A 229,640-nucleotide genomic window follows, 5' to 3' on the forward strand; every position below is an offset into this window, starting at 1 on the left:
GAACCTGAAGAAGGCGATGGCCTAACCGCATAGGCCTGACCTGAGATCGAAGACGCCCCGGAGGATCGCCTCCGGGGCGTTTTTCGTGGGCGCCCGTCCCGCGCGAGCGGCCTTGCGATGAGGCCCGGGACCTGTGATCTATCGACATTAACCTTTCGGAGGCGGCATGACTCTGCAGAAGCGGATCTGGGACCTGATCGTTCTGGCGATCTTCGTCTTCGCCGCCGCCTTCGCGACGGCGCCGTGGTTCGCTTTTCGGGCCCTGAAGGCGGCAGCTCAGTACGAAGACGTCCAAGCCATCGGCGAACTGGTCGACTTTCCAGCCGTGCGCCGCAGCCTGACCGCCCAGTTGGTTGTCGACGCGCCCGCCGCCAAGCCGGAGGCGCCGTCACTGTGGCGGGATCCAATGAGCGTCTTCAAGAAGGCCATCGAGCCGATCGCGCCGCCGGAACCCAAGGTCGACCGCTACCTGACCGTGGCCGGCGTTTCGGCCCTGACGCGGGGCTATGCGCCGGGCAAGGCGCCATCCGCCGCAGCGCGCGACGATACGCTCGCCGGCCAGATCCGCGACACCTTGCGCGGTCCCTACCCCGCCATCGCCTATTGGGATCCCAACCGCGTGCGGATCGCGGTAAAGCGGCCGGACGCCAGCCGCAAGGTCACGATCTTCACTTTCGAACGCAAGGCGCTGTTCACCTGGAAGCTGGTGCATATCCGCTTGCCCGGTGACGAGCGCCAGGGATGAACCCGCGCCCGTGACCGCGCTTGTTCTGGATGTCACCGCCCGCGTCTGGCCGTTCTTTCTGCTGGTCGCCGTCGGCGTCGCCCTGACACGTCTGCGCCTGCTTGACGCGCGGATGGCCCAGGGCCTGTCGACCTATGTCTATTGGGTCGGCTTTCCCGCCCTGCTCGTGCATTCGCTCGCCCGTCTGGGGCGTCCCGAGCCCGAGCTTTGGGCCGGCCTCGCGGCCTATGCCGGCGTGGGACTTATGGTGATGGGCGCCCTGATGGCCTGCGGCCGCCTGCTGGGCTGGAGCCGGGACGAGCGGGCCGGGGCTGCCATGGCGTCAGGCATCGGCAACAGCGCCTTCCTGGCCCTCCCCGTCACCGCCGCCGTGCTGGGCGCCGAAACCGCGCGCCTGGTGGCTGGAGCGGTGGCGGCCGACTTTGTCGTGCTGGCGGCGGTGGGCGTGGCCCTTCTGGGCTGGGCGTCAGGGCGCTCCATCTGGCGCGCTATGGCGCAGGCCTTCTGGAACCCGGTGGTGGCGGCCGCCCTGCTCGGCCTGCTTCTGGCGCTGCTGGACTTCGCCCTGCCCGAACCTCTGGACCGCGCCATCGGCATGGCCGCCGCGTCAGGCAGTCCGGTCGGCCTCGTGGCGCTGGGCGCGGCGCTGGGCCTGAGACAGGCCGAGGAAGCGCCCGCGCCGACCCGCACGCCGATCCTCTTGGCGGCGCTGGCAAAGCTCTTGGCCTTTCCGCTGCTGGCCTGGCTGGTGATCGGCCTGACGCCCGCCCCGGCCGCGTTCCAGGCCGGTGCGACCTTGGTGGCGGCGGCGCCGACGGCGGTGAACGTCTTCATCCAGACCCGCGCCTACGGCGTCTGGCCACGCGGCGCTGCGCGGATCGTGGCGCTGACGACAGCGGTTTCGATCGTCTCGCTCTCGCTTTTGTCGATCCTGCTGACAGCCCTTGTCACCTAGGGCGCTAAGGTCCTCCCCAGGAGGACGCACGGATGATCAGCTACATCACCATCGGCGCCAGCGACCCGGACCGGGCCGGCGCCTTCTATGACGCAGCCCTCGGCGCGCTGGGCAGCCAGCGCCTGTGGCGGCAGGGCGACTGGATCGGCTATGGCCCCGATCCGGAGCACGCCACCGTCATGATCTGTTCGCCCGAGAACGGCGAGCCGGCCAAGGCTGGCAACGGCGTCATGATCGGTCTGAAAGCCGACTCACCCCAGCAGGTTGACGCCTTTCACGCCGCCGCCCTGGCCCACGGCGGCGCCTGCGCCGGTGCGCCGGGTCCGCGCCCGGCCTATGGCGAAGGCTACTACCTGGCCTATGTCCGCGATCCCGACGGCAATAAGCTCGCAGCGTTCTTCAAGGGCTGACGTGGCAAGCGTCCGCCGCAGATCGGCGGACGCCATCGCCTCAAGACTAGGGTGACAGAGGCAAGAACAGATCGGTCACCGCCTCGTGCTCCGGAACGTCCGGAAAGAAGCTGACCCGCTGGGCGAAGAACGGCGCATCGCGCGGCTCGCGTCCGCTGCGTGGCAGCCACTCGCCATAGAGGAACCGCGAGGCCGCGCGCAGGTCGTCGCTGGACCCGACCTGCCGCAACACGGCGCATGGCCCGCCGGGGATCACGCCCGCCGTCACGCCGTCCGCGTTGGGCGCGACCCGCGCAGTCGCCGCGCACAGGTCCATCCGATACTGCTCGACCGGCGTGTCGTCTGGATCATCGTGGAACACGTTGAACGTCGCGCTGACACGCGGCGGCAGGCCAGCGGCGCGGCGCCAGGCGATGAAACGACGGATCGTATCGCCCAGCAGGGCCGGATCGCCTTGGTGCCGCAGGACGGCGACAGGCGTGTCGGGAAAGTCGACGATGCGGACATCGCCGTCGCTGAAGGTCATGGTCTGTCTCCTGGCTTGAACCAGCGGCGACTGCGCCGCATGCCAAGGCTCCCAGCGCGGTTCTCGACGGAACGCCGACGGGCTCTGGTCGAACAGCCGGCGGAAGGCGCGGCTAAACGCTTCGGGCCCCTCGTAGCCGCTGTCGAGCGCGATCCCTAGCACCCCGTCCTGGTCGCGAAAGGCCAGGCGATAGGACGCCCGCTTCATCCGCGCCAGCTGGACATAGGCGGCGACCCCGATCCCGAACAGGCCCGAGAACTGACGCTGGAAATGGTGCCGCGAAAAAGCCGCGACCGCCGCTAGGACCTCGACGCTCAGGTCCTCGTCTAGGTGCGCGTCGATATGCTCGAGCACCCGGCGCATCCTGGCGTGATAGTTTTTGGCGACGTCCGGGTTCATCCGCACCTCCTTGGCGGAGACAGACCTAAGGCTCCCCACCGGCGGGAACCTGACCGATCGTGCGGTTCTGCGCGCCCACAAAAAAGCCCACCGCTCCGCAACGGAGGGTGGGCCTTGTTGTTCGGCGTCAGCGCCTTGAGCCTTAGCCGGCCAGCGCCGCCTTGACGGCTGCGAGGCCTTCCTGGGCCTTGCTGTCGTCGGGCGCGCCGCCTTGGGCGAAGTCGGCCTTGCCGCCCGCGCCCTGCCCGCCCATGGCGATGACGGCGGCCTTGGCGAGGTCGGCGGCGCTGAACTTGCCCGTCAGGTCGGCGGTGACCGCCACCGTAACGGCGGCCTTGCCGTCCGACGTGCCGACCAGGGCCACGACGCCGCTGGTCAGTTGCTTCTTGAACTCCTCGGCCACGCCGCGCAGCTCCTTGCCGCCGACGCCGTCGAGGACGCGAGCGATCAGGGCCACGCCATTGACGTCTTCAGGACCCGAAGCCGCGCCTCCGCCGCCCAGGGCCAGTTGCTTCTTGGCCTCGGCCAGCTCCTTCTCCAGGCGCTTGCGGTCGGCGATCAGGGCGTCGACGCGCGCGCCGACTTCGGCCACCGGCGTCTTGAACTGATCGGCCAGCGACTTGGCCACGCCCGCCTGATCCAGCAGGAAGCGGCGGGCCGCCTCGCCGGTCAAGGCCTCGATGCGGCGCACGCCGGCGGCGACGCCTTGCTCGGAGACGATCTTGAACAGGGCGATGTCGCCGGTGCGGGCGACGTGGGTGCCGCCGCACAGTTCCACCGAATAGGCCTTGGCCTCGTCGACCAGCGACTTGCCCAGCGTGAGCACGCGGACGCTGTCGCCGTACTTTTCGCCGAACAGCGCCACCGCGCCGGCCTCGATGGCCTCCTGCGGGGCCATTTCCTTGGTCTCGGCCGGGACGTTCTGGCGGATGACTTCGTTGACCTCGGCCTCGATGCGGTCGAGTTCGTCGGCCGTCAGCGGGCCGCCGTGGCTGAAGTCGAAGCGCATGCGCTCGCCATCGACCATCTGCCCCTTCTGAGCGACGTGCGGGCCCAGCACATGGTGCAGAGCAGCGTGCACAAGGTGCGCAGCCGAGTGGTTCGAGCGCGTGGTGTGGCGACGGTCGGCGTCGACGCTGGCCACGACCTTGTCGCCGACCTTCAGGTCGCCGGTGAGCTCCACGCGGTGAACATGCAGTTCGCCGGCCTGCTTCTGGGTGTCGATCACGCGGCTTTCGCGGCCGTTGGCCTCGATGACGCCGGTGTCGCCGGCCTGACCGCCGCTCTCGGCGTAGAAGCTGGTGCGGTCCAGCAAGACCTCGGCGGTCGTCCCAGCCGAGGCGCTCTCGACCTCGGCGCCGTCGACGACGATCGCCTTGACCACGCCAGTGGTCTCGGTGGTCTCGTAGCCCACGAAGTCGGTGGCGCCAGCCTTTTCCTTGATCGAGAACCAGGCGGCGGCCGCGCCCTGCTGGCCGGACCCGGCCCAGTTGGCGCGCGCCATTTCGCGCTGCTTCTGCATGGCCGCGTCGAAGCCGTCGGTGTCGACGGTCAGGCCCTTGGCGCGGACGGCGTCCTGGGTCAGGTCCAACGGGAAGCCGTAGGTGTCGTAGAGCTTGAAGGCGGTCTCGCCGTCCAGCACGTCGCCGGCCGACAGGTTGGCGGTGGCCTCATCCAGCAGGCCCATGCCGCGACCCAGCGTGGTGCGGAAGCGCTCTTCCTCCTGGCGCAGGGTCTCGACGATCGAGGCCTCGGCGCGACGCAGTTCCGGATAGGCCTGGCCCATCTCGGCCACCAGGGTCGGGGCCAGGCGGTGCATCAGGGGCTCGTTGGCGCCCAGCAGATAGGCGTGGCGCATGGCGCGGCGCATGATGCGGCGCAGGACGTAGCCGCGACCTTCGTTCGACGGCGAGACGCCATCGGCCAGCAGGAACGACGACGAGCGCAGGTGGTCGGCGATCACGCGGTGCGACGGCGCCTGGGCGCCTTCGGCCTTCACGCCCGTCAGCTCGACGCTGGCGGCGATCAGGGCCTTGAACAGGTCGATGTCGTAGTTGTCGTGCTGGCCCTGCAGCACGGCCGCGATCCGCTCCAGACCCATGCCGGTGTCGATCGAGGGCTTGGGCAGGCTGATGCGCTCGCCGCCCGCCAGCTGCTCGAACTGCATGAACACCAGGTTCCAGATCTCGATGAAGCGGTCGCCATCCTCATCGGGGCTGCCGGGAGGGCCGCCGGCGATGTGGGGACCGTGGTCGAAGAAGATTTCCGAGCACGGACCGCAGGGGCCAGTGTCGCCCATGGACCAGAAGTTGTCGTTGGTCGGGATGCGGATGATGCGATCATCGCCAAGACCGGCGATCTTCTTCCAGAGGTCCGCCGCCTCGTCGTCAGTGTGGTAGACCGTGACCAGCAGCTTGTCCTTGGGCAGCTTGAACTCGCCGGTCAGCAGGGTCCAGGCGTGGTGGATCGCCTGTTCCTTGAAGTAGTCGCCGAACGAGAAGTTGCCCAGCATCTCGAAGAAGGTGTGGTGGCGGGCGGTGTAGCCGACATTGTCCAGGTCGTTGTGCTTGCCGCCGGCGCGGACGCACTTCTGCGAGCTGGCCGCGCGCGGATGGGCCGGGGTCTCGGCGCCCGTGAACACGTTCTTGAAGGGCACCATGCCGGCGTTGACGAACAGCAGGGTCGGATCGTTCTGCGGCACCAGCGGCGCCGACGGCGTCACGGCGTGATCGGCCTTGCCGAAGTAGTCGAGGAAGGTGCTGCGGATCTCGTTCAAGCTGGGCATGAGCGTCTCAAGTCTTGCGTACCGGTCCGGCGAGCGGCCGGAAGTCGGCCGCTGCATAGCGCGGTTTTCGGCGAAGGGGAAACAGGCTTGGAGATGGGGGCGCGGGTTGGAGCGGAAAAGGACCTGTTTGGCGCAGTCCGCCCCAGCCGCCCTCGCCGCGTCGCGGCATCAACGGGCGACGGGCGACGGGCGACAGGCGACAGGCGACAGGCGACAGGCGACAGGCGACAGGCGAAATTGGTGAAGCCGAGGTCGGCGCAAGTCGGGCGTTGCCCAAGCCTCGATCGCCGCAGTTCGGCGCGACCGACTTAGATCGATAACGGGGACCGACCTTCGCGCAGTCCGCGCGCAGTTCGCGTCACCCCGATGTGTCCTTTTCCCGCCGCTGGATAGTCCCCTCAAGCCTGGTCGCGAGCGCGACCGTATTGGAGATCGTGCCGTACTTGCGAACATTCCTATGCAGTAGTTCCAGCCGCTGATCGCTCTCATCGGTATCGATGATCAGGCTATAGTCGACCGAGACGATCATCGGTGGAACGTCCTGACGAACCGCGTGCAGGCGGACCTCCACGCCACGAAGATCAAAGTCGAGCATTGGGGTGACGCGCTCAATGCCCTTGATCATGCAGGCGGCGATCGCGGCCAGGAAGAGTTCAGCGGGATTGAAAGCGTCCGGGCGGCCGGCCAAGTCTGTGTCCAGCACCACCTCAGCCCCCTTGGCCTGGGCCACAGAGCCGTGCTGGTCCACACGGCGTGCGGTAACGCGGTACTCAAGCATGAGCGTCCTCCTGTTAGCGTAGAGATTAGCTCCGCCTCGGCGGGCTTACTATTGGAGGTGAACTTGGGTCGAAACCCGACCTTCACGCTGCATGCCGCCCCCAATCAAGCCGAGGAACAACTGTCCAGCCTCCCGCCCCTGAAAGAGTAGGCCGCCTGGCATGGGGTCCAGGCGGCCTGATCGCGACCTTCGCGGCGGTCCGCCGCGGGCGTGTTGAAGGCGGGGAACGCCCGCGAGTGCGGGCAAAGGCCGCGAAACCTTCGGAGGGACGACCTATTCCTCGTCGCCCTCCTCGGGACCGCCGACCAGAAGCTCTTCCTCGATTTTCTGGGACGACTTGCGGACGGCCGCCTCGATGCTGTTGGCGATATCAGGGTTGTTCTTCAGGAACTCGCGGACATTGTCGCGGCCCTGGCCGATGCGCTGGCTGCCGTACGAGAACCACGAGCCAGCCTTGTCGATGATCCCGGCCTTGACGCCCAGATCGATCACTTCGCCCAGCTTCGAAATGCCCTCGCCGTACATGATGTCGAACTCGACCTCGCGGAAAGGCGGGGCCACCTTGTTCTTCACCACCTTCACGCGGACGTTGTTGCCGATGATCTCGTCGCGGGCCTTCACTGAGCCGGTGCGGCGGATGTCCAGGCGCACCGAGGCGTAGAACTTCAGCGCGTTGCCGCCGGTGGTGGTCTCCGGGCTGCCGTACATCACCCCGATCTTGTGGCGGATCTGGTTGATGAAGATGACGATGGTGTTGGCCTTGTTGATCGAGGCGGTCAGCTTGCGCAGCGCCTGGCTCATCAGTCGCGCCTGCAGACCCGGCAGGCTGTCACCCATCTCGCCTTCGATTTCGGCCTTCGGCGTCAGCGCTGCGACCGAGTCGACGACCACAATGTCCACGGCGCCCGACCGCACCAGGGTGTCGGTGATCTCAAGCGCCTGCTCGCCGTTGTCAGGCTGAGAGACCAGAAGGTTGTCGAGATTGACCCCCAGCTTGAAAGCGTAGGACGGGTCCAGCGCGTGTTCGGCGTCGACGAAGGCGGCGGTGCCGCCGGCCTTCTGGACCTCGGCCACGACGTGCAGGGCCAGGGTGGTCTTACCCGAGCTTTCCGGGCCGTAGACCTCAATGATCCGCCCCTTCGGCAGACCGCCGATGCCGAGCGCGATGTCGAGGCCCAGCGAGCCGGTCGAAACCGACTCCATCTCGACCTTGCCCTTTTCGCCCAGCTTCATCACCGAGCCCTTGCCGAACGCGCGGTCGATCTGGGCGAGAGCCGCCTCTAGCGCGCGTTGCTTATCGCCTTCTTCCTTGGCCACGAGTTTCAAAGCCGCCTGACTAGTCATGATTGATCCGCCTTCTATTCCATGATTCCGGCCGCCCGATTGGCGCTTCCCGCGCCCCGCCTCAGCAACCTGTGGAACATGGTGAATGCGTACATGCTTTGTTCCATGTTCGCAAGATGTTCCCTTACCCAGAAACGTCCGTTTTTGTCGCACTGCCATCACGAGCGCGCTTTTACCGATTTTGGGTATGCCGTTCGGACCGCCTGAAACCGCTCCTTAAGCCCCGTCATGGCAGTTTCACCGAGAAATAGGGGAAACGCCGCCTTGTCTCTGGATCCGCGCCGTCTGCTTGGGCTGGCCTTTGCGAGCGCCGACCTGTTGGTCGAGCTGCAGGGTGGAAAGGTGCGCCTAGCCCTGGGCGCCGCCCAGAAAGTGATGGGCAAAAGCGAGTCCGCGCTGACCGGGAAGGCCTGGGTCGACCTGTTCCACGCCGATGATCAGCCGCTGATGGAAGCCATGCTCGGCTGCGCCGACGATGGCGTCCGGCGTGGTCCGGTGGTGCTTCGTCTGGCGGGCCCGGGGGAGCGCAATGTTCGCGTGGTCCTGCGGGCCCTGCCCGACAACGGAGGGCGCGTCTCGGCCGCTCTCACGGCCGCCCAGCCGGCGAGTCCGCCGCTCAGCGCCAGTTCGCTGCAACCACGCGAGTCGTTCGACGACATCGCTCAGGGACTGTTCGAGGCCGCGCGCGTCACCGGCATCGAGCTGGAACTGGCGATGGTGGAGTTCTCCGGCCTGGCCAACATGCGCCAGGGCCTTTCACCTGCCGAGGCCGCCGCCCTCGATGTGCGTGTGGCCAGCGCGCTTCGCGCCGAGGCCCACGCCGGCGCGGCCGCCACCAAGCTTTCCGAAGACCGCTTCGCCGTGCTGCGTCAGCGCGACGACCGCCCAGAGAACATGATCAAGCGCCTGACCCGAATGGTCAGCGCCGAAGCCAGCGCTCATCTGGTCCCGCTGGAAAGCGGCGGCGGCTCGGCCCGCGCGTTGCGGGCGCTACGCTATGCGCTCGACGACTTCCTGCGCGAGGGGCTCAAGGACACCCCGCCGATGAGCCTGTCGGAGGCGATGAACCGCTCCGTCAAGCGCACTCTGGCCCGTGCCGGCGCACTGGGCGTCGCGGTGAGCCAGCGCCGATTTACCCTCGCCTATCAGCCAGTGGTCTCGCTGGCGACGGGCCTGGCGCATCACCACGAGGTCTTGGTGCGGTTCGAGGACGGCGGCAGCCCGTTCGCGCTGATCCGCATGGCCGAAGAGTTCGACCTGATCGAGGAACTGGATCACTCGATCGTCGAACAGGTGGTCAAGAAGCTGGCCAACGACCAGGAGCGCAAGCTTAAGCTGGCGGTCAACATCTCGGGCCAGACGATCGGCAACGAGAGCTTCATCGACCATGTGAGCCGCCTGCTGTCCCGCTATGACGGGGCCAAGGGCCGCCTGATTTTCGAGATCACCGAGACCCGCGCGATCGACAACCTGACCCTCGCGAACCAGCACATCCAGAGCCTGCGCGCGCTGGGCTCGCTGGTGTGTCTGGATGATTTCGGCGCGGGCTCGTCGTCCTTCGCCTATCTGCAGCAGCTGAGCCTGGACATCGTGAAGATCGACGGCCGCTATGTCCGGGAACTGGCCGACAATGGCCGTGACGGCGCCCTGGTGCGCCGCCTGGTCGAGCTGTGCCGCGACCTCAAGGTTCGCACCGTCGCCGAGATGGTCGAGACCGCCGAGGTCGAGGAAATCGTGCGCAACGTCGGCGTCGACTTCGCCCAGGGTTGGCTCTACGGCAAGCCTTCCGACAAGCCGTCCCCCGCCCTGCGCACCACCGCCACGGTCACGCCGCTGGCGCGACGCGCGGGCGCCAGCGACAGCTGGGGCTGACCGGCCCTCCCCGCGTGGGAAGGACCGATCAGAACCTCACTCAGGCCTTGCCGCCCTTGGCGACGATGTAGTCGTCGACCACGCGTTCCAGCACGGTCAGAGGCGTCATGCCCGACAGCAGGCCCGCGTCGTGGAACTCGCGGATGTCGAACTTCTTGCCGAGCGCCTTCTGGGCCTTGGCGCGGGCGCGGAGCCAGACGATCTTGCCGATCATGTAGCTGCAGGCCTGGCCGGGCCACACCACGTAGCGCTCGATTTCGGTCGTCGCGCCGCTTTCCTCATCGCCCATCGTCTCGGCCATGTACTTGATGGCCTGCTCGCGGCTCCACTTCTTGTAGTGCATGCCGGTGTCGACCACGAGGCGCACGGCGCGGAACAGGGCGTCGTGCAGCATGCCGATCTGGCCGCGCGGATCGTTTTTGTAGATGCCCATCTCGACGGCGAGCTGCTCGGAATAGAGCGCCCAGCCCTCGGCGTAACCCGAGAAGCCGATGATCTTGCGGATCAGCGGCAGGCCCTTGGCCTCGTTCGACAAAGACAGCTGCAGATGGTGGCCCGGAACCCCTTCGTGCACCGTCAGGGTGGTCAGGGTGTACTTGGCCTGCTCCTTGGTGTCGCGCAGGTTGATCCAGTAGATCCCCGGGCGCTTCCCATCCAGCGAGGGCGAGTTGTAGTAGCCGCCCGGCGCGCCGGCCTCGATGGCCTTGGGCACGCGACGGATCTCCAGCGGCGCCTTGGGCAGCTGGCCGAAATAGGCCGGCAGCTGCTTTTCGATCCACTTGGCCTTGTCGTTCAGATCCGCGATCAGCTGTTCCTTGGCCGCGTCGGTGTTGGGGTAGATGTCCTCACCCAGCTTGCGCATCCGATCGCCGACCGTGCCCTTGGTCATGCCGATCTTCTTGAACAGTTTGTCGGCCTCGGCCTCGATCGACTTGACCATGTCCAGACCCAGCTGGTGGATCTCTTCGGGCGTCAAGGTCGAGGTCGTGTAGTTCTTCAGCGACACCGCGTAGTAGTCGCCGCCGTCCTTCAGCCGCCAGACGCCCGCGTCGTGGGTGGCCTTGCTCCGCGCGCTCTCCATCAGCGCGATCTGGCGCTTGAGCGCGGGCAAGACGGCGTTCTCGTAGATCTTGGAGGCCTCGCCGGCCCAGTCGCCGTCGATCTTCTTGTCCTTGGTGCGGCGGGCGATCGACTTGACCAGCGGCGCCTCGGCCGTCGGCGTGTCGGCGAAGGCCTTCATCTGGATCAAGGTCTTGTCGATGATGAAGTCGGGCGGGATCACGCCGTCGGCGATGTCCTGCTTGGCCAGGGCGGTTTCCTGATCCATCAGGCGCGCGAAGCCCTCCATCCGCGACAGGTAGGCGTCGGCGTCGGCCTTGGTCTCGATGCTGTGCTGGGTGTCGAGGAAATCCGGCATCTGCTGATAGCTGCCGGTCAGCTGGCTCAGCACATAGGGCGCGCCCGAGCCGCCGCCGCCATAGCGGAACTTGGCGTTACCCTCATCCTGCACCGACAGCACGAACTCGACCGTGTCGTAATTGACCGCGTCCATGCCCTTGAGTGCGCGGCGGTCGATAACGCGCAGCGCTTCCAGTTGCTTGCGCGTCTCGGCCTTGCCCGCCTCGATAGCCGCGAACGAGCGATCGCCCAGCAGGCCCTTGGTCCAGGCCAGATCACCGTGATCCAGGCCCAGGCCCGTCGCCGTCTCGGGAGACTGGCGCAGTTGCTTGGCCATGATCACGTCGAACAGGGCGTTCAGCTTGGCCACCTCGCCCTCGCGGGCCAGGGCCAGGGTCGGCAGACCGCCCGTCGCGGCGAAGCCGGCCGCGGCCGTGGCGAACATCATGTGACGACGATTGAGCAAGGTTTTCCTCCCCAGAGGCATTTTTGAAGTTCAAAGCCGTAAGCCTGCCGTCTGGCGAGGCGAAATTAATTCCGAGTCATCTTGCCACGGCTGAGCGTCGCCGATCAGGCCAAAGTCACGAAGAGCTCGTTCTCGATGATCCATTGGCCGGTGACCTTCTTCCAAGTGGCTAGATAGGTCCCCGACTGCTCGGGCGCGTCCTTCCAGGTCCCGATCCAGCGGCCGCGCTCGGCGGCGCGCGAGCCCTCGGCGTTCAGCGTGATCTCTTCGGTGGTGCGGACATAGGCCACAAATCCCCTGTCCGCGAACTGCCCGGCAAACGCGGCCAGGACATCCTCGGCGCCCAGCAGCAGCGAGCCGTCGCCGGCGATCAAGGTCACGCGGGGGTCGAAGAAGGGCCGCAGCCGGGCGGCGGCCTTGGCGGCGATCAGCTTGTTGGTCAGCTTGCGACGCGCGGCGATGGCGTCTTGCGGCGTGGTCATGATGATCTTCCGGTTCGGGCCAGTCGGTGTAGCTTGCGCGGCGTTCATACCGCAAACCCTGAGTCCCGATGGCCGCCCCGACCCTCACCACCGCTCGCCTGATCCTGGCTCCGCCCGCCCTCGCCGACTTCGAGGACAGTCGCGCGATGTGGTCCGACCCGCTGGTCGTCAAGCATGTCGGCGGCCGCGCCTTCACCGAAGAGGAAAGCTGGACCCGTCTGATGCGCGCACGCGGTCTTTGGGAAGTGCTCGGCTTTGGCTACTGGGCGGTTCGCGAGACCGCCACGGGCCGCTATGTCGGCGAGGTCGGATTCGCCGACCTGCGGCGCGAGCTTGAGCCCAGCCTCTACGGCCTGCCCGAAATGGGATGGGTGCTGGCGGCCTGGTCGCATGGGCAGGGCTTTGGAACCGAGGCGGTGCGCGCGGGCCTGGCCTGGATCGACCAGGCCCTGGCCCCCGAGGTGGTGCCATGCATCATCAACGTGGAGAACAGGCCCTCGATCGCTCTAGCCGAAAAGGTCGGCTTCCAGCTGAAGACCCACGCCCAGTACAAGGGTTCGCCGATCCTGATGATGGAGCGACGCCGGTCGTCCGGCCGCTGACCGTCTGACGCTTGCGCGCCGAAACGTGCTATGGCCGGCGCATGGTTCGCAAAGTCACCGCCAAGCTCGTCGCCGTCCCCGATCCCACCGCCGAGGCGGACCGCGCCTGGTTCGAAGCCCATCCCGAACGGCGCTTTCGCCTGCGCGACCCGGCGCCGGTCGAGTTCAAGGACCCGCTGGGCGATCCCGGGGAGGGCTTTTCCTGGCGCGTGCTGATCGCCCGCCTGCCCGAAGGCAGCCGGCTAAGGTTGCCGGTGTCGCTGTCGTGGGAACTGCACAACGACCACGCCAAGGACCAGCACCTGCAAATCCTGTTCGATCAGGTCGCCCCGCCCGAGGCCAAGGCGCGTATCGCTTTCAAAAGTTAGAGCATTTTCGGCCCGATAACCGTTTCACACGTGTCGGAAAAGGCTCTGCCTTGACGCGCCGCGCGGTTCGAGCACCCTTTCGCCCATGATCCGCACGGTCGTTCTCTGGGCGCTGGTCCTGGCGCTGAGCGCCTTCGCCCTGCAGTGGCTGGAGTACGGCTTCGTCGTGCGGGCCTTCTCTTGGCAGGTCTATGTCGGGCTGATCGGCGCGGCGTTCGCGGCCGGCGGCGTCTGGGTCGGCTGGCGGCTCGCCGCCCGCGCGCGCCCGGAGGTGTTTCAGCGCAATGACGCGGCTCTGGCCAGCCTTGGCCTGACAGGCCAGGAGATCAAGGTCCTGGAACGTTTGGCGGCCGGCCGCTCCAACAAGGAGATCGCCCGCGACCTTGGCCTCTCGCCAAACACCGTAAAGACCCATGTTGGGAACCTCTACGGCAAGCTGGAGGTCAGCCGTCGCACCCAGGCGGTCGGCAAGGCCCGGGACCTGTCGCTCATTCCGTAGGGTTGACCGACGCCCGATCGGGCGAAACTGTCGTTCTCACCCTTTTGGGCGATACCGTTTCCCCGGGGAAACAAGACAGCTTGCGGGGCGCGTCGCAGGGGGCGGCGCGGAGGAGGACTCCATGCAACGCACCATTCTCATCCACGGCCTGGCGTCGGGCGCGATCATCATCCTGGGCATGATCGCCACCATCGTGCTCTCCAAGGGCGGCGCGCCGCATTCCAACGTCTGGCTCGGCTATCTGATCATGCTGGTCGGGCTGTCCGCGATCCTGATGGCGGTCAAGTCGCACCGCGACAAGGCGCTGGGCGGCGTCATCCGGTTCTGGCCCGCGCTGCTGATCGGTCTTGGCGTGGCGCTGGTGGCGGGCCTCGCCTATGTCGCGATCTGGGAAGTCTATCTGGCGCTGACCGACTACGCCTTCATGGAGCAGTATGTCGCCGCCACGCTGGCCCAGAAGAAGGCCGCCGGTCTCAGCGGCGCCGAGTACGCCAAACTGGCCGCAGACCTGGAAGCGATGAAGCACAGCTACGCCAACCCGCTGCTCCGAATGCCCATGACCTTCGCAGAGATCTTCCCGGTCGGGGTGCTGGTGGCTCTGGTCAGCGCGGCGCTGGTACGCAATCCGAAGTTCCTGCCAGCCAAGGCCTGACGGTCCAGGCTCCGCCGTCACTCCCGGAGCGCGGCGGGCCTCAAGCGGCTTGCAGCTGCTGCTTGACGCGCTCGGCCAGGGTCTTGATGTCGATCGGCTTGGGCAGGAAGGTCACGCCCGTCTCGCCTTCCAGCAGGTCGCTGAACTCGGCCTCGGCATAGCCGGAGATGAACATCACCGGCGCCGTCCCAAGGTAACCGCGCGCCTTCTTCAACAGGGTCGGACCGTCAATCCCCGGCATGATCACGTCGGAGATCAACAGGTCGATCGTGCCGGCGTTCTCTTCGGCGATCAGCAGGGCCTCCTCGCCGTCCGCGGCCTCCAGCACCTCGTAGCCCCGGGCGCGAAGCAGGCGGGCGGCGACGCTGCGCACGGCGTCCTCGTCCTCGACGAACAGGATTCGGCCGGCGCCCGACAGGTCGCGCGCGGCGCGCGGCTTGGCTGGCTCGGCGGCGACTTCGGCGGCCACGGCGCCGGCCGGCGCTTCGTAGACCGGCAGAAAGATGCGGAACGCCGCGCCCTCGTTGGGCCGGCTGTGGACGTGGATCCAGCCATCGCTCTGCTTAACGATGCCGTAGACGGTGGCCAGGCCCAGACCCGTCCCCTCGCCCACCGGCTTGGTGGTGAAGAACGGGTCGAAGATCTTGCCCATGACGTCGGGCGGAATGCCGGGACCGTCGTCGCTGACCTCGATAAAGGCGGTGTCGCCATCAGCGGCCGGGAAGCCGAGCTGGATGGCCTCGTCACGGGTCAGGCGCGCGGTGCGGATACGCACGACGCCGCCGCCCTTGGCCGCACGCACGGCGTCACGCGCGTTGACCGCCAGATTCATCACCGCCGTCTCGAGCTGGCTCTTGTCGGCGCGCACCTGCGGCAGGTCGCGGCCGTAGTCGGTGATCAGCTTGACGTCTTCGCGCAACAGACGGCGCAGCAGGACTTCGAACTCGCTGATCAGTTCGCCCAGGTCCAGCACCTCGCGCTGAACGGTCTGCTTACGCGAGAAGGCCAGCAGCTTGCGCACGAGATCGGCGGCGCGGACGCCGGTCTGGCGGATTTCGTTCAGCCCCTCGTACGACGGGTCGCCGACCGGGTGGCGGTGCAGCAGCTCGTCCAGGCGCAATTGGATCGCGGTGAGCAGGTTGTTGAAGTCGTGCGCCACGCCGCCGGCCAACTGACCGATGGCCTGCATCTTCTGGGCCTGGGCCAGTTGCAGCTCGATCTGCTTCTGCTCGGACACGTCGATCATGTAGGCCACCAGGCGGCCTTCGGCGCGGTATAGATAGAGATGGGCGATGCGGGCGGGATCGCGCGCCAGCCGCACCTCATAGGGACCCGCGCGCCCTTCGTTCAGGCGCGTCTCAGCCTCGGCGCGCGAAGCGGCGTCGATCAGGTCGCCGAACACGACGCCAGGCTTGGCGCCGGTCATCGTGGTGAGGGCCGGATTGGTCTCGAGCACACGCGAGGTGAAAGGCTCAACGCCTTCCAACAAGGCCGCGCCGAACGGCGAAGCGCCGGCGAAGGCGTCGAGCGTGCTGGGCGGCGGGGCCGCGCGTTCGGCCACCGGCGCGGGCGAAGCGTCTTCGGCGGCCGTCTCGGCGACGACGACGGGCGACAGCCGGATCAACAGCCGGCCGCCGGCCAGGCGCGAAACCTTGGCCGTGTAATCGACGCCTCCGGCGCTCAGCACGCCCTCGGCCATCTCGCCCTTGCGCGCCTGGACCAGGGCCGCGAATAGGCTGGAGCCGGCCACGCCCTTGGGAAGCCGGCGCTGCTCGCCCATCACCTCTCGCCACGGCCCGTTGGCGGCCAGGACGCGGCCATCGGCGGCGGCGAGGCTGGCCGGCTCGCTAAGCGCCTCGATGAAGCCCTCGGCCTGATCGGCGTCACCGCCGGAAAGCGCCGAGCCGCGAATGGCCACGAGGCCCAACACCACGACGCCCGAAACGCCCAGAAGCAGCAGCAGGCCCGCCAGGGTGGTCGGACCGGCCTTCAAGGCGGGCGCCGCCGACAAGGCCGCAGCGACCACAAAAAACAGCGCCGCGCCGACCAGCCATGGATCGAAACGCCGACGCGGCGCGCCGGTCGAAACCTTGTCCTGAAGCTGCAAGTCGGCCATCGGCTGGGTAGCACCTTTGGTTACGGCGAGCCCGCGACTCACCCGCAATTGGAGAAAGAATAGCCTTTTCTAGAGGCTAGGTCAGTTTTCCCAAGAATGTGGCTCAGAGAGGACGCGCCCGGGATTGAGGCTTCTTGCCGTTCAGGATGAAGCTGATGACCTTGGCGACGGCTTCGAAGTGCTCGACGGGGATTTCTTCGTCAACCTCGACGCTCGCGTAGAGGGCGCGGGCCAGCGGCGGGTCTTCCAGGACCGGCACGCCATGCTCCTCGGCGATGGCGCGGATCTTCAGGGCCAGCTCGTCGACGCCCTTGGCCACGCAGAGCGGCGCGGGCGTCTCGCCCTGCTCGTACTTCAGCGCCACGGCGTAGTGGGTCGGGTTCATGACCACGACGGTGGCCTTGGGCACGGCCTGCATCATCCGCTGGCGCGAGCGCTGCATCTGGATCTGCCGGCGCCGGCCCTTGATATGCGGATCGCCGTCGGACTGCTTGAACTCGTCCTTGACCTCCTGAAGCGTCATGCGCATGCGCTTCATGAACCGTATCCGTTGCCAGAAGTAATCGAAGGCCGACGTGGCCACGAGCAGCAGGATCACCGCGATCAGCAGGCTCTTGGAGAGCTTCATCGCCTCGGGAATCAGGGCCGCCGGGTCCATGCCGACCAGGTTCCGCACCTCGCCGACGTGGGGCTTGAGCACGAAATAGGCGATCACGCCGGTGACCAGGAACTTCACCGCAGACTTCAGGAACTGAACGATCCCGTCGGGACCGAAGATGCGCCCCAGCCCCTTGATCAGATCCAGCTTGTTGAAGTCGGGCTTGATCTTATCGGGTGTCAGCAGAAAGCCCGTCTGAGCGATGTGCGCTGCGGCGCCCGCGAAGGCGGTGACCACCATCACCAGCACCAGCGGCGGCAGCGCGGCCATCAGCGCCTGCTTGAGCACCACCATGGCCCCGCCGCTGGTCAGGTCGATCGTGCCGGCGTGGGCGATGAACGGCGTCAGGGCCGCCATCAGGTCGCGGGTCAGCCAGCCGCCGGCCAACAGGATCACCGACACCGCCCCGGCCAGCGAGGCCAGCTGCGGGATATCGGCCGACTTGATGACATCGCCCTTGGCGCGGGCGTCCGACAGCTTCTTGGCTGACGGCTCTTCTGTTTTCGATTCTGGATCCGTGTCGTCCGCCATGCGCGCCCCCTAGACGAAGATGTCCAAGAGTTCGCGGTAACGGTCGGTCCAGACCATGGCGATGCCGCCCAGCGACAGCGCCAGCAGGGACAGGCCCAGGATCACGCTGAGCGGCGAGGCCACGAAGAAGATCTGGAAGGCCGGCATGATACGCCCGACCAAGCCCGTGGCGAGATTGAAGACCAGAGAGAACACGATCACCGGGGCGGCCAGCTGCACGCCCAGGGAAAACGACTGCGCCACCGTCCGCACCGCCAGGGCGGCCGCGTCATTGACCGGCACGGCGCGGGTGAACGGGAAGATCGTGTACGATTTCACGATGGCGCCGATGAACAGGTGATGCAGGCCGGTCGCCATCACCAGCGTCAGGCCCAGCATAGACAGAAACGTCGCGACCGCCGTGCTCGAACCCTGCATCGACGGGTTGGTGCTCTGGGCGAACGAGAGGGTCGTCTGCATCGAGATGATTTCGCCCGCCGTCGTCAGCGATGTCATGAACAGGCGCAGCACCGAGCCGACCATCAAGCCGATCAGGACCTCATGGATCACAGCACCGCCCAGTCCGCCCAGGGTCGTCGGGATCGGGCCGACGGTGTCCTGCACCAGGGGGGCGAGGATCAGCGCCATCAGCAGGGCGAACGACAGGCGGATACGGGCGGGAACGGACTGGTCGCCGATGCCCGGCATGGTCATGACCATGGCGCCCACCCGTGCGAACACGAGGGCGGCGACATAGACCTGAAAGGCCGTGGCGAAGGCGTTCAAGGGCCCCTCGCCTCCTACATGCCGGCGATGCGAGCGGCGATCTGGCGCATGAAGCCGCTCATCAGCGAGCCCATCAGCGGCAGGAAGATCAGCAGTGAGATGAAGATCGCCACGATCTTGGGCGCATAGACCAGCGTGGCTTCCTGTATCTGGGTCAGGGCCTGGAACAGGCCGATCGCGACGCCGACGACAAGGCCGACGATCAGCACCGGCGCGCAGAGCTGAAGCGTCAGCCAGATCGCGTCCCGGCCGACATCAAGAACCTCGGCGCCCGTCATCAAAAGCCTCGTGGGAATCGGCCGGACCGGCCGCCTGGAATCGAGGCTTCAAGATGCGCGGAATATGGTTAACAGGGCGTTAGGGGTTGCGGAGCTGAGCCCTGCTGTCGGCGGCCACGACGCTGTGTCCCGACCGCCGTCAGAGCGTGATCAGCGGATGCGGATGCGGACCGGAACCTGGATGTAGGAGCCGGCGCGGCTCTTGCCGTCGGGCCCCAAAAGGTCGACCTGGAACTGAGAGGCCATCGACAGAGCGGCTTGACCAACGCCCAGGTCGTTGGGGCTCTCGTCCTGCACGGTGCAGGCGGTGAGGTGACCGTCATTCTTGACCAGGCAGTTGAGTACGGCCACCGCGATGCGCGGCTCCGACACGGGCTTCAGCAGGTCCGTCGAGGCCTGGGCCGGAGCGGCGTCGGCGACGATGGCGGCGGCGAGAGCGAGCGAAGCGATCACGTGTTCATCCCTGTACTGGTCTTTTTATCGGCGGGCCTTTCGCCGCCTGTGTTCCGTTTAGGATCAGACGGCCTGGGCGTGCTTGAGCCGTTGCAGACCCTGTGCCGCCAGATCGGTCAGCGACCGCAGGCCAAGCTCGGAGAAGACGTCGAACGCCCCGGCCAGGGCAGCGCCCGCGCGGGCCAGCCGCCCGTCGTCGCGGCCGGTGATCTCCACCCGAGCCTCGTAAAGCCGAGCGAGGTTCATCTGGGCGACGGCCCAGCTGGCTGGGTCGCGCCCGCCCGGCGCGGCCGCCAGCTCGGCCTTGAAGGCCAACTCGGCGGCGTCGAGCACCGCCAGATCGGCGGTCAGCTCCGCGCAGCGCGCCAGACACAGCGCGCGATTGTTGGCCACCACCGCACGCAGGGCCAAGGCCGGCTGGATCTTCAGCGCCTGGGTCGCGCGGTCGTAGGCCATCACCGCCTGCTCGAAGACGCGCTCGCTGGTCGAGGCCTCGCCCATCGCCTGCAGCGCCGCGCCCAACGAGGCCTGGGCCCTCGCCCAGTCCATGGGACTGTGATCGGCGGGAACCGCCTCCACCGCTTCGGTCAGAGCCTCGACGCCGTCGGCGATCCGCGCGATCTCACCATCCAACTCGCCCAGCAGCACCAGCGCGCCGCCTCGCAGCCCTTGCAGGCGCGCCCAGGCCAGCGGCTCGAAATCCGGATCAAGCGCCGCGGCCGCCGCCTCGGCCTCGTTCGCGGCCTGCTCGGCCAGGGCCCGGTCCTTGCGGCGTTCGGCGCACGACAGGATCAGCTCAACCCGCGCCGCGCGCTGCTCGGCCAGCAGCAGGCGCGCCGAGCCGCCTTTTACGCGCTTGGCGGACGCGAGCGTCCGCAGCGGCGCCTCGAACGCCTGCACCGCATCCAGGGCGCGATCGACATTGTTCTCCGACAGCGCCGCGCGGCCTTCCAGCCCGGCGGCCAGCGCGCCGCATTGGGCGGTGCGATTGTGAGCGGGCGTGCGGGCCAAGGTCGCCGACGCCGCAGCCACCAAACCCTCGTCGCCAAACAGGTCCGCGCCCAACACCGCCAGTACGGCCTGCTCGCAGCGGGCGGCGGCCAGGGCGTCCTGTCGCCGTTCGGTCTCGAAGAGCTTGGCGGCGGCCTCGGCCTGGGCGGCGCCCTTGCGCAAAGCGGCGGCGTCGCCCGTGCGACGGGCCAGCTCGCGCCAGACGACGGCGGCTTCCAGCAAGCGCGCGCCGCGATCCTTGGCGCCGATGCGTCCGGCCACAACGTCGGCCGAACGCGCCTCGTTGGCCAGAAGACGCACGTCCAGCAGCTCCAGCAGGGAGGTGTCCCCGCCGGTCAGCCCTTCGCGCCACGTCGCCTTGAAGCCGCCCTCGGCGTCGACGCCGAACAACCGCTTCAGATCTCGCCCGAACTCGAACATCGCCTCGCGCACTCCGCTTACGGATCGTCCCACCCCGGGACAGCCCAGAGAAGGTTCAACGCCTGAGCAGCAAAACCGGAGCCAGCGAAATTAACAAGCCGTTAAGAAGTGTTTAGCGCGCGTTAACCATAAATATTTTCTCTTTTTTTACACCTTGATCAAAATTCCACCCATATTGGGCGAAGTTGTATTGAATTGGCACGGTTCTTGCTTATTCCAATACAGCAAAGACCGCAGGCAGGCTCACCCTCCTAGAACTTTGTTCACCGAACTGAAGATGACGTTAACCCTAAGTTTTAAGCCAGGGTTTACCGTTCGTTCCCATCGACCCTCCCCTCAACGGTGCGAAGCAGGTTAGAAGACAGAGGAATCGTCGACTTCGGAGCCCGACATGGCCTCTGTCACCGTGTGGATCGCCAGCCTCTGCCGCGCCGACCCGGGCTACGGCGGATGGGCTTATGTCCGGAAGATGGACGGCGAGACCGGCGCTGCGGCGATCAAGGGCGCGGCGGGCGGCGAGCGCCGCACCAGCGGCGCCAAGATGAGCCTCACCGCTCTGACCGAGGCGCTGGAAAGCCTCGCCGACCTTCCGGCCGAGGCTCGGGTCACTCTGCGGTTCCTCGATCCGGACCTGGCGGGCCAACTGGTCGCCACCGACGGCGCCTACGCCACGGCGGAGCCGGAGGCCTGGGCCGCCGCGCGCGCCGCCGTCGCCTCACGCCCCGTCCTGGATCTCGTCCCGTCTTCGCCGGGCGAGGCGACCAGCGGCTTCCTCTCGGCCTGGGCGGAGTTTGGGCTGGATACGGCCAAGTCGCGCGGCAGCTTCAAGGCCGCGATCCCCAAGCCGAACCTGATGAAGTTCCCGGCCTAGCTAGTCGCCTCGTAGCCGGCCACAATCAGATCGGCCGTAGCGGCGTTGCAGGCGAAGGGGATGTCGTACAGCGTCGCCAAGCGGATCAGCGCCTTGATGTCGACGTCGTGCGGCTGAGGCGATAGCGGATCGACAAAGAAGATCAGCGCGTCCAGCCGCCCCTCCGCGATCATCGCGCCCAGTTGCTGGTCGCCGCCCAGCGGACCGCTCTTCAGTCGCATAAGGTTCAGGTCGGGCAGCGCCTCCAGGATTCGGCCGCCGGTCGTGCCGGTTGCGAACAAGGCCTTGTCCTTCAGAAAGCCCTGGTGCGCCACGATCCACTCGACCAGCGCGGTTTTCTTGTCGTCATGGGCGACCAGGCCGATGGCCAGGGGAGCGGGCATGGTGGGTGTCCTGAAGCGGTCCTAGCCGCACTCATTTCGCGCCGACGCAGCCAAGGCAAGCCCGTCCCTGCCCGCACCTTGGGCGCCGCGCGATTTCCTCGCCGAGGAGCCCTTGCACGCCGCCCGGCATAGGCGCGTCCTAGCGCCATCGATTGAAGGGGGAGCAAGACCATGGCCAACGAAATGTCCAACGAACGCGCGCTGGCGCGGCGCGCCTTCCTGCGCAGCGCGGCCTTCCTGGCTACGGCGGCGCCGATCATGACCGAGGCGAGTCTGGCGCACGCGGCCCAGACCGCCACGCCGCCATCAGGCATGGCGCTCCATGGCCAGGGCCCCACCGCGCCGCCCTCGAGCATGGTGCTGATCAACGCCAACGAAAATCCGCTCGGCCCCAGCAAGGCGGCCTGCGACGCCATCGCGCGGGTGGCGCCGCTGGGCGGGCGCTATGACCTGACCGGCGAAACCGAGCGCCTGACCAAGACCATCGCCGCGCAGAGCGGCCTCAAGCCGGAGTTCATCGCGGTCTACGCCGGCTCGTCCGAGCCCCTGCACTACAGCGTGCTGGCCTTCACCTCGCCGACCAAGAGCTTCGTCACCGCCGATCCGTCCTACGAGGCGGGTATGTTCGCGGCCAGGACCAGCCAGGCCAAGATCATCAAGACGCCGCTGACCAAGGACTACGCTCACGACGTCAAGGCGATGGTCGCCGCCGACGCCCAGCCCGGCGTCATCTATATCTGCAACCCCAACAACCCGACCGGCACGGTGACGACCAAGCAGGACATCGTCTGGGCGCTGGAGAACAAGCCGGCAGGGTCGATCCTGCTGGTGGACGAAGCCTATATCCACCTGACCGACGAGCCCGACACCCTGGACCTCGTCGCCCAGGGCAAGGACCTGATCGTGCTGCGGACCTTCTCGAAGATCTACGGCATGGCCGGCATCCGTTGCGGCTTTGCGGCGGGGCGTCCGGACCTCTTGGCCAAGCTCAAGCCGTTTGGCCAGAACGCCATGCCGATCACCGGCTCGGCCGCCGCCCGCGCCTCGCTGGAGGATCCCCAGCTGGTTCCCGAGCGCCGCAAGATCATCGGCGATACGCGGCGCGACACGATCGCCTGGCTGAAGTCCAATGGCTACAAGGTCATCGGCGATCCGCAGACCAACTGCTTCATGATCGACACCGGCCGCAACGGCCGGAGCGTGATGGCGGCCATGAAGGCCAAGAACGTCCTGATCGGCCGCACCTGGCCGATCTGGCCCAACGCCGTGCGCGTCTCGGTGGGCACGCCCGAGGAAATGGCGGCGTTCAAGACAGCCTTCAAGGCGGTGATGGATGGCCCGCCTCTCGCAGAAGCCGACCACGTTCAACTCGCGCAACTCGACGGTTACGTGGCGGTGTAGGCGCCGGTCGACAAGGCGAGATTGGCGGCGCCTCTGCGGAGTTTGAGGCGCCAACATCTCGTTTCCGGCGTTGGTCGGATTTCTGTTCCCGACCCATACTCGCCCCCTCCGCGCCTTCGGCGCTCCGCCCCCATAGGGGGAAGAAGGGAGCGCACCTTCTGCCCCCTATGGGGGCGGACGACCATGCAAAGCATGGTCCGGTGGAGGCCTGCGGCCTGTCCGACTTACACCCTCAGTCGCCCATCCGAACCGCCGCTTCGCGGCGACCGCTACCCGCAGCGCCAGGGCTCCAAGCAAAGAGCCGCCAGCCGCCTCTCCTACGCCCGTTCCTTGGTTCGCTCGAACCGCACCTTCGGGTACTTGTCGGCGACGTAGCCGATCTCCCAGGCGCTCTTGCCCAGGAACACCGGCGCTTCGTCGATGTCCTGGCCCATGGCCGACTTGTGCTTGTCGACGAAGTCCTCGACGGCGGCGCGCTCGCCGACCAGCCAGCGGGCCTCGGCGAACGGGCTATTCTCGAAGATCACGTCCAGCTGGTACTCGTTGGACAGGCGATCGGCCATGACCTCGAACTGCAGCTGACCGACGGCCCCGACGATGAAGTCGCTGCCGATCATCGGACGGAACAGCTGGGTGACGCCCTCTTCGGCCAGGCCTTCCAGCGCCTTCTTCAGGTGCTTGGCCTTCAAGGGATCCTTCACCCGCACGCGGCGCAGGATTTCCGGCGCGAAGTTGGGCAGGCCGGCGAAGCGCAGCGTACCGCTTTCGGACAGGCTGTCGCCCACCCGCAGCACGCCGTGGTTCGGAATGCCGATCACGTCGCCGGCGAAGGCGTCCTCGGCCAGTTCGCGGTCAGAGGCGAAGAACATGATCGGCGCATTGACGCTCATGGCCTTGCCGGTGTTCTGGGCCTTCAACTTCATGCCGCGCGTGAAGCGGCCGCTGGTCAGGCGCAGCATGGCGATGCGGTCGCGATGGTTGGGGTCCATGTTCGCCTGGACCTTGAACACAAAGCCCGAGACCTCCTTGTCGCCGGGCTCGACGCTGGTCGGCTCACCGTTCTTTTCGGCCTTCATGGCCTTGGGCGACGGGGCGTAGGCGCCGATGCCGGCGAGCAGCTCCTTGACGCCGAAGTGGCGCAGGGCCGAGCCGAAGAACACCGGCGTCATGTGGCCTTCCAGGAACGACTGCACCTCGAAGGTCGGATAGCCGCCGCCGACCAGTTCGGCCTGCTCTTCCAGCTCGGCCTTCCCGGCGTCTTCCAGGAACTGGTTGATCGAATTGCCGTCGAAGGCGACCGGCTCGGGATGGCCCTCGTCGTCGCCCGAACCGCCGGTCCGCTTGGCGTAGGGGATGAAGATCCCCTCGCGCATGTCCAGCATGCCCTTGAAGCGACCGCCCGACCCCGCCGGCCAGTAAAGCGGCGCCGGATCCAGCGCCAGCTTGGAGGCGATCTCGTCCAGCAGCTCGATCGGGTCCTGGGCCTCGCGGTCCATCTTGTTGATGAAGGTGATGATCGGGATGTCGCGCAGGCGACAGACCTCGAACAGCTTCAGGGTCTGGGGCTCGATGCCCTTGGCGGCGTCCAGCACCATGATCGCCGCGTCGGCGGCGGTCAGGGTGCGGTAGGTGTCTTCCGAGAAGTCCTCGTGGCCCGGCGTGTCCAAGAGGTTGAACATCTTGCCGTCGTGATCGAACGTCATCACCGAGGCGCTGACCGAGATCCCGCGCTCGCGCTCGATCTTCATCCAGTCCGACCGGGTGCGACGGTTTTCGCCGCGCGCACGCACGGCGCCGGCGGCCCGGATCGCCCCGCCGGCCAGCAGGATGTTTTCCGTCAGGGTCGTCTTGCCGGCGTCGGGGTGGCTGATGATGGCGAAGGTGCGCCGACGGGCGGCTTCAGCGGCGGGTGCAGTGCTCATGGGCGGGGACCTACCCGTCCACGGCGTCCTTGTCACCTGCGCCGGACGACGCGGCCGGTTTGCGGCGGGCCATGATGTCGTCGAACTGCTTGCGCCAGGCCTTGACCCTCTCAGGCGGAGCGTGCGGATCGTTGAGCAGGGGCTGCAAGAGGACGGCGGCCTCCTCGAACCGGTCGCGACGCACCAGGCCATCGACCGCGCCCAGCCGGAACGCGGCGACCTGAGGCGCGATGGCTTGCGCCTTCAGCAGAACATTGAGGATGTTGTCGCTGGGGTAGGACGGCTCGCCGCGCCGGGTCATGGCGTAGTCGTACAGCACCAGCGGGTTATCGGGATCGAGCTTGAAGGCTGCGGCGAGGTGGTCGCGCGCCTCCTCCAGCCAACGCGCCGCCTGGGCCGGCACGGCGCGAGCCTGCAGCATGCACGACCAGCCCAGTATCTGCAGCGCCTCTACATCGGCGGGGTCGGCGGCGATGCGTCCGCGCAGCAGGGTCTGAGCCTTGGCCCGATCGCCAAAGTCGTTCTCCGCGCGGGCCAAGGTCAGTTCGGCGAAGCGATCACCGGGGAAGCGCGCCGCCCGCTCGCGGATCAGCGCCAGAAGCGCGGGGCGGTCGGCCGTAGGGACGCCCATCTTCAGCCGCTGGTTTTCCAGGATCAACGCGTCCGTCGAGGGCGGCAGGGCGGTGAAGGTCAGGTTCAGCGCTGACGACGGTGGCCTGGGCATGCGCTTGCCCGGCAGGGCGACCATGTAGCGCTTGAGGGTCTTCTCCAGGTCGGCGAAGGGAATGCCGCTGGCCTCAGGAAACAGGGCGACCGGATCGCCGCCCGCCGCCACGCTTCGCGCATAGGCCGCCAGGCGCTTCAGGCGCTCGGGATCGGACATCATGTAGTGGGTCAGGATCCAGGCCTGGGCATAGAAGGCCGAGATGTCTGCTCGCTCTCCGGTCAGCGCCCGCCGTCCCAGGATTGTCTCGAACGGCGACCAGATCTGGCCGCGCAGCCAGCCGATACGGGGATTGGTGACGCCCACCTCAACGACGTCGCTCTTGAACCGCGCCGTCATCATGTACTCGGCGTAGCCCTCGACCAGCCAGGAGGGATAGGCGGCGGGCGCGTGCTGCATCATGAAGTGGTGGGCGTACTCATGGAACATGACCCTCAGCGCCACGTCGCTGTCATTGCCGGCGGTCAGCACCGCGAAGACCTCGCCCACGCCCGCCGAAAAGAACCCGCTGATATTCTGGTCGCCTGGCCGCACGCGCTTAAAGTCGGCGCGGGTCGGCGCCAGATAGATCGGCAAGCGCCGCACCGGCGGGGCGTCGCCCATGCCGTGCAGGGTGCGAAGAAGTCCGTCGAAATCCTCAAGGTCCCGCGCCATCTCGCGCAGGGTCTTCTCCCCCTCGTTGCCGAAGAGTGCGAAAGAGCGGCTCTCGGCCTTAAGCCAGCGGCTCTCGGCCAGCGCCGTTGAAGGCAGGCCTAGCGCGACGGGGGCGGCGACGGTCGCCAGCAATGCGCGACGCGAGATCAATCGGGACATCACTTCTCCTGGGTCCCCAACGCCGAAACCACCGGCCTCGGCTCATGGGCTTCGCCTCCCCACCCCGTCAATGGACGGTGGATGCTCATGAGCTCGGGCCGGCTGTCTCGGGCCCTGCACTCTGGCCGCTCCCACCGGGCGCGCCGGCCGCCGCCTCATCGATCGCCTTGACCATCGCCTGCGCGGCGTCGACCGCTTCCCCCCCGTGGGGGCTGCGGGCCAGGGGCATCAGCACGGCCTTGGCGATGACCGGCTCCTTGGTCGCGATCAGCGCCCGCGCCGCCTCCAGCCGATAGAGTCCCACCTCGGGCCCCATCTCCACGGCCTTGAGGCGGATATCCACGAGGCGGGACGTCAGGGGTTCGAGCGCCTTGCTGTTGGCGTAACCGCGCAAGACCACCGGATTGTCCGGATCGAGCTTGAAGGCGCGGGCGAACAGCTTCGCCGCCTCGGCGAAGGCGGCGGCGCGGATCGCCTCGTCGGCGGCTCCCGCGGCCAGACGGCTTTCTCCCAAGGCGATCAGGGCCTCCAGATCCTGGGGGTCGGCCGCCAAAAGCGCGTTGAGCATGCCCTCCCCAAGGGCGCGGTCGCCGTAGCGGGTTTCGGCTCGGGCCAGCACCACCTTGGCGAAACGGTCATCTCCCGCCTTGGCGGCCGCCTTACGCACGGCGGCCAGAAAGGCCGGCTGATCGGCGTCGGCCACGCCGATCTTCATGCGCTGCGATTCCAGCAACAGACCATCGGCGCTGGCCGGCAGCCGGGTGATGGTCATCGTCGCTTCGCCACTGTCGGTTCGGAGAAGAGCCCCGCCGGGGATCGGCTTGCTCATATAGTCCTGCAACTTGAGACGCAGAGCCTTCGGGTCGTCGCCGTAGACGCGCTTCCAGGCCCCGACGGCGTCACGGCTGTCGCGCGCGTCGTCGAGATAGGCCTTCAAGCGCTTGTACCGCTCGGGATTAGAGATCACGTAGTGGGTCAGCAGCCAGGCTTGGGCGTAGTAGGCCGCGCCCTCGTCGCGCCTCACCGCCCCCGGTCGCTTGGTCAGCACATCCTCGATCGGGATCCAGCTCCCCGGCTGGGTCAGGGTGCGGGCGCGGCCTCGGTTGACCCCGCCGAAGACCAGCTGCTTCGCGCCCAGATCGGCGGTCATGTAGTATTCGGCGTAGCCCTCGACGAGCCAGGCCGGATAGGCGCTTGGATAGTAGCGCAGCATGAAGTGATGCACGTACTCGTGCAGCACCGCATCGTCGCCCTTGTTCTCGTCGTTGTCGCCCGTGACGCCGTCGCGAACCGCCACGACGAACGTTTCCCCCGGAGATGGAAAATAGACCCCCGCCGCGCGCTCCAGCTTCGGCTGAATGCGTTGCAGTTCGGAGAGGCTGCTGACGAGATAGACAGGCAGCTTTCGCGGCGTGGCCTCGTCCTTGGGCCGGCCGTGGCGTCGGCGCAGGAGTCCGTCAAAATCCTCGAGCTGCGTCGCGTAGAGACGAACCGCGCGCTCGCTCCGGCCATAGACGACGAAGTGCGCGCTCTCGGCTCTCAGCCACTCGGCGTGCGCCGCGCCGCCCACCAAGAGAGCCGCCAGCGCCACCGCCGCGCCCCAGACTTTCGTTCGCATGACGCCCCCACAGAAGCACGATCGGGCGTACGGCCCGGGCGCGCAATCTTGAATTGAGCTTAGGCGAGAACGGGGAGCGGCTTCAACTCTTTCTTGTTCCGGCGAGAGGCCGCGACGAGGCCCGGTTCGTCGCGGCCCGCCGTCTTTAGAACTTCGCCGCCAGGCGGGCGTACCAGAGGCCGCCATCGGTGTCGTAAGGCGCGTTGCGCGAATAGATCAGACCGCGCGAGGCCTGGAACGTCGCCTCGTCCGGATAGGTGTCAAACAGGTTCTCGGCGCCGACCGTCAGCTTGATGGCGGGCGTGACCTGGGCGCTCACCGACAGGTCGATAAGGGTCTTGCCCGCGAAGGTCTGGATCAGGTCGGCCGCGCCGTTGGCCTGGGCGTCCGTCCACTCGCCCGACCAGCGGGCGCGGATCAGGCCGCTGAACATGCCGCGCGCATAGTCGAACGATACGTTGGCGGCGTTCTGCGGCAAGCCGTCTTCCAGGTTGACCTTGGCCAGACGCGACACCTCGGTCAGCTTCGACCGCGTGACCTTGGTGTCGTTCCAGTTCCAGGCGGCGGTCAGGCCGGCCCGGCCGCCCCACAGAGCCCCACGCCAGGCGCCGACGACATCCACGCCCTGGGTGCGGGTGTCGAACGAATTGGTGAAGTAGCTGACGGTCGTCAGGCTGTCAGCGCCGGGAACGCCGGCCGCCACCAGTTGAGCGCGCAAGGCCGGCGTCACCGTGAAGTTCGGCGAGACTGCAAAGCGGTTGTCGACCTCGATGCGGTAGTAGTCGACCGAGGCGGTGAAGCCGCCCTGGCGGAACACCGCGCCTAACGAGAGGTTCTGCGACTCTTCCGGCTCCAGCGGCTTGCCGCCAAGCGCCACCGCGATCGGGTTGACCGGGGACAGGCGACCCGAGGTGAAAAGCTGCAGGGTCGTGGTGTTCAACCCCTGCGAGGTGCGGGTGTTGTTGATCTGGCCGGCGGTCGGAGCCCGGAAACCCGTCGAGACCGCGCCGCGAAGGGCGAAGTTCGGCGTGAACTCATAGCGGGCGGCGATCTTGCCGTCGGTGGTCTGACCGAACTCCGAAAAATCCTCGTGACGGACGGCGATGTCGACGCCGAACTTGTCGGTGAACGGCAGATCGAGATCCACATAGCCCGCATAGCTTGTCTGATCCCAGGAGCCCGCCTGGCTGGGGGCGTAGCCGGGGAAGCCGTTCGAGCCGCTGGGCAGGCCAGCCGCCGCGCCTGGACCCACGTCCCAAGAGAAGCGGTCCCCGGCCTTGATTTCGTAGGTTTCCTTGCGCGCTTCCAGGCCGACGGCCAGGTTGGCCGGCTTTGCCAGGAACGACCAGACCAGCGGACGCGAGGCGTCCAGGTTCAGGGTGCTTTCCTTCTGGATCAGGGCGCCGGCGTTGAAACGCGTCGGCGACTGCGGCCCGAACGAGGCGTTGATGCTGTTGCTCAGCACGTAGTCGACCCGATCCTCACCCCAGCCGGCCGAGAGGTCCCACGACCAACCCATGGCGTCGCCGCGCAGGCCGCCGTTCACCGAGCTGTTGGTCTCGTCCTGGCCGAACTTCGGGGAGAACCCGGCCGGATAGATCTGGCTCAGCGACCAGCCCGGGAACACCGTCGAGGTGCGATACGAGCTGTCGGTGGACGGGTTACGCCAGTTGAAGTCGGTGACCCCCGTCATGTCGCTGTAGGTCACGAAGCCGTAGGCCTCGACCGCGTCATTGATCGGCAGGACCAGGTTCAACGAACCGCGCCACACTTCCCGATCCGGCTGGCCCCAGCGCTGGACGGGGTTGGGCACCTTGATGTTCGGGTTGGCGGCCTGAAAGGCGATCGCGTCCGGGCGCTGGCGGGTGCGCGACGTGGCCTCGGCCTTGGTGTAGTCGAGCGCGGCGACCAGGCTGCCGCCCTGACCGAGGGCGAAGCCATAGCGCGCGCCGAGCTCGGTCTTGTCGCCGTCGCCCGCATAGTAGCGGCCATACTGGCCGTAGCCCTCGAAGCCGGTCTTGCTGGACAGGATGATGTTGATCACCCCGGCGATGGCGTCCGAGCCGTACTGGGCCGAGGCGCCGTCACGCAGCACTTCGATGCGCTCCAGACCGCTGGTCCCGATCGACGCCAGGTCGACGCCCTGTTGGCCACGCCCCCCCAGAACCGCCGAGCGGTGGCGGCGCTTGCCATTGACCAGCACCAGGGTCTGGTCGGGCGAGAGACCGCGCAGGGTCGCCGGGCGCACGAAGGCCTGGCCGTCGGCGGCCGGCAAACGCTGAACGTTGAACGACGGCGTCGTGGCCGCCAGTTTGTTCATGATCTCGTCCGAGACGATGCTCTTCAGCGTCTCCTGGCTGACCACGTCGATCGGCGCGGCCGACTCGAAGGCGGTGCGATCAAGACGGCGCGTTCCGGTCACCACCACCGTCTCGACTTCCGTGGCGGTCGATTGGGCGGGCGCCTGCTGGGCTTGGGCTTGGCTGGCGAGCGCCAGGGCGAGCACGCCCCAGGCGCTGGTGGACAGGAGCTTCATGGCGAACCCTCGGTATGTCTGGTCCGCCGGGGTTAGCGATCGCCCTTGTCAGATGGGCGACACGCTCATGTTGGTTCCGTGAAGGGTTTGCGTCATTCACCCTCCGGTCGAACTGAGGCGAAATGCTCGCGATCAGCCGCCTTAGAGTTCGCGGGACGGGCGCAACGCTCCGTCGGCAAACCGCCACTTCGCGTCAAAATGCCCCTATTCGAAGAGGGGGTTTGGAGTCATGCTCCAGCTGTCGCACCGGCAGGCGTCAGATCGCCGGGCGTATGGAGGAAATCGAAAGATGGCCCTGCTCGACCATCATCGCGGCCCGGCGCGTCAACACCCTGCGGGAAGCGCGCTATGTTTCGGTCTCACCATCGCGGGCCTGACCGCCCTGGCGGTGGCGCTGAGCTGGGCGATGAATTTCGTCTAGGGCGACGCCCCTAGGCCGCCAGCCGGCGCCAGACTTGGCGATCGGCCTCGATGTTGGTCAGAGCGCCGCTGTTCTGGCGCTCCAACAATGTGGCCATGATCTCGATTCCGAGTTGGGCGTACCGCACCTGCACGTCAGCGACCCGACAGCCACGCCCCGGCGCGATGAACAGCGCGGCGTTGACGTCCGGAGCCTTCGACACGATCAGGGCCGCGAGGCGCTCGGCGCGCTCCCGGTCCTTGAGGTGCAGCAACGGCTCCTCGGAGAACAGTTCCTTGCCCAGTTCCCCCACATAGCTCAGCGAGAGCTTGGCGAAACGGTCGCGCGTGACCGGCGGGGTCAGTTCCGCCGGGTCGAAGCTCAGGACCACATCGTTCAGGAGGAAAAGCATGGCGGGGACTACGGGCGACCGTGGGAGGAACAGGAACCCCGCCATCATGCCCGACCACGATTTCGCTCCGGTTTAGGAGCAAGGTTAACGTGGTGACGTCCTCGACGGCTTCACCCCGTTTCGTGCGTCAGGCTTCGACCGGCTCGGTCAGAAAATGGCGCCCCTCGCGATCCTCGATCTCGACCACCCAGACATCCGGATCGATCCGCGCCGCGCGTTCGGCGTAGGCGTCGAGATCAGGCTCGAAGGTCGAGCGGACCGGCTGCATCCAGAAGCGTTCGCCATCCCCGCGCGTGGCCTCGCTGAACAGGCGCGCGGTCCCTTCCCGGCGATCCAACACCTTGACCAGCACCGCCCCGGCCCGCGCGTCGCCCTTGCGACCGACCGTGGCGAAGGCCCCGCCCAATTCGGCGCGGCGGATCAAGGCGGCGACCCAGATATCCGTCGAAAGAAGCATCGCTAACCGAACCGCAACCCGGGCGCGTCTAGAACCCGTCCTTCAAGTTTCGTCACTCCCATAGGCCAATGACGTTCGCAGAGCACCAGAAAGGTCGCGTTCGACGCGCGATCGCCTTGGCGATCGGTGTGGCGGCGTCCGCCTGCCCCGGCGCGCTGCTCGCCGCTAACGCCGGCGATCAACTGTACGAGCGGACCTTGATGACGGCGGCCGATGCGCGCTGCCGCCTGTTCTCCCCGACCATCTCGGCCGCGCTCGACGCCTCCCGCGCCCAGGCCCGAGGCGCCACCCTGCGTTCCGGGGCCACCGAACTACAGGTCACGGCGCTCGAGAAGCGCGCCCGCGCCAAGGCGGCCGGCGCCGCGTGCGACTCCAAGGATCTGACCCTGGCCGCCTCGCGCGTGAAGAAGGCCTTCGAAGGCTATTCGCAGATGCTAAGCATGACCTATCCAGGCGATGTCTCGTCCTGGAAGGCGGAGCGGTCGGTTTCGGCGACGATCCCGGTGTGGCGGCTTTCACAGCCCTCCAGCTTCGGCGCCAATCGCGTGTTGTTCGGCCTGGCGGGTCGCACCAAGGCGGTGATCGCCGTGGCCACCTTCGAGAATGGTCAACGCCCCTATGTGGCGCGGGTCATTCTGCGCGACACTAGCCGCACGCTCGGCCCCTATATCGACCCGCGCTCGGGCAAGAACCTGGCGGGCAAGGTCGCCCCTCGCAACGCCAGCCTCGTCTTTACCGCCGAGTCCCGCGATGAGGCGCCGCTGACCCTGCTGCCAACCGGCGCCAAGACGGGGTTGGCCTTCCGCTTCCCGCCGGCGGTGGCTCAAGCCATGTCGCAGTTGGACCCGCGAGAGGCGGTCGTCATCGAATTCGCCTTCGCCGGACGCGGCGAAGAGGACACGCGAAAGGCCTATATCGAGGTGGGCGACTTCGCGGCGGGGATGGCCTTCCTGCGCTGACGCCGCGCGACCGGCTTAGCGCGGCGCGAAGGCGATGATGTTGTCGCCCAGGCTGGTGGGCGGCGGCGTCTCGAGGGGCGGGACGGGCTCCGGCGTGGGCTCCTGCGAGGGCGTCGCCGCCGAGACCATCGGGGCCAGAAGCACCGGCAGGCGCACCGACACGGTCGTTCCCACCCCAAGCCGGCTTTCGATCATCATTTCGCCGCCGTGCAGCTGGGCGAAGGCGCGCACCAGCGACAGACCCAGACCTGTGCCGCGCGCGCGCTGCTCCACGCCGCCAGCCTGTTCATAGGGCCGGCCCAGGCGCTCCAGGTCTTCAGGACTGATGCCGACGCCAGTGTCGGCCACCACGATCTCGAGCACGCCGTCATAGCCGTGGGCGGTCACGGTGACCTGCCCGCCGCGCGGCGTGAACTTCAGGGCGTTCGACACCAGGTTCAGGACAATCTGCTTCAGGGCGCGCCGGTCGGCGTCGACCTCCAGCTCGCCAGGCGGCAGCACGCCGCGCAGCTGCACGCCCGCCGTGTCGGACTGCACCCGAAGCAGACGCATCGCCGCCTGCACCGCCTCGCGGGCGTCGAACACCCCGCGCTGCAGCTCGAACCGCTCGGCCTCGATCTTGGACATGTCGAGCACGTCGTTGATCAGGTCCAGCAGATGGCCGCCGCTTTCGTGGATCAGCTCGGCGTACTCGGCATATCGGTCGCTCAGCGGGCCGAACATGCGCGCGCGCATGATATCGGAGAACCCCATGATGGCGTTCAAGGGCGTGCGCAGCTCGTGGCTCATATTGGCCAGGAAACGCGCCCGACCGGCGGCCAGGGCTTCGGCGTCGACCCGGGCCCGATCCAGGGCGCTTTCGCGATCCCTTTCGATCGTGATGTCCCGCAGCACGCCCACAAGCTGGTTCGGCGCAACCCGATGCAGGTCCAGAGCCACCAGCCGCTCGACGCCCAGCGCGGGGTTGAAGGCCAGGCTGGCCGCCCCCTCGCGGTGCGCCTGCGAGATGGCGGCGGTCAGGCGCTGGCGGTCGCCTGGGGCCGCAGCGCCCGACAGGCCGCGCGTCATCAGGTCCGCCTTGGTGACGCCGGGCGGCGGCGCGCCGCGCGCAGCGATCACCTCGCCGGCGCCCCGAACGGCCAGAGCCAGATAGGGCAGACCGTCCAGCAGGGTCTCGAGTTCGATGATCTCGCCGGCGTGGCGATCGTCGCGCGCGCCCTGTCGGCGGCGGCCGATGAGCAGTCCGGCGGCCAGACCAAGACCCGTCGTCACCAGCGACAGGAACCCCAGCACGAAGGCCAGGGGGCCGGTCGGCGCCGCAGGGGCCAAGCCGGACAGTTGGGTCAAGGCCGCGACGCAGGCGCCGATCAGGGCCAGGGCCGCGCCTTCAGCCAGGCGCTTGGGCTGGTCCAGGGTGGACGCGGCCGCCACCGGCGCGAGGCACCAGGCGGCCATGGCGCCGGCCACGCCGCCGGTCAGCACGGCGGCGAGCGAACCGCCCACCGCCCACAGGACCAAGAGCAGAGATTGGGTCCGCTCGTCCTGGCGAGTGAACACCAGCGACGTCAGGGCTGGCGCGGCGCCCGCTCCGAGCGCGGCCCAAGTGGACCATGCGCCGGAATCGGCGGTGAACAAGGCTGCGGCCGCCGCCAGGCAGACAGCCGCCAGCCACCCGAGCCGCCAGGCGCGCGCGGGATCGAAGGCGGCGGCCGCGCCGGGGCGGCTCTTCAGGTCTGCAAGCGTCTCGAAGTCCAAGGCCGGTCGACTTTTTACGCGGCGGGAGGATCACCGTCGCCAAACCTTAACGCGGCGCGCCCCCCACCTCCAACCCCACACAATCTTCGGGCGATTATTCGTGGTGGAAGCACTGTGGACGGAAACGGAATCGTAAGCGCCTGCCGCCATGATCGCCCCTCGAATTCATCACGGACAGAAGGTCCGGGAGATCCCATGGCAGAGCCGGCGATACTGGACGCGTCGCATGACAGCGCCCCCCCGAGCCCGCCGGCTGACCGCCGCGCGGCGGCGGAAGAACGTCGTCGCCTGGCGCTCGACAATCGGAAACGCTCGTTCCTGCGCATGGTCAGCCATGAGCTGCGGACCCCGCTGAACGCTGTGATCGGCTTTTCCGAAATCCTGTCGCAGGAGCTCTACGGCCCATTAGGCAGCCCGCAGTACCGGGAATATGCCGCGATCGTGCACGAGAGCGGCCTGAAGCTCTTGAAGCTGGTCAACCAGATCGTCGAACTCGCCCGCCTGGAAGGCCAGGCCACTGATATCGAGATGACGCCCGAGCCCCTCGACGAGGCCATCGAGGATGTCGTCGAAAGCCTGCGCGCCGAGATCGCGCGCCGGGACGTGATCGTTCATGTGATGGGCGCGGGCGCCCTGCCCTGCGTCCAGGCCGACAGCAGAGGTCTGCGGACCATGCTGACCAACCTGCTGCAGAACGCCGTGACCCACTCGCCCGCCGGAGGCGTGATCCACGTCACGGCCGCGCGGGTGGATGGCGAGATCGAGATCGCCATCCGCGACCAGGGGCCGGGCGTCGAAAGCGCCGAACTCCCCCGCCTGCTGCAGCCGTTCGAGCAAGGCGGCTGCGCGCTGACGCGAACCAACGAGGGCGCGGGCCTGGGCTTGCCGATCGTGGATCTGCTGTCGCGCGCCATGGGCGGTCAGTTGAAGCTGTCCTCCAGCCTCGGCGCCGGCTTCCTGGCCCGCCTGATCCTCAGAGCCGCCTAGCTGCCGCTTGCGTTGGCGCGGCGAGGCGCCTAAACGCCCCGCATGACCAGCCCCATCGACGCCGCCCTGACCGACCTCGCCGACGAGTTCGAGCTGCTGGGCGATTGGGAAGAGCGCTATCGCTACGTGATCGAGCTGGGCAAGGACCTGGCGCCGCTGACCGACGCTGAACGCTCCGAGCAGAACAAGGTCAGAGGCTGCGCCAGCCAGGTTTGGCTGGTGACCGAACCGCAAGCCGATGGCTCGATCATCTTTCGCGGCGACAGTGACGCCCATATCGTCAGCGGCCTGATCGCCATCCTGCTGCGGCTCTATTCGGGCCGCGCCGCCGCCGATATCGCCAGCTTCGACGCCAAGGCCGCCTTTGATCGCCTGGGCCTGTCGGAGGCGCTGTCGTCGCAGCGCTCGAACGGTCTCAAGTCGATGGTCGCTCGCATCCAGCGCGACGCGCAGGCCGCTCTTGGGTAACTACCGCGTCGCAGCCCTCTATCGCTTCATGCGGTTTCCGGATCCGGCGGCGATCCAGGGACCGCTGGCGGCCTTGTGCTGCAGCTTGGGCGTCAAAGGCACCTTGTTACTGGCGCGCGAGGGGATCAACGGCACCGTCGCCGGCGAGGACGCCGCGATTGAGGCCGTGCTGGCCCATATCCGCGCGCTGCCCGGCTGCGCTGACCTGGCGCCGAAGACCGCCTGGGCCGAACGCATGCCCTTCTACCGGATGAAGGTCCGGCTGAAGAAGGAGATCGTCACGTTGGGCGAGCCCGACCTCGATCCGACCGACGCCGGAACCTATGTCGAGCCCGCCGACTGGAACGCGCTGATCAGCGACCCTGATGTCCTGGTGATCGACACCCGTAACGCCTACGAGGTGGCGGTCGGCCGCTTCGAAGGCGCGATCGACCCGAAGACCGCCAGCTTCGCCGATTTCCCCGCCTGGTTCCGCGACTGGCGCAAGACGGTCGAGGCGCAGCGCGATCCGCAAGCGCCCCTGAAGGTGGCGATGTACTGCACCGGCGGCATCCGCTGTGAGAAGTCGACCGCCTTCCTGAAGGCCGAGGGCGTCGAGCAGGTGTTTCACTTGAAGGGCGGCGTTCTGGACTATCTGGAACAGATTCCCGAGCCCGAGAGCCTCTGGCGCGGCGAGTGCTTCGTCTTCGACGAGCGCGTCTCGGTAGGCCACGGCCTGACCAAGGGCGATCACGTCCTATGCCGAGGCTGCCGCATGCCGGTCAGCCCGGAGGACCAGACCTCGCCGCTTTACGTCGAAGGCGTGGCCTGCCCGGCCTGTCATGACCAGCGCAGCGAGGAGCAGAAGGCGCGCGCCGCTGAGCGCCACCGTCAGGTGCTGCATTGCGAGGCTCTGGGCGTCGACCACGTCGGCGCGACCCTTCCAAGCAAGACGGGCTGAACCGTTCGACCTCGCCCCGCGTTGACACGGCTCCCCTTCCCCAAACGCGGAGCCCTGCGATGCACACCAACGAAGACCACATCAAGCTCGTCAACGGCCTGGTCGAAACCACCATCGACAGCGCCGACGGTTACGACGAAGCCGCCAAGGACGCGGACAACTCCCGCTATACCGAACTGTTTCAGCGTCGCGCCCAGGAGCGCCGATCCATCGCCTCGGAACTGCAGGACGAAGTCCGTCGCCTCGGCGGCGAGCCCAAGGACGACGGCACCATCCTGGCCGCCGCCCACCGCGCCTTCCTGAACCTGAAGGACGCCGTGACCAAGGGCGACGAGGCGGTGATCAATGAGGTCGAGGCCGGCGAGGACTACATCAAGGGCAAGTACGAAAAGGCCCTGCAGGACACCGACGTCGATCCGCAGACCCGCCGGGTGATCGAGAAGGCTTGGACCTCAGTGAAGTCGGGTCACGACCAGATGCGCGATATCAAGCACATGCTGAAGCACTGACAGCGCATCGCGGCGCACGAGACGGGCGGGATCGGAAGATCCCGCCCTTTTTCGAGGTGACGTCTTACCGAGGACGACGTCAGACCATTCGATAGTGCCGCGCCAGGGCCTGCAAGGCGAGCTTCAGCACGGTCTTGCCCGAGCGGCGAGGCAGTTTCAGCGAGCGCTCCGCGGCCTCCAGCGCCGAGCCCATCAGACAGACCCGCTCCAGAATCTCCCGGAGCCCAGGTCCAACCGCCGCCAGCGCCCTGGCGATACGCTCGCGCGTGGCGTGGTCTCGCTCCACCGGAGACAGTGAAGGCGCGCCGCCGTCGACGCGCGGCGCCGCGTCCCAGCGCATCGTCATCCGGCCCAGCGTTCCCAGCCGCTCGTAATCCTCGCGCAGTCGCTCGGCGGCGGCGGCCTCGACGGCCGACAACCAGGGCTTTCCCCGGCTATCGCGGCGGCGCGCTAGCCAGGCGATCGGCGACTCGCCGAGATTGCGTTGAACGATCCGGTTCTCGACCTCGACAGCGGCCTCAACGACGCCGGGTCGCCCTGCAGGCGGCGAGTGGGTTTCCGGCCGGGCGACCATGCTCCACCCGCCTTCCGGGCGCGGCTTCAAGGTCGCTTCACGGGCCAGCATCGTAAAGGCCGCCTCATCCAGCACCAGCATCGCGCGGCGCCGACGACTGGCCCCCAGTCGGACCCCGTACGCGCCATTGCACGCCTCCACCACCGCGCCGGGCCGCTCCAACAGCCGCATGGCGCGTTCAGCGCGTCTGCGGGCCTGAAGTTCGGCCTCGAAGCGTACGTCCGGAGACGGGTTCATTGCGGCAATTCCTGCGCGTGGGACGGCGCCTGGCGCAGGCACGCCTCAAGTTCGGCCAAACGCCGATCGAAGGCCTCGTTCTCGCGTAGGTCCTCGATCTTCCGGCAGGCATGGCCGCAGGTGGTGCGGTCACGGCCGAACGCGAAAGCGACGCGGGCGAGCGACCAGTGGAACGTGATGTGCGTCAGATAGATGGCGAGCTGCCGCGCGCGGACGGCGGTGTGCGACGCGCGCCTGGGCGCCGCGATCTCCGCCGCCGGCACGCCGGTGGCCAGGGAAACGAGATGGGTGACAAAGCCGACCGTCAGGCGGTCGCGTCGGGGATCGGGCGAGATCGCCCACATATCCTCAAAGGCTTGAACCAGCATGGCGTCCTCTCATCCAGGCCGCGAGCGCGACCGGCGAACACCACTATAGGTATATATTCCGCGCCGAGGAAGATATTCCTATTGCGCACGAGACTCAGCCTTTCATGACCTTGTATTTGCTGGCTAATTGCATCGATAATCCCATGGGCATTCGGGGATAGACGCAGATAGAATCCAGCCCGCCGCCCTTAGGCGACGGGAGAATTCGCCAAAACGATTCGCCCCGACATGCGCGAGCGTGCTCATGCCAATCAGATCAGCCCTTGGGCTTCGTGGGCGCGGTGGGCTTGGCCAGCTGCTGAGCGGTCCAGACGTCGATCCGGGTTTCAAGGACGGACAGCGGCAGAGAACCGCGCAAGAGCACAGCGTCGTGGAAACCGCGCTCGTCGAACTTGTCGCCCAACTTGGCCTCAGCGCGCTTACGCAGCTCCAGCAGCTTCAGTTCGCCCATCTTGTAGGCCAGGGCCTGGCCGGGCCAGGAGACATAGCGCTTGAGCTCGACCTCGATATTGGTCGGCGACAGGGCGGTGTTGTCGGTGAAGCAGGCGCGGGCCTGGTCGATGCTCCAGCCCTTCCAGTGCATGCCGGTGTCGGCCACCAGGCGGCAGGCGCGCCACATCTCGTAGGACAGTCGGCCGAACAGCTCGTAGGGATCGCGGTAGATGCCCATCTCCTCGCCCAGCCATTCAGAATAGAGACCCCAGCCTTCACCAAAGGCGGTGAAGTAGAGGTTCTTGCGGAAGTCGGGGACGTTGGCCTGCTCGGCCGCGAGAGACGTCTGGATGTGATGTCCCGGCGCGCCCTCATGCAGCACGAGGGCGGGCAGTTCGTAGAGCGGCCGCTGGTCCAGCTCGGAGGTGTTGATCATCAGGCCGCCGGCGCGGCCGACCTTGGCGTCGCCGCCGAAGTAGCGGCCGGTGGTGTAGCCCTTCTCGATGCTGGCCGGCACAGCACGCACGCCGTAGGGCAGACGCGGCAGCACGCCAAAGTGGGCCGGCAGCTGGTCGTCGGCGCGCTTGGCGATCTCGCTGGACTTCTCCAGCAGTTGCTGGCGGCTGGTGGCGTAGAAACGCGGGTCCTTGCGCAACATGGCGATGAAGGCCGGGAGGTCGCCCTGGAAGCCAGCGGCCTTCATGGTCTCTTCCATGCGGGCCCGGATGCGCTTCACCTCGGCCTGGCCGATGTCGTGGATCTGGTCGGGCGTCAGGGTCGTGGTGGTGTGACGACGCGCCAGGAACGCATAGTAGCGCTTGCCGTCGGGCAGGTCGGACGCCGCGAGGCTCTTGGCTGCCCGTGGCACGTACTCTTCGGCCATGAACTTGACGAAGCTGGCGCGGGCGGGCGCGACGCTGTCCTTGATCGCCTTCTCGCCCTCGGCCAACAGCGCCGCTCGGGTCGCTTCAGGAACGCTGGCGGGCAGAGCGCGCAGCGGGGCCAGCAGCGGATCGTCGGCCAGCGGCGTGGCGGCGGCGCGCTGGGCGCGGTCCTGAACGGCCTGGGCGGTCGAGACGGCGTGGACGAAGCCCGTGCTCACGCCGCGCCGGGCGTTGGCGATGTTGGCGGCGTACCAGGCTGGCATGCGGTTCAGCAGAGCGATCCAGCGCCGCGCCTCGGCCTCGGTCTTCAGGCGCATGCCACTGGCGCGATACAGCATCATCACGTCAAAGCCGCCGTCGCTGCTGAACGGCATTCGGGCCTCGTCGAAGCCGCCCGCCTCGACGCGGTCCTTCACCGCCCACAGCAGCAGGTCCCGCGTCAGCTTCTCGTCGTCGGAGAGCCCCGTCACGTCCATGGCCGAGAGGTCGGCGGCGATCGTCTTGAGCTTGGTCAGCTTCGCGGCGTCGGCGGCCGGCGAAACATCGGGCAGACGCCAGCGCGCCGCGTCACCGCCGCCGTCGTCAGGGTCGCCGTCCGCATTACCCAGCGCCTCGTAGCGCGCGACCAGGCCAGTGAGGGTTTCGGCGGGGCCGGCCCAGGCGGATGAAGCGACCAGGGCGGAGAGACAGACGCCGGCCAGGGCGGCGCGCCAAGTGCGATGCTGAGTCATGCGGCCAAGATTAGGCCAAGGCCGCGCTGCGTCCACACGCGAATCGACCGTCCCGAAGGAACAAATCGATAAGGTCCAATTGTCGGAGAAGAACCGAGAATGGAGCGGGCGAAGAGATTCGAACTCTCGACATCCACCTTGGCAAGGTGGCGCTCTACCACTGAGCTACGCCCGCGCTATTCGCGAGATATGGTCTCATCCAGCCTGCCCGGAAACCGGGAGAATGGAGCGGGCGAAGAGATTCGAACTCTCGACATCCACCTTGGCAAGGTGGCGCTCTACCACTGAGCTACGCCCGCATCGGCGAGGCCCAGAAGAGCGCCCCGCGACGAGGAGGCGGCTTATGGCAGAGCGCTTCGCGGTTTGCAAGCGCCCTTTGAGGGGTTGCGTCGAGGGTTTTTTCCAAGGCTTGATCCGCTGGGGTTTGGGGCGGGTTTGAAGCCCGGTTCTTGGGGCGGAGTTGGGCCTTGCGTCTGTTCGTGTTCGGTATGGGCTATGTGGGCGCGGCTTTCGCCGACGCGTTGCAGGAACGCGGCTGGGACATCGCCGCCTCCGCGCGCAACCCTGACCAGGCTCAAGCGCTTCGCGACCGGGGGATCACCCCCGCCGACCCGCGTGATCCGGAGTCGATGCTGGCCGCCCTGTCGGGCGTGAACGCGATTCTGGTCACCGCCCCGCCGGGCCCAGACGGCTGCCCGGGCCTGGAATCGCTGGTCCCCGCCCTGGCGCGCGCCCAGGCCTATCCGGACTGGATCGGCTATCTGTCGACGACCGGCGTCTACGGCGACTTCGACGGCCGCTGGGTGTTCGAGACCTCGCCCCTCAAGGCCCAATCGGTCGAAGGCGCCCGCCGGGTCGGGGCCGAGCGCGACTGGCGCCAGGTCGGGCGTGGCATGGGACTGACCGTGACCACCTTCCGCCTGCCGGGGATCTATGGCCCGGGCCGCAGCGCGCTGGACCGCCTGCGCGCCGGCGAAGGCCGCCGGATCGTCAAGCCGGGCCAGGTCTTCAGCCGCATCCACGTCGACGACATCGTCTCGGGCCTGCTGGCTTCGCTGGATCACCCGCGCGCAGGCGGGATCTACAACCTCGTCGACGACGAGCCGGCCCCGCCCCAGGACGTGATGGAACACGCCGCTAGGCTGCTGGGCGTTCCGGTTCCGCCGGACCTGCCGTTCAACGAACTGGGCATGTCGCCGGCCACCCGGCGGTTCTACGCCGAGAACAAGCGTGTCTCGAACGCGCGAGCCAAGGCCGAACTGGGCTGGCGCCCCAAATATCCGACCTATCGCGAGGGTCTGGCGGCGATCCTGAAGGCGGGCGGCTAGAGCCTATTCGTCATCAATCGGCAGTGGACGCGGCGCTATGCCGGTCGCTTCGAGACCAGCGGCATTCCGCAGCCGCGCCGCGCGCGCCAGGCGGCGGGAGACCAGATCCCCCTCTTCCGGTTCGGCCAGCCCCTTGGCCTCCGTCACGGCGGCGACCAGACGCTCCAGGTCCTGCGGGCGCGAAAGGCGGTGGTCGCCGTCCTTGATCAGGCTGAAGACGACATTGTCCGAGGTCAGGGCGTTGGCCAGTTCCAGGGCGTGGGTCCAGGGCACATCGGGGTCGGCTCCGCCCTGCAGGATACGGACGGGAACATCGATCGGCACGGGGCCGGGCAGAATCGACCACCGCGCACCGTCCTCCAGCAGATCGCGCGTGATCGGATAGCCGCCGTCGTCGTACTCCGATGGGCGGATCCAGAAGCCGTCGCGGGCGATGGCCGCCTTGGCCTCGGCGGAGAGTTCGGGCGCCATCAGCTTCTCGGTGAAGTCCGGCGCCGGCGCGATCAGCACCATGGCCTTCACCCGGTCGGGCCGGGCGATGGCCGCGAGGCAAGAGAGCCAGCCGCCCATCGACGAGCCGACCAGCACCAGCGGCCCGTCGGTCAGAGCGTCGATCACCGCCAAGGCGTCGTCGCGCCACCTCGTGATCGTGCCGTCCTGGAAGGCCCCGCCGGACTCACCATGGCCGAAATAGTCGAACCGCAGATAGTTGCCGCCCGTCGCCTTGGCCTGCTCGGCCAGCACCTCGGCCTTGGTTCCCGTCATGTCGGAATGGAAGCCGCCCAGCCATACGACCGTAGGGCCTTCGCCGTCCACGCGCCGCCAGGCGAGGGTCGATCCGTCTTCGCGCGTCACGGCGCCCCGGGATTCGGTCATGGCGTCGCCCTGATCCTTTCGCTAACTACGGGCCGTTATCGCCGTCGAGACTCGCGTGCCCGACCTACCCGCCAATTTCACCTTGCTGCAAGTGACGCCGGAACTTGAAACCGGCGGCGCCGAACAGACGACGATTGATGTCGCCCACGCCGTGGTCGCGCAAGGCGGCAAGGCGCTGGTCGCGACCCGCGGCGGTCGGATGGCCGCGCGCTTGGAGGCCGATGGCGGGCGCCTGGCTCAAATGCCGGCCCAATCCAAGAACCCTCTGGTGATCCTGGGCAACGCGGCGCGGCTGATCGACCTTATCCGGCGCGAGAAGGTCAGCCTGGTGCATGCCCGTTCGCGCGCGCCGGCGTTCAGCGCCCTGTGGGCCGCCCACGCCACCAAGGTCCCGTTCGTGGCCACCTATCACGGCGTCTACAACGCCAAATCCGGCCTCAAGCGCTGGTACAACGCGGTGATGACCAAGGGCGCCGTGGTGATCGCCAATTCCGAGTACACGCGCGAGCACGTCATCCGCGAGCATGGCGTTTCCGCTGACAAGGTGGTGGCCATCCCGCGCGGCGTTGATCTCTCTCGCTTCGAGCCAGGGATCGTCAGCGCGGACCGGATTGAGGCCCTGCGCAAGGCCTGGGGCGTCGCGCCCGACGAGCGTCGCCTCAAGGTGCTGCTGGCCGGCCGTCTGACGCGCTGGAAGGGCCAGGGCCTGCTGGTGCAGGCTATGGCGCTGCTGAAGGCGCGCGGCGAGGACAAGATTCTGCTGCTGCTGGCCGGCGACGACCAGGGCCGTAAGGGCTATCGGGCCGAACTGGAGACAGCGATCGCCGAGGCTGGCCTGCAGGACGCGGTCAAGCTGGTCGGCCATTGCGACGACATGCCGGCCGCCTACCTGCTCAGCGACCTGGCGATCGCCCCGTCCCTGGAGCCCGAGGCTTTCGGCCGCACAGCCGTGGAACCGCAGGTGATGGGGCGGCCGGTCATCGCCGCCGACCACGGCGCAACCCGCGAGACGGTCGTCCCGGGCGAAACAGGCTGGCTGGTCGCCCCCGGCGACGCCGAGGCCTGGGCCGCCGCGCTGCTCAACGCCGCCGACATTGGCGCTTCCGCACGTCAAACCATGGGACAAGCCGCTCGTTTACGTGCACGGCGGTTGTATTCGGTGGACGCGATGTGCGAAGCGACCCTCAAGGTCTATGCGCGCGTACTGGGTTTGGAGCGTTCGTCTTGAGCAAGGAGATCAAGAAGGTCCTGGTCATCAAGCTGGGAGCGCTGGGCGACTTCGTCCTGGCCCTGGCCGCGATGCGCAAGATCCGCGAAGCCCACCCCAAGGCCAAGATCACCCTGCTGACCACCCCGCCCTTCGAGGCGCTGGCCAAGCTCAGCCCCTATTTCAACAGCGTCGAGACCGACGGTCGGCCGGAGGACTTCGGCCAGACGCTGGCCATGATCGGGCGTATCCGCAAGGCGCGCTACGACCGCATCTATGACCTCCAGACCAACAGCCGCACCAACTGGTACTTCCAGCTGCTGCGTCCGTTTGCGCCGCAGTGGAACGGCATCGCGTTTGGCTGCGCCCTGCCGCAGAAGGGGTCGGCCCGGCTGCGGATGCACACGCTGGAGCGCCAGGCCGATCAGCTTCGCGCGGCGGGCATCTGGCCGGACGCGCCGACCGAGCCCGGCAGCGCGCCGCCGCCCGACCTGTCCTGGATCCTGCGCAAGCACAAGGAGCCCCGTCCGGTTGCGGGCGCTGCGGCGCCGCGTCCCTATGTCCTGTTTATCCCGGGCGGCTCGGCCCATCGCCTCGAAAAGCGCTGGCCGGTCGAGAACTACGCCCAGTTGGGTTCACTGCTGAAGGCCAAGGGCCTGGACATCGTCATCATCGGCGGTCCGCAGGAAAGCGCCATGGCCCGCCAGATCCAGAAGGCCGTGGGCGGCGCCCGCGACCTGACCGGCCGCACCGACTTCGCGCAATTGGCCGTGCTGGGGGCCAAGGCGGCGCTGGCGGTCGGCAATGACACCGGCCCGACCCACCTGCTGGCGGCCGCCGGCGCTCCGACCATCGCCCTCTTCTCCGACGCTTCGGACCCGGAGCTGTGCGGACCCCGCGGCCACGTGGCGGTAATCCGCTCGCCCGACCTGAAGGCGCTGCCGGTCAGCACCGTGGCCAGCGCGGCGGTGGCGCTGCTGCCGCACTAATACCCCGCGTAGCGCCCCGGCTTGTGGTTGGCGATGATCACCGCGCTCAGCGCCACCGCGCTGGCGATCGACAAGAGCAACTTGTCGAAGCTGATCGTGAAGAACGCTGCGGCCACCACCAGGCAATCGGCCGCCATCTGCACCTTGCCGGCGCTGATTCCCCGCCGCTCCTGCAGATAGAGCGCCAGGACCCCGACCCCGCCGACGCTGGACCGGTGACGGGCCAGCGCCAGAATGCCCATGCCGATGATCGTGCCGCCGAAGACGGCCGAGAAGATCGGATCGATACCCCCGACCTTCAGCCAGTGCGGCATGCCCCAGGCCAGGGCGGCCAGCAACAGGTTCGTCGCCAGGGTCTTGAGGGTGAACGCCCAGCCCAGCGTGCGCTGCGCCAGGACATAGAACGGCAGGTTCAGAACGAAGAACACGACGCCGACCGGCCAGCCGCTGAGATAGGAGACGATCAGCGCCACGCCCGCGACCCCACCCGTCACCAGGCCGGCCGCCTTCAGCAAAGTCAGCCCCACGGCGATGAAGCTGGAACCGATCAGGAGCGCGTGGATGTCTTCGAGGGCGGTGTGGCGGTGCTCGGGCATGAGTCGGTCAGGGGTCTTGGTTCAGGGAAAACTCATCCCCGCCTCGCCGTTTCCGTCCCGATTGGCCCGAATGATCGCCGAGCCAAGCCACAGGGCCAAAAAAATGGACCCGCCAGCGTCTGTTTGACCGCCTTCGCTTGATACAGCGCAGCGGGCGCGTCATATATCAGGTTCTCGCGGCGCGCCCAGCGCGGCGCGTATGCGTTCAGCTATATTCTTAGTCACCGCTCTTCATACCAACAGCCTCGGAGCCGCCCTATTCGCCGTCCTATGCAAACGCCGCCCGTCAAGGATGGGCCGCGTATCAACGATGAAATCCGCGTCCCCCGCGTCTTGCTGATCGACCAACACGGCGAAAAGCAAGGCGAGATGCCGACCGCGTCCGCTATGGAAGCGGCTGAGGAAGCCGGCCTGGACCTGGTGGAAATCGTTCCGAACGCCAATCCTCCCGTCTGCAAGATCCTGGACTACGGCAAGTTCAAGTTCCAGGAGCAGAAGAAGAAGAACGAGGCGCGCAAGCGGCAAAAGGTGGTCGAGCTCAAGGAGATCAAGCTCCGACCGAACATCGACAAGCACGACTATGACGTGAAGGCCAAGTCGATGTTCCGCTTCTTCGAGGAAGGCGACAAGGTGAAGGTCACCCTGCGCTTCCGGGGTCGTGAAATGGCGCACCCGGAACTCGGCATGAAGCTGTTGCAGCAGGTCAAGGCCGACTTCGACGAGGTCGCCAAGGTCGAGTACGAGCCGCGCATGGAAGGCCGGCAGATGATCATGATCCTGGCCCCTCGGTAGGATCGGATCCCAGGGTAGACACCGAAACGCCCCGGCCCCGCGGCCGGGGCGTTTTTGTTTTACGGTCGCCAAGATTGGACATCGGGCGTAAATCCCGCCGCCTGATGTCCGAGCCCGCCCACAGCAACCGCGCCCTGGCCGTCCTTCTCCTGGTTGTCTTCATCAACCTGGTGGGCTTTGGCGTGATCATTCCGCTGCTGCCGTTCTACGCTCGGTCGATGGACGCCGCGCCGTGGCAGGTGACGACGATGTTCGCCGCTTACAGCCTGGGACAGTTCTTCGGGGAGCCGTTCTGGGGGCGTCTGTCCGACCGCATCGGCCGGCGGCCGGTGCTGATCGTCACGATCATCGCCAACACCCTGGCCTATCTGGCCCTGGCCTTCGCGCCGAACATCTGGGTAGCCATGGCCATTCGGCTGGTTGGCGGCTTTGGCAGCGGCAACATCTCGACCATCCAGGGCTACATGGCCGACGTCACCCCGCCGGAAAAGCGCGCCGGGCGGATGGGCCTGCTGGGCGCGGCGTTCGGGGCGGGCTTCGTCATCGGTCCGGGCCTGGTGATGGTCATGCGACCAGGCGCCGGCGCCCTAGGCTACCAGTTGCCGCTGTTCCTGGCCGCCGCCATGGCCGGGACGGCCGCTCTGGGCGTCATCCTCTTCGTCAAGGAAAGCCGCGCGCCATCCGCACCCGGCGCGCCGCAGACCCACCGGCTGGAGGCCCTGAACCAGGCGGCCGCCCATCCGATCCTCTCGCGCGTGCTGCTGGTCACCCTGATCTCGACCGCCGCCTTCGCGGGCATGGAGTCTGTGTTCGGTCTCTACGCCGACACGCGCTTTGGCTGGACCGCCAGCCAGGTGGCGGCCTGCTTCGCCTTGATCGGCGTCATCGCCTCGATCGGCCAGGGCGTGCTGACCGGCCGCCTGGCCCGACGCTTTGGCGAGGCGCGGGTGCTGACGGCGGGCCTGTCGATCATCGGGACGTCGCTGCTGATCACCCCATTCATTTCCAAGCCCGCCCTGGCCGTGGTGGCCGTGGCGTGCACCGCGTTTGGCCAGTCGCTGGTGTTTCCCTGCGTCGGGGCCCTGATCTCGCGCGCCACCCCGCCCGATCGCCAGGGCCAGATGCTGGGTCTGAACATGGCCGCCGGATCGCTGGCCCGAATTGGCGGGCCGCTGCTGGCTGGACCGGTGTTCGGGATCGCCATCGGCGGTCCCTACTGGGTCGGCGCGGCCCTGATGGTTCCGGCCATCGGTTTCGCGCTCGTCATCGTCCGCCGGACCAAGACGGCCGCCTAAGTGCTTGCCAGAGCCGAGTCTTTCCTGTAGCTACGCCGCCTTTCCGGAACCGCCTGGCCATTGGCATGCCATGGCGGTTCGTCATGCTTCTAGAGGACGGGGCGCAAGCTCCGACGCGAAATGCCGAAGTTGAAGACCAAGTCGGGCGCTAAAAAGCGCTTCAAACTGACCGCCACGGGCAAGCTGAAGGCCGGCGTCGCTGGTAAGCGCCACCGCCTTATCGGCCACAATGGCAAGTACATCCGCCAGCAGCGCGGCACGAAGGTGATGAGCGAGGCCGACGCCAAGATCATCAAGACCTACCTGCCCTACGGCCTGTAAGAGGAGCGCTGACACATGGCTCGCGTTAAACGTGGCGTGGTTGCTCACGCCAAGCACAAGAAGGTTCTCGAGCAAGCCAAGGGCTTCTACGGGCGCCGCAAGAACACCATCCGTACGGCGAAGGCCGCGGTCGACAAGGCCGGCCAGTACGCCTACCGCGACCGCAAGGTGCGCAAGCGCGCCTTCCGTTCGCTGTGGATCCAGCGCATCAACGCCGGCGCCCGTTTGGAAGGCTTCACCTACTCGCAGTTTATCCACGGCCTGGACGTGGCGGGTATCGTCATGGACCGTAAGGTCCTGGCCGATATCGCGGGCAACGACCCGGCTGCGTTCAAGGCCATCGCCGACAAGGTTCGCGCCGCCCTGGCCTAAGGTCTTTTTGGGTCTTTGATCCAACCGATCTTGCAAAGCCCCCAGGCGCGAGCCTGGGGGCTTTTTGCTGTCCGGCGCTTTCCTCCTCACCCGTGAAACGGGGGAGGTGGATGGGACAAAACCCAACTATCGGTTCAACCGCCGCTTCAAATCCTCTAGACGGATGCCCGTCATGACCGATCTCAACACTCTCGAAGCCGACGTGCTGGCCCAGGTGGCCGCCGCCTCGGATCTCCAAGCGCTCGACGCCGTCCGCGTGGCCGCCGTCGGCAAGACCGGCTCGATCTCGGGCCTGCTGAAAACCCTGGGCGCGATGAGCCCCGAGGAGCGCAAGACCCAGGGCGCGGCGATCAACGCCCTGCGCGACAAGGTCCAGGACGCCATCGGGCAAAAGAAGGCCGCCCTGGAAGCCGCCGAACTGGACGCGCGCCTGGCCAGCGAGACGCTGGATCTGTCGCTGCCCGCGCCCTACCGCCGCAAGGGCAGCGTCCACCCGACCATGCAGACCATGGACGAGATGGTCGCCATCTTCGCCGAGATGGGCTTCGCCGTGGCCGAGGGTCCGGATATCGAGGACGACTTCCACAACTTCACGGCCCTGAACTTCCCCGAGAAGCACCCAGCCCGTGAGATGCACGACACCTTCTTCTTCAATCCGAAGGAAGATGGTGAGCGCATGCTTCTCCGCACCCACACCAGCCCGGTGCAGGTGCGGACCATGGTGTCGCAAAAGCCGCCGATCCGGATCATCGCGCCGGGCCGCACCTATCGCTGCGACAACGACGCCACCCACACCCCGGTGTTCCACCAGGTCGAGGGCCTGGTGATCGACAAGGGTATTCACATGGGCCACCTGAAGTGGACCCTGGAGACCTTCCTGGCGCGGTTCTTCGAGACCGACGCGGTGACCACCCAGTTCCGTCCGCACCACTTCCCGTTCACCGAGCCGTCGGCCGAGATGGACGTCCAGTGCGACCGCTCAGGCGGCGAGATCAAGATCGGCCAGGGCACGAGCTGGCTCGAGATCCTGGGCTGCGGCATGGTTCACCCGAACGTGCTGCGCGCCTGCGGCATCGATCCGGACGAGTACCAGGGCTTCGCCTTCGGCATGGGCGTCGACCGCCTGGGCATGCTGAAGTACGGCATGCCGGACCTGCGCGACATGTGGTCGTCGGACGTCCGCTGGCTGTCGCACTACGGCTTTAGCGCCTTCGCCGCGCCGAACCCGGCCAGCGGCCTGAGCTGAATGAATGCTCCCCCTAGCGGGGGAGCTCCCGGCGAAGCCGGGTGAGGGGGAAGTCAGCGCAACGCCTGCAGCTACTCCCCTCTCCACCGCTTCGCGGTCCCCCTCCCCCAGAGGGGGAGGATTTTGAGAGACCGACGATGAAATTCACCCTGTCCTGGCTCAAGGATCACCTTGAGACCACCGCCACCGTCCCCGAGATCGTCGCGGCCATGACCATGGCCGGGCTCGAGGTCGAGCACGTCACTGATCCGGCGACCAAGCTGGCGCCGTTCACGGTCTGCAAGATCGTCGAGGCCGCGCGTCACCCGAACGCCGACCGCCTGCAGGTCTGCCAGGTCGACACGGTCGACGGCCGCAAGGAGATCGTCTGCGGGGCGCCGAACGCGCGCGCGGGCCTGACCACCATCTACGCCCCGATCGGCGCCTATGTGCCGGGCCTGGGCGTAACCCTGGTCGAGAAGCCGGTGCGCGGCGTGGTCTCGAACGGCATGCTCTGCTCGGCCGCCGAGCTGGAATACGCCACCGAGAGCGACGGCATCATGGAGCTGCCCGATAGCCTCGCCGTCGGCACGCCGGCCGTCGACGCCCTGGGCCTGGAAGCCGTCATCGACTTTGAAGTCACCCCCAACCGCCCCGACTGGCTGGGCGTCGCCGGCATCGCCCGCGATCTGGCCGCCGCCGGCGTGGGCACACTGAAGGACCTGTCGATCGCGCCGATCCCGGGAACTTATCCGAGCCCGATCAGCGTCAAGGTCGACGGCGAGGCCTGCCCGGCCTTCGCTGGCCGCTATATCCGCGGCGTCAAGAACGGCCCCTCGCCCAAGTGGCTGCAGGACCGCCTGACCGCCATCGGTCTGCGCCCGATCAGCGCCCTCGTGGACGTCACCAACCTGATCGCCTACGACCGCGCCCGCCCGCTGCACGTCTATGACGTGGCCAAGCTGTCGGGGAGCGAGATCTCCACGCGCCTGGGCCGTCACGGCGTGAACGGCGACGAGCACCTGATCGCCCTGGACGGCAAGACCTACGAGCTGACGCCGGAGATGTGCGTGATCGCTGACGCGGGCGGCGAGCGTCCGATCGGCCTCGGTGGCGTCATGGGCGGCGAAAGCACCGGTTGCTCGGACGACACCGTGGACGTCTTCATCGAGAGCGCCTGGTTCGAGCCGATCCGCATCGCCCAGACCGGCCGCACGACCGGCATCGCCAGCGACGCCCAGTACCGCTTCGCCCGCACCGTCGACACCGGCTCGCTGGTGGACGGGATCGAGCTGGCCACCAAGCTGATCCTGGAGTTGTGCGGCGGCGAGCCGTCAGAGGTTCTTTATGTCGGCGAGGTTCCGCCCGCGCCGAAGGGCTTCGCCTTCGACCCCGACTATGTCGGCCAGCTGTCGGGCCTGGCCGTGACGCCGGAGAAGACCCACCAGATCCTGGCGGCGCTGGGCTTCGACGTCGCGCTGGGCTCGCCCTGGACCGTCACCCCGCCGACCTTCCGCCGCGACGTGGAAGGCAAGGCCGACCTCGTGGAAGAAGTCGCGCGCATCGCCGGTTATGGCGCCCTGCCCTCGACGCCGCTGCCGGAGGTTCCGCGCGCCGTCGGCGGCATCCTGACCGCCAAGCAGGCCCGCGCCCGCGCCGCCCGTCGCGCCCTGGCGGCCGCCGGCTACGCCGAGGCCGTGACGTTCAGTTTCACCAACCGCAAGACCGCAGAGCTGTTCGGCGGCGGCCAGGACGTGCTGGTGCTGGCCAATCCGATCGCCTCGGAGCTGGACTGCATGCGCCCGTCGCTGCTGCCCAACCTGATCGAAGCTGCCGGCCGCAACGCCCGCCAGGGCTTCCCGGACGCGGCCCTGTTCGAGATCGGCCCGACCTTCCACGGTGACAAGCCCGCCGACCAGCGCACCGTCGTCTCGGCGATCCTGGTCCCCAAGGCTCCGCGCGGCTGGGACAAGGCGCCGCAAGGCGACGTCTTCACGGTCAAGGCCGACCTGCTGGGCCTGCTGGAAGAGCTGGGCGCACCCGTCGCCTCGCTGCAGACGGCGCAAGGGACCGCCTCGTCCTGGTGGCACCCGGGCCGCTCGGCGCGCCTGCAACTGGGCCCCAAGGCGGTGATGGCCGAGTTCGGCGAGATCCACCCGGCGGTGCTCAAGGCTCTGGACGTCGCCGGTCCGGTCTATGGCTTCGAGATCACCCTGGAGGCGATCCCCGAGCCGAAGAAGAAGTCGATCAAGACCCGCCCGGCCTTCTCGCCCTCGGCCCTGATGCCGCTGACCCGCGACTTCGCGTTCCTGGTGGAGAAGCCCAAGGCCGCCGGCGATCTCGTGAAGGCCCTGGCCGGCGCCGACAAGGCGCTGATCACCACCGCGCGCGTGTTCGACGTCTATGAAGGCCCCGGCGTGCCGGAGGGCTTCAAGTCGGTCGCGATCGAGATCGTGGTCCAGCCGCGCGAAGCCACCCTGACCGAAGCCGAGATCGAGGCCCTGTCGGCCAAGGTCGTCGCGGCGGCGGAAAAGGCCGGCGGCAAGCTGCGGGGGTAATCGCTGACTCGCCCCCTCCGGGCCTGCGGCCCTCCTCCCCCTTAGGGGTAAGAAGGTTCGCGCGCCTTCCGCCCCCTCCGGGGGCGGACGACCTCGCCAAGCGAGGTCCGGTGGGGGCGAGTGCTGAATTTCCAGGCGCCCCGCCTCGCCGAGGGCAAAACCGCCCCGTCCCGCGACCGATCGCCTCTTTCGCCGGCAAGACCTTGCGCAACCGAAAACCCCGCGCTACCTCTAGGCTGCGCTAACGGAAATCATCGCTTCCACATGCAATCGACCTTCGCCTTCGCCGCCTTTATGACCACCGGCCTTACCGCCGTGGCCGTGATGTCGTGCGCCGTGGCGATGTGGAACATGATTAATCAGATTAAAACCGTCCGAGTTCGAACGGGGCAAAATCGGCGCAAGCAGCGGTAGGAAACCCTACCAAACCCAAAGCCGAAGGATCGCAAGATCTCCAAAAAGCCCCGCTCCCACGAGCGGGGTTTTTTGTTGCGCGGTTCCTCGGTCCTCCAAGTCTCTCAAGCCAAGGATCGACCCCAATGAGCTACCTGCCCTCTCCACCCGCCTTTCATAGCGACCATGACGGCGTCACGGTCCACCAATTGCTGCTGGCCGCTCAGGACGCCCCCAGCGCTCTGGAAGCCGTGCGCCAGGGCCTCGCCGACAGCGGCGCCGAACTGTGCGGCCTGACCATGAAGCCCGTGGGCCAGATCGTCGAAGCGTCGCTGAAGGTGCGCCATCTGGGCGACCAGGCCGCCCGTCTGCTGGCGCGTGATCTCGCCGCTTGGCCGGGCGTCAATTCGGCCTCGGTCGAGCACCAGTGGTTCCGTCCGTGAGCGACCGCGTAGATCCGCTCAAACAGCAAGGCGGCGACCTTGCGTCCCTGCGTCGCCGCCTCTTCCTGGTCACCGCCGACGACACCCCCGACGCGCTGATGCGCGTGCTGGGCGTGGCCTCGGTGCAGCAGGCCCGCCTGCGCGCCCTGTCCGCCGTTCCCGAGGGGGCGCACATGGCTATTCGCCTCGAGATCGACGACCAGGGCGACGACCGCGCGCAAGTTTTGGCCTCGCGGCTGGCGGCTTGTCCCTCCGTGCGCGGCGTCGGATTCGGCTGGCGGCAGTAACCGATCCGCGCCGGCGTGCGTATCTGTAGAACCATACCTCCGGAGTTCACGATGCGCCGCCTGATCATCCTTATCGCCGCCACCCTCGCCATGCTGGCCGCTCCCGCCCTGGCGGCCCCGAAGACCGAGACCGCCGTCTTCGCCGGCGGATGCTTCTGGTGCATGGAGCACGACATGCAGGGCGTGCCCGGCGTGCTCAAGGTCGAAAGCGGCTACACCGGCGGCCACCTGAAGAACCCGACCTATCGGGACGTCACCAGCGAGACCAGCGGCCACTACGAGGCCGTCCGCGTCACCTATGATCCGGCTAAGCTGGACTATGGGTTCCTGCTCTATCGCTACTGGAAGCTGGTCGACCCCACCGACGACGGCGGCCAGTTCTGCGACCGGGGACCGTCCTACCGCCCCGCCGTATTCGTCACGCCCGCCCAGCGCCCGATCGCCGAGAAGTCCCGCGCCGAGGCCGCCAAGCGCCTGAAGACCGGCGCGATGAAGACCCCCATCCTGCCGCTGCAGACCTTCTATCCGGCCGAGGAATACCACCGCGACTACGCCAAGCGGAACAAGCTGAACTATATGGCCTATCGCACCGGCTGCGGTCGTGACGCGCGCCTGAAGCAGGTCTGGGGCGGCTAGCCTTCCACCGATTTTCCCGGCGAACGCCGGGGCCCAGATCGTAAGGCGCAGGCGCTCTAGAGGTCCGCCACTCTGCCTGAAGCTGGGTCCCGGCTTTCGCCGGGAAGTTCGGATTGGGAAGCGCTCAACCGCCTCGACACCGCCTCAATCCCGTGTAGCTTACCTCTGTAAATACACGGGAGGACGTCGATGAACCGCCGCATGCTGCTGGCCTCGGCCGCGCTGCTACTGGCCCCGCTCGCCGCCCTCGCGCAGGAGCGCGAGGTCTCGGTCACCATCTACAATTCCAACCTCGCCCTGGTGGAGGATGCTCGCCCGCTGGACCTGAAGGCCGGGCGTCAGAAGCTGGAGTTCAAGGACGTCTCCGCCGCGATCCGCCCCGAGACGGTCAGCCTGTCGGCGCCAGGCGTGACGATCCTGGAGCAGAACTTCGACTACGACCTGCTGACGCCCGACAAGCTGATGCAGAAGGCGGTCGGACAGCAGGTCAAGATCGTCCGCACCAACCCCGGCGACGGCAAGGAGACCACCGAGGTCGCCACTGTCCTGGCCGCAAACCAGGGCGTCGTCCTGAAGATCGGCGACCGGATCGAGGTTCTGCGCGACGACGGCGTGCCGACCCGCGTGATTTTCGACAAGGTGCCCGAGACCCTTCGCGCCCGTCCGACCCTGTCGGTCAATGTCGAGGCCGCCACCGCCGGTCCGCGCCAAGCCAAGCTGAGCTACCTGACCTCGGGCCTGTCCTGGAAGGCCGACTATGTCGCCCTGTTCGACGAGGCCAAGGGCGCTCTGGATCTCCAGGGCTGGATCACGCTGTCCAACAACTCCGGCACGCCGTTCGAAAATGCGCGTACCCAGTTGGTGGCGGGCGACGTCAACCAGTTGAACGACGGCGGCGGTTTCCAGCCGCGTCGGTCGTCCGGGATGATCAGCGCTGGCGTGGAAAGCGGCGTGGGCGAGCGGGTCGCCGACTACTACGTCTATCCTCTGCCCGAGCGGACCACGATCGCCTCGAACCAGAGCAAGCAGGTCGGCTTCCTGTCGGCCCAGGGCGTCACCGCCAAGAAGGTCTATGAAGTCCGCGAAGGCTGGTTCACCAGCCAGGCCGAACCCGTGAAGGCCGTCGTCGCCATCCAGTTCAGCAACGCCAAGCTCGCGGGCCTGGGCAGCCAGCTCCCCGCCGGAACGATGCGCGTCTACATGCGCGACGCCGCCGGGGATCCCAAGTTCGTCGGCGAGAACGCCATCGGCCATACGCCCGGCGGCTCGGAACTCTCCATCAAGACCGGCGAGGCCTTCGACGTCTCCAGCCAGGCGACCCTGGTGGCGGAGTCCCGCGTCTCCAAGCGCCTGACCCGCTACGAGATGAAGTACCTGCTGCGCAACGCCAAGGACCAGCCGGTGACGGTGGAACTGCGCCAGGGCGGCCTCGGGCGCGATAGCACCGTAAAGACCGAAAGCCTGAAGGGCCGCCGTATCGACGCCAACACCCTGGGCTGGAGCGTGCCGGTTCCGGCCAATGGCGAAACCGTGCTGACCTTCACGGTCGAGACGGGGTGGTGATGAACAGATCCTCCTCACCCGCATCGCGGGGGAGGTGGCGCGATGCGAATACGCGTCGTGACGGAGGGGGCGTCGCCTCCAGTCTCAAGCGCCCCCTCCACCGCTTCGCGGTCCCCCTCCCCCGTTTCTCGGGGGAGGAGAAGCTGCTCGCGGCCAGCGCCCTTGCCCTCGCCGCCGCGCTCCCGGCACACGCCGAAACCCTCGCCTCGCGCGCGCCCGAGACGGTCGCGATCACCCTCTATCGCGACGGTGACGGACCGTTCCAGGCGATGTCCCCCTGGCTCCGACAGCAGTCGCGCGAAAAGGGTCTCGTTCTGGTCACCGAGACGCGCACCGTCGACCTGCCGGCCGGCCGCCACACGCTCCGCTTCGACGGCGTCGCCGAGGGCCTGATCCCGCAAAGCGCGGCGTTGGAGGGCCTGCCGGGCAAGGCGGTCGAGCGAAACTACGACTATGCCCTGCTGAGCCCCGGAACCCTCGTGGAACGTTCGCTGGGCCAACCGATCAAGGTGGTGCGCACCAATCGAACGACCGGTCGCCAGCAGACCGTCGACGCGACGCTGATCCAGGCCCCCTACGGTCTGATGGTCCGCACCGCCGAGGGCGTGGAGGCTCTGGGCTGTTCGGGCGGCCCCGAGCGCCTTGTGCTCGACCGCGTCCCCGATGGGCTCACCGACAAGCCCAGCCTCTCGACCGTCGTCGAGGTTCCCTCGCCCACGCGCGCCAAGGTGACCCTGTCGTATCTGGCGCTCGGCGTGAACTGGCAGGCCGACTATGTGGCGCGCATCCATCCCGACGGGCGCCGCCTGGACCTGACCGGCTGGCTGACCCTGGTCAACAGCGGCGGCAGCCAATTTGTCGGCGCCAAGACCCAGGCAGTGGCCGGAAAGCTTTCGCGCACCCCCGTGCGCGTGGACAGGGGGCAGTCAAAGACCATCTATCGCGCCTGCTGGCCGATGGACACCACCCACTACGGCCAGGCCCCGCCGCCGCCCCCTCCGCCCGCGCCGCCGCTCCCGATTCCGCCGGTCATGTCGGCCGTCCCCATGTTCGCCCCCTCGCGCGGCGAGGTGGTCGTCACCGGCGCGCGCGCCAAGCTGGCCGAGCAGTCGAACCTGGGCGACTACAAGCTCTATACCTTGCCCGAGCCGGTCACCCTGAACGCCCGGCAGACCAAGCAGGTCGCCTTCCTCGACCAGAAGGATGTGGCCTTCCAGCGGCTCTATGCGGTCGCAATGGACAGCTACAACGACTACGGCGAGGCCGACGCGCCGTTCGTGACGCCGGATGTCGTCCTGCGCCTCGAGAACAAGACCACCAACGGCCTCGGCAAGCCGCTGCCCTCAGGCGCCCTGTCGGCGATCGAAACCGCCGAGGGCCGCCCAACCTTCGCCGGCGAGCAAGCCGTACGCGACGTGGCGGTCGGCGAACCGATGGACCTGGTGATCGGCCGCGCCATGGACGTCCGCGCGCGCCCGCGTCTGGTCGAGGAACGCCGCCTTTCCAAGGACCGTGTGCGGCGGACCTACGAACTCGACCTCACCAACGCCAAGTCAGTTCCGGTCACGGTGGAGATCCGCCACGATCCCAGCGCGCCGCGCTTCAAGGTCGTGGCGGAGCCCCAGAAGCACGATATTCGGCAGGGTCAGGTCGCCTGGCGCGTGCGGCTGGCGGCGGGCGAGCAACAGACCTTCCGTTATGCGGTAGCCTTCAGCCGCTAAATACCGTCACGCTTGCGTCCTAGACGGAACGGCGGAGCGGAGATTCGGATGAAGAAGCCCATCGTGGAAACCTGGCTGGAACGCGGCCTGTTCGCCTCGCGTTGGCTGATGGCGCCGTTCTATGTGGGCCTGGTCCTGGCGCTGGCGGCGCTGCTGGTGGTGTTCTTCCAGGAACTGTTCCGCGAACTGCCGCACATTCTGTCGATGAAGCCCGAGGACGCGATCCTCATGGCGCTCACCCTGATCGACCTGTCGCTGGCGGCCAACCTGATGGTGATCGTGATCCTGTCGGGCTACGAGAACTTCGTCTCCAAGATCGACACCGCCAGCCACGAGGACCGTCCGGACTGGATGGGCACCGTCGACTTCTCGGGCCTGAAGATGAAGCTGATCGCCTCGATCGTCGCGATCTCGGCCATCGCGCTGCTGAAGGCCTTCCTGAAGCTCACCGAGCCCGGCGTCGCCCTCGACCAGGCCCGCCTGCTATGGCTGGTGGTCGTGCACCTTTCGTTCGTCGTCTCGGGCGTGCTGCTGGCGGTCATGGACTGGCTCAACAGCAGGGTCGAAAAGCACTGACGACCGAAACCGGCCCTCCGACCTAGAACGGCAGCTTGCGACGCTTGCGGCTGTAACCGAGGTAGCCGACGTTGGCGCCCAGGCGCAGGCCCACGCCCGCACGGATCGGCGCCAGCGTGATTTCGTCAGCTCGCTGATAGTTCACGCCCAGCCCGCCGATGAGGTAGGCGCTGCCCTCCACGCCCGGGAAGCGGCGGAAGATCGCGTCCGGGTACTGCAGATCATAGCACAGGGTGAAGACGCGGCTGGCGTTGCCGCCCCAGTCCCAGCCGATGGTCGGTCCCTGCCAGAACACCTCCAGCGTCGGCCGCCCCTTCATGTAGAGCAGGCCTCGGCCGTAGCGCAGCCCCGCGACAAAGGCGCCGGAGCCCTCTTCGCCGGCGATGTAGCCGGTGGGCTGGCCCTTGTCCTTGAAGATCTTCTCGATTGCCGCGCCGGCGCTTTCGGCCGTGACGCCCAGGAAGTCCGAGGTGGCGCGGATCATCTCATCGGCCGAGTAGGTCTGGGCCCGGCCGGTGTCGTAGGTCGGGGTCATCCCGCTGGACGCCGGGGCGGGGCCGGCCTGCGCGGCGGGCGCGGGGTAGGTCTCGCGCGGCGCGGGCGGCGGCGGCGCGTTGGGATCGGTGATCGGCTGAGCCGGCGGCAGCTGCTCGGCGGTGATCCGCTGACGCGCCAGGGCTTCCGAAGCCACGGCGGACAGGCCGAGGGCGGCGCTTGAGAGGATCAGCTTGCGACGGTCCATGTCAGGGCCTCCGGATCGAGTTGTTTGCAACACTGTTGCAAGCCATTGCGTCCGGTTTGGGGCTCCAAACTTAACGCGCGGTTAAGCATAACCGCCGCTCACGCCCCCACCGCGACCGCAACGCCCCTCGCGAAGCAGCGCAAATGTGATATGCGCACGCGCATGACTTCGACGCCTCTGGACAAGATCCGCAACTTTTCAATCGTGGCTCACATCGACCACGGCAAATCCACGCTCTCGGATCGGCTGATCCAGACGACCGGCGGCCTGACCGCGCGCGAGATGAGCGCCCAGGTCCTGGACAACATGGACATCGAGAAGGAGCGCGGCATCACCATCAAGGCGCAGACCGTGCGCCTGACCTACAAGGCCGCCGACGGCGAGACCTATATCCTCAATCTGATGGACACCCCCGGGCACGTCGACTTCGCCTACGAGGTCAGCCGCTCCCTGGCCGCCTGCGAAGGCTCGATCCTGGTCGTCGACGCCTCCCAGGGCGTCGAGGCCCAGACCCTGGCCAATGTCTACCAGGCCATCGACAACAACCACGAGATCGTCCCGGTCCTGAACAAGGTCGACCTGCCCGCCGCCGACGTCGACCGCGTCAAGGCGCAGATCGAGGACGTCATCGGCCTGGACGCCTCCGACGCCGTCGAGTGCTCGGCCAAGACGGGCCTGGGCATCCCCGACGTGCTGGAAGCCATCGTCACCCGCCTGCCCCCGCCCAAGGGCGACCCGAACGCCCCGCTCAAGGCCCTGCTGGTCGACGCCTGGTACGACGCCTATCTGGGCGTCGTCGTGCTGGTGCGCATCTTCGACGGCAGCCTGAAGGCCGGCCAGCAGGTCCGCATGATGCAGACCGGCGCCACCCACCGCATCGACAAGGTCGGCGTCTTCACGCCCAAGGCCACCGACGTCGAGTACCTGGGCCCCGGCGAGGTCGGCTTCTTCACCGCCTCCATCAAGGAGGTGGCCGACGCCGCCGTCGGCGACACCATCACCGACGAGAAGAAGCCCACCGCCGAAGCCCTCAAGGGCTTCAAGGAAGTGGTCCCGGTCGTGTTCTGCGGCCTCTTCCCGGTCGACGCCGCCGACTTCGAGGACCTGCGCGCCGCCGTCGGCAAGCTGCGCCTCAACGACGCCAGCTTCACCTACGAGATGGAGAGCAGCGCCGCCCTCGGCTTCGGCTTCCGCTGCGGGTTCCTCGGCCTCCTCCACCTGGAGATCATCCAGGAGCGCCTCTCCCGCGAGTTCGACCTCGACCTGATCGCGACCGCCCCCTCGGTGGTCTACAAGATCAAGCTGCGCAACGGCGACGAGATCGAGCTGCACAACCCCGCCGACCTGCCCGACGTCATGCAGATCGAGGAGATCGCCGAGCCCTGGATCAAGGCCACGATCTTCACCCCCGACGAGTACCTGGGCGGCGTCATCAAGCTGTGCCAGGACCGCCGCGGCATGCAGCGCGAGCTCTCCTATGTCGGCAGCCGCGCCATGGTCGTCTACGACCTGCCGCTGAACGAGGTGGTCTTCGACTTCTATGACCGCCTGAAGTCGATCTCGAAGGGCTACGCCAGTTTCGACTACCAGCTTGAGGACTACCGCCCCGGCGACCTCGTCAAGATGTCGATCCTGGTCAACAGCGAGCCCGTCGACGCCCTGTCGATGCTGGTCCACCGCAGCCGCGCCGAAAGCCGCGGCCGGGGCATGTGCGAGAAGATGAAGGACCTCATCCCCCAGCACATGTTCGTCATCCCGATCCAGGCCGCCATCGGCGGCCGCATCATCGCCCGCGAAACCGTCCGCGCCCTGCGCAAGGACGTGACCGCCAAGTGCTACGGCGGCGACGCCACCCGCAAGAAGAAGCTTCTGGAGAAACAGAAGGAAGGCAAGAAGCGGATGCGCCAGTTCGGCAAGGTCGAGATCCCGCAGGAAGCCTTCATCGCCGCCCTGAAGATGGACGAGGATTGATCGGGGCGGTTAGCGCTGGATTGTTGAGCTTGAAGCGCCCCCGCCGGGAGACTGGCGGGGGTGTTTTTGATTCATCTCTGCCGTTCGGAATGTCTGCTTCCTGGCGGTGACGGAGGCGCGAGCAACATCGATCCTGATCACACCGGCACGGTGATCGGCGGCTTGATGGCAAGGCGGTTGCGTACTTGAGTATAGATTCCTGCCACGCCGGTCATCTTCAAGGTGACAACCACGGCATAGGGTGTCGGGTCGATCACGTCGTCGACCTGACGCTGAATGACGATGTCAAAGGTGGCGTCCTGGCCAAACACCGCCGCCTTGTCGCCCTCCCAACGGCGATGAGCGACCGTGCCATTATGGATCTGATTATAGTCAGGCTGGCGGCCGCCCGCCGTGACCGCAAGGGCGGCGGCCGACTCCTTCGGCTCAATCATCTTGATCTGCACGCCACGATACTTGGGGGCCCCGATACGCGGCGGCGCGAGCCAGGCGACGGTCACCGCTACCTCATGAGGCGTGGCCTTGCCGACCATGGCGACGGGTAGCGGTACGCGCACGGTGTGGGCCTGATCGGAGTTAAGCCGGCCCACGCTCCAAAGCGTCGCCCGATCCTCGGCGCAGTCTAGGATGACGTCGCCGTCGATCGCGCCAAACCCCAGGAAACGACGGACGTTGTCCTTCTGCTGGACGCTGAACTTGCCGCTGGCCGGCCCGAGGGTCTCGACAATGAGGTCGCGCGCTTCGGTCCACCGGGCCGAATGCACCAGCATGGCCTTGAGCAGAACCGCCCGATGGGCCGAGGGAATGTCTAGGAAATCGTCGTAGACGGCCTCAAGCGCCTCATGGGCCCGACAGGCCAAGCCGGTCACCTGGGCAGCCGCCACGCTAGTGCCGATTGAGCGGGCCAGCGGGGCTGCCGCAGGATTAGTTGCGGTCGGGGGCGCGGCGACGAGAATGCCGCCGAAAGTTCCAGCGTTCTTACCCATGGGCCGCAGCGCATGGCCCGCGCCCTTGGGCATCAGTCGGACGTGATGCCGTCCGCCGGGCGCAAGGATATCGGGTTTGACCGCGCCGCCGTGACCGGGACCGAGCGCGCTGGAAACGGTGGATAAACCGGTCTGGCTCCAGACATCGAAGGTCGAGGCGGGCAAGGGTCCAACCGGCGCGTTGTCTTGATGCAGCGCTCCGACCGTGATGGCGTTAATCGACTCGGCTGGCGCCAGGACACGGCGATAGGCCATGGCCGAACCGCTGGCCTTCAAGGCAAGTTTCGCGCGTTCGAGCGGCGCTAGGTCCTCGAAGGCGATCGTATTGACCTCGTCGTTCACGAGGTCGGTGCCGTGATTGCCGGCGCTGATCACGAAGAGGATGCCGTAGGCATGGGACAGATAGTCGACGACGCGGGCCCAGCCAGACATCTTGCCGGAGAAAGGCTTGTTGCGGTCGCCCAGTGAAGCGTTGACGATAATCACTCCGGGCGCCGTCGGATCGGGCCCGGACTTCATACGCACGATGGCCTCGTGAAACAGGTCGGCAGGCAAGCGATCGGGAAAACGCTCGTCGTCATCGATCTGCGGTGGGGCGAACATTACGTTAACGAAATGGACGCGCCGCGTCAGCGGTGGCGATTGCGGCGCCAGAAGGTCGCCATGCACGACAGCGGACGCCATCGCCGTGCCGTGAAGGCGCGGTCCGACTGCCTGGGGCTCAAGACCGAAGGGATCCTCAATCGACAAACGTCCGGCCAACTGAGGGTGCAGCGCCAGCGGTACTGCGTCGAAGATCGCCGCGATCGGCGCGCCGTCCGGCAAGGGGGTCCCGCCATTGATGGTCCCGCCATCCTGGGCCTCGAAGGTGGTCAGATGCACGGCGCTTTGCGGTCGGATGTGCATAACTGCCTCGGAGGCTACGATACCCTCGTAACCCCGCGCGAGGATCGCCTGGATTTCCGCGATCGGCACGTCGGCCAGCATGGCGTGGTAGCGCGCGCCGTCGATCCGGGTCGAGGAGATGACTACGCCGCCTCGGGCCACGACCGAGGCGGTTGCCTGCGCTTGAACGCCCTGCGCCTCAGCGCGATAGACCAGTTCCAGCTCGATTCTGACCAGACCGCGGGCGTCGGCGCGTTGCTCGGCGAGCACGGCGCGATCCTCCAGAGTCAGGCGGTCTTCCGGCCCCCAAGCACGCAGATCCTTCATCTGCAGGAAGAGGTCGCGCCAAGGCGCGAAGCCTTGCGGCAGGGCTCGCCCGGCGGCGTGCTGACGCCACAGGCCGACCATCTGGGTCAGCGCTCTGGCGTCGGGGATCATCAAGTAGACCGCCGGATCACGGTCGCCGTCCTGGGCTTCAAGCTCGTCAGCCCCGACGAACTCGAGGCCTGGAACCCTGGCCGCGGCGCGCATGAACCCGCTGACGTCCGCCGTTAGATCAAAGACCAGCAGGCGCTCGGGCGCGATGCCGGCGGGGTCGGCCCTGAGCTGCAGCGCGTTGGCGCCGGGCGTCAGTATTTGGGCTAGGCGCTGAAGACGTTGACCGGCCGGCTTCTGCAGCTGTTCAGCGGTCGGAATCTGCCTTGGGCGCGGGAACCCGATCCTTGTCACGCGCGCGCGACCGGTTGGGTCGTCGAGTCTCAATAGCGGACGGTTCGGACGCTTCGCCATGTCCCTCCGGCGTCACTCTGGACGCCCACAACGCCAGCTCGTCACTCAGGACCTGCCGAAGCGACTCACCACCCTGAGCGAGAATATGTCTGCGACGCACGTTTTGGCAGAACTCGGACACTTCGGCAAAGCTTACCGCACCCAGTTTTTGGGCGACCTTCTCCGCCGATAGGCCGGAGGGCTCGGGCCAAGAATCCATAAAACGAGACACCAGCACTGCTCGGCCGGCGGCGTCCGGCCTTGGCATTTCGAGCCGAAGCTGGAAGCGACGCCAAACCGCGCGGTCGAGTAACTCGGCGTGATTGGTCGCGGCGACGGCGACGACATAACTGGGCAGTTGATCTAGCTGCATGAGCAGGAAGGAGACGACGCGCTTGATTTCGCCGGTCTCGTGAACGTCGCCGCGCTCCTTACCGACGGCGTCAAACTCATCGAAGAACAGAACGCACGGTATAGCGCGGGCATATTCGAACAGGCGCGCCATCCTGGCGTTAGTCTCGCCCAGATAGGCACCGACCAGGGCGTCGTAACGCACGGTCAACAGCGGTAAGGCAGTGGCCTGGGCGATCGCTTCGGCCAGCGAAGTCTTGCCGTTGCCCGGAGGACCAGACAGAAGGATTCGGTGACGCGGCTGCATGCCCTGCGCTCGCAACAGATCAGCCCGCAGCTGCTCTTGGATTAGTTGCTGGCTAAGCCGCTTGGCCGGCAATGGCAGGATCAGATCGCTTAGTTCGACCCGCGCCTCACTCTCGATCACGAAGTCGCGCCCGCCGGTGCTGCTGCGACGCAGATCCGCCGAATTGGTCACCGGCACCGACTGCAGGGCCCGCTCCAGTCGGTCCGCCAGCACATGATGGCTGCGTGACTTCTCCTCGGCGACGATCGCCTCCACGGTGGTGGTCAGCATCGAGCGATCGCCCGCCGCGCCAGCCCGAACCAGAGATATCAGCAGATCGCTTCGTGCCATGTCACCAACCTGCGGCCGCGCGCAGAATCTCCTTAAACGCTATCACAGGATCAACGCAGCGGGGAGCGAACTCCGTCCCAGCGGCCCCTGCGGCCGCCTTTAAGTCCGTCGATGCCGCAGATGTCCAGCTAAACACACCGTTGCGCCAAAAACGGACGAAGCGCCGTTGCCCTAACGCATTCATCGGTCGCAGGAAGTCTGCTCACGCAGGATGCGAATGAAGGTCGTTTTCCTGGAGCGATCTTAGAGTCCGCTCATGGCCCAACTCCCCACCTCTCCCAGGTCTAACCCCCTGAAATCCCTCACCCCGACCCCGCTCTACGCCCCGCTGCGTCCCCGGTGTCCGGAGCGGCCGTATTCTACGGCTCATGAGCAAGTCCCATCCCGACGCCCCCGCCACCTGGTTCCGCCTCTCGGAGGCCTCGTGGGCCCAGATCGCCGAGGAGTACAAGAACGGCGCGACCGCCGCCGAGCTGGGGGCCAAGTGGAAGGTCTCGCCGACCAGCATCTATCGCCACGCCTGCAAGAACGGCTGGACCAAGAAGGCGCACAGCGATGCGGTGGCGCGCGAGCACGCGGCGGCCTTCGAGGCGCAGGCGGAGGCCGCGCGGCGGGCGGCGCTGGGCGGCGCGGGGGCGCTGCCGGGCGAGCTGTGGCTGACCGGCGATGAGGACGCCGACGCCGAAGCGCTTGACGCCTTCGATCCGGCCTTCGCCGCCGCGTCGGGTCGGGCGCCGCCCCCGCCTCCGCGGCCGCCCCCGCTGTCGACCGATCCGTCCGACCTGAAGGCCGCGACGCTGGCGCGGCTGGCGGCGGCGATCCAGTCGGGGCGCGACCAGGAGGCGCTCAGGCTGGCCACCCCGGCCGACCGGCTGACGCGGCTGGCGACGGCCGACCAGGAGGGGCTGGGGTCGTTTCCCGGCGACGGGTCCAACGGCGATGAGCCCTATGACGCCGAGCGGGCGCGCCTTCTGATGACCGGCTTTGTCGACTGGCGGCCGTCGCGGGCCCAGGTCGAGCACGAGACGGCCTACATGTTCCGCTCGATCTACCTGATCGCCCTGGCCATGCTGGTGAGCCCCGACAGCGTGCCGGGCCTGTTCAAGCGGCGGGTCCGGCGCTTTCGCCGCGACTATCTGGGCGAGGACGATCCCGAGGCGTTGGAGGCCGCCGAGATCATCACCGAGGCCCTGCTGCGCCAGCAAGAGGTGGTGGCCATGGACTTCACCGGCCCGACGCCACAGCCGGCCCGCAAGCTGCCGGCCCGCACCTGGCCGCCGCCGCGTCCGCCCTACCCCTCGCGCAAGGACCTGGCCAGGGAGGCCACGCCCCTGCCGCCGGCCGAGCCGCCGCGCGGGGCGGTGCGGTATGGGCGGCGGCGCTAGAGCGTGAGGCCGCCCCCTCGCCTCACCCGAACGGCGGCTTGACCCGGTAGAAGCGCCCTTCGCCCAACAGGTCGTAGACGCGGATGACGCGGAAGGCGTCGGGCTGGGCCTGGGACAGGTCCTGCTCGGCGCTGGTCAGGGCGAACGGGGCGAACTCGCCGGCCAGGGTGGTCTTGACCACGATCAGGCGCGGCGTCTCGTCGAGCCCGAAGCCGATGACGTCGCAGCCGTCAGGATCTCCGCCGCGCGCCGGGCGGACACGGGCGCCGATGTCGGGACGGCCGTGGTCGGACAGGCGGCGGGCCTCGTGGGCGACGACGCTGGCGACGCCCAGGGCTCCCAGAAAGCGGTCTTCCTGCGCGCGCCGGCCCATGTCGAAGCGCTGCAGCACCTGCATCAACCGCTCGCTCCTCGCCGCCGGCGGGGGCGGCGCGGTTTCGACCAGGGGCACAGCGTCGGGCGCGGCGAACAGGGCGTCGGGGCGTATGACGGCGGCCAGCAGGGCGGGCTTGGCGGCCAGCTGCTCCTCGACGGCGTCCAGCAGGGCGTCGTCATAGCTCCAGCGGGGCGGCTGGTCCTTCAGGATCGGCAGGCCGATCAGCGACAGCACCGCCGAGATCTCGCCCTGCTTCCAGCTGATCGGGCCGTCGGCCTTGCCGGTGACGAAGCGCACGGTGCGGGCGTGGGCGGCGCGGTCGACGGGCTTGCCGGCCAGGGTCTTTTCCAGCTGGGCGACATAGTCGCCCACCACCACCGCGAGGTCCGCCCCCGTCCACTCACGCCCGACCGATTCCCCCGTCATGGCGCGATGATGCGGCAGCCGCGCCCGGCGCGCCAGCGGTGAAGCTCAGCGCGCGCCGGAGGCCACGGCCGAGGGGGCGTCCTGGACGGGCGTCTGGTCGTCATTGAGGCCGGCCGCCTGCATCGCGCGCCGCATCGTCGTCACCGGGGCGTCGGCGCCGACCTTGAAAGTCAGGACAGCGGTCTCGGCGGGATTGTCGCCGAGGTTGGCGAAGCCGCCCGCACGCTCGGCGTTCAGGGTGACGCCGTAGGTCCGGTTCGGCAGCACGCGGCACAGCAGGACGAAGGTCTTCTGGTCCGACAGCAGGCGGGGCGTCTTCACGCAGTCCATCGGCTCGGCGCCGGCGGCCGGGGCGTAGTTCCAGGCGGTCGGCGACATCTGCTGGTCGAAGGCGACCTTCAGGATCAGCACGCCGGGGGCCACCACCTGATCGCGCGCGGGATAGGTCGAGACCAGCTTGGGCGGCAGGGTCGGCGGCAGGATCAGCACCGGCGACACCGCGTTCGGCGCCTCCGGCGGCGGCTTCTGCGCCTGGGCCTGGACGCTGGCTCCGCCCAAGGCGGCCAGAAGGATCGAGACGGGAACCAGGCGACGGCGCGACATCTTTCCAGACTGACGTTCAAGCGCGGCCTTCTCAAGGCGCCATTGCAGGCCTACATCGCATCCATGACCGACAAGACCGACACCGCCCCCGACGGCGAGACGCCGATGCAGCGGGCCCTGCGCCTGAAAAAGGCCGCCCAGGGCCGCCATGGCCATGGCCCCAAGGCCTCCAGCGGCAAGGTCGAGCGCGCCAGCGCCGCCGCGCCGACCGGCAAGTCCAAGCCCTGGATGACGCGATAACGCCTGAGGGCGCTTGACGTCTAAGACTCGGGCGGAGAGTCGGTGACCGGCTCCGAGCCGGCTTGCGGCAGGCTCGAGATCGGCCGTCCCGGCAACAGCGGCTCGCCGGTCCACTCCCAGTGCCAGGGCTCGTAGACGTAGTTCACGAACCCGAAGCGGCCCGCATTCGCCACCATCCAGCGATAGGCGGGCGAGCGGGCCATCGCCAGGCGGTTGACGTCGTCGGTGGACGCCGGTCCGAACCCGGGCGCGCCCTCAAGGACCAGATCGACCGCCAGCCCTGTCCGGTGCGCCGAGCAGATCGTCCGCACAAGGCCCTGGCAGTTACGCTCCGCAGCGCAACGCGCCGCGTCGGTGTCAGGCGCGCGGAAGCCCGAGAAGATCGCCAACTGGCCGGCGCGGATGGACACGTCGTCAGCCCTCGCCGCCTCAACCATGCGCCGATAGGCCGCCAGAGCGGCGGGGCGGAGGCGCACGATCTTGCCGCCATAGGTCTCGGCGGGGCCCGCCGCGACCAGGGTCGCCTCGGGCGGCGCGCCGGGACACAGGCCCTGCCGGTTCACGCGCACGAAGGGCCGCGCCAGATGCCAGCCCGGCGCCATCGCGGCGAAGGTTTCCGGGCCGAACAGACCGCTCGGCGCCAGGCCGCGCGCGCCTTGCCATCGCGCCAGGGCGGCGGCGAAGGCTCGCGTCTGCGGCCCGCACGTCGCGCCGATCTCGGCGGCGATCCGCGGCCCATAGATCTCCCAGCCCTGCTCGGGCTTTCCGAAGGGCGACCAGGCCAGGGTCGAGAGCGACCGCGCATTGGCGGCGGCGGCGCCTGGCGGCGCAGATCCCTGATCGCAGGCTTGCGGACCACCGGCGCTGATCGCGGATCCTGCTGGCGGATCGATGGACGGGATGTAGGCGCTTTCCGCCCCCTCAGCCCTTTGAGGCGCGTCGCTGTCCGGCGTCGACGGCCACCACAGCCAGAGGCCGCCGGCCACGCCGATCAACAGGACAAATCCCAGCATCAGCCGGCGCAGCGCGCTCACGTCGATCTCCCGCCTGATGGAACTTCGCCATGGCTCAAGGTTTGAGACGGGAGAGTGTTCCGCCTGGAGAGCGTATGACTGGTCTGGCTTCCCGTATCGCCCTTCTGGCTGTTCTGGCCCTCACCGCTTGTGACGATCCCCAACCGGCCAAGCCGCCATCCGGACGCACGGTGCAGAAGGTCGAGACGCCCAAGCCCCCCGCGCCCGCCGCCCTGGCCTCGCGCTCCCCCGTGGCCCGGGCGCTCAATGCGGCGCGGTTTGACCCGAACGCTTCGACGCCTGAAGCGCGACGCGACGTCTTGGTGCGGATCCAAACGCTTCTGGACCGCGCGCATTTCTCTCCCGGCGTGATCGACGGCCGCGACGGCGCCAACCTGACCCTGGCGATCAAGGCGTTCCAAACCGCGCGAAAGATCACGCCGGACGGACAGGTCAGCCAGGCCTTGCTGGACGCCCTGACGACGGCCGACGGCGGCCCCGTTCTGGTCGACTACAGCATCACCGCAGAAGACGTGGCCGGCCCGTTCACCCCCGCCATCCCCAAGGACGACTACGAGGCCATGGCGGCCCTGCCCGCCCTCAACTACGCGACCCCGCTGGAGATGCTTGCGGAGCGGTTCCACATGGATGAGGCGCTGCTCCAGATGCTGAACCCCGGCGTGGACTTCGGCGTCGCGGGAACCACGATCGTCGTCGCCGCCGTCGGAAACGACACCCTGGACCGCAAGGTCGAGCGGATCGAGATCGACAAGACCCTGGGCCAGGTCCGGGTGTTCGACGCGGCCGGGGCTCAGCTCGCCGTCTACCCCGCGACCGTCGGCAGCGCCGAGCGCCCGGCCCCCGAGGGTGAGTGGGCGGTTCGCACGCTGGCCCCGCGTCCGACCTACACCTACGATCCCTCACGTCTGACATTCGGCAAGGCGAAGGCCAAGCTCACCATCAAGGCTGGGCCCAACAACCCGGTCGGCTCGACCTGGATCGACCTCACCAAGGACACCTACGGCATCCACGGCACGCCGGATCCCCACCTGGTCAACAAGCGCGCCTCGCACGGGTGCGTGCGGCTGACCAACTGGGACGTCGCCGAACTGGGCGCGGCGGTCGCCAAAGGCGCGCGCGTCATCTTCATGGGCCAGGAAACGCGGGCGGCCTAGAGCCTCGCGCGTCAATACGGAATCGTTTTGACGCGATAATGAGGCTCTGAATCAAATACTTGGAGCGTGGTCGTCACTTCGGTTTGCGGAACTTCAGGATGAACTGATCGGTCTTGCCGCGAATGGCGGGGTCGAAGACGTTGATCGTACGTGCATCCGCCGGATCGGCCAGCAAGGCGCTTTCTGCCTCCAGCTTGAAGCCCGCCGCCTCGACCTCCGCCTTGACCGCGGCGATGTCGATGCGGTGCAGGGTGTCGGCGGCGGTGATCCCCGAACCGGCGACCGCCGAGTGATCGATCACCAGGAACACGCCGCCCGGCTTTAGCGACTTGAAGATCTCGGCGTTGGCCTTGGCGGCCGTGTCCGTCGGGAACGGCTTCAGATGCATGTCATGATAGTTCTGGACGGTGATCACGGCGTCGACATTGTCGGGCAGGTCCAGCGCGGTCATCGGGCCGTCCAACGGCTTGCTGTTGGCCAGGGCTGCGGTCACCGATTTCAGGCTCTCGCCGTAGCGAGCCGCGAACTTGATGAACTCGGCCGGCTGGTAGGCGTAGACGACGCCCTTGGGCCCGACAGCGCCCGAGATGATCCGCGTGAAGTATCCCCCGCCCATGATGTAGTCGACGACCATGTCGCCGGGCTTGAGCTCGGCCATGGCCAGGATCTCACCCGGATGCCGGGCGGCGTCGCGGGCGGTGTCCGCAGCCGGGCGCGCCGGATCGGCGACCGCCTTGGCGATGTTTTCGGGAACCTGAGCGAACGCCGGCGCGGCGATCGCGAACGCTAGAACAGCCAAAGCCGGAACCGTAAACCTGCGAGCCATCGCGCGCCTCCCTGATGTCCGCCCCTGTCGTATCAGGCCCGGAGCGCCCAACGAACGGCGTTATCATGAAGTTTCGGCAAGGTTTGGTCGAACCCGGCCCTTTCCCCCGTCCGCCCCGCCCCGCATGATCGTCCCTAACGAACAAGGGACGGGGGAGACGGGGATGAAGTGGATCCTGCGCGGGATCGGCGGGCTGCTGGCGCTTGTGGTGATCGCGGCCCTGGCCCTGATCGCCATCGATCGCTCCAGCCTGCCCAGGGCGCCCAGCCGGCAAGCGCTGCTCGACAAGGCCAAGCTCTACGACGTCCGGATCCGCCGCGACGAATGGGGCGTGCCGCACGTGCTGGGCGCCACCGACGCCGATGCGGCCTTCGGCCTTGGCTACGCCCAGAGCGAGGACGACTTCGAGACCCTGCAGGATGTGGTGCTGGCCACGCGCGGCGTGCTGGCCCGCAGCAAGGGCGCCAGCGCCGCGCCGACCGACTATGTGGTCTCGCTGCTGGAGGTCTGGCCGACCGTCGACAAGCACTATGACGCGTTGCCGGCGGACCTGCGCGCGATCATGGAGGCCTATGCCGATGGGGTCAGCCTCTATGTCGCCAAACATCCGGAGAAGGCCAAGCCCGGCCTTCTGCCCGTCACCGGCAAGGACGTCGCCGCCGGCTTCATCTTCAAGCAGCCCTTTTTCTACGGCCTGGACGGCGAGCTGCGCCGGATCACCGCCCCGGCGACAAAGGGACCACCGCCCAAGGGGTCCAACGGGCTTGCGACGGCCCCCTCGCGCAGCGTCGACGGCGCCACGCGGCTGTTGGTGAACTCCCACCAGCCCTACACCGGCCCGGTCGCCTGGTACGAAGCCGTCGTTCAGAGCGGCCAGGGCTGGCACGTGGCCGGCGGCTTCTTTCCCGGTTCGCCGTTCATGTTGCACGGACACAACGCAACGCTCGGCTGGGCCAACACCGTCTCCAAGCCCGACCTGGTCGACGTCTATCGTCTCACCATCAACCCGGCCAACAAGAACCAGTACCGGCTGGACGGCCAGTGGAAGGATTTCGACAAGCGTTATGTCACCCTGCGCGTGAAGCTTTTGGGCCCCATCGTCCTGCCGGTCCGCAAGGCGGTGCTGCGCTCCGCGCACGGGCCGGTGCTGGAGACCAAGCAAGGCGTCTTCGCCATCCGCTATGCGGGCATGGGCGAGTGGCGCCAGCCGCTGCAGTACTGGCGGCTCAACCGGGCGCGGACCCTCGAGGACTGGCGCGCCGCGATCGCCACCCACGCCATCCCCAGCCTGAACTACGTCTATGCCGACGCGGCCGGAAACATCGGCTTCGTGCACAACGGCCAATACCCGAACCGCAAGGCCAAGGCCGACTGGAGCGGCGTGTTGCCCGGCGATCGCTCCGACCTGATCTGGCAAGGCTATTTGCCCGTCGAGCAGAGCCCGCAACTGTGGAATCCGAAGTCGGGCCTCGTCTTCAACTCCAACAACACGCCCTTCGAGGCCAGCGAGGCGGCCGATAACCTCAAGCCGGCGGACTTCCCGGCGTCCATGGGCCTGCAGACCAACATGACCAACCGCGCCTGGCGGGCCCTGGAGACCTTCGGCGCCGACCGTGCGATCACCGAGGCCAGCTTCCGCGCCCACAAGTTCGACGTCGCTTTCAGCGATCGTTCCAGCGTCATGGCGATGGTGCGCGAGGTGCTCGCGGTCGATCCCAAGGGCGACGCCGACCTCGCCGAGGCCCAGGAGATCCTGCGCGCCTGGAACAAGCAGGCCGACCGCGCCAACCGCGGCGCGGCCCTGGCCGCGCTGATGAGCCAGCCGATCCTCTTCGCCAACACGAACGGCGACCCGGCGCCCGCGCCGATCGACAGCCTGCGTGCGGCGATCAAGACGCTGAAGACCCACTTTGGCCGCCTGGATCCGGAGTGGGGCGAGGTCAATCGAATCCGACGCGGCAAGGTCGATCTGCCGATCGACGGCGCCGCCGACACCTTCCGCTCGGTCTGGGGCAAGCCCCAGAAGGACGGGACCACCACCGCCGACGGCGGCGACACGCTCGTGATGTTCGTGACTTGGGACAAGGCGGGCGGGCTGCGATCGGAGAGCATCCACCAGTTCGGCTCGGCGACCCTGGACGCGACCTCGCCGCACTACGCCGACCAGACGCCGCTGTTCGTGGCCATGAAGACCAAGCCTGTGCGCTTCACAGAGGACCAGCTGAAGGGCCACATCAAGATCGATTACCGCCCTGGCGAGCGCTGAACGATCGAGCTGAGCCGTTCAGCCGCCGTTCAGGCGCGGCGCGGCTAGGTTACATCAACGATCACGCCTCGGTTGGGGGAACATCATGCGTAAGACCTTCGCGCTCGCGGCCTTCTCCGTCCTGGCCATGGCCAGCGCGGCCTCGGCCCAGGCGCCCTATTGGAACGGCCGCTACGATGACCCGCCGCGCGGCTCCTATACCCGCTCCTGCCGCGAGATCACGGCCTTCAACGGTCAGGTCTGGGCGCGCTGCCAGACCGATCGGGGCGGTTGGGAATGGAGCAGCGCGCGCGCTCGCGATTGCGGCGGCCAGGGCCTGGAAAACCGTGATGGCCGCCTGCAATGCGCCGGCTTCGTGGGTCCTGGCCCCGGCCCGGGCGGCGGCGGTTGGAACGGTGGCGGCGGACGCCCGCCCTACGGCGGCGGCGGCGGCGGTTATCGCGGCGACATCCTGATGTTCGAGGACGCCGGTTACCAAGGCCGCGTCTACGAGGTGATGGGCGACACGCCCGATCTCGACGTCGCGCGCTTCAACGACAAGGCCTCGTCCATCCGCATCGTGCGCGGTCAGTGGGAAATCTGCGAGCACGCCAACTACCAGGGCCGCTGCAGCCGCCTAGACGCCGATCAATACGTTCTTCCGCGCGAGTGGAACGACGCCATCAGCTCCATCCGCCGCATTCGCTGAGGGAGGCCTCCATGCGCAAGACCGCATTCCTGATCACCTGCGGCGCCCTGGCGCTGCTGACCACCCAGGCCCTGGCGCAAGATCGCGACTGGGACCGCCGCGACCACCGCTACGAGCAGCGGGATGACCGTTATGACCGTCGCGACGACCGGCGGGACGACCGCCGCGATCGCTGGGGCGGCGGCGGGGTCGTGCTGTTCGAGCACCGCGACTTCTACGGCGACGCCCGGCCGATCCGGGGCGACATGCCCGATCTGGCGCGGATCGGCTTCAATGACCGCGTCTCCTCGATACGGATCTCGCGGGGGGCCTGGGAGTTCTGCGAGCACGCCTACTTCCAGGGACGCTGTTGGGTGTACGACTACGATGTCGGGGTGCTGCCCAATCGACAGAACGACCGCTTCAGCTCGGTCCGCCGGGTTCGCTGACCGCCCGGCCGCGCCCGGCCCTTGAAGCTCGGCGCGGCCCATGGCTAAGGTCGCCGCGATCCCGTCCAAGGTGGAGTTTTCGGATGCGTAAGTTGGTTGTCCTCGCCGTCGCCGCCTCGGCGCTGCTCGTTTCGGCCTGCAACACCATCGAAGGCGTTGGCCGTGACGTCTCGTCGGCCGGCAAGGCCGTCAGCGGCGCCGCGCGCGACGCCAAGCACTAGCCGCTCAAGGCTATAGCTCTGGGCCATGCGACGGCGGGTCGCCCTTTTCTCGCCGTCGCTGCAGGCGCATATGGACGCCATGTCTGAGCCTCATCCCTCCGCGTCCGTGTTCACAGGCCTCAAGCGCGGCCTTCAGCACCGCTGCCCCAACTGTGGCGAGGGCCGGCTGTATCGGCGCTATCTGAAGGTGGAGCCGGTCTGCGAGGCATGCGGCCACGAACTGGGCCTCTATCCCGCCGATGACGGTCCGGCCTATTTCACGATCCTGCTGGTCGGCCACGTCATCGTGGCGCCCATGCTGATCTTCCCGTGGATCTGGGAAGCCTCGCCGTGGCTGGTGGCGCCGCTGACCCTGATCCCCCTGACGACCCTGACCCTGGTCGCGCTGCCCCGCGTGAAGGGCGCCGTGATCGGCATGCTGTGGGCCATCAAGATCCGCAAGGCGGAAGACGCGCCGACCTGACGGAACCTTTCCGGTCGGAACCGACAAGCGGCGCCGCGAATTCCGAACCCATGACCTCGCGTCGCCACGGTGGCTGACGCGGGCTCGGAGGGAACTCTCGGACCATGCTTGGCACGATCCTTATCATCATCCTGATCCTGGCCCTGATCGGCGCGCTGCCCACCTGGGGCCACAGCCGCTCGTGGGGCTACTTCCCCAGTGGGGGCCTTGGCCTGATCCTCGTGATCCTCATTATCCTGGTGCTGATGGGCAGAATCTAGCACCGCCTTGCCCTGACACGACGTTCGCCTAATCTCCCCCTTCGAACTGAGGGGGGAGATTTCATGACGGCGACAGCCGAGGCCACGCGCCTCACGCCGATGGCCAGGGCCCGGGCGATCCTGGGCGGCTCGGCCGGCAATCTAGTCGAATGGTACGACTGGTTCGCCTACGCCGCCTTCACCCTCTATTTCGCGCCCGCCTTCTTTCCTAAGGGCGACCAGACCGTCCAGCTGCTGCAGGCGGCGGCGGTCTTCTTCCTGGGGTTCGTCGCGCGCCCGATCGGCGCCTGGCTGATGGGCCTCTATGCCGATCACGCGGGTCGCCGCGCGGCGCTGTCGGTTTCTGTGGCGCTGATGTGTGGCGGCGCCCTGATCATCGCCGTCACCCCGGACTTCAAGACCATAGGCCTGTGGGCCCCCGCCATCCTGCTGTTCGCCCGCGTGCTGCAAGGGCTGTCGGTCGGCGGCGAGTATGGGGCCAGCGCCACCTATATGAGCGAGATGGCGGGGAAGGCCCGCCGCGGCTTCTGGTCAAGCTTCCACTATGTGACCCTGATCGCTGGCCAGCTGCTGGCGCTGGGCGTTCTGATCATTCTGCAACGCACCCTGGGCGAAGAGGCCCTGAAGGCCTGGGCCTGGCGGGTTCCGTTCATCATCGGCGCCCTGCTGGCGGTCGTGGTGTTCTGGATCCGTCGCGGGCTTGAGGAGAGCATCTCGTTCAAGCGGCCCGCGCAGAGTGAGACCCTGTCCCGGACCCAGGTCGCCAGTGCGGCCGTGTTCTTGCTGCTGACCATCGTCGCGGCCGCCCTGGGGCTTACCGGCGGACCATCGGCGAAGGCCGCCCAGTATCTGGGCGCGGCGTTCCTGGTCCTGTTCTTCGTCTCGCTGATCGTGCCGCTGATCCGCCGCCATCCGCGCGAGAGCCTGCTGATCATGGGCCTGACCGCCGGCGGGTCGCTGACCTTCTATGTCTACACGACCTATATGCAGAAGTTCCTGGTCAACACCGCCGGGTTCAGCAAGGCGGAGGCGTCCGAGGTCAGCGCCCTCAGCCTGATCGCCTTCATGCTGATGCAGCCGCTGGCCGGCTGGTTGTCGGACCGCTTTGGCCGCAAGCCGATGCTGATCATCGCGTTTGGGGGCGGCGCCCTGACCATCTGGCCGATCATGACCGCCATCAGCCAGTCAACCTCGGTCGGTGTGGCCCTGGCCCTGATCCTCGCCGGCGTCGCGTTTCAGTCCTGCTACACCTCGATCAGCGCCGTGGTGAAGGCCGAGATGTTCCCGGCGGAGATCCGCGCCCTGGGCGTCGCCCTGCCCTACGCCCTGGCCAACGTCCTGTTCGGCGGCACCGCCGAGATGGTCGCCCTGGCCTTCAAGCATGAGAACCTGGAAAGTACGTTCTATCTGTATGTCGCCGCGGTGATGACCGTGGGACTGCTCTGTTCGGTCATCCTCAAGGACACCAGTCGCCACAGCCTCATCCATGAGGACTAAGCCAGTTTTCCGACTCTCAGGCTGCGTCTAGACTTCACCCATGCCGTTGCTCGACATCATCGCCCTCACCGTCTTCGCGTGCTGCTGGATGCTGTACGAGACGATGCTCAAGCGCCTTGGCGAGGGCGGCGGCGTGCTGAACACCGACATGACGGTGATCCGCCGCCGGTGGATGCAGGAGATGGCGGTGCGTGAGGTGGCGCTGCTGGACGGCCAACTCCTGGGTCACGCGATCAATTCAGCGAGCTTTTTCGCCTCTTCGAACCTGATCCTGATCGCCGCCGCCGCAGGCGTGCTGTTCGGCGGCGACACCGCCCTGAAGAGCGTCGAGGGCCTGGCCGTCCTGGCCAAGACGACGCCGTTGATGTTCCAGATCAAGCTGGGCCTTGTGCTGGTGGCGCTGGCGCGGGGTCTGCTCGACTTCATCTGGGCCATTCGCCAGATGAACTACTGCTTGGCCGCAATCGGCGCGACGCCGATGTGGTCCCCGCCCTCCGTGCTGGCGGAATACGCCGAGGCGGCTGGCGGAATCCTGAACCCCGCCCTGTCCGCGTTCAATGCAGGTGTCCGGGCCTACTACTTCGCGCTGGCGGCGGCGGTCTGGCTGCTCGGGCCGCTGCCCTTCCTGATCGCGACGCTGGGCGCGATGGGCTTACTGCTGTGGCGACAGCGTCGGAGCCGCGCCTCAATGGCGGTCCGTAAGGTCCGGCAAATCCTGGAGCGACAACCGGTGGTGCACGGCCCGCACCACGCAGGTCGTTCGGCGGCAGAGGCGCCCGAAGACCGGGTCTAACGGCTCTGACGCTCGTCCCAAGTTGGAAGCTGAACCCTAGGAACGGGGTTAACCACGCCGCGTTGACAAGACAGCGAACCAGCGCCGCCCAGATGCAATAAGCCCCGCCGGTGACTCGGTCTCCGGCGGGGCTAATGGGAAGTCTTGTGGGTAGACCCTCCCTACATAGCGCAACCGGCGCCGGTTCGCAACCGTTCTGCTACGAGAATCCGACACTTCGCCGTGAATTCGGAGTGCAACTTCCGCTATTGCCGGAGGGCTGTCAGATTCCTGACGGCGGGGTCAAAATATCAAAGCCCACAAAACGACGAGCCGAACCAGCAAAGCACAGCTCTCAATTTGAAAATCTCTCAGAGAGAATAGCGACCTAAACGGAAAATCGAAAGATCAACTCTAGCCGCGAACTGTAGTCCAGAAAAACGAGAACTATGCCGGTTAAGATTTTAGACGAACAAATCAGGCAATAGCGGGGCGGGATGTCTGGGCATTTTCTCGCCGCTCACGCGAGAATCTTGCGTGGCGCTTCGCGTCGCCATAACACACCCCGCCCGCGCACACGCTATGCGCGCATAGCCCCCTTACAGGCCGAGCGCGGTCCAGATCGGCAAGACATTGTCTTCCCACGCTTTGGCTTGCGCCTTCAGTTCGGTGAGATTGTCCTCGCCCTGCAGGGTGACCCCCTCCTTCACGATCGACTGCCCCTGCGCGCTCAGAGTCTGATACGCGAAGGTGGCCCAGTCGTCGGCGGTCTTGCCGCCTTGCTCCCGGCTCAGCCAGAACAGTTGGGAGAACCGCGGCGCAGTCACACCTCCGCCCGTGACCGGCGAAGCGAAGTGGGCGATCTCGCCCGTCGACAAGGACCGCCCAGCGATCGCGGTGTTCAGCGCCTTCGTGCGGGTTTTCGCCGCGTCGCTATCGGCATCGGCCACCACGGAAGACAGGACGCCCAGCCCCAACAGAACCGTCAGAGCCGAAGTGATCTGCGGGAACTGGATATTGCTCTTGGCGAGTTGGGTCTCGATTTCGGCGACCGAATGCGGACGGTGATCCAGCAGCAGGTCGAAGAGCGGGCGGTAGACCGTATCGACCAGGTTCGCCTCGCCCAGAATGCCCCTGACCTTGGTCGGCAGGTCCTTTTCCGCCACGGTCAGAATGACCCGCTCTTGGCGTATGGCGCTCGCCTGCTCATGCACCGACAACTGGCGTACGCCGCGAACCCAATAGTCTCTGCGGAACTGCTGATTGGTGCAGAAATCGCGGAGCGTTTCGCGAAGCGAGCCATTGGGTACGCCCTTCATGAACTCCGACTGCTGCGGCGTCAGGTTCAGTTCGTGCAGGAGGTCCAGGACGTGGGCCGAACACGCAAAGCCCACCTTGGCGTCGCCCAGCCACTTCTCGACGTCCGAGAAGTACATCGGGTGCCAGTCGCGGTTCATGTACTCGTGCGCGAGATAATGCCGATCCTGCTCCTTGATGCGCTTCAATCGGTCGGCGCCGCCGGGATTGGCCTTCGCGTAGAGCGGATCCAGCCCCAGGAACTGCTCGATGAAGTTCAGCGCGGCGTCGGTCTGACCGATCACGCCCTGCCCCGGCGCACCCATGACGTCGGCATGATGCTTCATAAGGTGACGGATCGGCGCCGAGGCCGACCAGCCCGGCAAGGTGTTGTACGAGATGTAGAGCACGCCGCCCGGTCGCAGCTTGCGGCGGATGAAGTCGACCAGCACATGCCGGTTGGCGTCCGAGATCCAGGTCCAGATGCCGTGCAGGCCGATGAAGTCGAAATCCGGCAAGTCGGCGCGATTGCAGAACTCGGCGAAAGCCTCGTCATACAGCTTGGCGTCCGCGCCCGAGAGCCGCCCCATCTCGGCGGCGAAGGCCGCATGAGCCGGGTTGAAGTCAGTGCCGTACCACTTGACGCCCGGCTGAGCCGCGGCGTGGATCGACACCGACAGGCCCTGACCAAATCCCAGTTCGCAAGCGTTCTCGATCTTGGGCGCGTGGCGCCCCACCAGCAGGAGCGGGAGCCGGCTCCGCAGCGGGTTCAGCTCGCCATAATAGCCGTATGTATAATTGACGTCCGTGACATAGCCGGCGCTCCACTCAGTCGACACGCGTGCGTTCCTTGAAATCTAGTGGTCTCGAAGCCCGGCGATTAGTCCTTTGCGCGCGGCGACTTGGCAATCGAATTTCGGCACCGAAGCTTTTTTGACGTATTTCGATCCCGGCTCGCTATAGATCGACGGTCAGATTTCACATCCAGCTCCGCGCCAATACACATGATCTCTCGCTTGCTGACCCTCTGGCGCGGCCTGCCCGCTCCGATCCGCCGGTCGGCCCACCTGACCGTTGGCGCGCCCAGGATGGCGGCGGACGCCGTGTCGGCGTGTTGGCGAAACTATCTGTCGGCCCGAGAACGGCGACGGGCCTTCGCGGGGGCCAAGCGCGTCTTGCGCCGCCGCCCGTCGGACACCTCGGGTCCGGTGACTGTCGTCGGCTTCCACGGCGCAGTGCATGGCCTTGGCGAGGGCGCCAGACTGCTTCTCAGGGGACTGGCCGACGCCGGCGTCGACGTCCGCGCGTTGGACCTTTCTGAGCGGGTAGGCTTCCCAGTCGACATGCCTGTGACGACGCCGCCGCCGGGCGAGACAGAGCGGGGCGTGGTCATCTCGCACGTCAATCCGCCCGAACTGATCGAGTGGGTGCTGCAAACCGAGGCGGCCTTCCTGCGCGAACGCCGCCACATCGGCTACTGGGCCTGGGAGTTGGAGGAAGCGCCGGCGGATTGGCTGCCGGCCTTCGATTTCGTTGACGAGGTGTGGACGCCTTCGGAATTCGCTGCGGACGCCATTCGACGGATCGCACCGAAGCACATCAAGGTCTCCGCCGCGCCCTACCCGATCTACCTTAACGCCCGCCCGCCCGCCGATCGCGGTCGGTTCGGTCTGCCCGAGGATCGGGTGGTGGTGTTCACCGCCTTTGATCTGAGGTCGACCGCCCAACGGAAAAACCCGCGCGCCGCGCTGGCCGCCTTCCAGCGCGCCAATCGGCAACTTGGCGGGCCGGCGCTGCTGATCTGCAAGGTGGTGGGCGGCGACCTCTATCCCGAAATGCTGGCCGCACTCGCCGCCGAGGTCGCCGACGACCCTTCGGTCCGGCTGATGACGGACAATCTGACAAGCGAAGAGATGGCGGTGCTGACCGCCAGCGTCGACATCGTTCTCTCGCTGCACCGATCCGAGGGCTACGGGCTTTTGCTGGCGGAGGCCATCTGGCAGGGCAAGGCGACCGTCGCTACGGGCTGGTCCTCGAACGTCGAGTTCATGGACCAGTGCTCGAGCGCGTTGGTGCGCTTCGAACTGGTTCCGGTGGCGGGCGACGGCCCGATCTATCGCTCCGGACGATGGGCGGACGCCGATGTGGCCCATGCGGCCGAACAGCTCGCCGCCCTGATCGCGGACAAGACCTTGCGCGAGCAATGGTCGGCCGCGACCGCACGAAACAAGCATGTTTCGTTCGATCGCGACGCCTGGATCACGCTGATGGGCGAGCGGCTTCCAAGATCCTAGCCGACGCCCCTGGCGCTCTATCCCTTCGGCGCCGTCGTCATGGGCGCGTCGCTGTCCTTCAGGGTCGGAAGGTCGTTGATCGACGGCGGCGGCTCCACCTTGTCCGCCGAAACGGGCTTGGCGGGCAGCTCCGACGACTGCGGACGGATCGGCGTGGTGTCGCCCGCTTCGGGCTTCTTTGCCGCCAGCGGCAGCGAAACCTTGTCCAGGGTCTGGACGATCAGATCCGTGGGCAGCATGCCGCGGTAACGAACCTTCTTGAAGTTGCGCTCCGGATCATACGGGGCGATCCCCGGCGCCAGGTTGCCGACTTCCAGCGTACCGATCTGCGACAGCAGCTGGACGCGCGAGACATACTCGTTGGCCCGGCTACGGACGAAGCCGAGCTGGGAATTCTGCAGTTCGGCCTGCGCGTTCAGGACCTCGATCGTGCTGCGCAGGGCAAAGCGCTCTTCCTCACGAACGCCATAGAAGGCGATCGTGTTGGCCTTCATTTCCTCTTCGATCGTGACCAGCGAGCGGCGCGCCGCGACCAGTTGCTCCCAAGCCTCCGACACGCTGTAGACCATGTTGCGGCGAGCATCGTCGATCAGCAGCTTGTCGCGATTGTTCTCTTCCAGGGTCTGCCGGATCGTCGAATTGATCTGGCCGGCGGAGAACAGGGGCTGGGTCAGGGTCACGCTGGCGGAGATCGCATCCTCGCGGTTACGGATCTTGGCGCTGTAGGGATAGGTCGGCGCGTTGCGGTAGTCGAAGCGCGCCGAGACGCTGAAGAGCCTTTGAGCGCTGGCCTCGGCCACGCCCAGCCGTGAGGCCTTTTCCGTAAAGATCGCCGACAGCACGACCGGGTTGTTGGCTTCGGCCTGATTGTAGGCCTCGTCGAGCGCCTTCGGCAGGTCGTCGATGTCCGGCTCGGGGTCGAGTTCGGTCGGCAAGTGTCCGACGAGCGCCGCGTAGTTGGCGATGCTCAGATTCAGTTGAGCCTGGGCGTTGACGACCTGGGTGCTCGCCGAGGCAAGCCGCGCCTTGGCCTGCTGTACGTCGGTCAGGGTCACCTGGCGAACGGCGTACTTGTCCTCGGTGTCCTGGAGTTGCTTGCGCAGCCATGCTTCGCCGCCGAGGCTGATGCGCAGGATCTCGCGGTCTCGACGCACCGTGACATAGGCGTTCGTGACCCGAACCAGCAGATCCATCTCGATCCGACGCAGGCTTTCGCGTGACGCCTTGATCTTGGCCTCAACACCTTCCAACCGCGCCGCGTAACGGCCGTTGGTATAGAGCGATTGCGACAGGCCGAGTTGGTTCACCTGGCTCGCCGCCTCCAAGCCTAGGGGCTTGTTGCTACCAAACGGGGTCGTGCTCGGCCCCTTCAGGTAGCCATAGACCTCCGCGACCTGGGCGTTGGCCTGAAGGCCGTAGGCCGCGCGGGCCTGGGTATAGTTCTCGTCAAGCGCGCGCAGGGCGGCGCGCTGGGCCTGGATGTTCGGATTGCTCTGGTAAGCGGCGGTGATCGCGTCCGCCAGCGTCTCGGCGCTCGCAACCTGAGCGCCGCCGGCGACCGCGCAAGCCGCGACGATACCGATCACGGACGCCCGGATGGACAGGGTTTTAGCAAACACTCGCATTTCCTAGACTTCCGGCGCAGGACCGACGTAGGGCCTTCAACCTAATATTTGTGGCTTAATCAAGAAGACGACGGACCGTCTCTTCCCATGTGACATTCTTGTCGCGCCAAAGATCGCGCGCCGCCTTCCCCAGCGATATCGCCCGCCCCCGGTCTGCGGTCAAACCTTCGAGGGCCTCGGCCAAGGCTTGGGGCGTTGGCTCGGCGACCGCGCCGGTGTCGGCGCTGACAATCTCCAGCAGCCCGCCGGAGTCGGTCACAGTGAGCACGGCCTTGCCCGCAGCGAAAGCCTCCATCGTCACATAGCCCACACTGTCCTCGTCAAAGGGCAGATAGGCGCAGACCAGCGCCCCATTGGCCCAGCGCGCGATGTCGGCGCGGGGATGGAAACCGAAGCGCAGATCGACGCGGTCCTTCAGGTCCAGGTCCTCGACCAGCTTGGTCAGGCGGTCGGCGTAGGCCTGGTTCTCCGGCGGACCCGCGATCACCAGGCGCAGGCTTCCCGGCAGCAAGGCCAGGGCCTCGATCAGCAGATGCTGACGCTTGCCCGCCGCGACCCGACCGCCGGCGAAGACGTAGTCGCCATGCTCGCCGCCGGTAAACAGCTCCCCGTCGTTCAAGGGCGGATAAAGCACCTCGCTGCTCACCCCGTTGAACCTCATCAAGCGGTTCTGGGTGACGGGAGAATTGCAGTAGATCTTGCGGCACTCGGCGAAGCAGGCGTTGTCGGCGGCGTGAATCGCGGCCTTCACCGCCCTGCCCGTGTCGTCGAAATCCAGATGGCTCTGGCCCGCTTCCGAAAGGTCATAAGCCTGGCGGAACTGGTGCAACAGCCACAGCACCTTCTGGTGGTGCGGGATCAGATAGGCCGGGAACTTCAGCCCGATCACGCGATCCACGTTGTAGAGCCGCATGCCCTTGGAGATCAGCATCTCCTCAACCAGCCGCTCGGCCGGTTCCCAGGTGAACGGGACACGGGCAAGCTCGGACTGCACGCCGGGCGTGGCGTTCAGGCGGCGGACCAGATGGTCGGCCAGCTCCTCGGCGCCGCCGCGCTGGAACGGCGCGGCATTGTTGACGACCAGAACCTTCATGCGGGCGTTCTCACGAGGTCAGGCGCTCCACCACGGTGCTCCAGTCGATCTTCATCTCGGCCAGCCGGTTCAGCGAAGCGGTCCCCATCTTGGCCACAGCGAGCTTGTCGGCATGCAGCCGGTCGAACTGCTCAGCCAAGGCGCGTGCATCCGGCGCGCTGATCAGACCGTTACGGCCATGCTCGACCAGTTCCAGCACCCCGCCGGAGTCGGTTGTCGTGATCACCGGCTTGCGGGCGTGGGCGCCTTCCAGCGAGGGATAGCCGTAGCTGTCCTCGTCCTTGGGCAGATAGGCCACGGCCAAGGCCTGCTTGAGCATATCGGCCTTCTCTTCCTCGCTGATCCAGCGATCCTCGAGAATGACCCGATCCGCCACGCCCAGGTCGTGGGTCATCTTCACCAGCTGGCGGCCATACTCGGGACTGGACGCCGTGCCCGCCAGACGCAGCTTCACGCCGGTCTTCACGTACTGCATGGCCTCGATCATCAGCGCCTGGCGCTTGTGCGGCTCCAGCCGAGAGATGGCGACGATCTCGTCGCCATAACCGGTGTGGCTGAAGCGTTCGGGCTGATAGATCGGCGGGTAAAGCGGCGTGGCGTCCAGGCCATTGAAGGCCTTCAAGCGGTCGGCCACCACCTGGGAGTTGGTGAACACCGCCCGCGCCTCGGAAATCGCCTGGGTGTCCAGCGCGCGGAGATTGTCGCGAACGGCGCGGTAGTGCGCGTCGTCAGGCATGCCGCGATAGGGCGTGTCCCAAAGGTCGTAGAAGGTGCGGATATGGTGGATGAACCACAGCACCTTGTTCGGGTGGTCCACCACATAGGCCGGCGGCCGGAAGCAGATCACCCGGTCGCACCACTGCGTCAGGTCCATCATCCGCCAAGCGGCGATCTGGTGCAGGATCTCGTTCGGATCGTCGACAAACGGCAGATAGAAGCGCTCGACCTCGTGGCCGGCCTCGACCAGCTTTTCCTCGAGCCACTCGACGATGAAGCGCGCCCCGCCGTTGATGAACGGCACGATCGAGGACAGCAGGACGATGCGCATCGGCTAGACCAGCACCTGATCCAGCGCCGCGACGACGCGGTCGATGTCGGCCTCGCTCAGCCCGGCGTGGGTCGGCAGGTTCAGGCCATCCGCGCCGCAGGCTTCGGCGACCTTCAGGTCGTCCGTGGCCAGATGGGCGTAAGGCGGCATGATGTGCATCGGATGGAACACAGGGCGGCTCTCGATGCCCATCGCCTCCAGATCCTTGATCACCTGGTCGCGAGAGGTCGAAAGGCCTTCGCCCAGCCGCACCGTGTACATCCAGAACACGTGACGGCCGGTCGACTCCACGTGGGGCTTGATCACCCGGTTGCCCAGACGCGCCAGCTTCTGTTCGTACCAGGCCACCACCTTTTCGCGCGCGGCCAGGTGCTCGTCGACCCGTTCCAGCTGCGCCAAGCCGATCGCGGCCTGGATGTTGGTCATGCGATAGTTGAAGCCAACGACGGGAAACCAGTAGCGGCGGTTCGGGTCCATGCCCTGGCTGCGGTACAGGCGCATCGTCGCGGCCAGTTCATCGTTGTTCGTCGTGATCATCCCGCCCTCGCCGGTGGTGATGATCTTGTTGCCGAAGAAGCTGAAGGTCGCGCAGTCGCCCAGCGCGCCGGACATCTTGCCCTTGTAGGACGCGCCGACGGCTTCAGCAGCGTCCTCGATGACCATCAGGCCGTGCTTCTTGGCGATCTCCAGGATCGGGTCCATGTCGGCGACCTGGCCGTAAAGGTGCACCGGCATGATGGCCTTGGTGCGCGGCGTGATCTTGGCCTCGATCAGCGCGGGATCGATGTTGAAGGTGCGCGGATCGTTGTCGACCAGCACCACCGTACCGCCGCAATAGGTCACCGCGTTGCACGAGGCGATATAGGTCAGGCTGGGGATGATCACCTCGTCGCCCGGCCCGATCCCCATGGCCACCAGCGCGAGATGCAAGGCCGTCGTGCCGTTGTTGCAGGCGATCGCGTGCTTCACGCCGCAGTAGTCGGCGAAGGCGCGTTCGAAATCGGTGATGAAGCGGCCCGCCGACGAGATCCACGTCGAGTCCAGGCACTCCAGCACGTAATCGCGCTCGTTGCCGTCCAGGCGCGGCGCGGCGACGGAAATGCGCGGCAGGTCACTCACGAACGGTCTCCTTTGATCTTGGCCGGCACGCCGATCGCGAGGACCGCGTCCGGAAGGTCACGCACGACGACGCCCCCGGCGCCGACGATCGTATCGGCGCCGATCGACACGCCGGGTATGGCCCGGGCGCCCACGCCGAGAAAAGCCCGCTCCCCCACGGTCACCCCCCCGGCCAGCGCCGAGGCGGGCCCCAGATGGCAGGCTTCGGCCAGGCGGCAGTCATGATCCACCACGGCCCCGGTATTGATGATCGCCAGATCGTCGATCCGGCTGTCGGCATTGATCGCAACCCCCGCCATCACCGCGATCCCCTCGCCCAGACGCGCAGTCGGCGAGATCACGGCCGAAGGATGGATGGCGTTGACCAGCGAAAACCCTTGCTCGCGCGCTTTGCGCCCCAGCTTCTGACGAAGCCGGTTGTCGCCGATCGCCACGAACAGTCTCGAAAACCCCTTCTCGCGCAGCCCCGGCAGCGCCAGGTCGTCGCCCACCACGGGAACGCCCAGAACCTGGCGGGGCGTCGGATCGGCGTCGACGATGGCGGCCACCGTCTCCCCGCGAGCCCGCAAGCTCTCGATGGCCACCTTGGCGTGGCCGCCGCCGCCGATGATGACGACGCCCCCGATGTCGAGGGTGGCGCTCATCAGTTGCGCGAACGCCGGGCGATGTCGGCGTCGACCATTTCGGCGATCATCTCCTGCATGGTCGTCTTCGGCTCCCAGCCCAGCTTGGCCTTGGCCTTGGCCGGATCACCCAGCAGCAGGTCCACCTCGGCCGGACGCAGGAACTTCGGATTGACCGTCACGTGGTCCTGATAGTTCAGGCCGACGTGGGCGAAGGCCACTTCGCACATCTGGCGCACGGTCCAGGTCTTGCCGGTCGCGACGACGTAGTCGTCCGGCGTTTCCTGTTGCAGCATCAGCCACATGGCCTCGACATAGTCCTTGGCGTGGCCCCAGTCGCGCTGGGCGTCGAGATTGCCGAGGTCGACCGTCTTCTGCTGGCCCAGCTTGATGGCCGCCACCGCGTCGGTGACCTTGCGGGTCACGAACTCGATGCCGCGCAGCGGGCTTTCGTGGTTGAACAGGATGCCGGCCGAGGCGTGCAGGCCGAAGCTCTCGCGGTAGTTCACCGTCATCCAGTGGGCGTAGAGCTTGGCCACGGCGTAGGGCGAGCGCGGATAGAACGGCGTCGTCTCCGACTGGATCGGATGCTGCACCAGACCGTACATCTCCGACGAGGAGGCCTGGTAGAAGCGGGCCTGCGGGCATTCCAGGCGCACGGCTTCCAGCATGTTGGTCGTGCCCAGGCCCGTCACCGAACCGGTCAGGTGCGGCTGGTCCCACGAGGCGCCGACAAAGCTCTGGGCGGCGAGGTTGTAGACCTCGTCGGGCTGCAGGCGGCGCACTAGGCGCGCCAGGCCGCCGGCGTCCAGAAGATCGCCAAGCTCGAACTGGATGTCGTCATACACGCCGATCCAGCGCAGGCGGTCGCCGATCACGTCGGCCGAAGCCGAGCGGCGCAGCATGCCGTGGACGGTGTAGCCCTTCTCCAACAGCAGCTTGGCGAGGTACGCCCCGTCCTGACCGGTCACACCGGTGATCAAAGCCGTCTTAGCCATGCGTCTTCGCCGACTCCAGTAACAACGAAGGGTCCTGACTACACTATTGCCCGCGAATGGAAAGCAGCGCCGGCGATTTTCCATCGCCGACGCCGCTCATCCGAAAAGCATGGGAAATCAGGCTGTTGAAATCCCGAAACTACTCCTCGCGCATCGTGGTGCGCAGGGTGTCCCGCAGCGGCGAGAACAGGTACTGCAGCACGGTGCGCTCGCCGGTCGGGACGATGACCTGAGCCGGCATGCCGGCGGTGACGCGGCTCCGCAGGTTCGGCGGCAACTGCTTGATGTCCACCGTCACCACGCCCAGGAAGTACGACACCTTGCCTTCCGGATCGGTCAGGCGGTCGTGCGAGATCGAGATGATCTTGCCGTTCAGGATCGGCACCTCGCGCGAGTGGAACGACGGCAGGCGCACCTCGGTGACCATGCCCTCATGGATGTTGTCGACGTCGGTCGGCGCAAACTGGGCGTGGATCTCGAAGCTGCGCTCGTCGGGCGCGATATCGACCAGCGCTTCGGCCGGACGCACCACGGCGCCTTCGGTGAAGAAGCGCAGGGCCTGGGCCACGCCGTTCACCGGCGAGACGATGTTGACGCGGCGCTGGGCGTCGGCGGCGACGACTTCGCGTTCGCTGACCTCGGCCAGCTTGACGCGGGTCTCGGCGATCGCCTCGCTGACCTGTTCGAAGAACTGCTGACGGATCTGGCGGATCTTCAGCTGGGTCTCGCCCATGCCCTGGATGGCCTTGGCCCGGTCAGCGGTGAGCTTGCCGATGGCGCCCGACAGCGAGGCCTGCTCGCGCTCCAGCGCCAGCAGGCGCGGCCGGGGCACCAGGCCCTTGTCGTAGATCTTGCGCAGATCGCCCAGCTCATCCTGGATGAAGCCGAGTTGCTCCTTGAGCCCCTGGATCTGACGGTCGATGCCGTCGATCTCGCTCTTGAACTGATCGCGCTGGGCGTTGAACAGGTCGACCTGGCCCTGGATGGTCTGGCGGCGTTCGACGAACTGCGACTGTTCGTCGGCGAGGGCGCGGGCCACCACCGGGTCGGCGCGCTGGGTCAGGAGCTCGGCCGGGAAGCTGATGGTCGGGCGCTGATCGCGCTCGGCGACGAGACGGGCCTCGAGGGCGCGGAAGGCGACGTACTGGGCGCGGGTGATGCCGGCGGCGGCGTTCACCTGGGTCGGGTCCAGCTGGAACAGCACCTGCCCGGCCTTCACCCGCTCGCCTTCGCGCACTAGGATCTTGCTGAGCATGCCGCCTTCCAGGTGCTGGATGGTCTTGCGGTTGGCGGTCGTGGTGACAACGCCGTTGGCGATCACGGCGCTGTCCAGCGGCGCGAAGGCGGCCCAGCCCAGGACCCCCACGAAGGTGAAGGCGATGACGGCATAGCCGATGCGGGCGATGCCTTTGTAGTTGTCGGTCGGACGCTTGATCTGAGCGGGCTTCATGTGAGCTTGAGCCTAAGAGGCGCCAGGGAACCGGCGCCGGTAAAACGGGGAACGGCGGACGTCAGTTCGCGCGCTGCGGCGCGGGGATCGGCGGCTGGGGCGGCTGGGGCGGCTGCGCGCCCATCAGCTTGGCCAGCATGACGTCCCGCTCGCCGAAGTCCGAGATCACCCCCTGATTGATGACCATGATGTAGTCGGCCTGGCTCAGGATGTTGACCTTGTGCGTGGCGAACACGACCGTGCGGCCGGCGGCCTTCAGCTTGGCCATCGCCTGGGTCAGGGCCGCCTCGCCCACCTGGTCGAGGCTGGCGTTCGGTTCGTCTAGCACGATCAGCGCCGGCTGGCGGAACAGGGCGCGGGCCAGGGCCAGGCGCTGGCGCTGGCCGCCCGACAGCGAGGCGCCGCCTTCGCCGATGGCGGTGTCGTAGCCGTCCGGCAGGGCCTGGATCATCTCGTGGACGCCGGCCATCTTGGCGGCCTCGATCACGTCATTGGCCTCGAACTCGCCGAAGCGGGCGATGTTCTGGGCCACGGTGCCGGAGAACAGCTCGATGTCCTGCGGCAGGTAGCCGATGTGGCGGCCCAGCTTTTCGGGGTCCCACTGGCGCAGGTCGTAGCCGTCGAGACGGATCACGCCCGCCGCGCAGGGCCACACGCCGACGATGCCGCGCAGCAGCGAGGACTTGCCCGCCGCGCTGGGGCCGACGATGGCCAGGGCCGTGCCGGCGTCGAGGCGGAAGCTGGCCTGGCGCATGGTCGGGGCCTGGGCGCCGGGCGGGACGATCGAGGCGGCCTCGGCCGACAGGACGCCGCGCGGTTCGGGCAGGTCCATGTGATCGGTGCGGTCGGCCTCGGCGCGGAGCATGGCCTGCAGGCGGTCCCACGAGCCGCGGGCGCCGATGAAGCCCTTCCACTGGCCGATGGCGCCTTCGATGGGGGCCAGGGCGCGACCCACCAGGATCGAGCCGGCGATCATCGAGCCGGGCGAGATCTCGCCCTTGATGGCCAGATAGGCGCCGCCGCCCAGGATCAGGGTCTGGACGATCTGGCGGAACACCTTGATGCCCGACATCACCGCGCCGCCGGCGTCGCTGGCGGCGGCCTGCCAGGCCACCTGCTCGTCGCGCCGCACGCGCCAGCGCGCCTGCAGCCCGCCCCACATGCCCATGGCCTTCATGACCTCGGCGTTGCGCAGCGTGGCGCTGGCGTCGTTCTGAGCGGCGATCGAGGCCATGGTGGCCAGCGTCACCGGATTGTTGGTGGCCCGGTCGTTCATCACCGCCAGGCCGAAGGTGATGATGCTGGCGATGATGGCCAAAACGCCGAAGAACGGGTGCAGGATCCACGAGACGATGATGAACACCGGCGTCCAGGGCGCGTCGCAGAAGGCGATCAGGCCGCCGGTCATGAACTCGCGGACGGAGTCCATGTCACGGAACGCCTGCCCGCCGGAGCCGCGCTTGTTCAGGGTGGAGTCGAGCACCGACTTGAAGATCGGGTCGCGGGCCATGGCGTCGAACTTGAGCCCGCCGCGCACCAGCACCTGGGTGCGCAGTGCTTCCAGCGCGCCATAGACCAGGAACAGGAAGACGCAGATCAGGGTCAGCACGACCAGGGTCGAGACGTTGCGGCTGCTGAGCACGCGGTCATAGACCTGCAGCATGTACAGCGGGCTGACCAGGGCCAGGATGTTGATGAAGAAGCTGAACACCATGGCCGCGATCAGCGCGGGCCGCATGGCCACCACGGCCATATCGAGGACGGTGGGCTTATCGACGCGACGGGAGAAAATCATGCGCTGCTTTCAAGTCGGCCACCATTTCGGCGCCGCTTACGTTTGGTCGGGGCTGTTCATCACGCAAATGTGGCGGGATCGCGCCCGCCCGCCGCTAAATCACAGTTTGTGACAAGCGACAAGCCGCCGGGCGTTTGCGCGCGAGCCGCGCGTCGCCCACTCCCCTGAGACGCGACCCTTCCCGCATAAAAAGACCCCGCCGTTCCGAAGAACGACGGGGTCCGATAGTCCAGCTCGGGCCGAAGCCCGAGCCGTTCCCGGTTGCCGATTAGGCACCCAGGGTGAGGTTGGCCGCACCGATGCCACCAACGGCGACGCCGTTGAAGGTACCGACGAGGAAGATCTCGTCCGCGGTGATCGCCGTGTTAGCGGTGGCAGCGCTCGAGTTGTAGAAGTACAGGTAAGCGTTACCGTTGTCGTAGGCCACGATGTAGCCGGTGTCGCCGGCGTTGGCGGCCGTCAACGTACCGACGTTAGCGATCAGAGCGGTACCGTCGGTGCCCGCACCGATCACAGCGGTCGTGCCGCCGAGGTCGAAGTTGAACACCGTGACGTCAGCGGTCGCGGAAGCGACGTTGGCGTTACCGGCAGCACCGATCACTTGCAGAACCGGTTGGACGCCCACGCCGGTAGCAGCGGTGGTGGCGTTGAGGTCCAGCTGGATCTTATCGTTGTTGACGTTGAAGTTGTTGATCACGTCACGGTCGGCAACCGCGACGATACCGTTGCTACCACCCGCGTTCGTGCCATCGCTGAACACGATCGTGTCAACGGTGGTACCCGTGGCGTTCAGCGTAACCGTGTCGATGTCAGCACCACCCGTGAAGGTGACCGCACCGGTGCCGGTGACGGTGACCGAGTCGGTGCCAGCGGCGCCGACGAAGGTCAGAGCGCCCGCGCCCGAAACAGTGGCCGAGTCGTTACCAGCACCGCCGTTGAAAGTCACAGCGCCCGAAGAGGCATGGCTCAGAACGTCGTTACCGGCGTCACCGTTCACGGTGCCGTTACCGGCGCCCGTCACGTTGACAGTGTCGACAGCGCCACCGGCGTTACCGTTGAACGTGAACGCGGCCGTGCTCGAGAAGTTCGCCGTCGTCGCCGCGTTAGCAGCGTTAACGGTCTGAGCAGCAGCGCCCGTACCCGTAAAGGTAGCAGCACCCGAGAGCGTCACGGTCGAAGCAAAACCAGACGTCACCGCCGTGGTATTGGCGTTGATCGTGATGGTGCCCGTTTGCGTGGCGTTGATGTTGACGGTTTCGATACCCGTCGAAGCCGTGTTCAGGTTGATGGTGCCAGCGTCCGCCGTGATGTTCAGCACGTCGGTGGTGGCGGCGCCGCCACGGATAGCCAGAGCCTTAGCACCCGAGTTAGCCGTGAAGGTCGTCGCCGTAGCCGAACCCGTGATCGTCACCGTGTTGTTCAAGGCAACGTTCGTCAGGTCGAGAGCGCCACCAGTCGTCAGCGTCACAGCAACGGTGCCACCGCCGGCGCTGGTGATGCCGCCCGTCATCCCGGCAACCTTAGCAGCCGTGGTGTTGACGCTGACAGTGCCGTTCGACGAGTCAGCGCTGAACGTCGTGATACCCGAACCCAGACCGTCCGAACCCGCGGTCGCACCCTGGATCGTATAGGCAACACCAGCCGCAGCAGCAGCGATGGCGACCGATTCGAAGTTGCTGACGCTCGTCAGGTTCAGCGTACCGCCGTTGGCAATGCCGCCGGTGGCCACGTTGAAGACGTCGACATCGGTACCGCTGGTGCCGCCGTCGAACGACGCGCCGGTGGCTTCAACGAACGCCTTGGTGGCGCCATTGACGACGTCCACGCCGCCGCCCAGAGAAACCGCACCACCGGTGGCGAAGTTGGTCAGGGTGACGGTGTCGGCGCCGGTGCCGCCCGTGATGTTCTTGATGGTCGAAGCCGCAGCGGCCGACACGGTGTTCGTGCCGTTGGCCAGGGTCAGACCTTCGAAGTTCGTCACGGCCGCCGCGATGGCGACAGTGCCGGCGTCCGAAACAACCAGGACGTCGTTCGTACCAGCGGCAGCGTTCAGGGCAACGGCGCCGTTCAGGTTGGCGATCGTGGTCGTCACGGTGTCGTTGTCATTCGTGGTGACGCCGGTGGCGCCCGTCTGGGTCGTCAGGTTCACGTTGGCCGCCAGCGCGTTCAGCGTGATCGAGTTACCCGTCAGGCCCAGGCTCAGATCACCGGCGGTGATCGTGCTGTTGCCGGTCAGAATGACGCGGAAGTCGCTCTGGTCCAGCTGGCCGTTCGAGTCGAGGTCGAGCCACAGGGTGTTGGTGTCAGCCTGGAACACGGCTTGAACGCCATCGGTCGTAACGGTGGTCAGAGCGCCCTGAGCCAGAGCGAACGACGAACGCACGCCGACGAACTGCACGCCGCTGGTCAGGCCGAGGCCGATCAGGTCGAGCTTGTCGGTGCCCGACACGAAGTCGGTGATGGTGTCGGTCGACTTGTCGGTCGACTGAGCCAGCGCCGTGTAGATCACGGTGTCGGCGCCAGCGCCGAGGGTGATCGTGTCGCCGCCGGTGGCGGTGCCCGAGTTGGTGACAACCAGACGGTCAGCGCCCGAACCCAGCTTGATCGTCGCGCCGCCAACGGCGGTCGTGATCGTGGTGGCGGTGAAGTCGATCTTACCCGTGACGGTCGAAGCGTCGAAGCTGGTCAGAGCCGCGCCACCGACAGCGCCGGTGAACGTGACATTGGCGTCGCTGGCCAGCGTGATCGACGTCGCGTTAGCGGCGGTCAGACCAGCCGAGGTCAGGGTGCCTTGACCGGCGACAGCAGCGTCGTCAGCCACGTTGACCTTGATGACATCCCAGTTGGCGGCCGTGATGGCGCCAACAGCGTCAGCGGCGCCGACCTTGTTGATGTTCAGCGTCAGGTTGTCGGCAGCGCCGTTGGTCGCCAGACCGGCCGACAGGGTTTGACCGACGGTGCCAGCGTCTTGCGAGACCGTGAGGGTCGCACGAGCGTTGGTGATCGTGGTCGCGCCTTGCAGGCTGGCGCCGTTGGCTTGGCCGGTGCTGGTGTAGTTGACGGTGTCGATCGAGGCGAAGTTCGCCAGGTTGACGTTGCCCGTGCCGCCGCCCGAAACTTCGAGGACTTCAACGGCCGTCAGGACGCCGCCGGTGCTGCCGGTGGCCACGGCTTGGCTCAGGACGACCGTGTCGGTGCCCGCGCCGCCGTTGAACGAGTCGCCGGTGGCGAAGCCGTTCGAGAAGTCAGCGCGGTCAGCGCCCGTACCACCCGTGACGGTCGCGTTGACGGCGCCCGAGTTGGTCATGACGACGTTGATGCCGCCGGTGTTCTTCGAACCGTCGACGGTGCCGGTGGCGCCGGCGAAGGTCAGGGCGTCGATCTTCACGCCGTTCGCGCCGTCGATGTTGACGGTGGTCAGGGTGTTCGAGACCAGAGCCGTCAGGTTCGAGGTCGTGGTGCCCGAACCCGTCACGTTGAAGATTTCAACGCCGTTGACGGTCACGGCCGACTTCGAAGCCGTACCAGCCGCTTGAGCCGGGTCGAACACGTTTTCCAGAACCAGGGCTTGGCTCGTGGTCGTGCCGGCGACGACGGCGGCGTTGTAGTTGACGGTCGTGTTGACGGTGGCCGTCGACTGGCTGGTGTTGCGCACGACCAGGGTCGCGGCTTCATTCAGGCCCGTCAGGGTCAGGTCGAACGAGCTGTCGTCGTTGACGATGCGCGTAGCGCCAGTGACGCCCGACATGTCGAAGGTGGTGCCGCCCACAGCGCCAGCGCCAGCGTCGCTGGTGATGTTGTAGACTTCGATACCGGCGGCCTTGAAGCCGGCTTGGTTCACCGCGACGTTGCCGTTCGAGGCGTAGTTCAGGGTGTCGACGCCAGCGCCGCCCGTCAGGCTGTCAGCAGCCGACAGGGTGGTGTTGGTGGCGACGAAGGTGTCAGCGCCAGCAGCGCCGTTCAGCGTGTCAGCAGCCGTGGTTAGCGTCAGGGTTTGAGCAACCGGGCTCACGCCGTAGTTGTCGAACAGCGAGATGCCGCTGGCGTTGTCGGCGGTCAGAGCGCCGTCGTCAGCCAGGTCCTTCACCAGGTTGTTGGCGGCGGTCGCGTACGAGCCGAGGCCAGCGCCGTTGTTGAAGATCGTGGCTTGATAGATGATTTCGCCAACGATGGCGGCCTTGACGGCCAGCGAGACGTCAGCCGCGGCCAGGCCCGGGACGTTCGCCTTCACGAAGGCTTCGAAGTAAGCGATCGACGAAGCGCTCGACAGGAAGGCCACGGCGTTGGCGACGTTGACGCCAGCGGCGGCAGCGGCGGCGTTGCCGATGATCACGTTGTAGGCAGCGGCGGTGGCGTCAGCGACCGACGACGAACCGTAGGCGGCGGTGAAGCTGGCCTTGGCGGTCGGGTTTTGCAGAGCCAGCGAAACGGCTTGCGCGATGAAGCGGTTTTCGCCGTTCAGGCCGGCTTGGGCGCCCGAACCGGTGTAAGCGGCGTTCAGAGCCTTCAGACCGGCGACGCTCGGAGCGAAGCCGAGGAAGAACTGGTACGACTGGACGCTGACGGCCGTCGTGACGTCCGAGCCCATGTCAATGGCCGACTGCAGCGCTTGAGCGTCGCTCAGCGTGCCGGTGGCGTTCTGGTTGGCGATGCTCTGAAGGCCGGTCAGCTGAGCGGCCGTCGGAGCAGTGCCAGCGTTCGCGTTCGTGAAGAACGTCGACAGCTGGGTGATCGTATAAGGCATGTTGCCTGTCTCCCAAAATAAATCCCACACCCCCTGCGACCGTTTGGCGCGCATGGGAGCAGAGATGCCTATAGAGCAAACGTCATACGTCGACAATAGCCGAAATCGCGCCGTACAGCATTTTCGTAACCGGTACAGCAAAATGGCTATATAGCGTTCCTTGTACCCCCCTTCGGAATGCGCTATAGGATAATGCGAATTCGCCCGTCGCGCGGGCTGTCTCGCGCGTCGCCCGGCTAGCAAGGCTTTATAATATGTACGGCAACCCACAACGTCGCAGCGCCCCGGAGGTCCAGGACCTTCGCCGCGAAGGCGGTCGATGGCTGAAGGAGATGCGCGAGGCCGCCGGCCTGTCGCAGCGCCAGCTGGCCGCAAAGGTCGGCGCCGACTATTACACCTTCATCTCGCAGCTGGAGACCGGCCGCGGCCGCATTCCGCCGGACCGCTATCGGGACTGGGCGGCGGCTCTGGGCACGCCGGAGCGAGCGTTCGTGCGGGAGCTGATGCGGTTTTACGATCCCATCACCTACGAAATCCTGTTCGGCGAAGAATAGTTCGTTTAGGGTAACGCCCGACTGTCCGGGGGGACGGTCGCCTTCTCAACGCGTGGGGAACCGTCCGACGCATGGCCGCACAGGTCCTTTCGTTCTTTCAGCGCGCGCCGCGCATCCAGCCGAGTCACAGCGACTGGACGCAGCAGGAGCTGGCTGAGTTCTACCGTGTGGAGAGCGCGCTGATCCGCGCCGGCATCCGCGTCGGCACCGACCGCGGGATGAGCGACGAGAACGACCCCTGGTTCATCTTCTATCGCGCCGACGACAACGAGGTGGTGATCCACTTCGCGCGGATCGACGGCGAGTACATCATCGCGGGTCCGGCGTATGAAGAAGTCGCGCGTGGCTTCGACTTCAGCGCCCTGGTGCGCACCATGGTTGCCCGCCACCCGCTGATTAAGCGTCCCGAGCGCGGCGACAACGTGTCGATCCACCCGGCCGCCCTGCTGGTGGCGATCGTCGGCACCGCCTTCTTCAAGAGCGGCGAGGCGCGCGCGGCCGAGAGCGGCGCGTCCAACCCGCCCGCCACCGCCCACCGCCCCACCCTGCTGAGCACCAGCTCGCCGGCCAGCATCACCGGCGGCGCGGCCGCCGTGCCGCAGGTCGGCGTCTCGGCCCAGGTCCCGGTCAGCCAGGCCGTGATGATCCTGGCCGCGGCGATGATGGCGGCCGAGATCAAGGTCGACTCGACCAGCCTCGCCCCGGCCGCGCGCGACGCCATCGCCGAAGCGGCGGCGGCGCTGGACTTCAGCGACCACACCGTCGACGGCACGATCAACCTGGCGACGCGCTCGGTCAGCACGACGCCGGTCACCGCCCCGGCGCCCACGCCGGCCGAGACGGTGTCTTCGGTGCTGGCGCTGGTGGCGCTGCTGAGCACCTTGCCGACGCCGGAGCAGACCTTCGCGCATGCCGACAGCGGCGCGGCGAATACCGTGGCTTCGGCCGGGCTGGAAAGCGCGGCTCAGAACCTGTCGCAGATCGGCCAGTGGACCATCGACGTGCGTTTCGCCGCGAGCGGCTCGGCCGAGGTCGAAGCGGTGCATCTGGTGCGCACCCTGGTGGCCGGCGCCGCGTCGGAGCAGGTGGCGGTCATCCAGGTGGAGAAGCTGCCGCAGATCCTGCTCGACATGATCGAGCGCGGACCGCACTACGGCGTGGTCACCGATCCCAGCGCGCCGGTCAGCGGCACGCCCAGCACGCCGATCCCCGCGCCGCCGGTCGAAACGCCGCCTCCGGCGCAGGACAATGCGCCCGCGCCGGTGGACAACGCGGCGCCGACTCCGACGCCGGTCGACCCGACGCCGCCGCCGGTGTCCGTGGATCCGACCCCCGCGCCCGTCGCACAGCCGAAGCCGGCTCTGCCGGCGTTCAGCGGTTTCGCCAGCCAGGAGCTGGTCAAGCAGTTCGTCGACTACTTCATCGCACACACCGACCAGGTGTCGATGATGCTGAAGGGCCTGCAGGTCGTGATCTTCGACAGCCGCGTGACGAGCGCGCCCGAGACGATCGACCACATGACCAGCATGACGTTCACCTTCTTCGACGGCAGCTCGGTCAATCTGGTGGGCGCGCAGTCGGCGTTCCTGCACCACGACGGCCTGACCTGAGGCGCCGCGCGCCGGCTCACCCCGCCGCGCCGCCCGCTATCCCTCGCCTCGCGACCATGCGCCTGCCATAGTGCGGCCGATCCGGCTTTCATCGTCGGACGCCGTCGCTCCAGTTCACGAGAATTCCCTTGCGTCCGCCACGCCTTGATCTTGCGATACGATCCGCCATGGCGCCCGCGCCGTCGTGGAGCGCCGAGGTCGCGCCGTCGGGCGCCGAGCAAGCCCCCTCGCCCGCCGATGGCGCACCGACGGCCGCAGCCGCGCCGGGGCGTCGCCGTCTGGCGCTACCTCGCCGGATCGCCGCCCGACTGTTCGGCCGCGTCGCCGACTATGGGCGGCGATATCTGCAGGCCCCCGTACTACATGAACTGGGCGAGCAACGCGCGCTGAGCCATGCCTTGCTGGACGAGCTGCGCCATACGCGGCTTCACGTCGTTCAGCTCGAGCGACAACTGGAAGCGCTGGCGGTCGAGCACGGCCGATCCGTCTCGGCCCTGGCCGCTCTGGCCAACGGTCATGGCCAGCAGCTGACCGCAATGCTGGCGGCGCAGGACGCCTTGGCCTTGCGGCAGGAGCGCATGGCCGAAGAGCAGGGCCAGATCGCGCGGACGCACTCGGAGCGCCTGTTCGCGATCGAGGGGATCGCCGCGACCTCCGTCACCCATCTTGAGACCCTGCCCGCCCTGTTCGGCCCGCGCTTCGATGAGCTGGAGATCAAGCAGCGGCCGCTGATCGCCTATGACGACGAGTCGATGGCGATCCGCATGCGCGACGGCTACGTGATGGCGCCGCGCCATTTGCCGACCTTCGTCACCATGCTGGCCAACGCCACCAGCCGAGGCCTCGAGCCGGGGACCGGCGACGTGCTGCGTCGCCTGATCCAGCCGGGCATGGTGGTGGCCGATGTCGGCGCCAATATCGGCCTCCTCACCCTGGTCATGGCCTGGGCGACCGGCCCCAGCGGTCGCGTCATCGCCTTCGAGCCGGAGGCCGTGCCCCGCTCAAACCTCGAAAAAATGAAACATCTCAATGGCCTGTCTTGGGTCGAGGTGCGCGATCAGGCCGTGGGCGAAAGCGCTGGTCGCCTGACGTTCCACGTCAGCGACATCATCGGCCACAGCTCGCTCTACGCCCTGCCCGACGCTGAGGAAGCCCGCACCGTCGAGGTCGAGGTCGTGCGCCTGGACGACGTGGCGCCGGCCCAGCGGCTGGATGTGGTCAAGATCGACGTCGAGGGCGCCGAGCTGGACGTTCTGGCCGGCATGAAGGGCGTGATCGCCAAGAACCCGGACTTGGCTGTCGTCGCCGAGTTTGGGCCCGAGCACTTGAAGCGGGTCGGCCAGACGCCGGCCCAGTGGTTCAAGGCGTTCGGCGACGCGGGCTTCACCCCCTACATGATCGACGAGACCCGCAGCGACTGCGTAAAGACCAACGCCAAGGCCGCCGCCAAGGTCGTTTCGGCCAACATCGCCTTCGTGCGCGCCGGCGGCGACGCCGAGAAGCGCCTGCTGAACCGCTAGGACCGCCCGATGAAGATCTGCTGGGTGACGCCCTTCGTCCTGCGCTCGTCCATTGGCCGTGTCAGCGCCGAGGTCGCCAAGCAGCTCGCCGCGCGCGGGCACCAGGTCGAGATCCTGCGCTGCGAGGACCAGAACGATCCGGCCGAGCCGCTGCATCCGACCGCCCTGCCCGTCCACCACTGGCGTAGCTACGATCTGAACCGCCTGCGGGCCGAGTTCGACGTCGTCGTGGTCAATATCGGCGACAACTATCCCTTCCACGCCGGCGTCTTCGCGATCTTGGACGCCGCGCCGTGCCTAGGGATCTTTCACGACTTCTACATCTACAACCTGTTCTCGGGCTGGCTGTACTACAACGGCCTGGACTATCGGCGTCACGACGCCGAGATCGTGGCCACCTACGGGCCGGCCGCGCAGCCGTACGCGGTGGCCGTGCGCTCGGGCCAGATGCTGGACATGGGCGAGATCGCCCAGCACCTGCCGATGACCGAATGGCTGGCGGGCCGCTGCGAGGCCGCGTTGGCGCACGCTCATTTCTACGCGCCGAAGCTGGAAGCCGTTTGCCTTGGCCCCGTCGCGGTGACGCCGCTGTGCTGCCCCGATCGCGCGACCCCGCCGGGACCGCCCAAGGCGAAGTCGCAGCTCACCATCACGACCGTCGGCGTGATGAACCCCAACAAGCGAGTCGCCGACGTCATCCAGGCGCTGGGCGGATCCGAGGCGCTGAAGGCCTGCGTCTACCGCCTGGTCGGGCCGATCTCCGATGAAGAGCGCACGCGGCTCGAAGCGCTCGCGCTTGAGGTCGGCTTCGAGAACCTGGTCATCGACGGCGCCGTGGACGACGACACCCTGGACCGACGCCTGGACGAGGCCGACATCATGGTCGCGCTGCGCAAGCCGGTGCTGGAAGGCGCTTCGGGCTCGGCCTGCGAAGGCATGCTCAGCGGCCGCCCGACGGTGGTCGCCCGCGCCGGCTTCTACGGCGAACTGCCCGACGACCTCGTGTTCAAGATCGACGGTGACATCGCGGTCGACGAGCTGCGATCGACGCTGGAGCGACTGGTTTCCGACGACGCCCTGCGGCGCGACACCGGCAAGGCCGCCCGGGCCTGGGCGCTTGAGACCCTCAACGCCGCGCGATACGCCGAAGCGGTCGAGACCCTGGCGCAAGCCGAAGTCACCAGCCGCCCGCTGCTAGCGGTTGGCCGGCGCATCGGAGGCGAACTGAAAGCCATGGGCCTGCCGGCGGAAGACCCCGCCGCGGCGCGCATCGGGGCGACCTTGCAGAAGCTCTTCGCGCCCTTGCCGCAGTAGAGCGCCCCGGTTCAGGCGCTCTTGCTGACCGGCGGCGCGCAATAGTGATCGAGGAACGCCTGGTGTTGCGGCAGCCGCGACACGGCGCCGGCGATGTTGCGTTTCAGGTCGTCCAGCGCCTGCATCAACTGCTGCGGCGGCATCATCCGACCCATGTGGTGATAGGTCCTGGGCATGATCCGCTGCCCCAGCATCACCTGCAGCCAGGAATCGACCTGGAACAGCTCGCCCGGGGCCTGGAAAACATGGCCGCTCTCCTGGAACAGAGCGATCCGGTGGGCCAGGCTGTCGGGAATATCCATGGTCCGCACGCGGTCCCAGAACGCGCTGTCGGTGCGTTCGGTCACCTTGTAGTGCAGGATGATGAAGTCGCGGATTTTCTCCAGCTCGTCATCAGCCTGGCGGTTGTAGCGATCGACGACCGCCTGACTGATCCCGCCGAACGGGAAGAGCTGCATCAACCGTGTCACGCCGATCGTGATCAAGTGGATCGAGGTTGACTCCAGGGGTTCGACGAAGCCGCTGGAGAGGCCCAGCGCCACGACGTTCTTGTCCCAGGTCTTGCGACGGCGGCCGGTGCGGTAGCGGATCAGACGCGGCGAGATCAGGGTCTCGCCCTCGATCTCGCGGGTCAGCATGTCCATCGCCTCGTCGTCCGACATGTGATCGCTGCAATAGACGAGCCCATTGCCAACGCGATGCTGCAGCGGGATCTTCCAGCGCCAGCCGGCGCGATGGGCAATGGCGCGGGTGTAGGGAACCGCCGGCTCGGTAGAGCGGGTCTGGACCGCCAGCGCGCTGTTGGTCGGCAGCCAGTGGCTCCAGTCTTCGTAGCCCGCCTGTAGGGTCTGCTCGATGAGCAGGCCCCTAAAGCCCGTGCAGTCGATAAACAGGTCGCCCTCGACCAACTGGCCGGACTCCATGACCAGGGCGTCGACGAAACCGTCCGTTTCCCGCTGGCGGACGCTAGCGATCTTGCCCTCGACGCGGCGGACGCCGTCCGCTTCCGCCATCTTGCGCAGGAACTGCCCATAGAGGCCGGCGTCCAGGTGATAGGCGTAGTTCAGCGGGCTCTCCTCGCCCGTATAGAACCGCTGGGCCTCGGCCGCCTTCAGCTCGAAGCAGTAGTCGCCCAGATCGCGCCCGAACCCTTGAGCCACGGCCTCCAGCCAGAAGTGATGAAAGCCGCCCATCCAGGTGGATTTTCCCACTTGGCCGAACGAGTGGATGTAGCGGTCGCCGATCTCGCCCCAGTTCTCGAACGAGATACCGAGCTTGAAGGTCGCCTGGGTGGCCCGCATGAACTCGGCTTCGTCGATGCCCAGGAGGGCGTTGAAGGTGCGCGCCGTCGGAATGGTCGACTCGCCCACCCCGACGGTGCCGATGTCCTCGGACTCCACCAGGGTGATGTCGAGCAGCGAACCCAGCTGGCGGCCCAGCGCCGCTGCGGCCATCCAGCCGGCCGTGCCGCCCCCGGCGATCACCACCTTGCGGACCCGTTGGGACTCCATGGCTTCCTCTTTTCTGGACATGGCTATCGGTTCAGCCGGTCGATCAGCCAGGCGCGCAGGCGTCGGGCCTTGAACTCGTCCAGCGGGCCCAACGGCCCGCGCGCCGCCTCGGGCAGATGCGCGCCAGCCCGCTCACCGGGGCCGAACACGTAATAGTCGAACAGAGCCTTCCAGCCCCGCTTCTCGAAATCCGGCCGGTCGCGCAGGCTGAGCAGGCCGTGCAGCAGCGTGGTCATCGGCGTATCGACAAAGGCCGGCGCGGCGTTCCACCAGTAGTTCATCAGCACGTTGAAGTCGCCCAACGCCTCGACCTGGTGCCACCACAGCGCGGGGTAGACCAGCACGTCGCCCGGCTCCATCTCGGCGACCTGAGCGCTGGCCAGGGCCTCGCGGAACAGCGGGTGACGGTCGAAATCCGGGTTCTGGAAGTTGACCATGCTGACGACCTGACCGCCCGGCGTTGGCTCGAGCGGCCCAGGGTACAGGTTGGCCACCTGATCGGGCGGAAACAGCGTGAAACGACGGCGGCCCACCGCGCAGACGGCGATGTTGTTGGACATGTCGTAGTGGGCGGCCGCAACGGTTCGGTTGCCGATCCAGATCCCCGCCATGGGCGGCTGCGGACCATAGACCTCGGGACCCAGGTCCAGATCGTTCTCGACCTTCAGGCTCGGGAAATAGGCGTCGAGATCAGTGGAGCCGATATAGATCGACGGCGCGTCGTCACGGCCCTCGACAGCCTCGATACGCCCCAGAAGATCCTCCAGGCTCGCGCGTTCGGCCTTGAAGTTCAGGCCCGTGAGGGCCTGGTCATAGAAGAAACGGCCCTTGATGCCCGGGTCGCCCGTATAGCCCACCACTCGGACGCCGCGACCATGGGCGCGGATATAGTCGCGAGCGGCGTGAGGCGATTGAAGCCCAGCCTGCACGATGGGCCAGTCCCCCACCAGGCCCTTGAACAGCATCGGCGTCTGTCCGGCGAGCACGGCGTCGAACGGGATCTCGGCCGGCGTCGCCACCGTGGCCTCGACCGTGCGCTTCGCCGTCAGCGCGGTCATGCCAGACTGGCCCGGCGACGGTTCTTGCGAGCGATCAGCTCCTCGATATTGCCCATCGACGAGACGACCCACTGGGCGGCGCGCAGCAGGCCAGACTGATGCAGCCGCTCCAGCGCCTCGCCGGTCAGCGCGTTGAGCCGATCCGGCGCGATCGTGAAGACATCGGGCACGTCGTAGCTGGCGTGATCGTCGAGCTTGATCTCAATGTCGATCGGCTCGATCAGGCCGTACTGCTCGAAGGCGGCGAACATCGGGCCAGCGATCTCCAGCCCGTCGTGGATCTGGCCCAGGGTCTGGCTGATGCTCTGCAGATAGGGCGAATTACCCCCCGCCGGCAGGAACAGGCGCTCGCCCTCCGTTCGGCTCACGCGCGGATGATCAAGATCGACATGGATCATCGGCCGAGGCTGGCCGCCGCGTTCGTCGCGTTGCAAGGCGATTGAAAAGGGTCCGCGACGCTGCACGGCCGGGATGTAACGCGCGTTCCAGCCCGTCTCGTCGAGAAAAAGGTTTTCGTCCCGGTCCAGCCCCAGCAGCGCCACAGCCTGATAGGCGCCCGAAGGGTCCTTGAGGATCAGGATCGGATATTCGCGCTGCGCGGCTTCGAACTCGGTTGGCAACAGCAGGGTCTGGTTAACGCCATCGCCGAAGTCGACGCCGTGGGCCGCGATCACCCGCAGATCAGCATGATCGACATTGTTAAGAAGCACACGGTTCATGAACGCCCACCCACACTGGATACGCTGACTTCAAAGGAATAATGGGGCCGCCGCAAGCGGCGACCCCATCCTTGCTTCTAGGACTTCCGACTAGAAGCGGTAGCGCGCGCCCAGGAGGATGCGGCGATCCAGCTCTTGAGCGAACCACAGCTGGTTCGGATCGCGAGCGTAGGTCCGCAGGCTTTCCTTGGTCAGGTTGATGCCTTCCAGCGAGATCGCCAGCTTCGGCGTCACGTCGTAGCTGACGTTGATGTCCAGCTGGCCAAAGGGCGCGACATAGACCGGGTTCCGCGAGCCGCCACGGTTGGTGGCTTGCAGGAACTTGTCACGCCAGTTGTAGGCGACCCGGGCCGAGATCCCGTTCTTGTCGTAGATCAGGGTCGCGTTGGCCGTGTCCGACAGACCCAGCAGCGCGAACTGATCTTGCGACGGGCTTGCGCCGTTGTCGAAGCTCACATCGCCGCGCACCATCGTGTACGCCCCCGACACACCAAAGCCGGTGTCGCCGAAGAAGTGCTGCGCGGCGATTTCGAAGCCGTGGATCTTGCCGGTCTTGTTGTTGATCGGCTTGGAGACCTGGAAGTTGAACAGCGGATCGGTGCTGTTGGGCGAGATATCCACCGCCGCCAGGATCTGGTCCACGAAGGCCTGGTTCAGGTCGCCCGTGACGCCACGGTTGGCCTGGAACTGAGCCTGGGCTGCGGCCGCCGAACCGGTGGTCTGCAGCAGGGCCGTCATCGTGAACAGGTTCACGTCGGTCTGGTCGGCGCCGATGGCCGTCAGGATCGCCTTGGCGTTACCCGAACGGGTGCCCGCCGCGCCGGAGCTGACGTCACGCAGACCAAACAGGTTCTGCGAAACGGTGCCGGTGCCCACGAAGTTGTTCACGCGCTTCTCGAAGAAGCCGGCCGTGATGTAGCTGCTGGGCTTGTAGTACCACTCGAGCGAGACGTCGAAGTTGTCGGAGATCAGCGGCTCCAGGTCCGGGTTGCCGCTGGTGCCAAGCGGAATAGCGCCGTTGGCCACCGGACGGTTGGGCGTGCCCGCCGTTTGAGCGGCGAACAGGTTGCCATAGTCCGGACGCGCAATCGTGCGGCTGAACGAGAAGCGACCGACGAGGTTTTCGCGGAGGTCGACGCTGAAATCCAGGGCCGGCAGCAGGTTCGAGTACTTGCCCTCGCCGGCCAGCGGCGCGTAGGTCGCCGAGGTGTCGAGACGGAAGTCGTTGTCCGCCGTCCAGACGATCGCGCTGGGCGTGCGCACCAGCGAGGTCGAGGTGACCTCGGTCTCCTCATAGCGGACACCCGTCACCAGAGTGGCCGGCATACCGCCCAATTCCGACTTCCAGGTCACCTGCGCGTAGCCGGCCAGGATGTCTTCGTCGACGCGGTTGTTGGCCTGACCCGTGATCGCCACGGCGTTGCCGCGGGCGACATAGGCCTTCGACATCGCGTTGTAGAGGTCGATGGCGTCAGCGCGGAACGACACCAGGCCGGCGCCGCTTTGCTTCAGATCGAACTCGTTGAACTGGCAGGCCATGCAGAAGGCCTTGACCAGGCCCGGGGCGAACTGCGCCACGTCGCGGGGGTTCGAGATCCCCCAGCTGCCCAGATCCTGCTGCGTCGAGCTGCCCGCCTGCACCATCTTCGACGTGCGGTAGTTAAAGCCGAAATCAAAGCGGCTGCCGTTGTCGTCGAGGTCGTAGGTGACGTCGGCGCGGATTTCCTTGATCTCGTGCTGCTGGCTGTTTGTCCAGGTACGGGCCACCTGGCTGCCCAGGTCGCCGGCGTCCAGAGCGCCATTGCCGTTGCCGCGCGGAGCCGCGTCGTTGATCGTGATCGACTGGACCGGAACCTTGCCGCTGTAGTCCACCGAGTGCGACGAAACGATCGGCGCGCCGATGGAAACGGTGGTCGAGCTGGTGCCGTTCGACGAGTGCGGACCGGAGTCGGCCTTCGAGATGTGGCCGTCCAGCTTGACGCGCAGACGGTCGGACAGGTCCCATTCTGCGCTCAGGCCGTAGGACTTCAGGGTGTCTTCGTTGCTGCGGTACTGCTGCTCGAAGCCCATGTCCTTGGTGCCGCTGAGCTGTTCTTGCAGCAGCACGGCGGTCGCGACGACGGGGTTGTTGTCGAAGGTGACCTTGTCGAACGGACGGTTGAACCAGTTGGTGCTGTCGTTGCGGCGCTCGAACGACTTGTTCACGGCGTACAGAGCGTCAGCCGTGATCGTCAGGTTCTCGGTCGGACGATACTGCGCGGTCAGCTGACCGTTGATCCGCTCACGCTCGCCTTGCGAGAAGTGGTAGCGGCTGTCGTTCGGAATGGCGACCAGGGTCGAGCCGCTGGACGGCGCGCCGGTGATCTGGGTGGCGCCGCCGTTGCGGACGAAGCCGTTGGCCGGATTGATGAAATCCGCGTAGGTGCGGATGTTCCAATCGTTCGACGTCACGCTACGGCTGGTGAAGTCGCGCTTCTGGTAGGCGCCGAACAGCGCCACGCCGAACTTCTCGCTCTCGTCGGTCCAGTTCAGCAGGCCCGAGACTTCTGGCGTGATCTTGCTGCCGCCATCATCGACCTTCTTGTCCATGCTCTGGTCATAGACGGCCTTGACGCCGAGGCTGCCCGTCAGGCCCGGCTTGCCCTCCAGCGGGCGACGGGTCTTGACGTTGATCGCCGCGCCAATGCCGCCCGACGGCACCGACGCGCGACCGGTCTTGTAGACTTCCAGCGTAGTGACGCCTTCGGAGGCGAGGTTCGAGAAGTCGAACGAACGGCTCGTGCCGCCGGCGGTGTCGGACGACTGGTCGCCGCCGACAGTGGCCACGTTGGCCGTCGGCATGGTGCGGCCGTTCAGGGTGACGAGGTTGAAGCCGCCGCCGAAGCCGCGAACCGTGACCTGCGAGCCTTCGCCGTTGGTCCGATCGATCGACACGCCGGTGATCCGCTGCAGGGATTCAGCCAGGTTGGTGTCTGGGAACTTGCCCATGTCTTCGGCGGAGATGGCGTCGACGACGCCCGAGTTGGTCCGCTTGATCTCGATCGACCGCTCCAGCGAAGCGCGGATGCCGGTGATGATGACCTGATCGACGGTGTTGTCTTGAGCCTGCTGGGCCAGCACCGGGCTGGCGAACATGGCCGCCGTGATGGCGACGCACGAGGCAGACGCATGCAAGCGACGAAGCCGCTTCATAGCCGTTCCCCCTAATTAGCCCTCTCTGGGGCGCTGTTTTTGTTACGGTCCGGAAGCATTCCCGGAGCGCTCTTCCCGCTCGCGCACGCCAGGCGATAACCCACGCACGAGAGACCAGTTAGCGGTAACATCGGTATCGAATGGCCGCAATGGCCAATTGACAGCGCTAGCAATCTTTTTTCGGCTCAGTTTCAGCGCGGATTTTTTGACGAGGATGTCGAAAGAGCCCACCCGCCCAGCACGACCTGGGCGCACTTTGTTTCCATGGCGCCGCTTAGGTTGCGTCCCATTTCGTGGCCGTAACCGATTACACGCGGTCAATGTCGCGCGTCGGTTTCGCCTTGCGGGGGGAATTCTATCGTCAGCCAAGACGCGCCATGGGCCGGCGCACCCGACGTCGCAGCGTCGAAGTCCTGACGCCGGCTTAGCCGCCGGGGTGCAGACCCGGCGCTTCCTGACCTGTGCGCGCGACGTACTCGGTGTAGCCGCCGCCGTACTGGTGAACGCCCTCGGGCGTCAGTTCCAGAACCCGATTCGACAGCGCCGCCAGGAAGTGACGGTCGTGCGACACGAAGAGCATCGTCCCTTCGAAATCAGCCAGCGCGGTGACCAGCATCTCCTTGGTCACCATGTCCAGGTGGTTGGTCGGTTCGTCGAGCACCAGCAGGTTGGGCGGGTCAAACAGCATCTTGGCCATGACCAGACGCGCTTTCTCGCCGCCGGACAGCACGCGGCAAGGCTTTTCGACGTCGTCCCCCGAGAAGCCGAAACAACCGGCCAAGGTCCGCAAGGCGCCCTGCCCTGCCTGCGGGAACGAGCGCTCCAGCGATTCGAAGATCGTCTCCTCGCCGTCCAGGAGGTCCATCGAGTGCTGGGCGAAGTAGCCCATCTTCACGCTGGCACCGATATTGACCACGCCCTGGTCGGGCTTGGTGTCGCCGGCCACCAGCTTCAGCAAGGTCGACTTGCCCGCGCCGTTGGCCCCCAGCACGGCCCAGCGCTCCTTACGGCGCACGAGAAAGTCGAGGTCCTGGTAGATCGGCCGCTCGCCATAACCCTTGTGGACGCCCTTCAGGCTGATCACGTCCTCGCCCGAGCGCGGCGGGCTCTGGAATTCGAACTGGACGGTCTGGCGGCGACGCGGCGCCTCGACCCGTTCGATCTTGTCCAGCTTCTTGACCCGGCTCTGCACCTGGGCGGCGTGCGAGGCGCGCGCCTTGAACTTCTCGATGAACTTGATCTCCTTGGCCAGCATAGCCTGCTGGCGCTCGTACTGCGCCTGGCGCTGGGCCTCGCTGAGCGCCCGCTGCTGGTCGTAGAAATCAAGGTCGCCCGAATAGGTGATCAGCTGACCGGCGTCGATCTCGATCACCTTGCCGATGATGCGGTTCATGAAGGCGCGGTCGTGCGACGTCATCAGCAGCGCGCCGTCGTAGTTCTTGAGGAACGACTCCAGCCAGATCAGGCTTTCCAGGTCCAGGTGGTTGGACGGTTCGTCCAGCAGCATGCCGTCGGGACGCATCAAGAGGATCCGGGCCAGGGCCACGCGCATCTTCCAGCCGCCCGACAGCAGCCCGACATCGGCGTCCATCCGCTCCTGACTGAAGCTGAGGCCGGCCAGCACCTCGCGGGCGCGAGCCTCCAGCGCATAGCCGTCCAGCTCCTGGAACCGCTCCAGCACCTCGCCGTAACGCTCCATGATGGCGTCCAGCTGGTCAGCCTGGTCCGGATCGACCATGGCGGCTTCCAGCGTGGCCATCTCGGCGGCGAGCGCGCTGACGGGACCGACGCCGTCCATCACGGCGGCGACGGCGCTCTGGCCCGACATCTCGCCGACATCCTGGCTGAAATAGCCGATCCGCATCCCGGCATCGATCGAGACGATGCCGTCGTCAGGCTGCTCCTGGCCGGTGATCATGCGGAACAGCGTGGTCTTGCCGGCGCCGTTCGGGCCGACCAGCCCGACCTTTTCCCCCTTCTGGACGCCCATCGAGGCTTCGATGAACAGGATCTGGTGGCCGTTCTGCTTGGAGATGTTGTCGAGGCGGATCATGGGCGCCCTGCTATAGCGCGCGGGGCCGGAACGCTAGAGCCTCTCTGGTTCGCCGATCGCCAGACGACGCGCGACAGGCGCGGGCTTCACGGCCGCTCGCCCCGCGCGATCCGCGACTCGATCTCGGCGAGAACGGGACCCAGCTGGGCGACGCTTTCGACCACATAGTGGGCTCCAGCCTCCCGCAGGACCACATCGGCGGCCCGGATCCGTTGGGCCCGGTCGTCGGCGGGTAGCGCCGCCAGGCTGTCCTGGTCCAGACCCACGCCGTTGCCAGACGCCGAGAGACCCACGGTCCAGGCCCCAACCTCGCGCCCCTCGGCGATCCCGACGACCGCGTCGTCCACCTTGACGCAGGCGCGGGCCGGCCACGCGCCGAGCTCGACCAGGGCTTTCCACATCATCAGCGGCGAGGGCCGCCCCGCCGCCGTCTCGCCGGCGCAAACCACCGCCTCGGGCGCGTAGCCCTGGCGCGCGGCCAAGGGGAGAATGTCGGCCATCATGGGCCGGGTGTAGCCGGTGGTCGAACCGATCCTGACGCCCCGGGCGCTCAGCACGGCGGCGATCTCGGCGGCGCCGGGGATGAGTTGGGCGCAGTCGCGGGCGGCCGCGCGCATGAGGGGTTCGACCGCGTCATGCAGCCGGTCGACGTCGACCTCGGTCGGCGGCGCGCCGTGGCGTTCGCGCCAGAGCGCCGCGATGCGGGGCGCGGCCAGCAGCGCGCGCACGTGGTCCCGTTTGGCCTTGCCCATGTCGGCGCGCGCCTCGGCCTCGGAGACCTCGATCCCCGCCTCGGCGAAGACATCGCGCAGGGCCAGGACGGGCGCCCGGCAGCCGAAGTCGATCATGGTGCCGGCCCAGTCGAAGACCACGGCTTGAAGGGTGCTGACCATCACGAAGCGGCTCCTGGGGTTACCGGGTCGAACAGACCCGAAATGACGTCTTCGGCCAGGCCAAAGGCGGTCGACGCTCCGGTGCCGCCCGTCACGGTCACAAGGCGAACGCCCGGCATGGGGCTTTCCACGAGACTATGCCGGTTGGCCGAGGCGTAAGTGCCCGTCCAGCGCTCCAGCACCGGCGGCGGAGCCTGGCCGAACACGGCGGCGAACTCGTCGAGGATCAGCGCGTCGACATCCTCGCGGCTGAACGGATCGGGCGTGGGGGCGTAGTGGTGGCTGTCGCCCACCACCAGCGAGCCGTCGGCGCTCTGCGCGACGATCAGGTGGACGCCATGCTCCAGATGCGCGCCCTGCTCGCTCTTCAGCCGCGCTGACAGCGCCCGGGCCTGCGGCAGGTCGGCATAGCCGAGATAGCGGATCAGGCCGAGGTCGGACATCACCGGGGCCGGCAGGCGCCAACCCGGATCGGCCAGGCGCATCATCTGCAGCTTGCAGCGCGTGACCCCGGCGCGGGCGAAGCTGTCGGGGAACAAGGTGATCAGGTCATCCCCGGGACAGACCACGATCGCCTCCGCCAGCACCGGTCCGGCGGCGGTCTCCAGTCGTCCGGTCTCGACGCCGCGCACGGCCACCCCGCGTAGGAAGGTGACCCCATGCGCGGCTTCAAGCCATGCGGCCAGACGGGGAATAGCGGTGCGGGATTCGACCCGTAGATCCACTGCGCTGGTCAGCGCGCCCAGAACCTCGCCCCGGACGGGCAGCCGGTCGGTCAGCGCGTCGGCGTCCCGCCAGGCGCATCCGTCGGCCATCTCGGTTTCAAGGAAGGCCTCCAGCACCGCGCGCGCTTCGGGCCGGCGCGCCACCATGGTCAAGCCGCGTTGCAGCACCGCGATCCCGGCCGGGCCGGCGATCTCGTCCCAGATCTGCGCCGAGCGCCGCGCCCGCCGCCAGACCTCGCCACGCGCCTGCCCGGTCACCGTCACGAAGCCGAAGTTGCGCACCGAGGCGCCATTGGCCTGGAAATCGCGGTCGATGACCACCACGCGCTTGCCCAGGCGCGCGGCGGCCAGGGCGTGGGCCAGGCCCACGATACCGGCGCCGACGACGGCGAAATCGAACGGTTGTCGCACTGCGATGGTCCCCGGCGTTCAAGCGGCGCGATCGTCGCCCGGAAGGGCCTCTCCGCGAAAGGCGGGACCGTCATGCGCCGCCGTGAGGCTGAACGCCAAGCGTTTGCCCTTATGGGCGGCATAGGCCGGACCTATCGAACCGCCGACCGGCTGCGCTGGGCGCCCCGTCACGGCGACGTCATGCGCCGCGCCTAGGGCTCTCCAGATCATGGCCGCCAACTACCAGCACCTGCGCACCTTTCACGCGATTGCGCTCGAAGGCAGCGTAACCCGCGCCGCGCGCCGGCTGAACGTCGCCCAGCCCACGCTTTCGCAACAACTGAAGGCGCTCGAGGAGCGCCACGGCGTCACACTGTTCGAGAGCCGCCGCGCGCCGCTCAGGCTGACCGAAGCGGGACGCGAGCTGTTCGCCCTGACCGAGCGCCTGTTCGCTGCGGCCGCGGATGTCGACGACATGCTGGGCGAAGCGGTCGGCGTGCGCGGCGGCGTGCTGCGGATCGGCGGCGACAGCCCGCCCCAGGTGGCGCGCCTGGTGGCGGCCTTTCGCGCGCAACATCCGGGGGCGCGGGTGCAGGTGCGGATGGGCAATGCGCGGGAGACCATGCGCTGGCTGGGCGCGGCCGAGATCGACGCCGCCATCGCCAGCGACCCGCCGGCGGACGGCCAGTTCACCTACGACCCTCTCTACACGGACAGCCTGAGCGTCGCCCTGCCGATCGGCCATCCCCTGGCCGCCCTGGACGCCACCCCCATCGAGCGGCTCGCCGCCGAGACCCTGCTGCTCCGCGAGCCCACCTCCAAGACCCGCGCCTTCACCGAACAGGCTCTGGGCGCGGCCGGGATCGAGGTGCGCGAGACCCTGGAGCTGCACTGCCGCGAAACGATCCGCGAGGCGGTGGCCCTGGGACTTGGGGTGAGCCTGTTCTGCTCGTCGGAATGTCCCCCAGACCCCCGCATCGCCTACCGCCCCCTCGCCAGCCCGATCCGCCAACACCCCCTGCGCGGCTACCTCGTCTGCCAACAAGACCGCCGCCGCAGCACGCTCATCCGCTCGCTCCGAGCGATCGCGAAGGCGTTGAGCGAGGCGTTGGAGGAATGATGATCGGGGTAGTAGTGGCGGTGAGAGAGTCCGCCAAACCAGTATTCCCATACCGCATCACAGCGTCCCACAAAGACCCACTATCACGTTGATTATAATGGACTAATTTTCGCGCCTGTGTCACTCTGCCCCTCAGCTACCCACCCGATCCTGAGTACAAAATGGGACCGAAAGTGGGACCCGAAGTGGGGCCGAAAATGAGAGCCGGCGAATTTCGCCGGCACGACAGGCCGGGGCTGCCGGAAGTGGGACCGAGCGGCTTCTGCAAAGTGGGGCCGAACTAAGCTGGAGGCTTGGCATGGGACGTTCACTTCACAAGCTGACCGCGATTCAAGCCGCGAAGCTCAACAAGCCAGGCCGCCATTCCGACGGCGGCGGCCTCTATTTGTCGATCGATGAAAGCGGGCGTCGGCGTTGGGTGTTCATGTACACGCGAGCCGGCAAGCGAGTTGAACTTGGGCTTGGAGGCCGGCGCGACTTTTCCCTGGCGGACGCGCGCGCGGAAGCGGCAACTTTACGTGCGATGCTGGCGTCGGGCGCCGACCCCAAGGTCGAGCGCGCTAGGGATGACAAAGTCCAGACCTTCGGCGCCTGCGCCGACGCTTATGTCGAGGCCATGCAGCCTTCGTGGCGCAACGCCAAGCACGCCGCACAATGGAAGATGACGCTCACCAAGTACGCCGCGCCGATCCGCGAGCGCCCGGTCAACGACATCACCACTCAGGACGTTCTGGATGTCCTTCAACCGCTGTGGACACGCACGCCCGAGACGGCCGAGCGCCTACGGGGGCGGATAGAAAATGTCTTGGATGCGGCGAAGGCCAAAGGATTGCGCACTGGTGAGAACCCGGCGCGGTGGCGGGGCCATTTGAACCAACTCCTACCCAAACGGCAGCGCTTGAGGCGCGGGCACCATGCGGCATTGCCCTACGACCTCATGCCCGAGTTTATGGCCAATCTCCGCACGCGCAGTGCGGTTGCAGCTCGTGCCTTGGAGTTCTTGATTCTAACTGGCGCGAGATCGGGTGAAGTGCTGGGCGCGACTTGGGATGAGATCGATCTCCAAAAGGAGATCTGGACGGTGCCCGCCGATCGCATGAAGGCCGGCCGCGAACATCGCGTTCCCCTCTCAGGCCGCGCCATGAAAATCGTCGCCGAGCGACTTGAGGCTGGCTCGGTCGGTCATGTTTTCCGAGGCGCGCCATCGGCGTCGGCGTTGTCCTCCATGGCCATGGCGATGCTGCTGCGGAGAATGAAAAGCGACATCACCGTGCACGGCTTCCGGTCCACGTTCCGAGATTGGGCCTCGGAAACGACGGGCTTCTCCCACGAGGTTTGCGAGATGGCCTTAGCCCATACAATCGCCAATAAGGCGGAGGCCGCCTATCGTCGCGGCGACCTGTTCGACAAGCGCCGTAAGTTGATGGAAGCGTGGGCCGGATATTGTTCAGGTGGGACAAAGCAAAGAGTGGTCCCCTTGCTCCGAGCCTAAGAAATTTTTCCGGGGCAAATTTGCGTCAACAGGCGCCTTTGGCGTACCTCCAGAAACGAGACACACTGCTCTAGACCCGAATACGGTGCCACTCTGACTTGGGGCGTGCCAATATCGTAGGTGAAGATCGGTTCCTTGGCCGCCAGTTCGCTGACGACGCGCATCACCTGCTGCAGGTTATCAGCCACCTTGTAACTAGGCTGCGGGGGCCTGTCGCCGATAAAGGTCCGGGTGCTGCTGGCACTCTTCCAGCACCCGGTTCACCCATGGCTCATACCAGCACCACGTATTCCCGACCGCCACAGCCCCATAGCCTTTGGCCGGGTCTTTCGCACTCAACCGCTTCCACAGTTTCGTGTGGCTATCCATGGTGAAACGGTTCCAGCCCTCAGCACGGACCTTCTTCACCACTTCGCCTGGCAGGTACTTGCGCTTCTCGACTTCCTTCAGCGCCATTTGGAATTTGTCGTCGATTTCAGAGCCGGGCGGAACGATTTCAACGGCAAGGTCTGCGCCGGGGGCCCGGTTGGCCGTGCGGTGGTGACCTGCCCCTGATTTTTTCCTCCACGCGGAGCTAGAGTTCGGCCCTTGAGAGGACGGACATGAAGCGAGCGAGATTTACGGAAGAGCAGATCATCGGGATCCTGCGGGAGAACGAGGCTGGGGCGAAGGCGGGTGAGCTGGCCCGCAAGCACGGCGTGTCGGAAGGCACGATCTACGCCTGGAAGGCCAAGTTCGGCGGCATGAGCGTGTCGGAGGCCCAGCGGCTGAAGACGCTGGAGGACGAGAACCGGCGGCTCAAGTCGTTGCTGGCCTGTGTTCCGGCTTGCAAAACTAACCCCCTTCTCGGGGAGATAGGCGTCCAAAGTTGACCCCCTATCCTTGAGGCTTTGATGGCCAGATCGGCGGCTTGTGGAGCTGCGGATCGAGACAGGGATGTTGGTATTGGAGACGGTGGCGAAGATCCGGCGCGAGCATTTCGCGCGGGGTAAGGGCGTGAAGACGATCGCGCGGGAGATGGGCCTGGCGCGCAACACGGTGCGCAAGGTCTTGAGATCGGGAGAGACCTCTCTGGTCTACGAGCGGCGCGAGCAGCCGCACCCCAAGCTTGGGACCTTCATCGAGCGCCTGGAGGGCATGTTGGAGGCCAATGCCTCGGGCCCTCGTAAAGACCGGCTGACGCTGACACGGATCGCCGACCTACTAAGTCGTGAGGGATACGACGGTAGCTATGATGCGGTTCGGCGCTACGCGAGCCGCTGGGCTGATCAGCGCCGGGGCGTCAGCTCGCCGGTCGAGGCCTTCGTGCCCCTGAGCTTCGCGCCGGGCGACGCCTACCAGTTCGACTGGAGCCACGACCAGGTGGAGATCGGCGGCACGCCGCTGACGGTGAAGGTGGCCCACCTGCGGCTCAGCCACAGCCGCCGCTTCTACATCCGGGCCTATCCGCGCGAGACCCAGGAGATGGTGTTCGACGCCCATGCCCGGGCCTTCGCGCTGTTTGGCGGTGTCACCCGGCGGGGCATCTACGACAACATGAAGACCGCCGTGGAGGCGGTGTTCGCCGGCAAGACCCGGCGCTTCAACCGGCGCTTCGAGCAGATGTGCTCCCACTACCTGATCGAGCCTGTGGCCTGCACCCCGGCCTCGGGCTGGGAGAAGGGCCAGGTGGAGAACCAGGTCGGCTACGCCCGCGACAACATCTTCAAGCCGCGCCCTCGGTTCAGGACCCTGGAGGAGCTGAACGGCTGGCTGGAAGCCGAGTGCGAGCGCCGGGCCCGCAACGACCGTCACCCCGAGTATCGCGACCGCACAGTCCAGGAGGTGTTCGAGGCTGAGCGGCCGTTCCTGGCGCCGTTCGTAGGGCCCTTCGACGGCTTCCACCAGGTCGAGGCCGTCGCCCAGGCCACCTGCCTGATCAACTTCGACCGCAACCGCTACTCGGTGGAGGCCAGGGCGGCGCGCCGGGCGGTGCAGATCCGAGCCTATGCCGACCGGGTCATGGTCCTGTGCGACGGCGAGGTCGTGGCCGATCATCCCCGCGGCTTTGGGCGCGACCACACCGTCTATGACCCCTGGCACTATCTGCCTGTCCTGGCACGCAAGCCTGGGGCGCTGCGCAACGGCGCGCCGTTCCAGGACTGGTCTCTGCCGCCCGCCCTGACCCGGCTGCGCAAGCGACTGGGCTCGGGCGACGAGGCCGATCGGCGCTTCGTTCGGGTGCTGGCCAGCGTCCTCGACGACGGCCTGGACGCCGTGGACGACGCGGTCCGCGAGGCCCTCGACGCCGGCGCCGCCAGTGACGAGGTGATCCTCAACATCCTGGCCCGACGGCGCGAACCGCCCAGGCCCGAGGCGATCACCACGTCACAGGCCTTGGCCTTGCGTCATCCGCCGATCGCCGACTGCGCCCGCTACGACCTGCTGCGAGGTCCCCGTGCAGCGGCATGAGATGATCGAGGCCCTGGGTCAGCTGGGCCTGAAGGGCATGGCCGCCGCGTTCGACGACGCGGTGACCACGGGCCTGCAGCGCAACCGCACCGCCTTGGAGATGCTGGCCGACCTGCTCAAGGCCGAGACCGCGCACCGCCAGGCCGCCTCCATCCGCTACCGGATCACCGCCGCCAAGCTGCCGGCGATGAAGGATCTGGCGCGCTTCACCTTCGACGGCTCGCCGATCAATGAGGGCCTGGTCCGCGCCCTGCACAGCGGCTCGTTCCTGGCCGATCACCGCAACATCGTCCTGGTCGGCGGCACGGGCACCGGCAAGACCCACCTGGCCATCGCCATCACCGCCAACGTCGTGCGGGCCGGCGCCCGTGGCCGCTACTTCAACACCGTCGATCTGGTGAACCGCCTTGAGGACGAGGCCCGGCGCGGCAAGACCGGCGCCTTGGCCGCCCAGCTCTCACGTCTGGACGTCGTGGTGCTCGACGAGCTGGGCTACCTGCCGTTCGCCCAGTCCGGCGGCCAGCGCCTGTTCCACCTGATCAGCAAGCTCTACGAGCGCACCTCGGTGATCATCACCACCAACCTGACCTTCGGGGAGTGGCCCACCGTCTTCGGCGACGCCAAGATGACCACGGCGCTGCTCGACCGCCTGACTCATCACTGCGACATCGTCGAGACCGGCAATGACAGCTGGCGGCTCAGGAACCGCGCCTGACCGGCGCGCCCAGCGTCATCCACAACTTGTTCAACCTCCCCCAGACCCCCTCCGGGCAGCTGAAAGATCAGTGGCTCACTAGGCGGCGACGCGCTGCGCTAGCTGACCGCTACGCGCCTCGCCGCCGGTCCGGGAACAGAGCGTAGAGGGGTCAACTTTGGACGCATATTGGGGGTCAGCTTTGGACGCCGTTTGACATGCTGGCCGACGCGATGCTCGACAAGGCGGCGTTGAACGAGCTGCTCTCAAAAAAATGGTAGGGCCCGCCGCCATGCGCGAAGGCGTCGCTCATCTGCGGACGGTGTTCGAGATCAGCGAGCGGCGGGCCTGCTCCATCGTCAAGGCGGACCGCAAGATGGTGCGCTACCGATCGCGCCGCCCGCCGGATACCGAGCTTCGCGAGCGTCTGCGCGGCCTGGCCGCCGAGCGCCGGCGGTTCGGCTATCGACGGCTGTTCGTCCTGCTGCGTCGGGAGGGCGAGCTTTCCGGCAAGAACCGCATTTACCGGCTCTACCGCGAGGAGGGCCTGACGGTGCGCAAGCGTCGGGCTCGCCGCCGCGCCATCGGCACACGGGCGCCGATCCTGGTGGAAGCCAAGGCCAACGCCCGCTGGTCGCTGGACTTCGTGCACGATCAGTTCGCGGGCGGGCGCCGGTTCAGGGTTCTCAATGTGGTCGACGACGTCACCCGGGAATGTCTGGCGGCGATCCCTGACACTTCGATCTCGGGCCGGCGCGTGGCGCGGGAGCTGTCGTCGCTGATCGCTCGACGCGGCCGGCCCGGGATGATCGTCAGCGACAACGGCACGGAGTTCACCTCGACGGCCATTCTGGCCTGGGCGGAGGATCATCGCGTCGCCTGGCATTATATCGCGCCGGGCAAGCCCACTCAGAACGGCTTCGTGGAGAGTTTCAACGGCCGGATGCGCGATGAACTGCTCAACGAGAGCCTGTTCTTCAATCTCGACCACGCCCGCCAGAAGCTCGCCGCCTGGGCCGAAGACTACAACACCCGCCGGCCGCACTCGTCGATCGGCTACCAGACCCCGGCGGCCTATGCCGCGCTCCTGAACGCAACTGGCCGACCCGCTGCGCAATGTGGAAGCTCCACGGCTCGGCCTGTTGCTACAACCGCGCCATCGGGCGTAACCAATGCCGAGACTCTGGTCCGCGCTGGATGAAAGATCAGAGGCAGGTCAGTGGACCATGAAGACCCGGTAGGCGAATCTCGGATCGGCTTGCTGTTCGAGCGTCAGGTTCTGCTCGAAGCCCTCCATGCGCGTGACGATGTGACCAGGCAGGCCGCTCGCCTTCTTGAGAAGCGCCCTCTGGTCTGGGCTGAAGGTGACGAACTGGAGGGCGATCGGTAGGCGACGCTCCAAGCCATACTGTGCGCCGAACTGCGATTTGATCGTGTCATTGAAGTTGATGCAGCAGGCCTGAAGCTTGGCGCTGACCGTGTCGTCGATCCGGCTGGTCGACCGATGCTCGATCTCATGCCGCAGTTCGAGAAGGAAGTTTAGATTGTCTGCCGCGCCGCGTTCGACTGGGCAGCGGTCGTGTTTGAGACATTGGGCGAGCTCCCAGTATTTGTCTGCCCCGCCGGGCGTCTTCATCACGACCTTCTCGCCGTTCTGGGTGCGTGTATGGCGATAGTCGATGCCCTCTCGTTTGAACCAAGCATGCAGCAGATAGGTCCAGGCGATCACCGCCGTCACGATGAACAGTTCGGCCCGAAAGGTGAGGCCTGCGCTATTGAACGTATGAACCGCCGAGATCATGGCCTCGCGCGCCTTGATCAACAGTTCGTCGCCTCGGATGCTCAGACCCGTTTCGGCATCGATTTCAGGCCACGAAGCTATGAAGCCGTCCAACTCCTCGACGGTCGCGGCCCTGACAGCCGTGTGCTTCGACTTGGTTCTGATCTCTGCGATGGCCCGATGGTTCACCGACCGGGTAGGTCTTGTGAAGTAGGCTAGGATGTCCTGATCGTTTGGCCATCGACCGTGATCAATCATGGCCTTGATCAGTGCGATCTCCCAGCGCTCCAGGGAATTGCCGCGCCGACGGACAGGTGTCTTTGGCTTTGCCGGTGCCGGTGCCGGAGCCGGTGCCGGCGCGGGAGGGGCTGGGACCGCTGGCGGCGCGTGACCGGCGAACGGCGTCTTCATCCCGCGATCACCGCGTCGGGTTCGCCGGCCAACAGGGCGTTGATCCACGCGAGCGCGAGGTCGCGGCTGCGGTAGCGACCGCCCCATTTGGCTCTTTCCTCGCGCTCCACGATAGGGAATGTCGAGTAGATGTAGCTGATGTCGTCTCGGCTGCCGGCCGGGTCGGCGGGATCGTAGACGCCGTAGAGGATAAAGTAGAGAGCATCCAGCTTCGCACGCAGGTTCAGGCGCCGGTCTTCGTCCCAGACGAACGGCGGCAGGACCTCGCCCTCCCCGTCCACGTGACCTAGGTCCTGAGCGAAAGGCGCTAGATCGTGAGCCGTGTAGCTCAGTTCGAGAACGGCCTCACGCACGATCTCGCGTGCGGTTTTAATCCCAATGGCGCGATCGTAGGCGGCGGGCGGGACAACGGGCAGCTGCTCGACGATATACCAGTTGAGGCTTGTCCCCTGAACCTTGGACCTTGCCACGTAGTCGAACACGACGGCGTCGAGATTAGCGAGGAGTAGAGCGGCGTCCGCAGAGGAGAACGCGCCATCTCGCGAAAGGATAAGTGGTGCCTTATTTCCGAAGCCGGACTTTGGCACCATAGCCGCGATCATGGTGCGAGCGTCGGTTGCTCGCGCTATATCACGGAACGCGATCACGGCCTCTTGACTAATAGATTTGTTAACCTCGTTCGCGGCCACCCAATACTGCGGCTCCGGCATGAAAGCCGGGTCCGCCTTCTGCTCGTTCGTGACTTCGCCGCTGAGCGCCGCGTTGTGGACGTTGGCAGCATTGACGGTGACGGATGCGGCCCGGTGGTCGAATTGATGGATCATTCGTCCGGCGTAAAGCGGCAGCCAGTCCCCGGACGCCGAACGGAACCGGTTGCCGCCGATGGGCCAGGCACCTTCGCGCTCTTCCAACTCCGCTCGCGTCCGAAAAAGGTGGCTGTCGTTGGTCATGTGGAACATGGTGGCGTAGCGAACAGGCCATGCCGCCACGGCCTCGGCACCCGATCGGTCCACCAGCACCGGAAGCCGCTGGTAGATGGCCGTGGTCAGCGCCATGTCGCGCCGCGACCGGAAGATGGGCGCAGTCCCGGTGTTGGGGTTCACGGCAGCAAAGTCGACAGCGGCTATCGGGAAGGCGCGGTCTTGGTTTCGCAGTTCATCCAGCGAATGGAGGTAGAAGGCACAGGTTGCGGCTTCGAACCTACGACCAGGACTGAAGGACAATACACAGAATTTGAAGCTGGCGTGAACGTCTGGGAAGAAAATCTTGCGGTTTTCAAAGTCGTAGAGCGCCTTCAGCCGCCCTTCAGTCGCCACGCCGCGAAAGAAGGCGCTCGCCGAGAGGTCGGAGGCTATTCCGCTAGGGGTAAGCAAGCCAACCATGCCGGCCGGTTTCACCAAAGCCTGCGCGCGCTCGACGAATAGGCTGTAGAGGTTGATGTCGCCCCGGCTGAGCAGAGGGTAGTGACCCGACGCCCGCGCCATTCGAGCCGTATCCAGCGCCCGCGCCTCGGCCTTCTCGAAATCAGCGTGAAGTGGGTCGTCGGCCTTCTTAAGCGCGGCGATCATCTTTGTACGGTCCGAAGCTCACTGTGCCAGCGCAATCTCGGGTCTACGCGCCGCGAACCATTCGACCTGTTGCAGTTTGATCCGGTCCCAGGGCGGATTGCCGACGACGGCGTCAAAACCACCGTGCCGCTCATGATCGTCCCAGTGGTCCCACACGCCGGGGAAGGCGATCTGCCAGTTCAGGAAACGCTCTTCAGCAATCAGTTCGCGAGCGCGGCGCCAGATGTTGGTAAAGGCCTCGAAATCTTCCTTCTTCGATCGCCGCCGCTCGGGCTCGCCACGACCGCGCGCTATGGCTAGAGCATCGCCAAACTGGCCGTCCAGCCAAAGCCGAATTAGGCTCTTCTCAGCCCTGTTCAGATTCAGCCAATCCAGGGCGTGCATGAACCTGACGAAGCTATCTAATGGACCGACCTGGGCTTCCACGTCGGTCCACATGGCGGCGGATCGGTGCGCCTCGGCGATCTCAGCGTCGGTGGCCAACTCGATCGTCTTCATCGCCAGCGCCTGGCGCTGGGCGTTCTTAAGAGCTTCGTCGTAGAGCAGTGGAGCGCCGAAGGAGTGGGCTTTATCGATTGCATCGCGCACCCATAGACCAAACAAGCTGTCGCCAGCGTGCAAGTGGTGATCGATAAACGATAGGGGGGCACCGACGGTGAAGGTGTGAAGCCACAGGGCGACTTTCGCGAGTTCGACCGCCATAGGGTTCTTGTCGACGCCGTAAACGCAGCGCTTTAGCACCATGCGCCGAACGATGTGGCGGTCGTCTAACTGAGCCTCGTCGATCGCCCACCCGGCGGCCCTGGCGTTCTTAAGGATGGTGGCACGAATGTCGTCGATCTTTTCGGCCAAGGGCGAAACATAGCCGACCTCCGCGCCCAAGGCGGCGGCCTCGGCCATGGCGTCCAGGACGTGGTCGGCCAATGTGTCGACTAGGCTCACCAAGAAGTGCCCCGATCCCATCGCCGGATCGCAGACGCGCAACGACAAAATCGCCTCTGCGGCGTCGGCGTCTTTCAGCGCGCGGCGACGGACACGCTCATCATCGTTCTCCGACAAGCCGGCGAGGGCCGCATGGAACGCATTGCGGCGCTCGTGGACGAGCGGCTCCAACGTTTCGTCCAGGATCAGACCGACTAGTTCATCGGGCGTATAGTAGCTGCCCGAGTTCTTCCGGGCGAAAAGGTTAGGTCGAACGGTCAGGTGCCCCGCTTCCCCAACCAAACCTTCCCGAACGATCTCAAACTCCAGCAGCCGTTCATAGATCGAGCCCAACTGCTGGACTGACAGGTCGCGGTAGTTGATGTACCGGCGTTGGCCGGTCGATCGCTCGAAGGACAGGGCGTCAAGGGCGGGCGCCATGACGCTGTCAGCGATCCGAGCGCCCGAAAGCAGGGTCGTGCCCGAAGTCGCGAACAAGCCGCCGTTGTAAGGCGGGATGCCGATCGACGAGTCACCTTTGTCGACGATACGAGACAGGTCGGAGATGTGCCCCCAGACCTTGGCGGCGGTCGATGAGAAAGTGTCGCCATTGGTGACTCGCTCGCCAATTTCGAGGCGAACCGGTCGGAGCGCGTAGTCGTCATACCGCTCGTCGTTGACAGGCAGTAGATCCCGGTCCTCGGCGTAAAGCAAGAAGAGCAACCTGTAGAGCAGGATCAGAGCTGCATCCCGCACGTCATCCAGGGACGCCTCTGGCGCGGACTCTGCCAGTGCGCGGGCCAGGCTGGGAAAGACTTGGTCGAAGACCACCTGCGCGAGGCTGGCCGCGACCCTCTCTTCATAGAAGGCAGCCTCGGACTTGGCGCGCTCGTGGAACGTCTTTTGGTCGACCCCGGTCGGCAAGAATGCCTCGCGGCCGAACATGACTGCGAAGACGCGCAGCCAATGATCTTTGGCTTCGTCGTCGATAAGCAGATCGTCGCCAATAAGACCCAGCACGCGGCCGAGATCGATCTCAAGAAACTCCTCCGAGATCGACCGAGCACCGGCCCAGTAGAGCCTCCAGCGCGGCCCGTTGGTTAGGACACCCCAGCGCAACTTGCCGCTTGTCAGGTCGTCGATGCGCCGCAGGTAGCGCAACATCTGCGTCGACGGCGCAGTAGTCTCATTACGCCCCGACGCGCGGTCGAGGGGTCTTGCCCAACGCTTGCTCTCAACGACAGCGAGACCGTGATCGTAGCGCCGCCACTGCTCTGGCAAGGCGTTGGCGGCGGCCTTGGCGGCGGCATCCGCGAACAGCAGGCCGTCCGGTACGTCGTCGCGACCGCTGACTGTGAGGTTCTGTTGGCGCAGGGACTCCGACCAGCCCAGCGCGGCCAGCACGGGCCAGATGAAGTCGTCTTCAGTCTGGCTCTCATTGGTCTTAGCACTCTGGGGAAAAGCTTTAGCGATCCGGTCCAAGTTGCCTCGGAGGGTCGTCACATCGACGGCCTGATACGCCGGCGACGACTTGATCGCCTCGACCAAGTAGTCCGTGCTAAAGAGACTTCCAGCGGTGAAAAGTCCAGAATCGACCAAGCGCGCACCCATTTGCTCTATGGTTTAGAGGCGGAGGCGACGTTGGAAAAGCAACAACCGCAGCGCTCTGCTAAAGTCTCAACAACTTGGCGCCACGAGGTTGGTTAGGCGGAAATGCCATCATCCTTGGCGGGACCTAGGCGGTATGCGGCTGGATCGGCGATCCAGCGATTGATCGCGGACTCATGCCAGCCCGCACCGTGAGCGCTGATCGGGACCTGGCGAGGAAAAGGGTGCTGTCATCTGTGGACGGCCCCTGATCTGCAAGAGGTAAGTTCGGGTTTGAAGGGGTGATCTGCGGGGTGCGGACATCTGTCCGGCCTGTTGGCGCGGTGTCGATGACCGCTGGCCCTGATGGAGTCCGCGGGTCGGGTCCCTAATCAGTCTATCGGGCTTGGAAGCTCCGCCAGCACCTCGGGTCAGCCCGCCTGCGGCCGCGTTCAGATCGTCACCGTCATTCCCATTCGTCCCTCTGCAGCTTGGGGCGACGGCTCCGTGGCCGCCGCGATCTCGGTCAGGCCATGGCAGGCGGCCTGTAAGCCTCTCCTCGGGTCATGACCGCCCAGGCGATGCGGGCGGTCTTGTTGGCCATGGCCACGGTGACCACACGGGCGGGGCGTCGTTCGAGCAGGGCGCGGGCCCAGTCGGCCGAGGCCAGGGACACGCCTGTTCGGATGCGCCGGATGACCGAGGTCGCTCCGACCACCAGAAGCTTGCGCAGATAGCCGTCACCCATCTTGGAGATGCGACCTAGCCGATCCTTGCCGCCGGAGGAGTTCTGTCGGGGAACCAGGCCCAGAAAGGCGGCGAACTCCCGGCCGGATCGGAACAGGGAGGGATCGGTGACGCTGGCCGACAGGGCCGTGGCGCTGATGATCCCGACGCCGGGGATGGTCGCCAGCCTCTGGCTGATCTGGTCCTGGCGATGCCAGGCCAGCGGCCGACGTTCGAGTTGATGAATCTGGACCGCCAGGGTCTGGAGTTGATCCGCCAGCATCACCAGGGTTGATCGCGCCAGGTCGGGCAGAACCTCATCGCCCGCCGCTCGCACCCGGTTGACCAACTCCGCGACCCGCCCAGCGCCTTGAGGCGCGATCAGCCCGAACTCGGCGCAGTGGCTGCGGATGGCGTTGATAAGCATGGTGCGCTGACGCACCAGCAGTTCCCGTGTCCGATGCAAGGTCAGTATCGCCTGGCGCTCCGCGCTCTTGACCGGCACGAACCGCATGGTCGGCCGCGTCACGGCTTCGCAGATCGCCTCGGCGTCGGCGGCGTCGTTCTTCTGTCGGCGGACATAGGGCTTCACATAGTTGGGCGGCATCAGCCGGACCTCATGACCCAAGGCCGCCAGTTCCCGGGCCCAGTTGTGCGCCGTCGCGCAGGCCTCCATCCCGATCTGGCAGGCCGGAAAGCTGTCGAAGAACTCCAACACCTCCGACCTGCGCAACTTCCTGCGCAAGGTGACGGTTCCAGCGTCATCGACGCCGTGAACCTGAAACACGCTCTTGGCCAGATCCAGGCCGATTGTCATAGTCTTCATGGTGGATGGCTCCCGCCGCTGTGGCTGCTTCAACGACAACCACTCTATGGCGCTCTCGACGCCGGACGCAGGGGCCGTCCACACCATCAGTCTAACGCTAACCGGTCTCCGCATCATGGTGCGGCCAAGCCCGTTGGCGGAGACTGAGTTTGAAACCGCTATCGTTTAAGCGCCACCGTTTTCCGGCCGACGTCATCAGATACGCCGTCTGGCTATATTTCCGATTTAGCTTGAGCCTCCGCGACGTCGAAAGCCTCCTCGCCGAGCGCGGAATCGAGGTCAGCTACGAGACGATCCGGTGCTGGACCAAGAAGTTCGGCCCCGCCATCGCCAGGCGGTTGAAGAAACTTCGCCCCTCCCCTTCGCCCCGCTGGCATCTGGACGAAGTGGTCTGCCGGATCGGCGGACGGCACATGTACCTCTGGCGCGCGGTCGACGACGAAGGCGAGGTTTTGGAGCTGCTGGTGCAGCGCCGCCGCGATACGAGGGCAGCTCGCAAATTCCTCGAACGACTACTGCGCCGCCAGCCGATCGAGCCCGAAACCATCACGACGGACGGCCTGTCGTCCTACTCGGCGGCCCTGCGGGCGCTGGATTTGGAGCACCTTCATCGGCCAGGTCGGCTCCGGGAGAACAATCGTGCCGAGAACTCTCACCTGCCCGTCCGGCAACGGGAGCGAAGAATGCAAGGCTTAAAAAATCAGCCCTCAGCCCAGCGCTTCCTGTCCACCCACGCCGCCGTCTACAATACCTTCTCCGTTCAGCGACATCTGATCAGCCGCCCCAACCTTCGCCGCTTCCGCGCCGAGGCTCATGCCGCTTGGGCGAAGGCCACCGCCTGAAACGACTAAGTATTGGCTCGCTTCGACTTGTCGCGGTTAACCTGACAGCACCCCGTGCTCCTCGCCTCCGCTAGCTTGCCGCTTGTTCAGGCGCTGGCGCGCTTTCTTCCCTCCGTGCGGTCGATATCGAGCCGGGGGACATTTTTCTTACGGCATCGAAGCCCTGCTGCGTCCTACGATCAGGAGGCTTCAGCATGCCAGCGTCGGCCATGAGAACACCGCTTGAGCAAGTCGTCATCGACTACTCGGGACCGCTCGCGCGCTTTTTCCAGCGACGCATCCGGGCCGGCCAGGAGGCGGACGATCTCGTCCAGGAAGTGTTTGGGCGATTGGCCCGGCAAAACCTCTCAACGGTCGACAACCTCCACGGCTACATCTTCCAGATCGCCGCCAACGTTCTGCGCGATCAGGCGCGCCGGGCCAGCACCCGCGCCTTCATTGTCGCGCAGTCTGGTGATTTCGACGCCGAGGACCAGACAAGCTTCTCGCCAGAACGGGTGCTGCAAAGCCGCGAAACCCTGCAGAGCCTGGTTTCGGCGCTCTACGAACTGCCCCCCTCCGTTCGCAACGTTTTCAGCCAGTATCACTTCGACGGGGTCTCCCAAGTGGAGATCGCCCGGCGGATGGGCATGTCCTTGAGCACCGTCGAAAAGCAGATGGCCAAGGCCAACGCCCACCTCCTCAAGCGTCTGCGGAAGATCCTATGAACAGGACGCCGGACATGGATCAGATCGAGGCCGACGCCGCTGCCTGGGACGCGCGACTGCGGCGCGGCGATGCGACCGAGCGCGAGCGCATCGCCTTCCAGGCTTGGTTGCTGGAAGCCGAAGAGCATCGCCATGCTCACGAACGCCTGCAAGCCGCCCTGTTCGCGCTTCGCGCACAGGCCGACCTGCCCGAGCTCAGCGCCTTGCGCGACGCTGCACGCCAGAGCGCCAGGCGCATGGATCGCTGGCGTTTCGCCTTCGGCGCCTGTGCGGCCGCGGCGCTGGTCCTGGCGGTGGGCCTGGCCTTCAACATCAATCGCGGCGCGGAGGCATGGGCCGTCCTGCACGGCGCCAAGATCTACGCCACCACCTTGAACGAACGGACGCAGATCGTCCTCGCCGACGGCTCTGCGGTGACGCTGGACTCGAACACACGCCTGGCGGCTCGGCTGAGCCCGGATCGCCGGGACATCACCCTGCTTTCGGGCCGCGCCCTCTTCCACGTCGCCAAGGATCGCCAGCGCCCGTTCGTGGTCCGCGCGCGCGATCGCACCGTGACGGCTCTTGGCACCGTCTTCGACGTCGGTCTCTCGCCCCGCAGCCTGCGGGTGACGCTGCTGGAGGGACGCGTGGCTGTCCGCTCCGTACAGGCCGGCGGCGTTTCCCGGGAGTTGGCGCCGCGCCAGGAATTCGTTGAGCGCGACCGCGCCAGCGCGGTCGTGCGGATCGTGGACCCGGACAAGGCGCTTGGCTGGGTCGATGGCCAGATCTTCTTCGAGAACGACACGCTGGCGCAGGCCGCTGACGAGATGAACCAATACTCGCGCCTGAAGATCGTGGTCGATCCGGCCATCGCGGATCTGAAGATCAACGGCATGTTCCGAGCCGGCAACCAAACCGGCTTTGTCGGCGCGCTGCAAACGACCATGCCCGTCGAGGTCCGTCCCGACGAGCACGGCCAACTCTTGGTCACGAGACGGCCCAGCGCCGTTCGTGACGCCGCGATCGTCGGAGACGCAAGTGAGCAATAAGCAGGAAGACAAGCGGCTGGGCATGTCTGCCCGGGTCAGCCGGCGCGACGTCGTCAACGGAATCCTCGCCGGTAGCGGCGCGGCGTTGATGTCAGGCTGCGCGACCGGCGCCGACGCGGCCGAGGCCGCAGGTCCCGTGCGCGACGCCTTCACAGGTCGGGGCGGCGTGGGCGACTACGCCCTGTCGAACGGCAACACCCAGGCAGTGATCAACGCCGCGCACAGGGTGCGCGACATGACCTTTGACGAGCTGCCGTCGGCCGACGACAGCGAACAGGTCGACCTGGTGATCGTTGGCGGCGGTCCGGCCGGTCTCCTGACCGCCTTCGACTACGCAAATCTGACCGGCGGCAAGAAGACCAGCCTGATCCTGGAGAACCATCCGGTCTTCGGCGGCGCGTCCAAGCAGAACGATTTCCTGGTCAACGGCGTTCGCCTGACCGGCCCCCAGGCGGCGAACGATTTTGGCGTACCGGCAAAGGGGTCGGGCGCGATCCTGGACAGGGTGTTCGACGACCTGGCCCTGCCGCGCGAGTACGACTTCGCCAGCTTCGATCCCAAGTTCAAGCCGCTGCGCTTTGCCTGGGACAACTACACCAACATGGACGGCTTCGGTGAGCGCCTGGTCGACATCGGCTACCATTTCAACGCCACGGACGGCGCCCCCTCGCCTCGCCTGGAACGAAACATCTGGGACGACGATCTGGCTCGCACGCCGTTCTCGCCCGAACTCCGCCGCCAGCTGCTGGCCTGGCGCGCCAACGCCGGCGGAACCTCCAACCTCACTCCCGAGCAGCTCGATGGGATGAGCTACGCCCACTACCTTGAGGTGGTGAAAGGGTACGACCCGGCGGTGACGCGGGTGGCGCGCCCGCCCATAGCCTTGCTCACCGGCCTAGGCATGGGCGCGGTGTCGGCGCTTGCCGCCAGCCGCTACGTCACCAACAACGCCCGTCAGACCATGTCCTTCCCGGGCGGCAACAGCGGCATGGTGCGGCCACTGATCAAGAGAATGTTCCCCGGCGCCATCGGCGGCGAGGACACCTTCGCCGACATCCAGAGCAAGCCGATCAATTTCGCAGCCTTCGACCGTCCTGGCCAACCAACCCGGCTGCGGCTGGGCGCGACGGCGGTCAAGGTCAGCCATGCCGACAAGGCCGGGCAGGAGGGCGGTGTCCTCGTGGTCTACGAGAAGGACGGTCGTCTTCATCAGGTGCGCGCCAAGGCCGTGGTCATGGCCAGCGGCGGCTGGGTGAACCGCAGGGTACTGACCGACATGCCCGCCGATATCGCCTCAGCCTATGGCGAGTTCATCCATGGCCCGGCCCTGGTCATCAACGTCGCCCTGACCAACTGGCGGGCGATGTACGACCTGGGCGTGACGGCGCTGCGCTGGTTCGACGACGCCAACATGCTGGGCTTTAGCGGCAACATCCGCGCGCCGATGCTCGTGGACGGCATGACGCCGCCGCTGGATCCCGACAAGCCTGCGCTCTTCACGATGTACATGGGCGTCTACCCCGTCGAGGGCGAGGACGCGCGGGCGCAAACCGCGGCCAGCCGCACCAGGCTCCTGGGAACGCCCTACGCCACCTACGAGCGGATCGTGCGCCAGCAGCTGGCGACGATCCTGGCTGGAACCCGCTTTGATCCAGCCAAGGACATCGCCGGCATCGTCATCAACCGATGGGGCCATGCCCGTGTCGTACAGCCTCCCGGCTTCTTCCTGGGCAAGGACGGTAAGCCGAGCCCTCTGAAGGTCGTCGCCAAGGGCTACGGGCGCGTGATCATCGCTCACTCCGAACTCAACGGCGCCCAGAACGCCCGCGGTGCCTTCGAACACGGCGCGCGCGCGGCCAAGGAAGCCGCGGCGCTGACGTGATCCTCCGCGTCCGCCTGTCCGACTAGTCCCACGCCGCCGCGCGCACTCGCACGCGGCGGCTTTTCTTTTCACCCACCGAACTGGAGAACAGACAATGCGTATAGCCGCATCTCTTACCGCCCTCGCCCTCCTTTGCGGGGCCTCGACGGCCTCGGCCCAGGAGGTCGTCCGGCACGGCCGCGAAGGGGCGATGCTGCTGGAAAGCGTCGAGCTCGGCGCCGGCGCCAAGACCATCATCCTCGGCGGTTATGCGGCCGCCCCGCTCGATCCCAACGACCGCTCCAAGGGCTTTGGCGACACGAAGGCCCAAACGATCAGCACACTGAAGAAGATGCAGGCAGTGCTCGAGAAGCGCGGCTACAAGATGTCCGACATGGTCAAGATGAACATCTTCGTGGTCGCCGATCCGGCGCTCGGCAAGGCCGACTACGCGGGGGTCAACGCCGGCTTCAAGGAGTTCTTCCTCACCACGGCCAACCCCAATACGGTCGCCCGCACCGCCTTGGAGATCAAGGCTATGCAGAGCCCGGATCTCTATGTCGAGATCGAAGGCTGGGCCTCCCGCTAACACACGCTAGACACCCAAGGCCGAAAACGCGATCGCCGCCCGAAAGGGCGGCGATCTTCGTTTCCAATGGAGCGAGCGGCTGGGGGTGGTCTTAGCGAGGGGACCTCGCACGTTCCAACGCCTGGAAACAAACTCCACACGCCCATCCGCGATCGCTCTATCGCGGATGGGCGGGCTCAGGTGGAGGCGTGATCAGAAGCGGAAGCGCGCTCCGACGCGATATGCCCGCCCCAGAAGATCGTACTGGCTGGTGGTGCCGAAGGCGTAGGCCACACTGAACAGACCGGGGATCGGATTGGGATCGCGGTCGAGCAGGTTTTCCACGACGCTGAAGACAGTCACGTTCCGGCCCGCGATCTTCAGATCATAGTTCTGCGCGAGCTCCACATAGGCCGCCGAGCCGAAGTGATTGATCTCGTCGGCCACGCCCTGGGCATTGGTGCTGGCGAAGTTGCTGAGACGCCCGCCCCCTAGATAGCGCACCGAAACCGTCGTGCGGCTGGGACCATAGGTATAGGTGCCCGTAAGCAGACCGTTCCATTTCATCGTACCGGGCAGGCCAAGCTGATCCGTCAACGTTCCGGCCAGCGCCGTCTCGTTCTTCAGGGTGTTGGAGGCCAGAAGACGAAGGTCGACCGAGCCCCTCAAGCTGTCGCTGAAGCTGGAAAGGTCGGCGCGATACGAGAACTCATAGTCGACCCCTTCCACCGCCTGCTTCTGGGCGTTGACGCCGCCGATATAGATGGTCGCGCCTTCGATGCCGCGGCTGCCGGGCACGCGGATGATCGAGGCGCAAGACGCCGGGTCTTGCTGCACGCCCGCGCCGTAGCACTGGTTGATCAGCTGCTGCGCGCCGATGGCCACGATCGCGTTGCCGATCTCGATCTTGTACCAATCGACCGAGGCGCTGAAGCCCGGCAGCCAATGCGGCCGATAGACGAGGCCCGCGGTCCAGGTCTTGGCCACCTCGGGCGCCAAGTTCGGGTTGCCGCCGCTGATCGTGTAGGTGGACACAGTCGGACCGCCCGGCTGGCTGGCGTCGACGAAGGTGTTCTGAAACGCCGTGCCAGCGGCGAAGAGATCGCTGAGGTTGGGCGCCCTGATGTCACGCGAGCGGGTGCCGCGCAGACGCAGGTCGTTATTCACCTCCCAGGTCAGCCCTGCCTTCCAGGTCGTGACCGCGCCGCTGGTCGAGTAGTCGGTGCGCCGGACCGCACCGTTGAAGTCTACGCTCTTGAAGAACGGAACGTCCTTGATCAGCGGGACCAGCGCTTCGCCGAACACTTCCTTGACGGTGTAGCTGCCTTGCGAGGCGCTGAAGTTGCCGGTGTACCAGGCCGATTGCAGCGACAGAGGATCGGCCGTCGCCGTAAATTGCTCCTTGCGATACTCAAAGCCCGCAGCGATCGACACCGGACCCGCCCAGGTGGAGAACGGCTCGTACTGAGCGTCGATGGCCCAAACATCCTGCTGGATATCCAAATCCTGCCGCGCTTGCAGACCTTCCTTGACGCCCAGGACCCAGTTGATCGCTTCGATGCCAGGGGCGCCGATCCCGAAGATGTTCAAGGGCACGCAGCCATTGCTGGCATTGCTCAGTTGCGACCGACAGATCGCCTGCCCGGCTGGCACGCCGGCCACTCCGCCCACGGCGGGATTGGCGATAACGTCGATGGCCTGATTGTAGCGGGCGACGATCGGATTGTTGTCGCGCGTGTACCAGACATCGCTATCGCCCCGCTGATAGTAGGCGCTCCACTTCCCGGTCTCCAGGAAACGACCTTCCAGCGCGGCCAGGTAGCGGTTCTGGCGGCGATAGTAGCCCGCCTCCCCGCCGTGGCCGCCCGGCGTGACCAGATCATAGTTGAGACGCCCCATCGTGAAGCCGGCCAAGTTGTTGGCGACCATCGCCTGGCGGACCGTGGCGGGGATGAATGGATTGTCGATACTGACATTGATGTTGGCCATTCGGTTGTACTGGGACGACCAGTTGGACGCATCGGAGCCACCGCGCGAGGCCTCGAAGATAGCGGTGACGCTGTCAGTCAGCTCGTAACTGGCGCGACCGTAGACAGCCCAGTTCTTCACCGGCGGCAGCAGCGGCCAGATGCGCGCGATGTCCTCGACCGTGCCACCAGCCTGATAGTCCCCGCTCTGGATCGGTCCGAAGGTGAACTGGCCCACCTGGGCGTTCTCGCCGAACATCAGCCCGCGCAGGGGGCCGCTCGTGATCAGCCCGCCCGGAGTCGCACGGCCATAACCGATGTCATTGCGAACGATCCGCCCCGGTTGACCATTGGTGGCGGTCCAGGCGGGATTGGCGATCATCCGGAAGCCCGGCTGATACCAGTCCCGGCTCATGACGGAATCTACGCCCTTCCCGTCGAAATAGTTCCCGCTCAGCAGCAGGTGACCGCGACCGCCCGCGAACTTGGCGCCAAACGCCAGGTCGGCCGTATAGGTCTCACTGTCGCCCTCTTCGGCGACACCGGCGCTGGCGGAACCTTTCAGGCCGGTGAAGCGGGTGTCGAGAACGAAGTTGACCACGCCAGCCACCGCATCCGAGCCATAGGCCGCCGAAGCGCCGCCCGTGACGATGTCCACCCGCTGGAGCAGATTGGTGGGGAGCAGGTTGATGTCGACGGCCGAGTTAAGACCCGCGGAAACCACCCGGCGTCCGTCCAGCAGGACCAAGGTCCGCGTCGGCCCCAGATTCCGGGCGTTGAGCAGGTTGGCGCCGCCGCCGGTGGTGCCGGCGCTCAAGGTCGTCGTACGTGGCGACGTCGGCTGTCCCATCTGCGGCAATTGGTTGATGTAGTCGGCAACGTTGGTCGGCGCCCGGCTCTCGAGCGCCTCCTGCCCCAGCACCGTGGTCGGGGTCGGCGCCTGATAGCCGTCACGAACAATGCGCGAGCCCGTGACCATCACCTCTTCGACGACCTGCGGCGCGCTATCGTCAGAGGGCGGATCGCTCACGGCCTGTGAGACCGGCGCGGCCTGACCATAGCTGATCTTTTCGAGCAAGGCTGAGGCGCTCCGCGCCGTGGCGACGGGCGGCGCGCTCACTGCCGTGGAGGGCGCTTGCGTACGGCCGAGGGTCACGACCGCACCTCGATCGGAGGCTGGCTGCAGGCCCGTGCCCTTGAGCAACGCGTTCAGCGCCGCGCGCGGCTCCAGACGTCCCTGCACGCCCGCCGTACGCCGGCCCGCGACCAGAGCGCTCGGGACCATCATCTCCTGGTTCGCCTGCCGCGCGAAGGTGCTCAGCGCAACACTCAGCTCTCCAGGAGCGATATTGAACTCCCGCACCCGCTCGCCGGCCGCCACGGGCGTCGCCGCCAGCGAAATCGCGAGCGCCGTCGCCGAACAGCCGCCATAGATCGAAAGCCTGTTACGCATGTTGCATCCCCGATAGCTGAGAGGCCCACGGCCTTTTCAATTCGGGGGACGCAGCACCGTCACAATCCCGCCAAAAAAAGATTCACGCGGGGCCCAACCGCGCCCGTCAGCCCCCTCGGCGCCCATGACATAGGCGCCTATGCAAGACGTCTTGCCGCTCGCCAAACAGAGCTGGTCCGGGCGCTGACCAAGTTCACCCCACCCCTGCCCGGCTATCACCCCTACTACCCGAACCACCTCCAGGCCTCGCCGGCCTTCAAGCTATTGGTCGAGGCGCTAAGGGCGCAGGTGGCATGCGCCATTCGCCGCAATGCGCGCACGTCAGGAATCGATAACCGTCGGGAAGAGCGCTGTCAGTCCAACGGTAACCGGTCTCCGCATCATGGTGCGGCCAAGCCCGTTGGCGGAGACTGAGTTTGAAACCGCTATCGTTTAAGCGCCACCGTTTTCCGGCCGACGTCATCAGATACGCCGTCTGGCTATATTTCCGATTTAGCTTGAGCCTCCGCGACGTCGAAAGCCTCCTCGCCGAGCGCGGAATCGAGGTCAGCTACGAGACGATCCGGTGCTGGACCAAGAAGTTCGGCCCCGCCATCGCCAGGCGGTTGAAGAAACTTCGCCCCTCCCCTTCGCCCCGCTGGCATCTGGACGAAGTGGTCTGCCGGATCGGCGGACGGCACATGTACCTCTGGCGCGCGGTCGACGACGAAGGCGAGTGACGTGACCCCCATTTCTCATCCAGCGATAACGAGAGTCCTGGGTTGATTTGACCTTGCCCCCAACCTTGGACCAGGTCGGGCCGGGATTTCTCGCCGGTCAGGCGCCGGGCGGGCCATATGGCCCGGCGCCGTTCATCAGCTCGATCGGGCACTTGTCGCCAATCGCGCGGTGGGGACGATGTTCATTATAGTCCCTACGCCAAGCCTCGCATTTTGAACGGGCGTCGTCGAGGGACATGAACCAGGCGGTGTTCAGGCATTCGGCCCGGACCTTGCCGTTGAAGGATTCCGCGAAGGCGTTGTCCGTCGGCTTGCCAGGCCGGCTGAAGTCCAAGGTGACGCCGCGCTGATAGGCCCAAAGATCCAAGTCACGGGAGACAAATTCCGGGCCGTTGTCGACCCGTATGGTCTTGGGATAACCCACCACCTTGCCGGCCCGATCGAGGGTCTCGACAACGTCGTGAGCCTTGTAGGCGAAGCGGGGATCCAGGGCCGGCGAGAACCGGCTGAAGGTGTCGATGACCGCCAGAATGCGGATCTTGCGGCCATCGCGTTCCCCTCTCGGGCCACGTGATGAACATCATCGCGGAACGACTTGAGGCTGGGTCGGTTGGTCATGTTTTCCCAGGCGCGACGTCCACGCCGGCGCTGTCCCACATGGCCATGGCGATGCTGCTGCGGAGAATGAAAAGCGACATCACCGTCCACGGCTTCAGGTCAACGTTCCGCGATTGGGCCTCGGAAACGACGGGCTTCTCGCACGAGGTGTGCGAGATGGCCTTAGCCCATACAATCGCCAACAAGGCGGAGGCCGCCTACCGGCGCGGCGACCTGTTCGACAAGCGCCGCAAGCTGATGGAAGCGTGGGCTGGCTACTGCTCTACCCCGAAGAGCGGAAAGGTCGTGGCCTTGCGCCAGGGTTAGCCGACATCCGGCCGGTAGTTCGCCGGATCGGCAATCCAGCGATTGATCGCGGACTCCCGCCACCCCGCACCGTGAACGCTGATCGGGACCTGGCGAGGAAAGGTGCCCTCGCCGATCTTCCGATAGAGGGTCGAGCGGCTGAGGCCCGTGCGCGCCAGCACGGTCTTGAGGCGGACGATGCGGTCGAGATCGGCCATCGTTTCAAGCTCCACAGACTGGGATCTGAAGGCATTCGATGAGCCAGAATTGGATTGCTCGCCGCTGGCGGCAAGACCTCGCGGAGCCAGATCGTACTCCAGGAAACAAAGACAGGCTCTAGGCGCCTCTAGCGAAGGTGAGAACGTACCTCCATGCGTCCTCTCGCACCCCGGCGTTGCCAATTTCGCCCTGCGAACCGGAATAGCTCCGCTATTTTTTCAGGCGCACGCCGGCGCCGAGGAAGTCATCCTCGGCCTGAAACACGATGCCCGCATCTTCCAGCGCCCGCCTTACAGCCTGGGCGTTAGCCGCCGTACTGCGTTCAGGTCCCAGCGTTTCCATACGCCGGATGGTATGGAGGCTGAGTCCAGAAGCCTCGGCGAGCTTCGGCCCATTCCAATCGAGCAGGCCGCGAGCAGCCCTCATTTGGCCCGCGGAAATTTTCAAGTTGTCATCTTTAGTGTGAAGTGGCACTTTTAGCTGGACTTGATGCTGTGAACACGGTACAAAGCGACTAATACACATCAAAGGTCAGAGGTCATGAGTCCGCGTCGAAAGACGGGGCGCGAACCTGCGCGCCCACGTGAGCCCTCAAGGCGGGCTCTGCTAGCAAGCCTTTCGGCCGCGCCTCTGATTAGCGACGCTTCCGCGGCGCGCGCTCGGATCGATCCTGGAATCGATACCTGCCATCGCTGGCTCGACGTCGACGCAGAGCAGCGCCGTCTTCAGCTTGAATGGGGCACCCTGGAAGGCTGGCTGATCGCCCACCGCAATTGGTACAAACTGTCGCCGGCCCAGCAATCCGCAGTCCCCGAAGGCGCCAGGCTCGCTGAAATTGACGCACGGCTCGATGTGCTGGAGGTCGAGGGACACGCGCTCCTTAAGGCCATGCGGCCGAAGCCAGCCAAGAGCGTCGAGGCCGTCATCGCTAACCTGTCCGTGGCGGCGCGCCTGATCTTCGTGGAGGACCACCCCGAAGCGCACGGATTGATCACCCGCGCCGTCCGCGACCTCGCCGCCTTCTCCGGTGGAAAGTGACCCTCCGCGTCGCCCGGCGGCGCGATGGCGCCGACCGCCCGCTGGCGGCGGCGTTCCGTCGTAACGCCACCGGCTTCCTTGAAGGCGCCGAGGCGGCGCTGCCGCGATACCCAGAGGCGACGCGCTACTTCCTAGCCATCGCCATCGAACTGGCGCTGAAGGCTTACCTGCTCGACCGAGGGATCAGCGACGACTGGAACCGCGTCTATCTCCGGCACGATCTGGCCAAGACGCTGAGGTTCACGCGACGCGCCGGCTTCAACGGCGCCCCTGCCGGGGTTGCCGAATTGGCCGCGCTCTTAGGCCCTTACTACCAAGTCCATGGCATCTCGCGGATGCCGCCGGACGAGATTGCGTCCGTATGCTGGCGTCAGGCCTGCACGACGGTCCGCGACCTGATCGTCGCCGTTGGCGAGGCGGCCAGGCGGCGTGGCTCCAGTGGAGAGGACGCGGCGTGATGGCCCGTTTTCGCCTGCCTTGGCCGCTTGTCGCAAGCCACTGGTGGCGCTGGCGATATCCCCGTCTCTGGCGCGGCCGGATCTTCAATCCACACAACACCTAGCAGGTTATGTCCTACGCGGTGCTGCGCCTTCGCCAGGCGACGCGGGATGTCTTCCTGCTCAATCACATTCAGGCGCTCGACTACGCGCTGATCGCTCGCCACCTGGGGCTTTCCGTCGCCGACGTTCAGGCGGGCCTGGCCGACGCGCTCTGCGAGATTTCCCGCATGGTCGACCTAATCGAGCGCGTCCGCCCTCCAACCAAACTGTCCAAAGCGGAGCATCCCGATGTCTGACGACAAGGGGCCATTCGCCGTATCGCGGCGTGTCGTGATCGGCGCCGCCAGCGCGGTGCCCGTAGTCAGTGGCGCCGGCGGCGTCGCACCGGCCGACCCCGTCGTGGCGCGCTGCGCCGAGTGGACGGCGCTCGACGCCGAGATCGATCGCTTGGGCCTGCGCTGGTCGGACTTGGAGACCATCCTGGTCCGACAGAAGCGGTGGGAGCGCATGACGCCTGAAGAGCGCGGGGAGCTGTTGCCCTCAGAAGAGATGGACGCCATCGACAAGCAGCTTGAACCCCTGTTCGAGCAGCGAGAGGCGTGGCTGGAGGTTCTTCCTGCTATGCACGCCAGCGACTTGCATGGCGTCGCTGCCAAGCTGGAAGTGGCGCTGAGAGTCATGGTTCACCAGCAGGGCGAGGGCTACGACCTCTTCAAGGCGACGATGGAGGAGCTACGCACCGCGCGCTGTCCGAATTGCGGGGCGCCCGTTTGCAAGCGCTAGCCGCGCCACCCAAGGCAACCGCCTTGCCCACCCCAACCTGCGGGAGCCAGGACCGGAACGGTCGGTGCTCGCCCTGGAGCGCTTGGGGAGCCTCTGCCGGGCGGGATGGTGCGGGTCAAGGGCGGCTTCGCCGTCGCTCCGCGATGCGCCCGTAGGGCGCACCCTTGACGCGCGCCAGCCCGTCCGGCCCTTGTTCCACCAAGCGATCCAGGGCGTCTTGTCTCCGAGCGAAGGTCAGGGATGACCGCAAGCACTGGGGCCAGCCGGACAGGCCCAGCCTAGCGGGCGGGTCAGCGCACGCGCTTGAAGCGGACGCGGTCCTTGCCGGCGATGAGAAAGGCGTCATAGCCAGCGTCGCCCCACGCCTTGCGCTGCACATGGCTCGTGTAGGGATCGGTGGTGTTGGCCCACCACTGTTGGCGGGCCGCGCTCTTGGGGAGCATGGCGCCCAGGATGCGTTCGATCTCGACGAAGGTCAGCTCGAGTTCGTCTTGACGCTGGCGGCGCAGATGACCCGACAGGGGATCGTATTTGGACATTCCCGAGCATCGCCGATTGGTCCGGACACGTCGAATCCGCACGCGACGAGCGCGACTGGAGAACGACCTTGAAAAGCTACGCTTGCGGGCGTTTCTGCGTCGCAAGCACTTTCCCGGATCGTCGGCGTTGCCGACGAACCGACCATGGAGACTTTCGTGACCGATACGCCTGAAGCCCGCACGCCCAACGTCGTCGACATCCACGTCGGAGGCCGCGTGCGCATGCGCCGCAAGATGCTGGGTATCAGCCAGGAAACGCTCGCTGACGCGCTGAAGCTCACCTTCCAGCAGGTTCAGAAGTACGAGCGCGGCGCCAACCGCGTCAGTGCCAGCAAGCTCTATGATATCGCCAAGACGCTCCAGGTCCCGGTGTCGTTCTTCTTCGACGGCCTCGCTGACCCGATGACCGACGAGGTCGACGAGGTCGGTGCCGCTGCCGAGCGCGTCATTACCGAGTTCCTGAACACGCCCGAAGGCCTGGAACTGGCCGAGATGTTCCCGAAGATCGGTCGGAGCCGCGTCCGTCGCCAGGTCCTCGATCTCGTGCGCGCCATGGCCGACGAGAAAGGCCGCGATAAGGCCTGACAATACTCTTTAGCGGATCTCCGACGCCGGGCGGGATTCAGTCTCGAATGCCCGCTTTCCGCCACGCCGCCAGAGCGCCAGGGTGTGCTCGGCATCGTCGGCCTTGAGCATGTTCGCCAGGAACGTGAAGGCCCCGTAGAGCGCGGCGCGATCATCGCGGGTCAGTTCGACGAGGCCAGACTTCTGCACCAGGCCTCCCAGCTCGATCAGGTGGCGGGTTCGCTCGCGCCGCTTCACCACCCAGGCCCGCGTGTCCATGCGGGCTCGCCACGCTTCCAGGCGGTGGCGCGCGGCCCTCGTTCGGCGCTCGGCGTCATTGTTCGCCGCCAGCACTTGCCGGAGCGCCGTCCTTGCCGCCGCGAAAGAACCCCGCGCCGCGCTTCCTCCAGCCTTCCTTGCGAGCGGCGTTCCCGGCGTCGGCCAGATCCAGCAGTCCGCCGGCCAGAGTATCGATGTCGAGGGCGTCGGCGCCCGTGGCGATCACCAGCTCGCCAAGCTGCCGAACCTTACGATCCTTCAGGATCCTGGCCTTGTCTTCGAGGCTCTTGAGTTCAGCGTCGAAGTCTCGTGGTTTTCGCATCCCAAGTCTCCAGGTTTCGATGATGCGCTGATCGTAAAGCAGACGGTCCGGGAATGCTGTAAGGTCGCCGGAACACATTGGGACGGGCCGGTCCCTCCCGAGATTCTTTCTTGGGAGGGCGCGCTTATACGTCGTGCCGACGTGCGCTCAGGGTAGTAGGTGGTCTGTCGCCATGGCGATCTACCACCTCAGCGTCAAAGTCATCAGCCGCGCCACCGGGGCCAGCGCCGTGGCCTCGGCCGCCTATCGCTCCGCCAGCCGGCTGCACGACGAGCGGCTCGACCGCGACCACGACTTCACAAACAAGAGCGGTGTTGTCCATTCCGAGATCATGCTGCCGGACGGCGCGCCCGAGCAGCTTTCCGACCGCACGATGCTGTGGAACACGGTCGAGGCCGGCGAAAAGCGCAAGGACGCCCAGCTCTCCCGCGAGGTCGAATTCGCCATTCCGCGTGAGATGGACCAGGCCCAAGGCATCGCGCTGGCCCGCGACTTCGTCCAGCGCGAGATGGTCGATCGCGGCATGGTCGCCGACCTCAATGTGCATTGGGACATTGGCCCCGATGGTCTCGCCAAGCCCCACGCCCACGTCATGTTGTCGATGCGGGAGGTCGGCGAAGACGGCTTCGGCGCCAAGGTCCGCGACTGGAACCGCACCGAGCTGGTCGAGCACTGGCGCGAGGCCTGGGCCGACCACGTCAACGAGCGGCTGGCGCAACTCGATATCGACGCGCGGATCGATCACCGCAGCCTGGAAGAACAGGGCATCGACCTTGAGCCACAGCATAAAATAGGTCCGGCGGCCGGGCGCATGGCCGGCGAGGGTCTGGAGGCCGAGCGGTTCGAAGATCATCACCGCATCGCGCGCGAGAATGGCGACAAGATCATCGCCGATCCGCGCATTGCCCTGGACGCCATCACCCACCAGCAGGCGACGTTTAAACAGCAGGATTTGGCGAAGTTCATCCACCGCCACTCGGACGGCAAGGATCAGTTCGACCGGGCCATGAGCGCGGTGCGGACCTCGCCCGAGTTGGTGGCGCTGGGCCAGGACGGGCGCGGCCAGGACCGTTTTACCAGCCGCGATATGATCGCTGTCGAGGATCGGCTGCATCGCGCTAGCGAAGTGATGGCGGAACGTCGGGCGCACGGCGTCAGCGCGTCGCAGCAACGGCGCGCCCTGGCGCGCGCCGAGCAGCGTGGTCTCGTTCTGTCCGGCGAGCAGAAGGCCGGGTTCGAGCACGTCACCGAGGGGCGCGATCTCGGCGTCGTCGTCGGCTATGCCGGCACCGGCAAGTCAGCGCTCCTGGGTGTCGCCCGCGAGGCCTGGGAGGACGCCGGCTATCGCGTTCAAGGCCTCGCGCTCTCGGGGATTGCCGCCGAGAACCTGGAAGGCGGATCGGGCATCGCTTCGCGCACGATCGCCAGCCTTGAACACCAGTGGGCGAAAGACCGCGAGTTGCTGGACGCCCGCGACGTGCTGGTGATCGACGAGGCCGGCATGATCGGCTCGCGGCAGATGGAGCGGCTGTTGTCGGCCGCCGAGAAGGCCGGCGCCAAGGTGGTGCTGGTCGGTGATCCTGAGCAGCTCCAGGCCATCGAGGCCGGCGCGGCCTTCCGGTCGATCGCCGAGCGCCATAGCCACGTCGAGATCACCCAGGTTCGTCGGCAGTACGAGGACTGGCAGCGCGACGCCACGCGGCATCTGGCCACCGGTCGGACGGGCGAGGCGCTGGACGCCTACGAGGCGCGCGGCATGGTCCACGCCGCCGAGACCCGCGACCAGGCGCGCGAGGATCTGGTCGAGCGCTGGGACCGTGAGCGTGTGGCCGAGCCGGGCAAGAGCCGGATCATCCTCACCCACACCAACGATGAGGTGCGCGAGCTGAACCTGACGGCCCGCGAGCGGCTGCGCCAGGCCGGCGCCTTGGGCGAGGACGTCACGATAAAAGCCGAGCGCGGCGAGCGTTCGTTCGCGACCGGGGATAGGCTGATGTTCCTGAAGAACGATCGCGGACTTGGCGTGAAGAACGGCATGCTCGGCGAGATCGAGCAGGTCTCGCCGACCCAGATGACCGTGCGGCTCGACGCGGGGCGATCGGTGACCGTCGACCTGAAGGATTACGCCCAGGTCGATCATGGCTACGCGGCGACCATCCATAAGAGCCAGGGCGTCACGGTCGACCGGACCCATGTGCTGGCGACGCCGGGGATGGACCGCCACGGCGCCTATGTCGCCCTGTCGCGGCACCGCGACAGCGTGCAGGTCCACTACGGCCGCGACGAGTTCGAGGGTCTGGGCAAGCTGACCCGCGTGCTGTCGCGCGAACGGGCCAAGGACATGGCCAGCGATTTCGCCGAGCGGCGCGACATCCACGTGCCGGCGTCGATGCAGGCGAAGGAATCGCCGCAGCGCCAGCGCGGGATGTTCGACGGGTTCAAGCCGGCGAGTCCAGCGTGTCAACCGACGGCGCCGGCGCGAGAGGTCGGCCAGCTCTACCGGAACCGCGCGATCGAACGCCACGCCCGCGCTACGGCGGATGTCATGCGGATGAACGCCCGCGGGTTGCCCGTGCTAGCCCACCAGCGGCGAGCGTTGGAGGAGGCGCGCGAGGGTCTGGGGAAGATCGGTCCGCACGCGGCCAAGGATCTGGAGCGAGCCTACATGCGTGAGCCCGGCTTGGCCGGTGAGGTCGCGTCGGGGCGGACGCAAATGGCGATCCGCGTCCTTCAGCTTGAGGCGGAGGTTCGGGCCGATCCGCGCCTACGGGCCGATCGGTTTGTCGAGCGCTGGCAGGGCCTGGAGCGGCAGCGCACCGCCTTCCACCGCGAGGGCGACATGACCGGCACCCGGCAGGTCAAGGAGCGCATGGGCGCCATGGCCAAGAACTTGGAGCGCGATCCGCAGATAGAGTCGCTGCTGCGCGGGCGGCGGGCCGAGCTTGGTCTGCCGCCAGAGATAGGCCGCAGCATTGGACGGGGGCTCATCGAATACCTCGGCATTGGCCGTGGGCGCGGGCTTGGCGTTTAGGAGAAGAATGATGGAGCACGGTATTGCGCCGGAAGGGCCGGTCGATGCGGCGGCGGCGTTCGAGGCGCTGCGGCGGGAGGTGGCGTTGCTGAATGTCGCTGTCGCTGGACTTGCGGCCGAGCGAGCGCACGCGCCGGACTACAACGAGACGCTGGGCGAGATCGCCAAGGGCGTGTCGGTGGCAGTCGGACGGCTGGGCAAGGTGATGACCAGTCCCGCCTTTGCCCTGAGCCCGGCGGACCTGGCGCGACAGATCGCTGCGGCTGGCGACGAGGCCAGGCGGCAGGATCGCGTGGCTTTGCATCAGGCCCAGGAAGCGCTTCAGCGCTCCGGTCGTGATCTCGATGGGTGGATTGATCGGGCGCGGCTGGCCAGCTTGCAGAACTGGCGGCTGTTACAGGCGGCGGCTGTAGGCGTCGTTGCGGGAGCGATCCTCTATGCGAGCGTCCCGACCATAATCGTCAACGCCGCGCCGGCTAGTTGGGCGTGGCCGGAGAAGAGGGCGGCGCAAATGCTACGCCGCGACATGTGGTCGGCCGGCGAGCGCTTGCTGTTGGTCGCCGATCCGGAGCGCTGGCAGAGGCTGGCGTTGCAAAAGGCCTGACCGATTGGAGCGTCTATAGGGCCATCGCATCGGCAATAGTCGTATATTCGTCAGCGCCTATTGAAAAGCTGCCAGGCAACAGGTGACATTGCAGCATCAACAAATGGGGCATCAGCTCTTTAGCGCGGTAGTAAAGCTCGTCCGATGGATGATCGTCTGAGCGGAATCCGAAGTGGATTTCCCTGATCGCCTCTCTCGGCACAGCCACGAGATACAGCGGTCTTCCATTGATATCGATGACCGTGAATTTGCCACTGGGAGTTTCGCTCTCTCCGGGCGTGACGCCCTGAAGGCATTTCACCACGCGCACTTCCTCTTCATACGACCAGCACAGCGGCTTATGCAGGAACAACCGCTGAAGCTCTTCGTAGTGGTCTTGCGGGAAATGGTGCGTGCCGCCAACTTCAATCCCTGTCGTCGGCTTGCCGATGAAGGGCTGGTTTAGCCTGCGCGAGACATAGATCACGTTGCCATACTGAGCCGGGATCAAGTTGTGTGCTTCCCCGGTCAGCCCTGCCGCGACAACATCGATCCCTATTACTAAGCCGCGATGCTGCTCGGCGTAATGCGCCCACATGAGCGGATTGGTCGGTGTGCGCGTGAGCGAGAGCACACCCGTCCTCTGCCCCCATAAAAGCTGCTTGCCCATGACGTGAATGCGTTCCGGGATGCGATCTAACGCCATGCTTCCCGATTCATCCGGATAGACGGGCGTGTCGAACGGATCGTTGAAATGCTCTGGCCGCGAGAAGCCGATCGTCGCCGTTTCGATGATCTGCTGCCCAGCTTTAAAGGGCACGTATTTGTACAGGATCATTGCAGTTCTTCAGGCACCCGGTAGAGGCGTTACGAGTTGGCCAGCATGTGAACGTTGAAAGCTATGTTTTGACCTGACGGTCGAATAGTCGCTCGATATTTTCAAGTTCATTGGCAATCAGAGCGCACAGGTAGCGAAAATTTTCGGCCAAACTGCCATGGCGTGAGATGGCTTCTTGGACGATTTCGTTGGCTTCGCTACTTCCGGCGTGGCCTTTCACCTTCGACCTTATCCGCTGAATTGTACGCAAACCCACGAGCTGAACTGACGAGCCACTTGGGTGTTCGTGAGCGATCAGCTTTTCAAGCAGCGCAATGCTCTGTTCTTTTTCAGTGTAGGCAACACCCGCTTCATCCAGCTTCTTGCGAATGAATTTGGCTTCAAAGCCCTCCACGAGGAGCTTTGAAAGATCCATATTTGCTTCACTCCACTCATCCCGGCTTGTGGTCAGCGGCTGATTTGCGCGATTGAGCAATTCGACATCACGAAGTGTCCACCATGGCGTGCGCTTATCTTTCCAGCGCCGCACGATAGACAGCACCTCTTCACGAGGCGGCATGAACGACACGAACTCACCTTTGAAGTCGTTGACAAAGGCGCGTTCGGAAATCGGGGATTTCGGCTCTTCGTTGTAAGAGAGCCAATGCAGTTGCTCAGAATACGGCAGATTTCTGAGATCACAGATATAAGCGTGAATCTGTCCGGCCTCATTCACATCGAAGCCGCGTAAACTCCATGCCGCGCGGCACTGAACGTCTCTTTCCCCGACCGTGTATTTTTCACGATCCGTTTTATACTTTGACAGCACCTCCGGGCGGAAAAATGCCGGAGAAAGCTCAAAAGGAAGAGAATTTCCGTCAGCTTCAAAATAGTTTGTAGTCGCTTTGGGATCGGTTGAGATTTCAGTTATCGTGTTATTTCGCCAGTCTTGGGCGACAAACTCGACATATCGCTTTTTCCTGCGCCCGCTCCATCCATCTTTGATGTCTTCCATGACTTCAAGGGCCGGCCTGCGAAGGCCGATGATCTGATAGCCGCGCGTATAGGCGCAATTCCCGCCCACCTTCTGGCGGTAAACTAAGCCACCCTCTTCGAAAATCTCCTCGGGACCGTCCGGCCAGCCATTAAACGACCCACGGCGCAGCAACGTGAAATCGAACATGCGGACGAGCGACGAATTCGAGACTGCGAGATATTCTTCAAGCGCAGGCCAAGAGAACGAGACGAGCAAAACCTCGTCCGAACCACGCGGGCGTATCGAGACCACATGATCTAAGTCGCCATTCTCATCAAATTTACAATAAGAATTATATTCTGGCCGCCAATGAATTCCTGCCAGATGAGTGTATTCTTGGTTCACCTCGAAATAGGTGCGGTCGTCTCCAGACCATCCTTCGAAGGTCCGACCGAAAACGAGATCCTTGCCTTGATTGAGCGCTTTGGAACCCTTGCCGTTAGCACCTCGCTCGATCCACATCTCCTCGCGCCCACCGCCATAAACGTAGCTGGCGATGCTCGTGTACGGATTGCAGCTCCAAGCTAGAAGGTCGGTTTGATCTGGCGGCGACAGAAGCTCGTTGGGAACAACCATGGAGTGGATGAACGCATACGGCCCCGATCCATAGATGACGATCTCGTCGGTGGAGGCATTTGCTCGCAGGAAGGCCAGATGCTTTCCGGCCCTAATCCAATCCGAAAAGGCAGCAGGATCAGATGGCGGCGTGTCAAGGCGAGCTATCTGCTCGGCGATTTTCGTATGCGCAAAGCTAGGCATTCGCCATTTATAGCCTATTCGCGCCTACGTTTTATATGGCTTTTGATCGCTCTTTCATTGAGCCCCATGCCGAACATCTAAACGAGCGAGAACACCATGTACGAGACCTTTGACCGCTTCCTTGCCACCGACACCTGGCACACCACCCACGACAACGACCAAGAGCGCTTCTACGTCGCCCTCAGTCAGGTGATCGATCACCCCGACTTCAACCCCGATCAAATGGGGGAATACATGCGCCGAGCGAAGAATGTGGATCGTGCATCCGAGGACGGGTTCGGACCGCGCATTGATAGCCTGGTCACGGCAGCTTGGGCGATCCGTGACTACAAGGCCGCCACGAGCACCTAACGGCAGCGCCCGCTTGAATACGCGACATCCAATCGGCGCACGGCTGGTCAGGATTGCCGTCGCGCGGGGTCTAGCGATCCGGTCATCGACGCGACCGGGGCGAGCTGGAGACCAGAAGCGCTAGAGCCCCGGCGGCGTAGCGCCCTCCCTTAAGGGGAGCGAGCGGCCCCCGAGGCATCCGGCGCGCAGACGTCATAGGGGCGGCGCCTTCATCGCACTCCCCGGATAGGGTTTCGTAGAAAAGCGTAGGTGCGCCTAGCGCGATTCTAGCCTTCGATCTTCACCTGCACCAAAGGCACTGGCAGCCGCCCATAGGGCTCGGCAGCGCCGAGGAAAGTAGGACCCATAGTGGGACCCTCACAATCAAATGCGAAAATAACTATTTAATACAATGGATTGAGAGAAGGCGTGGCGGTGAGAGAGGGATTCGAACCCTCGATAGAGTTTCCCCTATACACGCGTTCCAGGCGTGCGCCTTCAACCACTCGGCCACCTCACCAGCGCACTCGGGTCGGGGGTGGTTGAGACCCCCGGCGCGGGAAGGCGCGCAATATACTCAGGGGCTCGCCGGTAGCAAGCGCGTTGCGGGATGAAACCGTCGACGACCACGCCTATATCTGTCGCCGAAGTGTTTTCCGCCGCGAAAGGCCCGTCATGCTGTCGCTCCAAAAGACCCTCGAGCTGCCCTCCGCCGCCACCGCCCTGCCCGGTCGCGCGGCCCCGATCCCGACAGCCGACGTCCATTTCATCAACGGCCACGCGCTGAAGGGGCCCTATCCCGAGGGCCTGGAGACCGCCATCTTCGCCATGGGGTGCTTCTGGGGCGTGGAACGCGTGTTCTGGAAGGTCCCGGGCGTCTATGTGACCGCCGCCGGCTACGCCGCCGGGATCACCCCCAACCCGACCTATGAAGAGGTGTGCACCGGCCGCACCGGCCACACCGAGGTGGTGCTGGTGGTGGTCGATCCGAAGATCGTCACCTACGAGGCGCTGCTGAAAACCTTCTGGGAAAACCACGACCCGACCCAGGGGATGCGCCAGGGCAACGACATCGGCACCCAGTATCGCTCGGGGATCTATGTGACCAGCGACGCCCAGGCCGCCGCGGCTGCGGCGTCCAAGGACGCCTATCAGCAGGCTCTGTCGGCGCGGGGTCTTGGGACGATCACCACTGAAATCGAAGCCGCCGGCCCGTTCTATTTCGCCGAGGACTATCACCAGCAGTACCTGGCCAAGAACCCGAACGGCTATTGCGGCATCGGCGGCACTGGCGTGGTCTGCCCCATCGGCCTGGGCGTAGAGGGCTGATGACGCCCGAGGCGTTCGACAAGGCGTGCCTGGCCCTGCCGGGCGCGAGCCTGTCGATCCAATGGGGCGACAATCACGTGTTCAAGGTCGGCGACAAGATGTTCGCCGTGCGTGGCGCCGCGGGCGACAGCTTCTCGTTCAAGGCCTCGGACGTCGCCTTCGAGGTCCTGACCGAACCGGGGCGAGCGCGGCCCGCGCCCTATCTGGCCCGAGCCCGGTGGGTCTGGTTCGCCGATATGGCGACCGAGGACGATGCCGAGGTCGGCGACTGGCTGGCGACCGCGCATGGTCTGGTCGCCGCCAAGCTGACGCGCAAGGCGCGCGCCGCGCTGGGCCTCACCTGACCCGGGCGAGGCCAGACAACGCCGTCGTCTCCATGGCCTCCAGCAGGCGCTCGTTGGTGAGACCGGGCGTGGTCGGCGTCCACTTGGTCAGCCAGATGAGCATGCCGACCAGGAGCTGGACCACCAGGCGCGGTTCGCAGTCGGCGATCGTGCCGTCGGCCATGCCCTCCTCCAGGAAGCGCTCCAATTTCTTGGCCAGCCTTCCGGTCCAGGTGTCTATGGCCCGCTGCTGGGCCGGCTCCAGATAGGAATGGTCGCCGAAATAGAGCTGAGGTCCGTTGATCACGCCGTCTTCCAGCACGGCGCGCAGGAAACGCCGCAGCTTGCACAGGCCCGTGCCGCCGTCGGCCTCGATCGTGATCAGGATGGCCTCGAAACGCTCGAGGGAGCGTTGGTGGCCGGCATAGGCCAGCGCCTGCTTGTTGGGGAAGTAGTAGTAGAGCGCGGCATCTCGCAGATCGAGCGCCGCGGCGATGTCGGTCATCGTGGCGGCGGCGAAGCCCTTGGTGTTGATGATTTCGATGGCCGCGCGGAGGATCGCCTCGCGCTTCTTCATCGACTTCTGGCTTTGCGCCAAGGGCCTGACCTCTTCGGTCAGGACGCCAGGGTCCTCGCCCTTCGACAACCGAGTTCTCCTCCGCGACGCCGCCGGTTCTGTCGCCGGCCGAACGTCGATCGCCAACCTCCGCCGTAATGCGGCGGCGATCAATCGGATAAATTCTAACTTGCGTTAGAATATCGAGACCATGTTAAGTTCGGATCTGCAACGCTCGGGATGCAAGACCGCGCGTGCTGGGGCGATAACATGACGCAAAGCGTCCTCATCCACGGCCAGGCCACGGCGACCGTCCTCAACGGTCGGTCGGATCGGTCAGGATCGCCCTTCCCCAACGTCAACATGTCCGCCCTTCCCCAAAAGAAACCCGCGATTGCTCGAGGCGGGATGGGAAGGCGCGCGGCGCATAATAAAAAATCAGGGAGTATCTCATGAGAAACGTCCACCTGCTGGGGGTGTCGGCCCTGGCGCTCGCCATCGCTTCCCCCGCCCTGGCCCAAAGCCAGTCCAACGACAACTCGATCTCCGAGATCGTGGTCACCGCCACCAAGCGCGAACAGACGCTGCAGGACGTGCCGATCTCGGTCGCCGTCACCGGCCAACAAACGATTGAACGCGCCCAGGTGCGCGACCTGATCGACCTGCAGTCCGTCGTTCCGTCGCTGAAGGTCTCGCAGTTCAACGCGACCGGTCAGACCAACTTCGTGATCCGCGGCTTCGGTAACGGTAACGGCAACGACGGCATCGAAAGCTCGGTGGGCGTGTTCATCGACGGCGTCTACCGCTCGCGCTCGGCCGCGGCCCTGGATGACCTGCCCGAAGTCGAGCGCATCGAAGTGCTGCGCGGCCCGCAGTCGACCCTGTTCGGCAAGAACGTGTCGGCCGGCGCCATCAGCATCGTGACCAAGAAGCCGCAGTACGAGTTCGGCGGCAAGATCGAAGGCACGTACGGCAACTACAACGCCCAGCAGGTCAAGGGCACGATCACCGGCCCGCTCAGCGACACCGTCGCCGTCCGCGTCTCGGGCAGCTACAACAAGCGCGACGGCCTGTTCACCAATCTGACGACCGGCAACGACGTCAACAACCGCAACCGCTGGTCCATCCGCGGCGACGTGCTGGTCGAGCCCACCGACAAGCTGTCGATGCGCTTCATCGCCGACTACAACAAGATCAACGAGCGCTGCTGCGGCGTGTCCTCGATCCTGAACGGTCCGGCCACCCTGGCCATCGGCGCGGTGCTGCGCAAGCCGATAAGCGACACGACCAAGGTCTTCGAGCGCAATGTGATCTTCAACACCGATCCGGAGAACAACCTCTCGGGTCGCGGCTTCTCGGGCCAGATCGACTATGATCTCAGCTTCGCCAAGCTGACCTCGATCACCGCTTACCGGAACCAGAAGAACGCGTCCTTCCAGGACATCGACTTCACCGGCGCCGACATCTCCAACAACCGCACCGCCAACGAGATCAAGACGTTCACCCAGGAAATCCGCCTGGCCTCGAACAGCGAAGGTCCGTTCAACTGGCTGGTCGGCGGCTTCTTCCAGGACGAGCGTCTCGATACCGGCCGCACCGTCAGCTACGGCACGGACATCCGCTCTTATGCCGACGTGCTGTCCGGCGCGGTTCCGGCCACCCTGCTGGGCGCCCTGCCGCCGGCCCTGCGCCCGGCCCTGACCGGTCGCTCGAACCTCTACGCGATCGAGTTCCTGCAAAGCCTCGTCACGCCGTCGATCCGTCCGGGCGCCACCTACTTCCAGGCCGGCCAAGGCATCGACGACTACTACAAGATGAAGCAGCGCTCGCTCTCGCTGTTCAGCCAGTTCGACTACAAGGTCACCGAGAAGCTGACCCTGACGGGCGGTCTGGCCTATCTGAAGGACACCAAGAAGGCCCAGTCGTTCGTGACCATGAACGACCCCTTCTCGGCCCTGAACCTCGGCGCCGTGCCGCAGTTCACCGCCCTGGGCCTGCCGGGCAACATCTACAGCGCCCTGGGCGCGCTGCAGTTCTTCTACGGCAACACCACCAACCACGGCCCGGTGAACTACCCGAACGCCAACGAGTCGGGTCAGCTGAAGGGTGACAAGATCACCTACGCGATCCGCGCGGCCTATGACTTCGGCGCCATCAACGCCTATGTCAGCTACTCGACGGGCTGGAAGGCCGGCGCCTACAACCTGTCGTCCGACAGCCGTCCGCCGAACGCCAACGGCGTCGGCCGCAGCGCCAATCCGGAAGACGTCGACGTTCTGGAAGCGGGCGTGAAGGCCAACTTCCCGGGCGGCTACGCCAACGTCGCGGTGTTCCAGCAGTCGATCAAGGGCTTCCAGTCGAACGCCTTCACGGGCCTGGGCTACAGCCTGGTCAACGCCGGTGAAGAGTCGGTGCGCGGCTTCGAAATCGACAGCGCCTGGCGCCCGACCGGCTGGCTGAACCTGGGGGCTGCGGTCACCTACCTCGATCCGAAGTACGACAGCTTCACGGGCGCGGCCTGCGTGGCCTACGACACCGTGCGCTGCCCGGTCGATCCGGCCACCGGCCGCCGTCCGAACTTCCGCGATCTGACGGGTGACGCCCCGGCCGGTATTCCGAAGTGGACGTTCTCGACCTCGGCGACCGTCAACCACGAGTTCGGCGACTATCAGGCCTATGCCCGCGTCGAGTACGACTACACCAGCAAGACGCACCTGACGGAAACCACGCCGCCGAACATCGCGACCTTCGGTCAGAACCTGGTCAACGCCAGCGTCGGCGTGACCAACACGGCCAAGCAGATCGAAGTGATGCTGTGGGCCCGCAACCTGACCAAGGACGACGGTCTGATCTCGACCTTCCCGACCGTGGCCCAGGACGGCAGCTACAGCGGCTATCCGAACGCCCCGCGCACCTACGGCGTGACGGTCCGCAAGACCTTCTAAGGTCTGGCGACACCGTGAAGACCAGCGGCCCGGTCCTGCGACCGGGCCGTTTTTCTTTGCGGCGAGTGGCCTGACCACTTTCAGTTGCGCCCTGACCGCCCCGCGTGCTTCATCAGCGTGAAACGCCGAACGGCGGCTGGAGGACGCGATGGGGATGGCCAAGAAAACCCTGGCGGGCGTGATCGGCGCCTTGGCGCTCCTGGCGCCATCCCTCGGACTGACCGCGCCCCCTACCCTGACCCGCGCCGACACGCGCGCCGGCGTCGATCTCTCCGGAACCTGGCGCTATTCGGTTGATCCCTATCGGGATGGGCTGGCCGGCTTCCACCGGGGGCCGGCGGGCGAAGGCCACCGGCGCTATGACGATGTCGATGTCGACGCCGTCACCCGTGCGCGGCCGAACGCGCTCTATGAGTACGACATGGATCGCAGCCCCATGGCCACGCTGCCGCAGGGCTGGATAGGCCATGATCCCACGCTGCGCTACTATCAGGGCCTGATGTGGTACCAGCGCCGCTTTGACGCCCCCGCCCTAAAGCCGGGCCAGCGCGCGTTCCTGCGGTTCGAGGCCGTCAACTACACCGCCAAGGTCTATCTGAACGGCAAGGCGGTCGGCGAGCACGAGGGCGGCTTCACGCCGTTCTCGATGGAGGTCACCGACGTCCTGCGCGCCAGCAACAACCAGCTCACCGTGGGGGTCGACTCCACGCCCCAGGCCGATGGCGTCCCCCCGCCCGTGACCGACTGGGAGAACTATGGCGGCATCACCCGGCCGATGCGCCTGGTGATCACGCCCGCGACCTTCGTGGATGAGGCGTGGGTCCGTCTGTCCAAGGACGGGAAGATCGCCGTCACGATCCGGCTCGACGGCCCCGAGGCGGCAGGCCGCGAGGTGCGCGTGCGGATCGGCGAGTTGGGCGTTGCGCTGGTGGGCAGGACAGACGCGAACGGCGTGCTGAACGCGGCCGTGGCCGCGCCGCGGAGCCTGGTGCGCTGGTCGCCCGAAACGCCCCGGCTGTACGATGTCGTGGTCGAGACGGGCGAGGATCGCCTGACCGACCGGGTCGGCTTGCGCACCATCGAGACCCGGGGCTCGGAGATCCTTCTGAACGGCAAGCCGATCTTCCTGCGCGGAATCTCGGTGCACGAGGAAGAGTTCGGCGAGAACCCGACCCGAACGATCAGCGAAGCCAGCGCCCGGGCCCTGCTGTCCGAGGTCAAGCAGGGCCTGCATGGCAACTTCGTACGGCTGGCCCACTATCCGCACAGCGAGATCATGACCCGTGTCGCCGACGAGATGGGCCTCCTGGTCTGGAGTGAGATCCCGGTCTACTGGCTGGTCGATTTCGGCAATCCGCGCACCCTGGCGCTGGCGCGCGGTATGCTGGCCGACAACATCCGCCGCGACCGTAACCGCGCCTCGATCATTCTGTGGAGCGTGGCCAACGAGACGCCGATCAGCGCGCCGCGCAACCGCTTCCTCTATCAACTGATCGACGACGTCCGCGCTCTGGATGATAGCCGGCTGGTGACCGCCGCCCTGCTCACTGATCGCAAGACCGTCGACGGCCAGGTGGTGATGAGCCTCAACGACCCGCTGGCCGACAGGCTGGATGTGCTGGCGGCCAACACCTACAACGGCTGGTACAGCAATGACGCGCTCGACGCCCTGCCGGCCATGACCTGGCGCGCGACCGACAAGCCGATGGTCTTCTCGGAGTTCGGAGCCGACGCCCTGGCCGGCTTCGCCGACCCTGCGCTGATGCGGAAGTTCTCCGAGGACTTCCAGAAGACCTACTACGAGAAGACCTTGGCCATGGCCGACAAGGCGTCGACCTTACGCGGGATTTCGCCCTGGATTCTCAAGGACTTCCGCGCTCCCCGCCGACAGCACCCGATCTATCAGCAGGGCTGGAACCGAAAGGGTCTCTTGTCGCCGACCGGTCGCCGCAAGCCCGCCTTCTACGTGCTGCGTGACTACTTCAAGGCGCGGGAAGCGGCCCGGTAGCCCCGCAACCCTAGACCAAGGTCGCAGTGGTGGCGGAGCGATGACAGCGTTATCATTTCGCCGTCTCCAGAGACGCAGGCTCAAGAACGGCGGGGATCGCATGACGACGCGGCGCGATATGATGGCGGGCGGCCTCGCCCTGGCGACAAGCCTTCTGGCCCCGCGCGCCGGCCAAGCCCAGCCCTTGAGCGCCGCCCACGTCCGACAGGTCAAGGACCTGTTGTCGCGGATGACCCTGGACGAGAAGATCGGCCAGATGCACCAGCCGCCCGGCGGGCGGCAGAAGGCGCTGAATTCCCGCATCGACGCGGCGGCGCTGGATCTCGTCCGTCGGGGCGGCGTCGGCTCCTATCTGCACGTGGCCGGCGCCCAGTTCCTTCGGGACCTGCAGAAGGTGGCCGTCGAAGAGTCGCGGCTGAAAATCCCGCTGCTGTTCGCCATCGACGTCGTCCATGGCTACCGCACGCTCTATCCGGTCCCGCTGGCCATGGCGGCCACCTTTGATCCCGAGGCGTACCGCGCCTGCGCCCGCATGGCGGCGATCGAGACCAGCGTCGCGGGCCTGCACTGGACCTTCGCGCCGATGGTCGACGTGGCCCGCGATCCCCGCTGGGGTCGGGTGGTCGAAGGCGCGGGCGAGGATCCGTATCTCGGCGCGGTCATGGGCGTGGCCCAGACCGAGGGCTTCCAGACCCGAAACCTCGCCGGCCGCGACACCGTGTTGGCCTGCGTCAAGCACTTCGGGGCCTATGGCGCGGTGGCGGGCGGCCGCGACTACGACAGCGCCGACATCTCGGAGCGCACGTTGCACGAGGTGATCCTGCCGCCCTTCGCCGCTGGCAAGGCGGCGGGCGCGGGGTCGTTCATGACCGCCTTCAACGATATCGGCGGCGTGCCGACCACCGCCAATGCGGTCCTGGTGCGCGGCCTGCTGCGCGACAAGTGGGGCTTTGACGGGATCGTCGTCAGCGACTGGAACGCCATCGCAGAGCTGATCGCCCACGGCGTGGCCGAGACGCCGGCCCAGGCTGCGGCCCTGGCCCTGAAGGCCGGCGTCGACATGGACATGGCCGGCGGCGTCTACGCCGCGCATCTGAAGACCGCCGTCGCCGAAGACCCCAGCCTGCTGCCGCTGATCGACCAGGCGGTAACCCACATCCTGATGACCAAGGCGCGCCTGGGGCTGTTCGACGATCCCTACCGCTTTGGCGATGTCGCCCGCGAGAAGACCGTGATGGTCTCGGCCCCGCACCGAGCCATCGCCCGCGACGCGGCGCGCAAGTCGGTGGTGCTGCTGAAGAACGACGGCGACGTCCTGCCCCTGGCCAAGGGCGCCAAGGTCGCCGTGGTCGGCGCCTTGGCCGACGACGCCCGCAGCGCCATCGGGTCTTGGAAGGCGCGCGGCGAGGAAACCGACGCTGTCACGCTGGTCACGGCGCTCAGGGCCCGCCTTCCAGACCTCGTCTACGCGCCCGGCGCCGCGCCCCGCGCCGACGATCTGGCGGGCGTCGCGGCGGCCGTCGCGGCGGCCAAGGCCGCTGACGTCACCGTGCTGGTGGTCGGCGAGGATTTCGACCACAGCGCCGAGTCCCGCAGCCGCTCGGATCTGTCCCTCCCCGGCGGGCAGAAGGCGTTGGCGGATGCGATCCTGGCCACCGGCAAGCCGGTCGTGCTGCTGATCATGGGCGGTCGGCCGCTGGCCATCCCCGACCTGCTGGCCAAGGCGCCGGCGGCGCTGATGACGTGGCTGTTGGGCGTGGAGAGCGGCACGGCCCTCGCCGACATCCTGCTGGGCGAGGTGTCCCCGGCAGGCCGCCTGCCGATGGGCCTGCCACGTACGGCGGGCGCCCTCCCGGAGACCTACGCCCACTACCCCACCGGTCGCCCCGCCGACCCCGATCTGGCCAAGGACACTACGCGCTATCACGACCTGGACGTCGGGCCCGTCTACCCGTTCGGACACGGCCTTTCCTACGCCCGCTTCGACTATTCCGGGCTTGCGCTCGACAAGGCGGCGATCAGCGACGGCGAAACCCTTTCCGCTACGTTGACCGTCACCAACACCGGCAAGGTCACCGCCGACGAGGTCGTACAGCTTTACATGCGCGATCCGGTCGCGGCCGTGGCGCGGCCGGTGATGGCGCTGCGGGGCTTCCGCCGCCTGACGCTGAAGCCTGGCGAGACCCGGCGCCTGACCTTCACCCTCTCGGCGCGACAGTGCGCGTTCTGGGACGCGGGGCGTTGGCGGATCGAGAAGGGTCGGATCGACCTGATGGTCGGCGCCTCGTCCGCCGACATCCGCGCGCGCGCCGCCTTCATGATCGACCAGGAGGGATGGAGCGACACCTCGCCCGCCGCGATCCTGACGCCCGTGACGGTGACCTGAAGGAGACGCTACGCGATCTCACGGCGGTAGGGCCGTTCCTCGTAGTCGAACCAGTCGAAGTCCGCCGGGGCGCCCATTCCAGAGCCGTCCTGGCAGGCCATGCCGACGAAGGCGCCGGTGAAGTTCGGCGCGCCCGGCGTGGTCGCCTCGTCCGACAGGATCGACGCGTCGAACACCTCGGGCAGCCAGCGCCACGCGCCGCCATCCTGCCGGTAACCGAAGCGCAGCCGCTCGAAATCGACCTCGACCCGCAGCTCGACCGGGCCAGCCGCCAGCGGCGTCGGCGCGGTGAAGCTGTCGGTCTGCGGACTGTCGGGCGAGCAGGTCATGACCCGCAGATGCTTGCCGTCCTCGGCGTCGTGGGTGACGTGCAGATAGTGAAGCTTGGCGCCGTTGTAGTAGCAGACCAGCCCGGCCGCCTGCTGGAAATGGGCGGGTTCGAAGTCCAGAGCCGTGGCGGCGGAGAAGCAGTGCGCCTGCTGGCGTCGCGCGACCAAGGCCTGGGTGAACAAGCTGCCCAGGCTCTCGCGTCCGTGGAGCCGCAGAAAGCCCGGTCGCGCCGTCAGGCTGAAGATCGTCTCCGGATAGGGCGTTCGCAGCCACTGGAAGTCGATCGGCAACGCTGCGGCGTCGAAATGTTCCCGCACCGGAGCGGCGGGCCAGGCGTGATCCGTAAGGCCGGCGCCGGGCGTATCGAGCGTCGGGTCGCCCGAACCGTCCAGCGTGCGCGGCCAGCCGTCGGCGTCCCAGGTCAGCTTCTGGATGGCGGTCTCACGGCCCAGCACGCACCGGCCCCGGCCCGGCAAAGGGCGCCCACAAAGATAGACGATATAGGTCTCGCCATCGGCGGTCTCGACCAGGTCGCCATGGCCGGCGCGCTGCAGCGGCGCATGGGGGCGGTCCCGCGCGGTGATCAGATAGGTGTCGGGGTGCAACTCATACGGGCCGTCGATCGCGCGGGACCGGGCCAGTGTCGCGGCGTGACCCCAGCCGGTGCCGCCCTCGGCCGTGATCAGGTAGTACCAGCCGTCGCGCTTGTAGAGGTGCGGCGCTTCAGTGAGGCCGATCGGCGTCCCCTCGAAGATCACCTTACGCTCGCCCACCAGCCGCTGCTCGACGACGGAGAACTCCTGCAGGACGATGCCGGCGAAGCGATTGCGGCCAGGTCGATGATCCCACAGCTGATTGACCAGCCATTTGCGGCCGTCGTCATCATGGAACAGCGACGGATCGAAGCCGGAGCTGTTCAGGTGGATCGGGTCGGACCACGCCCCGTCGATCGTTTCGCAGGTGACGAGGTAGTTGTGGAAGTCGCGCAGTGAGGCGCCCGAGGCGCCGCCGACCGTGGTGCGGCCATAGCGCTTCACATCGGTGAAGATCAGCCAGAAGCGGCCGTCGGCGTGCGTCAGGCACGGCGCCCAGACTCCGCAGCCGTCCGGATCGCCCATCATGTTCAGTTGGCTGGGGCGCTGCAGCGGCCGGCTCAGCAGGCGCCAGTTCCGCAGGTCGCGCGAATGGTGGATCTGCACGCCGGGGAACCACTCGAAGGTCGAGGTGGCGATGTAGTAGTCCTCGCCGACCCGAACGATCGACGGATCGGGATTGAAGCCGCGCAGGATCGGGTTGCGGATCAGGTCGTTGTTCATGCGGCGGCCTTGGCGGGGGCGGCGCGGTCCTTGACCAGCGTCCAGAGCAGCACGGCGCCGGCGATGTCTAGCACGCCCAGGGCGATGAAGAACGGGTCATAGCCGATCTTGGTCACCAGGCCGCCGATCAGCAGCGAGAACAGCAGCAGGCCCAGATTGCCCATCATGCCGGCCAGCCCCGCGACGGTCGCCACCTCGTTTCGCCGGAACAGGTCCGAGGCCATGGTGATCACGGTCACCGACAGCGTCTGGTGCGCGAAACCGCCCAGGCACAGCAGAGCGATGGCGGCGTAGGCGCTTTCGACCTTGCCCACGAACATCATGCCCGTCATCAGCACCGCCCCCAGGGTGAAGGCGATGCGACGGGCGTTGATCAGCGACACGCCCCGCTTTTGCAGCACCATCGCAATGACCGGCCCGGCCATGCAGCCGAGGTCCGCCGCGACGAAAGGCATCCAGGCGAAAAGCGCGATCTGCTTCAGGTCGAAGCCCCGCGTCTGGGAGAGATAGAGCGGCACCCAGAACGACAGCGTGCCCCAGGTGGGGTCGGCCAGGAAGCGCGGCAGGGCGATGCCCCAGAACTGCCCCTGCTTGAGAATCGACAGGACGGAGGGGCGGCCCGCGACGGCGTCCAGGTGCGCCTCCTGCCCCGCCGCGATCAGCGCCCGCTCCTCTTCGGTCATCGACGGATGCTTGTCGGGCGCGCGATAGCAGACCAGCCAGAGCACCACCCAGGCCAGGCCCATCACGCCGGTCAGCACGAAGGCCGCGCGCCAGTTCCAGGTGAGAACCGCCCAGACGACCAGTGGCGGCGCGAGCACCGAGCCGATCGAGGCGCCAATGTTGAACACCCCGCCGGCGAAGCCGCGTTCCTTGGCGGGGAACCATGTGGCCACGGCCTTCATCCCCGCCGGCTGCGCGGAGCCCTCGGCCAGACCGAGGAACCCTCGCAGCACCGCGAAGCCTTGCCAGTTGTTGGCCAGGCCGTGCGCCATGGCGATCAGCGACCAGGCGGCGGCGAAGACGGCGAAGCCGGTGCGCAGGCCCAGCGTGTCCAGAATATAGCCGCAGACCGGCTGCAGCATGATCCCCAGCTGAAAGGCGCTGGTGATCCAGGAGTACTCGGTCACCGTGATGCCGAGATCCTTCATGAGCGTCGGCGCCGCGACCCCCATGGTCGAGCGCGTCAGGTAGTTGACGATCGCGCCCAGCATCACCAGGCCGATGATCCACCAGCGCAGGGCTTTGAGTTTCGGCAAGGCGGCTCCCCCTCCGGGCCTCGGCGGACCCGCTCCTGGTACCGCTAACGCCGAAGCGCGTGACCGTCCACTCCCGACCGGTCAAGATAGACTGAAGTCTTAGTCGGCGGCTTGGCGGCTCGCCGCCACCGCCTTGCGCCGACGAGACGTGGGCTGGCGTCGCGTCGCCGTCCTGCCGCCGCCCTTAACGCCCTTTCGCCGCGCCCTGGCGTCCTTCTCGGCGGCGACCTTCTCGAGGACCTGCTGGTGTCGCTTCGCCCGCGCCTTGCAGCGGCTGTGCATGGCCTCCAGCTCCTTATCGGTCAGTTTTTCGATGCCCATGAAGGCGTCCTCCGCCTCGGTGGACGCACGGATCAGCTCGTCGAGCTTGGTCTGAAGCGCCACGCCGTCGCGGTTCTGGGTGTTCTGGATCAGGAACACCATCAGGAAGGTGACGATGGTGGTGCCGGTGTTGATGACCAGCTGCCAGGTCTCGGAAAACCGGAATAGCGGGCCCGAGATCGCCCAGACCAGCACCATTCCAACGCAGATCAGAAACGCCGGCGGACTGCCGGTGGCCTTGGCGGTGATATTGGCGAACTTGGCGAAGAGCTTGTCCACGGCGACCTCCCTGTCGCTCCGCCAACGCTCAGGTTTCGAGGGAGGCTCCCGCCTGTTCGGCCCGGCGCCGGCCAACGCCGTCCTGGCGCCGCACTTCGCCGACGAAACGGTCATGCCGCTGCTCGGTCGCCGGCTCCCAGATGAAGACTCCCGAGCAGTCGTGCGCTGTCGCGATCTCGGACGCCAGGATCAAGGCTTCTTTGTCGGACTCGGCCGCCTCAGCGATGAAGGTCAGCGAAACACCGTCGGCGCGATGCGGGTAGAAAAGGTAGGTCGGCATGAGCATACTCCGGCCAGACGAGCGGGAGCGGAAAGCGCCACCTTCCTTCTCTCAGCCACCGACGCTCGAAGAAACCGTGCCGGTGATGCGGACAGTATAGTCACTCAGATTGGGCTTTGCGAACGAATATTCCCATTATCGCCCGCAGACCTTTGTCGAATACCCGACATAGGGAAAATTATAGATCAAAATTCCACATATCGCTGCCGACCGACTGATGTTCGTCTCGAACATGGATCCACGTGCCGCCCCTTGTTCCCTTCGCCCCAACCCTTGAGTGGCCTGAATATCTGCTGGTCCCTCCGCAGCGTCTCGGCCACTCTGGCGCTGAAGCGTAGGAGGACGCGATGATCGGATACACCCTGGTGGGCGCCAACGACCTGGACAAGGCCAAGGGGTTCTACGACGACCTCTTCGGCGCGATCGGCGTCAAGCGCCTGATGGAGTTCCCGACGGGCGGCTGCGCCTGGGGGGCGGACTGGACCAAGCCGATGTTCGGGGTCGGTAAGCCCTACAACGGCGAGGCCGCGACGTTCGGCAACGGCACGATGATCGCCTTGGTGCTCGACGAACGCGCCAAGGTCGACAGCCTGTATGAGAAGGCGATCAGCCTGGGCGCTCAGTGCGAGGGCAAGCCGGGCGTGCGCGGCGACGAGGGCCCGCAGGCCTTCTATGCCGCCTATTTCCGCGACCTGGACGGCAACAAGCTTTGCGCGTTCCGCGTCGGCCCGGCCTAGAGCCCTTTGGCTCTAGAGGGCCCTGAATGTCTGACTTTAGAGCCTGTTCATCTGGTCTGGATGGCTCCATCTAAACCAGAACGCTCTAGCGGTAGCGGAGCGTCCAGCGCACCGTGATCGTCCCCTGAGCATCCTGCGCGCCCGTGCAGGTCGTCAGGGCGGTCATCGGCCCGGTGACGGAGCGGTAGGCGGGCTCGTTGTCCAGATCGCGCGTCGCGCAGGTCAGGCCTTGCACGTCGAACGTCCTCACCGCGCCGCGCGCGAAGCGAGTCGCGCCGCCCCGGCTGACGCCGCCACGCGAGAAGCTGGCGAAGGCGAGGTCCACGGCCTTCGCCGAAACGCCGGGCTTTAGCGTGAACACGTCGGTCCGGCGGATCAGGCCAGGCTCCAGCACATAGGTCGTGTGCGCGCTGACCCGATCGTCGGGCACGGGCGCTTTCTGGCCCAGGCGGTCCAGTTGGTCCTGACGATAGGTGACGACGGTCCGCGCCCCCTGCTCGACCACCTTGGCGCCCTTGGCGTAGGCCAGCGGCGCCAGGGCCGCGCCGTCAGCCAGGGTGATGCGCGGCAGGAGCTGAGGAAACGCGGCGTCGGCCACATGTTGCAGCAGCCCGGGCGACGATGGGATCGGGTAGTAGGGCGAGTTCATGTGCTGGCCCTCCCCGCCATTGATGAGGGGCAGACCGATCACCCGCGTCTCGCCGGTAGGTCGACGATCACGGATCGTCACCAGCAGCCGGTCGTACTGACCCTTGGCGAACCATGTGACCGTCCGGCGCGGCAGGCGGTCCAGCCAGGCGCCGTAACCCGGATCGGCGGCCTGATCCTTGAAGCCCAAATCGTTCCAGATGGCGTTGGTGTAGATGTACTGGCGACCAAGGCTGAGGTTCTCGCCGAGGATCCGGTGCTTGCCGCGATAGGCGTCGGTGCGACGGCCGTGCTCCCAGAGGTTCACCGAGCCCATCGCCGGGTCGAACCAGAAGTCCATGTAGCGCGCAGCCACCCGCGAACTGAACGCATAGGCCATGCGCTTCTCCTCGGGCGTCAACACGTCCAGCTTGGCCGCCGCCGTCAGCACCTCCAGGAAGGCGGTCTCGCCATAGGTCCCGATGCTGCGGCCATACTCGAAGCCCTCGCCGCGCGGGTTTAGGCGCGGCAGCATCAGGTCGACGGATCGGCGCAGCCACGTCCGCACCTCGGGCGTCGCGGGCATGCCCGCCTCGATCAGACGGTGGGCGATCTCGCCGATCAGCAGCACGCTGTAGCGGTCGAACCGCCCCTGCCCATCGGTTTCGTCCGCAAAGCCATATTCGCCCGAATACTTGCGATAATGGTCGAGCGTCTTGTCCAGCAGAGCTTCGCTGGCCGAGACGTCTTCCCAACCCAGCCGGTAGCGCAGCCGCGCCACGCTGAAGGCGACGCCGTAGTAGTTGTTGGGCAGGTTGATCAGCGTCAGATCGTCGGCGCGGACAAAGCGTCGCCAGTCCAGCTTGGCCTTCAGCGCCGCCATCGTCGCCGGGGACACGGCCTGATCCAGCAGCCCCGCCTCCTGAAGCATCACCAAGGCCTGGCAGTAGTAGTAGACACCCCAGGTGTCATTGGGGTCGGCCACCGTCATGTCGGCGATCTCGCGATAGGCGGACAGATACCGGACAAGGCGTGGATCATCGCGCGGCGTGTCGACGATCAGATATGCCAGGCCAATGGCGATCTTGCCGGGCAGGAACTTGTCATCGGCCTCGAAGACCTTGACCCCGTCCAGCGTCATGCCGCGCTTCTCGACCATCAGCTTGTCGAGCAGCACGGCCATACGCGGCAGGATGCGGGCCTCGACCGTCTGGTTCATCGGCGCGACTGTGGCGTAGCCGGGACCGCGCGGGTCCGGCGCGGCTGCGGGCTTGGCCGCCAAGGCGAGGGACGCTGTCGCCGAGCTCAGGGCGGCCACGGACAGGAACAGGCAGGGACGCAGTCGCATCAGAGGCTCGCGGGCCCGCCATCGCGGGTCTTCTGGGTGGCCGCGCCGCCCAAGAAAAGGTGGCGACGCGCTTGGCATGACCAATTTCGCCACGCCCACTAAGATGTCAAGCCAATTTGGCCTTACCAGTTACACCTCGCAGGCCCCACGGCACGCTCGCCGAACGGTAGCGTCGCGCCTTGTCATGCAATAGGATTCCCGCCGCCGACGCGACGTCGGCGGGATCGCAGACACATGACCACTTCGACGGCGGAAACGCGTAAACTCTATCAGCAGGTCGCCAACTCGATCGCCGATGCGATCCGTGACGGCGTCCACAAGCCCGGCCAGCGGTTGCCTTCCGAGCGCGATCTGGCCGAGGACTACAAGGTCAGCCGTCCCACGGTGCGCGAGGCGATGATCGCCCTTGAGATTCGCGGGCTTGTCGAGGCCCGCCATGGCTCGGGCGTCTATGTCACCGATACCCCCCGCCCGGAGAGCCCCGCACCCGAACTGGACATCGGCGCCTTTGAGCTGACTGAAGCCCGTCGCCTGATCGAAGGCGAAGTCGCCGCCCTGGCGGCCGCCACCATCACCGACGAGGAACTGGCCGAACTGGCCGCGATCATGGACGACATGGTCGTGGAGAACGACAATAACGTGCGTGGCGAGCGGGCCGACCGCCGCTTCCACGTCACCATCGCTCAGGCCAGCCGCAACAGCGCCCTGGTCACCGTGGTCGAGAACCTTTGGGACCTGCGCTACAAGTCGCCGCTGTGCCGGGCGATGCTGGAGCGCGCGCGTCAGGTCGGCGTGCGCCCGCTGATCGACGACCACCAGGAAATCCTGCTGGCCCTGAAGGAGCGCAACCCCACCAGCGCCCGCAACGCGATGCGCGAACACCTGGGCCGGGTCATCGACAACCTGCTGACCGCCACCGAGATCGACGCCTTGGAGCGCGCCCGGAGCGAAGTGGCCGCGCGCCGCACCGAGCTGGCGCGCCGCTCGGCGATCTGAACGCTTCGCCTCAATTCCTGAAGGGCGCGATCGTCAGACGGCTTTGAGCCGCCGGCGACTGGCCCGCGATGCTCTCGGCCTTGGCCGCCAAGCCTGCGTCCCCATACGCTGCGGCGGCGAGGTCGTAGAGCGGCAGGGCTTCGCGCGTGGCGTCCTCCGGTTTGAGGTCCCTGTAGGGGAAGGCCGCCGCGTCGCCGACGAACTGGGCCAGGTACGTCAGCGCCGCCCGGATCCCCTGCCCCTGCGGACCGCGATAACCCCACAGATCGACGCCGACGCAGGGACCGAGCTCGGCCATGCCGATCAGCGGTTCCAGCGCAAAGTAGCTGTAGTGCAGAGCCTTGGTGCGCGACAGCTCCTCGGGCATCCTGCCGTCGGGCGCGATCTCCGGATCGATGCGGTTGGAGCCCACGCTGGCGAGCACCTCGCGGGCCAGGTCTGGCCGACGTGCGAACAGGGCAAATGTCGCCAACTGGTAGTCGTACCAGAGGCCATGGTTGTTCCTGGCCGCCCGTTCTTCCTTCCCGGTCGGCGCGGTCTGCATCCAGTCGGCATAGGCGCCGAACCAGGCTTCAAGGCCCGCCTGCTCCGACGCGGTCAGGGCGTCGGACGGGGCCAGCACGCCGACCGCTTCGATCACCCGCAACAGGCGATAGGTGTCCAGCACGCCCTCGGCGCGCCCGAGGGTGCGGCCCGGCACGCCTTGCGCATAGGTCATGGCCGGGTTCATCCGCGTGGCCGGATCGAGAAACCAGGCCCGCAACAGCTGAGCCGCCTTGGTCGCGTAGCGGGTGTCGCCAGTGAAATAGTAGGCCAGGGCCAAAGCCTCGACGGCGCCGGCCATGGTCTCCATGCGATTGGCGTCGAAGGCGTTGGTGTTCCGCTCGGGATTCACTTCGCCGTCCTTGCGGATATAGGGCTCGCCGTTGGGCTGGGCCGGGTCGGGCCACCAGTACGGCCCCATCGAGATGTAGTCGCGCTTATCGCCGCTGGGCGGTGTGCGGCTCTTGTCGACCACACTATAGACGGGGCCGGCCAGAGCCTTGTCAGCGCGGGCGAGCAGAGCCTTGTAAGCCGGCGCAAGTTCCGGATCGGCGAGTCGGGCCTTGGCGGCGCGCAACGCCCTAGGCTTCCAGCGGAAGGTGCGGCGCCCGTCGAAGTCGGCGGCGTAGCCCTGCTCAGCCCGGCACACCGGCGCGGCGGTTACCGGCGCCGCCACCAGAAGAGCGAGGCAGCTCGCCGCCATCGCCATCGAACACCGGACCATTCAAAGCCTCCCCGCCGTCAAGCGCGGCCTGCGGCGACCATAGCGCCGGGCGCGAGATTGGCTAGGCCAAACTCGCGAAACTGGTCTTCGCGATTGCCTAGAACAGGTCTTGTCCGTTAAGACCATCGCGAAGCGCTCGCAGCTAGCGCACGGGAGGGGACGACGCATGCGCGCCACCATCACCGCGATCCTGGTCGGTCTCAGCCTAGCCACGCCCCCCGCCATGGCGGCCCCGGCGCCCGGCCCCTCGATCAAGGAGCAGGCGGAGGTCGCCGCCTCTGCGCTAACCCTGGGCCGCGCGGTCGCCGACTGGCAGCTGCGCCACATGGACGGCCGGTTCGACTACGTCCAAACCCATCGTCCCGGCACACAGAACCCGCGCGGCTGGATCCAGGGGGCCTTCTATGTGGGCCTGACCGCCTTCGCCGAGCGGACCGGCGATGCAGGCTACCTTCAGGCCCTCCGCGCCCACGGCGAGGCGCAGGCCTGGGGCCTTGGCAAGCGCCCCCTGCACGCCGACGACCATGTCATCGCCCAAAGCTGGCTTTGGCTGCACGCCCGCGACCAAGACCCCGCCCAGTTGGCGCCGGTCAAGGCGCGGTTCGACGCCATCCTGGCCGATCCGCCCCGCGCGGACCTGACCTTCATCGACGGTACCGAGGACCAGCCGTGCCAGGCCCGCTGGTGCTGGAGCGACGCCCTGTTCATGGCCCCGCCGACCTGGACCGCCCTGTCGGCCGCGACCGGCGATCCGCGCTACGCCGCTTACGGCGACCACGAGTTCTGGGCGGCGACGGACTGGCTGCTCGACCGGGAGCACGGCCTCTATTTCCGCGACAGCCGCTACTTTGATCGCCGCGACGATCAGGGCCGCAAGATCTTCTGGAGCCGGGGCAACGGCTGGGCCTACGCCGGGATCGTCAACATCCTGAAGACCCTGCCCGCGAACCATCCTTCGCGCCCGCGCTATGTCGCCCTGTTCAAGCGGATGTCGGCCAAGCTGGTCGCGCTGCAAAAGGCTGACGGCTACTGGTCGGTGTCGCTTCTGGCGCCCGAGAACAGCCCGCCCGAGACCAGCGGCACCGGGTTCTTCGTCTATGGCCTGGCCTGGGGCGTGAACCAGGGCCTGCTGCAGGAGTCCCGCTACGCACGGTCGGCGCGGCTGGGCTGGAACGCCTTGGCGCGCGCGGTTGGGCCGGACGGCAAGCTCGGCTGGGTGCAGCAGGTCGGCTATGCGCCAGACCATGTCGCGGCCGGCGACACCCAACTCTATGGCGCCGGCGCCTTCCTCCTGGCGGCGTCTGAGGCGTCGCGCGGACGCTTCTAAGGCCCGATGAAAAAATGGGCTGGCCCTCCCGTTGCTCCGGGGGCGGAAATCCGGTCCTCCTTCGTCATCCAGGGACAAGGCGCGCGCGTAAGGTCGCGCCACAGGCTGATGGGGCGAGATCGATGAAACGAAGTGCGGTGATGGCCGGAGCGGCCCTTGGCGTGGTGCTGGCCTTTGGCGCGATGGGCGGCGCCACGGCGTCCGACCTGCCCTCGCCGGCGACGGCCTTCGCCCAGCCGGTCGGCAGCGACTACTTCCTGGCCGACTACACCGCCTATGAAGCCTATCTGAAGGCGCTGGCCGCCAAGTCCGACCGCATGAAACTGGTCGACATCGGCAAGACCGAGGAAGGCCGCACCCAATGGATGGCGATCGTCTCCTCGCCCGCCAACCTGGCCAAGCTGGACCAGTACCGGACCATCGCCCGCAAGCTGGCAAAGGCCGAGGGCGTCAGCGAGGCCGAGGCCCGCAAGCTGGCCGCCGAGGGCAAGGCCGTGGTGTGGATCGACGCAGGCCTGCACGCCAACGAGACTGTGACCTCACAAGGCCAGATCCAGGTCATCCACCAGATGCTGACGGGGACCGATCCTGAGACCCTGCGGTTCCTGGACGACTGCATCATCCTGTTCGCGCACGACAATCCCGACGGGATGGAGATGATCTCCGACTGGTACATGCGCAACGAGGACCCCAAGAAGCGGGAGTTCGGCTCGTTGCCGCGCCTGTATCACAAGTACATCGGCCACGATAACAACCGCGACAGCTTCATGTCGGCCATGGCCGAGACGACCAACGTCAACCGCCAGCTGTTCCGCGAGTGGTTCCCCCAGATCGTCTACAACCAGCACCAGACCGCGCCCAACGGCATGGTCGTGTTCGTGCCGCCGTTCCGCGATCCGGCCAACCACAACTACGACCCGCTGGTCATGACCATGCTGCAGGAAGTTGGCATGGCCATGCACAGCCGCCTGGTGGCCGAGGACAAGCCCGGCACCGGCGCGCGCAGCGCCGCCCCCTACTCCACTTGGCACAACGGGATGGAGCGCTCCATCGCCTACTTCCACAATTCGATCGGCCTGCTGACCGAGATCACCGGCGGCCCGACCCCGTCGCCGATCAACCTGGTCCCCGAGGTGCAGTTGCCCAGCAACGACCGGCCGGTTCCGATCGCGCCCCAGATGTGGCGCCTGCAGCAGACGCTAGATTACCAGGCCAGCCTGAACCGCTCGGTGCTGGACTACGCCTCGCGCAACCGCGAGCGCCTGCTCTTCAACATCTGGAAGATGGGCGACAACAGCATCAAGCGTGGCAGCCGCGACACCTGGACCATCACCCCGACCAAGGTCGACGCGCTGATCGCGGCCGGCAAGGAAAAGCCCCTGGCCGGCGGGCGCGGCGGTTCGGCGGATCCTTCGCTCTACAAGACGATCATGCAGGCGCCCGAGCAGCGCGACCCGCGCGGCTTCATCCTGCCCGCCGATCAGGCCGACCTGCCGACCGTGGTCGCCTTCCTGAACGCCCTGATTAAGGCGGGCGTCGACGTCGATGTCGCCGACAAGGCCTTCACCGTGGCCGGCAAGACGTACCCCGCCGGCTCCTACGTGGTCCGCACGGCCCAAGCCTATCGTCCGCACGTGATGGACATGTTCGAGCCGCAGGACCACCCGCACGACACCGAGTATCCGGGCGGCCCGCCCAAGGCGCCGTACGACGTCACCGGCTACACCCTGGCCTACCAGATGGGGATCAAGTTCGACCGCGTGCTGGACGCCTTCGAGGCGCCCACCAAGCGGGTGCCCGACCTGATCAAGGTCGCGCCGGGTTCGGTGAAGGGCTCGGGAAGCGCAGGCTGGCTGATCCGCCACGAGACCAACGCCAGCTTCACCCTGACCAACCGCCTGCTGAAGGCCGGCGCCAAGGTCCAGTGGCTCAAGGACGGCGCCAAGGCCGGCGGCAAGACCTTCGGAGCCGGCGCGATCTGGGTCCCTGCCTCCCCCGCCGCCAAGGCGGTGATCGACAAGGGCGTGAAAGACCTGGGGATCGACGCCTGGGCCGTCGCCGCCAAGCCGGCGGGCGCCGCCATCGCGCTGAAGCCGATCCGCGTGGGCCTGGTCGACGTCTACGGCGGCTCGATGCCTTCGGGCTGGAACCGCTGGATGTTCGAGCAGTTCGAGGCGCCCTTCCAGGTCGTCTATCCGCAGCGCCTGGACGCCGGCGACATCGGCAAGGACTTCGACGTGCTGGTCTTCGCCGACGGCGTGGTGCCCGCCCCGGCGGACGGTCCGTTCCGCGCCGGCCGCGGCGGGGCCCAGCCCAAGCCCGAGGACATTCCGGCCGAGTACCGGTCGTGGCTTGGCCGCGTGACCGATGAGAAGACCGTCCCCAAGATCGCCGAGTTCGTGAAGGGCGGCGGCACGGTCGTGGCCATCGGCGCCTCGACGCGCCTGGCCACGGCGCTCGGCGCGCCGGTCGAGGTGGCCACGGCCAAGACCGAGAACGGCCAGCTCAAGGCCCTGTCGAACCGCGAGCTCTACATCCCTGGCGCAGTCCTGCGGGCCAAGGTCGATCCGAAACAGCCGCTGGCCTACGGGGCGGGTGAGGAGGTCGACGTGTTCTTCGACCGCAGCCCGGCCTTCACCGTGAAGCCCGACGTCAAGGGCGTCTCGCGCGTGGCCTGGTTCGACAGCGACAAGCCGCTGCGCAGCGGCTGGGCCGTGGGCCAGGAGAAGCTGAAGGGCTCGACGGCGATGCTCGACATCACCGTGGGCAAGGGCAAGGTCTTCGCCTTCGGCCCCGAGATCACCCAGCGCGCCCAGTCGTGGGGCACGTTCAAGTTCCTGTTCAACGGCCTGCTCTACGGGCCGGCGGTGAGCGGAAAGTAGGGCTGAAAATAAGATCGGCGCCGGACGGGGAAGTCCGGCGCCGAGTTCGTCTCGGGACGGTTGGAGACATCCGCGAGGCGGTTACCGCTCCGGGGGTTGGCGTGAACCGGAGCGGCCTGGAGTCGCCGGGAGCTGGACCGGCGTCGGCGACGACCAAGGCGAAGGTGCGCCCGCCCCCGCGCCCGGACATTGAGACAAATCAAACAGTCTAGAAACGAAGTCGGCGCCGGAGGGGCAGCTCCGGCGCCGACAGATCGCGTCCCCTTAGATCAAGGGGGGGAGGTAGACCCTCAGGGCGCGATCGCCTCGGCCCCCGGGCGACGCGGATCGGCGCCGCCGAGATAGAGACCCTGCTCGATCATGATCGACTGGGCCGAGCCCATGGTCTCGTCGGAGGTTATCGGATGACCCATCGCCTTCAGGATGGCGACGGTGTCGGGATTGAAGTTTGGCTCGACGCGCAGGGTGTCGCTGGCGTCCTGGAAGATGCGCGGCTGGTGGGTGGCCTCGGCCACGTTCAGCTTGAAGTCTACGACGTTGACGATGACCTGCAGCACCGTGTCGATGATGGTGCTGCCGCCCGGCGTGCCGGTGATCAGCCACGGCTTGCCGTCCTTGAAGATCATGGTCGGCATCATGGTCGAGAGCACGCGCTTGCCCGGCTGCAGGGCGTTGGGCGGGGCCGGCTTGCCGCTCTTCTGCGCGCGCCAGGCGGCCTCGTGGGCGTAGTTGTTCATCTGGTTGTTCAGCACGAAGCCCGCGCCGGCCACCATCACGCCCGAGCCGAAATCGGCCCCCAGCGTATAGGTGTTGGACACCGCGTTGCCCTCGGCGTCGGCGACCGAGAAGTGCGTCGTGTTCGGGCTTTCGAACGCCCACGGATCGCCGGCGCCCAGGTCCTTGGCGGGCGTGGCCTTGTCGGGATTGATCAGCTTGGCGCGCTGGGCGCCATAGGCCTTGGACGTGAAGCCCTGCAGCGGGACCTTCACGAAATCGGTGTCGCCCAGATACTTGTAGCGGTCGGCATAGGCCATCTTCATGGCCTCGGCCTGAAGGTGCAGGGTCTTGGCCGAGCCCAGGCCCGTGGCCTTCAGGTCGAAGCTCTCCAGGATGTTGAGCATCTCCAGCAGGGTCGCGCCGCCGGCGCTGGCGGGCGGCGAGGTCTTGACCGTCAGGCCGCGATAGCTCCCGACCAGGGGCTGACGGATCTCGGCCTTGTAGGCGGCCAGGTCCTCCAGGGTGATCAGGCCACCATGGGCCTTCATGTCGGCGGCGAAGCGCTGGGCGATCTCGCCGCGATAGAAGGCGTCGGCGCCCTTGTCGGCGATCTGGCGCAGCGACCAGGCCAGCTCGGGCTGCTTGAGGACCTCGCCGGCGCGATAGAGCTCGCCGCCGGGCTTGTAGAAGGTCTGCTTGCCGGCCTCGCTCTCGGACAGGCGCTGCTTGCCCCAGCTGAAGACAAAGGCTTCGTCGGGCGACAGGGCCACGCCGTCGGCGGCCAGGCGATAGGCCGGCTCGACCACCTGCTTCCAGGCCAGGCGACCATATTTCTGATGCGCCAGGTAGAGGCCCGCGACCGTGCCCGGAACGGTGGGCGCGCGATAGCCGCGCGAGGCCACGTCGTCCATTTCCTTGCCATTCTCGTCGACGAAGGTCTCGAGCTTGGCGGCCTTGGGCGCGACGCCGCGATAGTCGATGAAGATCGTCTCGCCCGTCTTAGCCAGGTGGACCATCATGAAGCCGTCGCCGCCGATATTGCCGGCGCGCGGCAGGGTCACGGCCAGGGCGAAGGCGGTGGCGACGGCGGCGTCCACGGCGTTGCCGCCCTGACGCAGGATGTCGGCGCCGACCTTGGTGGCGATGGCGTTCTGGCTGACCACCATGCCCCGCTCGCCCACCACCGGCGAGTGGATGCTGGGATACTCCAGCAGCTGCTTCTTCTGGGCCAGCGCCTCGGACGAGACGATGGGCGAAAGCGCCAGGGCGAAGGCGGCTAGGCCGGTGGAAATAAGGCGGAAAGGCTTCACGACGCCCTCGTTGGATAAACGCGTATCTTCAATCCGACCTTCCCGGCGAATGCCGGGACCCAGATCATAAGGCTGTGCTTGAGCCGTACTGGACCCTCGGAGCCCTACAATCTGGGCCCCGGCATTCGCCGGGGAGATCGGACTGGTGGAGCAAACTAGAACCGCTTGGAGAGGTTCATGTACCAGTAGCGCCCCGTCGCGTTGTGCAGCGCGCCCGAGTAGCCGAAGTTCGAGGCCGACAGCGGCGGGTCCTTGTCGAAGGCGTTGCGCACGCCCACGCGGACCGTGGAGCCGTCGAACATGCCGTCCTTGAACGCGTACTGGCCGTAGAAGCTGACGGTCGTCCATTCCTTGATCGGGAAGTACTGGCCGTTCACCTGCGCCGGGCCGGTGTCATAGACCTCGCCGACATAGTTCACGAACGCGCCCGCGCCCCAGCCGTCCTTGCGCCAGGAGACGCTGGCCGTGCCGCGGAACTCGGGGAAGCCGTCGAACTGGATCTGGTTGCCGGCGCTGGCGATCGTGATGCCCGGCAGCTTGCCGGCCGCGACCGCCTGCAGAAGGATGCTCTCCGTCTGGCCAGGAGCCTGGTCATACTTCAGGAGCTTGGCGACATTGATCGACAGGCCGAAGTCGCCCCAGGGGGTGTCGTCCAGGTCGTAGTCCAGGCTGAAGTCGGCGCCCTGCACCATGCGCGGCTGCAGGTTCGAGTAGGTGTCGCTGATGTAGGCGATGTTGCCGACCGTGGCCGTGCCCACCGGCGCGTCGCGCACGACGTTCGGGTTGGACGAGCCGCTCTGGCGCAGCAACCAGTCGTAGGCGATCTGGTTATAGCCGCCCAGGATACCCACGATGTTCTTCTCGCGGATCGACCAGAAGTCGCTGGTCAGGGTCAGCTTGCCATATTGGCGCGGAATGAAGGTGGGCTGATAGACGAAGCCGATCGTGGCGTTGTCGGCCTCTTCCGGCTTCAGGTTCTTGTTGCCGCTGCGCACTTCGATCGTGCTGGCGCTGGGGCAGGTGGTGACGGTCGGCGTGTTGATCCGGCAGGCCGCGAAGTCGGTGCGGGTGTTCGAGACCGTCGTGCCGTCGCTGTAGAACTGCGGCAGGTTCGGGGCGCGGAAGCTCTGCGAGACCGAACCGCGGATCGCGAAGCCCTGGCCGACCTTCCAGTAGATCGCGCCCTTGGGCTTCAGCACGTTGCCAAAGTCCGAATACTCTTCGTCGCGCGCGGCGATCTGCAGGCTGATCTCCTCGACGAACGGGATGTTCATCTCGGGCGAAACGATCGGCACGGCCAGTTCGAAGAAGGCCGAGGCGACCGACCGGTGCGCGTTGACGTCCGGCGCGCCCGAGGCGCCCATGACGTCCGTGCCGTAGGTCACGCCGGTGACGCTGTTGGTGTACTTGATCGTGCCGTCCAGGCGCTTGTCGCGGTCGTCCTTGTACGTCTCGCGACGCCACTCGACGCCCGCCGCGATCCCGACATCGCCGCCCGGCAGGGTGAAGAGGTCCTTCTTGGAGATCTTGAAGTCGGCCAGGGTCAGCGAGGTCTCGCTGATGCGATAGACGTTGATCAGGAACGAGTTGATCGTCGCGCGATCGTTGGGCGTGCCATCGCCCAGCGAGTAGTTGGGCTGGCTGCCGCCGTTGAACGGATTGTACGCCGTCGCATCCGTGCGGTTCAGGGCCGCCTGGAACGCGGTGTTGCTGATCGCGTCGTGCGTCATGTCCTTGGTGCGGGCCTTGGAATACAGCAGCGCCGAATCCCACTTCCAGCCCTTCCAGCCGCCCTTCAGCCCGCCCAGCAGGCGGTAGCTGTCGTCCGTCACCGTATAGGTGCGCGGGCCGGTGTCGACCGGGCGATAGGTGGTGATGTTCATGGCGAGGCCGGTGGTCGGCACGCCGGTCAGATTGGCCAGACGGTTGGGGCTGGTCGTCGGACCGAAGGGGTTCCAGTAGGCGTTCGCGGCGATGCTAATCGGCGCGGTGCTGAGCGGCGCCGACTGTTCGCGGCTGCCGGTGAACAGGGCGTGGTAGTAGCCCACTTCGCCATAGCCGGTGATGTCGCCGAAGTCGTGCTCGACCGTCGAGAACAGGTTGGTGCGCTCGACGCCGCCCTTCAGGGTGCGATCGGGGTTTTCGTCATAGCGCAGAACGCGGCTGTTGGCGCCGGTGATCGTGCCCGAGCGGATGCAGAGGTTGCCGGTCAGCACGGTGCTGGAGCAGCCAGCGGCGGTGTTGGCGGTCGGCTCGATGTGGAACACGCCCGAGGTCGTCAGCGTCGCCGTGCCTTGGCGGACCGTGGTGGTCGCCGGGATGAGGGTGAACGAACCCCAGGGGCTGGAGGTCGAGCGGCTGTCGAAGGTGGTGTTGTCCACCCACGGCGTGTTGGCCACCTGCGCCCGGTGATCCTCGCTGGCCGAATAGTCGCGCTCCGACGCCATCAGACGGCTGCGGCCGGTGTAGTTGCCGAAGAAGGTCAGGCGCGTGCCGTCTGCCAGACGGGTGCCGGCCTTCACGTTGAACGAGCCTTCGCGGTAGCTGGTGCCTTCCGAGCCGCCGTACTGGGCTTCCATCTTCAGGCCACGGAACTTGGTGTCGAGGACCGTGTTGACCACGCCGGCCACCGCGTCGGCCCCGTAGATGGCCGCAGCGCCGTCGCGCAGCACTTCCACCCGCTTGATACCCGCCACGGGGAAGGCGTTGGTATTGACGGTCTGAACCGGAACCAGGTTTTCGGTCTGAGTGCCCGGCGCCAGCACGGCGCGACGACCGTTCAGCAGGGCCAGGGTATTGCCAGTGCCGAGGCTGCGCAGGTTCAGCGAGGCCACGTCGCCGCGCGCGTCGTTCAGGTTGCCGGTGGTGCGGGCTTCCTGGAACTGGACGTCGCCAGCTTGCGGGATCGAGCGGAACAGTTCGTCGCCCGAAACAGCGCCCGTGGCGATGATCTCTTTCTCGCCGACCACCGTGACCGGCAGGGCCTCGGTCGTGCGGGCGCCTTCGATCTGCGAGCCGACGACCACGACCGCTTCGACGACCTGGGCCTCTTCACTGGTCGCGCCGGCCCCCGCGCGCGAGGACTGGGGGGATTGGGACTGGGCGCCTTCGGCCGGCGCCTGGCGCAGCGTGATGGTCTTGCCGTCGTCCGACTGGACGACCAGTCCGGCGGCCTTCGCCAGACGCGCCAAGGCGTCGGCGTCGGCGACGTCGCCGGTCACCGCCGGGGTGCGCTTGCCCGAGGCGGCCTCGAACGGGAACAGAACCTGCTTGCCCGACTGCTTGGCGAAGGCTTGCAACGCGGTCACCGCATCGCCGGCCGGAATGTTGAACGTGTGCCGCGCCTCTTGCGCGAGCGCCGGGCCGGCCAGCACCAGGACGGCGGCCGACGCCATCAGGAAGCCGCGAACCGCGCGGCGACGGGTGTTGATGGTCATTTTCTTGTTTACCCCTCGAAGCGCCCTCCATCCCCATGGAGGACCGCCTTTGAAGGATCGACGCACGCGTGTCGGGTTTCCGCCAGTGGCGAAGGGACTTTTTTAGCCTCAATTCCAAGTGTCATCCCGGCCGGACCCCGGCGAAAGCCGGGGGTAGAGCCGGGACCCAGGGGCGGCGCGCGAGGCGTTCTGTCACTCCCTGGTTCCCGGATAGCCTCTTCGAGGCTTCCGGGATGACACCCAGTTGTGATGGAAGCTATCTATCCCTTGCGCCACAACCGGATGTCGCCGTCGTCATCCTCGGACGCCTGCACCGGGAACGTGCTGGTGACCGCGTCGACAAAGCTGCGCGGCTCGGTGGTCTGGAAGTAGCCAGCCAGACGCAGGCCATTGATAGACGGATCGACGATGCGCACCTGCTGCCTGTTGTAGCGATTGAACTCGGCCACGGCCTGTTCCAGCGACTGGCCGTTTAGCGCGATCGCGCCCTGGCGCCAGGCCAGGACGCGGTCGATCTCGCCTTCGGAGATGGCGCGAGCTCGGCTTCCGGCGGCGGTGTAGACCGCTGCGACGCCGGCCTTCAGGCGCATCTCGTCCTTGGGCTGGGCGGGTTCGGGGTCAAGCGCGACGGCGCCCTTCTTGACCGTCACGGTCGCCCCGTCGGCGCGCAGACGCACCGCCAGCTCCGAAACGCCGTCGGCCCGCATCACCGCGTCTTCGGCGCGCACCACGAAGGGACGGGAGTCGCTGGCCGCCTCGAACACCGCCTCGCCGCGCACCAGGCGCACCTCACGCACGCCGCGCCGGTAGCGGACCACCACCTTGCTGTCGGTGTTCAGTTCGATTCGGCTGTTGTCGCTGAGCACGACGACCCGACGCTCGCCGATCGCGGTGGCGTAGGCCGTGCCGCCGCCGAAGGTGGTGACCCCCGCCACAGAGAGGGCCAGCACTGCCGCCGCGGCCATGCCGCGCGCCCAGACCGACCGGCTCAGACGCGGCAGAACCGGGCGGCGCTCGGCCGCCAGCAGGTCCCGGTCAGGCCGCTCGGCCGCCGGACGCATGGCGCGCAGGCGCTCCAGCCGCGCCCAGGCGGCGGCTTCGCGTTCAAAGGCGGCTTCGTGTTCGTGGCTTTCGTCGCGCCAGGCCTCGAAGGCGGCGCGGTCGGCGGCGGAACACGAAGCGTCATCAAGCCGAACCACCCAGAGGGCGGCCGCCTGCCTCACCGCTTCGCGTCGTGATCCCGTCTCGCGCTCCATGAGCGTCCTTCGTCGACCTTACTCTTACGCCCGATACGACGTCCCAACTTGTCGGAACAGTACCGAAGACCCTTCACCAGATGCTTCTCGACAGTAGAGACGGACAAGCCGAGCCTAACCGCTATCTCGTCGGGCGAGAGGCTGTAAACTTTTCTCAACGTGAAGACGCGACGGCACTGCGTGGGCAACTCCGCGATGGCGTCCGCCAGCAGCCGCAGCTCTTCGCGTGATTCGATGACGGCATGAGGGCTGGGCGCCTCGTCCAACGGCTCGATCCGGTCGAAGTCGGCGACGGCGGTGATGGTCAGCACCTTGCGCCGGCGCAGCGCGTCCAGGGCGCAATTGCGAAGGACGCGGTTGGCGAACGCGCCCGGATTTCCGATCTCGCGCCAGGTCTTGCAGGCGATCGCGCGCGCGAAGGCCTCGTGCACCAGATCCTCCGGATCGGTCTGACCATCGCGGCAGAACCGCCGCGCATAGGCCAGAAGATCTGCCTCCAGCGGCAGGATCTCACGCCGAAACCAGGCGCGCCTGTCGTCGTCTTCTTGAGCCATCAACGCTCCCCTCGAGCTTCAGCGAAGCCGAAAGGGCGCCCGAACGCAACCCGGCGATGACCCATCGCCGGGCGCGGAGCGAATTTTGCCTAGTCTTCGATCGGGTTGTGGCGCGTATCCTTCAGGAAGAAGCCACCGACCACCGCCGTGATCCCGGCGATGATGACCGGGTACCAGAGGCCCGAATAGATATCGCCGGTCGCCGCCACGATCGCGAAGGCCGTGGTGGGCAGGAACCCACCGAACCAGCCGTTGCCGATGTGGTAGGGCAGCGACATCGCCGTATAGCGGATCCGGGTCGGGAACAGCTCGACCAGCATCGCCGCGATCGGGCCGTAGACCATGGTCACATAGATCACCAGCAGCGCCAGAAGGCCGATCACCGCCGGCTTGTTCACGAGCGCCGGATCGGCCTTGGCCGGATAGCCGGCCGCCTTAAGCTGGTCGCCAAGGTCGGCCTCCCAGGCCTTGCGGGCGTCGGCGAAGGCCTTGCCGCTTGCGCCCTTGGCGTCGAGCCCGTCCAGCGTCACGCCCCCGACCTGAACCGTGGTCGGCGTTCCGACCGGCGCGGCCTGGACGCTGTAGCTGACGCCGGCCTTGGCCAGATAGGCCTTGGCCACGTCGCAGGGGGTGTTGAACTTGGCCTTGCCGATCAGGTCGAACTGGAAGGCGCAGGTGGCCGGGTCGGCGGTGACCACCAGGGGCGCGGTCGCCTCGGCCTTGGCCAGCACGGGGTTGGCGTAGGTGGTGATCGCCTTGAAGATCGGGAAATAGGTCAGCGCCGCCAGCAGGCAGCCCAGGACGATGATCGGCTTGCGTCCGATCTTGTCCGACAGCCAGCCGCAGATGACGAAGAACGGCGTGCCGATCAGCAGCGCCACGGCCACCAGCGTGTTGGCCAGCGCCCCGTCCAGCTTCAGCGTCTTTTCCAGGAAGAACAGGGCGTAGAACTGGCCGGTGTACCAGACCACCGCCTGGCCCATGGTCAAGCCCACCAGCGCCAGCAGCACGATCTTCAGGTTGGGCCAGTTGCCGAAGGCCTCGGCCAGCGGCTTCTTGCTGCCCTTGCCCTCGGCGATCATGCGCTCGAAGGTCGGGCTCTCGTGCAGCTTCAGGCGAATCCACAGCGACACGCCCAAGAGCAGCAGCGAGACCAGGAACGGAATGCGCCAGCCCCAGGCCTTGAACGCCTCTTCGCCCAACTGGATGCGGGCGGCCAGGATCACCGCCAGCGACAGGAACAGACCGATCGTCGCCGTCGTCTGGATCCAGCTGGTATAGAAGCCGCGCTTACCGGCCGGAGCGTGCTCGGCCACATAGGTCGCCGCGCCGCCGTACTCGCCGCCCAGGGCCAGGCCCTGAACGAGGCGCATCAGCACCAGGGCGATCGGCGCGGCCACGCCGATTTGGGCGTAGGACGGCAGAAGGCCGACGACGAAGGTCGAGACCCCCATCAAGAGCATGGTGATCAGGAAGGTGTTCTTGCGGCCCCACAGGTCGCCCAACCGGCCGAAGATCAGCGCGCCCAGCGGCCGGATCGCAAAACCGGCGGCGAAGGCCAGCAGGGCCAGGATGAAGCCTGTGGTCTCGTTGACGCCTGAGAAGAAATGGCTGGTGATGATCGGCGCCAGCGAGCCGTAAAGATAGAAATCGTACCACTCGAACACGGTGCCGAGCGACGACGCCCCCACGACCATCGTGTCGCGCCCCTTGCCCGGAGCGGCCTGGCTTTCAGCCCCCATGCGCCTTCCCTTCCCTCATCACCGCCGCATGTGATCTGCGGTCGTCCCCAACACCGGGACCCTAGCTCAGCGAACAGCAGTCTTGCGATGGAGAATTATGGTAGCGGTCACTTTTTTCTGCGCCGCCCTTCCCCCGTGATGGGGAGCGAGACAAATTTCCTCCCTCGTGCGATCACCCGTCGACACCAAGGGAGCCGCCATGACCGCTTCGAAGATCGTCCGCCGCGCCCTGATCGGCGCCCTGGCCGCCGCGCCGCTTCTGGTCGGGGCCGCCTCCCCCGCCCTCGCCGCCGGCAAGCCGCGCGTGGCGATCCAGACCGACAAGGGGACCATCGTCGTCGAGCTGGAGGACAAGAAGGCTCCCATCACCTCGGAGAACTTCCTGCGCTATGTCGACAAGCATCGCTTCGACGGCGGGCAGTTCTTCCGCGCCAACCGGGCCAAGGGCGCGCCCGGCCAGGGCTCGATCCAGGGCCAGCCCAAGCCCTATTCGCGCCGCGCGCCGCCGATCGCTCACGAGAGCACGCTGAAGACCGGCCTCAAGCACAAGGCCGGCGCCATCTCGATGGGCCGCGACGCCCCCGGCAGCGCCACCGCCGACTTCTTCATCTGCGCCAGCCCCCAGCCCTATCTCGACGCCAAGCCCGGCAAAAGCGACGCCGCCCAAGGCTACGCCGTGTTCGGCTATGTCGTCGAAGGCATGGACGTCGTGAAGAAGATCCTCAGCGGTCGCACGGACGGCCCGACCAACGTGCCGTCGATGAAGGGCCAGATCCTGAACCCGCCGGTGAAGATCATCAGCATGAAGCGGATCTAGATCGTTCCGTAACTACTCGACGCGCGGCAATACCAGCGCCACGCGCAGGCCGGGGCCCGAGCCGTTGTACTCGCCGGGACCTTCCGACAGCTCCAGACGACCGCCGTGCGAGGCGGCCACGGCGCTGACGAGCGACAGGCCCAGGCCCGCGCCGGGTTCGCTGCGGCTGTTCTCCAGGCGCACGAAGCGCTGCACCACGCGGGCTCGGTCGGCTTCCGGCACGCCCGGCCCGGTGTCGGTGACCGAGAACTCCAGCTCGCCCGACGAGGTCCGGCGCGCGCGCAGCATGATGGCCCCGCCCTCGGGCGTGTACTTGATGGCGTTGTCCAGGATGTTGGCCAGGGCCTGGGCCAGGAATTCGCGATTGCCCTTGATGGTCAGGGCGGGCGTGATCTCGGCCTTGAAGTCCAGGCCCTTGTCCTCGCACGAGAGCTCGTAGAGCTCGGCCATGTCGCCAGCCAGCTCCGAGGCGTCGAACTGCCGCTGGTCCGGCGCCGAACCGGCGGCCTGCAGACGGGCGATGGCCAGCACGGCGTTGAAGGTCTTCAACACCCCGTCGGCGTCCTGCAGCGCCGTCTCCAGGGCTGCGACCGGGTCGCCCTTGCCGTTTTCGGCGTCGATCAGGGCCACCTCCATGCGGGCGCGCAGGCGGGTCAGCGGCGAGCGCAGATCGTGGGCGATGGCGTCGCCGGCATGGCGCAGGCCGCCCATCAGGCGCTCGATCCGGTCGAGCATGTCGTTCAGGCCCTCGGCCAGCTCGTCATACTCGTCGCGTGTTCCCCGCACCCGGGCGCGGGCGTGCAGATCGCCGCCGCGCACCGCGTTGACCACGTCCACCAGCCCCTGCATCGAGCGGCTGACATTGCGGCTGATCAGCACCCCGCCGGCCATGCCCAGCAGGATGACCAGCGCCCCCGCGCCCCACAGCGCCCGCACGATCTTGCGGACGTAGGCCTCCGAAGCGTCGACATCGGCGCCGACGAACAGGATCTCGCCGTTTTCCAGGCGCTGCTGCACGCCACGCGCGGCAGCCTTGACCTCGGCGCCGTCCAGATCAGTCTCGGTGACCTTGAAGCTGGCCCATTCCGGCCCGTCGCCGGTGAAGCCCGAGATCGGCGACTCTTCGATCGAGCCGGAAATCCGCTTGCCGGTCTTGTCGGCCAGGAAATAGAGGAACGGCCGCTCGCCGGCGGCCCGCTCGACGATGGTCTGGTTCAGCGCGTCGACGCCGCCCTGGCGATAGGCGGCCTCCAGGCTCTCGAACTCGCGGCTGATCTCGGCCTGGGCGCGGCGGTTCACCTCGCCGGCCGTGGCCACATAGATATAGCCCAGGAAGGCGCTGGCGGCCGCCGCGAACAGGGCCAGGAACAGCAGGGTCAGCCGGAACGGCGTGGTGCGGAGAAGGCGCGGCAGACGCATGGTTTGGTAGGCGCTAAGGCCCCCTCGAATCCGACCTCATTGGAGTTCGGAGCATTGAATTCCCGACCTTCCCGGCGACACGTCAGTGCGGCGAAGCCAATGCCGGGACCCAGATTCAGCCTGAGCGACGATCCAGTCCGGCGCCGCTTGGCCCTTCGATCTGGGCCCCGGCATTCGCCGGGGAGGTCGGATGAAGGTTACGGATCCAGCCGGTAGCCGGCGCCGCGCACCGTCTGCAACATGGCCCGGTCAAAGCCCTTGTCGATCTTGCTGCGCAGGCGCGAGATGTGAACGTCGATGACGTTGGTCTGCGGGTCGAAGTGGTATTCCCAGACCTTTTCCAGCAGCATGGTGCGGGTCACCGACTGGCCGGCGTGGCGCATCATGAACTCCAGCAGCTGGAACTCGCGCGGCTGCAGATCGATCTCCTTGCCCTGGCGATGGACCGTCCGGTTGATCAGGTTCATCTCAAGCTCGCCGACCTTCAGGGTCGTTGCCACCGCGCCGGTCTCGCGGCGGCGAGACAGGGCCTCGACGCGGGCCATCAGCTCGGGGAAGGCGTAGGGCTTGACCAGATAGTCGTCGGCGCCGGCCTTCAGGCCGACCACGCGGTCATTGACCTCGCCCAGGGCCGACAGGAACAGGACCGGCGTCTGGTCGCCCTCGCGACGCAGGGTCTCGACCACGGTGACGCCGTCCATCTTGGGCATCATCCGGTCGACGACCAGCACGTCGTAGCCGCCCTTCTGGGCCTCGGCCAGGCCGGCCTCGCCGTCCGGCGCGTGCTCAACGTCGTAGCCGGCCTCCTTCAGCCCGTGCGCCATGGCGCCGGCGGCTTCCAGGTCGTCCTCGATAATCAGAATACGCATCGTATAGCCCCTCAGGCGCCAGACACGGTGGTGGAACCTTGGACGTTCCCCCGATTCCGCGCATCACGCGATAGTCGTCAGGGTTGATAGCGTTTTCGACGACCGCCGTAACTTAAACCTTGGACAGATACGAAAAAGCCCCGCCCAGGGGGTCCTGGACGGGGCGATTGGTTCGAGAGCGGATCGCTTACGGCGCGATCTTCAGCGGCACGAAGACCGAGCGGTTCTGGCGAACCACCTTGGCCAGAACGCTGGTGCGGCCGGCCTTTCGGGCGGTCTCGACCGCACTCGCCACGTCGGCCGCGCTGGCGACCGCCGCGCCGTTGATGCTGGCCAGCACATCGCCCTTGGCCAGGCCCTTCTCGCCCGCGTCGCTGTCGCCCTTCACGCCGGTGATCAGCAGGCCCTTGATCTCGGGATCGATCTTGTAGGTCTGACGCGCGGCCGCATCGATCTGCGACAGGGTCAGGCCCAGCGCGTCGACCTTCTGGCTGGCGGGCTTATCCGGCGTCGCCGAGTCGCTGTTCTGGTCCTGATCGTCGCCGTTCACGGCCAGGCTGCTTTCCGACGGACGCGTGCCCGACTTGATCTCCACCACACGCGGCTTGCGGTCGCGGATGATCGAGATCTTGATCGTCTCGCCCGGACGCGCCTTCGAGACTTCACGAGTCAGTTCGCTGCTGTCGGCGATCTTGACGCCGTTGACGGCCACCAGGATGTCGTCCGGCAGCAGGCCGGCCTTGGCGGCGGGGCCGCCCGGCACGACGTCGGAGACGATCGCGCCCTTGACGTCGGGCAAGCCGAGCGCCTCGCCCATCTCGCTGCTGAAGGCCAGGATGCTGACGCCGATATAGCCGCGAACGACCTTGCCGTTGGCGATCAGCTGCTTGGCCACGCCCTCGGCGACCTCGGCCGGGATAGCGAAGCCGATGCCGACCGAACCACCCGACGGCGAGTAGATGGCGCTGTTGACGCCGATCACCCGACCATAGATGTCGAAGCTGGGACCGCCCGAGTTGCCGCGATTGATCGGCGCGTCGATCTGGATGTAGGGCACGAAGGACGAGGTGTTGTCCTGCAGGTTGCGGTCATAGGCCGAAATGATGCCGGCCGTGGCCGTACCGCCCAGACCGAACGGGTTGCCGATGGTGATGACCCAGTCGCCGACGCGCGGCTTGGCCTGGTTCTCGAAGTTCACATAGGTGAAGTCCTTACCCTTGGCCTTCGGGTCGACCACCTTGATCACGGCCAGATCGGTGCTTTCGTCGCGGCCGACCAGCGTCGCCTTCAGCTCTCGACCGTCCTTCAACACCACTTGGATGTCGTCGGCGTCGGCCACGACGTGGTTGTTCGTGACGATGTAGCCATCAGCCGAGATGAAGAAGCCCGAGCCGGCCGATTGCTGCTTCGGCGTCGCCGGCGTGTCGCCGTCCTCGTCCTGCTGGTCCTGGCCCGGCTGTCCCGGACGGCGCTGACCACGCGGCACGATGTCGAACCCTTCCAGGCCCGGAATGCGCAGCGACGGCGCCTTGGCCTTCGAGGTCACATTGATCTGGACGACGGCGGGCGAGACCTTCTCGAAGATGTCAGCGAACGACATCGGCGCGCCCGGCGGCGGCGCGAAGGTCGGCGCGCTGGCCACGGACGCGCGGGTCACCGGGGCCTGGGCGGCGTCGGCCGTCCCCATCCGCATGCCCATTCCGGCCAGGGCCGCACAAGCGACGCCCGCGCCCGCGACGGCGCCCACAATGAAACCCGACTTCCTAGCGGTCATTCTCGTCTTTCCTCACCCACGTCCCACGGACGCGGTCCCTTAACGTCACCCGCGCGCCCGGCGCGCGGCCCCGATCTCTTTGAGAACCTAGTCGCGGCATTGAAAGGTGCAATGGTTCTCGCACTATCTTTCCGTCATCCGGAAGGCGCTTCTTGCGGCGCTATTTCGGCGCAATCGTGTCAATCGCCTTCGAGCAGACGCCGAACACGCTCTTCCTCGTCCTGTGAAAGCGCCGGTTCGGGCGTCTCGCGGCGACGCAGGAGGCCCGCCATCAGAACACCACCCACCAGCAGGACCCCCACGGGCGCCAGCCAGAGCACCGCATTTCCTCCAGAGAAACGGGGCTTTAGCAGAACGAACTCGCCGTAGCGCTCGACCAGAAAGTCGCGGATTTGCGCATCGCTGCGGCCGGCCTTGACCTGCTCGCGGACAATTCGCCGCAGGTCGCCAGCCAGTTGGGCCTCGGAGTCGTCGATCGACTCGTTCTGGCAGACCAGGCAACGCACTTCCTTGAAAAGCGTCCGCGCGCGCGCTTCCTGCGCTTGGTCGGGCAAACGCTCTGACGGGTCCGACGCGCCGGCCGTCAGCGCAACCGCCGCCGCCGCGATCAAAAGCGCGCGCACCCGCCTCACGACGTCGCCTCCCCGGTCCGCCGGCCCACGCCCAGGCGCACCCGGCGGTCCGACAGCGAGACGATCCCGCCGATCGCCATCAGCAGCGGCCCCAGGAAGATCAGTCGCACCCAGGGGTTCACATAGGCGCGCACCAGCCAGGCCGGCTTGCCGCCCTCGCCCGCGCGGCGCTCGCCCATCACGACATAGATGTCGTCCAGGCCCTTGGCGCAGATCGCCACCTCGGATGTGGTCTGCGCGCCGGTCGGATAGAAGCGGCGCTCGGGCGCGGCGCGGCAGACCTCTGCGCCCGACTTGTCGGTGACCTTCACGATCCCGCGTTCGGCCAGGAAGTTTGGCCCCTCGACCGTGACCACGTCGGCCAGGGTCACGGTGTAGGCGCCCAACGGCTGGCTGCCATTGAGGCTGAGGGCCTGGGCCGCCTCGACCCGCCAGGCGGTCTCGAACGACGCGCCCAGCACGAAAACGCCCAGACCGGCATGGGCCAGGGTCGTGCCCCAGGCGCCGCGCGGCAGGCCCCGGGCGCGGCGGAGACTTTCGGCGACCGGGGCGCGGAACAGCTTCAGGCGCTCGCCCATCTCCAGCAGCGCGCCACCGATCAGCCAGAAGCCGACAACCAGGCCGCCGCTGGCCAGGGCCTTGCGCGGCTGGACCATGGCGTAGGCGATCAGGCCCAGCAGAGCCGCCAGGGCCAGGACGATCCACAGCTTGCGCGCCACGCCCTTGGCGTCGCCGCGCTTCCAGGCCAGCAGCGGCCCGGCCGGCAGCACGGCGAAGGCCAGGATCATCAGCGGCGTGAAGGTCAGGTTGAAGAACGGCGCGCCCACCGACACCGCCTCGCCGTCCATCGCCTCGCGGATCAGCGGATAGAGCGTGCCGAGCAGCACCACCGCCGTCGCCGTCGACAGCAGGATATTGTTGAGGACGATCGCGCTTTCGCGGCTGATGGGGCGGAACTGGCCGCCGCGGTTCAGGCTGGGCGCGCGGATGCCGAACAGCAGGAAGCCCGCGCCGGCCGCCACGCCCATCATGATCAGCAGCAGGACGCCGCGCGTCGGATCGACGGCGAAGGCGTGGACGCTGGTCAGCACGCCCGAGCGGACCAGGAACGCGCCCAGCATCGAGAAGGTGTAGGCCGCCAGGGCCAGGAACGCCGTCCAGCCCGGCAAAGCGCCGCGCCGTTCGGTGACGATGGCCGAATGCAGCAGGGCCGCGCCGATCAGCCAGGGCATGAAGCTGGCGTTCTCGACGGGGTCCCAGAACCACCAGCCGCCCCAGCCGAGCTCGTAATACGCCCAGAAGGCGCCCAGCGTGATGCCGACAGTCAGCATGCTCCAGGCCGCCAGGGTCCAGGGCCGCACCCAGCGCGCCCAGGCCGCGTCGATCCGGCCCTCGATCAGCGCGGCCAGCGACAGCGAATAGACGACCGAGAAACCGACATAGCCCGCGTAGAGGAACGGCGGATGGAAGGCCAGGGCCGGGTCCTGCAGCAGCGGGTTCAGCGAACGCCCCTCGATCGGCGCGTCCAGCAGGCGCGCCAGCGGATTCGAGGCGAAGACCGTATAGGCCAGGAACAGCACGCCCAACGCGCCCTGCACCGCGATGGCGTAGGCGCGCAGGCGCGGCGGCAGGCTGTCGCCGAAGAAGGCCATCGCCGCGCCGTAGCCGGTCAGCACCAGGCACCACAGCAGCATCGAGCCCTCGTGGCTGCCCCAGGCGCCGGCCACCTTGTAGAGCATCGGCTTGTCGGTGTGCGAGTTGGCGGCGACGTTGGCGACCGAGAAGTCCGAGGTCACGAAGGCGTAGATCAGCGCCGCGAAGGCGACCAGCACCGCCAGGAAGGTCGCCAGCGCCGCGCCGCGTCCCGCGCCCGCCAGCACCGGCGAACGCCGCGCGCCGCCGACGGCCGACAGCCCCGTCTGCGCGACCGACAGCAGCAGCGAGAGGATCAGCGCGAAGGCGCCAAGTTCGACGATCATGGCGCGGGCTTCCCATAGGCCGGCGCACCGGCGCCCTCGCCGCGCCACTCGCCCTGCTTCTTCAGCGCCTTGGCCACGTCGCGCGGCATATAGCGCTCGTCGTGCTTGGCCAGCACCTGCTTGGCGACGAAGACGCCCTGGTCATTGAAGCTGCCCTCGGCGACGATGCCCTGCCCCTCGCGGAACAGGTCGGGCAGGTCGCCGTGATAAACGACCTTGGCGGTAGCCTTCTGGTCGGCGACGACGAACTCGACATTGCCGTCCGGGTGCTTGACCACGCTGCCGTGCTGCACGAGGCCGCCCAGTTGCACCTTGCGGCCGGCGGAGACCTTGGCCTCTTGGGCTTGGGCGGGCGTGTAGAACAGCGAGATGCTGTCGCGCAGGCCATAGAGCGCCAGGCCGACCGCCAGGGCCAGCACCGGCGCGATGGCCAGCAGGATGGTCAGGCGTCGGCGCGCCTTACGGGATTGGGGCCAGAAGCTCATGGGGTCGTCGTCTTGGCTTGAGCCGGGGTGTCGGCGGCCTGGCGAAGGGCCGACATGACCTTGGGCTGGTCCTTGAAGAGGGCCGTGGCCGTGGCCAGGGCCGCATCGCGCTTGGCCGTCTCGCCCAGCACCGCATAGGCGCGCACCAGGCGCACCCAGCCGTCGGGGTCATCGGGCGACTGCTTCAGGCGCTGAGCCAGGCCATCGACCATGCCCGCGATCATGCCCTGAACCTGCGGATTGGCCTCGGCGGCGGGCTCAGCACCCGGCAGCTTGCCCGACGCCTGCACCAGGGCGATCTCGGCGGCGAGCGACTCGCGGCCAGGCGCGTTCGGCGCCAGACCGGCCAGCAAACCGCGCCAGTCCGCCAGGCCGCCGACGACATCGCCCTCGGCGATCCGGGCGCGCGCCAGGTAGTAGCGGGCCCGGACATCGGCCGGATCGGCCTTCAGCGCCTCGCCGAAGGCCAGCTTGGCGTCCGGACCGATCTGGCCCTTGGCCTCGATCACGAAGGTCTCGCCCAGCAGGCTCCAGATGTCCGCGCGCTTGGGGGCGATGCGAACCGCCTTGCGCAAAGCCTGCTCGGCCCCGGCCATGTCGCCTGCGGCGGCGCGAGCCTTGGCCATGAACACCAGCGGCTCGGGATCGTTGGGACGCTCGGCGGCGACGCCCTCCAGCACGGCGGCGATCTTGCCCGGGTCGAGCGTCGCCGGATCGGCGGCGCGCCACGCGGCGACGCGCTGGGCGAAGGGTTGGTCGGGCAGACCGGGACGGCCGATCATGATGTAGAGGCCGGCTGCGGCGGCGCAGGCCACACCGACGGCGGCGACGGCGACCTTGCGCGGTCCGGCGCCGTCACGGCGCCAGGTTTCCGACTGCTCGGCGGCGGCCAGCAGGCTGCGCCCCGCCTCGGCGCGGGCGGCCTTCAGCTCATCTTCGGCCAGCAAGCCATCCTGGGCCAGGCGCTCGACCTCGGCCAGGCGGCGACGATGCGGCTCCAGCCGGGTCTCGGCGTCGTCGACGGGCCGGGCGCGCGCGGCCTCGCGCAACACCAGTCCAGCCGTCACGACCGACAAGCCCGCCGCGGCGATCCAGAAAGCGATCATGGTCGCGTGTTAGCTTGTTCCGGCTGTCGCCGTTAGAGGAAAAAGCGCTTAAGGACGCCTCGCCCCCGTCATTCTGGGGCGCCCGCCGACGGAGGTCTCATGACGCCGACCCTGCTGGTCCCTGGCCTGCTGTGCTCCGAGGAAATCTTCGGACCGCAGCTCCCCGTGCTGTGGCCGCGTGGCCCGGTCATGATCGCCAACACCCTTCACGGCGACACCCTGGCCCAGATGGCCGCCCAGATTCTCGCGACCGCGCCGCCGACCTTCGCCCTGGCCGGCGTTTCGATGGGCGGTTACCTGGCTTTCGAGATCCTTCGCCAGGCCCCGCAGCGGGTGTCACGGCTGGCGCTGATCTGCACCTCGGCCAGGCCCGACACCCCCGAACAAAGCGCCGGGCGACGCAAGATGGTCGCCCAAGCGCGCGCCGTGGGCTTCGAGCGGTTCTGCGCCCTGGGCGCGGACGCCCTGACCCACCCCAGCCGGAAGGGCGATCCCGAGTTGAATGCGATCAGTGCACGGATGGGTCTGGCTGTGGGGATGGAGGGTTTCGCCCGCCAGACCGAGGCGGTGATCGCCCGTCCCGACAGCCGCGCTCTGCTGTCGGCGATCGACGTGCCGACCGCCATCATCGTCGGCGAGTCCGATCCGCTCACGCCGGCGGCCTTGTCAGAAGAGATGGCGGGTCTGATCCCACAGGCGCGCCTCACGATCGCGAAGGATTGCGGGCACGTCGTCACCCTGGAGCGTCCTGCGGAGGTCAATGCGGCGCTAGCGGCTTGGCTGGACGGTTAGCTATGCCGCGATCGCGGCTGCGGCGCGGCGGCGGACGATCTCGGCGGTCTTTTCGTCGCGGGTGTAGGCGATGAAGCCCGCCGCCACGTCGAGATACTTGATCGCCAGGGCGGAGTCGCCGCCCTCGCCCGTTCGGGCCACGTGCAGGACGTCCTCGATATAGGGATCCAGACGCGTGTTCAGCTTTTCCAGGACCTTGGCGCGCGAGCTGCCATAGCCGGCCTTGTCGGCGCAGGCGCGCAGCTCGGCCACGAAGATCAGGGCCGACTGGGCGCGCTGGATCAGGTCGGGATCGGGCTCATCAACTAGCTTGGCGACGCCCCGGGCGCCCTTCTTGGCCATCATTGAGATCGGCCGGGTCGGAAGGGCCTTTTCCAACTCCTTGTCGGCCTGATCCATCCGGTGCTCGCAGGCCTTGGCCACCGCCTGCTTCTGGCGAGCCAGCCGTTTACCCCACGGACCGTCCTTGGCGATCTCGACAGACTGCTGGATCTCGGCCATCTGTAGCTGGGCCTTTTGCGCGGCCAGGGCGGCCTCGCGTCCAGCCTTTTCGCCGCCGGCGAAACTGAACGTCTCGATCAGCGCGATCGCGTCATCGATCTGACCCAGCAGGCGCTCGCCGAACTGCGCCACCTCGGAGCTCGCCAGGTAACGGTCGGTCGGCCGATCCATCACGGCGGAGATCACGCGCATGATCCGCCAGTCGTCAGGCAGGTGCGCCGACAGGATGTCTAGCAACAGCGGGCCCGCGTCTTCGCTGATCCGGCAGGCGTCGCGATAGGTCAGACGCGCGGCGGCGGCGCGCTCCTCGGACATCCGGCTGACCCACTCGGCCAGCTTGGGTAGGCAGCTTCGCGTCAGGGCCGAAAGCTGCAGGCAAAGCGCCAGTTGTTCCGGATCGCAGAGTGAGCGAACGCCATCGAAGGCCGCGTTCTCCGGATCGCGCAGGCCAGCCGCAGCCAGCCGGCACAGCTCATCGAACACCTCGGGGACGCCGTTCTCGAGATCCCACGGGTTGCAGCGGGCGGCCGCCTCTTCCATCCGGCCAGGCGCCTCCGACTTCAGCGCCCGCCAAAGACGCGGCAGCACGGGCGAGGGAAAGGCGATCTGCCCCGGCGCGCGCGTCGCGCATAGCGGCACGATCGGGGCCAGGATGGTGTTGCGAACATAACGATCGGCTGTCTCGTCCTCGACGAGACCGCGCACCGAGGCCAGCGCGCTCTGCGATCCGACGCTCGACAGCGCCAGTTCGAGGCTGCGCAACGCCGCATCAGGCGCGGTTTCCACCAGCGTCTGGATGATCTGCAGTTTATGCGCGGCGATGGCGGCCATGATCCCCCGTGCCGGAGCGAGTCTTCCGACAAGCAACCATGTTCGAAACGAGGTTAAGGATTTCCGAAACGTAACAAGAATCTTGCGGTCCGGCGCTCCGCCTATACCCAAAAAGCGTGTTCAGCCTGCGGCTTAGCTTATGAATACCGCGTTATCCGAAATGTTGCGCGACGGTTGGTCGCGCACGCCTGGTCAGGACACCGCGCGCGGCAGATCAAGCGTCACACGCAATCCGCCCAGCGGCGCTTCGCCCAGCTGGACCGAGCCGCCATAGGCCCGCGCCAGTTCGTCGACGATGGAAAGTCCCAGGCCCGAGCCGGGCGCGTTCTCGTCCAGCCTTTGTCCGCGTTTGAGCGCCTGGGCGCGCTCCTCCGGCGGCAGGCCCGGGCCATCGTCGTCGACGGTCAGGCTCATTCGCGCCTCGCCCACCGGGACGGCGTCCACGCGGATCTTGCCCCGGCACCACTTGCCGGCGTTTTCCATCACGTTGCCGGCCAGCTCCATCAGGTCCTGCTTCTCGCCCTGGAAACACAGGTCCTCAGGGCAGCGCCAGTCGATCTCGACGCCGGCGCCGTTCGCCTTGTCCTGGAAGATGCGTTCCAGGGTCACGGCCAGCTCATCCAGGATCGGCTCAACCGGGGTTCGTTCGCCGCTGGTCTGCGAGCGGGCGGCGGCGCGGGCGCGGCGCAGGTGGTGATCGACCTGCTCGCGCATGGTCTGGGCCTGACGAGTCACCACCTCGGCCAGCTGCCCCGGCTGCTGACTGGCTTCGGTCAGCATCACCGACAGCGGAGTCTTCAGGGCGTGAGCCAGGTTGCCGACGTGGGTGCGCTGACGCTCGACCACTTCCTGGTTGTGCGCCAGGAGGGCGTTCAGCTCGGCGGCCAGGGGCTCGAGCTCCTCGGGATAGCGGCCGTCCACGCGCTCGGCCTTGCCGCGGCGGACATGGGCGACCTCGCGGCGCAGCTGAAACAGCGGCTGCAGGCCAAACCGCACCTGCACCACCACCGCCAGGATCAGGCCGCCGCTCAGGATCAGCAGGGCGAAGGCGGTGATCCCCGCGAAGCGATCGGCGTCGGCGTCGATCGGCGAGCGGTCCTCGGCGGCCAGGAACACCACCGGATCGGGATAGCCGGGCAGCCGAGCCTGCACCGCAGCCGCCCGCAGCGGCTTATCCTGCGGCCCGCGCATGTCGAAGTACTGGGTCTTGCCCGGCGCCGCATCCAGCTGATCGATCTGGGCCGAGGACAGCATCAGGTCGCTGTCGAACAGTGAGCGCGAGCGCTCGATCGCCTTCATCGACCCGTCGGGTCGCTTGTCGAGGATCACCCAGTAGCGGCCGGAATAGGCGCGCGTGGCGCGGATATCGGTCAGGAACGGCGCGCGCAGCTGGCCATTGTCGACGCTTGACCCCGCGTAGAGGTCGTCGGTCAGCACCGCCAGCGACTGGTCGAAGCGTCGGATGGCCGCGTCGCGGAACTGGGCGGTCAGGAACACGCCTGCGATCAGCACGACCAGCAGGGTCCAGATCCCGGCGATCAGGACCAGACGACGGACCAGCGAACGGCGACGCAGGTCCAGCAAAGGACTAGGCAGTTTCTTCGCCCGGCAGCGCCGCCAGGCGATAGCCCAGGCCGCGCACGGTCTCGATCCGGTCGGCGCCCAGCTTCTTGCGCAGGCGGCCGATGAACACCTCGATGGTGTTGGAGTCGCGGTCGAAGTCCTGGTCGTACAGGTGCTCCACCAGCTCGGTGCGACCGATCACCCGCCCCTGGTGCATCATCATGTAATGCAGCAGGCGGTATTCCAGCGAGGTCAGGCGCAGCGGCTCGCCATTGACGCTGGCGCGGGCCGCGCGCGGGTCCAGGCGCAGGGCCCCGCACGACAGCGACGGCGCGGCGTGGCCAGCCGAGCGGCGCAGGAGCGCCCGAAGACGGGCCAGCAGCTCCTCGGTGTGGAACGGCTTGGCAAGGTAGTCGTCGGCGCCCGCGTCGAAGCCGGCGACCTTGTCGCTCCAGGCGCCGCGCGCGGTCAGGATCAGCACCGGCGTCGTGACATTGCCGCGCCGCCAGCGCTCCAGCACCGACACGCCATCCACCTTGGGCAGGCCCAAGTCCAGGATCACCGCGTCGTAGGGCTCGTTCTCGCCCAGATACTGGGCTTCCTCGCCGTCGGGCGCGTGGTCGACGGCGTAGCCGGCGTCGGCCAGGGCCAGCTTCAGCTGGCGCGTCAGGTCGGGATCGTCCTCGACGAGCAGGATGCGCATGACGTGAAGTCCTTATTAGCCGCCGCTGAGGATCTGGCCGGTCTGGGCGTCGACGATGAAGTCGATGCGGCGACCGTCGGCCGCAGCCCAGCGAACCCGGTAGTTGCCGCCTTCGAGGCCGGCGTCCAGCACCCGTCCCGGCGTGCGGCGGCTGATCATCTCGATCACCCGCGACAGCGGCACGAGGCGTCCCGACTGCACGCCACCACGCGCCTGGTCCTGCTGCTGACGCCAGTCGGCCCCCAGCGAGTCCGGACGGCGTTGCGCGAAGGCGGCGTCCGGAAGGACGGCGGCCAGCGCGGCGGCGACGATGAGGGCGCGGATCGGTTTCATGCTCTCGGGTCTACAGGACCTCGGCTGAATGGAGGCTGAACGTCCGGGTTATGAACGGCGCGCGGCGTTCTGTCACGGCCGCACACGTCGCGAACGAACGGCGTGACGAAACGCCCCGCACAGACGCTACTTCCGTTTCGGCGTGTAGGGCTTCTGGGCGCGCCAGGCCTCGGCGAACTTTTCGAGGTCCTGGTCGACGGTCTCGGGCAGGGTGACCACCAGGCGCGCCAGGAGGTCGCCGCGCTTGCCCTTGCCGTCGGGCATGCCCCGGCCCTTCAGGCGCAGGGTCTGGCCGCTGTTGCTGCCCTTGGGCACGGCCAGCATGACATTGCCGTCAGGCGTTGGGGCTTCGACCTTGCCGCCCAGCACCGCGTCGGGGATCGAGACCGGCAGGTCCATGACCAGGGCCTCGCCTTCGCGGCGATAGATCGGGTGCGGCTTGATGGCCAGCTCGATCAGGGCGTCGCCCTGACCGCCACGCCCCGGGGAGCCCTGGCCTTTCAGGCGCAGGGTCTGGCCCTCCTGGGCGCCCGCCGGGATCGTGACGTCGATCGTGCGGCCGTCCGAGAAGGCCACGCGCTTCTTGCCGCCCTTGATGGCGTCTTCCAGGTCGATGTCGAGGCGCGCCTTGACGTCAGCGCCCTTGGCCGAGAAGCCGCCGCCCGCGCCGCCCCCGAAGGGGCCGCGTCCCGCGCCGGCCCCGCCGCCGAACATGCCACCGAACAGTTCGGACAGGTCAATCTCGGGACCTTCGCTGGAACGGTGGAAGCCGCCCTGGCCAAAGCCGCCGGCGTTGAACGGACCGTTGCCGGGCTGTCCGCCGAAGCCGCGCATCGTCTCGCGCCCGTCGGCGTCGATCTGGCCCAAGTCGAACTTCTTGCGCTTTTCGGGATCGCCGACGATGTCGAACGCGGCGCTGACCTGCTTGAAGCGCTCCTCGGCCTTCTTGTCGCCCGGATTGGTGTCCGGGTGATACTGCTTGGCGAGCTTGCGGAACGCCTTGCGGATCTCGTCCGCGGTGGCGGTGCGGGAAACGCCGAGTTCCTGATACGGGTCGCGCGCCAAGGAAGGTCCTCTGAGTTAAGCTGCGGGTTGGGTAGCCCCCTCCATCTAGAACGTCCAGCCCGGCGCGCAAGGGCGGATGTGATAAATTTACCACAGACTTGTGATCGCGGGCGCGCCCCAGCCGTAGAGGGCCGAGCCCTGGGTCACCTCCAAGCGTGCGCCGGCCGGGGGCGCGTCGGCCGCGCGCAGAGCCGCAGCGTAGGTGAAGGCGGGTGTTTCCACCTCGATTTCGCGGAGAACCGCACCCCCGTCCAGCACCCGGACACGATAGCGCTCGACGCCCTCGCCCAGCGGAACCTCGCCGTCCCACACATCCCCGCCGACGCGGGCGCGGCGGATCCAGGACACCAGGAGGTCCCCGCCGATCATGCGCTTGCGAAGATGGGCCGGCGCCAGGGGCCGCAGGGCGCGGCCGCTCCAGACGGCGCTGATCTGGGTCATGCCGGGTCCAGACGGCGGTCCGCCCGAGGGCGCGGCGCGGATCATCAGCGGCGCGCCCCGTTCGAAGGCGGCGACGCTCATCGGAACCAACGCCTCATCCAGCCGCACCACGGCCGCACCCGCCGGGATCACCGCTCCGCTCGCCGCGCCGTCACGTTGGCCCCGCAGCAGGCCCGACAGCCGCCAGACGTCCGGCGCGATCAACGCGGCGGCCTGGAAGGCGATCACCTCCCAGTCACCGGATGGCGCACGAACCGCCAGGGCGTTCTCGCCCGCCAGAACCGCGGCCAGCGGGGCGGAGGTCAGACCCGCGCCCTCCATCCGCACGGTGAGAAAGCCCGAGCGGTCCAGCCGGTGCGGCGAGGCGGGCGGCAGATCGGTCAGGGTGACGCCCAGCGTGGCGGGCGAGAACGCCCGCGCGCGGAGCTTCAAGGTCTCGACGCCGGCGCCCGCATGGATGTCGAGCGGCCGCCAAGGCTCGGCGGCTGCGGCCACCAGCGGCCGCGCCTCGTCGGAGAGGTCGCCGGCGCTGGGCAGGTCCAGCAGGTGCAGCACCGGCGGCGAGGCCGGCTCGCGCGGCGGGCTGGGCGTCCAGTCGATCACCGCCGCCACCCCGCGCGACCGCAGCACCGGAACCAGCGTGGCGCGCGGCCGCTCGTCGAGGTCCAGGCGCTGCACCCGCCAGACCTGACCGTCGAGCGTCAGGCGGTCGCCGGGCTGGAACCGCAAAGCGTCGGAGGGCGACAGCCGCACGATCCGCGAACGCCGCGCGGCCTCGTCGGCGTCCAGCATCCGGCGGACCACGGCCCCGGCTTCGGCCGCCGACAGCACGATCGGCGCATCGACATCGCGCGTTCCCTGCCCCGCCTCGCGGCGGACGATCAGCGCGCCAACCTGGTAGTCGCGCCCGGCGTCGACGAACCGCAGGCGCAGGGCCTCGACGGCGGGGTCCAGGGTGCGGGTCTCGCGCTCGGCCGCGCCGTCCTCGGGCAGAACCAGCGCCTGCGCCGCCAGGGACGCGGCCGCCCGTCCCGTCCGCGACACCATCCGGACATGGTCGCCGCGCTCGACCGGATCCAGCGCGAAGGCCTCGGTGAGGGGCCAAAGCGCCTCGCGCAGCCGCATCGGGCGGTCGACGACATAGCCATCCACCGCCCCGCCCGCTTCGCCGGGATCGATGGCCACCCCGCCCCGCGCGCCCAGAGCCATGATCAGTTCGGGCAAGGGTGCGATCCCGGTCCTGCCGGTCAGCCAGTGACCCAGGAGCCAGTTGCCGCCGTCGGTCCAGACATCGGCGCGGGCGGGAAAGTCCGGGAACGGCCGCGCGTCCCAGCACCAGGCGCTGGCCGCCTCGACCATCGGCCCGCCATACAGCGGCGAGATCGGATTGGCGCCCGGCTCGTCCAGCCAGGCCAGCACCGCCTCCAGATAGCGCCGCTGGCCAAAGTCGTCACGCTCGCCGCTCGAATAGGGCGGTAGGTAGCTTTCCGAGCTCTTGGGGTCGATGAAGAGGTTCGGCGAGTTGGCGCCCTTGTCCACGGCCGGGCAGCCGAACTCGGTCAGGCGGATCGGCTTGGACATGGGAATCCACGCCGTCGGCGTCGCGGAGCGGACACCGCCAGGGCGGTCGTGATGCGGCTGGCTCCACCAGGACAGCAGGTCCTTGGCCCGGAACATCCAGGCCTCGCCGTGGGCGCCGTCGGTGATCGGGGTGCGGCGCTGGGCGTCGCGGTCGGCGGCACTGGCGTAGTACCAGTCGAAATCCGCCCCGCCGGTCAGGCCGGCGCGCAGATAGGCCGGGTCGTGCGGTCCGAGAAAGCCGGCCTCGGCGTCGCGGTGATCCTCGCCGTCGCGCCAGTCGGTGACGGGCGGATACCAGTCGACGCCGACGAAATCGATGTTCGGATCGGCCCACAGCGGGTCGAGGTGGAACACCGCGTGACCCGAGCCGTCGGCCGGCTGATGTCCGAAATACTCGCTCCAGTCGGCGGCGTAGCCGAGCTTGGTCGACGCCCCCAGCACAGCGCGCACGTCGGTGGCGAGGCTTTTGAGCTTGTCGACGGCCGGATAGGTCCCGCCGGCGCCGCGCGTGGTGGTCAGGCCGCGCAGCTCCGAGCCGATGATGAAGCTGTCCACCCCGCCGGCCTGGACCGCCAGGGCCGCCTGATGCAGCACCATGCGGCGCAGGCCCCATTCGCCGTCGAAGAAGGCGTCCACCTGCGCCGTCGCGGCGGCTGTACCGTCGGCGCCGGCCTCGCAGACGATCCGGCCGCGCCAGGGATAGGCCGGCTGACCCGGCGGGTTGTCCATCAGGATGAACGGATAGAGCGTCACCTTCAGCCCGCGCCGCTTCAGCTCGGCGATAGCCTGGAGCACCACAGCGTCGGCGGGCGTGCCGCCATAGGCCGGCGCACCGTCCTTCAGCGAAATCAGATGCGCGTCGGCGCGCTCGACCCCGGCGACGCTCCAGCTCAGCGGCAGGGTGTCCTTGGCCGCGCCCTCGACGCCCGGCTTGATCTGGCACCGGCCGCAGCGCAGGTCTGTTCCGAACCAGGCGACCACCAGCGTCACATGATCGACGTTGGGCAGCTGCGCCTGCAACTGGTCCAACGCCACCATCAGGTCGGGGCGCCCCTCGGCGTTGTGCACGCTCTCGCTGGCGGTTCGGGTCAGGCCCTCGCGGCGCAGCACGGCCTCGGTCGCATAGACGAACTCACCCGCCCCCGGGATCAGGCACACGCCCTTCAGCCGCTCCTCCAGCCCCAGGGTTCCAGGCGGACGCGGACGGCGAAAGACCTCGAAGGACAGCTGCGGCGGGCGATTGCCGAACGGCTCCAGCGGCAGATCCTCGAACACCACATAGGCCACGCCGCGATAGGCCGGCGCGTCGCCTTCGATCGCCGCGATCAGCGGGTCGGGAAGCTGGTCCTCGGTTCCGCGATGCACGCGCATCGTCGCGCCTGACAGATCCATGACCCGGCCGTCGGCCCAGACCCGGCCGATCCCGTCGATCGGTCCCTCGGCCACCGCGACGGCGAACGACAGGCTGTAGGCGTAGGCGGTCGTCTTCTGGCCCTTGGAGCCGCCGACCCGGCCCTCGATCCGCCGCTCTCGAAAGCGCGCGGCCCAGATCACTTGGCCGCCGACGCGGGCCCGGCCGAACACGCACGGCAGGGCTGCGCCCTCGGCCGCGCCCGTCAGGCGCAGCTCGGGGATACGCGGGCCGACCTGCCGCGCGGGCGACAGCGCCGACAGCGCCGCCTGATCGACCATGCCGCCCACGACCGCGCCGACCACCGCCCCGATCGGACCGCCGATCGCCGAGCCGACGCTGGAAAGGATGACTTGAGCCATGCGGCCTCCTGCTCAGAAGGGAAATCGAAACGCCGCGACCACCCGCTCGCGCCACCAGCGGCCCAGGGCGCTCTCGACGCAGGCGCGGCCCCAATAGGCGTGGATCATCCGGTCGGGCGCGGACTGGATCGCGCAGTGCTTGGCCGCCGCGCCGGGGGCCATGCGGAAGACCAGCACGTCGCCGGGCCGGGTCTGGGACAAGGGAATGGCGACCAGCCAGCGGCTGAACGCCTCCAGCAGCGGCTCGCCGACGCCGAGCTCGGCCCAGTCGGGACGATAGGGCGGCGGCGCTTCGGGCTCCTCGCCGTACAGTCCCCGCCAGACCCCGCGCACGAGGCCCAGGCAGTCGCAGCCGGCGCCGAGGGTCGAGGCCTGATGACGATAGGGGGTGCCGAGCCAGAGGCGGGTTTCCTCCAGCACGCGGCAAGCCCCCTCCACCGCCGTTCGGCGGTCCCCCTGCCCCGATGGGGGAGGAAGGTGGAAATCCTTCCGCCCCCTCTGGGGGCGGACGGTCGCGCGCAGCGCGGCCCGGTGGGGGCTCACCGCCGCCCGCCGTCGTTGCGCTCGCCCTCGACGGGGTACAGCGTCAGGAAGTCCTCACCCGGCGCGGTGGGGAAGCCTCGGAAGTTGACGCCGTTGTCGAACGTCGTAACGCAGGTGGCCCAGCGCTTGTCGCAGGTCGCGCCGGGCGCGGGCGTGATCCCGCAGCGGGCGTCGCCCAGCCGCGCGTCGCACAGCCGGGTGAAGGTGCGTCCGGCCACCCGCTCCAGCGCCGCCAAGGGCCCGGCCAGGGTGGCGGTGAAGGCCTCGCCCTCGCGGGTGATCGAGGCGATGGTGGCCGTCCACAACGACACGCGACGAGAGGGCTCGCTCCAGTCGACCCGCAGCGCCTCGATCCGCGCGCCGTCATAGAGGCCGGCGGCGAGGTCACCCGCGTCGACGCCCGCGTCGTCCAGAACGCCCAGCACCGCCGCTTGTCCCGGCGCGTAACCGGCGGCGCTCTCGACGGCGCCGGGACTGAGGCCCGCGCGCGCTTTGCAATCGACGTCATCGACGACCAGCGGCTGGTCATGGTCGGTAAAGCCCAGCTGCGTCCCGTCGGCGCGGGTCAGGATCCAGGCATGGCAAAGACGGGTCTCGTCCAGGCCTTCAGGCAAGGCGCGCATCAGACCAGCACCTCGACCAGGGCGCAGGCCGTGACCCGGGCGGCGGCGAAACCCTCCAAGGTCACGTCCAGCCGATCGAGATCAAAACGCACCGGCGTGTCGAACGCGAACCCGGCCGTCACCGCCGCCCCCACCACCGGCGCGGTGTTGAGCGTGACCAGACCCGTCGTGACGTCGACGGCGAAAGCCCCCGGCGCCAGCGCCACGCCCGCCACCGCCACCTTCACTGAACCAGCCACCGGCTTGGTCAGGGTGCGGACCACCGCCTCCGTCCCCGCCCCGTAGGTCTTGCGCAGTTGGAAGACCGTGCGCGCGCCGTCGCCGGTTCCTAGCACCTGGTCGCCGGCAGAGGGTTGAGCCGACGGCGCGCAGGACTTGCAGTCCGCCGGATCGCGGAACCGAAAGCCGTGCAATCGCCCGCGCCGGGCCTCGAAGAAGGCGACCAGCTCGGCGATCTCGTCCAGCGGACGCGGCGCGGTGGCGATCAGATAGCGGCGGCGGCTCAGAGCCCAGGGACTGGTGCGCCGCTCATGGCCAGAGGCCAGGGTCACCACGTCGGTCCGCCGCTCGACGCCGCCGGTGCAGCCGAACGCCAGGCGCGCAGGCAGGCGCGCCTCATGGAACTCGCTCATCAAGCGATCCTTCTGGAAAGTCGTGAAAAGGTTTGCGGAAAAGCAGGGCGGCGCGTAGCCGGGCGCCATTAAGACGACGTCATGACCCGCTTTTCACTTCTTGCGCGGGCGATCGGTCCCTAAGTTAAGGATCGAGATTGGAGACCAAGAGATGGATTGGAAGACCCTGTTCCTGTCGCCTGAGGGCCGCATCGGCCGGCAGTCGTTCTGGATCGGCTGGCTCGTCCTGCTGGGCGTCAACGCGGTCGCCGGCTGGATTCCGCTGATCGGATGGGCGCTGTCTCTGGCCACGATCTACGCCAGCGTCTGCATCCATACCAAGCGTCTGCACGACATGGGTCAGACGGGCTGGTGGCAGGTTCTGCCCTGGGTGCTGGGTCCGGCCCTGGTGTTCGGCGCCGCCGTTTCCGTGGGGGTCATGCCCGCCATCGCCGCCCTCACCAATGGCGAGCCCGAGGTGTCGGCCCTGACCGCTCTGGTTGGTCTGTTTGTCGCCTGCTTTATCGCCTTCGGCATCTGGCTGGCCTTCACCCTGTGGGTCGGCTGCAGCGTCGGCCAGCCGCGCGAGAACAAGTACGGCCCGGCGCCGATCAACCCGAACGCGGTGACGGTTTAGGTGAAACCCCCTTCCCCCTCGATGGGGGAAGGGTTGGGGATGGGGGTGATCACTTCCGCCAGACGCCCGCGAGGCGTCACCCGCCGAAGTCACCCCCACCCAACCCTCCCCCATCAAGGGGGAGGGGCTTTCACAGCCCCCTCGCCCCCAGACTTACCGCCCGCGCCAGGGCCTGGGCGATCTGGGCGTCGGAGCGGATCAGGCCCGACGCCTCGCCGCCCTGGACATTGACCGTCACCGAGACGGGGCCGCCGCCCACCGGCTCGATCGATCCCGCGCCAGAGGGTCGAAACAGCTCCGGTCCCCGCTCCCCGACTAGGTAGGCCCCGCCCGGCAGCACCGGCCCGCCGTCGGCACGGGCGCCTGCGAAGACCTTGGTCAGGGTCTCGCCGAGACCCCCGCCCTTCAACGCCGCTCCGGCCGCGCCCAGCACCGCGCGCGCCAGTTCCGACAGCGACACCTCCCCGTCCGAGGCCGCGCGGGCCAAGGAGCGGACCAGAGATGCGCCGGCGCGGGCGAAGGCCTCGTCGATCGAGCGCGCGGCGCGCTCGGCGGGCGCTTTCAGGCTCTCCAACGCAGCGGCCGCCTCGGCGGCGCGAGCGGGGACGGCCGATAGGCCCTCTGGCTCCAAACTCATCACAAGGCCTCCTCGTCGGGATAGCGGGCGATCAGGTCTTGCAGGCCCGCACGGTTCAGGGACGGCGCGGCCGGCGCCTCGGTGAGCGCCCGCCACTCCTTCAGCGACAGCCGCCAGAAGGCGTCGGGCGGCAGGCCCAGCGACAGCGCCAGGCGCAGCGGCGCGGCCCAGCTCATGCGCAGGCGGCCAAGGCGGCGGCCAGGGCGCTGGCGGCCTCGGGCACGGTGGCGCGGGCGGCGATCTCCGGCGCCTCGCCGCCGCCCTCCAGCAGCGCGGCCAGGATGGCGGAGAGCTCGCCGGCGCTGAGCGTGGCGATACGGTCGGGCAGCTGGGACCAGTCGGAGAGATTCAGCGCCGCCTCGATCCGGGCCAGGGCGCCGAGCGTCAGGCACAGGCGACGCGGCGCGCCGGCCAGGATCACGACGACCTCGCCGCGGGCGGGGTTGGGGGTGAGCATTCTGAGGGGTTCCTTCTCACTTGCCCCCTCCGCGCTTCGCGCTCCTCCCCCGGAGGGGGAAGAAGGAGATGCGCGCGCCTTCTGCCCCCTCCGGGGGCGGACGACCGCGAAGCGGCCAGGTGGGGGCCCGAATGGGACTAAAGCGCCGTAAAGCTCACCGCCCCGGCGCTGGCCAGGCTGAGCGCGAAGGCGGCCTCGCCGTCGTGTTCGCCGGCGTATTCCAGGGCCGCGACGATGAACGGTCCCTCGAGCTGGCCGAAATCCGGGATAATCAGCCGCCAGGCGCGGGCCGACTGCTCGAAGAAGCTGGTCCGGACCTCGGCGTCGGAGGCCGCGTCGCGGAACACGCCGGAGCCCGACACGGCCACCGAACGCACCCCGGCCCCGGCCAGCAGCTCGCGCCAGCGGCCGGCGCTGTCGCTGTCCGTGACATCCAGGGTCTTGGCGTTGAGGCTGATGGTGCGGGCGCGCAGGCCCGCCACGGTGTGAAAGGTCGGAGCGGCGGCCCCGTCGCTGATCTTCAGCAGCATGTCCTTGCCGGCTTGGGCGGCCATGATGTGTCTCCGGGTTCTAGAGGGCCTCGGTCACGGCCCGCACGCGGACGATCCCGAGGGTGGTTTCGCGATCCGCGCCGGCGAAGACGTCGGCATAGGGCACGCGCAGGTTTACGAGGCGCCGGCCGACCAGGGCGGGCCGGGCGTCGTGCAAGGCCGCGCGGACGGCCGCCACCAGGGCGCGGGCCTCCTCGGGTCCGCCGAAGCGGCTGGCGCAGGTCAGGGTCAGCAGGTGCTCGATCCCCTCCCCCTCGACGCCGCCAACCGGCCGGCCTTCGGCGCGGGTGACGACGATGCAGGGAAAGGTCGGCAGGCGGGGACTGACGCCATAGATCCGCTGGCCGGCGATGGCGGTGACGGCGGGCGCGGCTTTGAGCGTCGCGACCAGGGCGTCGATCAGGGGCTTGTCGGTCACAGCCGGGCCTTTCGGTAGGGGGCCAGCCACGGCTCGACGAGCGTCAGGGCCGGTTCGCCGGACTCACGATGCTCGTAGGCGTGGGCGGCCAGGATCAGCACCGACAGGCGCAGCGGCGCGGGGCTTTGGGCGCTCAGGACGACGCCGGCGGCGCTGGCCACCCGCGCCTCGGCGGCGTCGATCAGCAGGGTCAGCAGCGCGTCTTCCGAAGGGTCGGACACGCGCAGAAACGCCCTGGCCTCGGCCAGGGTGAGGGCTTGGGGCATGGTTTTCTCGGGAGAAAGCCCCTCCCCCTTGCGGGGAGGGGTTGGGGTGGGGGAGCCGGCTGGGCGCCAAGAGGGGATCGGCAGGCGCTGACACCCCCACCCCCTGCCCCTCCCCGCAAGGGGGAGGGGAACCTAGGATGGGATTACGACGCCGCGAACTTCAGCAGCTTCACCGCGTCGAAGTTCTGGACGCCGCCGCCCACGCGCTTGGTGGTGTAGAACAGCACGTGCGGCTTGGCCGAGTACGGGTCGCGCAGCACGCGCACGCCCGCGCGGTCGACGATCAGATAGCCCTTCTCGAAGTCGCCGAACGCCACGGCCATGGCGTTGGCCGCCACGTCGGGCATGGCCTCGATCTCGGTGACCGGGAAGCCGAGCAGGCTGGCCGACTGTCCCGGCTGCAGGGCCGCGTTCCAGATATAGTTGCCTTGCGCGTCCTTGAACTTGCGCACGGCGCTGACTGTGCGGCGGTTCATCACGAAGCGGCCGTTCTGGCGGTGCTGGGCCTTGGCCGCATAGATCAGGTCGATCAGCTTGTCGGTCGGGTTCGACGCCGGCCAGCCCCCCGCCACGCCGGTCGCCAGGTAGCCGAGCTGGCCCCAGCTGTACGAGGCGTCCGGCGCAGCCGTGTAGGCCAAGAGGCCCTTGGGCTTGTTGATCCCGTCGCCGCTGATGAAGGCCGAGGTCTCCTGGGCGGCGAAGGCGTCTTGCACCTCCTCGGCCAGCCACTCGTCGATGCTGACATAGGCGTCGTCCAGCAAAGCCTGGGTGGCGGCCGGGCTGGCGTAGAGCTCGCCGGCCGGGAAGTCGATGACGTCCAGGGTCGGGGCCGTGGTCTCGGGACGCGCGGCGGTCTCGGCCACCCAGGCGGCGGCCAAGCCCGTGGGCGAGACCGGCTTGCGGAAGGTCCCAGCGCCGATGGTGCGCACCTGGCAGATCTCGCGCATCGGGCTGGTGGCGGCCAGGCGACGCAGGATCAGCCGCTCCAGCTCCGGCGGGGCGACATAGCCGCCGGCGGTGGCGGCGCCTTCAGACAGGCCCTTGGCTTCGAGCAGGGCGGCGGGTGTCTCGCCGGTCTTCACATAGCGGTCGAAGGCGGCCTTGCGCTCGTCGACGCTGGCCACCGGCGCGTCGCCGCCCAGCGCGGGTCGGCGCAGGTCGCTCATGATGCGGTCGAGACGCTCCTGGGCGCGGGAGACGGCCTCGTCGATACGGCCGACCTTCTCTTCCAGGAGGACGTCGGCCCGCTTGGTCTCGATCGCCGCCAGCCGCGCGTCATTGGCGGCCTTGAAGCTCTCGAACGCGGTCAAGACATCAGCCAGCGCCGCGCGGGCCTCGGGCGAGGCCGCGTGTTTGGTTTCCTTCATGGGGTTCTCCGGGTTGGGAACAGATGCTCCCTCGCGATGCGGGGGAGCTGTCGCGGAGCGACTGAGGGGGCGAACTGGACATTGGCGGGGCTCGCCCCCTCCGGCCCGATGGGCCACCTCCCCCGCAATGCGGGGGAGGATCTTCACGCCACCCTCAGCCGCGCGCCCGGCAGCATCGGGAAGGTCACGATCGACACCTCCCACAGCTCCACGCGGGACAGCACGCGCAGGCGACCCTGCGTCCGCGCCTTCACCTGGCGAAAGCCGATGGAGAGGCCGTCCAGCGCCCCGGCTTCGACCAGGGCGGCGACCAGGGCTCCGCGTGGGGTCGCGCGCAAAATCCGTCCACGGACGAACAGGCCCTTGGCGTCCTCGACCACGGCGTCCCAGACGCCGATCGGCTCGGCCTCGTCGTGCTGGTGCAGCATCTTGACGGGGCTTCCGGTCGCCAGGCTTTCGGCGAAGGCTCCGGCGGCGGTGACGTCGTCATTGAGGTCGCGAGTCCAGAACAGGGACGCATAGCCCTCGATCTTCAGGTCATCGTTCATGGCCGCGCTCCAGTCGGGCCTCGATGCGGATCAGGCTCTGGCGGGCGGCCTCGGCCTGGGCCTCCAGGCGGGCCAGGCGCTCGGCGACCGGGGCCTGGGCCTCGAGCCGGCGCTGCATCTCGTCGATCCGCGCGGCGGCCTTGCCGGCCCAGAGCAGCGCGGCGGCCGCCTGCAGGAACACGGTGACCAGCACGGCGGCCGACACCTGACGGTCCAGCCGCCAGCGGGTGGGTTGGGTCATGGGGTTCTCTCGATCAAGGCCCCCTCCGCGCTGACGCGCTCCTCCCCCGGAGGGGGAAGAAGGAGGCTCCTTCCGCCCCCTGCGGGGGCGGTCGACCGCGAAGCGGTCAGATGGGGGCCAACAGCGCCGGCCGATTAATGCTCCAGCCCCGCCAGCCGCCGCCGCTCGGCGTCGGTGAGGAAGCTCGCCGCCTGCAGGCGGCTCCACAGGGCGTCGCGCTCGGCCGACAGGGCGGGGACGGCGTCGAGGTCGGGGACGATGGTCGCGCCGGGGAACTTCGCGCCCAGCCAGCCGGTGAGCGCCCGCGCCGCCCGCTGGGCCAGCGGAACCACCGTCCCGCGCCAGAAGGCGGCGTTGGCCTCGCGATAGTTGGCGTAGGTGTTGTCGCCGGGGATGCCCAGCAGCTGCGGCGGAACCCCGAACGCCAGGGCGATCTCGCGGGCGGCGGCGTGCTTGCCCTCGGTAAAGTCCATCTCGGCCGGCGACAGCGACATGGCCCGCCAGTCTAGGCCGCCCTCCAGCAGCAGCGGCCGGCCCGCATTGGCCTGGCCGGAATGGGCGCTGGCCAGCTCGGTCTTCAGCCGGTCGAACTGCTCGTCGGTCAGCCGGTCGCCGGCGTCCTTGGACGAATAAACGAGCGCGCCGGAGGGCCTTGCCGAATTGTCCAACAGCGCCTTGTTCCAGGCGCTGGAAGCGTTGTGGACGTCGATCGCGAACGCCGCCGCCTCCAGGGGCGAAAGGCCGTAGTGATCGTTGGTCGGGTTGAACAGCTTCAGGTGCAGCACCGGCAGCCAGCCATCGCCGTCGCGCCCGATCCGCACCGTGCGCCCGGCGGCCTGGTAGTCATAGGCCAGCGGCCAGCCGCGCGGCCCGGGAACCAGCGTCATCCGGTCGGGGCGCAGGGCGTAGAGTTCAGCAGGCGCGCCCTCCCCGGTCGCCTCCAGATAGGCGTTGCCGGCCACCTGCAGGCTTCCGAAGAACGCCTCCATGAGGTCTGGTCCGCCCTGCTCAGGATTGGGCCGGTCGAGCAGGCGCTTGAGCGGGTGATCGTCGGCGCGGCGGCCGTCGACAAACACGGCCAGGGGCGTTGAGGCGGCGGCCTCGGCGATCATCCGCACGCAGCGATAGGCCACCGGGTTCTTGGCGAACCCCTCGGACGCGAGAGCGCCATAGTCGCGCGGCGTCCACTGCGGCCGCCCGCCGGTCGTCAGCGCGATCAGCCGCGCGGCGCGGGAGTCCTTGCGCTCAGGCGGGCGCGGTTTGGAGAAAAGCATGGCGGTGCGCTCCGGGGAGATGGAGTTGAGAATGAAAGGAGAACAATTTAAGGTGGTGGGCGGTGGCGCTTTGAAAGATCCTCCCCCGCTACGCGGGGGAGGTGTCGCGGAGCGACGGAGGGGGCGAGCACCGGAGAAGCCAATGAGACCGCCCCTTGTGCAGAGACTGACGGCGCAACGCTTCCGCCAAGAGCTGACGCTGCCCGAAGGTTTGCTTTGGCGTCAATTGAAGGGCCGGAAGATCGGCGGGCTACAATTCCGCCGACAGCATCCTGTTGGTCCTTACATTCTCGATTTCTACTGCGAGGCCTTGCGTCTAGCAGTCGAGGTCGATGGCGAATGGCATTGCTTCGATCATCGACCTCGCAGGGACGCAGAGCGTGACGCGTGGCTAGAAGATCGCGGGATCTCTACGCTCCGCATTCCAGCGCGCGAAATCCTCGCCTCCCCGGAGGCCGCAGTGGGGCGAATACTGGAGTTCATCACCGCTCGCCCCCTCCGGCCCTCTGGGCCACCTCCCCCGCATCGCGGGGGAGGATCTTGATCATCGCCGCCTCACAGCGCCCGCAAGCGCGGCCGCCGGGCTTCGCCCAGCATCAACTCACTGACCGCCCAGACCAGCGCATCCGCCCGGTCCGGGCTGTGTTCGAGGTCGCCGGAGCCGAGGGCCATCAGCTCCTCCTCAAGCGCCGCGAAGGCGCCGCAGTGCAGGACGCGGCCCTGTTCGTACAAGGCCGCCACCGGTTCGGCCCTCGCCCTTTTTCCCACCGAGGCGCGGACCAGCTTCACCCGGCACGGCGGATCGGCTTGGGCCAGGACCGAGCGGACCATGTCGCCGCCCTGGTTGGCCTCGGCCACGAGGGCGTCGGCGGTCCAGAGCCTCGCGGCGGCCACGGCCCTGCCCGCCCAGGCGGCCGGAGACAGTCCCCGCGCGGTCTCGTCGGCCAGGACAAAGGCGCGGTCGTCGCGGCGTCCGACCACCACGATCCCGCAGGCGTCGCCCGTGGCCGTGGCGGGCGGGTCGACGGCCACGACCACGCGATCGAGACGCGCCGGTCGGGCGGCCCGACATCTCGCCAGGTCCTCGGCGCGGAACAGGCCGCCGTCGGTCTCGACCACGACGCCGTCCAGCTCCTGGGCGGCCAGCCGCGTGCCGCCGTAAAGGCTGTCCAGCGTCCGCAGGAAGGTCGGCGCCAAGTTGCCGGCGTTGGCGTGAGTTCCAGCGCGGGTCAGGGCGACGCCCGGCTCGGCCATCAGGGTCTTGAGCGCCCGATGCGGCTTGGGCGTGGTGGTGACCACCAGGCGCGGATCCTCGCCTAGCCGAAGGCCGAACCGCAGCATGGCCAGGGTTTCGCCGGGCTTGGGCCAGGCGCAGAATTCGTCGGCCCAGGCCGCGTGAAACTGCGGCCCGCGCAAGGACTCAGGATCCTCGGCCGAAAAGGCGTAGGCGACCGCGCCGTTGGGCCAGACGAGGCGCCGCCGCGACGATTCCCAGCGGGGGCGAAACGCCGGTCCTCCCATGGCCTTGAGGCCGGACGCGCCCTCGATCATCACTTCGCGGACATCGTGCAGGGTGGGACCGATCAGGGCCATGTTCGGATAGGCCAGGGCGTTCCAGGTCATCCACCTCGCCCCCGCGAATGTCTTGCCCGCGCCGCGTCCGCCGAGCATCAGCCAGGTCGACCAGCGCTTGAAAGGCGGGGCGATCTGGTGCTTCAGCGGCTCCGCCATGGCCGCACTAAGCAGGCGCTGCTGATCCTCCTTCTCCAAGGTCGCCACCGCCGTCGCCAGCGCCCTCATCATCTCGACGCTTGAGTTCGAGCAACTCAGCAAGGCGAGTGAAGCGGGCGACAAGAGCGGCCTGAAGTTCTTCGGGGTCGTCCGGTATGCCGTCATGCATGGAGGCCTCATCGTCATCGACCGCCTCGTCGGCGGCGGGTTTGGCTCTAGGCTCAGGCACCATCGTGGCCACTGCCTTGCCCGATCGCGCGAAGACGCCGCAGGCGCGAGCGTCCTTCTCGATCTGGGCGCGCTCGGCGGGGTCGGTGGAGATTTCGAAAGCGGCGATGAGGTTATCCATCTTCGCCTGGAGGCGGGTCTGCAGCGTCGCGCTCCAGTCCCGGACCTCGTCGCTTCTTCCGGCCATGACACAAAGATACGGCGCCAGCGGGCGCAGATGATTGGCGGGCCTGTAAAAGTGACAAGCCACTGATTTTCCGCGCGTTCATCGCGCTTATTCAGAGCATTCAAGCGCGCCAATCCCCGTACTTTGGCCGCCGAACGGGCAAGCTCCCGCAAAACCGGCCCGCAAGGGGCGCCCAATCGGCTATCCTGGCCCCAGCGCGCATGGACATGTCACGTTAGCGCTCTCATATAGCGGCTCCACACCACAATCATCGGGACGACCATGGCGCATCTGACGGGCGAGCTTCTGATCGGCGGCGAGCGCCGCTTGGGGACCCACGGCGAGATCAAGGGCGTCAATCCCGCCACCGGCGAGACCCTGGAGCCGGCTTTCGGCGGGGCGACCAAGGCCGATGTCGAGGCCGCCTGCGCCCTGGCCGCCGAGGCGTTCGGGCCCTACCGCGCCCTGCCCTACGAAACCCGCGCCCAGTTCCTGGAGGCCATCGCCGCCCAGATCGAAGCGATCGGCGATGACCTGATCGTGCGCACCATGGCTGAGACCGGCCTGCCCCGCCCGCGCCTGGAGGGCGAGCGTGGCCGCACGGTCGGCCAGCTGCGCCTCTTCGCCAGCGTGCTGCGCGACGGCGGCTTCCTGGAGGCGCGGATCGATCCCGCCCTGCCCGAGCGCAAGCCGCTGCCGCGTCCGGACCTGCGCCTGCGCAACGTGCCGCTGGGCCCGGTGGCCGTGTTTGGCGCCAGCAACTTCCCGCTGGCCTTCTCGGTGGCCGGGGGCGACACGGCCAGCGCCTTGGCGGCCGGCTGCCCGGTGGTGGTCAAGGCCCACCCGGCTCACCCCGGCGCCTCGGAGCTGGTCGGCCGCGCCATCCAGGCGGCCGCCGCCGAGGTGGGCGTGCATCCGGGCGTGTTCGCGATGATCCACGACAGCGGCTACGAGGTCAGCCAGGCCCTGGTCGCCGACCCGCGCATCAAGGCCGCCGGCTTCACCGGTTCGCGCCGCGGGGGCCTGGCCTTGCTGGCCATCGCCCAGGGCCGGCCCGAGCCGATCCCGTTCTACGCCGAAATGAGCAGCATCAATCCAGTGATCCTGCTGCCGGGCGCGCTGAAGGCCCGGGCCGAGACGATCGCGCCGGACTTCGTGGCCGCGCTGACCCTGGGGGCTGGCCAGTTCTGCACCAATCCCGGCCTGATCCTGGCCATCGACGGCCCCGAACTGGACGCCTTCGTCGAAGCCGCCGGCAAGGCGGTCGAGGCCGCGCCGGCCTCGGTCATGCTGACCCCCGGTATCTGCCAGGCCTTCGCGCATGGCGTCGCGGCCCTGTCGGACGCCGCGGAAGTGACCACTGTGGCGCGCGGGCAGACCGGCCCCGAGCACAGCCATACCGGCCAGGCGGCGCTGTTCAGCGTCAAGGCCGGCGACTTCCTGGCCAATCCGCACCTGCATGAGGAAGTGTTCGGCGCCGCCTCGCTGGTGGTGCGCTGCGCGGGCCAGGCCGAGCTCGAGGCGGTCATCGCCGCGCTCGAAGGCCAGCTGACCATCGCCATCCACCTGGAAGAGGCCGACCACGGCATCGCCGCCGCCCTCCTGCCCGCCCTGGAGCTGAAGGCCGGCCGCATTCTCGTGAACGGTTTCGGCACCGGCGTTGAGGTGGCCCACGCCATGGTCCACGGCGGCCCGTTCCCCTCGACCAGCGACGGCCGCACGACCTCGGTCGGAACCTTGGCCATCGCGCGGTTCCTGCGTCCGGTCAGCTACCAGAACTTGCCGGAAGCGCTGCTACCGGCGGAGCTGCGGACGGAGAACCCGCTGGGCCTGACGCGCCGGGTCGATGGGTTGGTGAAGGTGGGGTGACTGCGCGCTTCAAGATCCTCCCCCGCGATGCGGGGGAGGTGGCCCAGAGGGCCGGAGGGGGCTAACGCGGCTTTCGCCCAGCTCGCCCCCTCAGTCACTCCGTGACAGCTCCCCCGCATCGCGGGGGAGCATCTTTATGGCTAATGCCCCCCAGCCGCCGGCGGCTTGGCGAACTTGGCCACATCCGCTTCCGTCACCGGCTTGGCGTAGCTGTTGCCGAAGTGGGTGCGGACATAGGTCACCGCCTCGGCCATCTGGGCGTTGCTCAGCATGCCGGCGAAGCCTGGCATGGCGCCCTGCCCGCGCGCCACGACCATGATCGGATAGGCCGCGCCCGCCAGTTTCGGGTTCGAGGCCAGGGCGGGGATGGTCCCCGCGCCCACGGCGCCCTTGGCGTCCGCCATGTGGCAGGCCTGGCAGACCGCGCCATAGACCTGCTCGCCGGTGACGGGCTTTTCGACCCGCACGACCCCACCACTGGTGTCCTGGGCCAAGGTGGCGGCCGGCAGGGTCATCAAGGCGCCGGCCACAAGAAGAAGCATCCGCATGTCAGGGCTCCCGATCAGGCGCTCAGGGCGCGTTTGTGCAGGCGGCTGATGGCGTCGATGGACGACAGCAGCGCCCCCTCCATCCAGCAGCCGACATAGGAGGCGTGCTCGCCGGCCAGCACGATCCGGCGGTCCATGGCCACCAGGGTCTGGTAGTGCTCCTTGCGCGTCTCCTCGTTCCAGCGGGCGCAGCAGCCCAGGCTCCAGGGCACGCGGCTCCAGGCCACCGAGGCGCCGGTGCGGAACTCCTTGCGGTAGCTGCCGGGGTGGATCACCGAGCCCTGCGCCAAGGCCGCCTCGATCCGCTGCTCAGGCGTCATGCCGGCCAGGCGGAAGGCGCCGAGGTCGCGGGCGAAGGCGCCCAGCAGCACCGCCGGACCGTCCTGGAACATGTTGTTGTTGGGATAGGAGATCAGGCTGATCTCCTGGTCGGTGAAGCTGTGGCCGCCGTAGATGAAGTCGTCCTCCTCCCAGAAGCGGCGCTTCATCTCCAGGCCGATCTTGACCTGGCCCGAATAGGGCACGGCCTTGATGGCGGCCATCATCTCGTCGGTCACGGCCAGATCCATCTGGCCCAGGATGCCCAGCGGGATCGTACAGACACACCAGTCGCCCTTGGCCTCGACGACCTTGCCGGTGACGGTGTCGGCGTAGGTGACGACCACGCCCTTGTCGTCCTGGGCGATCTTGCTGACCTTGGCGTTGTAGGTGATCAGGCCCTCGACCTGCTTGGCGAAGGCCTTGCCGATCATGTCCATGCCGCCCACCGGCTGGAACATGGTGGTCTGCATCTCGTGGCCCATGAAGAAGGCCATCGACGTCCAGACCTGCGGGTCCAGGACGTCATGCAGGCTGTAGAGATCGTCCGACGGGATCGGCGCGCCGTCCACCCCGCCGCCGCCCGGCCGCTTGAAGCCCCGGTGCGAGGAGGCCCGCAGCGAGGCCGAGTAGCGGTAGTCCTTGTCCAGCATGCCCCAGCCTTTGAGGGCTGCGAGCAGGCGGTCGCGATCCTCCTGGGTGACCGCGTCGTCCAGCGCCTTGGCGTTGACCGACTTGGCCAAGAGCTCGGCGATGTTGCCCTCGAAGTCGGCGGCGGCGGCGTTGAAACGCACCGGCTTGCCGCCGAAGGCCTGGGACGAGTGGACCCAGCCCGAATGGTTGAACTGGATGAACGGCTCCAGGGCCACGCCGAACTGTTTGCAGTAGTGCAGCAGGGTCCGGTGGTGGTGCGGAATGCGCCAGGGGCCGGGGTTGAAGTAGTTGCCGGCCGCATAGCCGACCTTCTGGGTTGCGCCGCCCAGCTCGGTATAGGTGTCGCCCCCGCGAAGGGACCAATTGCGGCCGCCGGGGCGGTTCTGGAACTCCAGAATCTGGACCTTGTAGCCGGCCTTGCGCAGCTCGAACGCCGCCAGCATACCCGCCAGGCCCGCGCCCAGCACGATGACGCTGGCCCCCGGCCGCGCGCCTTGCAGGTTGGGCGGGCCGTGGAACTGGGTCTCGGCCGCGTGGCCCAGGGACGTCATCGCCTGATACAGCGCGGCCGTGCCGCCGACCTTGGCGATGGCCGAAAGAAGCTGACGCCGCGTTGGCGTTCCAGCGCCCGATTGCATGAACTCGTACCCCCGTCGAACCGCCGACAGGGGCGGTGTGGAGGCAGCAGCGCACGGGAGGTCGGGCCTCGGCGAGTCTCGGCGCCGCAATGCAGCGACGCTTGGCGGTCAGGCGCCGAATTATCGGCGCCCTGAGCGTCCAGTTGCGCGCGAAGCAGGCGCCGGCCTAGCGCACCACCCGCAGGGTCGGTTTGTCGCCCGTGGCCTGAATCAAGGGAACGGTGAAGTGGAAGCTGGACCCCTCGCCCGGCGTCGAGCGCACGCCGACCGTCCCGCCCATCAGCTCGACCAGCTCGCGGCAGATGGCCAGCCCAAGTCCCGCCCCGTCATGGACGCGGGTCATCGAGGTGTCGACCTGGGAAAAGGTCTTGAAGAGATCTGGCAGATGCTCGGGCGCGATGCCCAGGCCGGTGTCCTCGACCTCGAAGCGCAGACCGATCTTGCCCCCTCGGCGCACCCGCACCGTGACCGAGCCTTCGTCGGTGAACTTCACGCCATTGGCCACCAGATTGCCCAGCACCTGGCGCAGCCGCACCGGGTCGCCGGTCCAGCGGCCCCGCAGTTCGGGGTCGATGTCGGTGACCAGCGCCAGGCCCTTGGCGGCGGCGGCGCCCGAAAAGGCCGCGCAGGACGCCTCGACCAGACCGGCCAGGTCGAACACCTCGGCGCGCAGACGCACCCCGCCATGCTCCAGCCGGGCGATGTCCAGAATGTCGTTCAGCAGCGCCAGCAGCGCCCGGCCGGACTCCTCGAGGATCCGCAAGCGCTTGGCCTGGGGCTCGGACAGGGTGTCGGCCGCCATCACCTGGGCCATGCCCAAGACCCCGTTCAGCGGCGTGCGGACCTCGTGGCTCATATTGGCCAGAAAGCGGGTCTTGGCCGCGTCGGCCGCCTCGGCGGCTTCCTTGGCGGCGACCAGGGCCAGGCGGCTGGCCTCCATACTGGCCAGGGCCTCGGCCACGCGCTGCATCAATACCGCCCCGGCGATGGTCAGCACCAAGAAGCCGACGATGATCAACGGCGCGATGCTGCGGATCAGGGACAGGCCAGGGTTCTGAGGCGACCAGGCGAACGCGCCGATAGGCTTGCCGTCCATGTCGGTCAGGACGACGCGGGGACCTCGCTCCGGCGCTCCCTTCAGCAGCGTCAGCCCCTTGAAGCCCATATCGGCGGCGAACTGACGGACGAACGCCTCGTCCATGCGGCGGGCGCTGACCACCACGGCCTGCGGTCCGCCATACAGCGCGGCCACCCGAGCGCTTTCGGGCGTGATCGAGGCCAGGGCCACGAGATAGACCGCTCCGTCGACGCGCATCAGACCCATACGAGTCACCTCGCCGGCCGTGCTCAGTCGCCCCGCCCGCCGGGCCGCCCGCGCCTTGTCGCCGATCTCCGAGACGAACCGGGCCGTGGCGGCGGGAAACGCCCCCATGGTTTCGGGCGCGGCGCGTTGCCCCTCTCGTGCGGCGTAGACCACCTGACCCGCAAGAACAACGAAGGTCAGATCGTGGTCGAACTGCTGGTGGTAGTAAGCGCCAAAATTCGTATCGGCCCAGGCTTGGTCGACCCTCGGTCCGATCGCCTGATAGGCGGCGTCCCAGACGGTAGCCGAGGTCACCTCGCGCTCCATCCGGTCGAGCGTGCGCGTAAGGCCTCGCGTCGCCAGGGCGATGTCGTCGGCGGTGTCGGTGCGGTCGACCTGGTGGGCGGCCTGCAACATCAGCGCCAAGGCGCCGAGAACCGAAACCAGGACCAGCACGGCGGCGGCGCCGACGATCCCGAAGATCAGTCGCGTCGGCCGCGCGTCGAGCCGCATCGCTGATAAGGTTTCCCGCCCCATGCCTTACCCTGCGCGAGGACCGGATACCATGATACGCGACCTGTGGTCGCAGACCCAAGGCGCCGCAAGGCGAGCGGCCGCCTTCAACCCCGCGACGCTACCCGTTTTGAGCACGACTGATGGGTCAATCCACCGCCAGCATACCCTCCAGCTTCAGGCGGAAGACCAGGGTGCTGTCGGGCGGGATCTCGCCAAGATCGCGCGAGCCGTAGGCCAGCTCGGGCGGGATGAAGAGCATCCACTCGTCGCCGACCTTCATCTTCGGCAAGGCCTCCAGCCAGCCTTGGATCAGGCCGTCGGCAGGCATGATCGCCGCCTTGCCGCGCGCGAAGCTCGAGTCGAAGACCGTGCCGTTCAACAGCTTGCCCTCGTAGTTGACCTTGACGATGTCGCCCAGCTTCGGCGACGGGCCGTCCTTGGGGCCCGAGGCGATGACCTTGTACTGCAGGCCCGACGGCAGGCTGACCACGCCCGGCGCCTTGGCGTTGTTGGCGAGGAAGGCCTTGCCGGCCGTCGCGGCGGCCGACGGACCGGCGTTCAGCTGCGGCGGCGCCGACGGCGTGACCTGGGCATGGGCGGCGCCGGCGGCGGCGAGAACGGCCGTGACGGCGAGGGAAGCAAAGAGGCGCATGGGTCTTTCGAGGTTCGATTCCGGTGTCGGCACCGTAGCCATCCTTGACCCGAACTTCGCGGCGAAAATTTGCGCGCCCTGCTCCGACCTCCCCGGCGAATGCCGGGGCCCAGATCGAACCCACGAGCACTCGACAAGCGGACAGGTCGCGTCTCGGATCAACTCAAACTGGTCAAAATGAATCTGGGCCCCGGCATTCGCCGGGGAGATCGGGGTTTTAGCGCGCGCTCCATCCCCCTAAACCAGCCCCCGTCGCTGCGCCTCCAAGGCCGCCTCGGCGCGGGAGCAGATGTTGAGCTTGCGGTAGATCGCCTTGACGTAGCCGGCGACGGTGAGCTCGGTGACGCCCATCACCTTGGCCGCCTCGCCCGAACGCAGGCCCCGGCCGATCAGGCGCAGCACCTCGGTCTCGCGCGGGGTCAGGGCCGCTTCGGGCTCGACCGCGGCCAGCGGCGCGGGGCGGGCGCGGAAGTAGTCCAGCATCCGGCGGGCCACGGCCGGCGACAGCGGCGTTTCGCCTGCTTCCAGCCGGCGCAGGTAACGCACCAGCTCCTCGCGCCCCATGTCCTTCAGCAGATAGCCGCCCGCCCCCGCCGCGATGGCGTCGAACAGGTGGGCGTCGTCGGCGTAGATGGTCACGACCACCGAGCGCGTGGCGCCGCCCGAGCGTTCGGCGAGATCCCGCAGGAAGTCGACGCCGCGACCATCCGGCAGGGCCAGGTCCACCAGAGCCAGGTCCGGGGGACCGCCGCCGTCCAGGAACGACCGCGCCTCGGCCAGATCGCCCGCGCCCCGCGCGACGACCCCCGGAAAGGCTTCGGACAGCGCCGCCAGCAGATGCTCGCGGGTCTCGGCCTGGTCTTCGAGGACAAGCGCGGTTTCGGGGGAACTCATGCGGCGGCGCTCACCTCAAGGGGGGCGGAAAGACGGATGGTCAGACCTTGCTCGGCCGGCGGAATCTCGACCTCGCCGCCGATCTCGCCCAGGCGGCGTTCCAGATTGGCCAGGCCGCTGCGGCGCCCGCCCGGCGCATCGGGCAGCCCGACGCCGTCGTCGGCGATCGTCACCGCCAGGCGCCCTTCAGCCTCGCGCACGTCCACGCTGACGCGCGTCGCGCCGGCGTGGCGGATGGCGTTGGAGATCACCTCGCGCACGGCCGAGGTCAGGTTCTTGTAGACGCGATAGGGCGCGGTGCGATCGGGGTCGACCAGCTCCACCGGCGGCCAGTCCAGGGCGATCCCGGCGGCCTCAAGACGCTCGGCGGTTTCGTGGCGAAGATCGGCCAGCACCGCCTCCAGCGGCAGGTCGCGGCCCGACAGGCCCGAGACGATCGAGCGCAGATCGCCGATCGCCCCGCGCATGGCCTCTCGGGTCTGGGAAAGGTCATGGCGATGCAAGCCCGACAGCAGCCGCGCGCCGACGTCGTCGTGCAGATCGCGGGCGATGCGCAGGCGCTCCTCGATCACGCCCCGGGCATAGGCGTCCCGGCCCTGCTCGATCTGGGCGAGCAAGCTCACCAGCTGGTCGGCGAGCTGCGCCTGGGCCGTACCGAACAGGCCCCTGCCACGGAAGGGAAAGCGCAGGTCCAGCGCCGTCGATCCTGCGGCGGCGGGCAGGCCCAGGCCCACGCCCTCCTCCAGGATTTCGGCCCGGACGCGGCCGGCGGCGCTGGGCGCGACCTCAAGCGGCTCGTAGACCTTGGCCAGCAGGTCACGCCAGGCCTTGGCCCGCGCCTCGACGTCATGCACCAGGGCCACCTGAGCCACGGCGGCGAACATCTCGTGCTCCTTCATCGTCCGCCGGCCCAGGGTCAGCCGCCACAAAAGATCACGGAACGGCAGGTAAGCGAAGGCCACGACCAGCAGCGACACCCCCAGCGCCGCGCCCGGCGCCGCGCCGAGAGCGGTGATCAACAGCCCATCGACCGCCAGCAGCGCCGCGCCGGCGCTGATGTAGAACAGGATCCGGAACGCCCACTGGTCCAGCTCGAACAGCCGGTAGCGGCGCAGGCCCACGGCCATGCCGACGTAGATGACGACGAAAAAGCCCAGCGAAAAGCGACTGTCCAGGAAGGGCTCGCGCCCCAGGGCGATCGGCAGGGCGACATTGCCGATGAACGCCCCCGCGCCCAGGATCACCGACAGCCCGAGCCAGCGGGCGGCGGCCATGGCGGCGGGGTTCTTGCGGCTGGCGAAGGCCTGGACGCCGATGGCGACGATGATCAGGGCCATCTCGAGGGTGGTCACAGACTGGCCTGTGCTCTCCAGCGGCGGGTTACCGGGCAAGAGCGGCGTCAGCGCCCAGACCAGCACGCAGAGCGGGACCAGCCAGGCCACGGGCAGCCGCGTGACCCGGGTCGGATAGACAAGGAAGAAGGCGATCATGGCCCCGCCATAGGCCACTGCGCCCACCATGTTCAGCAGGTGCGCGCCAGACGCCATCGCCCCGTCGGCGACCAGTTCGACGCTAGCGTTGACCGCCCAGCCGAAAGTGAAGGCCAGCATCGACAGGCCGGTCAGGGCGAAGAGCTGGGTGGCCAGGTCTCGCGGCCGCAGGGCCCATACCCAGCCGACGATCAGGGTGGCGATCAGGCCAAAGGCCAGGTTGGCCCAGAACTCCGCGCCCAGCCGGTTCAGCGGCCGCACGCGCTCGTCGAGGGTCGCCACGCGCTGGGCGCCATCTGCGCTCGCCAGACGCAGGACGGGGGGGCGCGCCGACAAGGCCTCGGCCAAGGCGGCCTGCCGACGGCTCATGTCGCGATGCGCGCGCTCAGTGGCGGCCTGCTCGAAGGCGCCGGTGTCCTGGGCTCTTAGAAGCGGCGCGGTCAGGTCCGCGCCGATCCCCGCCAGCCGGTCACCGACCTTGGCGCCGGCCCGCGCCAAGGGACCATCCGGAACCAGCTTGGCGATGACCACCGCCCCGTCGGCCCGCGCCTGAAAGCGCGCCCCCAGCCAAGGCGGGCTGATCGCCATCCACACGCCGGCAAGGGCCGTCGCCACGCACAGCAGCACGACGCCGAGCAACAGGGTGGTGGGGGATGAGACGCGCATACGATCCAAAGCTTGGGGCAGGACAAGCTTTCCGGCAACTCTCATGGAACACCGTTACCCGCGCACCCCCCAGAACTGGGGGTTGCGTGGGGTGCGGAAAGGGCGTTCGGCCATCCCCCCCTTCTCCCCTGGCTGAAAAAGATCGATGTCCGATCATACGCGCCGACGATACCGGTAACATTTTTTGCCGCTCAGACCTCTTTGACAATTGATCTTACGGGTGGCGCAACGTCATCTGATCTCGCCATGCGTTGTCTCACCACCACCCTCGCCGCCCTGCTCCTGGGCCTCTCCGCCGCGTCCGCTCACGCCGAGCCCGCGCCTCGGATCGCCAAGATCGACGGCCTCCATCGCCTGCTGGTCAATGACAAGCCGTACCTGATCCTGGGCGGCGAGCTGGGCAATTCCTCGAGCTCGGACCTGAAGGACCTGTCGGGCCACTGGGCGGTGATGAAGGCCGCCAACCTCAACACCGTGTTGGCCCCGGTCGCCTGGGAGCAGGTCGAGCCGGTCGAGGGCAAGTTCGACTTCACGGTGCTGGACGGCATGATCCAGCAGGCCCGCGCCCACGACATGCGGCTGGTTCTGCTGTGGTTCGGGGCCTGGAAGAACAGCATGTCGACCTACACGCCGGCCTGGGTGAAGCGCGACCCGGCCCGGTTTCCCCACGCTCGCACGGCCGAGGGCAAGGCGGTTGAGATCCTCAGCGCCTCCTACCCGGCCACACGGGACGCCGACGCCAAGGCCTTCGCCGCCATGATGGCCCATCTGAAGGCCGTCGACGGCGACAAACGTACGGTTCTGATGATCCAGGTCGAGAACGAGATTGGCATGCTGCCGCAGGCGCGCGACCGCACCGAGGCCGCCAACGCCGACTTCAACAAGCCCGTGCCGGCCGCCGCCCTCAAGGCGCTGGGCGGCCAGATCAAGGGCAAGATGTCCGGGACCTGGGAAGAGGTGTTCGGCGCATCTCTGGCCACGGACGAGCTGTGGCAGGCCTGGACCTTCGGCCGCTATGTCGAGGCTGTGACGGCGGCGGGGAAGAAGGCCTACGACCTGCCCATGTACGTCAACGCAGCCCTGCCCCGACCGGGCGCGGTTCCGGGCGGCTATCCCAGCGCCGGCCCCCTGCCCCACCTGATCGACCTGTGGCGCGCGGCCGCGCCGTCCTTGGACATGCTGTCGCCCGACATCTACTATCCGGACTTCACCAAGTGGATGCCGCCGTACGATCGGCCCGACCAGCCGCTGTTCATCCCCGAGGCCGACCAGGCCGGCAAGACGCCCGCCCCGGGCAACGCCTTCTGGGCCATCGGCGAGCACGACGCGATCGGCTTCTCGCCCTTCTCGATCGAGAACCTGCCGCCCGAGGGCGTGAAGACCCTGGGCGCGGCCTATCGCCTGCTGGACCAGCTGACGCCCCTGATCACCACCCACGACGGCGGCAGGACCATGCGCGGCTTCCGTGCGCCGGTGGCCTATGACGGGACGATGGACCTGACGCCCCGCAAAGCCAGCTTCGGTCCCTGGGACGTCACGGTGACCGTGGTCGATCCCTGGACGCCCAAGGACGCCCAAGACCACGCCGCCCACGGCGGTCTGGTCATCCAGACGGGTCCGGACGCGTTCATCGTCGCCGGCCGGGGCATCACCCTGACCTTCGCCACGAAGGACGGGTCGGTGGGCCTGGAGACGGTGCGCGAGCTGCGCTTCGAGAACGGCCAGTGGGTCGACGGCCGCTGGCTGAACGGCGACCAGACCCACCAGGGCCGCCACATCCGCCTGCCGCCGACCGAGTTCGGGGTGCAGCGGGTGAAGCTGTATCGGTATCGGTGAGGGCGAGGGCGTTTCGCTGGTAAACCCGGTTCCCTCTCCCAAAGGGAGAGGGAACCTATAGGAAAGTCCTACTGCTCCGCCCCATGGGCGTAGACGCCCAGCATGGTCCCCACGAACCCGCCGGCGACCTTGGTGCTGAGCGTCGTGGCGTCAGCGCCCGCCTTCAGCGTCTTCCACTGGCCCGGCGCGGCGGCGTAGACGAAGTCCATGGCCCCGCCTCTTACGGCGATCTTGAGGTCGAGACCCTGCCCCGGCTTCAGCACCACAGGCGCCTGCGCCACTACCACGCCGTCGACCGGATCGCCCTTGCCCGTGCGCTTCTCGACTCGGACCACGATCTGGCCGCCAGCGCGCGCCAGGCCCACGAACCAGTAGAAGTCGTCGCTCTGCACCGCCACCAGGCCCGCCTTGTCACCGTCGACCCTGGGGTCGAAGCGGACGGTGGTGCTGACGCTGGCGTTCATGTGCTGCTGGCGGCGGGCCCAGATCGAGGGTTGCTCGTGGCCGCCCAGCCTGTCCTTGCGGGCCTCCAGGCTCAGCGCCCCGTCCTTGACGCTCCACCAGCGCGAAGTCGGGATGCGCATGGTCATCCAGTTCTTCGGCAGTTCGGGACCCGTGAAGGTTTCAGCCGCCTTGAACGGGCCTGAGGTCGGCGCCGTCTTCAGCGCCGGCAGCTTGGGCGCGTCGGCGACATAGGGGATGGTCTTGCCGTTCTCCAGGATCACCGGCCAGCCATCCTTCCACGCGACCGGCAGCAGGAAGGTCTCGCGCCCAGTGTTGTAGCGATCATCGCCGTAGGGGCGGACCGCCAGGAAGGTCGCCCACCACTGGCCGTCGGGCGTGTCGACGATGTCGGCGTGGCCCGCCGAGGTGATCGGCAGCGGGCGGTCGCGCGGCAGGTCGCGCTGGGTCAGGATCGGATTATCCGTATACGGAATATAAGGACCGGTGACCGACTTCGAGCGCAGCACCACTTGGCTGTGGCCCTCTGCCGTGCCGCCCTCGGCGGCGGTCAGATAGTACCATCCATCCTTCTTCAGGATATGCGGCCCCTCGGGCCAGATCGGCTTGGCGGCGGGGTTGACGCCCTTGTCCAGCAGCACCTTGGCCGGGCCGATGGTCTTCTGGGTCTTCGGATCATACTCGCGGATCCAGATGGCGCGGTGGCCGGGATATTCGGCGGGACCTGGTGGCTCGTCATTATTGAGGATCCAGGCGCGGCCGTCGTCGTCGAAGAAGATCGACGAGTCGATGCCGCCGACGTCGGGCAGCCAGACCGGGTCCGACCACGGCCCCTTCGGGTCCTTGGCGGTGATCAGGTAGTTGCCGCCGCAGTCGACGCAGGTGTTGAGGATATAGAAGGTTCCCTGGTGCTCCTGGATCGCCGGGGCGAACACCGCGCGCGACAGGCCCAGGCGCTTGAAGTCCAGCATGCCGGGCCGGTCGATGGCGTTGCCGATCTGCTCCCAGTGGACGAGGTCGGTGGAGTGGAAGATCGGCAGGCCCGGGAACCAGGCGAAGGTCGAGTTGACCAGATAGAAGTCCTTGCCCGCCCGCGTCACGCTGGGATCGGGATAGAAACCCTGAACGATCGGGTTGCGGTATTGGCCCGGCCCGGCCTTGACCACGTCGGACGGGTCGGAGCCCTCGTAGACGAAGTTGCTGAACCGGGCGGTCTGGGGCGCGGCCTGGGCTGTGTGCGGCGCCAGCGCGGGGGTGGCCAACAGAGCCAATATCATTGCCGTTCGGATCATCCGCCTTACTCCTCCCGACCTTCCCGGCGAATGCCGGGACCCAGATGCATCCCGGGTGTAGGCCGTCCTTGAACTGCATGAGCTTTACGATCTGGGCCCCGGCATTCGCCGGGGAGATCGGGTTTTTGATGGTGTAAAAGCCCTACCGCGCCGGCGCAGCCCTCAGCGCCGCCGCCACCGCCTCGCGTAGCGGCTTGGGCTGGTAATTGTCGTCATAGAGGGTCGGGCGCTTGGGCTTGCCGTCCTGGCGCAGCCAGCGGCCCTGCAGCCACGAGTACTTGTCGATCATGCCCCAGGCCAGGACCTCCTTGGTCTGGCGATAGCTGAGCATCTGGTCGAGGAAGGCCTTGGCGTAGGCCGCCACCGCCGCGTCGCGTGAACCGAAGTCGTAGGGCAGGCCCTTGTCGTGAACGTCGAACTCGGTGACGAGCAGATCATAGCCCATACCGGTGACGTCGTTCAGGAAGGCGGTCCATTCCTTTTCCTGCGGCTTGCCGAAACCGGTGAAGCTGTCCTCGTTCGCCGCGCCAATGTGGCTCTGGACGCCCAGGGCGTCGACCGGCGTGCCGCGTTTCCTGAAGCCTTCCAGCAGCTTGAGCACGCCGTAGCGGTGCTTCTCGTTGCCAACCTCCTGGCTCATATAGTCGTTGTAGACGAGGCGGGCCTTGGGCGCGGCTTCGCGGGCGACGTGGAACGACAGGTCTAGCACCTCTTCCTTGCCCATGGCGTCGGACAGGAAGGTCGAGCGGATCGAACCGTCGGCCGGGTCGACCGTCTCGTTGATCACGTCCCACGAGATCATCTGCGGATAGCGCCGGCACAGGGCCTGGATGTGCTCGGTGACCATCCTGGCGGCCGCCTGCGCGGGCCTGGGCCCGAAGTCGTAGCCCTTCACCCAGTTCGGGAACCATTGCGGATGATGCCAGATCAGGGTGTGGCCACGCAGGGCCTGGCCGTTGGCCTTGGCGAATTCGGCGACGCGGTCGGCGCGCTCGAAGTCGAAGGACTGCGGCCCACGCGCCCGGACCACGTACCACTTCAGCTCGTTCTCGGGCACGAGCACGCCGCACTCGCGGATCAGGATCTCCCGGTGCCGGGCGTCCTCGAACGGACCGGTCGTGGCCCCACGCGGACCGGCCGGGACGGCGCTACCGAACTGGACCCCCTTGGCCTTGGCCAACTCGCGCAGCGACGGTCCTTCCGCGGCCAGGGCGGGCCCCGCTAGGGCGCCGGCGGCGCCGACGGCGAGAAGGTCGCGGCGAGAGAAGGTCATGACACGCGCTCCAAGAAAAACGCGCACCGTCTTGGGGAAACGATGCGCGTGGAAGTCGGCAGGAGTAACCGAGCCCCGCCGCCGGTCTTCCGAAACGGAAGAAAGACCCAGGCGAAACCCCTCCGTGATCCCCGGCCCGAAGCGAGCGCTCCGGGCCAGTTCTCAGCGGAACTTAGAAGCTGGCGCGCAGCACCACTGTGTAGCGACGGTCGTTCATGAACCACGAGCGACCGGTGGTGAGCAGCTTGTTGTCCAGCACCTGGGTGGTCCGGGTGACCTCGTTGAGCAGGTTCACGCCCTGCACCCCGATTTTCACCTTCGGATTGACCGTGTAGAACACCGAGCCGTCCAGCTGGCCGGTAGCCTCGTTCATGATCGGCGCATACGGGATGATCACGTCGCGAACGGTCAGCAGGAACTTCGAGCGCCAGTTGTAGGCCAGACGGGCCGAAATCTTGCCCTTCTCGTAGATGGCCGCGAAGTTGGCGTTGTGCTTGGAAAGGCCCTGCAGCGGCAGCAGGCTGGTGTCGATGTTGGCGACACGGCCGGCGGCCACGTCGGGGTCGGTCGCCGACAGCGTCGACTGCTTCACACCCGAGCTCTTGATGTAGCTGTAGTTGGCGTTGATGCCGAACCCGTCCAGCGGCTTGGGCAGGAAGTCGTAGAACTGCTGGTAGCCGATCTCGAAGCCCTGGATCTTGGCCTTGTCGGGCGAGTTCACCGGGGTGGTGACCGCCACGTCGAAGGTCGCGCCGTTGTTGGTGAACGGCACCCGGGCCGAGCCGTTGGTGATGACGTTGGTCAGGTCCTTGTGGAACACCGCCATCGTCAGCGAGCCGACCGACGCGAAGTACCATTCGGCCGACAGGTCGATGTTGGTTGACTCGATCGGCTTCAGCTTCGGATTGCCCACCGTGGTGGTGCCCGAGGGGACGCCGTTCGAGATGCCGTCGGCGTTGGTGTTGGTGGTCAGGTTGAAGTAGTTGCGGACCAGACCGATATCCGGCGGCGTCAGGGTCTTGGAGACGCCCAGACGGAACTGCCAGCCGTTCGGCATGGCCAGCTTGGCGTTGAAGCTGGGCAGCAGATAGTCGTACGAGGCCGAGGCGTCGTTCTTGACCAGCGCGCCGTTGGCCCACTGACGCAGCTGCGCGCGGACCGTCGGCGAGACCGCCGTACAGATCAGCGGCGGCACGTCCGGCGGCGTGAACACCTGCGAGCAGGTGGCTTCGCTGATCACCGAGCTTGACAGCGGGAAGGCCAGATAGCCGGAGGCCTGGCGCTCGGTCTTGGTGTAGCGCAGGCCGATATTGCCGGTCAGGCGGATGTCGCCGTCAAAGTCATGCTTGAAGCGGGCCATCAGGTAGACGGCCTTGTTGACCTCGTTGACCGGGTTCACTTCGTTCGGACGGAACGGCGTGCCGGCGGTGACGCCGCAACGCTGGGCCAGCGGGACCCAGTTCTGCGGGCAGCCGTCGCCGCCGTTGGTGGCGCGGAACTCCGAGCCGACCATCTTGGCGAACGCGGCCATGTCGGCGTAGTTGGCCGTGGTGCTCTGGTTGTAGAACGGACGCGCCTGGCTGCCGGTCGGCAGCGGCACCTGACCGCGGAAGAAGTTGTCGAAGCCGAACAGTTCGACGCGGCTGGAGCTGTCCTGCCCCGCCGTGCCCGGCAGGCCAGAACCGCCGGCGGTCGGGATGCCGTCGACCTTGTCGTTGAACCAGACCGGGCCGCCTTCACCCCAGATCTCGCTGAGCACGCCCCAGTTGTAGCTGGAGAAGCGGGTGGTCTGGTCACGCTCCGACCAGCGGACGCCGGCCTTGACCGAGTCCAGCCAGGTGCTGTCGTCGAACTTGTACTCGACATCGAAGCGCGCGGCGTCTTCCTGACCTTCCGATTGCTCGATGTGGTCCATGGCCGAGCGCCAGAACGAATTGTACGGGTCGCTGAAGCTGGCGTGCGTGCCCGTGAAGTAGGTCGGGCAGCTGGCGCTGGGCGCGCACGAGGCGACCGTGCCGTTGTTGCTGGGCGGCAGGAAGGTGAAGTCCGGCATGTCCTTGCCGTTCAGCTTCATCTGCAGGTTCTGGAACGACGAGCCCCAGATGCCGACGTCCAGGTTCTTCACCTTCGACGACACGTGCTGGTAGTCGAGCTGGACGCCCCAGTTGGCGTTGGGCGTCCACTTCAGGTTCGCGCCGAAATCCGAGGTGATGTAGGTCTGGTCGACATCACGACGGATGTTGTTCGATTGCAGACCGTCGATCGGCGTGCGGGGATCCGCGCCGTTCTGGTCCGAGCGCCAGCCGCTGGTGCCGGTGATCATGCCGTTGGTGAACACGCCGTCGCCGTCGAAGCTGAAGGTCGTGCCCGCCACCGGACGCGAGTCGCCGTTGCCCGCGACGTTGTCGGTGGCGATTTCGATCGCGTGCTCGGTCCAGGCCTGCTTAGAGTCCGACCGCAGATACTGCACCGTGGCCTGCAGGGTGCGGTCGGTGCTGCGCCACTGGACGGCGGCGGCCTGACCTTCGCGCTCGCGCTCGGTGGTGGTCGAGCGGAACGCCGCGCCGCGCGGGAACCACACGCCCTTCGTGCCATTGCCGCAGTCGGCCGGCGTCTGGCCCAGATTCGTGCGGCAGCCGAAGTTCGAGGCCTGGGTGCCGTCCGAACGGGTCCAGAGCTTGGAGTTGGTGTAGCTGGCCAGGACGCCGAACTCACCGACATTGGTCTCGAAACGGTCGCTGAACAGGCCCGTATAGGTCGGGGCCCACTTCTTGATCATGTCGCCGTAGCTGCTTTCGACCGACAGCGAGATGATCCGCTTGCTGGAGTCGAACGGCAGACGGGTGCGCAGGTTCACCGTGCCCGAGATGCCGCCTTCGATCAGGTCCGCCGAGGGACTCTTGAACACGTCGACGCCGCCCATCAGCTCGGCCGGGACGTCGGCGAACGACAGAGCGCGGCCGTTGTTGGCCGAGAAGGTGTCACGGCCGTTCAGCTCGGAACGGACGAAGTTCAGGCCGCGCACGACCACGCCCGAGCCTTCGACCGAGAAGTGGTCGGGGTCGACGCCGGCGGCGAAGCGGTTGATGGCCACGCCCGGAACGCGCTGCAGCGCTTCGGTGACCGAACGGTCCGGCAGGGCGCCGATGTCCTCGGCGGTGATCGAGTCGCCGATGATCTCGGACGACTGCTTCAGCTGCTGGCTGCTCTTGAGGCTCTGCTTGATGCTGGTGACGATGACCTGGTCGACCGTCTGATTGTCGGCCTTGTCCGCGGTCTGCGCCATGACCGGCGCGCCGACGACCAGCGCCCCCAGCGCCAGCACCGAGGCGCCGTACTTCAAGCGCGTTGAAAAGGAATTGCGTCCGCCCCCGGCGGACAGCCTGTTGGCCGTGCCCATTTAGTCCACCTCCCCTTTTGTTGTCTGGCAGCAAGGTAGCGCTACCATTGATCATGTTACCGCGATCATTTTGGTCAGATCACACGACCGACCGCAGATCGTCAAGCGTTGTCACAAACGCCCAAGTCGTTTAGCCCTAAGGAATGGGAACGTTACCATTTGGGGTAGTGGCGAGAGCCCGCACACGGGCCAGCGCGCCAATTCCCTGATCCTGGTCACCTCCCCATCCGTGGCCTGGCCACGCGATGTCCGGATTCTTGACTGTCCGGTGACAAAGACGATGACAACGAAAGACAGCGTTGTCAATTTATAGACTGAACGGCCGTGAACCAAACGCGCCGTCGATGTCGGGGGGAAGCATGATCAAGGCCCACGCGGTCCAGCCGCTGGTGGCGCACGCCGCGCGTGGCGCTCCGCCCTTTCCTATCCTCGACGCTCGATCCTAAGGTCGCGTCATGGAGCCCATCCGCAAGATCGTCATCGTCGGCGGCGGCACGGCCGGCTGGATGAGCGCCGCCGGCCTCGCCGCGGTGCTGAAGGGCCTGCCGGTCTCCATCGCCCTGGTCGAGTCGGCCGAGATCGGGACGGTCGGCGTCGGCGAAGCCACCGTGCCGCACATCCGCCACTTCAACGCCCGCCTCGGCCTCGACGAGGCCGACTTCATGCGCAAGACCCAGGCGACCATCAAGCTGGGCATCCAGTTCTGCGGCTGGGGCCGAAAGGGCGAAAGCTATATCCATCCCTTCGGCGCCTACGGCCACGCGATCGACGGCCTGCCCTTTCACCAGCACTGGCTGGCGGCCCGGGCGCGCGGCGAAGCCGGGCCGATCGAGGCCTACAGCCTGCCGATCATCGCCAGCCTGGCCGGCAAGTTCGCCCCGCCCTCGACCGATCCGCGCTCGCTGGGCTCGACCTTCAACTACGCCTACCAGTTCGACGCCGCCCTCTACGCCCAGTACCTGCGGGCCTATGCCGAGGCGCGCGGCGTCACCCGCACCGAGGGCAAGATCGCCAGCGTCCAGCAGCGCCCAGAGGACGGCTTCGTCACCGGCGTCACCCTGGAGGACGGCCGGATCGTCGAGGGCGACCTCTTCGTCGACTGCTCGGGCTTCCGGGGTCTGTTGATCGAGGGAGCCCTGCAGGCCGGCTATGAGGACTGGACCCGCTGGCTGCCGTGCGACCGCGCCGTCGCCGCCCCATGCGAGTCGGTCGAGCCGCCGACGCCCTACACCCGCGCCACCGCTGACCAGTACGGCTGGCGGTGGCGAATCCCGCTGCAACACCGCGTCGGCAACGGCCACGTCTACTGCTCCAGCTACATTGACGACGAAGACGCCGCCCGCGCCCTGGTCGAAAAGCTGGACGGCAAGCTGCAGCAGGACCCCCGCTTCCTGCGGTTCACGACCGGACGTCGCAAGAAGCAGTGGCTAAAGAACGTCGTCGCCGTGGGCCTGTCGTCAGGGTTCCTCGAGCCGCTGGAAAGCACCTCGATCCACCTGATCCAGGTGGCCATCACCACCCTGCTCGAACTCTTCCCGCACCAGGGCTGCGCCCAGGCCGACCAGGACGAGTACAACCGCGTGATGGACCTGGAGTTCGAGCGGATCCGCGACTTTCTGGTGCTGCACTACCACGCCAACCAGCGTGACGATTCCCCGTTCTGGATCGAGCGCCGCGAGGGGCCGATCCCCGACAGCCTGGCCTACAAGATGGTCCTGTTCCGCGAGCGCGGCGCGGTCGTCGGCTACAAGGACGGCTTCTTCCTCGAACCCTCATGGCTGGCGGTTTATTTCGGCCAGAACATCCTGCCGTCCGGCCACGACCCGCTGGTCGCGGCCAGCGATCCGGTCCGCACGACGCGGATCATGGCCGACCTCGCCGCCGCCGTGACCCGCACCGTCGACGCCATGCCGACGCACCAGTCGTTCCTGCGCTCGGTGGTCGATGCAGGGACGTCGGCATGAAGCGGGTCCTGATCGTCGGCGCCGGAATCGACGCCTGGATGACCGCCGCCGCCCTCGCCACCGCGACGAAGGGTCTGGCCGAGGTGGTCGTGGCCGAAACCGGTCCGCCGCCGGCTGGCCGCATCGCCGCCCTGCCCTCGCTCAGCGGCCTGCACGCCCGCTTGGGGCTCAGCGACGAGGCCCTGACGACGACGGCCCGGGCCAGACCCCGCCTGGCCGCCCGTTATGGCGCGACGATCGAGCCGTTCGGCGAGACCGGGCTGGCGATCGATGGCGTGGCCTTCCACCACCACTGGCTGGCCGCCGGTCGTCCGGGACCGCTCAGCGACTGGAGCCTGGCCGCCCAAGCGGCCGCGCGCGGCCGCTTCGCCCCGCCCAGCCCCGACCCGCGCTCGCCTCTGTCGACCCTGGGCTACGGGCTGACCCTGGACGCGGCGGGCTACGCCGAACTGCTCAAGCGCGTCGCGCTGAGCGCCGGGGCCGGGGTCGTCGACGACCGCCCCGACGCCGACTTCAAGATCGACGCCTCGGGCGCTGAGATGCTGCTCGTCGCGCACGAGCCGTGGACCGACTGGCGCGCCTGGCTGCCGAACGGTGTGGCCCTCTCAGACGACGGCCTGATCTCGACCTTCGCACCCGCCCCGGCCAAGACCGGTCGCATCGTCCGGGCCATGACCGGCGACACCGTGGCGGTCGGCGCCGCCTATGGCGCGATCGGCGGGGGGACGGCGGCGATCTGCACCTGCTGCAGGGCGACATCTCGCGCCTGATCGCCCTGTTCCCCACCGGTCCCGCCGCCGTGGCCGAGTACAACCGCCTGGCCGAGTCCGCCCTGGAGCGCGCCCGCGACATGGCCATCCTGCGCTGGGGCGACCTTGCGAACCCGCCCGCGACCCTGGCCCGCAAGATCGAGCAGTTCGAGAGCCGCGGCCGCGTGGTCACCTATGACGACGAGGCCTGGCCCGAAAGCGCCTGGATCCACGCCTTCCTGGCGCGCGGGATCATCCCCAGGCGCTGGGACCCGCTGGCGGATCGCCTCGGGGCGGAGCGCACGCGGGACATGCTGACTCGGATGAAGGCCATGCTGGAACAGACAGCGGGGGCGATGCCGCGTGTGTGAGCGCCCCCTCCGTTCCACCTTGTTTTCCGTGTCATCCCGGCCGCAGCGCGCAGCGCGGAGAGCCGGGACCCAGGAGCGGCACGCACCGTGCTTCGTCACCCCCTGGGTCCCGGATAGCCTCTGCGAGGCTTCCGGGATGACACGGGATGTATCGCTGAGCCCCGCCCCATGACCCCCTCCCCGATCCGCAGCGTCCTGATCGTCGGCGGCGGCACGGCCGGCTGGATGACGGCGGCGGCCCTGGCCAAGGCCCTGCCCAAGACCACCGCCGTCACCCTGGTCGAGTCCGAACAGATCGGCACGGTCGGCGTCGGCGAGGCGACGATCCCGCCGATCAACACCTTCAACCAGATCCTGGGCCTGGACGAGGCCGCGTTCATGCGGGCCACCAAGGCCAGCTTCAAGCTGGCCATCGAGTTCGTCGACTGGATGGGCCCGGGCCACCGCTACCTGCATCCGTTCGGGAACTTCGGTCTGGATATCGAGGCGCTGAAGTTCCACCAGGTCTGGCTGCGCGCCCATCACGCGGGCTGGGCGCCGCCGATCGACGCCTTCAACCTGTCGGCCCAGGCCGCGCATCTGAGCCGCTACGCCCCGCCGTCGAAGGACCCGGGCCAGGTGCTGTCGAGCCTGAGATACGCCTTCCACTTCGACGCCGGCCTCTACGCCAGGTTCCTGCGGGACTACGCCGAGCCGCGCGGGGTGACGCGCGTCGAGGGCAAGATCGCCAGCGTCGAGCAGCACGGGGAGACCGGCTTCGTCACCGGCGTCACGCTGGAGGACGGGCGCGTTCTGGAAGCCGATCTCTTCGTCGACTGCTCGGGCTTCCGGGGCCTGCTGATCGAGCAGACTCTGAAGGCCGGCTATGACGACTGGAGCCACTGGCTGCCCAACGACCGGGCCGTGGCCATGCCGTGCGTCACCGGCGGCGATGGCCTCACCCCCTACACCCGCGCCACGGCCGATGCGGCCGGCTGGCGCTGGCGCATCCCGCTGCAGCACCGCACCGGCAACGGCTATGTCTATTGCAGCCGCGACATCAGCGACGAGGACGCGGTAGCCCGCCTGCGCGCCACCCTGGACGGCGAGCCTATGGCCGAGCCGAATTTCCTGCGGTTCCAGGCCGGGCGCCGCAAGGCCGCCTGGGTCAAGAACGTGGTCGCCATCGGCCTGTCGTCGGGCTTCCTCGAGCCGCTGGAAAGCACCTCGATCCACCTGATCCAGGCCGGGATCACCAAGCTCTTAGCCCTGTTTCCCGACCGGGGCTTCGATCCTGTCGAGATCGCCGAGTACAACCGCCTGACTGCCCTGCAGGTCGAGCTGATCCGCGACTTCATCATCCTGCACTTCAAGGCCAACGCCCGCAGCGAGCCCTACTGGGTGCGCGCCCGAGAGATGGACATCCCCGAGAGCCTGCAGCGCAAGATCGACCTCTTCGCCGCTTCGGGCAGACTTTTCCCCACCGACCTGGATCTCTTCGCCGAACCCAGCTGGATCGCCGTGCTTCTGGGCCAGGGGATCACGCCGCGTCGCCACGATCCGCTGGTCGACGCCTTCGACGAGGCGTTCCTCAAGAGCCAGCTGTCGCGGCTGGCCGGCCTGATCCGCCAGACGGCGGAAGCCCTGCCGACCCACGAGCAGTTCATCGCCCGCTACTGCGCTTCTCCCGAGTTCAAAGCATGACTCAAGACCACCGCCTGCGCCGCATCGTCATCGTCGGCGGCGGCACCGCCGGCTGGATGACCGCCGCCGCCCTGGGGCGCTTCCTCAAGGACGGCTACACCAAGGTGACGCTGGTCGAGTCCGAGGCGATCGGCACGGTGGGGGTCGGCGAGTCGACGATCCCGCAGATCAACATCTTCAACCGGATGCTGGGCCTGGACGAAAACGACTTCGTCCGGAAGACCAAGGCCACCTTCAAGCTGGGCATCGACTTCGTCGACTGGCAGCGGATCGGCCACAGCTACCACCACCCGTTCGGCCCCTATGGCGTCGACATGGAGGGCGTGTCGTTCCACGCCTATTGGCTGAAGTTACGGGCGATGGGACTGGACGACGACCTGGGCGCCTACAGCCTGCAGACGGTGGGCGCGCGGCAAAGCAAGTTCATGCGCCCCAACGGCCAGGCCAACTCGCCGCTGGGCCAGATCGCCTACGCCTTCCAGTTCGACGCCGGGCTCTACGCCAGGTTTCTGCGGGAGTACGCCGAGGTCCGGGGCGTCACCCGGCAGGAGGGCAAGATCGCCTCGGTCCAGCAGGACGGCCAGAGCGGTCACGTCACCTCGGTCACGCTGGAGAGCGGCCAAATCATCGAGGGCGATCTCTTCATCGACTGCTCGGGCTTTCGGGGCCTCCTGATCGAGCAGACCCTGAAGACCGGCTACGAGGACTGGTCGCAGTGGCTGCTGAACGATCGGGCGGTGGCCATGCCCTGTACGCTGGGCGGTTCGATGGCCCCGGTGACGCGGGCCACCGCGCGGCCGCACGGCTGGCAGTGGCGCATCCCGCTGCAGCATCGCCTGGGCAACGGCTACGCCTATTCCAGCCAGCACGTCAGCGACGACGAGGCCCTGGCCGACCTCCTGAGCCAGCTCGACGGCGAGCCCCTGGCCGACCCCAACCTGATCCGCTTCACGCCGGGCCGTCGCAAGAAGAGCTGGAACGGCAATGTCGTGGCCATCGGCCTGTCGGCGGGGTTCATGGAGCCGCTGGAAAGCCAGTCGATCCACCTGATCCAGGTGGGCATCTCGCGCCTCCTGGCCCACTTCCCCGACCGCCATTTCCGTCAGGCCGAGATCGACCGCTACAACCGGACCATGGCCTTCGAGTACGAGAAGATCCGGGACTTCATCATCCTGCACTTCAAGGCCACGGCGCGCAGCGACACTCCATACTGGGACTATCTGCGCGAGATGCCGATCCCGGACTATCTGGCCGACAAGATCGACCTCTTCAAAGGCTCGGGCCGGGTGTTCCGCGAGAACGAGGAGCTGTTCAACGACACCTCGTGGTTCGCGGTGTTCATCGGCCAGGGGATCTATCCCGAAAGCTACGACCCGATGGCCGACAACATGGACGAGGGCCTGTTCAAGGCCCGCATGGCCGAGATCAAGTCGGTGATCGCCAAGTCCGCCGAGGTGATGCCGGGG

At 67.3% G+C, this 229,640-nt stretch carries 197 protein-coding genes, 3 tRNA genes and 9 pseudogenes (2 of these 209 running past the window's edge); 92 read left to right on the forward strand and 117 right to left on the reverse strand.

What is annotated here, in order from left to right; all coding sequences use genetic code 11:
- The 4 genes from CSW63_RS17115 to CSW63_RS17130 form a co-directional block, all read left to right on the forward strand.
- A protein-coding gene (locus CSW63_RS17115; protein WP_099503221.1) for an NADP-dependent isocitrate dehydrogenase crosses the window boundary here: on the forward strand, nt 1-25 show its end. 1,187 nt of this gene lie to the left of the window's left edge; 25 of the gene's 1,212 nt are visible here — the last part of the coding sequence; its start codon lies beyond the left edge, outside the window; its stop codon occupies nt 23-25.
- A gap of 141 nt (nt 26-166) precedes the next feature.
- Nucleotides 167-745, forward strand: coding sequence for a DUF2939 domain-containing protein (locus tag CSW63_RS17120; RefSeq protein ID WP_062093462.1), 579 nt, complete (start codon nt 167-169; stop codon nt 743-745).
- Between the two features lie 10 nt (nt 746-755).
- Nucleotides 756-1,700 (forward strand): AEC family transporter, encoded by a 945-nt coding sequence (locus CSW63_RS17125; RefSeq protein ID WP_062093461.1) that lies wholly within the window; start codon nt 756-758, stop codon nt 1,698-1,700.
- 32 nt (nt 1,701-1,732) lie between these two features.
- On the forward strand, nt 1,733-2,110 hold the full coding sequence (locus CSW63_RS17130) for a VOC family protein (RefSeq protein WP_062093460.1): 378 nt from the start codon (nt 1,733-1,735) through the stop codon (nt 2,108-2,110).
- A 46-nt stretch (nt 2,111-2,156) separates the two neighbouring features.
- Here CSW63_RS17130 and CSW63_RS17135 read toward each other — a convergent pair whose 3' ends face one another.
- From CSW63_RS17135 to recA, 4 genes are all read right to left on the reverse strand, one after another.
- Nucleotides 2,157-3,035, reverse strand: a complete 879-nt coding sequence (locus tag CSW63_RS17135; protein WP_062093459.1) for a GyrI-like domain-containing protein — start codon at nt 3,033-3,035, stop codon at nt 2,157-2,159.
- 142 nt (nt 3,036-3,177) lie between these two features.
- On the reverse strand, nt 3,178-5,820 hold the full coding sequence (gene alaS / locus CSW63_RS17140) for an alanine--tRNA ligase (RefSeq protein ID WP_062093458.1): 2,643 nt from the start codon (nt 5,818-5,820) through the stop codon (nt 3,178-3,180).
- Between the two features lie 358 nt (nt 5,821-6,178).
- Nucleotides 6,179-6,598, reverse strand: coding sequence for an OsmC family protein (locus tag CSW63_RS17150; protein ID WP_062093457.1), 420 nt, complete (start codon nt 6,596-6,598; stop codon nt 6,179-6,181).
- 273 nt (nt 6,599-6,871) lie between these two features.
- Nucleotides 6,872-7,942, reverse strand: a complete 1,071-nt coding sequence (gene recA / locus CSW63_RS17155; protein ID WP_062093456.1) for a recombinase RecA — start codon at nt 7,940-7,942, stop codon at nt 6,872-6,874.
- A 264-nt stretch (nt 7,943-8,206) separates the two neighbouring features.
- Here recA and CSW63_RS17160 point away from each other — a divergent pair, with 264 nt between their 5' ends.
- On the forward strand, nt 8,207-9,814 hold the full coding sequence (locus CSW63_RS17160) for an EAL domain-containing protein (RefSeq protein ID WP_168193681.1): 1,608 nt from the start codon (nt 8,207-8,209) through the stop codon (nt 9,812-9,814).
- 40 nt (nt 9,815-9,854) lie between these two features.
- On the opposite strand, the gene CSW63_RS17165 is transcribed toward CSW63_RS17160, so the two are convergent.
- Together CSW63_RS17165 and CSW63_RS17170 are read right to left on the reverse strand one after the other, a co-directional pair.
- Nucleotides 9,855-11,678, reverse strand: a complete 1,824-nt coding sequence (locus CSW63_RS17165) for a DUF885 family protein (protein ID WP_062093454.1) — start codon at nt 11,676-11,678, stop codon at nt 9,855-9,857.
- 104 nt (nt 11,679-11,782) lie between these two features.
- Nucleotides 11,783-12,160 (reverse strand): DUF4440 domain-containing protein, encoded by a 378-nt coding sequence (locus tag CSW63_RS17170; protein WP_062093453.1) that lies wholly within the window; start codon nt 12,158-12,160, stop codon nt 11,783-11,785.
- Between the two features lie 68 nt (nt 12,161-12,228).
- Here CSW63_RS17170 and CSW63_RS17175 point away from each other — a divergent pair, with 68 nt between their 5' ends.
- From CSW63_RS17175 to CSW63_RS17190, 4 genes are all read left to right on the forward strand, one after another.
- Nucleotides 12,229-12,762: a GNAT family N-acetyltransferase gene (locus CSW63_RS17175; protein ID WP_062093452.1), complete on the forward strand. Its 534-nt coding sequence runs from the start codon at nt 12,229-12,231 to the stop codon at nt 12,760-12,762.
- Nucleotides 12,763-12,803: 41 nt separating this feature from the next.
- Entirely contained in the window at nt 12,804-13,130 is a 327-nt protein-coding gene (locus CSW63_RS17180) for a hypothetical protein (RefSeq protein WP_062093451.1), read from the forward strand.
- An 85-nt stretch (nt 13,131-13,215) separates the two neighbouring features.
- Nucleotides 13,216-13,629: a response regulator transcription factor gene (locus CSW63_RS17185; protein WP_062093450.1), complete on the forward strand. Its 414-nt coding sequence runs from the start codon at nt 13,216-13,218 to the stop codon at nt 13,627-13,629.
- A 121-nt stretch (nt 13,630-13,750) separates the two neighbouring features.
- Nucleotides 13,751-14,281, forward strand: coding sequence for a DUF4199 domain-containing protein (locus CSW63_RS17190; RefSeq protein ID WP_062093449.1), 531 nt, complete (start codon nt 13,751-13,753; stop codon nt 14,279-14,281).
- 40 nt (nt 14,282-14,321) lie between these two features.
- Here the strand turns inward: CSW63_RS17190 and cckA are convergent, their stop codons facing one another.
- From cckA to CSW63_RS17220, 6 genes are all read right to left on the reverse strand, one after another.
- The gene (cckA, locus tag CSW63_RS17195; protein WP_062093448.1) at nt 14,322-16,397 is read right to left on the reverse strand and encodes a cell cycle histidine kinase CckA; all 2,076 of its coding nucleotides are present in this window, start codon (nt 16,395-16,397) and stop codon (nt 14,322-14,324) included.
- A 103-nt stretch (nt 16,398-16,500) separates the two neighbouring features.
- Nucleotides 16,501-17,586: a flagellar biosynthesis protein FlhB gene (gene flhB, locus CSW63_RS17200; protein ID WP_062093447.1), complete on the reverse strand. Its 1,086-nt coding sequence runs from the start codon at nt 17,584-17,586 to the stop codon at nt 16,501-16,503.
- Between the two features lie 9 nt (nt 17,587-17,595).
- The gene (fliR, locus tag CSW63_RS17205) at nt 17,596-18,351 is read right to left on the reverse strand and encodes a flagellar biosynthetic protein FliR (protein WP_062093446.1); all 756 of its coding nucleotides are present in this window, start codon (nt 18,349-18,351) and stop codon (nt 17,596-17,598) included.
- 14 nt (nt 18,352-18,365) lie between these two features.
- Nucleotides 18,366-18,632: a flagellar biosynthesis protein FliQ gene (gene fliQ / locus CSW63_RS17210; protein WP_171012797.1), complete on the reverse strand. Its 267-nt coding sequence runs from the start codon at nt 18,630-18,632 to the stop codon at nt 18,366-18,368.
- 147 nt (nt 18,633-18,779) lie between these two features.
- Nucleotides 18,780-19,082 (reverse strand): hypothetical protein, encoded by a 303-nt coding sequence (locus tag CSW63_RS17215; protein WP_062093444.1) that lies wholly within the window; start codon nt 19,080-19,082, stop codon nt 18,780-18,782.
- A gap of 63 nt (nt 19,083-19,145) precedes the next feature.
- Nucleotides 19,146-20,525, reverse strand: a complete 1,380-nt coding sequence (locus tag CSW63_RS17220; protein WP_082749289.1) for a hypothetical protein — start codon at nt 20,523-20,525, stop codon at nt 19,146-19,148.
- A gap of 379 nt (nt 20,526-20,904) precedes the next feature.
- On the opposite strand from CSW63_RS17220, the gene CSW63_RS17225 reads away from it, so the two are divergent.
- A complete protein-coding gene (locus tag CSW63_RS17225; protein ID WP_062093443.1) occupies nt 20,905-21,384 on the forward strand; it encodes a hypothetical protein in 480 nt (159 codons plus the stop codon).
- On the opposite strand, the gene CSW63_RS17230 is transcribed toward CSW63_RS17225, so the two are convergent.
- On the reverse strand, nt 21,381-21,767 hold the full coding sequence (locus CSW63_RS17230; RefSeq protein ID WP_062093442.1) for a methylglyoxal synthase: 387 nt from the start codon (nt 21,765-21,767) through the stop codon (nt 21,381-21,383). The genes CSW63_RS17225 and CSW63_RS17230 overlap by 4 nt on opposite strands.
- A gap of 171 nt (nt 21,768-21,938) precedes the next feature.
- Between CSW63_RS17230 and CSW63_RS17235 the strand changes: the two genes are divergently transcribed.
- On the forward strand, nt 21,939-23,168 hold the full coding sequence (locus tag CSW63_RS17235; RefSeq protein ID WP_062093441.1) for a pyridoxal phosphate-dependent aminotransferase: 1,230 nt from the start codon (nt 21,939-21,941) through the stop codon (nt 23,166-23,168).
- A 317-nt stretch (nt 23,169-23,485) separates the two neighbouring features.
- Here CSW63_RS17235 and CSW63_RS17240 read toward each other — a convergent pair whose 3' ends face one another.
- The 4 genes from CSW63_RS17240 to CSW63_RS17255 form a co-directional block, all read right to left on the reverse strand.
- Nucleotides 23,486-25,090: a peptide chain release factor 3 gene (locus CSW63_RS17240; RefSeq protein ID WP_062099007.1), complete on the reverse strand. Its 1,605-nt coding sequence runs from the start codon at nt 25,088-25,090 to the stop codon at nt 23,486-23,488.
- A 10-nt stretch (nt 25,091-25,100) separates the two neighbouring features.
- Nucleotides 25,101-26,627 (reverse strand): hypothetical protein, encoded by a 1,527-nt coding sequence (locus tag CSW63_RS17245; protein ID WP_062099005.1) that lies wholly within the window; start codon nt 26,625-26,627, stop codon nt 25,101-25,103.
- 85 nt (nt 26,628-26,712) lie between these two features.
- Entirely contained in the window at nt 26,713-28,245 is a 1,533-nt protein-coding gene (locus tag CSW63_RS17250; RefSeq protein WP_062099003.1) for a hypothetical protein, read from the reverse strand.
- A 145-nt stretch (nt 28,246-28,390) separates the two neighbouring features.
- Entirely contained in the window at nt 28,391-30,781 is a 2,391-nt protein-coding gene (locus CSW63_RS17255) for a TonB-dependent siderophore receptor (protein WP_062099001.1), read from the reverse strand.
- A gap of 289 nt (nt 30,782-31,070) precedes the next feature.
- Here CSW63_RS17255 and CSW63_RS17260 point away from each other — a divergent pair, with 289 nt between their 5' ends.
- Entirely contained in the window at nt 31,071-31,202 is a 132-nt protein-coding gene (locus CSW63_RS17260; RefSeq protein WP_127846993.1) for a hypothetical protein, read from the forward strand.
- 10 nt (nt 31,203-31,212) lie between these two features.
- Here the strand turns inward: CSW63_RS17260 and CSW63_RS17265 are convergent, their stop codons facing one another.
- Nucleotides 31,213-31,593: a hypothetical protein gene (locus CSW63_RS17265; RefSeq protein WP_062098999.1), complete on the reverse strand. Its 381-nt coding sequence runs from the start codon at nt 31,591-31,593 to the stop codon at nt 31,213-31,215.
- Between the two features lie 127 nt (nt 31,594-31,720).
- Entirely contained in the window at nt 31,721-32,050 is a 330-nt protein-coding gene (locus CSW63_RS17270) for a DUF1491 family protein (protein WP_062098997.1), read from the reverse strand.
- 68 nt (nt 32,051-32,118) lie between these two features.
- Between CSW63_RS17270 and CSW63_RS17275 the strand changes: the two genes are divergently transcribed.
- A complete protein-coding gene (locus tag CSW63_RS17275) occupies nt 32,119-33,009 on the forward strand; it encodes a hypothetical protein (RefSeq protein ID WP_062098994.1) in 891 nt (296 codons plus the stop codon).
- Between the two features lie 15 nt (nt 33,010-33,024).
- Here CSW63_RS17275 and CSW63_RS17280 read toward each other — a convergent pair whose 3' ends face one another.
- Nucleotides 33,025-34,764, reverse strand: coding sequence for a HAMP domain-containing sensor histidine kinase (locus tag CSW63_RS17280; protein ID WP_062098993.1), 1,740 nt, complete (start codon nt 34,762-34,764; stop codon nt 33,025-33,027).
- A 195-nt stretch (nt 34,765-34,959) separates the two neighbouring features.
- On the opposite strand from CSW63_RS17280, the gene CSW63_RS17285 reads away from it, so the two are divergent.
- The 4 genes from CSW63_RS17285 to CSW63_RS17300 are packed head-to-tail and all read left to right on the forward strand — an operon-like array spanning nt 34,960 to nt 37,668.
- Complete coding sequence (locus CSW63_RS17285; protein WP_062098991.1) at nt 34,960-35,751, forward strand: sensor histidine kinase KdpD; 792 nt, start codon at nt 34,960-34,962, stop codon at nt 35,749-35,751.
- A 42-nt stretch (nt 35,752-35,793) separates the two neighbouring features.
- Nucleotides 35,794-36,219 carry a SufE family protein gene (locus CSW63_RS17290; protein ID WP_062098989.1) on the forward strand — a complete coding sequence of 142 codons (426 nt, stop codon included), beginning with the start codon at nt 35,794-35,796 and terminating at the stop codon, nt 36,217-36,219.
- Nucleotides 36,212-37,159 (forward strand): rhodanese-related sulfurtransferase, encoded by a 948-nt coding sequence (locus tag CSW63_RS17295; protein WP_062098987.1) that lies wholly within the window; start codon nt 36,212-36,214, stop codon nt 37,157-37,159. Before CSW63_RS17290 ends, CSW63_RS17295 begins: the two co-directional genes overlap by 8 nt.
- Before the next feature lie 59 nt (nt 37,160-37,218).
- Entirely contained in the window at nt 37,219-37,668 is a 450-nt protein-coding gene (locus CSW63_RS17300) for a PA2169 family four-helix-bundle protein (RefSeq protein ID WP_062098985.1), read from the forward strand.
- A gap of 79 nt (nt 37,669-37,747) precedes the next feature.
- On the opposite strand, the gene CSW63_RS17305 is transcribed toward CSW63_RS17300, so the two are convergent.
- The 5 genes from CSW63_RS17305 to CSW63_RS17325 form a co-directional block, all read right to left on the reverse strand.
- A complete protein-coding gene (locus tag CSW63_RS17305) occupies nt 37,748-38,479 on the reverse strand; it encodes a DUF6456 domain-containing protein (RefSeq protein WP_062098983.1) in 732 nt (243 codons plus the stop codon).
- Nucleotides 38,476-38,847 (reverse strand): helix-turn-helix domain-containing protein, encoded by a 372-nt coding sequence (locus CSW63_RS17310; RefSeq protein WP_062098981.1) that lies wholly within the window; start codon nt 38,845-38,847, stop codon nt 38,476-38,478. The genes CSW63_RS17305 and CSW63_RS17310 overlap by 4 nt, the downstream gene beginning before the upstream one ends.
- 256 nt (nt 38,848-39,103) lie before the next feature.
- Entirely contained in the window at nt 39,104-40,894 is a 1,791-nt protein-coding gene (locus CSW63_RS17315; RefSeq protein ID WP_062098979.1) for a DUF885 family protein, read from the reverse strand.
- A 100-nt stretch (nt 40,895-40,994) separates the two neighbouring features.
- Nucleotides 40,995-41,069: transfer RNA gene (locus CSW63_RS17320), tRNA-Gly, on the reverse strand.
- A gap of 49 nt (nt 41,070-41,118) precedes the next feature.
- A tRNA-Gly gene (locus tag CSW63_RS17325) sits at nt 41,119-41,193 on the reverse strand.
- A 168-nt stretch (nt 41,194-41,361) separates the two neighbouring features.
- Here CSW63_RS17325 and CSW63_RS17330 point away from each other — a divergent pair.
- On the forward strand, nt 41,362-42,222 hold the full coding sequence (locus CSW63_RS17330; protein ID WP_062100015.1) for an SDR family oxidoreductase: 861 nt from the start codon (nt 41,362-41,364) through the stop codon (nt 42,220-42,222).
- Between the two features lie 3 nt (nt 42,223-42,225).
- Here CSW63_RS17330 and CSW63_RS17335 read toward each other — a convergent pair whose 3' ends face one another.
- Entirely contained in the window at nt 42,226-43,098 is an 873-nt protein-coding gene (locus CSW63_RS17335; protein ID WP_062100014.1) for a carboxylesterase, read from the reverse strand.
- Nucleotides 43,099-43,153: 55 nt separating this feature from the next.
- Here CSW63_RS17335 and CSW63_RS17340 point away from each other — a divergent pair, with 55 nt between their 5' ends.
- Entirely contained in the window at nt 43,154-44,326 is a 1,173-nt protein-coding gene (locus tag CSW63_RS17340) for a glycosyltransferase family 4 protein (protein ID WP_062100013.1), read from the forward strand.
- Nucleotides 44,323-45,294, forward strand: a complete 972-nt coding sequence (locus tag CSW63_RS17345) for a glycosyltransferase family 9 protein (RefSeq protein ID WP_062100012.1) — start codon at nt 44,323-44,325, stop codon at nt 45,292-45,294. Before CSW63_RS17340 ends, CSW63_RS17345 begins: the two co-directional genes overlap by 4 nt.
- Here CSW63_RS17345 and CSW63_RS17350 read toward each other — a convergent pair.
- A complete protein-coding gene (locus CSW63_RS17350) occupies nt 45,291-45,890 on the reverse strand; it encodes a YitT family protein (RefSeq protein ID WP_062100011.1) in 600 nt (199 codons plus the stop codon). The two genes, CSW63_RS17345 and CSW63_RS17350, sit on opposite strands and share 4 nt — an antisense overlap.
- Nucleotides 45,891-46,160: 270 nt before the next feature.
- Between CSW63_RS17350 and infC the strand changes: the two genes are divergently transcribed.
- From infC to CSW63_RS17415, 13 genes are all read left to right on the forward strand, one after another.
- Entirely contained in the window at nt 46,161-46,682 is a 522-nt protein-coding gene (gene infC / locus CSW63_RS17355) for a translation initiation factor IF-3 (RefSeq protein WP_062100010.1), read from the forward strand.
- A gap of 104 nt (nt 46,683-46,786) precedes the next feature.
- Entirely contained in the window at nt 46,787-47,977 is a 1,191-nt protein-coding gene (locus tag CSW63_RS17360; protein ID WP_099503215.1) for an MFS transporter, read from the forward strand.
- Between the two features lie 120 nt (nt 47,978-48,097).
- Nucleotides 48,098-48,298, forward strand: a complete 201-nt coding sequence (gene rpmI, locus CSW63_RS17365; protein WP_062099735.1) for a 50S ribosomal protein L35 — start codon at nt 48,098-48,100, stop codon at nt 48,296-48,298.
- A 15-nt stretch (nt 48,299-48,313) separates the two neighbouring features.
- The gene (rplT, locus tag CSW63_RS17370; protein WP_010918929.1) at nt 48,314-48,670 is read left to right on the forward strand and encodes a 50S ribosomal protein L20; all 357 of its coding nucleotides are present in this window, start codon (nt 48,314-48,316) and stop codon (nt 48,668-48,670) included.
- 172 nt (nt 48,671-48,842) lie between these two features.
- On the forward strand, nt 48,843-49,916 hold the full coding sequence (pheS, locus tag CSW63_RS17375) for a phenylalanine--tRNA ligase subunit alpha (RefSeq protein WP_062099734.1): 1,074 nt from the start codon (nt 48,843-48,845) through the stop codon (nt 49,914-49,916).
- A gap of 137 nt (nt 49,917-50,053) precedes the next feature.
- On the forward strand, nt 50,054-52,453 hold the full coding sequence (gene pheT, locus CSW63_RS17380; protein WP_062099733.1) for a phenylalanine--tRNA ligase subunit beta: 2,400 nt from the start codon (nt 50,054-50,056) through the stop codon (nt 52,451-52,453).
- Between the two features lie 264 nt (nt 52,454-52,717).
- A complete protein-coding gene (locus CSW63_RS17385) occupies nt 52,718-52,867 on the forward strand; it encodes a hypothetical protein (protein ID WP_024265662.1) in 150 nt (49 codons plus the stop codon).
- Nucleotides 52,868-52,992: 125 nt separating this feature from the next.
- Nucleotides 52,993-53,289, forward strand: a complete 297-nt coding sequence (locus CSW63_RS17390) for a hypothetical protein (RefSeq protein ID WP_062099731.1) — start codon at nt 52,993-52,995, stop codon at nt 53,287-53,289.
- Nucleotides 53,274-53,576 (forward strand): hypothetical protein, encoded by a 303-nt coding sequence (locus CSW63_RS17395; RefSeq protein ID WP_062099730.1) that lies wholly within the window; start codon nt 53,274-53,276, stop codon nt 53,574-53,576. The genes CSW63_RS17390 and CSW63_RS17395 overlap by 16 nt, the downstream gene beginning before the upstream one ends.
- Nucleotides 53,577-53,627: 51 nt before the next feature.
- The gene (gene msrA, locus CSW63_RS17400) at nt 53,628-54,212 is read left to right on the forward strand and encodes a peptide-methionine (S)-S-oxide reductase MsrA (protein ID WP_062099729.1); all 585 of its coding nucleotides are present in this window, start codon (nt 53,628-53,630) and stop codon (nt 54,210-54,212) included.
- A 189-nt stretch (nt 54,213-54,401) separates the two neighbouring features.
- Nucleotides 54,402-55,775, forward strand: coding sequence for a DUF4139 domain-containing protein (locus CSW63_RS17405; protein ID WP_062099728.1), 1,374 nt, complete (start codon nt 54,402-54,404; stop codon nt 55,773-55,775).
- Nucleotides 55,769-57,496 (forward strand): DUF4139 domain-containing protein, encoded by a 1,728-nt coding sequence (locus CSW63_RS17410; protein ID WP_371415229.1) that lies wholly within the window; start codon nt 55,769-55,771, stop codon nt 57,494-57,496. Before CSW63_RS17405 ends, CSW63_RS17410 begins: the two co-directional genes overlap by 7 nt.
- Before the next feature lie 48 nt (nt 57,497-57,544).
- Nucleotides 57,545-58,072: a TIGR00645 family protein gene (locus tag CSW63_RS17415; protein ID WP_062096220.1), complete on the forward strand. Its 528-nt coding sequence runs from the start codon at nt 57,545-57,547 to the stop codon at nt 58,070-58,072.
- Nucleotides 58,073-58,094: 22 nt separating this feature from the next.
- On the opposite strand, the gene CSW63_RS17420 is transcribed toward CSW63_RS17415, so the two are convergent.
- A complete protein-coding gene (locus CSW63_RS17420; protein ID WP_062096221.1) occupies nt 58,095-58,814 on the reverse strand; it encodes a DUF1134 domain-containing protein in 720 nt (239 codons plus the stop codon).
- Between the two features lie 162 nt (nt 58,815-58,976).
- On the opposite strand from CSW63_RS17420, the gene lepA reads away from it, so the two are divergent.
- Complete coding sequence (gene lepA / locus CSW63_RS17425; RefSeq protein ID WP_062096228.1) at nt 58,977-60,785, forward strand: translation elongation factor 4; 1,809 nt, start codon at nt 58,977-58,979, stop codon at nt 60,783-60,785.
- A 137-nt stretch (nt 60,786-60,922) separates the two neighbouring features.
- Here the strand turns inward: lepA and CSW63_RS17430 are convergent, their stop codons facing one another.
- Complete coding sequence (locus CSW63_RS17430) at nt 60,923-63,385, reverse strand: S8 family peptidase (protein ID WP_062096222.1); 2,463 nt, start codon at nt 63,383-63,385, stop codon at nt 60,923-60,925.
- Nucleotides 63,339-64,352, reverse strand: coding sequence for an AAA family ATPase (locus CSW63_RS17435; RefSeq protein ID WP_197425256.1), 1,014 nt, complete (start codon nt 64,350-64,352; stop codon nt 63,339-63,341). The genes CSW63_RS17430 and CSW63_RS17435 overlap by 47 nt, the downstream gene beginning before the upstream one ends.
- A gap of 428 nt (nt 64,353-64,780) precedes the next feature.
- Here CSW63_RS17435 and CSW63_RS17440 point away from each other — a divergent pair, with 428 nt between their 5' ends.
- A complete protein-coding gene (locus tag CSW63_RS17440) occupies nt 64,781-65,797 on the forward strand; it encodes a hypothetical protein (RefSeq protein WP_062096224.1) in 1,017 nt (338 codons plus the stop codon).
- Nucleotides 65,798-65,819: 22 nt separating this feature from the next.
- Here CSW63_RS17440 and CSW63_RS17445 read toward each other — a convergent pair whose 3' ends face one another.
- Nucleotides 65,820-66,599 (reverse strand): DUF3883 domain-containing protein, encoded by a 780-nt coding sequence (locus CSW63_RS17445; RefSeq protein WP_062096225.1) that lies wholly within the window; start codon nt 66,597-66,599, stop codon nt 65,820-65,822.
- A gap of 45 nt (nt 66,600-66,644) precedes the next feature.
- A complete protein-coding gene (locus CSW63_RS17450; RefSeq protein WP_062096226.1) occupies nt 66,645-67,202 on the reverse strand; it encodes a hypothetical protein in 558 nt (185 codons plus the stop codon).
- 63 nt (nt 67,203-67,265) lie between these two features.
- Between CSW63_RS17450 and CSW63_RS17455 the strand changes: the two genes are divergently transcribed.
- Complete coding sequence (locus tag CSW63_RS17455) at nt 67,266-67,442, forward strand: hypothetical protein (protein WP_062096230.1); 177 nt, start codon at nt 67,266-67,268, stop codon at nt 67,440-67,442.
- Nucleotides 67,443-67,462: 20 nt separating this feature from the next.
- Here CSW63_RS17455 and CSW63_RS17460 read toward each other — a convergent pair whose 3' ends face one another.
- Nucleotides 67,463-68,476 carry a M15 family metallopeptidase gene (locus tag CSW63_RS17460; RefSeq protein WP_246842028.1) on the reverse strand — a complete coding sequence of 338 codons (1,014 nt, stop codon included), beginning with the start codon at nt 68,474-68,476 and terminating at the stop codon, nt 67,463-67,465.
- 74 nt (nt 68,477-68,550) lie between these two features.
- On the opposite strand from CSW63_RS17460, the gene CSW63_RS17465 reads away from it, so the two are divergent.
- Nucleotides 68,551-69,630, forward strand: a complete 1,080-nt coding sequence (locus CSW63_RS17465) for a L,D-transpeptidase (protein WP_062097689.1) — start codon at nt 68,551-68,553, stop codon at nt 69,628-69,630.
- A 73-nt stretch (nt 69,631-69,703) separates the two neighbouring features.
- On the opposite strand, the gene CSW63_RS17470 is transcribed toward CSW63_RS17465, so the two are convergent.
- Entirely contained in the window at nt 69,704-70,456 is a 753-nt protein-coding gene (locus CSW63_RS17470; protein WP_062097691.1) for a class I SAM-dependent methyltransferase, read from the reverse strand.
- A 163-nt stretch (nt 70,457-70,619) separates the two neighbouring features.
- Between CSW63_RS17470 and CSW63_RS17475 the strand changes: the two genes are divergently transcribed.
- The 8 genes from CSW63_RS17475 to CSW63_RS17510 all read left to right on the forward strand — a co-directional run bounded on the left by CSW63_RS17475 (nt 70,620) and on the right by CSW63_RS17510 (nt 77,072).
- On the forward strand, nt 70,620-72,722 hold the full coding sequence (locus CSW63_RS17475) for an acylase (protein ID WP_062097693.1): 2,103 nt from the start codon (nt 70,620-70,622) through the stop codon (nt 72,720-72,722).
- Nucleotides 72,723-72,807: 85 nt separating this feature from the next.
- On the forward strand, nt 72,808-73,410 hold the full coding sequence (locus CSW63_RS17480) for a beta/gamma crystallin-related protein (RefSeq protein ID WP_062097694.1): 603 nt from the start codon (nt 72,808-72,810) through the stop codon (nt 73,408-73,410).
- A gap of 11 nt (nt 73,411-73,421) precedes the next feature.
- Nucleotides 73,422-73,838: a beta/gamma crystallin family protein gene (locus tag CSW63_RS17485; RefSeq protein ID WP_062097696.1), complete on the forward strand. Its 417-nt coding sequence runs from the start codon at nt 73,422-73,424 to the stop codon at nt 73,836-73,838.
- Between the two features lie 83 nt (nt 73,839-73,921).
- On the forward strand, nt 73,922-74,059 hold the full coding sequence (locus CSW63_RS17490) for an entericidin A/B family lipoprotein (RefSeq protein ID WP_062097698.1): 138 nt from the start codon (nt 73,922-73,924) through the stop codon (nt 74,057-74,059).
- A 70-nt stretch (nt 74,060-74,129) separates the two neighbouring features.
- A complete protein-coding gene (locus CSW63_RS17495; RefSeq protein WP_062097749.1) occupies nt 74,130-74,522 on the forward strand; it encodes a DUF983 domain-containing protein in 393 nt (130 codons plus the stop codon).
- A gap of 104 nt (nt 74,523-74,626) precedes the next feature.
- Entirely contained in the window at nt 74,627-74,782 is a 156-nt protein-coding gene (locus CSW63_RS17500; protein WP_062097700.1) for a DUF3309 family protein, read from the forward strand.
- Nucleotides 74,783-74,845: 63 nt separating this feature from the next.
- Nucleotides 74,846-76,279 (forward strand): MFS transporter, encoded by a 1,434-nt coding sequence (locus tag CSW63_RS17505; protein WP_099503211.1) that lies wholly within the window; start codon nt 74,846-74,848, stop codon nt 76,277-76,279.
- 40 nt (nt 76,280-76,319) lie between these two features.
- The gene (locus tag CSW63_RS17510; RefSeq protein WP_099503209.1) at nt 76,320-77,072 is read left to right on the forward strand and encodes a DUF599 domain-containing protein; all 753 of its coding nucleotides are present in this window, start codon (nt 76,320-76,322) and stop codon (nt 77,070-77,072) included.
- Between the two features lie 578 nt (nt 77,073-77,650).
- Here the strand turns inward: CSW63_RS17510 and CSW63_RS17515 are convergent.
- A complete protein-coding gene (locus CSW63_RS17515; protein WP_099503207.1) occupies nt 77,651-79,186 on the reverse strand; it encodes a class I SAM-dependent methyltransferase in 1,536 nt (511 codons plus the stop codon).
- A 165-nt stretch (nt 79,187-79,351) separates the two neighbouring features.
- On the opposite strand from CSW63_RS17515, the gene CSW63_RS17520 reads away from it, so the two are divergent.
- Complete coding sequence (locus CSW63_RS17520; RefSeq protein WP_099503205.1) at nt 79,352-80,641, forward strand: glycosyltransferase; 1,290 nt, start codon at nt 79,352-79,354, stop codon at nt 80,639-80,641.
- Nucleotides 80,642-80,658: 17 nt separating this feature from the next.
- Here CSW63_RS17520 and CSW63_RS17525 read toward each other — a convergent pair whose 3' ends face one another.
- The 9 genes from CSW63_RS17525 to CSW63_RS17565 form a co-directional block, all read right to left on the reverse strand.
- Nucleotides 80,659-82,266 (reverse strand): TolC family protein, encoded by a 1,608-nt coding sequence (locus tag CSW63_RS17525; RefSeq protein ID WP_099503203.1) that lies wholly within the window; start codon nt 82,264-82,266, stop codon nt 80,659-80,661.
- A gap of 55 nt (nt 82,267-82,321) precedes the next feature.
- Nucleotides 82,322-83,359 carry a glycosyltransferase family 4 protein gene (locus tag CSW63_RS17530; RefSeq protein ID WP_099503201.1) on the reverse strand — a complete coding sequence of 346 codons (1,038 nt, stop codon included), beginning with the start codon at nt 83,357-83,359 and terminating at the stop codon, nt 82,322-82,324.
- A 10-nt stretch (nt 83,360-83,369) separates the two neighbouring features.
- Nucleotides 83,370-84,407: a glycosyltransferase family 4 protein gene (locus CSW63_RS17535; protein WP_099503199.1), complete on the reverse strand. Its 1,038-nt coding sequence runs from the start codon at nt 84,405-84,407 to the stop codon at nt 83,370-83,372.
- 3 nt (nt 84,408-84,410) lie between these two features.
- On the reverse strand, nt 84,411-85,526 hold the full coding sequence (locus CSW63_RS17540) for a DegT/DnrJ/EryC1/StrS aminotransferase family protein (protein ID WP_099503197.1): 1,116 nt from the start codon (nt 85,524-85,526) through the stop codon (nt 84,411-84,413).
- On the reverse strand, nt 85,523-86,170 hold the full coding sequence (locus CSW63_RS17545) for an acetyltransferase (protein ID WP_099503195.1): 648 nt from the start codon (nt 86,168-86,170) through the stop codon (nt 85,523-85,525). The genes CSW63_RS17540 and CSW63_RS17545 overlap by 4 nt, the downstream gene beginning before the upstream one ends.
- Nucleotides 86,170-87,147: a GDP-mannose 4,6-dehydratase gene (gene gmd, locus CSW63_RS17550; protein WP_062097720.1), complete on the reverse strand. Its 978-nt coding sequence runs from the start codon at nt 87,145-87,147 to the stop codon at nt 86,170-86,172. Before gmd ends, CSW63_RS17545 begins: the two co-directional genes overlap by 1 nt.
- A 139-nt stretch (nt 87,148-87,286) precedes the next feature.
- Complete coding sequence (locus CSW63_RS17555; protein ID WP_099503193.1) at nt 87,287-88,597, reverse strand: HlyD family type I secretion periplasmic adaptor subunit; 1,311 nt, start codon at nt 88,595-88,597, stop codon at nt 87,287-87,289.
- 61 nt (nt 88,598-88,658) lie between these two features.
- Entirely contained in the window at nt 88,659-90,392 is a 1,734-nt protein-coding gene (locus tag CSW63_RS17560; RefSeq protein ID WP_099503191.1) for a type I secretion system permease/ATPase, read from the reverse strand.
- Between the two features lie 268 nt (nt 90,393-90,660).
- A complete protein-coding gene (locus tag CSW63_RS17565; RefSeq protein ID WP_099503190.1) occupies nt 90,661-95,136 on the reverse strand; it encodes a M10 family metallopeptidase C-terminal domain-containing protein in 4,476 nt (1,491 codons plus the stop codon).
- Between the two features lie 254 nt (nt 95,137-95,390).
- Between CSW63_RS17565 and CSW63_RS17570 the strand changes: the two genes are divergently transcribed.
- From CSW63_RS17570 to CSW63_RS17585, 4 genes are all read left to right on the forward strand, one after another.
- A complete protein-coding gene (locus CSW63_RS17570) occupies nt 95,391-95,690 on the forward strand; it encodes a helix-turn-helix transcriptional regulator (protein ID WP_099503188.1) in 300 nt (99 codons plus the stop codon).
- Between the two features lie 71 nt (nt 95,691-95,761).
- Nucleotides 95,762-97,300 (forward strand): hypothetical protein, encoded by a 1,539-nt coding sequence (locus CSW63_RS17575; RefSeq protein WP_099503186.1) that lies wholly within the window; start codon nt 95,762-95,764, stop codon nt 97,298-97,300.
- A gap of 167 nt (nt 97,301-97,467) precedes the next feature.
- Nucleotides 97,468-98,820, forward strand: coding sequence for an FkbM family methyltransferase (locus CSW63_RS17580; protein ID WP_099503184.1), 1,353 nt, complete (start codon nt 97,468-97,470; stop codon nt 98,818-98,820).
- Between the two features lie 9 nt (nt 98,821-98,829).
- Entirely contained in the window at nt 98,830-100,134 is a 1,305-nt protein-coding gene (locus CSW63_RS17585; protein WP_099503182.1) for a glycosyltransferase family 4 protein, read from the forward strand.
- Nucleotides 100,135-100,145: 11 nt separating this feature from the next.
- Here CSW63_RS17585 and CSW63_RS17590 read toward each other — a convergent pair whose 3' ends face one another.
- The 8 genes from CSW63_RS17590 to CSW63_RS17625 form a co-directional block, all read right to left on the reverse strand.
- Entirely contained in the window at nt 100,146-101,645 is a 1,500-nt protein-coding gene (locus CSW63_RS17590) for a tryptophan halogenase family protein (RefSeq protein ID WP_099503180.1), read from the reverse strand.
- 23 nt (nt 101,646-101,668) lie between these two features.
- Nucleotides 101,669-102,775, reverse strand: coding sequence for a cupin-like domain-containing protein (locus CSW63_RS17595; protein ID WP_168193682.1), 1,107 nt, complete (start codon nt 102,773-102,775; stop codon nt 101,669-101,671).
- On the reverse strand, nt 102,700-103,422 hold the full coding sequence (locus tag CSW63_RS17600; protein WP_099503176.1) for a SapC family protein: 723 nt from the start codon (nt 103,420-103,422) through the stop codon (nt 102,700-102,702). Before CSW63_RS17600 ends, CSW63_RS17595 begins: the two co-directional genes overlap by 76 nt.
- Before the next feature lie 90 nt (nt 103,423-103,512).
- Nucleotides 103,513-106,614: a TonB-dependent receptor gene (locus CSW63_RS17605; RefSeq protein WP_099503174.1), complete on the reverse strand. Its 3,102-nt coding sequence runs from the start codon at nt 106,612-106,614 to the stop codon at nt 103,513-103,515.
- A 424-nt stretch (nt 106,615-107,038) separates the two neighbouring features.
- Nucleotides 107,039-108,667: an ABC-F family ATP-binding cassette domain-containing protein gene (locus CSW63_RS17610; RefSeq protein ID WP_099503172.1), complete on the reverse strand. Its 1,629-nt coding sequence runs from the start codon at nt 108,665-108,667 to the stop codon at nt 107,039-107,041.
- Between the two features lie 86 nt (nt 108,668-108,753).
- On the reverse strand, nt 108,754-109,560 hold the full coding sequence (phnX, locus tag CSW63_RS17615) for a phosphonoacetaldehyde hydrolase (protein ID WP_099503170.1): 807 nt from the start codon (nt 109,558-109,560) through the stop codon (nt 108,754-108,756).
- The gene (locus tag CSW63_RS17620) at nt 109,560-110,696 is read right to left on the reverse strand and encodes a TIGR03364 family FAD-dependent oxidoreductase (protein WP_099503168.1); all 1,137 of its coding nucleotides are present in this window, start codon (nt 110,694-110,696) and stop codon (nt 109,560-109,562) included. Before CSW63_RS17620 ends, phnX begins: the two co-directional genes overlap by 1 nt.
- Nucleotides 110,697-110,714: 18 nt before the next feature.
- On the reverse strand, nt 110,715-110,906 hold the full coding sequence (locus CSW63_RS17625; protein ID WP_099503167.1) for a hypothetical protein: 192 nt from the start codon (nt 110,904-110,906) through the stop codon (nt 110,715-110,717).
- Between CSW63_RS17625 and CSW63_RS17630 the strand changes: the two genes are divergently transcribed.
- Together CSW63_RS17630 and CSW63_RS17635 are read left to right on the forward strand one after the other, a co-directional pair.
- Nucleotides 110,905-111,795, forward strand: coding sequence for a LysR substrate-binding domain-containing protein (locus tag CSW63_RS17630; RefSeq protein WP_099503165.1), 891 nt, complete (start codon nt 110,905-110,907; stop codon nt 111,793-111,795). The two genes, CSW63_RS17625 and CSW63_RS17630, sit on opposite strands and share 2 nt — an antisense overlap.
- Before the next feature lie 298 nt (nt 111,796-112,093).
- A complete protein-coding gene (locus CSW63_RS17635) occupies nt 112,094-113,287 on the forward strand; it encodes a site-specific integrase (protein WP_099503163.1) in 1,194 nt (397 codons plus the stop codon).
- A 195-nt stretch (nt 113,288-113,482) separates the two neighbouring features.
- On the opposite strand, the gene CSW63_RS17640 is transcribed toward CSW63_RS17635, so the two are convergent.
- Nucleotides 113,483-113,743: a hypothetical protein gene (locus CSW63_RS17640; RefSeq protein WP_099503161.1), complete on the reverse strand. Its 261-nt coding sequence runs from the start codon at nt 113,741-113,743 to the stop codon at nt 113,483-113,485.
- Nucleotides 113,744-113,889: 146 nt separating this feature from the next.
- Between CSW63_RS17640 and CSW63_RS17645 the strand changes: the two are divergent.
- The 4 genes and pseudogenes from CSW63_RS17645 to CSW63_RS17660 form a co-directional block, all read left to right on the forward strand.
- Nucleotides 113,890-114,102, forward strand: a pseudogene (locus CSW63_RS17645) (transposase); the annotation flags it as partial.
- Between the two features lie 121 nt (nt 114,103-114,223).
- Nucleotides 114,224-115,738, forward strand: a complete 1,515-nt coding sequence (istA, locus tag CSW63_RS17650) for an IS21 family transposase (RefSeq protein WP_066684306.1) — start codon at nt 114,224-114,226, stop codon at nt 115,736-115,738.
- Nucleotides 115,725-116,453, forward strand: coding sequence for an IS21-like element helper ATPase IstB (gene istB / locus CSW63_RS17655; protein WP_066684304.1), 729 nt, complete (start codon nt 115,725-115,727; stop codon nt 116,451-116,453). Before istA ends, istB begins: the two co-directional genes overlap by 14 nt.
- Nucleotides 116,454-116,650: 197 nt before the next feature.
- A pseudogene (locus CSW63_RS17660) lies at nt 116,651-117,633 on the forward strand (IS3 family transposase); the annotation flags it as partial.
- 15 nt (nt 117,634-117,648) lie between these two features.
- On the opposite strand, the gene CSW63_RS17665 reads toward CSW63_RS17660, so the two are convergent.
- The 4 genes from CSW63_RS17665 to CSW63_RS17675 form a co-directional block, all read right to left on the reverse strand.
- Nucleotides 117,649-118,623 carry a DUF3644 domain-containing protein gene (locus CSW63_RS17665; RefSeq protein WP_099503159.1) on the reverse strand — a complete coding sequence of 325 codons (975 nt, stop codon included), beginning with the start codon at nt 118,621-118,623 and terminating at the stop codon, nt 117,649-117,651.
- Nucleotides 118,620-120,191, reverse strand: a complete 1,572-nt coding sequence (locus CSW63_RS23575; RefSeq protein WP_210408494.1) for an Eco57I restriction-modification methylase domain-containing protein — start codon at nt 120,189-120,191, stop codon at nt 118,620-118,622. The genes CSW63_RS17665 and CSW63_RS23575 overlap by 4 nt, the downstream gene beginning before the upstream one ends.
- 18 nt (nt 120,192-120,209) lie before the next feature.
- Nucleotides 120,210-122,660 (reverse strand): Eco57I restriction-modification methylase domain-containing protein, encoded by a 2,451-nt coding sequence (locus CSW63_RS23580; protein ID WP_210408495.1) that lies wholly within the window; start codon nt 122,658-122,660, stop codon nt 120,210-120,212.
- A gap of 565 nt (nt 122,661-123,225) precedes the next feature.
- A complete protein-coding gene (locus CSW63_RS17675; RefSeq protein WP_099503157.1) occupies nt 123,226-124,251 on the reverse strand; it encodes an IS110 family transposase in 1,026 nt (341 codons plus the stop codon).
- Nucleotides 124,252-124,400: 149 nt separating this feature from the next.
- Between CSW63_RS17675 and CSW63_RS17680 the strand changes: the two genes are divergently transcribed.
- The 5 genes from CSW63_RS17680 (at nt 124,401) to CSW63_RS17700 (ending at nt 129,281) form a co-directional block, all read left to right on the forward strand.
- Nucleotides 124,401-125,093, forward strand: coding sequence for an IS6 family transposase (locus CSW63_RS17680; protein WP_099503155.1), 693 nt, complete (start codon nt 124,401-124,403; stop codon nt 125,091-125,093).
- 209 nt (nt 125,094-125,302) lie between these two features.
- A complete protein-coding gene (locus tag CSW63_RS17685) occupies nt 125,303-125,800 on the forward strand; it encodes an RNA polymerase sigma factor (protein ID WP_168193683.1) in 498 nt (165 codons plus the stop codon).
- A gap of 14 nt (nt 125,801-125,814) precedes the next feature.
- Nucleotides 125,815-126,831 (forward strand): FecR domain-containing protein, encoded by a 1,017-nt coding sequence (locus CSW63_RS17690; protein ID WP_168193684.1) that lies wholly within the window; start codon nt 125,815-125,817, stop codon nt 126,829-126,831.
- The gene (locus CSW63_RS17695) at nt 126,821-128,713 is read left to right on the forward strand and encodes an NAD(P)-binding protein (protein ID WP_099503149.1); all 1,893 of its coding nucleotides are present in this window, start codon (nt 126,821-126,823) and stop codon (nt 128,711-128,713) included. The genes CSW63_RS17690 and CSW63_RS17695 overlap by 11 nt, the downstream gene beginning before the upstream one ends.
- Before the next feature lie 94 nt (nt 128,714-128,807).
- Nucleotides 128,808-129,281, forward strand: coding sequence for a Rid family hydrolase (locus CSW63_RS17700; protein ID WP_099503147.1), 474 nt, complete (start codon nt 128,808-128,810; stop codon nt 129,279-129,281).
- A 192-nt stretch (nt 129,282-129,473) separates the two neighbouring features.
- On the opposite strand, the gene CSW63_RS17705 is transcribed toward CSW63_RS17700, so the two are convergent.
- Complete coding sequence (locus tag CSW63_RS17705; RefSeq protein WP_099503145.1) at nt 129,474-132,680, reverse strand: TonB-dependent receptor; 3,207 nt, start codon at nt 132,678-132,680, stop codon at nt 129,474-129,476.
- Nucleotides 132,681-133,096: 416 nt separating this feature from the next.
- Between CSW63_RS17705 and CSW63_RS17715 the strand changes: the two are divergent.
- Nucleotides 133,097-133,396, forward strand: a pseudogene (locus CSW63_RS17715) (IS6 family transposase); the annotation flags it as partial.
- A 100-nt stretch (nt 133,397-133,496) separates the two neighbouring features.
- Here the strand turns inward: CSW63_RS17715 and CSW63_RS17720 are convergent.
- Nucleotides 133,497-133,946, reverse strand: a pseudogene (locus CSW63_RS17720) (integrase core domain-containing protein); the annotation flags it as partial.
- A 26-nt stretch (nt 133,947-133,972) separates the two neighbouring features.
- Between CSW63_RS17720 and CSW63_RS17725 the strand changes: the two are divergent.
- Complete coding sequence (locus CSW63_RS17725; RefSeq protein ID WP_246842029.1) at nt 133,973-134,323, forward strand: hypothetical protein; 351 nt, start codon at nt 133,973-133,975, stop codon at nt 134,321-134,323.
- Here CSW63_RS17725 and CSW63_RS17730 read toward each other — a convergent pair.
- Together CSW63_RS17730 and CSW63_RS17735 are read right to left on the reverse strand one after the other, a co-directional pair.
- Nucleotides 134,320-134,520, reverse strand: coding sequence for an AlpA family transcriptional regulator (locus tag CSW63_RS17730; RefSeq protein WP_099503143.1), 201 nt, complete (start codon nt 134,518-134,520; stop codon nt 134,320-134,322). The two genes, CSW63_RS17725 and CSW63_RS17730, sit on opposite strands and share 4 nt — an antisense overlap.
- 211 nt (nt 134,521-134,731) lie before the next feature.
- Nucleotides 134,732-134,968, reverse strand: a complete 237-nt coding sequence (locus CSW63_RS17735; RefSeq protein WP_246842030.1) for a transcriptional regulator — start codon at nt 134,966-134,968, stop codon at nt 134,732-134,734.
- A gap of 93 nt (nt 134,969-135,061) precedes the next feature.
- Between CSW63_RS17735 and CSW63_RS17740 the strand changes: the two genes are divergently transcribed.
- The 4 genes from CSW63_RS17740 (at nt 135,062) to CSW63_RS17755 (ending at nt 136,842) form a co-directional block, all read left to right on the forward strand.
- On the forward strand, nt 135,062-135,559 hold the full coding sequence (locus CSW63_RS17740; protein ID WP_099503139.1) for a hypothetical protein: 498 nt from the start codon (nt 135,062-135,064) through the stop codon (nt 135,557-135,559).
- Nucleotides 135,556-136,017: a hypothetical protein gene (locus tag CSW63_RS17745; RefSeq protein ID WP_099503137.1), complete on the forward strand. Its 462-nt coding sequence runs from the start codon at nt 135,556-135,558 to the stop codon at nt 136,015-136,017. Before CSW63_RS17740 ends, CSW63_RS17745 begins: the two co-directional genes overlap by 4 nt.
- A 110-nt stretch (nt 136,018-136,127) precedes the next feature.
- Nucleotides 136,128-136,355, forward strand: coding sequence for a sigma factor-like helix-turn-helix DNA-binding protein (locus tag CSW63_RS17750; RefSeq protein ID WP_246842031.1), 228 nt, complete (start codon nt 136,128-136,130; stop codon nt 136,353-136,355).
- The gene (locus tag CSW63_RS17755) at nt 136,348-136,842 is read left to right on the forward strand and encodes a hypothetical protein (protein WP_099503135.1); all 495 of its coding nucleotides are present in this window, start codon (nt 136,348-136,350) and stop codon (nt 136,840-136,842) included. The genes CSW63_RS17750 and CSW63_RS17755 overlap by 8 nt, the downstream gene beginning before the upstream one ends.
- Before the next feature lie 290 nt (nt 136,843-137,132).
- On the opposite strand, the gene CSW63_RS17760 is transcribed toward CSW63_RS17755, so the two are convergent.
- Nucleotides 137,133-137,381 carry a hypothetical protein gene (locus CSW63_RS17760; protein ID WP_099503133.1) on the reverse strand — a complete coding sequence of 83 codons (249 nt, stop codon included), beginning with the start codon at nt 137,379-137,381 and terminating at the stop codon, nt 137,133-137,135.
- A gap of 156 nt (nt 137,382-137,537) precedes the next feature.
- Here CSW63_RS17760 and CSW63_RS17765 point away from each other — a divergent pair, with 156 nt between their 5' ends.
- Entirely contained in the window at nt 137,538-137,966 is a 429-nt protein-coding gene (locus tag CSW63_RS17765; RefSeq protein WP_099503961.1) for a helix-turn-helix domain-containing protein, read from the forward strand.
- Nucleotides 137,967-137,975: 9 nt separating this feature from the next.
- On the opposite strand, the gene CSW63_RS17770 is transcribed toward CSW63_RS17765, so the two are convergent.
- Both CSW63_RS17770 and CSW63_RS17775 read right to left on the reverse strand, forming a co-directional pair.
- Complete coding sequence (locus CSW63_RS17770; protein ID WP_099503131.1) at nt 137,976-138,224, reverse strand: conjugal transfer protein TraD; 249 nt, start codon at nt 138,222-138,224, stop codon at nt 137,976-137,978.
- Nucleotides 138,225-138,279: 55 nt separating this feature from the next.
- Nucleotides 138,280-138,546: a conjugal transfer protein TraD gene (locus CSW63_RS17775; RefSeq protein ID WP_099503129.1), complete on the reverse strand. Its 267-nt coding sequence runs from the start codon at nt 138,544-138,546 to the stop codon at nt 138,280-138,282.
- Nucleotides 138,547-138,718: 172 nt separating this feature from the next.
- On the opposite strand from CSW63_RS17775, the gene traA reads away from it, so the two are divergent.
- Nucleotides 138,719-141,577: a Ti-type conjugative transfer relaxase TraA gene (gene traA, locus CSW63_RS17780; protein WP_099503127.1), complete on the forward strand. Its 2,859-nt coding sequence runs from the start codon at nt 138,719-138,721 to the stop codon at nt 141,575-141,577.
- A gap of 10 nt (nt 141,578-141,587) precedes the next feature.
- Complete coding sequence (locus CSW63_RS17785) at nt 141,588-142,181, forward strand: DUF6118 family protein (RefSeq protein ID WP_246842032.1); 594 nt, start codon at nt 141,588-141,590, stop codon at nt 142,179-142,181.
- Between the two features lie 13 nt (nt 142,182-142,194).
- Here the strand turns inward: CSW63_RS17785 and CSW63_RS17790 are convergent, their stop codons facing one another.
- Nucleotides 142,195-142,998 carry a DUF2971 domain-containing protein gene (locus tag CSW63_RS17790; RefSeq protein ID WP_099503125.1) on the reverse strand — a complete coding sequence of 268 codons (804 nt, stop codon included), beginning with the start codon at nt 142,996-142,998 and terminating at the stop codon, nt 142,195-142,197.
- Nucleotides 142,999-143,059: 61 nt separating this feature from the next.
- Entirely contained in the window at nt 143,060-144,772 is a 1,713-nt protein-coding gene (locus CSW63_RS17795) for a hypothetical protein (protein WP_099503123.1), read from the reverse strand.
- Nucleotides 144,773-144,868: 96 nt separating this feature from the next.
- Between CSW63_RS17795 and CSW63_RS17800 the strand changes: the two genes are divergently transcribed.
- Nucleotides 144,869-145,123, forward strand: coding sequence for a hypothetical protein (locus CSW63_RS17800; RefSeq protein WP_099503121.1), 255 nt, complete (start codon nt 144,869-144,871; stop codon nt 145,121-145,123).
- Nucleotides 145,124-145,532: 409 nt separating this feature from the next.
- Here the strand turns inward: CSW63_RS17800 and CSW63_RS17805 are convergent.
- Nucleotides 145,533-145,622: transfer RNA gene (locus CSW63_RS17805), tRNA-Ser, on the reverse strand.
- A gap of 155 nt (nt 145,623-145,777) precedes the next feature.
- Between CSW63_RS17805 and msrA (CSW63_RS17810) the strand changes: the two genes are divergently transcribed.
- Complete coding sequence (gene msrA, locus CSW63_RS17810) at nt 145,778-146,431, forward strand: peptide-methionine (S)-S-oxide reductase MsrA (RefSeq protein ID WP_062098139.1); 654 nt, start codon at nt 145,778-145,780, stop codon at nt 146,429-146,431.
- Entirely contained in the window at nt 146,431-146,775 is a 345-nt protein-coding gene (locus tag CSW63_RS17815) for an MmcQ/YjbR family DNA-binding protein (RefSeq protein WP_062098141.1), read from the forward strand. The genes msrA (CSW63_RS17810) and CSW63_RS17815 overlap by 1 nt, the downstream gene beginning before the upstream one ends.
- Here CSW63_RS17815 and CSW63_RS17820 read toward each other — a convergent pair.
- Nucleotides 146,768-147,400, reverse strand: a complete 633-nt coding sequence (locus CSW63_RS17820; RefSeq protein ID WP_062098142.1) for a TetR/AcrR family transcriptional regulator — start codon at nt 147,398-147,400, stop codon at nt 146,768-146,770. The two genes, CSW63_RS17815 and CSW63_RS17820, sit on opposite strands and share 8 nt — an antisense overlap.
- Before the next feature lie 180 nt (nt 147,401-147,580).
- On the opposite strand from CSW63_RS17820, the gene CSW63_RS17825 reads away from it, so the two are divergent.
- The 4 genes from CSW63_RS17825 to CSW63_RS17840 all read left to right on the forward strand — a co-directional run bounded on the left by CSW63_RS17825 (nt 147,581) and on the right by CSW63_RS17840 (nt 154,649).
- Nucleotides 147,581-147,766: a hypothetical protein gene (locus CSW63_RS17825; protein ID WP_082749645.1), complete on the forward strand. Its 186-nt coding sequence runs from the start codon at nt 147,581-147,583 to the stop codon at nt 147,764-147,766.
- Nucleotides 147,763-150,255 carry a TonB-dependent receptor gene (locus CSW63_RS17830; RefSeq protein ID WP_062098143.1) on the forward strand — a complete coding sequence of 831 codons (2,493 nt, stop codon included), beginning with the start codon at nt 147,763-147,765 and terminating at the stop codon, nt 150,253-150,255. The genes CSW63_RS17825 and CSW63_RS17830 overlap by 4 nt, the downstream gene beginning before the upstream one ends.
- Nucleotides 150,256-150,409: 154 nt before the next feature.
- Nucleotides 150,410-152,263 carry a glycoside hydrolase family 2 protein gene (locus tag CSW63_RS17835; RefSeq protein WP_062098144.1) on the forward strand — a complete coding sequence of 618 codons (1,854 nt, stop codon included), beginning with the start codon at nt 150,410-150,412 and terminating at the stop codon, nt 152,261-152,263.
- Between the two features lie 100 nt (nt 152,264-152,363).
- Nucleotides 152,364-154,649 carry a glycoside hydrolase family 3 N-terminal domain-containing protein gene (locus CSW63_RS17840; RefSeq protein WP_099503117.1) on the forward strand — a complete coding sequence of 762 codons (2,286 nt, stop codon included), beginning with the start codon at nt 152,364-152,366 and terminating at the stop codon, nt 154,647-154,649.
- A gap of 8 nt (nt 154,650-154,657) precedes the next feature.
- Here CSW63_RS17840 and CSW63_RS17845 read toward each other — a convergent pair whose 3' ends face one another.
- The 4 genes from CSW63_RS17845 to CSW63_RS17860 form a co-directional block, all read right to left on the reverse strand.
- Nucleotides 154,658-156,295, reverse strand: a complete 1,638-nt coding sequence (locus tag CSW63_RS17845; RefSeq protein WP_062096603.1) for a glycoside hydrolase family 43 protein — start codon at nt 156,293-156,295, stop codon at nt 154,658-154,660.
- On the reverse strand, nt 156,292-157,509 hold the full coding sequence (locus CSW63_RS17850; protein ID WP_231737495.1) for an MFS transporter: 1,218 nt from the start codon (nt 157,507-157,509) through the stop codon (nt 156,292-156,294). The genes CSW63_RS17845 and CSW63_RS17850 overlap by 4 nt, the downstream gene beginning before the upstream one ends.
- A gap of 144 nt (nt 157,510-157,653) precedes the next feature.
- Nucleotides 157,654-158,154, reverse strand: coding sequence for a low affinity iron permease family protein (locus tag CSW63_RS17855; RefSeq protein ID WP_062096608.1), 501 nt, complete (start codon nt 158,152-158,154; stop codon nt 157,654-157,656).
- Nucleotides 158,155-158,182: 28 nt separating this feature from the next.
- On the reverse strand, nt 158,183-158,434 hold the full coding sequence (locus CSW63_RS17860; protein ID WP_197425268.1) for a hypothetical protein: 252 nt from the start codon (nt 158,432-158,434) through the stop codon (nt 158,183-158,185).
- A 347-nt stretch (nt 158,435-158,781) separates the two neighbouring features.
- Here CSW63_RS17860 and CSW63_RS17865 point away from each other — a divergent pair, with 347 nt between their 5' ends.
- Nucleotides 158,782-159,171 carry a VOC family protein gene (locus CSW63_RS17865; protein WP_062096610.1) on the forward strand — a complete coding sequence of 130 codons (390 nt, stop codon included), beginning with the start codon at nt 158,782-158,784 and terminating at the stop codon, nt 159,169-159,171.
- Between the two features lie 85 nt (nt 159,172-159,256).
- Here CSW63_RS17865 and CSW63_RS17870 read toward each other — a convergent pair whose 3' ends face one another.
- Nucleotides 159,257-161,146 (reverse strand): hypothetical protein, encoded by a 1,890-nt coding sequence (locus CSW63_RS17870; protein WP_062094348.1) that lies wholly within the window; start codon nt 161,144-161,146, stop codon nt 159,257-159,259.
- A gap of 234 nt (nt 161,147-161,380) precedes the next feature.
- Between CSW63_RS17870 and CSW63_RS17875 the strand changes: the two genes are divergently transcribed.
- A complete protein-coding gene (locus CSW63_RS17875; protein ID WP_062094350.1) occupies nt 161,381-162,142 on the forward strand; it encodes a FadR/GntR family transcriptional regulator in 762 nt (253 codons plus the stop codon).
- Between the two features lie 10 nt (nt 162,143-162,152).
- Here the strand turns inward: CSW63_RS17875 and CSW63_RS17880 are convergent, their stop codons facing one another.
- Nucleotides 162,153-163,409, reverse strand: coding sequence for an alginate lyase family protein (locus tag CSW63_RS17880; RefSeq protein WP_062094352.1), 1,257 nt, complete (start codon nt 163,407-163,409; stop codon nt 162,153-162,155).
- A gap of 166 nt (nt 163,410-163,575) precedes the next feature.
- Here CSW63_RS17880 and CSW63_RS17885 point away from each other — a divergent pair, with 166 nt between their 5' ends.
- Together CSW63_RS17885 and CSW63_RS17890 are read left to right on the forward strand one after the other, a co-directional pair.
- Nucleotides 163,576-164,736, forward strand: coding sequence for a glycoside hydrolase family 105 protein (locus CSW63_RS17885; RefSeq protein ID WP_062094354.1), 1,161 nt, complete (start codon nt 163,576-163,578; stop codon nt 164,734-164,736).
- Between the two features lie 31 nt (nt 164,737-164,767).
- Nucleotides 164,768-167,618: pseudogene (locus tag CSW63_RS17890) on the forward strand (M14 metallopeptidase family protein).
- Between the two features lie 290 nt (nt 167,619-167,908).
- Here CSW63_RS17890 and ggt read toward each other — a convergent pair.
- The 6 genes and pseudogenes from ggt to CSW63_RS17915 form a co-directional block, all read right to left on the reverse strand.
- Nucleotides 167,909-169,770: pseudogene (gene ggt, locus CSW63_RS17895) on the reverse strand (gamma-glutamyltransferase).
- A 30-nt stretch (nt 169,771-169,800) separates the two neighbouring features.
- On the reverse strand, nt 169,801-173,082 hold the full coding sequence (locus tag CSW63_RS17900; RefSeq protein WP_062094360.1) for a TonB-dependent receptor domain-containing protein: 3,282 nt from the start codon (nt 173,080-173,082) through the stop codon (nt 169,801-169,803).
- A 92-nt stretch (nt 173,083-173,174) separates the two neighbouring features.
- A pseudogene (locus tag CSW63_RS24205) lies at nt 173,175-173,254 on the reverse strand (hypothetical protein); the annotation flags it as partial.
- Between the two features lie 88 nt (nt 173,255-173,342).
- On the reverse strand, nt 173,343-174,338 hold the full coding sequence (locus CSW63_RS17905; RefSeq protein ID WP_062094362.1) for a FecR domain-containing protein: 996 nt from the start codon (nt 174,336-174,338) through the stop codon (nt 173,343-173,345).
- Nucleotides 174,302-174,895, reverse strand: coding sequence for an RNA polymerase sigma factor (locus CSW63_RS17910; protein WP_168193687.1), 594 nt, complete (start codon nt 174,893-174,895; stop codon nt 174,302-174,304). Before CSW63_RS17910 ends, CSW63_RS17905 begins: the two co-directional genes overlap by 37 nt.
- An 86-nt stretch (nt 174,896-174,981) precedes the next feature.
- Nucleotides 174,982-176,634, reverse strand: coding sequence for an MFS transporter (locus tag CSW63_RS17915; protein ID WP_062094365.1), 1,653 nt, complete (start codon nt 176,632-176,634; stop codon nt 174,982-174,984).
- A gap of 199 nt (nt 176,635-176,833) precedes the next feature.
- Here CSW63_RS17915 and CSW63_RS17920 point away from each other — a divergent pair, with 199 nt between their 5' ends.
- Nucleotides 176,834-177,451 carry a peptidylprolyl isomerase gene (locus CSW63_RS17920; protein ID WP_062094368.1) on the forward strand — a complete coding sequence of 206 codons (618 nt, stop codon included), beginning with the start codon at nt 176,834-176,836 and terminating at the stop codon, nt 177,449-177,451.
- A 12-nt stretch (nt 177,452-177,463) separates the two neighbouring features.
- Here the strand turns inward: CSW63_RS17920 and uczS are convergent, their stop codons facing one another.
- Nucleotides 177,464-178,870, reverse strand: a complete 1,407-nt coding sequence (gene uczS, locus CSW63_RS17925; protein ID WP_062094369.1) for a two-component system sensor histidine kinase UczS — start codon at nt 178,868-178,870, stop codon at nt 177,464-177,466.
- Between the two features lie 99 nt (nt 178,871-178,969).
- Here uczS and CSW63_RS24210 point away from each other — a divergent pair.
- Nucleotides 178,970-179,059: pseudogene (locus tag CSW63_RS24210) on the forward strand (sulfoxide reductase heme-binding subunit YedZ); the annotation flags it as partial.
- An 8-nt stretch (nt 179,060-179,067) separates the two neighbouring features.
- Here CSW63_RS24210 and uczR read toward each other — a convergent pair.
- The 6 genes from uczR to ccmI all read right to left on the reverse strand — a co-directional run bounded on the left by uczR (nt 179,068) and on the right by ccmI (nt 185,715).
- Nucleotides 179,068-179,739 carry a two-component system response regulator UczR gene (gene uczR / locus CSW63_RS17930; RefSeq protein ID WP_062094370.1) on the reverse strand — a complete coding sequence of 224 codons (672 nt, stop codon included), beginning with the start codon at nt 179,737-179,739 and terminating at the stop codon, nt 179,068-179,070.
- 187 nt (nt 179,740-179,926) lie between these two features.
- The gene (locus CSW63_RS17935; protein WP_062094371.1) at nt 179,927-181,513 is read right to left on the reverse strand and encodes a Do family serine endopeptidase; all 1,587 of its coding nucleotides are present in this window, start codon (nt 181,511-181,513) and stop codon (nt 179,927-179,929) included.
- Nucleotides 181,514-181,692: 179 nt separating this feature from the next.
- Entirely contained in the window at nt 181,693-182,145 is a 453-nt protein-coding gene (locus CSW63_RS17940; protein ID WP_062094372.1) for a cytochrome c-type biogenesis protein, read from the reverse strand.
- Nucleotides 182,142-184,124: a heme lyase CcmF/NrfE family subunit gene (locus tag CSW63_RS17945; RefSeq protein WP_062094373.1), complete on the reverse strand. Its 1,983-nt coding sequence runs from the start codon at nt 184,122-184,124 to the stop codon at nt 182,142-182,144. The genes CSW63_RS17940 and CSW63_RS17945 overlap by 4 nt, the downstream gene beginning before the upstream one ends.
- The gene (gene ccmE, locus CSW63_RS17950; RefSeq protein WP_062094374.1) at nt 184,121-184,609 is read right to left on the reverse strand and encodes a cytochrome c maturation protein CcmE; all 489 of its coding nucleotides are present in this window, start codon (nt 184,607-184,609) and stop codon (nt 184,121-184,123) included. The genes CSW63_RS17945 and ccmE overlap by 4 nt, the downstream gene beginning before the upstream one ends.
- Nucleotides 184,606-185,715, reverse strand: a complete 1,110-nt coding sequence (gene ccmI, locus CSW63_RS17955) for a c-type cytochrome biogenesis protein CcmI (protein WP_062094375.1) — start codon at nt 185,713-185,715, stop codon at nt 184,606-184,608. The genes ccmE and ccmI overlap by 4 nt, the downstream gene beginning before the upstream one ends.
- A 99-nt stretch (nt 185,716-185,814) precedes the next feature.
- On the opposite strand from ccmI, the gene CSW63_RS17960 reads away from it, so the two are divergent.
- Entirely contained in the window at nt 185,815-186,507 is a 693-nt protein-coding gene (locus tag CSW63_RS17960) for an alpha/beta fold hydrolase (protein ID WP_099503115.1), read from the forward strand.
- Here CSW63_RS17960 and CSW63_RS17965 read toward each other — a convergent pair whose 3' ends face one another.
- The 9 genes from CSW63_RS17965 to CSW63_RS18005 all read right to left on the reverse strand — a co-directional run bounded on the left by CSW63_RS17965 (nt 186,508) and on the right by CSW63_RS18005 (nt 197,099).
- Complete coding sequence (locus tag CSW63_RS17965; protein ID WP_062094379.1) at nt 186,508-187,839, reverse strand: hypothetical protein; 1,332 nt, start codon at nt 187,837-187,839, stop codon at nt 186,508-186,510. It lies immediately after the preceding gene.
- 192 nt (nt 187,840-188,031) lie between these two features.
- A complete protein-coding gene (locus CSW63_RS17970; protein ID WP_062094381.1) occupies nt 188,032-189,423 on the reverse strand; it encodes a sensor histidine kinase in 1,392 nt (463 codons plus the stop codon).
- A 4-nt stretch (nt 189,424-189,427) separates the two neighbouring features.
- Nucleotides 189,428-190,105, reverse strand: a complete 678-nt coding sequence (locus tag CSW63_RS17975; protein ID WP_062094383.1) for a response regulator transcription factor — start codon at nt 190,103-190,105, stop codon at nt 189,428-189,430.
- A gap of 15 nt (nt 190,106-190,120) precedes the next feature.
- A complete protein-coding gene (locus tag CSW63_RS17980) occupies nt 190,121-190,438 on the reverse strand; it encodes a PepSY domain-containing protein (RefSeq protein ID WP_062094385.1) in 318 nt (105 codons plus the stop codon).
- Nucleotides 190,439-190,564: 126 nt separating this feature from the next.
- Entirely contained in the window at nt 190,565-191,503 is a 939-nt protein-coding gene (locus CSW63_RS17985; RefSeq protein ID WP_062094387.1) for a DnaJ C-terminal domain-containing protein, read from the reverse strand.
- An 87-nt stretch (nt 191,504-191,590) separates the two neighbouring features.
- Complete coding sequence (locus CSW63_RS17990) at nt 191,591-195,298, reverse strand: glycoside hydrolase/phage tail family protein (protein ID WP_210408496.1); 3,708 nt, start codon at nt 195,296-195,298, stop codon at nt 191,591-191,593.
- Between the two features lie 12 nt (nt 195,299-195,310).
- The gene (locus tag CSW63_RS17995; protein ID WP_369797884.1) at nt 195,311-195,718 is read right to left on the reverse strand and encodes an NlpC/P60 family protein; all 408 of its coding nucleotides are present in this window, start codon (nt 195,716-195,718) and stop codon (nt 195,311-195,313) included.
- 119 nt (nt 195,719-195,837) lie between these two features.
- Nucleotides 195,838-196,464, reverse strand: a complete 627-nt coding sequence (locus CSW63_RS18000) for a DUF2163 domain-containing protein (RefSeq protein ID WP_062099125.1) — start codon at nt 196,462-196,464, stop codon at nt 195,838-195,840.
- Nucleotides 196,464-197,099 carry a DUF2460 domain-containing protein gene (locus tag CSW63_RS18005; protein WP_082749707.1) on the reverse strand — a complete coding sequence of 212 codons (636 nt, stop codon included), beginning with the start codon at nt 197,097-197,099 and terminating at the stop codon, nt 196,464-196,466. Before CSW63_RS18005 ends, CSW63_RS18000 begins: the two co-directional genes overlap by 1 nt.
- A 148-nt stretch (nt 197,100-197,247) precedes the next feature.
- On the opposite strand from CSW63_RS18005, the gene CSW63_RS18010 reads away from it, so the two are divergent.
- The gene (locus CSW63_RS18010) at nt 197,248-197,712 is read left to right on the forward strand and encodes a DUF805 domain-containing protein (RefSeq protein WP_082749705.1); all 465 of its coding nucleotides are present in this window, start codon (nt 197,248-197,250) and stop codon (nt 197,710-197,712) included.
- A 130-nt stretch (nt 197,713-197,842) separates the two neighbouring features.
- Here CSW63_RS18010 and CSW63_RS18015 read toward each other — a convergent pair whose 3' ends face one another.
- From CSW63_RS18015 to CSW63_RS18065, 10 genes are all read right to left on the reverse strand, one after another.
- Nucleotides 197,843-198,349, reverse strand: coding sequence for a hypothetical protein (locus CSW63_RS18015; protein ID WP_062094205.1), 507 nt, complete (start codon nt 198,347-198,349; stop codon nt 197,843-197,845).
- Nucleotides 198,349-198,525 carry a phage tail assembly chaperone gene (locus CSW63_RS18020; protein WP_062094204.1) on the reverse strand — a complete coding sequence of 59 codons (177 nt, stop codon included), beginning with the start codon at nt 198,523-198,525 and terminating at the stop codon, nt 198,349-198,351. Before CSW63_RS18020 ends, CSW63_RS18015 begins: the two co-directional genes overlap by 1 nt.
- Nucleotides 198,522-198,806: a GTA-gp10 family protein gene (locus tag CSW63_RS18025; RefSeq protein ID WP_062094203.1), complete on the reverse strand. Its 285-nt coding sequence runs from the start codon at nt 198,804-198,806 to the stop codon at nt 198,522-198,524. Before CSW63_RS18025 ends, CSW63_RS18020 begins: the two co-directional genes overlap by 4 nt.
- Before the next feature lie 137 nt (nt 198,807-198,943).
- Nucleotides 198,944-199,360 (reverse strand): phage major tail protein, TP901-1 family, encoded by a 417-nt coding sequence (locus CSW63_RS18030; RefSeq protein WP_062094202.1) that lies wholly within the window; start codon nt 199,358-199,360, stop codon nt 198,944-198,946.
- A gap of 16 nt (nt 199,361-199,376) precedes the next feature.
- Nucleotides 199,377-199,775 carry a DUF3168 domain-containing protein gene (locus tag CSW63_RS18035; protein WP_062094201.1) on the reverse strand — a complete coding sequence of 133 codons (399 nt, stop codon included), beginning with the start codon at nt 199,773-199,775 and terminating at the stop codon, nt 199,377-199,379.
- Nucleotides 199,772-200,041: a head-tail connector protein gene (locus tag CSW63_RS18040; protein WP_062094200.1), complete on the reverse strand. Its 270-nt coding sequence runs from the start codon at nt 200,039-200,041 to the stop codon at nt 199,772-199,774. Before CSW63_RS18040 ends, CSW63_RS18035 begins: the two co-directional genes overlap by 4 nt.
- A gap of 143 nt (nt 200,042-200,184) precedes the next feature.
- The gene (locus CSW63_RS18045; RefSeq protein WP_062096452.1) at nt 200,185-201,408 is read right to left on the reverse strand and encodes a phage major capsid protein; all 1,224 of its coding nucleotides are present in this window, start codon (nt 201,406-201,408) and stop codon (nt 200,185-200,187) included.
- 143 nt (nt 201,409-201,551) lie between these two features.
- Nucleotides 201,552-201,956 carry an HK97 family phage prohead protease gene (locus CSW63_RS18055; protein WP_062096454.1) on the reverse strand — a complete coding sequence of 135 codons (405 nt, stop codon included), beginning with the start codon at nt 201,954-201,956 and terminating at the stop codon, nt 201,552-201,554.
- Entirely contained in the window at nt 201,946-202,197 is a 252-nt protein-coding gene (locus tag CSW63_RS18060) for a hypothetical protein (RefSeq protein WP_062096455.1), read from the reverse strand. Before CSW63_RS18060 ends, CSW63_RS18055 begins: the two co-directional genes overlap by 11 nt.
- Before the next feature lie 134 nt (nt 202,198-202,331).
- Entirely contained in the window at nt 202,332-203,471 is a 1,140-nt protein-coding gene (locus tag CSW63_RS18065) for a phage portal protein (RefSeq protein WP_062096457.1), read from the reverse strand.
- A 142-nt stretch (nt 203,472-203,613) separates the two neighbouring features.
- On the opposite strand from CSW63_RS18065, the gene CSW63_RS18070 reads away from it, so the two are divergent.
- A complete protein-coding gene (locus CSW63_RS18070) occupies nt 203,614-204,015 on the forward strand; it encodes an endonuclease domain-containing protein (protein ID WP_082749513.1) in 402 nt (133 codons plus the stop codon).
- Nucleotides 204,016-204,026: 11 nt separating this feature from the next.
- Here CSW63_RS18070 and CSW63_RS18075 read toward each other — a convergent pair whose 3' ends face one another.
- Entirely contained in the window at nt 204,027-205,325 is a 1,299-nt protein-coding gene (locus CSW63_RS18075; protein ID WP_231737484.1) for a DNA-packaging protein, read from the reverse strand.
- Complete coding sequence (locus CSW63_RS23870) at nt 205,210-205,617, reverse strand: hypothetical protein (RefSeq protein WP_246842033.1); 408 nt, start codon at nt 205,615-205,617, stop codon at nt 205,210-205,212. Before CSW63_RS23870 ends, CSW63_RS18075 begins: the two co-directional genes overlap by 116 nt.
- A gap of 261 nt (nt 205,618-205,878) precedes the next feature.
- On the opposite strand from CSW63_RS23870, the gene CSW63_RS18080 reads away from it, so the two are divergent.
- Complete coding sequence (locus tag CSW63_RS18080) at nt 205,879-207,465, forward strand: aldehyde dehydrogenase (NADP(+)) (RefSeq protein ID WP_062096461.1); 1,587 nt, start codon at nt 205,879-205,881, stop codon at nt 207,463-207,465.
- Between the two features lie 140 nt (nt 207,466-207,605).
- On the opposite strand, the gene CSW63_RS18090 is transcribed toward CSW63_RS18080, so the two are convergent.
- The 6 genes from CSW63_RS18090 to CSW63_RS18115 all read right to left on the reverse strand — a co-directional run bounded on the left by CSW63_RS18090 (nt 207,606) and on the right by CSW63_RS18115 (nt 215,144).
- Complete coding sequence (locus CSW63_RS18090) at nt 207,606-208,013, reverse strand: cytochrome c (RefSeq protein ID WP_062093961.1); 408 nt, start codon at nt 208,011-208,013, stop codon at nt 207,606-207,608.
- Nucleotides 208,014-208,027: 14 nt separating this feature from the next.
- On the reverse strand, nt 208,028-209,623 hold the full coding sequence (locus tag CSW63_RS18095) for a flavin monoamine oxidase family protein (RefSeq protein ID WP_062093962.1): 1,596 nt from the start codon (nt 209,621-209,623) through the stop codon (nt 208,028-208,030).
- Nucleotides 209,624-209,789: 166 nt separating this feature from the next.
- Nucleotides 209,790-211,439 (reverse strand): ATP-binding protein, encoded by a 1,650-nt coding sequence (locus CSW63_RS18100; protein ID WP_246842034.1) that lies wholly within the window; start codon nt 211,437-211,439, stop codon nt 209,790-209,792.
- Between the two features lie 148 nt (nt 211,440-211,587).
- The gene (locus CSW63_RS18105; RefSeq protein ID WP_062093964.1) at nt 211,588-212,094 is read right to left on the reverse strand and encodes an FKBP-type peptidyl-prolyl cis-trans isomerase; all 507 of its coding nucleotides are present in this window, start codon (nt 212,092-212,094) and stop codon (nt 211,588-211,590) included.
- Between the two features lie 237 nt (nt 212,095-212,331).
- A complete protein-coding gene (locus CSW63_RS18110; protein ID WP_062093965.1) occupies nt 212,332-212,988 on the reverse strand; it encodes a response regulator transcription factor in 657 nt (218 codons plus the stop codon).
- Entirely contained in the window at nt 212,985-215,144 is a 2,160-nt protein-coding gene (locus CSW63_RS18115; protein WP_062093966.1) for an ATP-binding protein, read from the reverse strand. The genes CSW63_RS18110 and CSW63_RS18115 overlap by 4 nt, the downstream gene beginning before the upstream one ends.
- A 246-nt stretch (nt 215,145-215,390) precedes the next feature.
- On the opposite strand from CSW63_RS18115, the gene CSW63_RS18120 reads away from it, so the two are divergent.
- On the forward strand, nt 215,391-216,980 hold the full coding sequence (locus tag CSW63_RS18120; RefSeq protein WP_062093967.1) for a DUF5597 domain-containing protein: 1,590 nt from the start codon (nt 215,391-215,393) through the stop codon (nt 216,978-216,980).
- 68 nt (nt 216,981-217,048) lie between these two features.
- Here CSW63_RS18120 and CSW63_RS18125 read toward each other — a convergent pair whose 3' ends face one another.
- The 3 genes from CSW63_RS18125 to CSW63_RS18135 form a co-directional block, all read right to left on the reverse strand.
- Entirely contained in the window at nt 217,049-218,734 is a 1,686-nt protein-coding gene (locus CSW63_RS18125; protein WP_062093968.1) for a glycoside hydrolase family 43 protein, read from the reverse strand.
- A gap of 142 nt (nt 218,735-218,876) precedes the next feature.
- The gene (locus tag CSW63_RS18130) at nt 218,877-220,034 is read right to left on the reverse strand and encodes an endo-1,4-beta-xylanase (RefSeq protein ID WP_168193688.1); all 1,158 of its coding nucleotides are present in this window, start codon (nt 220,032-220,034) and stop codon (nt 218,877-218,879) included.
- Between the two features lie 145 nt (nt 220,035-220,179).
- Nucleotides 220,180-223,407 (reverse strand): TonB-dependent receptor, encoded by a 3,228-nt coding sequence (locus CSW63_RS18135; protein WP_099503111.1) that lies wholly within the window; start codon nt 223,405-223,407, stop codon nt 220,180-220,182.
- A 455-nt stretch (nt 223,408-223,862) separates the two neighbouring features.
- Here CSW63_RS18135 and CSW63_RS18140 point away from each other — a divergent pair, with 455 nt between their 5' ends.
- From CSW63_RS18140 to CSW63_RS18155, 4 genes and pseudogenes are all read left to right on the forward strand, one after another.
- A complete protein-coding gene (locus CSW63_RS18140; RefSeq protein ID WP_062093971.1) occupies nt 223,863-225,371 on the forward strand; it encodes a tryptophan halogenase family protein in 1,509 nt (502 codons plus the stop codon).
- Nucleotides 225,368-226,491: pseudogene (locus CSW63_RS18145) on the forward strand (tryptophan 7-halogenase). The gene CSW63_RS18140 and the pseudogene CSW63_RS18145 overlap by 4 nt, the downstream one beginning before the upstream one ends.
- A gap of 168 nt (nt 226,492-226,659) precedes the next feature.
- Complete coding sequence (locus tag CSW63_RS18150; RefSeq protein ID WP_062093973.1) at nt 226,660-228,174, forward strand: tryptophan halogenase family protein; 1,515 nt, start codon at nt 226,660-226,662, stop codon at nt 228,172-228,174.
- Nucleotides 228,171-229,640: the 5' portion of a tryptophan halogenase family protein gene (locus CSW63_RS18155; RefSeq protein ID WP_062093974.1), read on the forward strand. Its footprint extends 42 nt past the window's final position; the window shows 1,470 of its 1,512 coding nt (coding positions 1-1,470); the start codon lies at nt 228,171-228,173; its stop codon lies off the right edge, out of view. The genes CSW63_RS18150 and CSW63_RS18155 overlap by 4 nt, the downstream gene beginning before the upstream one ends.

This window comes from Caulobacter sp. FWC26 (assembly GCF_002742645.2).
Lineage (GTDB): Bacteria > Pseudomonadota > Alphaproteobacteria > Caulobacterales > Caulobacteraceae > Caulobacter.

Bases quoted from the DNA above. Each gene is read 5' to 3' on its own strand.
- CSW63_RS17120 (WP_062093462.1), top strand. From the start codon at position 167: ATGACTCTGCAGAAGCGGATCTGGGACCTGATCGTTCTGGCGATCTTC.
- CSW63_RS17130 (WP_062093460.1), top strand. From the start codon at position 1,733: ATGATCAGCTACATCACCATCGGCGCCAGCGACCCGGACCGGGCCGGC.
- CSW63_RS17135 (WP_062093459.1), bottom strand. From the start codon at position 3,035: ATGAACCCGGACGTCGCCAAAAACTATCACGCCAGGATGCGCCGGGTG.
- alaS (WP_062093458.1), bottom strand. From the start codon at position 5,820: ATGCCCAGCTTGAACGAGATCCGCAGCACCTTCCTCGACTACTTCGGC.
- CSW63_RS17150 (WP_062093457.1), bottom strand. From the start codon at position 6,598: ATGCTTGAGTACCGCGTTACCGCACGCCGTGTGGACCAGCACGGCTCT.
- recA (WP_062093456.1), bottom strand. From the start codon at position 7,942: ATGACTAGTCAGGCGGCTTTGAAACTCGTGGCCAAGGAAGAAGGCGAT.
- CSW63_RS17170 (WP_062093453.1), bottom strand. From the start codon at position 12,160: ATGACCACGCCGCAAGACGCCATCGCCGCGCGTCGCAAGCTGACCAAC.
- CSW63_RS17175 (WP_062093452.1), top strand. From the start codon at position 12,229: ATGGCCGCCCCGACCCTCACCACCGCTCGCCTGATCCTGGCTCCGCCC.
- CSW63_RS17180 (WP_062093451.1), top strand. From the start codon at position 12,804: ATGGTTCGCAAAGTCACCGCCAAGCTCGTCGCCGTCCCCGATCCCACC.
- CSW63_RS17185 (WP_062093450.1), top strand. From the start codon at position 13,216: ATGATCCGCACGGTCGTTCTCTGGGCGCTGGTCCTGGCGCTGAGCGCC.
- CSW63_RS17190 (WP_062093449.1), top strand. From the start codon at position 13,751: ATGCAACGCACCATTCTCATCCACGGCCTGGCGTCGGGCGCGATCATC.
- cckA (WP_062093448.1), bottom strand. From the start codon at position 16,397: ATGGCCGACTTGCAGCTTCAGGACAAGGTTTCGACCGGCGCGCCGCGT.
- flhB (WP_062093447.1), bottom strand. From the start codon at position 17,586: ATGGCGGACGACACGGATCCAGAATCGAAAACAGAAGAGCCGTCAGCC.
- CSW63_RS17225 (WP_062093443.1), top strand. From the start codon at position 20,905: ATGGCCTCTGTCACCGTGTGGATCGCCAGCCTCTGCCGCGCCGACCCG.
- CSW63_RS17230 (WP_062093442.1), bottom strand. From the start codon at position 21,767: ATGCCCGCTCCCCTGGCCATCGGCCTGGTCGCCCATGACGACAAGAAA.
- CSW63_RS17235 (WP_062093441.1), top strand. From the start codon at position 21,939: ATGGCCAACGAAATGTCCAACGAACGCGCGCTGGCGCGGCGCGCCTTC.
- CSW63_RS17240 (WP_062099007.1), bottom strand. From the start codon at position 25,090: ATGAGCACTGCACCCGCCGCTGAAGCCGCCCGTCGGCGCACCTTCGCC.
- CSW63_RS17245 (WP_062099005.1), bottom strand. From the start codon at position 26,627: ATGTCCCGATTGATCTCGCGTCGCGCATTGCTGGCGACCGTCGCCGCC.
- CSW63_RS17250 (WP_062099003.1), bottom strand. From the start codon at position 28,245: ATGCGAACGAAAGTCTGGGGCGCGGCGGTGGCGCTGGCGGCTCTCTTG.
- CSW63_RS17255 (WP_062099001.1), bottom strand. From the start codon at position 30,781: ATGAAGCTCCTGTCCACCAGCGCCTGGGGCGTGCTCGCCCTGGCGCTC.
- CSW63_RS17260 (WP_127846993.1), top strand. From the start codon at position 31,071: ATGGCCCTGCTCGACCATCATCGCGGCCCGGCGCGTCAACACCCTGCG.
- CSW63_RS17265 (WP_062098999.1), bottom strand. From the start codon at position 31,593: ATGCTTTTCCTCCTGAACGATGTGGTCCTGAGCTTCGACCCGGCGGAA.
- CSW63_RS17270 (WP_062098997.1), bottom strand. From the start codon at position 32,050: ATGCTTCTTTCGACGGATATCTGGGTCGCCGCCTTGATCCGCCGCGCC.
- CSW63_RS17275 (WP_062098994.1), top strand. From the start codon at position 32,119: ATGACGTTCGCAGAGCACCAGAAAGGTCGCGTTCGACGCGCGATCGCC.
- CSW63_RS17285 (WP_062098991.1), top strand. From the start codon at position 34,960: ATGGCAGAGCCGGCGATACTGGACGCGTCGCATGACAGCGCCCCCCCG.
- CSW63_RS17290 (WP_062098989.1), top strand. From the start codon at position 35,794: ATGACCAGCCCCATCGACGCCGCCCTGACCGACCTCGCCGACGAGTTC.
- CSW63_RS17300 (WP_062098985.1), top strand. From the start codon at position 37,219: ATGCACACCAACGAAGACCACATCAAGCTCGTCAACGGCCTGGTCGAA.
- CSW63_RS17305 (WP_062098983.1), bottom strand. From the start codon at position 38,479: ATGAACCCGTCTCCGGACGTACGCTTCGAGGCCGAACTTCAGGCCCGC.
- CSW63_RS17310 (WP_062098981.1), bottom strand. From the start codon at position 38,847: ATGCTGGTTCAAGCCTTTGAGGATATGTGGGCGATCTCGCCCGATCCC.
- CSW63_RS17315 (WP_062098979.1), bottom strand. From the start codon at position 40,894: ATGACTCAGCATCGCACTTGGCGCGCCGCCCTGGCCGGCGTCTGTCTC.
- CSW63_RS17335 (WP_062100014.1), bottom strand. From the start codon at position 43,098: ATGACCGAATCCCGGGGCGCCGTGACGCGCGAAGACGGATCGACCCTC.
- CSW63_RS17350 (WP_062100011.1), bottom strand. From the start codon at position 45,890: ATGCCCGAGCACCGCCACACCGCCCTCGAAGACATCCACGCGCTCCTG.
- infC (WP_062100010.1), top strand. From the start codon at position 46,161: ATGCAAACGCCGCCCGTCAAGGATGGGCCGCGTATCAACGATGAAATC.
- CSW63_RS17360 (WP_099503215.1), top strand. From the start codon at position 46,787: ATGTCCGAGCCCGCCCACAGCAACCGCGCCCTGGCCGTCCTTCTCCTG.
- rpmI (WP_062099735.1), top strand. From the start codon at position 48,098: ATGCCGAAGTTGAAGACCAAGTCGGGCGCTAAAAAGCGCTTCAAACTG.
- rplT (WP_010918929.1), top strand. From the start codon at position 48,314: ATGGCTCGCGTTAAACGTGGCGTGGTTGCTCACGCCAAGCACAAGAAG.
- pheS (WP_062099734.1), top strand. From the start codon at position 48,843: ATGACCGATCTCAACACTCTCGAAGCCGACGTGCTGGCCCAGGTGGCC.
- pheT (WP_062099733.1), top strand. From the start codon at position 50,054: ATGAAATTCACCCTGTCCTGGCTCAAGGATCACCTTGAGACCACCGCC.
- CSW63_RS17385 (WP_024265662.1), top strand. From the start codon at position 52,718: ATGCAATCGACCTTCGCCTTCGCCGCCTTTATGACCACCGGCCTTACC.
- CSW63_RS17390 (WP_062099731.1), top strand. From the start codon at position 52,993: ATGAGCTACCTGCCCTCTCCACCCGCCTTTCATAGCGACCATGACGGC.
- msrA (WP_062099729.1), top strand. From the start codon at position 53,628: ATGCGCCGCCTGATCATCCTTATCGCCGCCACCCTCGCCATGCTGGCC.
- CSW63_RS17405 (WP_062099728.1), top strand. From the start codon at position 54,402: ATGAACCGCCGCATGCTGCTGGCCTCGGCCGCGCTGCTACTGGCCCCG.
- CSW63_RS17415 (WP_062096220.1), top strand. From the start codon at position 57,545: ATGAAGAAGCCCATCGTGGAAACCTGGCTGGAACGCGGCCTGTTCGCC.
- CSW63_RS17420 (WP_062096221.1), bottom strand. From the start codon at position 58,814: ATGGACCGTCGCAAGCTGATCCTCTCAAGCGCCGCCCTCGGCCTGTCC.
- lepA (WP_062096228.1), top strand. From the start codon at position 58,977: ATGACTTCGACGCCTCTGGACAAGATCCGCAACTTTTCAATCGTGGCT.
- CSW63_RS17435 (WP_197425256.1), bottom strand. From the start codon at position 64,352: ATGCTGACCACCACCGTGGAGGCGATCGTCGCCGAGGAGAAGTCACGC.
- CSW63_RS17440 (WP_062096224.1), top strand. From the start codon at position 64,781: ATGAGCAAGTCCCATCCCGACGCCCCCGCCACCTGGTTCCGCCTCTCG.
- CSW63_RS17445 (WP_062096225.1), bottom strand. From the start codon at position 66,599: ATGACGGGGGAATCGGTCGGGCGTGAGTGGACGGGGGCGGACCTCGCG.
- CSW63_RS17450 (WP_062096226.1), bottom strand. From the start codon at position 67,202: ATGTCGCGCCGTCGCCTGGTTCCCGTCTCGATCCTTCTGGCCGCCTTG.
- CSW63_RS17455 (WP_062096230.1), top strand. From the start codon at position 67,266: ATGACCGACAAGACCGACACCGCCCCCGACGGCGAGACGCCGATGCAG.
- CSW63_RS17465 (WP_062097689.1), top strand. From the start codon at position 68,551: ATGACTGGTCTGGCTTCCCGTATCGCCCTTCTGGCTGTTCTGGCCCTC.
- CSW63_RS17470 (WP_062097691.1), bottom strand. From the start codon at position 70,456: ATGGCTCGCAGGTTTACGGTTCCGGCTTTGGCTGTTCTAGCGTTCGCG.
- CSW63_RS17475 (WP_062097693.1), top strand. From the start codon at position 70,620: ATGAAGTGGATCCTGCGCGGGATCGGCGGGCTGCTGGCGCTTGTGGTG.
- CSW63_RS17480 (WP_062097694.1), top strand. From the start codon at position 72,808: ATGCGTAAGACCTTCGCGCTCGCGGCCTTCTCCGTCCTGGCCATGGCC.
- CSW63_RS17485 (WP_062097696.1), top strand. From the start codon at position 73,422: ATGCGCAAGACCGCATTCCTGATCACCTGCGGCGCCCTGGCGCTGCTG.
- CSW63_RS17490 (WP_062097698.1), top strand. From the start codon at position 73,922: ATGCGTAAGTTGGTTGTCCTCGCCGTCGCCGCCTCGGCGCTGCTCGTT.
- CSW63_RS17495 (WP_062097749.1), top strand. From the start codon at position 74,130: ATGGACGCCATGTCTGAGCCTCATCCCTCCGCGTCCGTGTTCACAGGC.
- CSW63_RS17500 (WP_062097700.1), top strand. From the start codon at position 74,627: ATGCTTGGCACGATCCTTATCATCATCCTGATCCTGGCCCTGATCGGC.
- CSW63_RS17505 (WP_099503211.1), top strand. From the start codon at position 74,846: ATGACGGCGACAGCCGAGGCCACGCGCCTCACGCCGATGGCCAGGGCC.
- CSW63_RS17510 (WP_099503209.1), top strand. From the start codon at position 76,320: ATGCCGTTGCTCGACATCATCGCCCTCACCGTCTTCGCGTGCTGCTGG.
- CSW63_RS17520 (WP_099503205.1), top strand. From the start codon at position 79,352: ATGATCTCTCGCTTGCTGACCCTCTGGCGCGGCCTGCCCGCTCCGATC.
- CSW63_RS17525 (WP_099503203.1), bottom strand. From the start codon at position 82,266: ATGCGAGTGTTTGCTAAAACCCTGTCCATCCGGGCGTCCGTGATCGGT.
- CSW63_RS17530 (WP_099503201.1), bottom strand. From the start codon at position 83,359: ATGAAGGTTCTGGTCGTCAACAATGCCGCGCCGTTCCAGCGCGGCGGC.
- CSW63_RS17535 (WP_099503199.1), bottom strand. From the start codon at position 84,407: ATGCGCATCGTCCTGCTGTCCTCGATCGTGCCGTTCATCAACGGCGGG.
- CSW63_RS17545 (WP_099503195.1), bottom strand. From the start codon at position 86,170: ATGAGCGCCACCCTCGACATCGGGGGCGTCGTCATCATCGGCGGCGGC.
- gmd (WP_062097720.1), bottom strand. From the start codon at position 87,147: ATGGCTAAGACGGCTTTGATCACCGGTGTGACCGGTCAGGACGGGGCG.
- CSW63_RS17555 (WP_099503193.1), bottom strand. From the start codon at position 88,597: ATGAAGCCCGCTCAGATCAAGCGTCCGACCGACAACTACAAAGGCATC.
- CSW63_RS17560 (WP_099503191.1), bottom strand. From the start codon at position 90,392: ATGATTTTCTCCCGTCGCGTCGATAAGCCCACCGTCCTCGATATGGCC.
- CSW63_RS17565 (WP_099503190.1), bottom strand. From the start codon at position 95,136: ATGCCTTATACGATCACCCAGCTGTCGACGTTCTTCACGAACGCGAAC.
- CSW63_RS17570 (WP_099503188.1), top strand. From the start codon at position 95,391: ATGTACGGCAACCCACAACGTCGCAGCGCCCCGGAGGTCCAGGACCTT.
- CSW63_RS17575 (WP_099503186.1), top strand. From the start codon at position 95,762: ATGGCCGCACAGGTCCTTTCGTTCTTTCAGCGCGCGCCGCGCATCCAG.
- CSW63_RS17580 (WP_099503184.1), top strand. From the start codon at position 97,468: ATGGCGCCCGCGCCGTCGTGGAGCGCCGAGGTCGCGCCGTCGGGCGCC.
- CSW63_RS17585 (WP_099503182.1), top strand. From the start codon at position 98,830: ATGAAGATCTGCTGGGTGACGCCCTTCGTCCTGCGCTCGTCCATTGGC.
- CSW63_RS17590 (WP_099503180.1), bottom strand. From the start codon at position 101,645: ATGGAGTCCCAACGGGTCCGCAAGGTGGTGATCGCCGGGGGCGGCACG.
- CSW63_RS17600 (WP_099503176.1), bottom strand. From the start codon at position 103,422: ATGAACCGTGTGCTTCTTAACAATGTCGATCATGCTGATCTGCGGGTG.
- CSW63_RS17605 (WP_099503174.1), bottom strand. From the start codon at position 106,614: ATGAAGCGGCTTCGTCGCTTGCATGCGTCTGCCTCGTGCGTCGCCATC.
- CSW63_RS17610 (WP_099503172.1), bottom strand. From the start codon at position 108,667: ATGATCCGCCTCGACAACATCTCCAAGCAGAACGGCCACCAGATCCTG.
- phnX (WP_099503170.1), bottom strand. From the start codon at position 109,560: ATGGTCAGCACCCTTCAAGCCGTGGTCTTCGACTGGGCCGGCACCATG.
- CSW63_RS17630 (WP_099503165.1), top strand. From the start codon at position 110,905: ATGGCCGCCAACTACCAGCACCTGCGCACCTTTCACGCGATTGCGCTC.
- CSW63_RS17625 (WP_099503167.1), bottom strand. From the start codon at position 110,906: ATGATCTGGAGAGCCCTAGGCGCGGCGCATGACGTCGCCGTGACGGGG.
- CSW63_RS17635 (WP_099503163.1), top strand. From the start codon at position 112,094: ATGGGACGTTCACTTCACAAGCTGACCGCGATTCAAGCCGCGAAGCTC.
- CSW63_RS17640 (WP_099503161.1), bottom strand. From the start codon at position 113,743: ATGGCGCTGAAGGAAGTCGAGAAGCGCAAGTACCTGCCAGGCGAAGTG.
- istA (WP_066684306.1), top strand. From the start codon at position 114,224: ATGTTGGTATTGGAGACGGTGGCGAAGATCCGGCGCGAGCATTTCGCG.
- CSW63_RS17665 (WP_099503159.1), bottom strand. From the start codon at position 118,623: ATGAAGACGCCGTTCGCCGGTCACGCGCCGCCAGCGGTCCCAGCCCCT.
- CSW63_RS23575 (WP_210408494.1), bottom strand. From the start codon at position 120,191: ATGATCGCCGCGCTTAAGAAGGCCGACGACCCACTTCACGCTGATTTC.
- CSW63_RS17675 (WP_099503157.1), bottom strand. From the start codon at position 124,251: ATGAAGACTATGACAATCGGCCTGGATCTGGCCAAGAGCGTGTTTCAG.
- CSW63_RS17685 (WP_168193683.1), top strand. From the start codon at position 125,303: ATGAGAACACCGCTTGAGCAAGTCGTCATCGACTACTCGGGACCGCTC.
- CSW63_RS17690 (WP_168193684.1), top strand. From the start codon at position 125,815: ATGGATCAGATCGAGGCCGACGCCGCTGCCTGGGACGCGCGACTGCGG.
- CSW63_RS17700 (WP_099503147.1), top strand. From the start codon at position 128,808: ATGCGTATAGCCGCATCTCTTACCGCCCTCGCCCTCCTTTGCGGGGCC.
- CSW63_RS17705 (WP_099503145.1), bottom strand. From the start codon at position 132,680: ATGCGTAACAGGCTTTCGATCTATGGCGGCTGTTCGGCGACGGCGCTC.
- CSW63_RS17725 (WP_246842029.1), top strand. From the start codon at position 133,973: ATGAACATCATCGCGGAACGACTTGAGGCTGGGTCGGTTGGTCATGTT.
- CSW63_RS17730 (WP_099503143.1), bottom strand. From the start codon at position 134,520: ATGGCCGATCTCGACCGCATCGTCCGCCTCAAGACCGTGCTGGCGCGC.
- CSW63_RS17740 (WP_099503139.1), top strand. From the start codon at position 135,062: ATGAGTCCGCGTCGAAAGACGGGGCGCGAACCTGCGCGCCCACGTGAG.
- CSW63_RS17750 (WP_246842031.1), top strand. From the start codon at position 136,128: ATGTCCTACGCGGTGCTGCGCCTTCGCCAGGCGACGCGGGATGTCTTC.
- CSW63_RS17755 (WP_099503135.1), top strand. From the start codon at position 136,348: ATGTCTGACGACAAGGGGCCATTCGCCGTATCGCGGCGTGTCGTGATC.
- CSW63_RS17760 (WP_099503133.1), bottom strand. From the start codon at position 137,381: ATGTCCAAATACGATCCCCTGTCGGGTCATCTGCGCCGCCAGCGTCAA.
- CSW63_RS17770 (WP_099503131.1), bottom strand. From the start codon at position 138,224: ATGGACACGCGGGCCTGGGTGGTGAAGCGGCGCGAGCGAACCCGCCAC.
- CSW63_RS17775 (WP_099503129.1), bottom strand. From the start codon at position 138,546: ATGCGAAAACCACGAGACTTCGACGCTGAACTCAAGAGCCTCGAAGAC.
- traA (WP_099503127.1), top strand. From the start codon at position 138,719: ATGGCGATCTACCACCTCAGCGTCAAAGTCATCAGCCGCGCCACCGGG.
- CSW63_RS17785 (WP_246842032.1), top strand. From the start codon at position 141,588: ATGGAGCACGGTATTGCGCCGGAAGGGCCGGTCGATGCGGCGGCGGCG.
- CSW63_RS17790 (WP_099503125.1), bottom strand. From the start codon at position 142,998: ATGATCCTGTACAAATACGTGCCCTTTAAAGCTGGGCAGCAGATCATC.
- CSW63_RS17795 (WP_099503123.1), bottom strand. From the start codon at position 144,772: ATGCCTAGCTTTGCGCATACGAAAATCGCCGAGCAGATAGCTCGCCTT.
- CSW63_RS17800 (WP_099503121.1), top strand. From the start codon at position 144,869: ATGTACGAGACCTTTGACCGCTTCCTTGCCACCGACACCTGGCACACC.
- msrA (WP_062098139.1), top strand. From the start codon at position 145,778: ATGCTGTCGCTCCAAAAGACCCTCGAGCTGCCCTCCGCCGCCACCGCC.
- CSW63_RS17815 (WP_062098141.1), top strand. From the start codon at position 146,431: ATGACGCCCGAGGCGTTCGACAAGGCGTGCCTGGCCCTGCCGGGCGCG.
- CSW63_RS17825 (WP_082749645.1), top strand. From the start codon at position 147,581: ATGACGCAAAGCGTCCTCATCCACGGCCAGGCCACGGCGACCGTCCTC.
- CSW63_RS17830 (WP_062098143.1), top strand. From the start codon at position 147,763: ATGAGAAACGTCCACCTGCTGGGGGTGTCGGCCCTGGCGCTCGCCATC.
- CSW63_RS17835 (WP_062098144.1), top strand. From the start codon at position 150,410: ATGGCCAAGAAAACCCTGGCGGGCGTGATCGGCGCCTTGGCGCTCCTG.
- CSW63_RS17840 (WP_099503117.1), top strand. From the start codon at position 152,364: ATGACGACGCGGCGCGATATGATGGCGGGCGGCCTCGCCCTGGCGACA.
- CSW63_RS17845 (WP_062096603.1), bottom strand. From the start codon at position 156,295: ATGAACAACGACCTGATCCGCAACCCGATCCTGCGCGGCTTCAATCCC.
- CSW63_RS17850 (WP_231737495.1), bottom strand. From the start codon at position 157,509: ATGCTGGGCGCGATCGTCAACTACCTGACGCGCTCGACCATGGGGGTC.
- CSW63_RS17860 (WP_197425268.1), bottom strand. From the start codon at position 158,434: ATGCCGACCTACCTTTTCTACCCGCATCGCGCCGACGGTGTTTCGCTG.
- CSW63_RS17865 (WP_062096610.1), top strand. From the start codon at position 158,782: ATGATCGGATACACCCTGGTGGGCGCCAACGACCTGGACAAGGCCAAG.
- CSW63_RS17870 (WP_062094348.1), bottom strand. From the start codon at position 161,146: ATGCGACTGCGTCCCTGCCTGTTCCTGTCCGTGGCCGCCCTGAGCTCG.
- CSW63_RS17875 (WP_062094350.1), top strand. From the start codon at position 161,381: ATGACCACTTCGACGGCGGAAACGCGTAAACTCTATCAGCAGGTCGCC.
- CSW63_RS17880 (WP_062094352.1), bottom strand. From the start codon at position 163,409: ATGGTCCGGTGTTCGATGGCGATGGCGGCGAGCTGCCTCGCTCTTCTG.
- CSW63_RS17885 (WP_062094354.1), top strand. From the start codon at position 163,576: ATGCGCGCCACCATCACCGCGATCCTGGTCGGTCTCAGCCTAGCCACG.
- CSW63_RS17900 (WP_062094360.1), bottom strand. From the start codon at position 173,082: ATGACCATCAACACCCGTCGCCGCGCGGTTCGCGGCTTCCTGATGGCG.
- CSW63_RS17905 (WP_062094362.1), bottom strand. From the start codon at position 174,338: ATGGAGCGCGAGACGGGATCACGACGCGAAGCGGTGAGGCAGGCGGCC.
- CSW63_RS17915 (WP_062094365.1), bottom strand. From the start codon at position 176,634: ATGGGGGCTGAAAGCCAGGCCGCTCCGGGCAAGGGGCGCGACACGATG.
- CSW63_RS17920 (WP_062094368.1), top strand. From the start codon at position 176,834: ATGACCGCTTCGAAGATCGTCCGCCGCGCCCTGATCGGCGCCCTGGCC.
- uczS (WP_062094369.1), bottom strand. From the start codon at position 178,870: ATGCGTCTGCCGCGCCTTCTCCGCACCACGCCGTTCCGGCTGACCCTG.
- uczR (WP_062094370.1), bottom strand. From the start codon at position 179,739: ATGCGTATTCTGATTATCGAGGACGACCTGGAAGCCGCCGGCGCCATG.
- CSW63_RS17935 (WP_062094371.1), bottom strand. From the start codon at position 181,513: ATGACCGCTAGGAAGTCGGGTTTCATTGTGGGCGCCGTCGCGGGCGCG.
- CSW63_RS17945 (WP_062094373.1), bottom strand. From the start codon at position 184,124: ATGATCGTCGAACTTGGCGCCTTCGCGCTGATCCTCTCGCTGCTGCTG.
- ccmE (WP_062094374.1), bottom strand. From the start codon at position 184,609: ATGAGCTTCTGGCCCCAATCCCGTAAGGCGCGCCGACGCCTGACCATC.
- ccmI (WP_062094375.1), bottom strand. From the start codon at position 185,715: ATGATCGCTTTCTGGATCGCCGCGGCGGGCTTGTCGGTCGTGACGGCT.
- CSW63_RS17960 (WP_099503115.1), top strand. From the start codon at position 185,815: ATGACGCCGACCCTGCTGGTCCCTGGCCTGCTGTGCTCCGAGGAAATC.
- CSW63_RS17965 (WP_062094379.1), bottom strand. From the start codon at position 187,839: ATGGCCGCCATCGCCGCGCATAAACTGCAGATCATCCAGACGCTGGTG.
- CSW63_RS17975 (WP_062094383.1), bottom strand. From the start codon at position 190,105: ATGCGCATCCTGCTCGTCGAGGACGATCCCGACCTGACGCGCCAGCTG.
- CSW63_RS17980 (WP_062094385.1), bottom strand. From the start codon at position 190,438: ATGAAACCGATCCGCGCCCTCATCGTCGCCGCCGCGCTGGCCGCCGTC.
- CSW63_RS17990 (WP_210408496.1), bottom strand. From the start codon at position 195,298: ATGGCTCAAGTCATCCTTTCCAGCGTCGGCTCGGCGATCGGCGGTCCG.
- CSW63_RS18000 (WP_062099125.1), bottom strand. From the start codon at position 196,464: ATGCGCGCCTTGCCTGAAGGCCTGGACGAGACCCGTCTTTGCCATGCC.
- CSW63_RS18010 (WP_082749705.1), top strand. From the start codon at position 197,248: ATGGATTGGAAGACCCTGTTCCTGTCGCCTGAGGGCCGCATCGGCCGG.
- CSW63_RS18015 (WP_062094205.1), bottom strand. From the start codon at position 198,349: ATGAGTTTGGAGCCAGAGGGCCTATCGGCCGTCCCCGCTCGCGCCGCC.
- CSW63_RS18020 (WP_062094204.1), bottom strand. From the start codon at position 198,525: ATGAGCTGGGCCGCGCCGCTGCGCCTGGCGCTGTCGCTGGGCCTGCCG.
- CSW63_RS18025 (WP_062094203.1), bottom strand. From the start codon at position 198,806: ATGCTCACCCCCAACCCCGCCCGCGGCGAGGTCGTCGTGATCCTGGCC.
- CSW63_RS18030 (WP_062094202.1), bottom strand. From the start codon at position 199,360: ATGGCCGCCCAAGCCGGCAAGGACATGCTGCTGAAGATCAGCGACGGG.
- CSW63_RS18040 (WP_062094200.1), bottom strand. From the start codon at position 200,041: ATGCCCCAAGCCCTCACCCTGGCCGAGGCCAGGGCGTTTCTGCGCGTG.
- CSW63_RS18045 (WP_062096452.1), bottom strand. From the start codon at position 201,408: ATGAAGGAAACCAAACACGCGGCCTCGCCCGAGGCCCGCGCGGCGCTG.
- CSW63_RS18055 (WP_062096454.1), bottom strand. From the start codon at position 201,956: ATGAACGATGACCTGAAGATCGAGGGCTATGCGTCCCTGTTCTGGACT.
- CSW63_RS18060 (WP_062096455.1), bottom strand. From the start codon at position 202,197: ATGACCCAACCCACCCGCTGGCGGCTGGACCGTCAGGTGTCGGCCGCC.
- CSW63_RS18065 (WP_062096457.1), bottom strand. From the start codon at position 203,471: ATGCTTTTCTCCAAACCGCGCCCGCCTGAGCGCAAGGACTCCCGCGCC.
- CSW63_RS18070 (WP_082749513.1), top strand. From the start codon at position 203,614: ATGAGACCGCCCCTTGTGCAGAGACTGACGGCGCAACGCTTCCGCCAA.
- CSW63_RS23870 (WP_246842033.1), bottom strand. From the start codon at position 205,617: ATGGCCGGAAGAAGCGACGAGGTCCGGGACTGGAGCGCGACGCTGCAG.
- CSW63_RS18080 (WP_062096461.1), top strand. From the start codon at position 205,879: ATGGCGCATCTGACGGGCGAGCTTCTGATCGGCGGCGAGCGCCGCTTG.
- CSW63_RS18090 (WP_062093961.1), bottom strand. From the start codon at position 208,013: ATGCGGATGCTTCTTCTTGTGGCCGGCGCCTTGATGACCCTGCCGGCC.
- CSW63_RS18095 (WP_062093962.1), bottom strand. From the start codon at position 209,623: ATGCAATCGGGCGCTGGAACGCCAACGCGGCGTCAGCTTCTTTCGGCC.
- CSW63_RS18100 (WP_246842034.1), bottom strand. From the start codon at position 211,439: ATGCGGCTCGACGCGCGGCCGACGCGACTGATCTTCGGGATCGTCGGC.
- CSW63_RS18105 (WP_062093964.1), bottom strand. From the start codon at position 212,094: ATGCGCCTCTTTGCTTCCCTCGCCGTCACGGCCGTTCTCGCCGCCGCC.
- CSW63_RS18110 (WP_062093965.1), bottom strand. From the start codon at position 212,988: ATGAGTTCCCCCGAAACCGCGCTTGTCCTCGAAGACCAGGCCGAGACC.
- CSW63_RS18115 (WP_062093966.1), bottom strand. From the start codon at position 215,144: ATGCGCGTCTCATCCCCCACCACCCTGTTGCTCGGCGTCGTGCTGCTG.
- CSW63_RS18120 (WP_062093967.1), top strand. From the start codon at position 215,391: ATGCGTTGTCTCACCACCACCCTCGCCGCCCTGCTCCTGGGCCTCTCC.
- CSW63_RS18125 (WP_062093968.1), bottom strand. From the start codon at position 218,734: ATGATCCGAACGGCAATGATATTGGCTCTGTTGGCCACCCCCGCGCTG.
- CSW63_RS18135 (WP_099503111.1), bottom strand. From the start codon at position 223,407: ATGGGCACGGCCAACAGGCTGTCCGCCGGGGGCGGACGCAATTCCTTT.
- CSW63_RS18140 (WP_062093971.1), top strand. From the start codon at position 223,863: ATGGAGCCCATCCGCAAGATCGTCATCGTCGGCGGCGGCACGGCCGGC.
- CSW63_RS18150 (WP_062093973.1), top strand. From the start codon at position 226,660: ATGACCCCCTCCCCGATCCGCAGCGTCCTGATCGTCGGCGGCGGCACG.